The sequence below is a fragment of the Siphonobacter aquaeclarae genome (genome assembly GCF_900103285.1).
Lineage (GTDB): Bacteria > Bacteroidota > Bacteroidia > Cytophagales > Spirosomataceae > Siphonobacter > Siphonobacter aquaeclarae.
Genome location: NZ_FNGS01000001.1, coordinates 777,872 through 969,157 on the forward strand (window position 1 = coordinate 777,872; position 191,286 = coordinate 969,157).

General features: G+C 54.2%; 119 protein-coding genes and 1 pseudogene (1 of these 120 running past the window's edge). 75 read left to right on the forward strand and 45 right to left on the reverse strand.

The window, feature by feature from the left end:
- The 8 genes from BLR09_RS02915 to BLR09_RS02950 all read left to right on the forward strand — a co-directional run.
- On the forward strand, positions 1 to 2,772 hold the 3' portion of the coding sequence (locus tag BLR09_RS02915) for a SusC/RagA family TonB-linked outer membrane protein (protein ID WP_093197460.1). The gene continues 306 nt to the left of window position 1, outside the view; the window shows 2,772 of its 3,078 coding nt (coding positions 307–3,078); the start codon falls outside the window, past its left edge; the stop codon is at positions 2,770 to 2,772.
- A 7-nt stretch (positions 2,773 to 2,779) separates the two neighbouring features.
- Complete coding sequence (locus BLR09_RS02920; protein WP_093197463.1) at positions 2,780 to 4,330, forward strand: RagB/SusD family nutrient uptake outer membrane protein; 1,551 nt, start codon at positions 2,780 to 2,782, stop codon at positions 4,328 to 4,330.
- A gap of 20 nt (positions 4,331 to 4,350) precedes the next feature.
- A complete protein-coding gene (locus BLR09_RS02925; RefSeq protein WP_093197465.1) occupies positions 4,351 to 5,163 on the forward strand; it encodes a phytanoyl-CoA dioxygenase family protein in 813 nt (270 codons plus the stop codon).
- Positions 5,160 to 5,984 carry a sugar phosphate isomerase/epimerase family protein gene (locus tag BLR09_RS02930; protein WP_093197468.1) on the forward strand — a complete coding sequence of 275 codons (825 nt, stop codon included), beginning with the start codon at positions 5,160 to 5,162 and terminating at the stop codon, positions 5,982 to 5,984. The genes BLR09_RS02925 and BLR09_RS02930 overlap by 4 nt, the downstream gene beginning before the upstream one ends.
- Positions 5,985 to 5,994: 10 nt before the next feature.
- Positions 5,995 to 8,823 carry a glycosyl hydrolase gene (locus tag BLR09_RS02935; protein ID WP_093197470.1) on the forward strand — a complete coding sequence of 943 codons (2,829 nt, stop codon included), beginning with the start codon at positions 5,995 to 5,997 and terminating at the stop codon, positions 8,821 to 8,823.
- Positions 8,824 to 8,841: 18 nt separating this feature from the next.
- A complete protein-coding gene (locus BLR09_RS02940; protein ID WP_093197472.1) occupies positions 8,842 to 10,296 on the forward strand; it encodes a glycoside hydrolase family 28 protein in 1,455 nt (484 codons plus the stop codon).
- Positions 10,297 to 10,303: 7 nt separating this feature from the next.
- Positions 10,304 to 13,237, forward strand: a complete 2,934-nt coding sequence (locus tag BLR09_RS02945; RefSeq protein WP_093197475.1) for a glycosyl hydrolase — start codon at positions 10,304 to 10,306, stop codon at positions 13,235 to 13,237.
- A gap of 111 nt (positions 13,238 to 13,348) precedes the next feature.
- Entirely contained in the window at positions 13,349 to 14,362 is a 1,014-nt protein-coding gene (locus BLR09_RS02950; protein ID WP_143011005.1) for a saccharopine dehydrogenase family protein, read from the forward strand.
- 93 nt (positions 14,363 to 14,455) lie between these two features.
- Here the strand turns inward: BLR09_RS02950 and BLR09_RS02955 are convergent, their stop codons facing one another.
- Positions 14,456 to 15,142 carry a hypothetical protein gene (locus BLR09_RS02955; RefSeq protein WP_093197480.1) on the reverse strand — a complete coding sequence of 229 codons (687 nt, stop codon included), beginning with the start codon at positions 15,140 to 15,142 and terminating at the stop codon, positions 14,456 to 14,458.
- A 165-nt stretch (positions 15,143 to 15,307) separates the two neighbouring features.
- Here BLR09_RS02955 and BLR09_RS02960 point away from each other — a divergent pair, with 165 nt between their 5' ends.
- The 8 genes from BLR09_RS02960 to BLR09_RS02995 all read left to right on the forward strand — a co-directional run bounded on the left by BLR09_RS02960 (position 15,308) and on the right by BLR09_RS02995 (position 27,784).
- Positions 15,308 to 16,582, forward strand: a complete 1,275-nt coding sequence (locus BLR09_RS02960; RefSeq protein WP_176785428.1) for a S41 family peptidase — start codon at positions 15,308 to 15,310, stop codon at positions 16,580 to 16,582.
- 121 nt (positions 16,583 to 16,703) lie between these two features.
- Entirely contained in the window at positions 16,704 to 18,479 is a 1,776-nt protein-coding gene (locus BLR09_RS02965) for a M61 family metallopeptidase (RefSeq protein ID WP_093197486.1), read from the forward strand.
- A 144-nt stretch (positions 18,480 to 18,623) separates the two neighbouring features.
- Positions 18,624 to 21,038, forward strand: coding sequence for an ABC transporter permease (locus tag BLR09_RS02970; RefSeq protein ID WP_093197489.1), 2,415 nt, complete (start codon positions 18,624 to 18,626; stop codon positions 21,036 to 21,038).
- Positions 21,039 to 21,348: 310 nt separating this feature from the next.
- Complete coding sequence (locus BLR09_RS02975) at positions 21,349 to 24,561, forward strand: SusC/RagA family TonB-linked outer membrane protein (protein ID WP_093197491.1); 3,213 nt, start codon at positions 21,349 to 21,351, stop codon at positions 24,559 to 24,561.
- A gap of 32 nt (positions 24,562 to 24,593) precedes the next feature.
- Positions 24,594 to 26,057, forward strand: coding sequence for a SusD/RagB family nutrient-binding outer membrane lipoprotein (locus BLR09_RS02980; RefSeq protein WP_093197495.1), 1,464 nt, complete (start codon positions 24,594 to 24,596; stop codon positions 26,055 to 26,057).
- Between the two features lie 276 nt (positions 26,058 to 26,333).
- Positions 26,334 to 26,921 (forward strand): hypothetical protein, encoded by a 588-nt coding sequence (locus BLR09_RS02985; RefSeq protein ID WP_093197858.1) that lies wholly within the window; start codon positions 26,334 to 26,336, stop codon positions 26,919 to 26,921.
- 3 nt (positions 26,922 to 26,924) lie between these two features.
- On the forward strand, positions 26,925 to 27,155 hold the full coding sequence (locus BLR09_RS02990) for a hypothetical protein (protein WP_093197498.1): 231 nt from the start codon (positions 26,925 to 26,927) through the stop codon (positions 27,153 to 27,155).
- Between the two features lie 203 nt (positions 27,156 to 27,358).
- The gene (locus tag BLR09_RS02995; protein ID WP_093197501.1) at positions 27,359 to 27,784 is read left to right on the forward strand and encodes a hypothetical protein; all 426 of its coding nucleotides are present in this window, start codon (positions 27,359 to 27,361) and stop codon (positions 27,782 to 27,784) included.
- On the opposite strand, the gene BLR09_RS03000 is transcribed toward BLR09_RS02995, so the two are convergent.
- From BLR09_RS03000 to BLR09_RS03035, 9 genes are read right to left on the reverse strand one after another with little or no spacing between them, the layout of a single operon-like run.
- A complete protein-coding gene (locus BLR09_RS03000; RefSeq protein WP_093197503.1) occupies positions 27,762 to 28,280 on the reverse strand; it encodes a hypothetical protein in 519 nt (172 codons plus the stop codon). The two genes, BLR09_RS02995 and BLR09_RS03000, sit on opposite strands and share 23 nt — an antisense overlap.
- A complete protein-coding gene (locus BLR09_RS03005; RefSeq protein WP_093197506.1) occupies positions 28,273 to 29,523 on the reverse strand; it encodes a phthiocerol/phthiodiolone dimycocerosyl transferase family protein in 1,251 nt (416 codons plus the stop codon). Before BLR09_RS03005 ends, BLR09_RS03000 begins: the two co-directional genes overlap by 8 nt.
- Complete coding sequence (locus tag BLR09_RS03010) at positions 29,520 to 30,797, reverse strand: condensation domain-containing protein (RefSeq protein WP_093197508.1); 1,278 nt, start codon at positions 30,795 to 30,797, stop codon at positions 29,520 to 29,522. Before BLR09_RS03010 ends, BLR09_RS03005 begins: the two co-directional genes overlap by 4 nt.
- Positions 30,797 to 31,987, reverse strand: coding sequence for a glycosyltransferase (locus BLR09_RS25650; protein WP_218126581.1), 1,191 nt, complete (start codon positions 31,985 to 31,987; stop codon positions 30,797 to 30,799). The genes BLR09_RS03010 and BLR09_RS25650 overlap by 1 nt, the downstream gene beginning before the upstream one ends.
- Positions 31,988 to 31,990: 3 nt before the next feature.
- Positions 31,991 to 33,178, reverse strand: a complete 1,188-nt coding sequence (locus tag BLR09_RS25655) for a glycosyltransferase (RefSeq protein ID WP_218126583.1) — start codon at positions 33,176 to 33,178, stop codon at positions 31,991 to 31,993.
- A gap of 2 nt (positions 33,179 to 33,180) precedes the next feature.
- Positions 33,181 to 33,942: an alpha/beta fold hydrolase gene (locus BLR09_RS03020; protein ID WP_093197511.1), complete on the reverse strand. Its 762-nt coding sequence runs from the start codon at positions 33,940 to 33,942 to the stop codon at positions 33,181 to 33,183.
- Complete coding sequence (locus tag BLR09_RS03025; RefSeq protein ID WP_093197514.1) at positions 33,930 to 34,226, reverse strand: acyl carrier protein; 297 nt, start codon at positions 34,224 to 34,226, stop codon at positions 33,930 to 33,932. Before BLR09_RS03025 ends, BLR09_RS03020 begins: the two co-directional genes overlap by 13 nt.
- Positions 34,211 to 38,422 (reverse strand): type I polyketide synthase, encoded by a 4,212-nt coding sequence (locus tag BLR09_RS03030; protein ID WP_093197517.1) that lies wholly within the window; start codon positions 38,420 to 38,422, stop codon positions 34,211 to 34,213. The genes BLR09_RS03025 and BLR09_RS03030 overlap by 16 nt, the downstream gene beginning before the upstream one ends.
- 6 nt (positions 38,423 to 38,428) lie before the next feature.
- Positions 38,429 to 45,376: a type I polyketide synthase gene (locus BLR09_RS03035; RefSeq protein ID WP_093197520.1), complete on the reverse strand. Its 6,948-nt coding sequence runs from the start codon at positions 45,374 to 45,376 to the stop codon at positions 38,429 to 38,431.
- A gap of 1,144 nt (positions 45,377 to 46,520) precedes the next feature.
- Here BLR09_RS03035 and BLR09_RS03040 point away from each other — a divergent pair.
- Positions 46,521 to 47,951 carry an arabinose isomerase gene (locus tag BLR09_RS03040; RefSeq protein WP_093197523.1) on the forward strand — a complete coding sequence of 477 codons (1,431 nt, stop codon included), beginning with the start codon at positions 46,521 to 46,523 and terminating at the stop codon, positions 47,949 to 47,951.
- Positions 47,952 to 47,979: 28 nt separating this feature from the next.
- Here the strand turns inward: BLR09_RS03040 and BLR09_RS03045 are convergent, their stop codons facing one another.
- The 6 genes from BLR09_RS03045 to BLR09_RS03075 form a co-directional block, all read right to left on the reverse strand.
- Positions 47,980 to 48,399: a hypothetical protein gene (locus tag BLR09_RS03045; RefSeq protein WP_093197525.1), complete on the reverse strand. Its 420-nt coding sequence runs from the start codon at positions 48,397 to 48,399 to the stop codon at positions 47,980 to 47,982.
- A 1,289-nt stretch (positions 48,400 to 49,688) separates the two neighbouring features.
- The gene (locus tag BLR09_RS03055) at positions 49,689 to 50,141 is read right to left on the reverse strand and encodes a GNAT family N-acetyltransferase (protein WP_093197529.1); all 453 of its coding nucleotides are present in this window, start codon (positions 50,139 to 50,141) and stop codon (positions 49,689 to 49,691) included.
- A 266-nt stretch (positions 50,142 to 50,407) separates the two neighbouring features.
- Positions 50,408 to 54,466: a hybrid sensor histidine kinase/response regulator transcription factor gene (locus BLR09_RS03060; protein ID WP_093197532.1), complete on the reverse strand. Its 4,059-nt coding sequence runs from the start codon at positions 54,464 to 54,466 to the stop codon at positions 50,408 to 50,410.
- A 156-nt stretch (positions 54,467 to 54,622) separates the two neighbouring features.
- Positions 54,623 to 56,968, reverse strand: coding sequence for a glycoside hydrolase family 31 protein (locus BLR09_RS03065; protein ID WP_218126584.1), 2,346 nt, complete (start codon positions 56,966 to 56,968; stop codon positions 54,623 to 54,625).
- A 93-nt stretch (positions 56,969 to 57,061) separates the two neighbouring features.
- The gene (locus BLR09_RS03070) at positions 57,062 to 58,528 is read right to left on the reverse strand and encodes a RagB/SusD family nutrient uptake outer membrane protein (protein ID WP_093197538.1); all 1,467 of its coding nucleotides are present in this window, start codon (positions 58,526 to 58,528) and stop codon (positions 57,062 to 57,064) included.
- Positions 58,529 to 58,555: 27 nt separating this feature from the next.
- Complete coding sequence (locus BLR09_RS03075) at positions 58,556 to 61,765, reverse strand: SusC/RagA family TonB-linked outer membrane protein (RefSeq protein WP_093197541.1); 3,210 nt, start codon at positions 61,763 to 61,765, stop codon at positions 58,556 to 58,558.
- 817 nt (positions 61,766 to 62,582) lie between these two features.
- Here BLR09_RS03075 and BLR09_RS03080 point away from each other — a divergent pair.
- The 5 genes from BLR09_RS03080 (at position 62,583) to BLR09_RS03100 (ending at position 68,669) form a co-directional block, all read left to right on the forward strand.
- A complete protein-coding gene (locus tag BLR09_RS03080; protein ID WP_093197860.1) occupies positions 62,583 to 64,448 on the forward strand; it encodes a cytochrome c oxidase subunit I in 1,866 nt (621 codons plus the stop codon).
- A gap of 121 nt (positions 64,449 to 64,569) precedes the next feature.
- Positions 64,570 to 65,241 (forward strand): beta/alpha barrel domain-containing protein, encoded by a 672-nt coding sequence (locus tag BLR09_RS03085; protein WP_093197543.1) that lies wholly within the window; start codon positions 64,570 to 64,572, stop codon positions 65,239 to 65,241.
- Positions 65,190 to 66,086 carry a helix-turn-helix domain-containing protein gene (locus BLR09_RS03090; protein WP_245689860.1) on the forward strand — a complete coding sequence of 299 codons (897 nt, stop codon included), beginning with the start codon at positions 65,190 to 65,192 and terminating at the stop codon, positions 66,084 to 66,086. Before BLR09_RS03085 ends, BLR09_RS03090 begins: the two co-directional genes overlap by 52 nt.
- 1 nt (position 66,087) lies before the next feature.
- The gene (locus BLR09_RS03095) at positions 66,088 to 66,486 is read left to right on the forward strand and encodes a DUF983 domain-containing protein (protein WP_245689861.1); all 399 of its coding nucleotides are present in this window, start codon (positions 66,088 to 66,090) and stop codon (positions 66,484 to 66,486) included.
- 77 nt (positions 66,487 to 66,563) lie between these two features.
- Positions 66,564 to 68,669, forward strand: coding sequence for a nitrite/sulfite reductase (locus BLR09_RS03100; RefSeq protein ID WP_093197551.1), 2,106 nt, complete (start codon positions 66,564 to 66,566; stop codon positions 68,667 to 68,669).
- 267 nt (positions 68,670 to 68,936) lie between these two features.
- Here the strand turns inward: BLR09_RS03100 and BLR09_RS03105 are convergent, their stop codons facing one another.
- Positions 68,937 to 69,773, reverse strand: a complete 837-nt coding sequence (locus tag BLR09_RS03105) for a sugar phosphate isomerase/epimerase family protein (protein WP_093197554.1) — start codon at positions 69,771 to 69,773, stop codon at positions 68,937 to 68,939.
- A 36-nt stretch (positions 69,774 to 69,809) separates the two neighbouring features.
- On the reverse strand, positions 69,810 to 71,999 hold the full coding sequence (locus BLR09_RS03110) for an outer membrane protein assembly factor BamB family protein (RefSeq protein WP_218126585.1): 2,190 nt from the start codon (positions 71,997 to 71,999) through the stop codon (positions 69,810 to 69,812).
- Between the two features lie 552 nt (positions 72,000 to 72,551).
- On the opposite strand from BLR09_RS03110, the gene BLR09_RS03115 reads away from it, so the two are divergent.
- Complete coding sequence (locus BLR09_RS03115; protein ID WP_176785430.1) at positions 72,552 to 73,442, forward strand: AraC family transcriptional regulator; 891 nt, start codon at positions 72,552 to 72,554, stop codon at positions 73,440 to 73,442.
- Between the two features lie 687 nt (positions 73,443 to 74,129).
- On the opposite strand, the gene BLR09_RS03120 is transcribed toward BLR09_RS03115, so the two are convergent.
- On the reverse strand, positions 74,130 to 74,717 hold the full coding sequence (locus BLR09_RS03120) for a Crp/Fnr family transcriptional regulator (protein ID WP_093197863.1): 588 nt from the start codon (positions 74,715 to 74,717) through the stop codon (positions 74,130 to 74,132).
- Positions 74,718 to 75,078: 361 nt separating this feature from the next.
- On the opposite strand from BLR09_RS03120, the gene BLR09_RS03125 reads away from it, so the two are divergent.
- The gene (locus BLR09_RS03125; RefSeq protein ID WP_218126586.1) at positions 75,079 to 75,837 is read left to right on the forward strand and encodes an SDR family oxidoreductase; all 759 of its coding nucleotides are present in this window, start codon (positions 75,079 to 75,081) and stop codon (positions 75,835 to 75,837) included.
- 261 nt (positions 75,838 to 76,098) lie between these two features.
- Here the strand turns inward: BLR09_RS03125 and BLR09_RS03130 are convergent, their stop codons facing one another.
- The 4 genes from BLR09_RS03130 to BLR09_RS03150 all read right to left on the reverse strand — a co-directional run bounded on the left by BLR09_RS03130 (position 76,099) and on the right by BLR09_RS03150 (position 79,056).
- On the reverse strand, positions 76,099 to 76,455 hold the full coding sequence (locus BLR09_RS03130; protein WP_093197561.1) for a glyoxalase: 357 nt from the start codon (positions 76,453 to 76,455) through the stop codon (positions 76,099 to 76,101).
- Positions 76,456 to 77,065: 610 nt separating this feature from the next.
- Entirely contained in the window at positions 77,066 to 77,557 is a 492-nt protein-coding gene (locus tag BLR09_RS03140) for an SRPBCC family protein (RefSeq protein WP_093197566.1), read from the reverse strand.
- The gene (locus BLR09_RS03145) at positions 77,554 to 77,874 is read right to left on the reverse strand and encodes an ArsR/SmtB family transcription factor (protein WP_093197568.1); all 321 of its coding nucleotides are present in this window, start codon (positions 77,872 to 77,874) and stop codon (positions 77,554 to 77,556) included. Before BLR09_RS03145 ends, BLR09_RS03140 begins: the two co-directional genes overlap by 4 nt.
- Before the next feature lie 72 nt (positions 77,875 to 77,946).
- On the reverse strand, positions 77,947 to 79,056 hold the full coding sequence (locus BLR09_RS03150) for an esterase (protein ID WP_093197571.1): 1,110 nt from the start codon (positions 79,054 to 79,056) through the stop codon (positions 77,947 to 77,949).
- 171 nt (positions 79,057 to 79,227) lie between these two features.
- Between BLR09_RS03150 and BLR09_RS03155 the strand changes: the two genes are divergently transcribed.
- The 3 genes from BLR09_RS03155 (at position 79,228) to BLR09_RS03165 (ending at position 85,037) form a co-directional block, all read left to right on the forward strand.
- A complete protein-coding gene (locus BLR09_RS03155) occupies positions 79,228 to 80,100 on the forward strand; it encodes a ThuA domain-containing protein (RefSeq protein WP_093197573.1) in 873 nt (290 codons plus the stop codon).
- 3 nt (positions 80,101 to 80,103) lie between these two features.
- The gene (locus BLR09_RS03160) at positions 80,104 to 83,940 is read left to right on the forward strand and encodes a PVC-type heme-binding CxxCH protein (protein ID WP_093197576.1); all 3,837 of its coding nucleotides are present in this window, start codon (positions 80,104 to 80,106) and stop codon (positions 83,938 to 83,940) included.
- 146 nt (positions 83,941 to 84,086) lie between these two features.
- The gene (locus BLR09_RS03165; protein ID WP_093197868.1) at positions 84,087 to 85,037 is read left to right on the forward strand and encodes a 3-keto-disaccharide hydrolase; all 951 of its coding nucleotides are present in this window, start codon (positions 84,087 to 84,089) and stop codon (positions 85,035 to 85,037) included.
- 195 nt (positions 85,038 to 85,232) lie between these two features.
- Here the strand turns inward: BLR09_RS03165 and BLR09_RS03170 are convergent, their stop codons facing one another.
- The 5 genes from BLR09_RS03170 to BLR09_RS03190 form a co-directional block, all read right to left on the reverse strand.
- Complete coding sequence (locus BLR09_RS03170) at positions 85,233 to 86,945, reverse strand: RagB/SusD family nutrient uptake outer membrane protein (protein WP_093197578.1); 1,713 nt, start codon at positions 86,943 to 86,945, stop codon at positions 85,233 to 85,235.
- A 4-nt stretch (positions 86,946 to 86,949) separates the two neighbouring features.
- Positions 86,950 to 90,360 (reverse strand): SusC/RagA family TonB-linked outer membrane protein, encoded by a 3,411-nt coding sequence (locus BLR09_RS03175; RefSeq protein WP_245689862.1) that lies wholly within the window; start codon positions 90,358 to 90,360, stop codon positions 86,950 to 86,952.
- Positions 90,361 to 90,438: 78 nt separating this feature from the next.
- Positions 90,439 to 91,419 (reverse strand): FecR family protein, encoded by a 981-nt coding sequence (locus tag BLR09_RS03180; RefSeq protein ID WP_093197581.1) that lies wholly within the window; start codon positions 91,417 to 91,419, stop codon positions 90,439 to 90,441.
- Positions 91,420 to 91,537: 118 nt separating this feature from the next.
- Positions 91,538 to 92,134, reverse strand: a complete 597-nt coding sequence (locus BLR09_RS03185) for an RNA polymerase sigma factor (RefSeq protein WP_093197583.1) — start codon at positions 92,132 to 92,134, stop codon at positions 91,538 to 91,540.
- 272 nt (positions 92,135 to 92,406) lie between these two features.
- Entirely contained in the window at positions 92,407 to 93,075 is a 669-nt protein-coding gene (locus BLR09_RS03190; RefSeq protein WP_093197586.1) for a hypothetical protein, read from the reverse strand.
- Between the two features lie 685 nt (positions 93,076 to 93,760).
- On the opposite strand from BLR09_RS03190, the gene BLR09_RS03195 reads away from it, so the two are divergent.
- Positions 93,761 to 96,874: a T9SS type A sorting domain-containing protein gene (locus tag BLR09_RS03195; protein WP_218126587.1), complete on the forward strand. Its 3,114-nt coding sequence runs from the start codon at positions 93,761 to 93,763 to the stop codon at positions 96,872 to 96,874.
- Between the two features lie 66 nt (positions 96,875 to 96,940).
- Here BLR09_RS03195 and BLR09_RS03200 read toward each other — a convergent pair whose 3' ends face one another.
- Positions 96,941 to 97,582 carry a hypothetical protein gene (locus tag BLR09_RS03200; RefSeq protein ID WP_093197591.1) on the reverse strand — a complete coding sequence of 214 codons (642 nt, stop codon included), beginning with the start codon at positions 97,580 to 97,582 and terminating at the stop codon, positions 96,941 to 96,943.
- A 113-nt stretch (positions 97,583 to 97,695) separates the two neighbouring features.
- On the opposite strand from BLR09_RS03200, the gene BLR09_RS03205 reads away from it, so the two are divergent.
- Positions 97,696 to 98,958: a hypothetical protein gene (locus tag BLR09_RS03205; protein ID WP_093197594.1), complete on the forward strand. Its 1,263-nt coding sequence runs from the start codon at positions 97,696 to 97,698 to the stop codon at positions 98,956 to 98,958.
- Here the strand turns inward: BLR09_RS03205 and BLR09_RS03210 are convergent.
- Positions 98,936 to 99,274 carry an ArsR/SmtB family transcription factor gene (locus BLR09_RS03210; protein ID WP_093197596.1) on the reverse strand — a complete coding sequence of 113 codons (339 nt, stop codon included), beginning with the start codon at positions 99,272 to 99,274 and terminating at the stop codon, positions 98,936 to 98,938. The genes BLR09_RS03205 and BLR09_RS03210 overlap by 23 nt on opposite strands.
- Positions 99,275 to 99,463: 189 nt before the next feature.
- On the opposite strand from BLR09_RS03210, the gene BLR09_RS03215 reads away from it, so the two are divergent.
- From BLR09_RS03215 to BLR09_RS03225, 3 genes are read left to right on the forward strand one after another with little or no spacing between them, the layout of a single operon-like run.
- Positions 99,464 to 100,570, forward strand: coding sequence for an efflux RND transporter periplasmic adaptor subunit (locus BLR09_RS03215; RefSeq protein WP_093197599.1), 1,107 nt, complete (start codon positions 99,464 to 99,466; stop codon positions 100,568 to 100,570).
- A 15-nt stretch (positions 100,571 to 100,585) separates the two neighbouring features.
- Positions 100,586 to 103,660 carry an efflux RND transporter permease subunit gene (locus tag BLR09_RS03220; RefSeq protein ID WP_093197601.1) on the forward strand — a complete coding sequence of 1,025 codons (3,075 nt, stop codon included), beginning with the start codon at positions 100,586 to 100,588 and terminating at the stop codon, positions 103,658 to 103,660.
- Positions 103,657 to 104,970, forward strand: a complete 1,314-nt coding sequence (locus tag BLR09_RS03225; RefSeq protein ID WP_093197604.1) for a TolC family protein — start codon at positions 103,657 to 103,659, stop codon at positions 104,968 to 104,970. Before BLR09_RS03220 ends, BLR09_RS03225 begins: the two co-directional genes overlap by 4 nt.
- A 147-nt stretch (positions 104,971 to 105,117) precedes the next feature.
- Here BLR09_RS03225 and BLR09_RS03230 read toward each other — a convergent pair whose 3' ends face one another.
- Positions 105,118 to 106,590, reverse strand: a complete 1,473-nt coding sequence (locus BLR09_RS03230) for an alpha-L-fucosidase (RefSeq protein WP_093197606.1) — start codon at positions 106,588 to 106,590, stop codon at positions 105,118 to 105,120.
- A 237-nt stretch (positions 106,591 to 106,827) separates the two neighbouring features.
- On the opposite strand from BLR09_RS03230, the gene BLR09_RS03235 reads away from it, so the two are divergent.
- Together BLR09_RS03235 and BLR09_RS25840 are read left to right on the forward strand one after the other, a co-directional pair.
- The gene (locus BLR09_RS03235) at positions 106,828 to 107,949 is read left to right on the forward strand and encodes a collagen-like protein (RefSeq protein WP_093197609.1); all 1,122 of its coding nucleotides are present in this window, start codon (positions 106,828 to 106,830) and stop codon (positions 107,947 to 107,949) included.
- Positions 107,950 to 108,140: 191 nt separating this feature from the next.
- Positions 108,141 to 109,253 carry a collagen-like protein gene (locus tag BLR09_RS25840; RefSeq protein WP_093197611.1) on the forward strand — a complete coding sequence of 371 codons (1,113 nt, stop codon included), beginning with the start codon at positions 108,141 to 108,143 and terminating at the stop codon, positions 109,251 to 109,253.
- 67 nt (positions 109,254 to 109,320) lie between these two features.
- Here BLR09_RS25840 and BLR09_RS03245 read toward each other — a convergent pair whose 3' ends face one another.
- Both BLR09_RS03245 and BLR09_RS03250 read right to left on the reverse strand, forming a co-directional pair.
- Positions 109,321 to 112,692 (reverse strand): DUF1080 domain-containing protein, encoded by a 3,372-nt coding sequence (locus BLR09_RS03245; protein WP_093197614.1) that lies wholly within the window; start codon positions 112,690 to 112,692, stop codon positions 109,321 to 109,323.
- A 38-nt stretch (positions 112,693 to 112,730) separates the two neighbouring features.
- Positions 112,731 to 114,002, reverse strand: a complete 1,272-nt coding sequence (locus tag BLR09_RS03250; RefSeq protein WP_093197616.1) for a Gfo/Idh/MocA family oxidoreductase — start codon at positions 114,000 to 114,002, stop codon at positions 112,731 to 112,733.
- A gap of 706 nt (positions 114,003 to 114,708) precedes the next feature.
- Here BLR09_RS03250 and BLR09_RS25845 point away from each other — a divergent pair.
- Positions 114,709 to 115,329: a LacI family DNA-binding transcriptional regulator gene (locus tag BLR09_RS25845; RefSeq protein ID WP_262507467.1), complete on the forward strand. Its 621-nt coding sequence runs from the start codon at positions 114,709 to 114,711 to the stop codon at positions 115,327 to 115,329.
- Positions 115,271 to 115,765 (forward strand): substrate-binding domain-containing protein, encoded by a 495-nt coding sequence (locus BLR09_RS25850; protein ID WP_262507468.1) that lies wholly within the window; start codon positions 115,271 to 115,273, stop codon positions 115,763 to 115,765. The genes BLR09_RS25845 and BLR09_RS25850 overlap by 59 nt, the downstream gene beginning before the upstream one ends.
- Here BLR09_RS25850 and BLR09_RS03265 read toward each other — a convergent pair.
- Together BLR09_RS03265 and BLR09_RS03270 are read right to left on the reverse strand one after the other, a co-directional pair.
- Entirely contained in the window at positions 115,762 to 116,487 is a 726-nt protein-coding gene (locus BLR09_RS03265) for an MBL fold metallo-hydrolase (RefSeq protein ID WP_093197621.1), read from the reverse strand. The genes BLR09_RS25850 and BLR09_RS03265 overlap by 4 nt on opposite strands.
- Positions 116,484 to 117,668 carry an MFS transporter gene (locus BLR09_RS03270; protein ID WP_093197873.1) on the reverse strand — a complete coding sequence of 395 codons (1,185 nt, stop codon included), beginning with the start codon at positions 117,666 to 117,668 and terminating at the stop codon, positions 116,484 to 116,486. The genes BLR09_RS03265 and BLR09_RS03270 overlap by 4 nt, the downstream gene beginning before the upstream one ends.
- A gap of 98 nt (positions 117,669 to 117,766) precedes the next feature.
- Between BLR09_RS03270 and BLR09_RS03275 the strand changes: the two genes are divergently transcribed.
- The 9 genes from BLR09_RS03275 (at position 117,767) to BLR09_RS03320 (ending at position 133,625) form a co-directional block, all read left to right on the forward strand.
- Positions 117,767 to 118,645 carry a LysR substrate-binding domain-containing protein gene (locus tag BLR09_RS03275; protein WP_093197624.1) on the forward strand — a complete coding sequence of 293 codons (879 nt, stop codon included), beginning with the start codon at positions 117,767 to 117,769 and terminating at the stop codon, positions 118,643 to 118,645.
- Between the two features lie 181 nt (positions 118,646 to 118,826).
- Positions 118,827 to 119,792: a Gfo/Idh/MocA family protein gene (locus BLR09_RS03280; protein ID WP_093197626.1), complete on the forward strand. Its 966-nt coding sequence runs from the start codon at positions 118,827 to 118,829 to the stop codon at positions 119,790 to 119,792.
- A 216-nt stretch (positions 119,793 to 120,008) separates the two neighbouring features.
- Positions 120,009 to 121,355: a Gfo/Idh/MocA family protein gene (locus BLR09_RS03285; protein WP_093197876.1), complete on the forward strand. Its 1,347-nt coding sequence runs from the start codon at positions 120,009 to 120,011 to the stop codon at positions 121,353 to 121,355.
- Between the two features lie 184 nt (positions 121,356 to 121,539).
- On the forward strand, positions 121,540 to 122,847 hold the full coding sequence (locus BLR09_RS03290) for a sugar MFS transporter (RefSeq protein ID WP_093197628.1): 1,308 nt from the start codon (positions 121,540 to 121,542) through the stop codon (positions 122,845 to 122,847).
- A gap of 6 nt (positions 122,848 to 122,853) precedes the next feature.
- Positions 122,854 to 124,047, forward strand: a complete 1,194-nt coding sequence (gene nagA, locus BLR09_RS03295; protein ID WP_093197632.1) for an N-acetylglucosamine-6-phosphate deacetylase — start codon at positions 122,854 to 122,856, stop codon at positions 124,045 to 124,047.
- A 10-nt stretch (positions 124,048 to 124,057) separates the two neighbouring features.
- Entirely contained in the window at positions 124,058 to 124,855 is a 798-nt protein-coding gene (locus BLR09_RS03300; protein WP_176785431.1) for a glucosamine-6-phosphate deaminase, read from the forward strand.
- Between the two features lie 86 nt (positions 124,856 to 124,941).
- The gene (locus tag BLR09_RS03305) at positions 124,942 to 126,315 is read left to right on the forward strand and encodes a putative oxidoreductase C-terminal domain-containing protein (RefSeq protein WP_093197634.1); all 1,374 of its coding nucleotides are present in this window, start codon (positions 124,942 to 124,944) and stop codon (positions 126,313 to 126,315) included.
- Between the two features lie 395 nt (positions 126,316 to 126,710).
- Positions 126,711 to 127,019, forward strand: coding sequence for a helix-turn-helix domain-containing protein (locus BLR09_RS03315; protein ID WP_093197640.1), 309 nt, complete (start codon positions 126,711 to 126,713; stop codon positions 127,017 to 127,019).
- Positions 127,020 to 128,501: 1,482 nt separating this feature from the next.
- Positions 128,502 to 133,625 (forward strand): hypothetical protein, encoded by a 5,124-nt coding sequence (locus BLR09_RS03320; RefSeq protein ID WP_093197642.1) that lies wholly within the window; start codon positions 128,502 to 128,504, stop codon positions 133,623 to 133,625.
- Between the two features lie 176 nt (positions 133,626 to 133,801).
- Here the strand turns inward: BLR09_RS03320 and BLR09_RS03325 are convergent, their stop codons facing one another.
- Both BLR09_RS03325 and BLR09_RS03330 read right to left on the reverse strand, forming a co-directional pair.
- Positions 133,802 to 134,557, reverse strand: coding sequence for an ABC transporter permease (locus BLR09_RS03325; protein WP_093197645.1), 756 nt, complete (start codon positions 134,555 to 134,557; stop codon positions 133,802 to 133,804).
- 5 nt (positions 134,558 to 134,562) lie between these two features.
- A complete protein-coding gene (locus BLR09_RS03330; protein ID WP_093197647.1) occupies positions 134,563 to 135,483 on the reverse strand; it encodes an ABC transporter ATP-binding protein in 921 nt (306 codons plus the stop codon).
- A 196-nt stretch (positions 135,484 to 135,679) separates the two neighbouring features.
- Between BLR09_RS03330 and BLR09_RS03335 the strand changes: the two genes are divergently transcribed.
- Together BLR09_RS03335 and BLR09_RS03340 are read left to right on the forward strand one after the other, a co-directional pair.
- Positions 135,680 to 136,699: a sensor histidine kinase gene (locus BLR09_RS03335; RefSeq protein ID WP_176785432.1), complete on the forward strand. Its 1,020-nt coding sequence runs from the start codon at positions 135,680 to 135,682 to the stop codon at positions 136,697 to 136,699.
- 34 nt (positions 136,700 to 136,733) lie between these two features.
- Positions 136,734 to 137,441, forward strand: a complete 708-nt coding sequence (locus BLR09_RS03340; RefSeq protein WP_093197652.1) for a LytR/AlgR family response regulator transcription factor — start codon at positions 136,734 to 136,736, stop codon at positions 137,439 to 137,441.
- A 146-nt stretch (positions 137,442 to 137,587) separates the two neighbouring features.
- On the opposite strand, the gene BLR09_RS03345 is transcribed toward BLR09_RS03340, so the two are convergent.
- Positions 137,588 to 138,229, reverse strand: coding sequence for a response regulator (locus tag BLR09_RS03345; RefSeq protein WP_093197655.1), 642 nt, complete (start codon positions 138,227 to 138,229; stop codon positions 137,588 to 137,590).
- Positions 138,230 to 138,272: 43 nt separating this feature from the next.
- Entirely contained in the window at positions 138,273 to 141,287 is a 3,015-nt protein-coding gene (locus BLR09_RS03350) for a ligand-binding sensor domain-containing protein (protein ID WP_176785433.1), read from the reverse strand.
- Between the two features lie 351 nt (positions 141,288 to 141,638).
- Between BLR09_RS03350 and BLR09_RS03355 the strand changes: the two genes are divergently transcribed.
- The 6 genes from BLR09_RS03355 to BLR09_RS03380 all read left to right on the forward strand — a co-directional run bounded on the left by BLR09_RS03355 (position 141,639) and on the right by BLR09_RS03380 (position 146,140).
- Positions 141,639 to 142,427 (forward strand): hypothetical protein, encoded by a 789-nt coding sequence (locus tag BLR09_RS03355; RefSeq protein WP_143011006.1) that lies wholly within the window; start codon positions 141,639 to 141,641, stop codon positions 142,425 to 142,427.
- Positions 142,428 to 142,432: 5 nt separating this feature from the next.
- On the forward strand, positions 142,433 to 142,711 hold the full coding sequence (locus BLR09_RS03360) for a hypothetical protein (protein ID WP_093197663.1): 279 nt from the start codon (positions 142,433 to 142,435) through the stop codon (positions 142,709 to 142,711).
- A 39-nt stretch (positions 142,712 to 142,750) separates the two neighbouring features.
- Positions 142,751 to 143,506 carry a hypothetical protein gene (locus tag BLR09_RS03365; protein WP_093197665.1) on the forward strand — a complete coding sequence of 252 codons (756 nt, stop codon included), beginning with the start codon at positions 142,751 to 142,753 and terminating at the stop codon, positions 143,504 to 143,506.
- 169 nt (positions 143,507 to 143,675) lie between these two features.
- The gene (locus BLR09_RS25435; RefSeq protein WP_093197668.1) at positions 143,676 to 144,152 is read left to right on the forward strand and encodes a hypothetical protein; all 477 of its coding nucleotides are present in this window, start codon (positions 143,676 to 143,678) and stop codon (positions 144,150 to 144,152) included.
- A gap of 46 nt (positions 144,153 to 144,198) precedes the next feature.
- On the forward strand, positions 144,199 to 145,467 hold the full coding sequence (locus tag BLR09_RS03375; RefSeq protein WP_093197670.1) for a hypothetical protein: 1,269 nt from the start codon (positions 144,199 to 144,201) through the stop codon (positions 145,465 to 145,467).
- Positions 145,468 to 145,693: 226 nt separating this feature from the next.
- Positions 145,694 to 146,140 (forward strand): DUF1440 domain-containing protein, encoded by a 447-nt coding sequence (locus BLR09_RS03380; RefSeq protein ID WP_143011007.1) that lies wholly within the window; start codon positions 145,694 to 145,696, stop codon positions 146,138 to 146,140.
- Between the two features lie 24 nt (positions 146,141 to 146,164).
- Here BLR09_RS03380 and BLR09_RS03385 read toward each other — a convergent pair whose 3' ends face one another.
- Both BLR09_RS03385 and BLR09_RS03390 read right to left on the reverse strand, forming a co-directional pair.
- On the reverse strand, positions 146,165 to 146,758 hold the full coding sequence (locus BLR09_RS03385; protein WP_093197675.1) for a thioredoxin family protein: 594 nt from the start codon (positions 146,756 to 146,758) through the stop codon (positions 146,165 to 146,167).
- Between the two features lie 13 nt (positions 146,759 to 146,771).
- Positions 146,772 to 147,251: a TlpA family protein disulfide reductase gene (locus BLR09_RS03390; RefSeq protein WP_093197678.1), complete on the reverse strand. Its 480-nt coding sequence runs from the start codon at positions 147,249 to 147,251 to the stop codon at positions 146,772 to 146,774.
- Positions 147,252 to 147,629: 378 nt separating this feature from the next.
- Here BLR09_RS03390 and BLR09_RS03400 point away from each other — a divergent pair, with 378 nt between their 5' ends.
- The 19 genes from BLR09_RS03400 (at position 147,630) to BLR09_RS03490 (ending at position 177,481) form a co-directional block, all read left to right on the forward strand.
- Entirely contained in the window at positions 147,630 to 148,574 is a 945-nt protein-coding gene (locus BLR09_RS03400; protein WP_093197881.1) for a ParA family protein, read from the forward strand.
- Position 148,575: 1 nt separating this feature from the next.
- Complete coding sequence (locus tag BLR09_RS03405) at positions 148,576 to 149,436, forward strand: ParB N-terminal domain-containing protein (RefSeq protein ID WP_093197683.1); 861 nt, start codon at positions 148,576 to 148,578, stop codon at positions 149,434 to 149,436.
- A gap of 3,281 nt (positions 149,437 to 152,717) precedes the next feature.
- Positions 152,718 to 154,172: a replication initiation protein gene (locus BLR09_RS03410; RefSeq protein WP_176785434.1), complete on the forward strand. Its 1,455-nt coding sequence runs from the start codon at positions 152,718 to 152,720 to the stop codon at positions 154,170 to 154,172.
- Positions 154,173 to 154,421: 249 nt separating this feature from the next.
- Positions 154,422 to 155,159 carry a replication initiation protein gene (locus tag BLR09_RS03415; protein WP_093197687.1) on the forward strand — a complete coding sequence of 246 codons (738 nt, stop codon included), beginning with the start codon at positions 154,422 to 154,424 and terminating at the stop codon, positions 155,157 to 155,159.
- A gap of 57 nt (positions 155,160 to 155,216) precedes the next feature.
- Positions 155,217 to 156,503, forward strand: coding sequence for a Gfo/Idh/MocA family protein (locus BLR09_RS03420; RefSeq protein ID WP_093197689.1), 1,287 nt, complete (start codon positions 155,217 to 155,219; stop codon positions 156,501 to 156,503).
- A gap of 234 nt (positions 156,504 to 156,737) precedes the next feature.
- The gene (locus BLR09_RS03425; protein ID WP_093197692.1) at positions 156,738 to 158,372 is read left to right on the forward strand and encodes a pectate lyase family protein; all 1,635 of its coding nucleotides are present in this window, start codon (positions 156,738 to 156,740) and stop codon (positions 158,370 to 158,372) included.
- Between the two features lie 4 nt (positions 158,373 to 158,376).
- Positions 158,377 to 161,430 carry a DUF6298 domain-containing protein gene (locus tag BLR09_RS03430; protein WP_143011008.1) on the forward strand — a complete coding sequence of 1,018 codons (3,054 nt, stop codon included), beginning with the start codon at positions 158,377 to 158,379 and terminating at the stop codon, positions 161,428 to 161,430.
- Between the two features lie 4 nt (positions 161,431 to 161,434).
- On the forward strand, positions 161,435 to 162,805 hold the full coding sequence (locus tag BLR09_RS03435) for a glycoside hydrolase family 140 protein (RefSeq protein WP_093197697.1): 1,371 nt from the start codon (positions 161,435 to 161,437) through the stop codon (positions 162,803 to 162,805).
- Positions 162,802 to 163,701, forward strand: a complete 900-nt coding sequence (locus BLR09_RS03440; protein ID WP_093197699.1) for a glycoside hydrolase family 43 protein — start codon at positions 162,802 to 162,804, stop codon at positions 163,699 to 163,701. The genes BLR09_RS03435 and BLR09_RS03440 overlap by 4 nt, the downstream gene beginning before the upstream one ends.
- Complete coding sequence (locus BLR09_RS03445; RefSeq protein WP_093197701.1) at positions 163,685 to 165,523, forward strand: exo-alpha-sialidase; 1,839 nt, start codon at positions 163,685 to 163,687, stop codon at positions 165,521 to 165,523. The genes BLR09_RS03440 and BLR09_RS03445 overlap by 17 nt, the downstream gene beginning before the upstream one ends.
- A 1-nt stretch (position 165,524) precedes the next feature.
- The gene (locus BLR09_RS03450; protein WP_176785435.1) at positions 165,525 to 166,964 is read left to right on the forward strand and encodes a sialate O-acetylesterase; all 1,440 of its coding nucleotides are present in this window, start codon (positions 165,525 to 165,527) and stop codon (positions 166,962 to 166,964) included.
- 8 nt (positions 166,965 to 166,972) lie between these two features.
- Positions 166,973 to 168,085 carry a sialidase family protein gene (locus BLR09_RS03455; RefSeq protein WP_093197706.1) on the forward strand — a complete coding sequence of 371 codons (1,113 nt, stop codon included), beginning with the start codon at positions 166,973 to 166,975 and terminating at the stop codon, positions 168,083 to 168,085.
- A 3-nt stretch (positions 168,086 to 168,088) separates the two neighbouring features.
- Entirely contained in the window at positions 168,089 to 169,228 is a 1,140-nt protein-coding gene (locus tag BLR09_RS03460; protein ID WP_093197709.1) for an iron-containing alcohol dehydrogenase, read from the forward strand.
- 3 nt (positions 169,229 to 169,231) lie between these two features.
- The gene (locus tag BLR09_RS03465) at positions 169,232 to 170,149 is read left to right on the forward strand and encodes a dihydrodipicolinate synthase family protein (RefSeq protein ID WP_093197711.1); all 918 of its coding nucleotides are present in this window, start codon (positions 169,232 to 169,234) and stop codon (positions 170,147 to 170,149) included.
- A complete protein-coding gene (gene pdxA / locus BLR09_RS03470) occupies positions 170,146 to 171,177 on the forward strand; it encodes a 4-hydroxythreonine-4-phosphate dehydrogenase PdxA (RefSeq protein ID WP_093197714.1) in 1,032 nt (343 codons plus the stop codon). Before BLR09_RS03465 ends, pdxA begins: the two co-directional genes overlap by 4 nt.
- Complete coding sequence (locus tag BLR09_RS03475) at positions 171,174 to 172,244, forward strand: four-carbon acid sugar kinase family protein (protein WP_093197716.1); 1,071 nt, start codon at positions 171,174 to 171,176, stop codon at positions 172,242 to 172,244. Before pdxA ends, BLR09_RS03475 begins: the two co-directional genes overlap by 4 nt.
- Before the next feature lie 6 nt (positions 172,245 to 172,250).
- Positions 172,251 to 173,798 carry a sodium:solute symporter family protein gene (locus tag BLR09_RS03480; RefSeq protein WP_093197719.1) on the forward strand — a complete coding sequence of 516 codons (1,548 nt, stop codon included), beginning with the start codon at positions 172,251 to 172,253 and terminating at the stop codon, positions 173,796 to 173,798.
- Positions 173,799 to 173,804: 6 nt separating this feature from the next.
- Positions 173,805 to 174,686, forward strand: a complete 882-nt coding sequence (locus BLR09_RS03485; protein ID WP_093197721.1) for a sugar phosphate isomerase/epimerase family protein — start codon at positions 173,805 to 173,807, stop codon at positions 174,684 to 174,686.
- 59 nt (positions 174,687 to 174,745) lie between these two features.
- Entirely contained in the window at positions 174,746 to 177,481 is a 2,736-nt protein-coding gene (locus tag BLR09_RS03490) for a family 78 glycoside hydrolase catalytic domain (RefSeq protein ID WP_093197724.1), read from the forward strand.
- A gap of 508 nt (positions 177,482 to 177,989) precedes the next feature.
- On the opposite strand, the gene BLR09_RS03495 is transcribed toward BLR09_RS03490, so the two are convergent.
- Together BLR09_RS03495 and BLR09_RS03500 are read right to left on the reverse strand one after the other, a co-directional pair.
- Positions 177,990 to 178,859, reverse strand: a complete 870-nt coding sequence (locus BLR09_RS03495; RefSeq protein ID WP_093197727.1) for an alpha/beta hydrolase — start codon at positions 178,857 to 178,859, stop codon at positions 177,990 to 177,992.
- A gap of 77 nt (positions 178,860 to 178,936) precedes the next feature.
- Positions 178,937 to 179,935, reverse strand: coding sequence for an alpha/beta hydrolase family protein (locus BLR09_RS03500; protein ID WP_093197729.1), 999 nt, complete (start codon positions 179,933 to 179,935; stop codon positions 178,937 to 178,939).
- Between the two features lie 1,033 nt (positions 179,936 to 180,968).
- On the opposite strand from BLR09_RS03500, the gene BLR09_RS03505 reads away from it, so the two are divergent.
- From BLR09_RS03505 to BLR09_RS03515, 3 genes are all read left to right on the forward strand, one after another.
- Positions 180,969 to 182,942 carry a T9SS type A sorting domain-containing protein gene (locus tag BLR09_RS03505; RefSeq protein WP_093197732.1) on the forward strand — a complete coding sequence of 658 codons (1,974 nt, stop codon included), beginning with the start codon at positions 180,969 to 180,971 and terminating at the stop codon, positions 182,940 to 182,942.
- Positions 182,943 to 183,528: 586 nt separating this feature from the next.
- Complete coding sequence (locus BLR09_RS03510; RefSeq protein WP_093197734.1) at positions 183,529 to 185,922, forward strand: ABC transporter permease; 2,394 nt, start codon at positions 183,529 to 183,531, stop codon at positions 185,920 to 185,922.
- A gap of 666 nt (positions 185,923 to 186,588) precedes the next feature.
- Positions 186,589 to 188,535: a GEVED domain-containing protein gene (locus BLR09_RS03515; RefSeq protein ID WP_093197737.1), complete on the forward strand. Its 1,947-nt coding sequence runs from the start codon at positions 186,589 to 186,591 to the stop codon at positions 188,533 to 188,535.
- A 145-nt stretch (positions 188,536 to 188,680) separates the two neighbouring features.
- Here the strand turns inward: BLR09_RS03515 and BLR09_RS03520 are convergent, their stop codons facing one another.
- Both BLR09_RS03520 and BLR09_RS25440 read right to left on the reverse strand, forming a co-directional pair.
- A complete protein-coding gene (locus BLR09_RS03520) occupies positions 188,681 to 190,138 on the reverse strand; it encodes a glycosyl hydrolase family 28-related protein (RefSeq protein ID WP_176785437.1) in 1,458 nt (485 codons plus the stop codon).
- 248 nt (positions 190,139 to 190,386) lie between these two features.
- Positions 190,387 to 191,286, reverse strand: a pseudogene (locus BLR09_RS25440) (hypothetical protein); the annotation flags it as partial.

Below are 191,286 nucleotides of genomic sequence, written 5' to 3' on the forward strand. Positions count from 1 at the left end.
GTCCTGCAGGAATCCCAGGTAAACCTCGACCAGGTGGTCGTCGTCAGCTACGGGATGCAGCGCCAGCGCGACATCACCGGGTCTGTTCAGCGCATCAGCGCGTCGGAGCTGCAGGACGTTCCGGCGGCCGAATTCGGCCAGAAACTGCAGGGCCGCGTTGCCGGCGTGCAGATCGGCCAGGTAACCGGTCGCCCCGGCCAGGGAATGACCTTCCGCATCCGGGGTGCCGCCTCCCTCGGGTCCGGTAACCAGCCGCTGGTCGTGGTAGACGGGCAACCCATCATGGGCGATTTTAACCTCCTTAACCCTGACGATATCGAGAGTTTTTCCGTACTTAAAGATGCCTCTGCCACAGCACTTTACGGCTCGCGCGCAGCCAACGGCGTCATCATCATTACCACCAAGCAGGCCAAAGCCGGCAAAACGAACATCACCTTTAATGCCTATTACGGCACGCAGTCGGTTCCGCAGCGGGGCCGCCCCGACCTGATGAATGCCCGGGAGTTTGCCGAGTTCATGAACGGCTTTTACCAGGACAAAATACAGTACGAGAAATGGGTGAATCCGGCTACCGGTCTGGCAGAAATTCCGGACGATTATAAGAATCCGTCTCAATACGGAAAGGGTACCGACTGGTACAACGCCCTGCTTCGCAACGCACCGATTCAGAATTACTCGCTCAATGTGTCGACGGGTACCGACAAGGTATCTTCCAGCACGAGCGTCACCTACTTCAACCAGCAGGGGGTGTTGCTGAACAACGGCATGCAGCGTTTCTCCCTCCGGAGCAACAACGAATACCGGCCCAACGACAAGCTCAAGCTCGGTTTCAGTTTCTCACCGACGTACCAGGTCGACAACAATACCCGCGGCTCGCTCGACGGCAACCGTCAGGTGCTCGTCGGTGCGGAAATCAGCTCTCCACTTATCTCGCCGGTCAATCCCGACGGTACTTACCCCCTGAAAGCCAGCTCTTACGGCATGTATGCGCTGCCGAACTTCTACCAGCAGCTGAAGACGATGAACGTCAAGCAGAACACGCTCCGCCTGCTGTCGAACGCGTACCTCGATCTGGAACTGGTGAAGAACCTGCATTTCAAGTCGACCATCAACGTAGACCTCGGTACCGCCGACTACAACGCCTACTACCCGACTACCTACGGGGTATTCGGTGCGCCGCCGCCATCGGTTCCTTCGGCCGCGCATAGCTCGTACAACTATACCTCCTGGCTAAGCGAGAATATGTTGATGTACAACTTCAAGAAGGGCGAGCATTCCTTTGACCTGCTGGCAGGGTACTCAGCACAGAAGTATAACCGTAACTACCGGTCGATCAATGGCTCCAACTTCCCGAACGACGCAGTACCCTGGATTTCGGGAGCAGCTACTACTTCCGGTTCGACGAACAACAACGCCTGGGATATCGCTTCCTGGTACGGTCGTCTGAACTATGATTTCGCCGGTAAGTACTTCCTGTCGGCGACGATCCGCCGGGATGGCTCCTCCCGCTTCGGAAGTAACAAGCGTTGGGGGTATTTCCCGTCGGTATCAGCGGGTTGGGTAGTGAGCGATGAAACCTTTTTCCCGAAATCCAACGCCTTCTCCTTCCTCAAACTGCGGGGCAGCTACGGGTTGACGGGGAACAACAACATCGGGGATTACACGCAGGTATCACTCGTCGGGGCGACAAACTACTTCTTCGACGGCAACCTCGCCCAGGGGCTTTCGATTACTTCACTCGGAAACCCGAACCTGACCTGGGAAACGTCCAAGCAGGTTGACTTCGGAGTAGAGACCTCGTTTGCCAACAACCGCATCACCTTCAGTTACGACTACTACCGGAAGAATACCGAGAACATGCTCTACCGGATCAACATTCCGTACGCGTCGGGCTACTCATCGATCGCCTACAACGTCGGTACCTTCCGGATGTGGGGGCATGAGTTTCAGATCGGTACGAAAAACCTGACCGGCGCGCTGACGTGGAATACAAACTTCAACGTCGCCCTGAACGACAACAAAGTCGTCCGGCTCCAGGACAATACCCCGATCGGCGGAACAGGCAAGTACAACGATTACAACCGCACGACGGTCGGTCGCCGCATCGGCGAGCTCTGGGGGTATGTCTTCGACGGCATCTACATGACCCAGGCCGAGTACAACAGCCAGCCGAAGGAAGCGACCTCGGCGGTCGGCTCGGCCCGCATGAAGGACATCAACGGCGACGGCGTCATCAATGCCAACGACAAGACGTACCTCGGCAACCCGAATCCCCGTGTGATTTTCGGGATGACAAACGACTTCAAGTACAAGAAGTTCGACCTGAGCGTCGTCATGGCCGGACAGGCTGGTAACAAGATCATGAACATCAACAACCAGAACCTCCAGAACCTCGACGGGATTTTCAACATGACACGGGACATGGCCGGTCGCTGGCGCTCCGAGCAAAACCCCGGAAACGGCAAGGTACCCCGGACGCTCGCCAATACGACGGAGCTGTACCGCCTGGCGAATTCGAACTGGATTTTCTCGGGAGACTACCTCACGGTGAAGAACATCACCGTCGGGTATACCCTGGATCTGAGCCGGTTGAAGTATGCCAAGTCGGCCCGGATTTACGCCAGTGTACAACAGGCATTCGTGTTTACCCGGTACCCGGGCCAGAACCCGGAAGTCAACGATACCCGCGACAGCCAGACAACGGCCGGGCTTGACAACGGCTCCTACCCCGTTCCGCGCACATTCCTCATCGGTACCAACATCAATTTCTAGTCGAGCTATGAAAACGTATTCCTTTCTATACCTCGTGGCCGGGTGCCTGCTGTTCCTGACTTCCTGCAAGGAGAATTTCCTCGAACTGTACCCCGAAGGCCAGATCAACGAGCAGAACTTTTACAAGACTACGCTGGACTTCCAGCAGGCCGTCAACGGTGCGTATGTGCCCCTCCGTGACATCGCAAACATTGCGTTTTACATGGACGAAATGCGTTCCGACAACACGCATTATGAATACAACGCCAAAGACCGCGGCGGGCTCGGCTACGAGCAGCTCGCCGACTTCCTCGACGACGCCCAGAACGGCGTCATCGCGACCCGGTACCAGGCCGCGTACAACGGGATTTCCCGGACGAATGTCATCCTGGACCGCCTCGCCGGTATCACATTTGTCATGGCGGACGCCGACAAGAAGCAGATTTCGGGAGAAGCAAAGGCCCTGCGGGCGCACTATTACTTCGACCTCGTCCGTCACTATGGCGCGGTACCTCTTCATCTTCATGAGGTGAAAGACAGCCGGAATGCGTACCTGGCCCGTTCGGGTGTCGACAGCGTGTATACCCAGATCATTCAGGACTTTACGGATGCGTTGGCACTGCTTTCCGCTCCGGCAAAATTTCCGGCTTCGGGCCGCGTAACAAAAGGGATGGTCGCCACCGAACTGGCGCTGGTGTACATCACCCGGAAGGATTATGCGAAAGCCATTCCGCTGCTTCAGAGTGTGACGACGATGGGGTATACCCTGCTCGACAACTACAGGGACGTCTTCGATCCGACGAAGAAAAACAACGCCGAATCCATCTTCGAAGTGCAGTACCGGACCGGCGCGAATGACGGGCAGTCCAGCGCCTTTATCTACCGCTTTCTGCCGGTATCGCCGTCGTCCCAGAACATGCTCGGCGTCAATTACAACAACTCCATCGGCGGCTGGAATATCCCGACCGACGACCTGCTGAGCCAGTATGAACCCGGAGACAAGCGCCTGGAACCCAGTATCGGCGTGGTGGCGGGGCATTATAACTCCAACACCGACTTCCTGCCCGACAGCATCGTGAGTATCAACGCCAAGCTCCCGGCCAGCGTGATCGCCCGCCGCTTCATCCGGAAGTACTACCACCCGCCGTATACCCTCCCGACGCGGACGGAGTACAATGCCCCGGAAAACTGGCCGGTATTCCGCTACCCGCACGCCCTGCTCCTGCTGGCGGAAGCCCTGAATGAGACCGGCGCGTCTGCCCAGGCTTTGCCCTACCTCAACCAGGTCCGGAAGCGGGCAGGTCTGAAAGACGTCACCGTTACGGCACAGGCCGACGTCCGGGCGGCGATCGACAAAGAACGCCGCGTTGAGCTGGCCTTTGAAAACTACCGCTGGCTGGACCTCGTCCGCCAGGACAAGGCCATCGCCGTCATGACCGCCTTCGGGAAAGTTCAGAAAGAAAAGTACGGCTACCTGTTGCCGACTTCCTATACCGTCACTAACAACCGCCTGGTCTATGCCATTCCGTTCCGGGAAATGCAGCTGAATACCAAGTTAGTACAGAATACAGGGTATTAACCAACCATAATTTTTTCGCAATGAACTATCAATTGACAGAGGAACAGATTCGTTCGTACCGCACAAACGGGTTTATCGTGATCGAGGATTTTCTCTCGCCGGAAGAACTGGAACACTGGCGGAAGGTCGTGATGGAAGCTGTCCGGGAACGTGCCGGACAGAAGATGCCCGGCAGCATGGTCAAAGTGGGTGACGACGACGGTATTAACGAAGATGCCGAGTATTTCGGGAAGGTATTCGACCAATTGCTCAACCTCTGGCAGACCCACGACGGGGTCCGGGAACTGATGCTCGACCGGCGCATCGGCGAGATGGCTGCCAGACTCGCCGGCGTGGAAGGCATCCGGATCTGGCACGATCAGGCGCTGTTCAAGCGCCCCTGGGCCAACCCGACCGCCTGGCACCTGGATACGCCTTTCTGGTCGTTTTACGACCGGAATGCCCTGTCGATCTGGGTGGCGCTCGACGACGCGACGCTCGAAAACGGGTGCCTGTATTTCATTCCGGGATCGTTTCAGGAAACCACGTTTGAAAACAGCGGCATAGGCAAAAACATGGATGGTATTTTCACGATCTATCCCCAGTTTATGACCGTAAACTCTGTTTCCGTTCCGATGAAGGCCGGCAGTTGCTCGTTCCACAACGGACTTACCATACACGGCGCCGGCGCCAACATGACCAGCGGGTACCGTCGGGCCATGACCTGCGCCTACATGCCCGACGGAAATACGTTCAACGGGCAGAAGAACATCTTGCCGGATGACTATGTGCGTACCCTCCGGATTGGAGACGCCCTCGCCAACGACGAACAGAACCCGCTGATTTATCCATGATTATCCGTTTTTTCTGCCCCCGCTGGGGATTCGAGCACGTTCCCTGGGATACCTTTCTGAAAGGTGTCAAAGACGAAGGATTCTCGGGAATCGAGTGGTATCCCTTCAGCGAGGCAGGAGATACCGGGGATGTTGTCCGCCTGCTTGCCCGATACGGTCTTGACCTCAGTATTGTCATGACCGTACGGGATGCCCCGGGCGACTTCCCCGGCTATCTTCAGGCCCTGGAGCGGCAGCTATTGACCCACGCCCGGACCGGGCAGCCGCTGTTTATCAGCGCGCAGACCGGCCGGGAATACTACACCCGCCCGCAGATCGACGGGATACTGGAAGTCTGCGGGCGGGTATCCGAAACTACCGGCGTACCTGTCTACCAGGAAACTCACCGGAACAAATGGTCGTACGCCGCGCATGTCGTCGGACCCGTGCTGGAAGCCCACCCGCAGCTGCCCCTGACGCTGGATATTTCGCACTGGTTCTGCGTCTCGGAGAGTTTTCTGGAAGATCAGCAGGAAACAGTCCGGCGGGCGATTCGCCACACCCGCCATATTCATACCCGGGTCGGACACACCCAGGGACCCCAGGTCTGGGACCCCGCTCTGGATGAATACGCCGATGCCCTCCGTGCCCACCTGGACGTCTGGGACGCCTGCGTGCGGCACCGGAGGAGCCTCGGCGATGAGGTGATGACGATGACGCCCGAATTCGGTCCTCCGCCGTATCTCGTAAAGGGAAAACGTTCCCTGCCCGATGATCAGGAGCAGTTCCGCCTGAACCTCTGGATGAAAAGGGTACTCGAAAAACGGTACGCCTCCTTTTAACCCCTTTTACATGAAACGAAGAACTTTCCTGCGAAACGGATCACTGCTTTCGGGTGGCCTGTGGCTGGCAAACTCCCCGCTGGTCGCGGCTTTTCCCCCGAAAAAAGAAGACCTCTATACACTCTTTCAGAACCCGCCGGCGATTTACCGCCCGTTTGTCCGCTGGTGGTGGAATGGCGACAAAGTCAACCGGGATGAACTCATCCGCGAACTCCGCCTGATGAAGGAAGCGGGTATCGGCGGGGTGGAAATCAACCCGGTGAAGTTTCCGACCCGGACGGACGACATGGGTACGCCGTCGGTCCGCTGGCTGAGCAACGAATGGATCGACCTGCTGAAAGCGACGTTCGACGAAGCCGAAAAACTCGGCCTCACCTGCGACCTCATTGTCGGCTCCGGCTGGCCCTTCGGCGCGGAATACCTGCAGGGCGAAGAGCGTTCACAGATTCTGACGATTACGACCCGCAAACTGGAAGGTCCGCTCGAATACGAAGCCTCCCTGTTTGACCTTTGCAAGGAAGGCGATCCGGCTATTACGTCGCCGTATACCGGCCGGCAGCCCGAAGTGATGCAGCTCAAGCTCGTGCCAAACCCGCTCAGCAGCGTGGATCAGATTCAGGATTTGTCGTCGCAGATCAAATCCGGAAAAGTCGTCGTCAATATTCCCAAAGGCAAACACGTGCTCTATGCCCTCGTGAAAACGCACGGGTTTATGGAGGTTATTAACGGCGCGCCGGGCGCCGACGGCCCCGTGCTGAACCACTACGACGCGGCAGCGGTCAAAAAGTACCTCAACCGCATGACCGACGCCATCGAAGGCCGGCTCGGTCCGCTCAAAAAACACGTCCGCGCGCTGTTTACCGACAGCATGGAGCTGGAAGGCGCGAACTGGTCGGCCGACCTCATGGCTGAATTCCGGAAACGCCGCGGCTATGACCTCGTCCCGTACCTTCCCTTTCTCCTTTTCAAAATAGGAGCAATGGGAAATATCTGGGATTTCAATTACACCGCCGAAATGACCGGCGAGTTCAAAGACATGATCGAGCGCATGCGCTACGATTTTGCCCTCACCCAGACGGAATTGCTGGAGGAACGCTTCGTCAGCTACTTCACCCAATGGTGCCGGGAGCATGGCCTGCAATCGCGGATTCAGGCGTATGGCCGCGGATATGACCCGTTGGAAGGTAGTTTCAAGGTGGATCTGCCGGAATGTGAAACCTGGATCAAATACGGCCTGGGCAAGGAGATGAGCGGGGAAGACTACCGCATCGGCCGCGCCTATACAATGGCGAATAAGTACCTGTCGTCGGCAGCGCATTTGAAGGGCAAAAAGTATGTCAGCGCTGAAGAACTGACGAATACGGACATGGTATTTAACGATACCCTGGAAATCCTGAAAATCGGCGGCGACCAAAGTACCATTTCCGGCGTGACGCACCCGATCTTCCACGGCTTCAACTATTCGCCGCCGGATGCACCCTTTCCGGGCTGGGTCCGCTACGGGACGTATTTCAACGAAAAGAATACCTGGTGGCCGTATTTCCGGCATTTTACGGACTATAAGGCCCGTATCTCCGCCGTATTGCAGCAGGCAACGATGTTTGCCGACATCGCCGTACTGCCGCCGGTACCGGATACCTGGAGCCTGTACGGCAATCAGAATGAGCCGTTCCCGGGCCTGATTCACCCGAATTACCAGTCGCTCGTTTGGGAATCCATCCACCAGAACGGTAATGCCTGCGACTATGTCTCAGAAGGCGTCATCCGGGATTCTGTCGTAAAAAACGGACAACTCACGTACGGCCCCCGCGCCTACCACACCCTCGTCCTGATCAACATCGAACGAACAGAACCGGACACGCTGAAGAAGATACACGCGTTCGTCCAGGCAGGCGGCCGGGTATTCTGCGTCGAAACAATCCCCACCAAATCCCTGGGCTGGCATAACCGGCAGCAGCGGGACGCCGAGGTGGCGGCGTGGGTATCGAAACTGCAGGCCTTCCCCGACCGCTTCATCCGGGTCCCGAAACCGGAAAAAGCCTTTACGCCCTGGTTTACAGGCATTCAGAAGCAGTATGGTATTCAGCCTTACCTGAAGCTGAGCCAGCCCGACCCATTTGTGACGCAGATCCGGTACCAGACCGCCGACGCCGACCTGATCCTGCTGATCAATTCGAATATGGACAAACCTGTCTCACTTGACCTCTCTTTTTCCGATTCGATTACTGCGAAGAAAACAGGCTGGATCTGGGACGCCGTCACCGGTGAGCGCTTCCGCCTGCCGGCGCAAAAAACACTATCGCTCGACCTCGGGCCGGCTGATTGCCGATTGTTTGTCTTCGATAAAACCAGCAAGGGTACCGACTGGAAACCCCTTCCCCTGACCGGATCGGGCGAGCTGCGGCCCGGCCGCTGGGAACTCGAATTCCGGCATATCGACGGTTCCGTGAAAAAAGGCGCGCTCGATTCGCTCGTCGACCTGAAAGACCGTCCCGACTGGGTTTCGTTTGCCGGGAGCGTCCTCTACCGGACAGAAGTAGACGTAACCGACCCGGCAAAACCGCTTTTCCTCAATCTCGGGAAAGTCTATGGGGTCAGCGAGCTGGCGGTCAACGGCCAGCCGGCAGGTGTGCAATGGTACGGCCGGCGGGTATTCCCGCTCGCCGGAAAACTCAAAGCCGGTCGCAATACCCTGGAAATCAAGGTAGCGACGAGCATGGGCAATTACATGAAAACGCTGACGGACAATGCCGTCGCGCAGTACTGGACCAATACCGGCCGGAAAAACCAGCCCATTCAGTCGATGGGTATTCTCGGACCTGTCACCCTTTATTCCTGATTCCAAAACCCCGATCGCATGAAGTACCTGCTCTCTTTTTGTTTGTTTCTGGGAAGTCTGAGTCTTCAGGCAAAAGACTACCCTGCGTCCCTCTTTGGCATTTATTCGGACGGGGTGACGCTCAATACCCGGTCGATCCAGTATGCCATCGACCACATTCACCAGAACGGCGGCGGTCGCCTGGTTTTTTACGTCGGGCGGTACCTCACGGGTTCTATTCACCTGAAATCGAATGTTACGATCCACCTCGAAGAAGGCGCCGTGTTGCTCGGCTCCCTCAACCCGTTCGACTACGACCGGAAAGTGTGGACCGCCCTGGTATTCGCTCATAATCAGGAAAATATCAGCATTACCGGCAAAGGCGTGATCGACGGGCAGGGCCGGTACCTCGCCCGGAATGTCGTCACCATGATCCAGAAAGGCCTGATCAAGGATTTGTTCCGGTATGACCGCCCCGAGGCAGAAGCCCGCGCCGTGCTGATCTATTTCCGGGAAAACAAAAACGTCAACCTGACCGATGTTACCCTGAAGAACTCCGCCAGTTGGGTTCAGATTTACGACCAGTGTAAGAATGTCAAGTTGAACCGTATTGCTGTCGACAGCAAAGCGTACTGGAATAACGACGGTATAGATGTCGTTGACTGCGATGGTGTCGAAATCACCGATTCGTTTATTGACGCATCTGATGACGGAATCTGTCTGAAATCGCACGACGCGTCGAAAGTATGTCAGAACGTACTGGTGCGTAACTGTACCGTTCGTTCCAGCGCGAACGGGGTCAAGTTTGGCACGGCGACGTACGGCGGCTTCCGGCATATCCAGATTTACAACGTAAAAGTGTACGATACCTATCGTTCGGCGGTGACGCTGGCGGCGGTTGACGGGGGCTTCGTCGAAGACGTCGAAGTCGACAGCCTGAAGGCCTACAACACAGGCAACGCCATTTTTCTGCGGATCGGCGAACGGGTAAAAGGCAAAAAGGGCCGTATGGAGAATATCCGGATTTCCAACGTATATGCCGAAATCCCGGCCACCAAACCCGATGCAGGATATGAATACGAGGGGCCGGTCGAAGACATGCCCCGGAACGTTTCTCCTTCGGGTATCACCGGCCTGCCGGATGCGTTGATTTCCAACGTAACGCTGAAAAATGTGGAGCTGGTTTTCCCCGGCGGCGGCACGCCGCATTTTGCCCAGGTATTGCTGACAGAACTGGATAAAGTGCCGGAAAAGGCGACCTCCTATCCGGAATTTTCCATGTTCGGCGAGCTGCCTGCATGGGGTTTCTACATTCGTCATGCGAAAAACGTGACGATGACCAACGTCACCTTAACTTGTCAGAAGAAGGATTACCGGACGGCAGTTGTACTCGACGACGTACATCAATCCAATTTCACCGGCCTGAAAGTCAGCGAACCGGGCAAGAAAAAGCCGGTATACGTTTACAAATCGTCTGACGTGAAGGTCCCCTGACACCCATATGATCCGTTTCCTTTTCCCCGGGCTTCTGCTCCTGTTGGCTGCTTCCTTTCAGATTTCCCCGCGATCGGGCACCCGGCGTATCGGTTCGCTGGAACAATTACGCGCGGGATTTCTGAACCCACCCGACTCCGCCAGACCCGGCGTCTACTGGTACTTCATGGACGGCAATCTATCAAAAGAGGCCATGACTGCCGACCTCGAAGCCATGAAAGCCGCCGGTATCGGCAATCTGGTTTTTCTGGAAGTAAACGTGGGAGTTCCCCGGGGAAAAGTGAATTTTCTGAGTGAAGAGTGGAAATCTGACTTTGCCCACGCCGTTCGGGAAGCCGAGCGGCTGGGCATTGACATGACCCTTGGGGTAGGTCCGGGGTGGACGGGCAGCGGCGGTCCCTGGGTCCGGCCGGAGCAATCGATGCAGCACCTGGTTTCCACTGCGACGGAGGTCCGCGGCCCCGGTCCCGCCCGCCTGACACTTCCCGTACCCGCCCCGAAGAAGCCCTTTTTCGGAGCGGGAGGTTTTCCGCCGGACATGCGTAAAAACTGGGAAAACTGGTACAGCGATGTGGCGGTACTCGCCTTCCCTACTCCCTCCGGAATACCTAAAATCGAGGCAATTGACGAAAAAGCCCTGTATTACCGGGCACCGTATACGTCTCAGGCCAACGTCCGCCCGTATTTTCCGGATGCCGTTCCGGCTGGTATCTCCGGCATTTCACCCGACAAAATCATCGACCTGACGGATCGCCTGAAGCCGGATGGTACGCTGGAATGGACTGTGCCGGACGGTTCATGGACGATCCTGCGGTTTGCCGCGCGTAACAACGGCGCCGTCACCCGACCCGCTCCCCTTCCGGGCGTCGGTTTCGAAGCCGACAAGTTTGATACTGTCGCACTGGAGGCTCACCTGCATAGCTACCTCTATCCGCTGCTGCCGAAAAAACGGAGCTCGTCTGGCGGTCTTCGCCGCCTGCACATGGATAGCTGGGAGATGGGCGCGCAAAACTGGTCCGGGCGCTTCCGGGAAGAATTCCGGAGGAGGCGAGGCTACGACCCCTTGCCTTATTATCCTGTCTACGCCGGTTGGATTGTCGGGTCAGACGAGCGCAGCGAGCGTTTTTTATGGGATTTGCGGACCACAGCCCAGGAACTCGTCCTGGAAAATCATGCCGGGCAGCTCAAGCGCATCAGTCACCGGCTTGGTTTGAAGTTATCCATCGAGCCTTATGACATGAATCCAACGGCCGATCTCGCTCTCGGAGCCGTCGCAGATATCCCCATGTGTGAGTTCTGGAGCGAAGGGTACGGGTTTGAGGCGGCGTTCAGTTGCCTGGAGGCGACGTCCATCGCGCACGTCAATGGCAACGCGCTGGTACCTGCCGAGGCCTTTACCGCCGACCACCGCGAAGCCTGGAAACAACATCCCGGATCGATGAAAAACCAGGGGGACTGGGCCTTCGCCACGGGCATCAACCGGCTCGTATACCATACCTTTCAACATAAATACCCGGATAACGGCCTGCGGCCCGGCATGACGATGGGGCCTTATGGCGTGCACTGGGACCGCGGGCAAACCTGGTGGCCAATGGTTCCGGCGTATCACCGGTATGTGTCGCGCTGTCAGTTTCTGTTGCAGCAGGGAAGGACTGTCGCCGACATCCTGTATCTCACCCCGGAAAGTGCTCCGCACGTGTTTTTACCACCCAAATCGGCCCTGAGCGGCAGTGATTTCCTACCCGACCGCCGGGGTTACAACTTCGACGGATGCGACCCCGGCCAATTGATGGATGCTTCTGTGAAAGACGGTCGCGTTACCTTCCCTTCCGGCGCGTCGTACCGGATGCTGGTACTGCCGGCCTACCGGACGATGACACCCCGGCTGCTCGAAAAAATCGGGTCCCTCGCCCGGGCCGGCGCTACCATCGTCGGAAACCCGCCCGTAGCGGCGCCGGGTCTGACCGACTACCCCGCCTGCGATACCCGCGTGCGGGGACTGGCGCAGCGGATTTGGGCCGACGGGAAAATCCGCCGCATGGAACCGGAAGCTGGCAGCCTGTATCCGTCGTATGCATTGACAGCGTCTCTTCTTGAAAATCAGGGCATTCCGGAGGATTTCGAGACTACGGCCCCGATCCGGTATACGCACCGGACGCATTCCGATTGGGACCTTTATTTTGTCTCCAATCGGAGTGATTCCGCGCAAACGGCGGGTTTGTCGTTTCGGGCGACGGGCCAACCTCAATGCTGGAATCCCGTCACCGGTGAAATCCGTGCATTGCCGGAACATACCTTCCGCAACGGCGTGACTTCCCTCCCGCTGCGTTTTGCTCCGCATGAGAGCTTTTTCATTGTCTTTTCCGGCGAAAAAGCGAATGGCAATTCCCGAAAAAACATACTGAACATCAAAGAGGTACAGAAACTGAATGGCCCCTGGGAAGTACGGTTTGACCCGAAGTGGGGCGGGCCGGAAAAAGTAACCTTCACCCGGCTGGAAGACTGGACTACCCGGCCGGAAAACGGCATCCGGTATTACTCCGGCATTGCCACGTATCGCAAGACGTTCGACGCGCCGCGCGGGCGCCGGCTGGTACTTGACCTGGGCACGGTGAAAGACATGGCGCGTGTCCGCCTGAACGGCCGTGAACTGGGCGTGGTATGGACGTCACCGTGGCAAATCGCCCTGCCAGCCGGGTTGAAACCCTCCGGAAACCTCCTTGAAATCGACGTTGCCAACCGCTGGCCCAACCGCCTGATCGGCGACGAGTTTTTACCGGACGACGGCATCAAAGACGGCAAATGGCCCGACTGGTTACTCCACAATACCCCGCGCACCAGCGGCCGGTATACGTTTGCACCGCACCGGTTTTATACGAAAGAGTCTCCGTTGCTTCCGTCGGGGTTGTTGGGGCCGGTCGTGATTGGGGTGGTGGAGTGAGAGGCTGGATGCTTCTTTGGGATTAGCTTTTGCCTATCCCGACATTTCTCCCTCACTTACTTTCTCTTTCCCCTTCCCTCATGCTAATTGCCGCTGCAAACCCTCGCTCTGATGAAAATCCTGGTCCTCGGCGGATATGGCTATTTCGGAAGTAATCTGCTGGCAGTCCTGCGGCATAACCCTGCCCATGATCTCTACATCGGCGCCCGGCGCCAGAGGGATGACAGAACCGTGGTGGTCGACTGGCAATCGCCTGAAGAAACCCTGACCAGGCTGCTCGCTTATGACGTCGTTGTAAACGCCGCTCCCTGGCCATCGGATGAGCACCTGTTTCAATGTCTTTCCCTTTTTATGGAGCGGGGACGGACCTGGATTGAAACCACCGCCGACCCGCTGCAGACGGCAAAGTTGCTGGACTGGAAGTCGTCCGTTTCTCCCGGACCGGGCGCTGTGATGATCGGGGTTGGCGTATTTCCGGGACTGACGAATGTGCTGGTGAACTCCTTTTCATCGACGACCGGCACTTTGAATCTGGCTATCCGCTACCGGCTGTTCAGCGGTGCAGGACCGGGCATGTGCCTCCTCATGGCCGAAACGCTGACACGGCCTTCGATCCGCCTGGAAAATGGCGCGCGGAAAGAAGGCCCCCCGGTTGCTCCGTCGGCTATATTCCCATGGTCTGACGGTAAGCACACCGCCATGCAAGTCTACCTGGCCGATGCCGAGTATCTCTTCCGTTCAACAGGTATTCAACAGGCCGCGACCTATCTCTCGGTCCGGCCGGACGCCATTAACTGGCTGGGTTTTACCGCCAATCTGCTGCCTGCATCGAACCTCGTACGGCGTTTGCTGGCAGCGTATTTCCGGTTTTTACGGGGCGTTGTCTTCGGAAAAAAGCGAACGCCTATCGAATTCTGCGTTTCGGATGGGGAGACGAATCAGGCATTCGTGGCATCGGATGCCTTTTACGCAGGCAGTCTCCTGTTGGAAGTATGCCTGGAGAAGGTGAAGAACGGACTTACACCGGGTTTCCGGGCCGTTGACGAAGTAGTGACGCTGGAGGAAGTACTGGAAGCAGGCGGGCGGTATGGTATAGCGTTTCAGGTAAAAACATATCCTCGCTAATTTTTTGCAATCAGACCCTTTTCTGCTCATACTCAAAAAAAAACAGGTCCCGGAATGATTCCGGGACCTGTTTTCCTTAACGCAATCGCTTGATTACCTCTCAAACCGATTCACGATTACATAATCCACTTTCTTATCTCTGATGTGAATCTGAACATTTTCATATCGGTTAGCAGCGTCCTTGTAAACAACGTTCCAGGGCATAGCCGCCTTGACGGGATCGTAAATGGCATAGGTCTGGCGGGTTAGCAGTACCATCTTTTCAAACTTGGGAGCATAGTCACGTTGCTTGCTGAGGGCAACCAGCTTTTCATAAAGCGGGTCGCCGCTATCCCCTGGCCTAATAGCATCCCGGGTATCGGCTGCCTCGGGCCATTGTGTCAGCTGCCTGCGGTTATTGAGGGCGATACTTTTTACTTTTCCCGCTTCCAGTTGTACCTGCACACCCGAATCGGTATCATATTGTTCGTCCAACACCAACTCGGAAAAGCGTGGAATTCGCGTTTTTAAGTCGGTTACATCCGAAAAATAGTTATTCACCGCACTGATATACTGCACCGCATCCCGCTGCCGGTATTGCTCTAGTACCACAAATGCATCCTCTGTAGAACCTTTGATTTGAATACCCCGGTAATCGCCGGCAGAAATACTGTCGCGACCCAGGAATTTGACAACGGGAACAGGCTCAGGGCCCGTGATCTGAGGACCGGGCGTTTCGCTGCTGCATCCGGCAAGGGCAAGCAGCCCGCAAACGGACAGTCCGGTAACGATGTATTTCATGCAGATTTAGATTTGATACCTGTGGCTCAGACCCTTTACTAGCCGGTTTGGTTGCAACGATTTTTTTTTCTTTTTACAGGGAGGATGCATTACCGCGGCTTCCCTTTTCAAACTGGCATTATTACCGGCGAACAGCTAGTTTTGGGCTTTCCAACCCCCTTGTCCATGCGTATCCTGACGTTTTGCCTCTGCGTGCTGACTCTTTCCGCGACTGCCCAAACGGGGCGGCTGTTTCAGCGTGATATCGACAGTCTTTCCCTGATTCTTCAGTCTACGCCCTCTTTCCAGGAGCAGATCACCGGTGAAAAACGGCAGGAATTTGACCGGCTGGTACAGTGGATGCGCCGGGATACGGCCAATGTAAAAACGCCGGCCGACGCCTTCATGCGCATGATCTACCTCTTTTCTCCGCTCCGCGATAATCACCTCGGATTCTACCAGGTCCCGGAAACGGTGCTGAACCGGGCCTCGTGGTCGGATACGGCGGCCGTCCGCCGATACCAAGCCACGGCCGCATTCCGTCAGTACCTGCGCGTTCGTGTCAACCTCGATTCCCTGGAAACTGCCCTGCGACAGGCCCCGGATGATTCCCTCGAAGGTATTTACCATTACGGCGGGCACCTGACCATTGGCCTGTATCAGGTCCATCCCAAAATGGCTGCCTGGCACGGTGTTGTGCTGCATTCATCCCTGCCGGTCTGGGCGCCGGGGCAAATCGCGGTATACCTGCTGGGGAGGAGCAACCAACGGTACCTCGCCGTATACGGACACCCGGTTTACAAAAACCTGATGCTGTACCCGAACGAAGCCCTTGTCAACCGGTCGCTGGCCGGGTCGTTTTTTTATGGATCGGTTTCGGACGACATCTACCGAAAACATCCTGAAAAACAGGACTTTGTACGTATCTCCCGAAAAGAAGCGCCTTTTCAGTTCCGGCGACTTTCTCCTGAAATGGCCTATGTCCGGCTGGGCCATTTTTCCGCCGTACCCGCCGACCAAAAGGCAGCGGAAGCGTTTCTGAAATCCATCGCGGACTCACTTACTGCCCCCAAACTCCTCCTGGATCTGCGTGACAACCAGGGCGGAGCAGATAAGGTTGCCCGGCCCTTCCTCCGGATAGTGCGGGAATACGCTGCCAAACATCCGGTGGCGGTTCTCCTCAACTACGGTACGATGAGTCAGGGCGAGATCTTTGCGCTCCGGCTCAAAGATATTCCCAATGTAACCCTGCTCGGGCAACCCACGCAGGGCACGCTGACCTATGGCTCGAACTATGGTCGAACCGTACCGCTTCCAGGCAAAACCGCGCGGGTCTATGTGACGGATATGAAGAGTAGCTACCTGCCTTTCGAAGGCGTCGGCGTGCAGCCCGGCGTTATTCTGCGCAGCGATCGGGACTGGATCGCTCAGGGGATGGAGTACCTCGTTTCCCGCCCATGAGCCTGAACGCATACTATTTTGTCCTTTTCACAAAAAACCTTATATATATTTCTTTTTCTTTCCATTCACCTGTTTTTCGTTTCGGATATTTGGGAAATACCACCTGCTTCCCGACAAACCGATGTCCCTTTTCCGAAACATTCTCTGGCTGAATTTGCTGAGTATACCGGCGGTTGCACAACAGCTGACGTATACGGTCACTACTCCCGATCCGGCTTCTCACCTTGTGCACGTCGAGCTACAGGTAGACGGCAGTACCAATGCCGCGCCGGTCTTCAAAATGCCTGTCTGGACGCCCGGTTATTACCAGTTGATGAACTACGCCGGCAATGTCAGCGGATTTACGGCAACCGATGCACAGGGAAAAACCCTGACCTGGAGCAAACCGACCCCGTCGTCCTGGAAAATAGACGCCGGGAAGAACACCTCCCTCCGGATCCGGTATGACGTGCTGGCTACCCGTTCCTTTGTCGCGGCCAGCTACCTCAACCACGACCGTGCCTACCTCTCTCCGGCGGGGGTATTCCTGCACCTGAAAGACCGCATCACGCTGCCGGTAACGGTGACGCTTAAACCCCTGCCCGACTGGAGTCCCCGGATTGCCACAGGGCTAGAGCCCGTTGCCGGACAATCCTATACGTTCGCCGCTTCCGATTTCGATGTATTGTACGACAGCCCGATCCTGATGGGCAAACTGGAGGAATTACCGGCGTTTTCCGTTAAAGGCATACCTCATTACTTTGTCGGGTACCAGCTTGGCCAGTTCGATAAGCCGGGATTTATGGCCGATCTGTCGAAGATCGTCACAGTAGCATCTGAACTGATCGGTGATATTCCGTACAAACACTACACGTTTATCGCCATCGGGCGGGGAGGGGGCGGTATCGAACACCTGAATTCTACTTCGGTGGCGTTCGACGGCAACCAGCTCAATACCCGTGGCGGCCGGCTCAAACTCTACAACTTTCTCGCACATGAGTACTTCCATCACTACAATGTAAAGCGTATTCGTCCGGTAGAGCTCGGGCCGTTTAACTACGATGCCGAAAACAAAACCCGTATGCTTTGGGTATCCGAGGGGTTCACGGTGTACTATGAATACCTGGTTGTCCGCCGGGCCGGCCTCATGTCCGATGAAGAACTGTTTTCTTCCTTCGAAAAAAATCTACGCAATTACGAAAACAAGCCCGGTCGCCTGTATCAGTCTGCTACACAGGCCAGTTACGAAACCTGGTCGGACGGCCCCTTCGGCCGGACCGGCGACGAAGTGAATAAAACGATATCCTATTACGACAAAGGTCCTGTACTCGGGCTGCTGCTGGATTTTCGCATTCGTTACGTTACCGGAAACAAAAAGTCCCTTGACGATGTAATGCGCGCCCTCTATCAAACTTATTACAAAGAGAAAAAGCGGGGATTTACAGAGGATGAGTTCCGGAAAACCTGCGAATCCATCGCCGGAAAGCAGCTGAATGAGGTATTCGACTATGCTTCCACCACCCGACCGGTAGATTACCCGAAGTACTTCGCTTATGCCGGCCTGAACATCGACACCACGCAGCATGTAGTACCCGGTGGCTGGACAGGGCTGACCGCGACTACCCGTAACGACTCCCTCACAATCCGGAACGTCGAGTACGAATCCCCCGCCTGGCAGGCCGGTCTCCGATCCGGCATGATCGTCCTGAGTAAAAACGGCGCCACGCCGCGGGTACTCATGCCTGTCGAAGCTTCCCTCCAGCCGGGAGTGGACGTCGTCCTTTTCATCGCCGATAAAAAGGGCCCCAGGACCGTTCATTTTCCGGCTGGGCAAAAGCGGGAAAAACCGTTTACGATTTCACGCATGCCCCAACCCAATACACTTCAGAAAGCGATACTGGAAAGCTGGTTGCACTGATTGCTTGTCCGTTTCCGTACGAGGACATGTACGGAAACGGACAACCTGATTCCGAAAAAAGGCTCATTTCCAGCGGTTTGCTTTTCCAGCAGCGTTTCTGGCATGAAATTGAAGGAATAAGGTTGGACTTAGCTTTATTCTCCCATGTTCCGGAATTACCTGCTCATCGCCTGGCGCAACCTGCTCCGCTACCGCACCTTTACCGCGATCAATATCTCGGGGCTGGCCATTGGCCTGGCAACGTTCCTCGCTATTTTGTTGTATGTGACGGACGAGCTGAGCTATGACCGGTTTCACGAAAAGTCCGACCGGATTGTGCGCGTTGTTTTTGAAGGTACCACGGACGGCGGGACCATCAACGATGCACACGTGATGCCGCCGGTCGCCCCGACGCTGAAGGCCACCTTCCCGGAGGTACAGGAAGCCACCCGCTTCCGGCCAGGCGGGAATATCCGCCTCGTCAGAGACGGGCAAACACTTCAGGATCAGTCTCTTGCCTATGTAGATTCGAATTTCTTCCGGGTATTTACGCTTCCGTTTGTTTCCGGCGATCCGGCTACAGCGCTCCTCCGGCCGCATTCGATTGTGCTGTCGCAGAAAGTGGCGAAAGACTGGTTCGGCGCGACCGATCCGGTTGGTAAAACGGTGCTTTTCAAGGGATGGGACACGCCGATGCAGGTGACGGGCGTCCTGAAAGATATCCCGGAACATTCTCATTTTCAGTCAGATGTACTCGGATCAATGGCCGACATCGCCGATGCTCGCTCCGGGTCGTGGATGACGTCGGAATACTTCACCTACCTCGTTCTTCCCGAAGGATATAACTACAAAAAACTGGAGGCAAAACTCCCTCAGGTTGTTGCAAAACACCTCGGTCCGCAGCTGGAGCAGGCATTTCATATGTCGTATGCCGAGTTTCAGAAAAAGGGAAACCGGCTGGGGCTGTACCTTCAGCCGTTGACCGATATTCACCTGCATTCGCACTACGGGTATGACCTGAGCCCGGCCGGCGATATCCGGTATGTGTACATCTTCAGCGCCATTGCGGTATTCATGCTGCTGATTGCGTGTATCAATTTCATGAATCTGTCGACTGCCAGCGCCGCGCGCCGGGCCCGCGAAGTGGGTATCCGCAAGGTACTCGGCTCCGACCGCAAAGAGCTGATCCGTCAGTTTCTGTTTGAATCGTTGCTGTTGACAGGTATTGCCCTGGTGCTGGCAGCCCTGCTGGTAGACCTGGGGCTTCCGCTTTTCCGCGAGCTATCGGGGAAAAACCTGAAATTTCCGCTCTTCACCTCACCCGGCTCGCTCGCGTGGCTGCTTGGAGCGGGACTTCTGGCCGGTTTGCTGGCCGGCGGTTACCCTGCACTGTATTTGTCTTCTTTTCAGCCGGTTACGGTGCTGAAGGGGCGATTTTCGGGCAAACGCGGCGGGCTTCGCTCCGGGCTGGTCGTCTTCCAGTTTTTTATCTCCGGAACGCTGATGATCTGTACCCTTGTGGTATACCGCCAACTGACGTTTATTCAGGACAAAAAGCTCGGGTACGACCGCGAGCAGGTGGTTGTGCTGCCGGATACCTGGGCGCTGGGTAACAAGGAAAACAGCTACCTGAATGCGTTGCGGCAGGATTCGCGGATTGTATCGGTGAGTCGGTCGGGCTTCCTGCCAGCGGGGCCGTCTGGAAATAATAACTTCTTTTTGTCGCCGGACCAGAATCCGTCACAACTGGTTAAAACCCTCCGCTACGAAGTGGACCCGGCCTATATCCCGACGCTGGGTTTGCAACTGGCTGCCGGGCGGAACTTCTCGGACGCGTACCGAACCGATTCATCAGCGGTAATCGTCAATGAAACGGCGGCGAGGACGTTCGGTTGGAAGGGCTCCGCGCTCGGCCATACTGTCACCAATTACCCGAATAACGGCGAACGGATTACCCTGCGGGTGGTGGGTGTCGTCAGGGATTTCCACTTCCGCTCCCTGCATGAAGCCATTTCGCCGCTGGTGATGGTTTTGTCGCGAAACAGCGGACCTTTTATCCTGAAACTGCGGGCCGGCGACCCGACGGGCGTCATCGAACGGGCGCGCGCCGAGTGGAAGGCTCTCGGCGTTGATCAGCCTTTTACCTACTCTTTTTTGAATGACCGGTTTACGGCGACCTACCATGCGGAGCAGCAAACCGGGCTGATTCTGGCCATTTTTGCGGGAATGACCATTTTCGTCGCCAGTCTCGGCCTCTTCGGTCTCGCCGCCTTCACGGCGCAGCAGCGAACCAAGGAAATCGGTGTCCGGAAGGTATTGGGGGCGTCTGTCACCGGTATCGTCGGACTGCTTTCACGGGATTTTCTGCGGTTGGTAGGCATCGGGTTTCTGGTGGCGGTTCCGCTTGCCTGGTATGTCATGAGCCGCTGGCTGGAAGGCTTCGCTTACCGGACGCAGGTAGATGTTTGGGTGGTTGCGTCGGCGGGGGTTCTTTCACTGGTGATTGCCCTGGCGACGGTCGGCTACGAGAGCGTCCGGGCGGCCCTTGCGAACCCGGCCAAAAGTCTGAAATCGGAGTAAAATCAGGCATCCTTTTCCGGCGCTGAAAAGCAGGCATTGGTCGCCCCGCGGGGCACATTCCATACCTCCAAACCCGGCATTTTTCTATTTTAATCTCAATTTAAGGATTCAGGGAAACGATAGATTCGGCGTTCGCCGTTTGCGGCGACGGCCACCATTATTGAAAGTTTTTCAATAATGGTGGCCTTTTTTTGTCATTATGTCAGCACACCATCGACTATTGATGTAGTAGTAAATTGACATCCGGCCAACGATTCATTAAGTTTGACTTAGAGTTTCCAAAGATTCTCTAACTCCTTAACCAAAACAAATGAGAAATATTCTACTCGCAGCCTTCGCGTTGCTGAGCGTGCTGTGCATTCCAGTCAGCGCGCAAAACCGGGTCGTATCCGGTCGGGTGACCTCCGCCGATGATGGCGCTCCGATCCCCGGTGTCAACGTAACTGTCAAGGGAACTACCCGCGGCATCTCCACCAATTCCAACGGCGAATACCAGCTCAGCGTCGCAGACGGCGCTACGCTTGCGTTTTCAGCGATTGGCTTCGTCCGGCAGGAAGTAGTAGTCGGCAATCAGGCCAAAATCGACGTAGTCCTGGCCGTCTCCGGCAGTGAACTGACCGAAGTCGTCATCACCGCGCTCAACATCAGCCGGGATAAAAAGGCCATCAACTCGGCTATTCAGACGGTTTCTTCGGAAAAACTGCAAATCGCACGGAACAACAACGTCGCCGACGCCCTTGCCGGGAAAGTCGCCGGCGTGCAGGTATTCAGCCAGTCGGGCGCGAAGTTCGGCACGCCCAACATCCGTATCCGCGGCGTCAACTCCCTGACGGGCGGCGATCCGCTGTACGTGGTGGACGGTACGATTACCGACATCAACTATGTCAACATGGACGACGTTGAGTCCCTCAACGTACTGAAAGGCCCTGCGGCTTCCGCACTCTACGGAAACCGGGCTTCAGCGGGTGTTGTCGTCATCACCACCAAGAAAGGCAAGCGCCAGGAAGGGTTGGGCATCGATGTGAACCACAGTACTACTTTCGACCGGGTCAGTCTTCTTCCTACTTACCAGAACGAATACGGCGGCGGCTATACGCAGGCGTTTGATCAGTTCCATTACAACCCGGCCGTTCACCCGGAATCGTGGAAGGCTTTTGAAGGACAAAACATCATCGATTATTCGGCAGATGAAAGCTGGGGACCGAAAATGGACGGCACGCCGTACCGCCCCTGGTACTCCTGGATTCCGTCAGATCCGGAATTCGGCAAAACGGTACCTTTCTCTCCGCATCCGAATGCCATCCGTGACTTCTTCAATACGGGTACGACGGTCAACACCAACGTCGCATTCAGCAAGGGTGGCGACAATTACAACGCACGGGTATCGTATACCAACTACAACGTGAAAGGGGTTATTCCGAACACGACGCAGAAACGCGACTACCTGTCTGCGAAACTCGGCCTGAATCTCACGCCGAAACTGACCGTGACTACCAACATCAACTATTCCACGGAAAATACGACCAACCGCCCCGCAGACGGCTACGGCGGTCAGAACCAGACAATTGGCTCGTTCAATCAGTGGTGGCAGCGTCAGAACGACATGGATCACCTCCGTGTCTACAAAAACCCGGATGGCAGCTACCGTTCCTGGAACATCACAGGGCCGGAAAACACCACGCCGCTGTACTGGGATAACCCGTATACCCAGGTATATGAAAACACCAACAAGGAAAAGAATGACCGTCTCTTCGGCGATTTCGGCGTGAACTACAAGTTTACCGACTACCTCTCGGCGTCGGTGACGGCCCGTCGCGACATGTACACCAGCCAGTACGAACGCCGCGTGGCCTCGTTTACGAAGGGTACCCCTTATTTCGGCGCACGGACTGATGTACGCCGGGAAGATAACTACGAAGGCTTGCTGACATTCTTCAAGAAATTCAACAAGATTACGGTCAGCGCCAACGCCGGGGGTAACATCCGGAAAAACTACCGTACCTATCTTAACGAAGAAACCAGCGGCGGTCTGGCGATTCCGAACTTCTACAACATTTCGAACTCTGTCAACGCGATGACGGTATCAAACTTAAAGTCGCAGCGGGAAGTACGAAGCGTTTACGGATACGTGAGCCTGGACTACGGCGATTTCCTCTTCCTGGAAGCGACGGCGCGCAACGACTGGTCTTCTACCCTGCCGAAGGGTAATAACTCCTACTTCTACCCGTCGGTTACGGGCGGTTTCATCTTCTCTGAATTCATTCACGAAAAGCGTATTCTGTCGTTCGGAAAGATCCGGGCATCGTATGCTGAAGTAGGTTCTGACATCGACCCGTATCAAATCCTGACGACGTACAACGTCGGCTCGAAATACGGTTCCAACACTACCGAAACACTCCCGACGCAGTTGCCGAACGCCGCTCTGAAACCGGGGCTTTCCAAAGGCAAGGAAATCGGGGTTGACCTGAAGTTTCTCAACAATCGCCTCAGCCTGGAATTCACGGCCTATCGTCAGGACAATACCAATCAGATCCTGCCCCTGGCTGTTCCGGGATCGAGCGGGTACAGCTCCGCGCTGATCAACGCCGGTAACATCCGCTCGGAAGGTATTGAATTGCACATTGGAGCGACGCCCATCAAAACCGCGGATTTCACCTGGGATCTCGACCTGAACGTCGACCGCAGCCGCTCGAAAGTCATCCAGCTTGCTGCCGGTCTGAAGACTTATGATCTTCTCCAAAGCTACCTCGGCAGCACGAGTATTTTCTCCGGCGTACCCCGTTTCGGCGGTACGACGCTCGGCTTCATTGCCCGGGAAGGTTCCGACTGGGGAACGATTGTCGGGAAGGCTTTCCAGCGCTTCCAGGCGGTAGACGGAAACGGCAAGCCCGTTGCCAACCCGGCAAACGGTAAGATCCTGGTTGACGCCGACGGCCACCCGCTCACCAAACCGAATCAGGACCTGGCCACGGTACTTCCGAAGGCAAAAGGCGGTTTCCTGAGCTCGTTTACGTACAAGGGCGTGACACTGCGCTTCAACATCGACTGGCTCATCGGCGGGAAGTTCTACTCAACTACCCGGATGTTCAATGCCGGTTCAGGTCTGAGCGCTGAAACCGCGGGCCTCAACGACAAAGGCAAGCCCAAGCGTGACTCCCCCGACAACGGCGGCGGTGTCATGATCAAGGACGCTGTCTTTGCCGATGGTACGCCGAATACCAAGTACGTCGATACCCAGACCCTGTATGAGTCTGATTTCTTCGACCTCAACGAGCGTTGGATTTTTGACAAAACCTATGTAAAGCTTCGTGAAGTAAACCTGGGCTACACCCTGCCGAAGACGTTCCTGAAGCGCACCCCGTTCCGCAATGCGTACGTAGCGCTGATGGTCCGCAACCCCTTCCTGATCTACAGCAAGGTCGGCGGTGGTGTAGACCCGTCTGAAACCCAGACGTACTGGGGCGAAGGCGGTCAGCAGATTCCGGTCCGCCAGATGGGCTTCAACGTTAAATTCAGTCTCTAACGGAAGTTTTTTTTCCTGAAAAATACATCGGTATGCACAAGATTCCATCTCCCATCCGAAAGGCTGCCCTGTTACTCATGGCCGGGCTGGTCAGCTCCTGCAGCGATTTCGGAGACATGAACACCGACCCGAACCGGGCGTCTTCGGCCAATACAGCGTTTCTGCTGACGGCTGCTATTACCGGCGCTACTTCCGGAAACAGCGGCGTACCGGGCTCGGTGACCAATACCATCGCCCAGCCCAACCTGTATGCGCAGCACTGGTCGGAAATTACGTACACGACAAACTCCCGCTACGGTGCGTCGACGTTTGACTACAACGGTTTCTACGCCGGACCGCTCATCAGCCTCGCGACGATCATGCAGCTCAATACCGACCCGGCTACGAAGGCGTCGGTTACCGCCAACGGTTCCAATGCCAATCAGCTCGCCATCGCCCGTATTCTGAGAGCCTATCAGTTTTCGGTACTGACGGATCGTTTCGGGGATATTCCCTATTCGGATGCGTTGAAAGGACAAACGTCCCTTCGCCCGAAATTCGATGCGCAGAAGGATATCTACACAGACCTTTTCAAGGAGCTGAAGGATGCAGTAACCCAGTTCGACGGCGGAACGAACGTCAAAGGCGACGTTCTTCTTGGCGGCAGCCCCGCTAAATGGAAGAAATTCGCCAATACCCTGCGGATGGCCCTGGCGCTGCGTCTCTCGAAAATTGATCCGGCAACGGGCAAGACAGAGTTTGCAGCTGCCTATACGGCGGGCGGACTGTCGGCAACGTCCGACAACGTACTCTACAACCACGACGCCTTGTACCCGAACCCGTGGTTTGCCAGCTTTGTAACCTCCGGTCGTCTGGATTTTGCGGTAAGCACGACGCTTGTCGACTACATGAAGCCCCTCTCCGACCCGCGCCTGCCGGCCTATGCCGACAAATCCACCAACAAGCAGGATTATGTCGGAATGCCTTATGGTCTGACGAACCCGGGAGCAAAACCGGCGGACGTATCCCTCCCGGCAGCAGCGCTGCGGACGGTCGTAACCGCTCCGGCCTACGTCATGACCTATGCACAGACCTTGTTTATGCAGGCAGAAGCAGCGAAACTCGGCTGGATTTCCGGAGATCCGAAAGCGCTGTACGAAGCGGCGATCAAGTCCTCGTTCGAGCAGTGGGGTGTCTACAAGGAAGATACCTACAAGGCATTCATCGCGCAGACGGGCGTTGCCTACTCCGATGCCCAGGCCCTCGAGCTCATCGGCACACAGAAGTGGGTAGCCCTCTACATGCAAGGTTACGAAGCCTGGACCGAGTGGAGACGTTCAGGCTATCCGAACTTCCTGAAGCCGGCGCCGGGCGCGCTGAATCCGTCGAAGCAGATTCCGCGGCGCCAGCAGTACCCGACCACCGAAGCACAGCTCAACACGGATAATTACAACGCAGCCAATGCACGCCAGGGCGCCGATCTCGATGATACGCGCATCTGGTGGGACAAAAAGTAGTTTTTTGCTTTGGTTATGTTCCAGCGTCCCACCCGCCTCAGGGACGCCAGTATGGGAAACCTTTCGAACAGCACGCGCCTTCTGGGTGCGTGCTGTTTTTTGACGATACAGACCGTTCACGAACTATCCGACCCGAAAAGGTCGGTTTTTCCGGTTTCAGGGGAAAATCCACCCCGTACCGCGCGGCGGCCCCGGTAGTTTTCACTAGCTTTGACGTATACGCATGTCCGGACCTATGTGTATGAACCAACCAACCGTCAAAAATCCGCTATCGTGATGAAAACTACCCTTCTCAAGTCCGTCCTCCTTGTTTTTCTAGCCGCCGTCAGCTGGTCCTGTTCCGACAAAGACAAGGTAGATCCCGCGCCACCTTCGCTCGCTAATTCCTGGAAATCAGGCTGGGATTCACAAAAAGTACTGGCGCTCGCCAAGGGTAGCCGCCCGCTGCCCGAGGTGTATCTCGAAGCCAACTACGTTACCTACCAACTCTCCCTCTTCGAAAAAGGCGCTACTTACCTCGTCCCGAAAAGTACGCTCGACAACTACGGCCGCGATACCCTGGGCTATCCCGACAATACCCAGTTTGTCATGGCCGCCGGTGAGATGGACGCTATGCTGGTTAAAACCGGAAAAGACATTTCCAAGATTGAAACCGAGCTGGGTATTCCGGCCGGTAGCTGGAAAGACAAGCCTATGGTGCGGATCAGCATAGCCAATCCGAAGGAGCTGAACCTGCGCCTGCCTTCCGGGAATGAGATGGGCGCCAATGCACTTTGGCTTCCGGGTGGTAAATTGCCGACGGGTTACTCCGAGGCAGTCGTCAACCGGATCCCGAAGAGTAAATACACCGAGACACCCTTATAGCGTATGAAAGAACTGGAAAAAGAAGGATGGAACTACACGCTGTTTCTTTCGGAAGATAAACAACTGATTTTCAGTGTCGTATGTGGTTCTGTCGGTTTGTATGACTTTGTCGTTGCCCTCAACCGGGAGGAGCAGGCCGCGTATGGGTCACGGGGGAAAGCCTTTCTCGGCGAGCTCGCCCGGACTATTCGTGAGAACGAGTCATCGTATTTGACCAGACGTATTTCAATCTGAACAGGGAGGCGCGCTTCGCGCGCCTCTCACCATTAGAGATTTTAAAACCCCGCCTCATTACGTGAAATACCTCGTTTTGTTTCTTTTCCTTTTTTTGCTCCAGCCTCGCACATACCCAACCAACACAACTTTCCGACCGCGTCCGCAAGAACGATACGATCAGGCGGGGTCTCGGCATCATTTACGGCAATTTCATCCAGCGCGTGGGTTCTCTGCTAAAACAGTCTGTTCTGCCGCAATATATCCTGCTGAAGGACCTCGAAACCGATGAACTACTCGCGTGCGAAGTGATCCAAAAGTATGACGGCCGGCGGGAGAATATATTTTGCCTGCATGTGCCACCAGGCACGTACGCCATGGTACGGTACTTTTACGCGAAGAACGGATTGATATCCAACGCTGTCTTTTGGGAACCGGTGATACGCCCGGCGGATGACGGGGCCGAAGAGGGGACTGTGCCGGCGTTTACATTCACGGTCCGCCCGGAGACGCTTCACTATGTCGGAACGTGGCATTTCGAAACGTCGCAGGTCCGGTTTACAGACAACAAGTTTACCTTCGACGAATCCATCCGCAAAAAATACCCCAAACTCGATCTGGAAGCGGCTATTCGCGCCATTCCCCGATAGCTACGACGCGTGTCGCGTCGCGTTTCCATTTCCGCAGCGGTATCAGCGTGAAGCAAACCGAATAGATACCGGCCAGTCCGCCGACCACGACCGACAACACCAGGGGATTCAGCGCATAGTCGGGAGGAAGAATCAGGTAAAGGATCAGCAAGCCAAGCGCCGGGGGTATTCCGGCAAGCAGGCCGTTGATACCTGCCAGTTTGAACAGCGTGGCTTTCTTTAGATACTTGTCTGCCGGAACCCACGCAATACCTCCTTTTTCGGCTAACTCTGTGGTTTTCCGAAGGATATCGAACGTAATAATAAACGGCAGCATGATCGCCATCGGCATCAGAAACCGGGCGAAATTCTGCTCTCCCCGAAACAGGTAAACCGCCGGCGCGTGGATAAAACACGCATAGGGTATCAGCGTGTTGAAGACCAGATTCGGCAACAGGTAGGTGAGCAGGTTTTTACGGATGAATCGCCTCATCCGGTCGTCGGTCGGTTCAGGCATGAGTCAGAGCGGGTAGGAACTGAAGCGCACGGTCGCGGATTCTTTCTGCTTCTTCGATCGGAAGAAAGGTATCCCGGGAAAGAAACACGAAATCCATCTTCCCTTTGTAGGAGCTGACGACCAGCGTATTCGGATTCATCCAGGGAAAAGCGACCGTCGGGGTAAAGAGGCGTTCGACCTCAAAAGAGCTGAATACCTCCGGAATCGCGACCTTCCCCATATTGCTGAACGTCACGTCGTGCGTGCCGGGTGTCGCCCGTAAAAACGACACCATTTTGCGAACAGAGCCGTGGAAAAATTCGCTCGACCACAGCAATCCGGCGGCATCCAGTCCGGCAAGCTTTTCTGCCAGTTGCTTCTTCAGCGAGACTGCTGCTTCCTGAAATTCTCCTTCTTCCGGCAACTTCAGCTCGACGATCGGCGCGAAGGCGAACATGGTATCGTCGGTAATCGCGGGTAAATACCGGCGGATGTCGGCCGGGCAAATGGCCTTTCCATGTGCCTCCGCGCCCCTGACGTTCTGAAACGCTTTCAAAATCGCCGCGCATATAGCGACGTGCACCGAAACGCCTGTCTCCTTCGCATACCGAAGCAGGGCGGTCGTTTCCGGTTCGTCGAGCGACCACCGAAGCGCATAAGCCCTGCCCGCCGGCGTGTGTTCAGCGCCGGGTTTCAGCAGGAAAAATCCTTTGGCGAGTAACCCGAAAAACCGCGTTTTCAGCGTCTTTCCGAAGGACGCCCGGAAACCCGTCGGCAGCAGGTCGCTGACGGAGTCAAATCCTTTTGAAAAACCGATATCAGCCGTTGGATTGTCCAGCAACGTCAGTAACTCCCGCATCAGTGCCACGAATGTTGTCCCGTCGCACACGCAATGCGGAAGGACAAGCAACAGCTCCGATCGTCCCGCCGATCGCACCCATACCAGCCGGGCGAGTGGTAATCCCGGATTGTCGAACAGGGTAACCCATTCGCGTTCTGACTCGGCCTGCCAATCATAGTCAGTTTGCCGGTCGACGATCCGTACCGGAATTTCTCCGATTTCCGGATCGCTGACAAACCGGGGTACGCGGCCATTTTCTATCCTGGCACGTAACAGCGGGTGTTTTCGCTGAATACCGGCAAGCGCGTGCCGGATACCGTCCGCATCCGGCGCGCCTTGGATACGGGCGACGAAAACGCAGTTGAGCGGTGTCGCGGCGTCGACATACATGATCCGTTCGCCGGTAATCATGGTACGGTTCATGCGGGAACAGGTTCGGTTTGCAGCAGTTCTTCGGTGAGCAAACGGGTGAGCGTTTCCCGTATAGCGACAGCGTCCCGTTTCGGTAAGTATCCTTCGCTTCCGATAAAAGAAAAATCCATCTGCCCGCCATAGGTCGATGTTACCATCGTGGTGGTATTCCCCAGCGGACCGATCACCGAAGGGCTGAAAATCGTCTCCAGCACAAACGAACCATATTCGCTCCGGATCGGAATGCGGCCGAGGTTGGAGAACATACAGTCGTTACTGGATTTGCCATAGCGCAGCAGGTCCGTAAAATCGGCCATGGCGGCATGCGCCTCTTCCATCGCCATCACCGTTGCATACGGATTCAGTTTCAATGACTTACGGTCGACGTCCGCCTGAATCGCACGGGCGTTTTCAATAAACGAGCGGTTTTTCCCTGCCGAAACCACAAACATCATCCCGAACGCAAAAATGTGATCAGGGCGGATCTCCGGCGCCAGCCTGCGGATATCGACCGGGCAGGATACCTTGTTGAACGCCTTTTCTCCGCGTACTTCACGGAAAGCCAGCAGCAAGGCAGTGCACAGGGCGGTATTGACAGTCACCCCTGCCTCTTTGCAGGCCTGTATCAGCGCGCTGCTGCAGGCCCGCTCCCATTTCCAGTGAAGGAGGTAGTCCTCGCCGCGGTCAAACGGCCGTTTCTTCACCGGGATGACCCGAAGCGCCGTCCGGATAAGGCCCCCGGTCAGCTTTGCTTTGATTTTTTTTGCGGGATGATTCAATACCGCCGCCGGGACGATGTCCGCAATTCCTTTTACCGGGTCTTCCAAACCGATTTCGGCTGCGGGATTTTCCAGCAACGTCAGAAATTCAGCCAGAATCGTCATCGCCGACCCACCGTCGCACAGACAGTGATGAATCGTCAGAATCATATCGGAAAACTGTTCGTCCCGAATCCAGGAAAGCCGCAGCAACGGCCCGTTTGCCGTGTCGAAAGGTACCGTCCATTGCCGGCGGGATTCGGTCAGCCAGTCGTCCTCCGACCTCCGCGGCAGTATTTCCACCGGAATAGGGCGGGGAGTACCATCTACCAAAAACCAGGGGCAATCGCGCTCGTCGATCCCGACGCGGGCTTTGAGCCAGGGGTGTTTTTTCTGAACACCGGCGAGGGCGTTATGAACAGCCGATTCGGTGAAATTTCCCCGGAGACGAAACGGTATAATGGCGTTGAACGGCGTGTTTCCATCACCGTGCAGCATCCGTTCTCCAAAAAGTAATTTTCGTTCCATTACGATGCGTATTCAGGTTCCCGGGCGAATGTTTCGAGCAGCTCCACGGCGCGGTCGTTGCCTCCGGCTTCCCGGAAGGTCGTCTGGATACGAACGGCCGCCTCCCGGTAGACCGGGTTTTCAAGCAGTTCATATACCGCACTTCTCAACTCATTGATTCTTAACCGCTTATAGCGAATACTGATACCGCAACCCGCCCGTTCGATGAGTTTGGCGGTATGAAAGTGGTCGTACGCAATGGGCGTAATGAGCATCGGCAGGCCATTGACGAAGGTATCGTTGACCGTATTGAACCCGCCGTGGCAGATTACCAGGTCCATATGCGGCATGAGCGCCGCCTGAGGTACAAATCCCTGAACGATGAAATTTTCCGGCCAGCTTTCGAGCGCTGCCGGGTCGGTAGCAGCGATAATCGTCAGCGGTTCATCGGCAAACGCTTCGACGAGTTTCGAAAAGAAGGCCTTGCGGATGTCGACAAGTAATGTACCCAGCGATACAAAGATTTTGGGTCCTTTCGCCTGACGCAGGCGCTCCCAGTCGAACAGCACTTCGTTGGGTCTTCCCCGGACCGGCCCGACAAATTCCATGTGCGGCGGCGCCGGGTCCAGTCCCGCAAAGGTCCGGGAGGTAAACACCATGTTCAGCCGGTGGGAATGGATATGGAGGCTTTCTTCCTGTATTCCGAATTCTTCCTGCAAACCCCGGATCAGGTTCTGCTGCCATTCCGCGATTTTCGGAGCGGTTTCTTCTGCATTTCCCATCACGTCGGGTGGTACGGGCGTCGTCGTGACGCAGGGAATACCTTTCAGCCGCGCGCACAACGCGCCGGCAAAAGTGATGCAATCGTTGACAACAACATCCGGTTGCCAGGCATCCAGAAAATCCAGCAGCCCTTTCCGCATAAACCGGGCAATGGGCAGATAGGTCTCTTCCAGCGCCAGTTTGAGTACTTCCGGGCCGGAAACAGACGGTCCGTCATCCTGCCGGCGGAGCATCAGGGCAATGTCCTCTCCATATTCCGTCAGATCCGGAACATGGTAGCTGCCGCCAGCCGGAATATGCTCCGGCTTGAGGGGAGTAATACCGAACCAGGCTACTTCGTGGCCTCGTGCCAGCAGTGTAGCCCCCACGCTCAGGGTCGGACTGACGTGCCCGAAAAAAGGAGGTATGACAAATAAATAACGTGACATAGGCTAACAGATGGGTTGGCCGACTTGCTCCAGCAGATCAGCGGCGGTCGAAACGCCTCCCGCTTCCCGGAAGGACTCCTGCATGAATTGGGCGGCGAGACGATAAGCCGGGTTTCCGAGTACTTCGTCAATCGCTTCCCGTAAGTGTTTGGCTTTGAACCGGTTGTAGTTCAGACGAACGCCGGCGCCTACGCGCACGACCCGGCCCGCGACGTGGCTTTGATCATAGGCGATGGGAATGACGACGAGCGGCAGGCCGTTCGTCAGCGTCTCCGAAACGGTATTGTGTCCGCCGTGCGAGACGACCATACTCAGGTATGGCAGCAGTTCCAGCTGCGGTACCTGGCGCCGGACCAGGAAGTTATCCGGCCAGGATTCCAGTAACTCCGGATCGGATACGACGACAACACCGAGGTCGGCATCAGCCAGGGCCTCCGCTACTTTCGTGAAAAAGGCCTTTTTGTAGGCGTGGTCGAACGTAGTACCGATACTGACGAGTACCTTCCGGCGGGTATCTGCGTGAAATCCGTCCCAGTCGAACGACGGCGTATTCTCCCGCCGGTGCAGTACCGGACCGACGAAGCGGTAGTATTCCGGCAGTTCCATTTCCCCGAAAAAAGCCCTTGAAGTCAGTACCATCGTCAGTAGCGGCGAGCAGGCTACAGACGCTTCCCCGGTCAACCCCAGCTCCTGCTGGAGAGCGATGACCTGTTTTTCTTCCCACTCGTGTACCTTCGGCAGTTCCTCCATGACCTTGATGGCCGCGGGTGCGGTGACCGTCGTCACATACGGAATACCTTCCTGAATCGCCGCAACCGCGCCGGTAAACAGCTGATGATCCACAATCGCCAGCTCCGGTTGAAATACCTGCAGCCACTGCCGGATGCCTTCGTAGCAATGCCGGTTGAGTGGAATCAGTACTTCTTCGTACAAAAACCGCACGCTGTCGATGCCATAGACGTTTTTCCGGGAGATGATATCCAGGTACTCCGCGTTTTGCTGCTTCTTTTCGTCGTTTTCTTCGTACGAGATCAGGAGTAATTGCCCGCCGGCAGGTAGCCGTTCGCCGAGCGACGCGTCGAGGGATATCCACCCTACTTCATGCCCCCGGGAGAGCAGTACCGCACCCAGGCTCAGCGTCGGATTGACGTGGCCGGTCAACGGCGGAACGATGAATGCAAAACGAGCCATAGTCAGGTAGTCAGAAAGGTCAGCAGCCGGTCGGCGAGGAGCTCGGGCTCCTGTACCGGCAGGTTATGATCGCCGGAGAGGGTCGCGAGCTCCGAACCCGGTATGCAGGCATGGAGGTAGCGGCCCGAATCGAGGCAGTTGGAGGTATCCCCATACACGAGCAGCGTCTTCCGGTCCAGCGCCCGGAGTTCGGGACGGATAAAAAAGTCGTTTTCCCGCTGCATATCCCGGCGGATACTCGTCTGGTAAAACAGGTACTCATACATCCGGTGGTTCCGCTCCAGCTGCCGTTTGCCCATCCGGACGTGCGTCGTATCGGTATAATTTTTGACGTAGTTTTCGAGAAATTCCCGACTGTACTCGTCGATGATCCCGCGTGCTTTTTCGTCGGCGGGATCAGGCGCTTCGATGACAACCAGCTTCCGGATTCGGGCCTCCAGGCGGAGCGCGGTATTCAGGGCGATGAGCCCGCCGAAACTATACCCGGCCAGGTGAAACGTATCGAGTCCGAGTACGTCGACGAGGCCCTCGAGGTCTTCACTCATGCTGTTGAGATCATACCCTTCGGCGACGCGACCGCTCAGGCCGTGGCTTTTGAGGTCGTACATCACCACCCGGAACGTCGTCGCCAATACCGGCGCGATGTGGAAATAATAGACCGACAGGTTGCTGAACATACCGTGGACGAGCACCAGCGTTTCCTTTCCCTCCGGGTTCAGCTCCTGGACGTGCACTTCCCGCCCGTTGACATTCAGGATTGGCATTCTTCGATGTATCGGATGATCTGATCGAGGTTCAGGTTGATTAGCTGGTCGAGGTCCATACCCGACAGCCATCCGGTGAAATCGATTTCTTTTCCGAAATGGGCTTTGATTTTTTCGGAGAAGGAGACGATTTCGATGCTGTCCATTTCGAGGTCTTTTGTGAACGAGCTTTGCGGCTCGATGTCCATTTCTTCGACAAACTCTTCGCCGATCACGTCGGTAATGAATTGTTTCAGGAGATCGAAAATTTCCTGATAGGTCAGGCGTGTTACGGCTGCGTCCATCCGATGATAAAGTTTTGAAAGTGTATCGTTTGAATAAGTATGTTCTTGATTTTCAGGACATCGCCCTGTATTTCGGCGATTTCAAGCGCTTTGGGATCGCCTTTCAGGCCGGTGCCGAGGTACTTTCCACAGGCCTCTTTGGCAACCCAGAAGCGGGTAGGCCACTCGGCCGTATCACGACCGCGAAGCAGTTCCTTCTCGCCTTCGGTAAAGGCGACCGAGGCGAAACTATCCCCCCGCTCCTCGATGCGCTCGATGTCGATCCCGACCGGCCCCTGCGACCGCGCAATCCCCACGGCATCTGTTCCCTTGTGGGCCAGGGACACGTAGATACCGGCGGCGTTTCCGCCCGTCGTATACGGCTGTCCGGAAGGCTCCGAGCCAATGGCAAACGAGATCGGGTAGCAGGGGGTATTGCGTTCTTTCAGGAGGACGTCGCGGACAGCGTCCTTCACCGCTACCCGGCTGATCATCCACGCTTTCCGGCGGTTGGGCGTCAGGCTGAGGTAATGCGCTTTTTCTTCCTGATTGAAGTACCGTTTGAGGACGAAGTCCCAGGAAACGACCCGGCTATAGGCCTGATGGAAGAAGAAGACACCCGGGGCGATCTCTTCCGACAGCCGGTTTACCATCGGCGCCATGGATACCCGCCAAAGGGCTTCGTCGATTTCGAGGCGGCGGTTTTGCCAGCCGCTGAGGCGGGCCCAGAGCTGCCCGTTCCGGCGAAGTTCGAAGTTGCCGGTGGCGAAGTCGTCGTTGAGTTCCGTCAGCACGCAGGTACATTCGAAGTGTCCGGACTGGTCTTCGCGGTCTCCGAAAAATTCGATTTCCTGGATTTTCGCGGGAAAGGCAATCCGGTCTTTGGTCAGCGTCAGTTGCAGCCACAGGCCGAAAAGCTGGCCGGCGTTGTCGAGCAGGGAGCCTTTGCCGCCGCTGCTTTCGATGATACCGGTGATGCCTTTTGTCCCGACATAGCTTACTTCCCGAATACCCTGGTAGCGCGGGCCGTGGAACATATGCTCCTCATAGATTTGTTCGGGCGTCCGGGTGATGGGAAGGCGCTCGCCACGGTCCAATACCCAGGCTTCGGGTGGCGTCTCCCCTCCTCCAGCCGCAGGCCATAGCTCTACTTCGGCGTTGGCATACCGGTCGAGGTCGAGGAATACCCGGTCCGGTGCTTTCCAGGTACCGGTCACGGTACCCCGTAACGGCTCCACCACGTTCATCCACTGAAATACTTTCACCTGATGAATCTTCCGGACTACTTCGCCGGGTGCGTGTATGGCCGCGATATCTCCGAAGAGTTCAAAAATCATTGTCATCGGTACCACCGGGTCCATATCGGCTACGTGCGGCCAGTTTTTCGGCTGGCGGAGCAGGGCGTGGTCGATGAGGTACGGACTGTTTTGAAGGCTGATATCGAGCGGATACTCGAAGGCAGTCCGGGCGTTACTCACCACCGGAGCAGCTACCGCAGCCGGCCGGTGCTCCTGAAACCGGCGGAGGAGATCGCCCTGGATATCCATCCACTCGTCCACGTTTCGCTGAAACGCCTGAAACAAGGGGCCCGCCGCCGGTTCGGCTGCTTTTTGGGGTGCGACTGACAACGCCCTCACCGCCGGCAAGTCTTTCAGAATCGGCAGGCCGAGTTCGAGTTTCATACCTGTCCGGGCGCTGTTTGCGGCCGGTGGTATTCGCTGTTCAAAAGCGGGTATCTCGCGCCCCTCTGCAAAGAGTGCGGCTTTCACACGCTGTAGCTGTGCCAGACCGCCGCGGATCGGGACGTTTGATGCGACTGTGCTAAACTCCCGACCCTTCAGTGTATCCTCGATAAACCCGTTCAGTCCACCGGAACCTACCTGAATAAAAACCCGGACGCCTTCTTCATACAGTCGTTCGGTCAGCTCCCGGAACCGGACCGGCCGGATCAGGTGCTCGACGGACAGCTGCCGGATGGCTTCCAGGCCTTCCGGATACGGCTCGAGCGTCGTAGCCGACCACAGAGGTGTTTCTGTTTTCCGGAATTGCATGCGTTCCATCCCCGCCAGCAATACATCAATTTTCGAGGCGACGAAAGGCGAGTGAAAACCGGATTGAAACGGCAGTATCTGATGGAAAATCTGTTGTTCTTTCAGCAACGGTACCAGCTGGTCCAGCGCCGCGTGCGTCCCGCAGAGGATTACCTGCTGCGGGCAGTTATCATTGGACAGATAGACATCCGGAATACCGGCCAGCAGCGGCTCCAGTTGGGCGATGCCGCAGCCTACGGCAATGAACGCGGAGTCTTTCAGTTCAAATGTCTCGGGATTAAGGGTTTGAAGCAGTTCGGAAACGGAGCTTTCTTCAGCTAACCCGGATGACCGGGCAGCGAGCCACTCGCCGAGGCTATGCCCGGCGTTCAGGTCGGAGCGGACGCCCATCTGCTTCAGTGCGCGGTCAAGTACCGACGTCCGGTGCAGGATCGTCAGCGCCTCGCGGAGCAAGCCTTCCGGCCCGTCTTCCACCGGCTGATCAATCCCGAAGAAACGACTGACGCTGTCTACCTCCCCCCCTGCAAGGCCATCCAGTCCCGGGAAAACGAAAGCAAGCTTTCCGCCCGACGACAACAGCGGTGAAGAGGTATACCACATATCCTGACGACCCCGCCAGGGCATATTACGGGCCACCACTTTCGCCGCCCGCTTCAGGCGTTCCGGCGTAGGTTCAAACAACGCGAGGCGGTATGGTCCCGAGCCGATCCGGAAATCGCCCGAGTCGAGTGCTTCCAGAAGTTCCTCCCGGCTTTCCCGCGCCAGCAGCAGCAACGGATCGTGGACGACGGTATCGGTTCCCTCCAGCACCGCATGGGCATTGATTCCGCCGAAACCAAACGCATTGACACCGGCTATCCGGGGCAGCCCGGACGCCGACCATCTTACAGGCTCCTGCTGCGGCTGAAAGCGCGTCTGCTCCAGCTGCGGCAGCGGACGCCCGCAATGCAGGGTTGGTGGCAATGTATCGTGGTAAAGGGCCAGACAAGTCTTGATAAAGCCGGCGATACCGGCGGCGGGCATAGCATGCCCGATGTTGGCCTTAACCGTACCCAGCCCCGCCTTTGCTCCTTCTTCCCCGAAAAACTGACGCAGGGTTTCCACTTCCGTTTTGTCACCAAGTGGCGTACCGGTACCGTGCGCTTCGATGTACCCAATTTGAGACACCGGCGTTCCGGCATCGGCCCAGGCCTCCTGCATGGCGCGCAACTGGCCGCTGACAGACGGGCTCATGACGCTTGCCCCGCTCCCGTCGCTGCTTACGCCGGTTCCCTTGAGAATGGCATAGATGCGGTCGTTGTCGCGGCGGGCGTCTTCCAGCCGCTTGAGGACCACAAACCCGCAGCCCTCCCCGATCAGCAGGCCGTCGGCCTCCTCGCTGAACGGCTGAATCTGCCCGCGGCGGGACAGCGCTCCGAGCTGCGTGAAAATACTCCAGAAGGCGGCGTTCTGCGCCACGTGAACACCTCCGGCAATCATCAGATCCGCGCGACCGTCGATCAACTCGCGGCGGGCCTGATCGATCGCAATGAGGGAACTGGCACAGGCGGCGTCGACCGTCAACGCCGTACCCCCGAAATTAAACCGGTTGGCGACCAGCGAAGCGACCAGGTTGGGAATCAGCCCCATAGCCGTATCCGGACCGAAACGCCCCTTGCGGTCCCGGTACTCCTGCGTGACGCGGGCAATATCTTTCTCCGGTAAATCCGGCAGCAATTCGCGCAGCAGCGAAGCGATCTGCTCCCCTGTTCTGACGATTTCAATAGCCCGGGTAGCGCCCGGTCCGGCGTAATTGCCCTTTCCGATAATGATTCCGGTTTTGCCGAAACCTGCCTCCCGGCCCAACATGCCGGCGTCTTCGAGGGCGCGGTGTACGAGGTCGAGTGTGAGGAGGTGATCCGGCTCCGTTCCTTCCACCGCAACCGGCAGAATGCCAAATCGCCGGGGGTCGAAACGGTAATCCGGCACAAACCCTCCTCGGGAGCAATAAAACGGCCCGCCCGAAGATTCAAAGTGTACCGGGTCAAGGCGGTCGGCAGGCACCGCGCCTGTCGAATCCACCTTATTCACAATATTCTGCCAGAAAGCCTCCGGGCCGTCGGCCCCCGGAAAGAGGCAGGACATGCCGATGACGGCAATGTCATTGGTCGGTTTGGATCTATGCATGAGCGGCTACCAGTTATCGCCGGCCATGATGAGCACCTGGCTTTCGTTTCCGTATTTCATTTCGTTGAGGAAGGTCTCCTTGCCGTCCTGAAGCGGGATGAGGGCAATACCCCGGCGTTCGTATTCTTTTTCGAGGGATGGAGACACCATGCCGGCGCCTTTCCACGGCCCCCAGTTAATCGCGGTGACTTTCCCGTTGATTTTCCGGCGAAGCGCCCGGGCATACAGATCCATGACGCTGTTGGCCGCAGCATAGTCCGTCTGCCCGCGGTTTCCATACACCGAAGCGATGCTGGAGAACAGGACGACAAACCGGGTATCCGGCCGCAACTGCTCGGCGAGAATACGCAGCGGGTTCACTTTCGTGTCAAAAACCCGCTTGAAAGACTCCGTTGTTTTACTTTGGAATAGCTTGTCTTCCAGGAGTCCGGCGCCGTGGACCACGCCGTCGATCCGGCCATACTGTTCATAAATGCCCGCAATCAGCCGGCCCAGTGCCGCCTCGTCCCGCAGGTCGAGGGATTCGTACACGACCTTTGAACCTGTTGCCTCCAGGGCATGCAGCGTCTGGAGTATCTGGTTGGCTTTGTGGATGCGGGATGTTTCCTGCTCGATAGCCGCCGGCGTCCGCAGGTCGCCACGTTTGACGAGGTACTGGCGGATTTCCTCCTTTGTTTTGAGCAGCGAAGCGCCGTTGGTACCTCCGGCCGGGTTTTCGGAGCGGCCGACGAGGATATAGGTGCACGGGTACTCGCGGGCGAAGTGAATCATCAGCTCGGCTGTGATTCCCTGCGCGCCGCCGAGTACGAGTACCACGCTGTCCTTCTCCAGTTCAATGGAGGTACGCCCGGCTGCCAGCCGCGACGGTACCGGTATGTTGATGAAGCGTTCGTTTCCTTCGTAAATAATCTCGGACGGCTCGTCACGCTGCCGCAGCTCCTGAACGGCGATACCCGCCACGCTTTCGGGCGTGCGGCCCGCGTCGACACTGACAATCCGGAACTTGGTCTGCTCGTATTCTTTGTCGAGACTTTTGAAGAAGCCGGAGTAGCCCTGGTAGTGCCGAAGATCGAGCGGATCGGTGTATTCCTGCAAATGACTCGTGGTATCCGAGAACAGGTATACCCATCGTACCGCATTGAAATCCAGTCGTTTGATCAGCGAGAAATAGTCGATGATCGCTGCTTTCTTACCCGCCGCAAACAGGTTGAGCAGGATAAGGCCCTGGTACTCCTGCAAATTCGCCTCTTCCGTCAGAATATCCGCGGAGGCTCCTTGTTGCTCCAGGCTTTGCCGGATGGCCTCGGCATATCCGGCGTTATCGGCAGTAATGGCGAAACGCTGTCCGGCCAGGGAGCCCCCCGGTACTCCCGCAGCGGGGCGTCGTTCGAAACGATGCCGGGAAAGGGCTTCCGGCACGGCCGTTTCGGGCATCGCGGCAGGGATAGCTACTGAGTCGGTTCCGGTAGCATCTGATTCCAGAAGCCAGTCGACCAAACCCTGAAGCGTTTTCAGCGCCGCCAGTTTTTCCATGTGGTCATCGCCCTGTGTTCCGTTCAGCCCCAGCTGGCCTTTCAGTGCGCCGAGTACTTCCATGCGTTTGATGGAATCGATGCTTAAGTCTGCCTCGAGGTCCAGGTCCATCCCCAGCATTTCCTCCGGATAGCCGGTTTTTTCACTCACGACGCCGCGGATGAGGCGTTGCAGTTCGGCGGCTGTCCGCTTTTGGGAAGAAGCCGGTGTTTCCGAAACAACTGTTGCGACGGGATCCGGCGCTGTCGCCGCGGCGTTTTCTTCCAGCCAGCGCACCAGCCCGTTCAGGGTTTTGATGCGGGAAAGCTGCTCCATCGCCGCGTCTTCGTCTCCCCGGCTGAGGCCGCCCAATTCCGTGCGCAGGGTACCGATGATTTCGATCCGCTTGATGGAATCGATGCTCAGATCGGCTTCGAGATCCATGTCCATGCCGAGCATTTCGGCCGGGTATCCGGTCTTGTCGCTGACGATACTCAACAATAGGGCGCGCAGATCCTTCTCTTTCGGTCGCTCCGGCGTTGCCGCAGCGGCAGTAGTTTGTACCCGAGCTGTTTTAGCCGGGGCCTGGGACGCAGGAACAACGGTCGTTCCGGTGACCGGCATTACCACCGGAGCCATTCCCTGAAACTGGCCGAGGAACGTCATCATCACATCCCGCTGCGCCTGTACCAGCTGATTCATGCTTTCCAGGTACTGGTACATCAGCTGCTCCGCGCCTCCGGCGGGCACCGGCGCAACGGCCGGCGCGACCGCCTTCGGCAACGCAATAGGTTGGATAATGGGCAAGGCGCCGTTGGCGGGGAGATTACCCGTTGCCGGCCGGGCGTAATGCCCGTTTACGTACCAGGTCGCCGGACTTTTCCGGTAAGTTGAAGGTTGATCGATAAAAAGTTGACGGGCCTGCCGGCCTTCGAATAGTTTGCTCAGGTGGAGGGAACGGCCAGTAGCCAGGTACGCGGCCAGCGTTTGCAGCAGGTGTACCAGTTGACCGGACTCTTCGGTATGCAGGAGTGTTTCGTCTTTTCCCAGGGTGGCTTTTGCCAGACCGCTGAGTACCTTGCCGGGACCTACTTCCACGAAAATCCGGGCGCCGCCTGCATACATTTCTTCCAGCTCGCGGGTGAAGTACACAGGTTCGACGAGGTGGTCGGCCAGGCGCTGACGGACTCCATCAGCGTCGGAGGGATAAGGCGCAGCCGTGGTATTCGACCATACCGGTACCTGCGTTTCCCGGAAAGAAATTTCGCTGAGTACTTCCAGGAAAATCTCCCGCGACCGCCCTACTACCGGGCTGTGGAAGGCACAGGCTACTTCCAGCCGACGGAAGGATATTTTCGCTTCCCGCAGGATCTCCGAAGCACGTTCAATGGCCGGCGTTGTTCCGGCTACCACACATTGCTGCGGGCTGTTGAAGTTCACCGGATACACGTCTCCGGCCTCCGCCAGCGCTTTTTTGAGTTCCTCTACCGGTGCGTTGACGGCAATCATCGCGCCGGTATCGCCCGAGCCTTCGACCGACCGGAGGATACTCTCCGCCCGCCGCGCGCTCAGCGACACCAGATCCGCATCGTCAAAAGCACCTGCGAATGCAAGCGCCGGAAGTTCGCCATAGCTATGCCCCGCCACCATATCCGGCTCAATACCAAGGCTTTGCAGGAAACGGGCAATGGCCAGGTCAACGATACCCAGCAGCGGCTGCGCCATGCGGGTATCGCGGATGGCCTCTTTCTGCGCTCTGGCTGCGGCTTCGTCAAACACCGCGTCCGGGAAAAGGATCGGAAGGTATTCCGGATGCTTATTCAGCAATTCCCGCATTTCCGGGAAAAGCACAAACAACTGACGGGCCATATTGACCCGCTGGCTGCCCTGACCGGGGAAGAGGAAGGCTACTTTTCCTTCTTTCGGCGACGTACGGTACAGGCCTTTGCCCGAACCCCCTGCGAGAAAAAGGTCTATTTTTTCTTTCAGGTCTTCGGTTGAAGTCGCAACAATACTGGTGCGAACCGGCGCGGTACTTTCCTGCGCGAGGCTATAGGCAATGTCCCGCAACGGCAGCGAGTCGTTGGTATCGAGCAGCTCACGGACCTGACGGGCGCGGACCACAGCCTGCTCCTCCGTATCTCCGCGCAGAACGATCAATTCCGCAGGCCAGGCGTTGACGGCCGGTTGGCCGGCAGCCGGTCTGCTTCCGCTTTCGATGACGGCGTGGAAATTTGTTCCCCCGAAACCAAAGGCACTGATACCGGCAAAACGCCGTTCTTCCGGCCAGATACCGGCTTCGGCCTGGAAGGCAAAAGGACTTTGTCCGGGACGGTAGTAGGCGTTTGGCTGCCGCAAATGCAGCGTCGCCGGTTTGATACCGTGGTATACGGAAAGCGATGCTTTGATAAGTCCCGCCAGACCGGCCGCGCATTTCGTATGCCCGATCTGCGTCTTGACGGAGCCGAGGTGCGTCTGCCCGGCTACTGCGCCTGAGCGGGTCAGGAGATCGGTGAGAGCGCTGAGTTCGGTACGGTCGCCAACGACCGTCCCCGTTCCATGAGCCTCTACCAGACCCAGCTGAGCCGGGCTGATACCTGCCTGCGTATACGCACGTTCGAGCGCGCTGACCTGCCCGTTTTTGCGCGGAGCAGTCAGGCCGAGGCTTTTTCCGTCGCTCGACCCGCCTACGCCACGAATGACGGAGTAGATCCGGTCGCCGTCGCGTTCGGCGTCTTCTTTTCGTTTGAGAACGAGCATGGCGATGCCTTCGCCGAGGGCAATACCATCGGCCTCGGAGTCGAACGTCGCACACCGGCCCTTTCGGGACAGCGCATGCGTACTCGAAAACATCAGGTAGTCGTTGATACCGTTATGAAGATCAGCGCCGCCGGCCAGTACCATGTCTGATTTTCCGAGGAATAGCTCCTGGCAGGCCAGGTCAACGGCGGCCAGCGAGGAAGCGCAGGCGGCGTCGACGGTATAGTTCCGCCCGCCCAGGTTGAGGCGGTTGGTAATCCGGCCCGCGATGACGTTGGCGAGGATACCGGGGAACGAATCTTCGGTAGTATCGGGCAGCGCGGCGTCGAGTTCGGCCGGCAGCCCGCCATGTACCTGTTTGTAGTAGCCGCGGAAACTGTAGCTGTTGGCGAGGTCGTTTCCGCCCTCTGCACCGATGATTACGGAGACGGCTTCGGTGTCGAAGCCTTTGTCGGTGTACCCGGCGTCTTCCATCGCACGCTTCGCCACGAGCAGGCTTAGCAACTGCGTCGGTTCAATGGCCGCCAGAGACTGTGGGGGAATACCGAATTCCAGCGGATCAAAGTCAATACGGGGAATGAATCCGCCCCATTTCGAATGCGACAGGTCGCTGCCTTCGCGGTCGGGCTGGTAGTAGAGGTCCTTGTTCCAACGCTCGTCGGGTACTTCCGTAACGGCGTCCTTTCCGAGGAGGATATTCTGCCAGTATTCGTCCAGGTTTCGGGCGCCGGGAAATATACAGGCCATCCCGATGATCGCGACATCGAGCGAGCGGTCCTTCTCCTCAGGGGCTTGCGGGACACTGGCCTGACGGATAAGGGGATAGTTTCCTTCGGATACTTCCCGGTGCAGGTCTTCCATGGATACTACGCTGCTGCGCAGCGCCGCTACCTGACCGATCATGTACATACCGCGTTGCTGCTGGTCGCTTTCGCCGATCGACAGCAGACTATCACCCTGACGCTCAATACCTTTCGCTGCGATACGCAGACGGCCTACGTTCAAGCTTTCCAGTTTTTCCCAGATTTCCTTCCGGTCGAGGCCTTCGCGGAGCATCCGGTTTTTCTCTTCGTTGAAGAACGAAGCGAACGGTGAATCGAGGCAGCGCGTTTCGTGGCCGGGCGCGGTTTCGAGGAGGACGGTATCGGCTGCTGCCATCGCCTTCTCCTGAAAACCGGGTAAAATCGCACCCGTTTCGACCGCCTCTTTCGTATACAAATAGGCGGTACCCATTAATACGCCCACCTTCACGCCGCGGGCGGCGAGGGGCGCGGCCATGACAGCCACCAGCGCCGCGGACACCGAATCGTGAATACCTCCCGCAAAAAATACGCTGATATCGCCCGGCTGATCTTCTTCCAGCAGGCGTTCAATCTGTTTTTCCCACAGCACAAAGCTCGACAGCGGACCTACGTGCCCGCCGCATTCCCGTCCTTCAAAAACAAACCGCCGGGCGCCTTCCTTCAGAAAAAGATCGAGCAGGGCTGCCGACGGCACATGCAAAAACGTTTTGATACCTGCTTTTTCGAGCGGTTTTGCCTGGGAAGGGCGACCACCCGCGATGAGTACCACCGGCGGCTTCGCCTCCAATACGTAGTCGAGCTGTTCGGCGCGAAGTTCGGGCGGCGCAAAGCCGAGAATACCCACGCCCCAGGTCCTGGCGCCGGCCTGGCGGCCCGTTTCGAGCACCAGTTCACGGGCTTTCTCTCCTTTCAAAAGCGACAGGGCAACGAACGGCAGCGCGCCGGCTTCGGCAACGGCCGCCGCAAATGCGGGGACGTCGCTGACGCGCGTCATGGGTCCCTGCGCGATGGGATAGGTAATGCCCAACTCCTCGGCCAGGGGATTTCCGGGGCGCACCACATCAAGGTGCTGCGCCTGCCGGATATGGCCGGTCATGGCTTCGCGGAGCGCGAACGCAAACCGGCCGAGTTTTTTATACCGGGTGACATAATCCGCCGCCAGCGCAATATCCTGGCCCAGCGGCAGCAGGTGCTGTGCGGGATCGATACCGGCGAGGACAGCATCCAGAGTATCAGGCGTTTGCGGCCATTCCGGCGAGTTTGGACGTACCAATACCCGGAAACTGTCAAACACACGGGTTTCGGTGCCGCTAAGCTTAGAGAGTACTTCTTTCAGTTCGCGGGGAGCACTACATTCGGGAAAGAGAGCGAGCTGGTTGTCGAGTACCACGCCTGCCCCGCCGAGGGCCATGACAGCCGGCGCGGTATGGAGGCCGACGCCGCCCATGACCCATACCGGGATGTCGCGTACTTCGCGTATGACCCGCTGAAAAAGAATAAAGGAAGATTCGCTTCCGATGGCGCCGCCGGCTTCATTGCCTTTGATAATGAGGCCATCGGCTCCCTCGTCACGGGCGCGGAGCGCGGAGGCGAGGTCGGTGACGATGCTGATCCAGCGTCGTCCCGAATAGGCGAACGGAATACCATAAGGAAGGAGCACGGTGCCCGCCGCGTCCGGCAGCACCATGCCCCGAAGACGGTCCGAGGTGATGTGTACACCAAACGAAGCCGTCTGCTGCGCGGCCCGAAGGAGGGCTTCTTCGGCATCCGCGCGGTTTCGTCCTGTACTCAGGACGGGAAAAATACCGGATTGTGAAAGGGCTTGTAAAAGTGCTACATCTGGTTGTTCAAAGGGAGTTACACCTATAATTTCTTTCATGTTGGGCTTCAAGTAGGTTTCGCTCAGGACGTGGATCCTGGACGCGTTTGATAGGAGGGCACTGTCACGCATCGTAATCACAATCCCTGGGATGGACAACCCGAATTCCGGGGTAACGGAATTCCGGTTCCGCGGGCGGTATCAGCTTTATGCTACCCTGGTTAAGGGGTTTTCACGGACCGTTGCATGGCACTCCTGACCTATTTATTCACAGGTGCTGAAAAGGATGACCGAGCCCGGCCTCGACGGAAACGCTCCCGCTATACGCAGGAATCAACACAGTATTCCGCGGCTTCCGGTCAACCGGAATTTCTCCCGGAGACAGAACCCTTTTCATGCCAGATTCAGAGGAATTGGCTCCGGCGATACGGGCCGGAGTATGCAAAAAGTCAGGAGGTCATTACGCAGGGATACTGCGTCACCGTCGACGGGAGGTTATTTCACAGCATATCCATATGCATTTTCCGGCGACAGAAAATAGCTGGCAATCAGGAAATAACCGAAACTTCAGGGGCAGGAACATGTCTCTCCCGGCGGCGCGTCAGGCACTCACCACAGGCTTTCGGCGCTTTTCCGGTAACGTCAGAATATTTCTCCGGGGATCACAGGTCACCACACCTGCGTCGATCCGAAAGACAGATTCGTTCGTCGAGAAACACGTGGTCCTGTCAACTCCATCCGGAGCGATCACCGAAGCTTCCCGGCTGGGGTTCGATTAAGAGAACAGGTACAGTTGGCGGATCTCCGGCATATGCGGAGACTGTTGGGGAGTAAAGGATGGTGACCATTCCAACAACGCCGGCGGACGCGGTAGGTTTCGTAGTCATTATGGGGTTAGTGTAACAATACAAAAGCAATTAATGAAAATCAAGATTGGTATCAAAGGACGACGGGGGATTTTTTTGCCGTCCGACGCCGGTATCTTCCCTGAACGGTGCTGTTTCCATCAACAACTGCCTGAGTGAGAAGCGCATCCGTGCGGCAGCCGGGCAGTTAACTTCCTGAGTCTGTGGAAAAAAATCCCCGGACACCAACTTCCGGTTCCATCAAAAAAGCGATACAGCCTGCCAAAAAACACATGGCGCCGGTGTATCCACGCTCCTATTTTTGTCCGAAGGCAGGAACGCCGATTTTCTCTGAACCTATGACTGCTTTTCCGCTTCGCATCGGGCTTTTCGGCATTGGGCTGGAAGCTTACTGGCCGCAGTTCGACGGCCTTCGGGAACGACTGGAGTCCTATCTCGGTCAATTATCCCGGCGCATGGAGCGTCCGGGCGTGACGCTGGTTTCCCTCGGATTGATTGATTCTCCGGAAAAAGCGCTCGCTGCCGGCCATGAATTCAGGCGGCAGGACGTCGACCTGATCTTCCTTTATGTGACGACTTACGCCCTTTCGTCGACCGTTTTGCCGGTCGTGCGCCGTGCGGGCGTGCCGGTGGTCGTCCTTAACCTGGCGCCTGACGCCGCCATCCCGTATGAATGGTTCAACCAATTGGGCGACCGCACCCGGATGACCGGCGAATGGCTGGCCTGGTGCTCAGCCTGCCCGGTACCGGAGATTGCCAGTGTTTTTCACCGGTCCGGTATTCCTTTTCATCAGGTAACGGGTATGCTCGAAAACGACCCCATCGCCTGGAAAGAGATTGACGACTGGATCGAAGCCGCCCGCGCAGCCCACGGCATGGCCCACAACCGGCTCGGCCTGATGGGCAATTACTACAGCGGCATGCTCGATATCTACTCGAACCTGACGCTGCACAGCGCCGTCTTCGGAACACACATGGAAATGGTGGAGGTAGATCGGCTGTCGGCGCTACGCCGGGAGGTAACCGCCGCTCAGATCCGCGACCGGGTAGCGCTCTTTTCGGAATCGTTTGCGATTCAGGACGATTGTCTGCCGGTGGAAGTAGAGCGGGCAGCGAAAACATCTGTAGCGCTCGATCGCCTCGTGGCGGAGTTGAACCTCGGATCCCTCGCCTACTACTACAAAGGAACCGGCAGTATTGAAAACGGGGACGCGATGAGTTCGGTGATTCTCGGCAACTCGTTACTCACGGCGAGGGGTATCCCTGTCGCCGGAGAATACGAAGTGAAAAATGTTCAGGCCATGAAAATCCTCGACCTGCTCGGCGCAGGCGGCTCTTTTACAGAGTATTACGCAATGGATTTCCGGGACGATGTGGTACTGATGGGCCACGACGGGCCCGGCCATATTGCCATTGCGGAAGGGAAAACCAAAGTCCGTCCGTTGTATGTGTACCACGGCAAGGTGGGTAACGGGCTATCCGTCGAGATGTCGGTCAAACACGGGCCGGTGACGTTGCTTTCTGTTGTGGAAACGGTAGACGGGAAAATCGTCCTGCTCGCAGCCGAGGGTGAATCCGTTCCCGGACCTGTTCTCGAAATCGGCAATACCAACAGCCGGTACCGCTTTCCGATCGGCGCGCGGCGTTTTGTGGAAGAATGGAACCGGCACGGACCGGCGCATCACTGTGCGGTGGGTATCGGACATCGGGTGGCGACGCTGGAAAAACTCGCGCATCTTCTTCGCATGACACTTATCCGCGTATGCTGATAAAAAAGGCCGGTCTCATACGACCGGCCTAGTAGTTGGTTTCTTTTCGGAAGCGCTCTTCGACAACGCCTTCGTAACCGAATATGCCCCAGGTGAGGTAACCCCCATCCTCAAACTTGTAATCCAGTTTATAAGAAGGATAGTCGGGATTCGCCGGTACCTTCTGGGTAATTTCCAGCGTGCTGTCGGACAGCACCCGGTAAGTACCTTTCAGTTCGGGTACGGAACCGTCGGTCGGGCTGCGGTAATACTCACCATTGGCCTTGAACTCGATTTCAATGGATGCGGTCGGCTTTTTCCAGTGCAGCGGGCCGCCCCAGTATTCGTTGCCGTAAATATCGGAGAGTTTCCATTTGCCGACCAGGCTAGTCGGTTTGGGTATGATTTCCTTGTTCTTCGAACAGGCGAAGCCAATGGCAATCAGGCAGAGGAGGTACCACTTTTTCATAGGTAGAGAGCGAATTCAACTGCTTGACACATAGACTGTCTGAAAGGTTGGAAGGTGGTATTTTTCGGCGGGGTGGTCGCGCAGCAAAATGGTACCAGATGAATACGGAAGGTCCTTTTTTGCCGGGGAAGCGTTGCGAATACCAATTCCCCTTCCCGAAGTTACCAGGTTGATAAAGAAAAACCAACTCAATGATCGGGCCTTCGTTCAGCTGGCCTTTAGCAAACGATGCGCCTGCATGAAACTGTCACCCAGGCTCTTTCCCGGGTTCTTTTCAACGAAGAATAGCCAGGTCGCCAGCTACGGCTGTTCCTGAAAAAGGAACGAACCAAACAAAGGGGGTTGAATCTGGCAAGGCGGGTTTGACCGCTTTTGTGTTCCCCGATGCCCCTTCTTGCCTCTTCACGATTCGCCGGGACCCAAAACAGTCTTGCCGGCCGACCGGTGTAAGCACTTAGGCCTTTGTTCCTTTATGTTGAAAGGCGACCCGCTCTTTCCTGTCTGCTGCATCCAGGCGCCTCTTCCGGTTTGAACAGAATTCTTCCGCGCCGGTGACGCACGTGTATGCGCTGGTGTCGCATCTCTTCCTGCCTCCGGTTATTTCAAATTTCTTCCAGATTCATTTTCACTTTTGCTCACCGGCTGACTGGAAGTACTGCCGGCACAAAAATACCCTCAGCATAACCGACGGTCCCCACTGTTGTATGGACAAATAATTAAATCGGGTTGAAGCTATGCTGTTACGGGTCATTCTTCTGTTTCTCAGTACAATCGTCGCTTTTAGGGCCAGCGCGGGGTGTTATTTGCCGTACAAAATACTCATTGCAGCAGCAGGCCTGGGCGTGGTTGGAAAAGGACCCAATCAGCTCAACTCATTGGTCGTACTGCATTTATGTCAGAAAAAACACTGTTGCTCATCTTTACGCGTAAATGATACACTAATGATCTTAACGAACGAAAAAAGGTGCCTGATGACACCTTTTTTCGTTCGTGGGAGGCTAACAAAATTAGATTAATTGCCTCAATCTAAGTATCAAAGAGCTTTTATATATCTCAAGTTCCCGGGGTATGTTAAAGGTAATAACGGCCCTGGCCTTCCGGGGATGCCTTCCTCGCCCGTGTCGCTGAAAACCCTGCTCCGGCAACCGGGCAGCGAATACAGCGTTGAAACCAGTCTGGGCCGACTGGCCTTTTGGTCGAGATCCTTGCTATTCTTTGCTACTAGCACAGTTCCGATACTCCGGCCGCGAAAAATGAAGACTTTTCTAATGACGTTATTTTCGCTTTTTCTATTCGACCTCAGCTCTTCTCTTCTGCCAATCATCGAAGCTCATTTCAAATTTTATCTCCCCTGCGCCATGCCGGCCAATTTCTCTCCATCCAGCCCTTCTATAGAACTCCTCGGCCCGAGTATGCGGAGCCGTTCCTAGCCAAACGGGTGTCGACGTCAGTTCAAAATACCAGTCCAGCATTACATCATGCAGCCTCCTGCCGATTCCACGCCTCTCATAATCGGGATGGACAAACAAAGCCCAAATATTGTGCCCCTTTACATCAACGATGCAAAATCCAACGATCCGGGGGCCTGTTTCACATACCCAACCTCTCCCCCTCTCCGTTAAATACTCCCCGCAATCCGCGTCCGTAACAAGTCCGGGATCGGACAACCTATTTTCTTGTACAGCATTACGCACGACCTGAATCTGAGCAATGTCTTCAACTATACTTTCGCGAATGACCATAGAGATTGTATTCAATAACGCTTTTGACCAATACTTAATAGCGAATGTATTAAACGCCGATGGCTATTTTTTTATGTTCGCGTTAACCCCAAAGACTCTCTCTGAGCCATCCGCCAAGCAGGTTTGATATCTTCCCTGCTGCATATTTTCAACCTACAGCTGCTTCAGGAATAAAGACAAATAGAGAAATCTCGAAAAATCCTACTCAAAAGTCTTGCAAGAATTGGATTTCACTCCGAAAAACGGGGTGGTATTTCTATAAATTTTCACATATTATTTTTTTGCTCCCGTCTCGGCCGATTAGCGGCAGCATAATCCGATGGATTTATGTGAAAGAATTTTTTAAATTCTTTACTGAAGTACTTATTATCATTGAATCCTACTTCATAAGCGATTTCGGAAATTGTTTTTCCGGAAATTTTCAACAGTGATTCAGCCTTTTTCAACCGCGCTATTTTAACAAGATCCAGGATCGAAGAATCCGTTAATGCAGCCACCTTCCTGTAAAGTACCGTGCGCGACATCAGCATTTCCCTAGCAATCATATCGACGTTAATAGCCGGATTACCGATGTTCGCTTCAATGAAATCAATCAGTTTCTTCAAGAAAACACTGTCAGCAGATGGAGCCGGATCCCTATCGCCTGAAGGACTCAAAATGTCTGCAAAGTTTTTTTTCCGAATAAGGTCCCTGGAAGCGAGTATGTTTCGGACCTGCAGCAAGAGCAGGTCAGGTGTAAATGGTTTGGTTATATAAGCATCGGCGCCATTCTCAAAACCGTGAAGTTGGTGAGAGTAAATCGTGCTGGCAGTCAATAAAAGGAAAGGAATATGGTTAGTCCGGGTATCCCGCTTGATCCGGCGACAAAACTCTAATCCGTTTTCACCTGGCATAATCAAATCACTAATGATCAGGTCCGGAATTTCTCTGGTGGCATAATCGAAACCTGACGTGCCATCCATTGCACCGGAAACAATATACTCCTGGCTAAATGTCTCCAGCAAATATTCCCTGAGTTCCTGATGATCCTCTACAACCAGAATGCGATATTTCCCCTTTCCGAGACCTGCCTTGTTCTCCGTAGAATGCTTTGTTCTGAAAAGCTCGCCTGGCAACACTGCTGTCTTCCCAGGGGGCGCCACTTCTCCGGACAATCCGAGAGCAGCATCCGAAACCGGAATAGACACCTGAAAAGAGGTATATCCCTCGCTTTCCAGGTTTTTTTGCCGGCTGCTGACGGAAATGGAACCGCCATGCAAAAGGACGATAGAACGGGTATAGCTTAGGCCAATGCCCGTTCCCTGGCCGGTTTCTGCGACAATGTCGGTTTGAAAGAAATTATGGAACACGCGTCGAAGATTATTTTCAGAGACGCCTTCACCGGTATTACCGACTTCGATATTGACAGCAAATCTTCCGTCGGATATCTTTTCCCTGTTGACTGCGAGTGTAATTTCCCCTCCCCTTGGCGTAAACTTAATCGCGTTTGACAACAGATTAAAGAATACCTTTTCCATTTTCTGTCGGTCAAAATCGCAGCATACAGCTGCATCTTGATGAAGAAAATGATACCGGATGTCTTTTTCAACGGCAAGGTGTTCAAAGGAAACAAACACTTCTTCAGCGAGCGCAATAATATCCGATACGGAAAGGTATAACTTCATTTTTCCCTCCTCCATTTTTCGGAAGTCCAGCAATTCGTTGATCAGCCGGAGCAGGCGATTCGTGTTTTCCCGAACCAGAAGCAGGTTGCGGGTAACTGTTCCTTGTCCGGTTGTTGCCGAAAGCGCATTGTCCAGGGGCCCGACCATAAGCGACAACGGCGTGCGGATTTCGTGCGATATGTTTGTAAAAAAATCCACTTTTGACTGGTAAGCCCGCTGCTGCTGTACGAGACTGGCTCTTGTGGTAAAATAGCGAACAATCAGAAAAACCAGCAGCCCTGTCAACAAAACATAGAGCCCATAGGCCCAGCCGGTTTTCCAAAACGGCGGGGTAATACGTATAATCAGTTTCCGGATTTGATCCGACCGCTTTCCATTTGGCGTTACCGTCGTTACTTCGAATAGATACTCGCCAGGCTGCAATCCATGAAATGTTACAGCATTTGCAGTTGTTGGAATCCATTCTTCATATCCACCGTTTCCGATCAATCGGTAGCAATAACGCGTTCCCGAAATATCCCGGTAAGTAAGAGAAGAGAACCTGATGGATACGTGAGATTGCTGATACGAGAGACGGATTCTGTCAATTTCTCCAGATAGGTTCTCCTCCCCCTGAACCGGCTGATTATTGGCGAGAATCGCCGTCAGCACCACCCTGCGGGCTTGTCTATCGGGTTGTAGCGTTGCCGGATTAAAGACCAAAATCCCGTTCATTCCCCCGAAAAGCAGACGGCCTTTCCGGTCGCGCAGCCCGGAATTGGATAAGAACTGGTTACTCGCCAAGCCATCTCTAATGCTATAATGCCGAACTTCTCGGTCTTCCGGGGCAAACGGCGGCAAAAACCGTCGAAACCGAAGATTAAAAATTCCGTCATCAGTACTGACCCAGTAGCCATTGAGGCTTTCCTCCAGAACGGTATGAATCACCTTGTCCGAAATAGCGTCCTGCAATCCAAAACAGTTACCGCTCAGCGTATCGTAATAAAAAAGACCGTCTCTTTCTGTTCCGATCCAAATACGTCGCCGGGAGTCTCGGTAGAGGGTCGAAATCCATGCATCTGTCAGATCAGTCGTCCCTTTTATGGGTATTTTCCTGATAATTCTGTTCTCCGCTTTATCATAGTGAAAGAGTCCCTCTGTTGTACCTACGAGCAGGCCATTTGCCCCGGCTTCAAGTAACGACGTGATGTTACTGGTCACGGCCGTCCGTCGCTCAGCAAAATCATTTTTATTTCGCGTCCCATTCGTTTGAAGAAAAATCAATCCGAGATTGCTCGTTCCAACCCAAATTCCCCGATCCTCTACAAGAAGAATATTAATCAGACCCGCCCCTCCGGATTCCTTTCCTAATTCCAGCAAACGGGCGCCAAAAGGCCTTCGGGTTTTATCGAGAGCAATCAAACCGTTGGTCGTTCCCGCCCAGATTGACTGATCTGGGCCCATAACGATAGTTTTTACTTCATTCGAGAAGGTATTCGCGCCTTTTTTTAAATCATAATCATCGATTTTGCTGAAAGTTGAATCGATAAAGTTCAGCCCTCCGCCAAACGTTCCCGCCCAATATCCCTTCCGGTCTTCAAGCAGCGCATGAACAATTGGATATCGAAGTCCCGGACCGTTCCCGACACGGGCTTGGAGGTTGAGAAACCTTGCGTTAACCGGATGAAAGAGATTCAAACCTCTACTGAAAGTACCTACCCATATCCCCGAATCCCGGTCTTGAAAAAGGGACCAGACCTTATTGTCCGACAGGGAGGTCGGATCCTCACTATGATGGACATAATTGGTAAATGACCCGTCCGTAACATGTACAACGCTCAGCCCATCTCGGGTACCAATCCATACGTGATCCCCTTCTGTTAATATCCGTCTGATCCAGTTAGAGGGTAGCGGACTGTTCGTTACCTGATAGCGGATAACTTTCCCGGATGTTGCATCCCACTTCAGGACGCCTTTTTTTTCGGAACCCAACCACAAGTTTCCGCGGCTATCTTTACCGATAGCGGTTATTTTTTCCTCCAGAGTGCCTGCTTTTACTACAAGTGGCCAGAAACGGCTACTCGAGGACTCAAAACACCAGACACCCTTGTTTGTGCCCAGCCAGACACGGCCAGAGACATCCTGAAGGGCGCAGTTGATCCGGGGAAGTCCGATGCCTGCTTTCACAGGTATGGTCCGATGGTGGAAAAAACCGTCAATCCGGTACAGCACCACCGGGGTTACCAAAAACACGTAACCGTTACGATCTTCAAAAACCGAGGTGATCAAAAGCCGGTCTTTCCCTTTTAAAAGGACACGTCGTATCTGATTAACCAATGGATCGTATAGATACAAATCCTGATAAGTGGCAATCCATACCCGGTTTTTGCTGTCTACAGTTAAGTGGGTAATATGATCATCCGGTCTTTTCGATCCCCGGGCGTATGGAAGCGCCATCTCTTTGAATTCATATCCGTCGTAAAGAAGGAGGCCTTTCCAAGTGCCGATCCACATAAACCCTTGTTTGTCCTGGGCAATGGCAGATATGGCCGTCTGTTTAAGTCCATCGGTCAATCCTATACGTCTGAAAGAAATCCTTCCGTAACCCAAGGCAAAACCATAGCCTGTCAGCTCCAACCAAGCCACCGACACGAGGACGAGCAGAATCTTTCTCCAATTCATAACCGGGCACCCCTAGTACCTTCATGCGAAACTGCCCGTAGCCAATGTCCGAATCAGTTTCCTTTTTAAGCGAAAAAACCGGATTGACATATCCGCCAACCCGGCTTGAGTAGATATAGAAATATCGCCTCTATATAGCTATTTTCAGGCAAAAATTTACTTAAAAGCAACAACCTGAGCTGTTCCGTTATACCGGATTGTCTTGGAAGGAAGATTTGTTCCTTTGATTGAGATCTTAAATTGCCTTTCGGGCACCATGCTGTTAAAATCCCCGGTCCGGTCACCGATAAGCAATTCCTTCCGTGCCTCGTTCCAGGTAAAGCGGATAAGCGAATATCCACCTTTGAGGTAGTCGAAGCCGTCGCCCTCGTCTTCGTACAAAACATAAGACGTATTCCGACCAGGGTAAACCCGGATTTCCATCGATTGAAAATGCTTTATAGACGCATAGGGTGCTTCTTCTGCAAACGGGACAATAGAACCCGCCTTCACAAATACCGGTATCTCGTCCAGGCTAACGTGCCTGATAATCTTTTTCCCACCGGTTAATCGTCTGTTTGTCCAGAAATCAATCCACTCTCCATGAGGCAGGTAGACTTCTTTCGGAAGGGTTCTTTTTAAATCCAAAGCCGTCGCTCCGCGAGCAAACAAAGAGTCTGTTACAGGGGCAACGAGCAGCGAAGGCCCGAAAAGATATTCCGTTCCCAGCTCCCATCCGTTCCGGTCTTCAGGATACGCCATCACCAGCGGTCGCATCAAAGACAATGCTTGTGAGCTCACCGACCAGGCTGAAGAATAGATGTAGGGAAGCAGCCTGTAACGAAGACCGATGTATTTGCGAAGGATGTCGAAGACAAGGTCGCCCGGCTGGCCAAATTGGTAGATTTCCCTCGGCGTATTTGTGCCATGAGACCGCATCATACCCGTAAATACCGCAAACTGGAGCCAACGGATATACAACTCTGCATACGTGGGGTCCCTTATGCCTTCCGGATAATTCTTTGATGTAAAGAACCCTCCAATATCGGAATTCCAGTAGGGCATGCCCGTAAGCGAAAGATTCAACCCCAGGGGAACCTGTTTTTTCAGCGTTAGCCAGCTTGCCTGAATATCTCCGGACCAGAGTACACTGCCGGTCCGTTGCTGGCCGGCAAACGCAGATCTGGTCAGGATCAGCGGGCGCTTGGATACACCGGAACTACCCCTTTGCCCCTCATACACGCCTTCAACTGTCATCAGGGGAAAGGCATTGCCCATCCGCCGGAAGCTTCCCAGGTAGGTGGAGATGCCTGCCGGGCTGTCTATCCTGTCTTTGTAGGCCAGCTCCGGTCCGTTTTGGACAGCCGTACTGACTTCCTTCTGAACAGGTTCAGTCGCGTCAAGCCACCAGCCATCTATACCTGCCGAAAACAGGTTGTCGTTCAGGTATTTCCAATAGATTTTCCGGGCTTCCGGATGAAAGGCATCATACACTTTCACTTGCGGAGAAACCGGATAGGTCAGGAAAGGATACAGCATCTTTCCTTTTTCAAGCTCGCGGTAGATCGATGTATGACTGCCGAACGAAGGCCATACGGAGATCAGCAGGCGCGCATGCTGTTTGTGCACACGGTCAATCATCTTTTTCGGCTCAGGAAACCTGGGGTGATTAAATGCAGCTCCATTCCAGTCAAGCTTATCTTCTCCCCAGTACTGCCAGTCCTGTATGATGCCATCCAGCGGGACACCAAGCTGGCGGTACCGGCCGACTACCGCTATCAATTCTTCCTGGCTTCTGTAGCGCTCCCTGCTCTGGAGGTAGCCAAAACTCCAAAGTGGCAGCATTGGTACGTGCCCTGTCAGCTCCCGATACCTTCGGACAACGTCATCCGGCTTATTTCCTGCCAGAAAGTAATAGTCGATGTTATCCCCTATTTCGGACGTGAAAGCAGCTCTGCCCAGACTATCCTGAAAAACAGTGCCTGAATAATTATCCCAGTAAAGACCATATCCTTTAGTAGATTGAAAAAAAGGAATGGCTATTTCCATGTTCTTTTGCTTCAGCAGGAGTCGCTGATGGCGCTGGTTCATCTTTCCATTCTGATGCTGACCCAGACCATATATGGCTTCATCCGGCGCCAGCAAATAGGACTGAGAAATGCGGTAGCTGGTACGCCCATCGTCGTCGGTGGGTATGAATGGATCTTTATCGGCTATTTCCGCCAGCAGTAGTTTCCCCTGTCCGTCAAAAAACCGAAGTTGTCCGTTTGCTTTGTTCAGCTTCACTTTAAGGGTAGGTGAAAACGCCAGGAGGTAATCGCGCGTTTCCTGTAAACGGATTTTCAACGCAGCTTTCTCTGCTAAGCGTACGACCAGGCTCTTTTCCGTTGAAAGGGGCGCTGCCCCTGGATATCGACGCACGCGGGCAATATGGTCCGTCAGAAAATGAACTTCGGTGCTGACAGCGCCGATCTGTATCCGAAATCCATCGTCCCGCCGTTCAATCGGGACGGTTTTCGCCAAAAGAGACTGATGCAAAAAAACGAGCGGGAGCACATAGAAAATTTTCATAAAAACATCCTTCACAGCGCGCAAAACGGGTTTGCTTTCTGTAGATCAATATCCGTCGTTATTGGGTAAAAGTTTCGGGTTAACCTGCGTTTCGGTCAGCGGGATAGGAAACAGCTCCCGGAAAGCTTCCAGCGGTTTTCCGTTCGGACGTATCTTGTATTTGGACAGGTAGGCACCGACAACCGGCAGAAGACGATCTGTTCGTTTCAGGTCAAACCACCTATGCCCCTCCATGTTCAGTTCCAGGCGTCTTTCTTTCTCGAGCAGCAGGCGCATGTCCGACTGAGAGGACACCGCTACTTCGTTCAAACCGGCTCTTTTACGAACTCTGTTTACAATTCTACCGGCATCTGCAGTTTGCCCTGCTTCGTTGAGCGCCTCGGCGTACTGAAGCAGTACGTCCGCGTAACGACTTACGATCCAGTCGTTGTTTCCGTCAAAGACCACCATCGCGCCAGAATTAATAAACTTCTTCGTATATAACTGGGTTCTTCCGGCGCCGAAGAACGAGCCGACGGAAGCATCTTTGCGCAGATCCCCCTGCTCGAAGGCATCACTAAGATCGGAGTGAACCAGATTGTAGTAATAGCCGGCGCCGGCCGAAGTCAGGACATTGTCGCTCGCCTGCGGCATGAACCAGTTATTAAATGGACTTCCTTCAGTTGCACCGTTTGAATTGATGCCCTGCTTATAGCGGATAGCGAAAATAATTTCCCTGTTCATCTTGTTCGACGTAGAGAAAATGGAGGCATAGTCGGTGAGCAACGCCACCCCGAAATCTGATTCGTTTTCGACAAGCTCTTTCAGTTTGATACGCGCCTGCTCATGGTTTTTCTGCGTCAGCAGCACCTCGCCCCACAGTGCAAGTACAGCCGCCCTGGTGGCTCTTCCCAATCCGGCCGAATTCGCTGCATAGTAATTGGGAAGAACGCCATTGGCGTCGGTCAGATCTGCATTGATCTGGCTGTAAACGTCCTCTACGGCATTTCGCCCGTCTACATAAGCGTCGGAAGGATCCTGAAAGTCTTTGACGACCAGTGGTACCTTACCCCAAATCCTAACCAGATTGAAATTACAGAGTGCCCGGATAAATTTCACTTCGCCGAGATACCGCTTTTTTGCAGCTTCTCCCATTGGAATTTTCCCGGCATTCCCAATAACATTATTGCAGCGCTGGATGCAACGATAATGGGCGATCCACAACGCCGAGATATTCGTGTTGGTAGCATCGATAACGAGTGGCTCGACTCCGTCAACAGCAGTCGCGTCTGACCAGCCGTTGTCGGCAGCCAGGTCCCCGATGAGATACATACCCGCGGAGCCGGAGGAACCGTAAATTCTCTGCAGTGCCGCGTATGCCCCTGTTACCGCATTGGCAAGGCTTGCCGAATCGGAATAATAGGTGGCTGTCGGCGTCTGGCTTGGATTATCAATATCCAGGAAAGAATCCTTGCAGGAGGCAAGGCCTATCGAGCAGGCAACAAGAATGGTTAGTTTATGTTTGAACGTCATGTCGTTACTAGTTGGAAACAGAAACAATCAGAAACCGAGGTTAAGCCCTATTACAAAGGTTCTGGCAAGCGGATAGGCGCCCTGATCTACGCCAAGTCGCGGCTGATCAAGACTTCCCCACATGTTGACATCTGGGTTGTAGCCAGGATACTTGCTGAATGTGAACAGGTTCTGGGCTGTAGCATAGACCCTTGCGCTTTGCTGGGTGGGCTTCCGGAAAATCAGCGACGTCAGGTTGTAACCCAGTGTTACGGTCCGCACGCGCAGATAGGAACCATCAAACAGGTTTCGGGTGGAAAACTGAGACAACGATGACGGACTTGCATTGCCGGGGTTGTTAGCCCTGGGGGTCCAGCCGTTGCCGGGTTGCTCGGGTGAACGCCACCGGTTCAGGGCGTCTGTCGTTACGTTCGTGCCTCCGACAAACGTATTGGAATACCGGTCAGTAGCATTGGCAATGTCGTTGCCATACGTCCCCTGGACAGTAACGGCAAGGTCCAGCTTCCCATAGGTAAACGAATTCTGCCAGCCATAGGTAAACTTAGGTAAGGCAGTACCGATCTTGACGATGTCTTTGGAATTAATGATCTTATCGTTATTCTCATCGCTGTATTTGATGTCCCCTGGAACCGATCCGCCAGCTTCCCAAACCGGGCCTGCTGCCACTTCGGCGGCATTCCGGTAAACCCCCGTCTGCTTGTATCCCCAGAAGTCGCCGATCGATCCGCCCACAACGGCCCGGATTGAATTCTGGTACCCAGGCGAACTGACAACGTCATACATGATCGGCGAGCCATCAACCAGCGATAGAATTTTGTTTCGGTTGAAGGAGATATTGAACGAGGAATTCCATTTCACTTTTCCCAGCGAATTCCGCGTGCTGACAGCCAGTTCGATCCCCCTGTTCCGGATTTCGCCGACATTGGTGAGCACCGAGTTCGTAAATCCGATCAACGCCGGGACGTTCTTGCTGAGCAGGAGATTCTTAGTTGTCCGGTCGTACCATTCAAACGTAAAGGCCAGCTTGTTGCGGAACAATCCCAGGTCCAGGCCGAAATTTTTCTGAATGTTGGTTTCCCATGTAAGGTTGTTGAGCAAAAAGTTTCCTTGTGCGTATCCAACCGCCAGGTTACCCGTCCCGGGGCCCAGGATTGCATTATCAACTACCTGGTATCCCTGCCAGCTAAAATCCCCAATGTTGTTGTTTCCGGTTTTTCCCCAACTGGCCCGGATTTTGAATTCATCGACCCGGTCGGCAGAGATGAGATTCCGGAAGAAAGGCTCTTCCTGTATCGCCCATGCTGCCGAAATGGAGGGAAATGTCGCAAACCGCTGGGCCCGTCCAAACCGGGAGGAACCGTCCCGGCGAACGGCAGCCGACAGGATATACCGGTACTTGTAATTGTATTGGAGCCGCCCGAAAACAGACACGAGGCTGCTGGCCGAATACGACGGCGTTCCGTCGATTCCCGTCGAGTTGGTGGGGTACTCTACCAGCAGGCTTGTGGCCGTGCCGGCACGTGAGGAAATACTGATCAACTCGCTCGTCATCTTTTGGGCGGAATACCCGGCAATTACGTCGAGGTTGTGCCCTTCCCCGAGCGTCCTCCGGTAGTTGGCTGTATTTTCCCAAGTCCAGCTATAGGTATTCCCCTTAGCCATTGTACTACGTATATTACTTAAAACGGGGTTGGATAAATTGGCAAGAGGATTAGCGTCATTCATCAACGTACTGGGAATAAACCATTTTCGTTCGTTGAAGAGAAACTCCACGCCCAGGCTGGACCGAAATGTCAGTCCGGCAATAGGTTCGATTTCCAAGTAGGTTGACGAAACGGTGCGAAGTGATTTCAGTTTATCCTTATACAGGTCCAGGACCGCCAGCGGACTATAGGTTTGCCCGTTAAACAACTGCGCGTTAGCTGGATCAGTATACGGCCCGAAGTTGTAAATGCTGGTATAATCACCATTGGGCTGGTAGGCTGGGAAAATCGGCGGCAGCAGCCTGGCCAAGGTTATTGGTGCCCCCAGCCCTGGATTGGGGCCAAAGCTGGTGTTCATAGCACCACTGTTAACGGTTCCGGCGGCCGGGCGGATATCTGTGGTGGAAAACGAAGGGGAAAGATTAATACCAAATCGCATCCAGGGATTCAATTTGACGTTCAGGTTCGACCGCACACCGTAGCGTTCATATCCCGTATTTCGCAGAATACCGCCTTGATTCATATAGTAGCCAGACACATAATAATCCATATTCTCATTAGCTCCGGAAACAGAAAGCTGATAATTCGACATGGGTGCTGTTTTGAAAATCAAATCCTGCCAATCGGTATCCGCCAATTTTTCCGGCGAATTGAACATTGGCGGAACAGGTTTTCCTCCGTTGACAAAGGCGTCTTTTACGTAATCGATGTATTGATCTCTATTGAGCACATCAATTTTTTTCGACACTTGCTGGATACCGGTATAGGCATCGAATGAATACCTGACTTTTCCTGGTTTCCCACGCTTTGTCGTTACCAGTACGACACCGTTTCCTCCCCTGGAGCCGTACATGGCCGCCGCCGCCGCGTCTTTCAGCACATCTATGCTTTCAATGTCGGCGGGATTTAATTGGCTGAAATTATCTGCGTTGACCATAGGTACGCCGTCGATGACATACAACGGCGAGTTGCCTGCACGCAACGAACCCATCCCCCGGATCTTAATCTGCGGTGGCGTTCCTGGTTCGCCAGTTCCCTGCTGCACATTCACGCCGGGCAAGGCGCCAACAAGCGCTTCGGCTGCAGTAGCGATTGGCTTACCTGCAATTTCCTTTGCACCGATTCCGGCAACGGCATTCGAAACTGCCTTTCGGGAGGTTATCCCATAAGCAATGACAACAACATCTTTTAACTCATTGGCAGTAGGCTGGAGGGTAATGGTGAAAACGGTTCGGTCTCCCACCGGTTCTTCCTTTGCCAGATACCCCAATGATGTAAACAGGAGAACCGCGCTCCTGTCTGGAACAGCTAATTTGAATTTTCCATTATTATCAGATACAGTACCCAGGCTACCCCCCTTCACCCGTATTGAAACGCCGGGCATCGGTTCTCCTTTTTCGTCAGCCACGGAACCTGTTACCTGTATCGTCGCGCCTGCCTGGATATGCTGCCCTGACGCCTCGACATTCAATAGCCAGCATACACATAGCAAGAGGAAAGATGGAAATACTCTACACGTAGTTTTAGCGCTCATAGAAAACTTTCAGTTAGCAGGATTCGGGATTGAGAGCAACGAATGCGTTTTGCTCCGGAAGGCTTTTCTGCAGACTTTCCCAGAAAAGGATAAAATAAAATTTGATTCCTTCCATTCCTTCGCAAAGGAAGAAGCCGAGAGGCTCCGGCCGGTGGAAAATCATCCCAAACTGGTGGACAATCGTCCCAACGCTGTAAAATAGGTCGAACGACCCAACCTTTGGGGGCAAGCAAGCCTTCGCCCGGCCTGTATCATCAACAGCAGGAACAGCCCCAACGAATATGTTTGGGGACGCTTACAACTTACATCAGGCCACGAAGCGTCTTGGGATATTACATACTCTGATACCCCGCCTGCGCCAATTGCCTCCTTTCAATTGCTCCCACCTTTACCTAATCGCTTAACGAATTGAAAAAAGACAATGGAGCATCGCTATATTCTCTTCGCATTCGCCTCTGCTCTCGTTGATGAGCAACAGGCGTGTGAGAATCATCCTTCCTTCCGACGGTAGGCACCTTAATTCGTTGTCTTGCCGCATGTGCCCCCCGGAACATCCTTGGAAACGACCAAAAATCTTTTCACAGACATAACAAATGATCCGCCAAGCCCCCGCATGAAGGACCAATGCCACAGTCTCCGGAACTGCTTCGATAGAACCTTCAATGCCTCCTTGAGCAAATACGAGTCTGGCCACTCTCGCTACCACTGCTTCCCCGAAAACTACCACTCCATTTCCGGCCCGGGTCAGAACTTTGTGTCGTAAACCTGCCTGGGCAACATGCTCCTGCAGATCCGTACATTCTTACCCGTAATCCGTATGGAATCGCTTACCGACGAGGTGCCTCATCCTCACCGCCTGAATTTCCTGACAACCTATGTGTTCTCACAGGACCACAAGATGATTGCCAAGCAGTATCTGATTACCGGAATTGTCTGGGCGTTTATCGGAGGGCTGTTATCTATTCTTTTTCGTTTGCAACTCGGATTTCCCGATCTGAACCTGGAGGGATTACGCTGGCTGCTGGGGAAATGGATCACTCCGGAAGGTAAACTTGAACCGGAATTTTACCTGGGAATGGTCACGCTTCACGGCACCATCATGGTTTTCTTCGTACTGACGGCAGGGCTGAGCGGCACCTTTTCCAACTTGTTGATCCCCCTGCAGATCGGCGCCAGGGACATGGCGTCAGGCTTCCTCAACATGCTCTCGTACTGGTTTTTTCTGACGGCGAGCGTGATCATGCTGAGTTCCCTTTTTATTTCGACCGGACCCGCTTCCGGAGGCTGGGTGATCTATCCGCCTCTTTCGGCCCTCCCAACAGCGTCGGGAGGTTCAGGTCTGGGCATGACGCTGTGGCTCTTTTCCATCGCGTTGTTCATCGTGTCTCAACTGATGGGGAGTCTGAATTACATCACGACAGTCATCAATCTTCGTACGCGGGGACTGTCCTTTACCCGCATGCCGCTGACGATCTGGTCCTTTTTCCTCACCGCCGTATTGGGAACCCTGTCGTTTCCCGTTCTCTTTTCTGCGGTGCTGCTGCTGATTTTCGACCGAAGCTTCGGTACCAGTTTCTACATCTCAGAGATATACATTGGCGGGGAGGCTTTGCCCAACCAGGGCGGATCCGCCATCTTGTTTCAGCACCTGTTCTGGTTTCTGGGGCACCCGGAGGTGTACATCGTGGTCATGCCGGCGCTGGGGATCACGTCGGATGTAATTTCGACAAATGCCCGCAAGCCTATCTTCGGCTACCGGGCGATGATCGGCTCGCTCCTCGGCATCACGCTGCTTGCCTTTATCGTCTGGGCGCACCACATGTTCGTATCCGGAATGAATCCCTTTCTGGGCTCGATCTTCATGTTTCTGACACTGATCATCGCGGTTCCCTCGGCGGTGAAGGGTTTCAACTATATCACCACGCTCTGGCGCGGAAACATCGTGTTCACACCGGCGATGCTCTGCGCCATCGGGATGGTCTCGCTCTTTGTGGCAGGAGGCATTACCGGCATTATCCTGGGTAATTCGGCCCTTGACATCCAGCTCCACGATACCTATTTCGTGGTGGCGCATTTCCACCTGGTCATGGGCTCCGCCTCTTTCATGGGTTTGCTGGCGGGGGTATATCATTGGTTTCCTAAATTATATGGTCGGCTGATGAACAGGACGCTCGGCTATGTTCACTTCTGGATTACCTTCATTGGGCTCTATTGCGTATTTCTGCCGATGCACTACCTCGGAATAGCAGGCTTTCCGCGTCGCTATTATTCCTTTTCGTCTTATGATCTTAACGGTTCTTTTGCCGATCTGAATCAGTTTATCAGCATAGCCGCCATCGCTACTTTCTCGGCACAACTCCTTTTTATCTATAACTTTTTCCATTCCATTTTCCGTGGAAAAAGGGCGCCTCAGAATCCCTGGCGGTCAAATACCCTTGAGTGGACAACGCCTGTGAATGTCGGACACGGGAACTGGGAAGGACCCGTACCGGCCGTTTACCGCTGGCCTTATGACTATTCCAAACCCGGGGCTTCGGAAGACTTTATTCCGCAGACGGTTCCCTTCTCCCAAACGCCGGAATCGAACCTGCCGGAAGAGCAGGAACTTCTTGCGCAAGAGGCCATCATCCATTCCCTCCGGCAGAATCAGGAGGAGATTTCGGCGAAGTCCGGCGGACATTAGTACATCTGTTATTTGTACCATAACTCCCCTGAATCCTCTCCTGCCTGCCCGCAACTGTCCGGGTACCTTTGACAGGAATTTTAACGCTTCTCATTCGTCAGAATGGCAATCTGTACTGATTATGGCTGCTCATCTTTCTTCCCATACCGTCAACGCACTGCTTTCTACCCGACTGATCCCGGTGTTTTACCATCCGGAGCTTCTTGCCTGCATAGAAGCCGTGCAGGCGGCCTATCAGGCAGGTGTACGTGTTTTCGAATTTGTTAACCGGGGCGAAAAAGCGTATGAGGTATTTGTCGGATTGAAGATGTATGTCCAAAAACACCTGCCCGATCTGGCATTGGGTGTCGGCACCGTGTTCGATTCTGCCACGGCTAACAAATTCATCTGGGCCGGTGCCGACTTTCTGGTTTCGCCTATCGTCCATCCTCCCTTGGGGGAGTTGTGCCGACAAGCGCGTATCCCGTGGATTCCCGGTGTTTTTTCCCCGACCGAATGCTACCTGGCCGTGCAGGAGGGAGCCGATTTCGTCAAACTGTTCCCGGCAGATGCGCTCGGGCCTGAATTCCTCAAGACGCTGAAGGGGCCAATGCCGGAGCTGAAAGCCATTGTCTCAGGGGGAATCCAACCGACGGAAAAAGGCATCCGCCAATGGATGGGTGCCGGCGCTGTCGCCGTTAGCATGGGAACGGCGCTTTTTGCCGGGACGGATCCGCAACAACTCATGACGACGTGTTTGTCATGGCTGCAAAACAGTACAATCTCTTCCGGTATTTCATCTCCCGTCGCATGAAAAACAATGCCATTCCGATGGTGGATATCTGCTCGGTAACCGGCCTGGGGTCTTCTGAAATCATGGTCCGGCGGTTTAGTGAGTATCTCGGGGAGCATACCAACCTGTGCCATCTTCACCGCCATACGTTTTATCACCTTCTCTTTTTTACCAGAGGAGCAGGAACGCATACGATTGATTTCGAGCATTTTCCCGTCCACCGAAACCAGATATATTTCATGGTACCCGGACAGGTACATGTCTGGCAGTTTGACGATGCACCGGAAGGCTTCATCGTTAATTTTTCTCCGTCTTTTTTTGAGTCCTTTCTGCTGCGACCCGACTACCTGGAAACCTTTCCCTTTTTTGACGGCGTAGCCAGGATCATTGATCTGCCGCCGTCTGCCGGTGTGGAAGGACAACTGGAGGAGCTCCTCAACCATTCGCCAGGCCGGCCAGACGTGCTGCGGGTACTCTTGCTCCGCTTGTTTCAGACAGTCGAAACCTACGTTAAACCGGTTCCCAGGCTGCCCGTCGGGCATTATAATTACCTCATTCTGAAAAACCTGCGGAAACTGATCGATCAGCATTTCCTGACCCTGCACCGTCCTTCGGAATACGCCCGGATGCTTTACATCACCCCAAATCACCTGAATGCGCTTTGCAAGGAGCATCTCGGTCTTCAGGCCGGCGAGCTGATCCGTAGCCGCATTGCCCTCGAAGCAAAACGGTTGCTGATCAATTTCGGTATGAGTATTTCCGAAATCGCCTACGCCCTTCACTTTAACGATAACTCCTATTTCACCAAGTTCTTCAAGAAGCAGACCGGTCTGACGCCGGAGGAATTCCGGAAACAACATCAGTGATATGAAAAGAAGTCAATTATCTGCCATGACGGGGGCAAAGTGCCCGCATTGCCGGCAAGGCGACCTGTTCCGATATCCGTACTACCGGCTACGGCACTTTTCGGATATGTACACATTTTGCCCGCATTGCGGTCAGCGATACGAAAATGAACCGGGCTTCTTCATGGGAGCTGCGTACGTGAGTTATGCTCTTTCTACCGGAATCGTGCTTGTAACGGCGATTGTCCTCTTCCAGTTTTTCGGAGACCCTTCTCCATTTGTGTACATCGGTATGTCGGTCGGCCTGATACTGCTATTGGCACCTTTCAATTTCCGGATCGCCCGGGTGCTGTATATCTATCTCTTTTCCGGCATCAGGTATGAGGAGAATCCGCGCATCATTCCGCGGGAAAAGAGCTGATCTGCGGCAGCAACCTAATAAGATAAAAGAGCTTTGCATTCTTCCGGCCACCCTGTTGTGGCCGTCCTTACTCTTCTATGGAACTTCAATTATCGGACCGTGTCGACCCTGCCGCCCGACACGACATCCTTGAACTCAGGCAGGTTATTTCCGCCTACCGGAAAGGCGATCTCGACAACGAGCGGTTCCGCGCGTTCCGGCTGACCCGCGGCATTTACGGGCAGCGTCAGGACGGTGTCCACATGATCCGTGTCAAACTCCCGTTCGGCAGGCTGACGCCGGAACAACTCATCCGGATCGCCGATTGTGCCGACGCCTACGGACATGGGAACCTGCACCTCACCACCCGGCAGGATATCCAGTTGCACTATGTAAAACTGGAAGATACGCCCCAGCTGTGGGCCGATCTGGAAGACGCAGGCATCACACTGCGGGAAGCCTGCGGGAATACGATTCGCAATATGACAGGCTCGGCTATCGCCGGCATAGACCCCGATGAGCCGTTCGACGTTTCGCCGTACGTGCACGCCATGTTTTCCTACTTTCTCCGGAATCCCATCTGCCAGGACCTGGGAAGGAAATTCAAAATTGCGTTTTCTTCTTCCGAAAAAGATACAGCCTTCACCTTCATCCATGACCTGGGGTTTATCCCGAAAATCAGGACCGGTACGAATGGCTCTCAGCTGGGCTTCCGGGTTTTGCTGGGCGGTGGCCTCGGTGCACAGCCGTTCGCGGCCACTCCCGTACTCGACTTTCTCGAAGAAGATCAGGTGATTCCGTTTACCGAAGCCTGCATCCGGATTTTTGACCGCTACGGCGAACGGACACGGCGGCACAAGGCGCGTCTCAAATACCTGATCCAGGAACTAGGTATCGACAGTTTTTTGGCTCTGGTGGAAAGCGAGCGCCTCGCCCTGGGAAGGTCATCTTTTCCGGTGAATAGGCCGGAGGCAGAGCCTGTCGTACCACCGGAAGTGGACGCGTATACAGGTATGGATGTTCCTGCCGGATCGCTGTTTGAAGTCTGGCGGTCAACGAACGTCTTCGCTCAGAAACAAGCCGGCTATTTTGCCGTACAACTCCGGATTTCCAACGGTGACCTGCCGGCTGCCACGGCGCGCCACCTGGCGCAGGTCATCCGAACGTTTGCAGCAGACGATGTACGGGTGACTGTCAACCAGGGATTGCTGCTCAAATTCGTGCCGGCCCACGCGTTGTTTCCGCTGTTCCGGGCGTTGGAGGACCTGGCCCTGGCCCGGCCCGGGTTCGATACCCTCCATGATGTGACCGCCTGTCCCGGTACCGATACCTGTAACCTGGGTATTGCCAGTTCTATGGGTCTTGCGCGGGAACTTGAGCGGATGCTCACCGAAGAATATCCGCAGATGATCACCGAAAAGCAGTTGAAAATCAAGATTTCAGGCTGTATGAACGCCTGCGGACACCATACAATTGCTGACATCGGATTTCACGGGATGTCCATCAGGCAGGGAAAGCTCGTACTGCCCGGGATGCAGGTGCTGCTGGGTGGTGCAATTCTGGGAAACGGCGACGGAATCCTCGCTGAAAAGGTCATCAAACTGCCTTCCAAACGTACTCCGCAGGCATTGAGAGTGCTTCTGGATGACTTTCGTACTCATTCCCAAAACCAGGAACCGTTTCATGCGTACTTTGCCCGACAAGGCAAAGCGTATTTTTACACACTGTTGAAACCGCTTGCCGAGTTGGAGGTCCTTTCTCAGGATTTTCTCCTCGACTGGGGAGAAGATACGCAGTATGCAACCCTTGTGGGTGTCGGGGAGTGCGCGGGAGCGCTGGTGGATCAGGTGGCCATCGTTCTCGACGAAACTCGTGTGAAACTCGAAAAAGCACGAGAGGCGTTCGACCGGCAGGATTGGGTCAATGCGATTTACTATGGCTACAGCGGAATGATTCACGCAGCGAAGGCCCACCTGCTCACGCGAGATCTTCCGGCCAATACCCATCACCTGATTATCCTGCACTTTGACAGACTTGTTTTCCCGGAGCAACCCGAACTTGGTGACTTCCGAAACCGGATCATGCAGATCAATCAGCATGCTCCTTCAGAAACTTTTGCCGCAAGATACCTCGCAGAAGCAGAGGCCTTTTTTGAGCGGATTGCTGCTTTGAGGGACAGTGAGTTGGCGGATACTGCATACTAACCCAACTGCAGCAATGTATGGATAGTTACGGCAGTATGACACGAGAAAGTTCGCGCGTATACTTGATACGTTACCCATACATCCTGCTCAGATGCATTCCTGAAATGAATTGCTAAGCATCTCTGTATAGCGGGCTATTTTCAAATTTATATTTGATTTATCTGGCTTCGGGATGTCCTGCGGAACATCCCGAAGAGCGAGTTTGAAAGATGTCGCTTATCCGATAAAATAGGTTAAAACCGACTGACTATCATCCGATTTCGGCAATCAATGTTTCCCGATCATTTTCCGGTAATATTTAAATGCCGATTTCACCTCCTTTAAGTTGTCTGTCATGTTGTGCTCGCACTCAATTTGCGCGTATCCAGCGAATTTCTGGTGTTTCAGCTCGCGGAAAAGTGGCTCGAACGCGATAGCACCTGTACCGGGATCCACGTCTTCCTTTGCCTGGTTTATGTCTTTCATATGAAGGCCGATAATATGGCCGGAAAGGGATTTAATACAGGCCACCGGATCAAGGCCGCTGCGTACCCAATGCCCGATATCCCCGCAAGCTCCGATGTGACGGTGCCCTTTTATTGCAGCCAGAACGGAATCAGGATGCCAGTAGGCGCTTTCTCCTTTGGCATGCTGATGAATGGCGATCCGGATTCCGTAAATACCAGCAAGACTGTCGATGCTGTCGAGGTGTTTCGTTTCCGGCTCGCACACAAAATACGTCACGCCGAATTTCTTTCCCTGGTCAAAAATGCGCTTCCAGTCACGAGCATCCTTTCCGTTGGCTACATACATTGAAACCATCTTTACTCCATTCTGTTTCAGCAGTTTCCGGACCATTGCTATTTCTCCGTCCGTCGCATCAATCATCTGTTTGTTTCCAAAACCCGGCCCCATATTGCTGAAGGAGAACCCTTCCACGTATTGAACGCCCGTTTCTCCGGCCTGTTTAATGGCCTGTTCAAAGGGCTGTTTATGGAACGAATAGAGGGCAACACCCAACCTGACGTTACCAACAGTCGGGTGTTCAAGTGACTGAGAGAAAGAAGTCCGGGAGGTAAAAAATACTATACATAACAGGCTCGTCATCAGGTAAGTCCGTTTCATTTTCTTGGCTTTATCTTTATAGCATTACTTGATTTTTTAATCCAAAGCAAACGCGACATAGGCATCGCTCTTCTTCTTTTCCCATTTCGATCCACCGGCTGAGATCACGACGTATTGCCTGCCATCAATTGCATACACAGCAGGCGTAGCGACTCCGGGAGCAGGCAGGTCATATTCCCATAAAATCTTCCCTGTCCGCTTATTGATCGCTCTGAATTTTCCATCTGCCGAAGCGCCGATGAAGAGCAATCCTCCTGCGGTTACTACCGGTCCTCCGTAGTTCTCCCGGCCCGTTGCCGGGATTCCTTTTTTCTTTAATTCTTCGAATTCTCCAAACGGAATTTTCCATTTGTATTGTCCGGTATTCAGGTCAATGGCGCTGATTGTGCCCCAGGGCGGCGAGATGGCCGGATACCCTTCCTTCGTCAGGAATTTATGATAACCGGTACTGTGGTAATCAGGCCCGGCCGGTTGGCGATCGGTTAGAGAAGGCCCTTTGTATGGCTTGTCCTGCTCTTCGGTCAATTCAAGAATCAGCGAAGCAATCGCCTTCTTCTCCTCTGCCGAGAGATAGCCGAAACCAGGCATCCGCCCCTTTCCTGAAGAAATAAATTCTACAAACTGAGTGGTCGTGTACTTTTTATTCAGCCCGATCAGAGAAGGGATTCCTCCTTCTCCTCCGCCCTTTCTTTCCGGGCCATGGCAAGCAATACAGGTCCGTGAATAGAGCGTTTGGCCCGCTTCCCTGTTAGTGAGGTTATTTGTTTTTTCCGATTGCTTTGCCTTTACGAGTTGAAGCACCCAGGTCATTTCGTTTGCATTGACGTAGAGTATATTAGTCCTGGGGTCAACGGCAGGTCCGCCCCATTCACCGCCACCATCATAACCCGGCAAAATGACCGTTCCCCGTTCGGATGGCGGCGTGTAAATACCCTCCGACCGGTATGAATGGAATCTGCGTTTAATATCCTGATAGGAAGAATCGGGCACGAGCCTGTTCAGGTCTTTTTCAGTGAGCACCTGCCGGACAAAGGGTTTCGGAAACCGGGGAAAAGGTTGCGTCGGGCTGAGAATTTCTCCGGCAACAGCTCCATTCGTTTTAACCGGCTTTTCATCAATCGGAAATACCGGCTTTCCTGTCAACCGGTCGAGAACAAACAGGAAACCCATTTTGGTAGACTGCACAATAGCGTCTACTTTTTTTCCACCCCGGTTGAGTGTTACCAAGACGGGAGGACTGGAAATATCCATGTCCCAAACATCGTGGTGAACCGTCTGAAAATGCCAGATTAATTTGCCGGTATTTGCGTCAATAGCCAGAATACAGTTTCCGAAGAGTCCGTTACCCAGCCGGCCCCCTCCGTAAAAATCGTTCGTGGGATTCCCCGTTCCGGTAAATACAATTCCCCGTTTTTCGTCCAGACTGAAACCGCTCCAGGGATTTGTCGAGCCCTTCGTTTTATACGCCTCCGGGTCTTTCCAGGTATGAAATCCTTTTTCTCCCGGATAGGGAATAGTATGAAAAATCCACTTTTGTGTCCCCGTTACTACGTCAAAACCCCGGATATGACCCGGCGTATCGTCACCGCCCTGCCCACAGCCGGTGATGATCGTGTTTTTGTAAATTTTGACCGGGGAAGTTAACGCGACGGACATTTTTCCCGGATCTCTGTCGAGACCGGTCCGCAGGTCTACGCCGCCGTCTGTTCCGAATGTAGAAATCAGCTTTCCTGTCAGGGCATTTACGGCAAAAAGAAACGGACCTGCCGTGTAAATAATCCGATGATCGTTGGCGCCATCTGTCCAGTATGAAACACCCCGGCACATATGGTTCGCGCGTACCGGCCAGGTTTTATTCTGAAGAGGGTCGGATGGGTCAAATTTCCACTTTTCCCTGCCGGTAGCGGCATCTACTGCACATAGCTTCAGAGTCGGGGAGGCTACGTAAAGAACGCCATTGATCACAATCGGGTTGCTTTCCATGGCCGAACCGAATTTCGTCGAATCCCTGTTTTCAGAATGATAAATCCACGCCACTTTCAGCCGGTGGACATTGGAGGTATCTATCTGTGCCAGTGAGGAGTATTTGATGTTTTCATGCGTGCCTCCATACTCCGTCCAGTTAGCGTATCGATCTGTTTGAGGCGATTGGACAGCGGCCATCCAGGAAAAGCCTGCAACCGCTGCCAGGCAGGCGCCCAGGCCGCTCCGCGTAATCCTTTTCATTAATTTGTTTTCCATAGCCGGTTCCGGCGATTTTGTCAAGTAATCGGCATCAAGTCTGCCCCCGATTATCCCCATTCTTATTTTCCGATGTAGCATAGGGTAACAAGGCGCGCGTCTCCTGACAGATGTCCGGCTGCGACGCAGCGTCTCCGAATACCACCCGCCAGGAATAAACAACAAACAAATGTAGAAAAAGTACAAGCCGGCCTAAAGTACAGAATTTGCCAATGCTTGCACACTATTTACGCAGCAGATGGCAGAATGCCAACAAGGCCGTCTATTCGGTTCTGCCGGTCGCCGGCTGATTTCCCGGAGACCGACGCCTGCGAAGCAACTCTTCTTCCGGGATACCGATAACTAACGTTTCATCACATACGCAGAGCGGAATATTGTCACCTACCCGGGCAAGCGCCGGTGTTCCTCTTGTCGATGCTTAGGTGACGAGGTACAGATCAAAAGTCCGGAAAGAAGAAGCGCTGATTGGTTACTTCCTGCACTTAATTTACCTTATTTATGATACGAACAGGTTCGTCATATACATATTTGTATCACATGAAGACCATTTTCCGCGACATACAGCCTGTCGCAAACGCGAGTTTCACCATTCATCAGGAGCGTGCGACGCAGTTTGCTGCCCCCTTTCACTTCCACAAGGGATATGAGCTGTTGTTCATCATCAAAGGCCAGGGAAAGTTCTACGGCGGTAATCAGGTAATGAATTTCAATTCGGGAGATGTCTACCTGTTTGGGCCGGACTTTCCGCATTACTTTGTCAATGACCGGGCTTTCCTGGAATCAGGTCAGACCGGACATTCCATCATCATTCAATTTCGGGACGGATCGCTCGAAAAAGTATTCGCCCTGCTGCCGGAACTTCGGGTTGTAAGCGGGCTTCTGAAGCAAGCCGAAGCCGGCATTAAGTTCAGTCAAGTCGGCGGGGAAATTCTTTCCCTTCCGTTTGAAATGCTGAAATCGAAGAATGCAGGCTTGCAGAACCTGCTTTTCTTTATGAATACGCTGCATCAGCTTGCCAGCAGCAAGCGCCTGCTGATGACGATCATCGATCCCGTTTTGAAGGTTTCCCAGAAAAAGCAACATGCTGATTCCAGGCTCGATGCCGTCTATCAATATGTATTAAGTCACTTCAGCGAAGAGCTGACCACCCAGCAGGCCGCTTCATTGTCGTGCATGCAGGACGCAGCTTTTTGCCGGTATTTTAAGCGGAGAACGCAAAAGACTTTTTCCCAGTTTGTGAACACCGTCCGCATCACCCATGCCACGCATTTACTTAGCAAAACAGACCGGAATATATCCGACATCTGCTTCTCCTGTGGGTTCAACAGTGTTTCCTATTTCAACAGGCAGTTTAAGGGTATCGTTGGTCTGACTCCGGCCGATTATCGGAAAACAACGACGCAGGAAGAGACCGATCAGCAGGAATAATCCGGGCCGACTCCGGCCAAAACCGCGCAGGTCAATGCCCGGGGTTTTGCTTTCTTGCGATAGTCAAAAGCCTTCTTTTGAGGATTTCTATCCTTTTTACTTGCGAATTTTGTCTTGTTTTTCAACCTTGCCTGATCTGGATTTTTCGGCAAAAAAACTGCAGCTTATGATTAGCAATACTGCACTGATCGCCGGGACGATCCATCCGTTATATATCGTTGGATTCTATACACTACCATTGTTAAAAAGGAGACGTAGGGTGACACCCATTCCAGGCCAGCGGATAACGTTACAATCGGAAGAAAGGGTGATTACAGGTAAATTCAAAGCGCTTTTAAACTCTCGGCCCCAATGAAAGAATCCGGGACTGCTGGTGTTTGCGGTATCAAAGGTCTTTGCTAACTCGCTACTAGATTGGCCTACCGGTAGACGTTCGCCCGTCCAATTCCCCGTGTCTTGGCAATTTCGTCAACTGTCTTATTCTTCCGGCTATAAAACGCCGGCGTCGGCCCTACTTTCTGCTTCTTTCGAAAGACCTGGCTTTCGTACGCTCCCGGGTGATGATCCGCTCAAACCCCGTCAACGTACGGAAGAAAGAATATATAAGCCGCCTATGGGCCAATGTGGTATCGATGGGATCATGCTCTTGCTTCAACAGATTCAGGTAGGTGATATAAGCCAATCTCTTCACCCTCTGACAGACTTATTACGAATACGACTAAGGGTTTCTTTGGTAATTCCCAAATAGGAGGCAATGATGTGTTGCGGGAACCTTTGAACAAATTCGGGATATTTTCGCGTCAATTCTTTGTATCTATATTCTGCGGTATGGTTGATCGAGATATGCAGCCTGCTTTGCATGGCCATGTGATGGGCATCGTCAAGTTTCTTCCGCAATTCACAAAACGCCGGAATAGCATTTACTTTGTCATACCAGCCGTCTGCTTTGGGCAACATTAAGACTTCGGTTTCCTCCCAGGCATCAATATTATAGATCGACGGCGTTTCCTTGTGGTAGCTCTCGCGATCTGACGTCCACCAATTTTCGATGGCTAAATTAAGGACGTGCTCGTTTCCTTTGTCATCTACTGTATATTGGCGGACGGCTCCTCTAACAATAAAAGAAATAAATTTACATACTTCACCTTCTTGCAGCAGAAACTGCCGTTTCTTGAATTTCTTCGGTACAAACGCCTTTTGGATCAACTGTACATCCTGTTCAGAGAGCGGAACAGTCGTTTGCCGTGCAAAGTAATCAAAGAGTGAAGTAAACATTGTCCAAAAGTAAATAGCACCTTTTTTGATAGTCATTACAGCTCCGCAATAGCGCCCGATGTTGAGGTATATCAATCTCTTTGATTAACATTCCTCACCACACTACGGCCAATATACTATTTAGATTGTAACAAACCAATTGGAGTCATGAATGCCAGCCATAGCGTTGCCGGTGCTTATGACACCACAGCGCCGCAAGTAAAGGATGCAACATTTTCATTGCTCAGATGCGAAAAACATTAATAGCCCTGGTTATATGAAATGCATATATCCAGAGTATTGTTGATGTACATTAACATTATTTTTTATCATATCGCATCGTAACCTAAATGAGCACGCTATAGTTTCGCTCATCATAAAAATGGAAATCAAAATTGCTCACTTGCAAAATAATAAGCTGCGCATAATGGAGAAAATAAATGGCAAGAAGGTAATGGTTGTTGGAGGAAGCTCGGGTATTGGACTTGCTACAGCAAAACAGGCAAAAGCAGAAGGGGCCATTGTTACCATCTTGGGGTACAATCCCGATCAAACCAAACTCATAGCCGAAGAAAACGAATTTAATTGGAGAGTTGCTGATGTAACAAAACAAGAAACTATCTACGAAACACTTTCTGATGTTCAGCAGGTCGATCATCTGGTCCTGCTCGCCGGGACATTTGTTGCCGGGCCAATTCTAAATGCCGATATAACTTACCTGCATAAAGCGTTTGATGAACGCATTTGGGGCTCACTGCATATCATTCGTGCGTTAGGTACTAGGCTTTCGAGTAATGCATCCATTACTTTTACTTCAGGTGTGCTGGCAGACCGACCGGTACCGGGAATGGCAATATTAGCGGCTGCATCGTCCGCCGTAGAAGCTTTGGTTCGAGGCCTTTGTCTTGAGCTCGCCCCTCGGAGGGTGAATGCTGTTTCTCCGGGCACCACAGATTCACCGTTATTGGCTAAATCCTTAGGTGCTGACAGAGAAATATTTATAAATTCAGTAAAAGATAAATTACCGCTTAAACGTATAGCGACCCCTGATCAAGTTGCTTCAGCCATTTTATTCCTCATGACAAATGAAATAATGACGGGAGAAACTATCCACGTCGATGGAGGGCAAAGGCTTGTTTAATATTTCAATCAGCGCAATTAGATTACTCCAATCATTCAAATTTACACGCATCAAAGATAAGTTTTCGCTTTTTAGAATTACTATAAATCAAATTCATACCAGTAATAGATGTAAGTGAGTCGGCTCTTTCTGGTAGATCGCATACTTGAAAACTTATAAATTACTCTAAGAATAATTACCTATCGATACTAAATCGAAAGAAGTTACCCATGACGATGAGATAACTTCTTTCTAATACGCTGCACGCTGATTTTTGTCGATTTAATTGGCAGGTTCGATAAATGCATATAAATGCTTCACTTTGTTATCCTCGACTAAAAAGAAGTCCATGCTGTTTAACAGACCTCCTCCCGTTTGAATGTGTCCGAAAAGTCTTGCGCCATTTTGAAGTGATTCAATGGGCCTAGCTGCAGAAAAGTTAAACAAATGGTCTTCGGAAATAAGCTTACCTATAAAATCAGAAACTGCCCGTAATCCGTCAAATGTAAACTCCTTATCGTACATCTTAATATCCTCAGAATAGATCTTTTTAAGTATTTCGTCGCGCGTTGTCACATCCTTTTCATTCCAGGCAGCAACGTGTAGTTCTTGCAGTTGGCTAAATATTTCGTTTTTCATTGCAGTTTGCTTTTTTTGTCTTGAAATGCCAGTACGTGCGTAACTAATTCTGTTAATATCTCGCGGCAAATTTAATCGTCAAACGAACAACGAAAGTTGATGTACATCAACAAACTGCAAATCTTTCATCCGGTTAAAACTGAGAGAGAAATTAAATATGTACATCCTGATATTCAATATATTACAGAAATGTACTACGTTAACAATGCACAATGAGAGAGCTAATTTTGCCGCATGCGTCTGAACGGGATGTAAGAGTTTGGTAGCGGACTCGGTCACGACGCGAATTCAGGCCTTACAGGAGACAATGGCCCCAACTGAGCATATCGTTTCCAATCAAAATATATTCTTGTAAGGCTATTTCTGAAAGCAAATCAGCCAGCCAATACAGAATCAAACCTCGCCGCTATTATTTGAGTCTGACGAAGATCAAAATCACCGGCGAACACTCCCCGGTAAGTTTCTGAGTCCGAACCAGAAAGCTGATCCGGGCAGAATCGCCGGTGCCAACGCTCGGCCAGAGCGTATTGTCCCCCAGCTCAACGGTGCGACCGATCAGTATGTCATCTGCATGAACAGCCTGCGCTACCTGCCCCAAGAAAAACCCCTCTCATAACTCACTGTTTTCCAAATAACTAACAAGCTTATCAAAAGTCCCGCCGAAGCCTTCTTGCATACTATCGTGGATGGACCGGAACGACTCCTCCTGCTCCGGCGTCGCGTTAACAGGCCGGCCGGTCAGCGATACGACGGTTTTCCCTTTTTCCTCCGTGAACGTGATCCGATAGTGAATTTCTTCGGGAAAAGGCATCGGGAAAGGCGCCGGAACGACGTTTCCGTCCTCATCCGCAAAGGCATTGGTAAACTCCAGCAGCTCATTTGGTTCGATGCGGAGGTAGTGAAACCTTCCGTAACTGACCGTTCCACCGGCAACCATTTTGAAATGGAACGTACCGCCGGGGCGAAAATCAAGGCGGACAACGCTGTTTTCCGTTTCCGCCGGCCCCCACCAGGCATTCAGGGCTTCGGCAGTGGAAAAGGCCCGGAAAACCGCTTCTTTCGGGGCATCGAATGTCTGGACAAAGAAAAAGGCTTCTTTCATGGCTGCTGGTTGGTTTTGAGGTATTCATCGAGGGAAAGGAACTGTTGCGACCAGAACTGCCGGCAGTGCCCGATCCAGTTGGTGACGGGTTCCAGCTTCTCCAGCCGGGCTTCGCAGTAACGCTCGCGCCCGCGGCGGTGCACGACAATCAGCCCGCACTCCTCCAGTATCTTTACGTGGAGAGATACTGCTTGCCGACTCACGTCAAAATGTTCCGACAACTCATTCACATTCAGGCTTTTGCCGGATAGTAATTCAATGATCTGCCGCCGGGTCGGGTCGGCTATGGCCTGAAAGACATCCCGTCGTGCTTCCATATTATGCAAGTATTTGCTTGCAAATATAAAGCGCAAGCTTTCACTTGCGCAATACTTCTTCCCAAAAAATGATCAGCGGAACAGCATCGGCGTAAACTCGTTGAGGTACTGCCGCCAATTGATCCAGGTATGCCCGCCCTCGGTTTCCTTGTATTGATACCGGATCTGGTGCTTGTCGAGCAGGGCGAGGGTTTTCCGGTTGGCTTCCATCACGAAATCGTCTTTGCCGATACCGATCCAGAAGAGTTTCTTTTTACTGTTGAAGTCTTTGTCATTCAGGGACTTGCTGTACTTCGTTTCGGCTTCGTCGATGGAAGGTCCGAAAAATCCCGAACTGAAAACGCCGGCATAGGTAAACAGCTCCGGCCGGGATAATACGACATCGAGCGTCTGAAAACCGCCCATCGACAGCCCGGCGATGGCCCGGTCGGCCGGACTCGTTTTCACCCGGTAGCCTGCTTCCACCCGCGGCAGAATATCCTTCAGTAATTCAGATGAAAACAGATCCCGCATCCGGCTCATATTCAGGGGAGTACCTGGCTCCGTCGGCATGCTGCCATTGGGCATCACGACGACCATCGGCTTGATCTTCCCCGCCGCAATGAGGTTGTCGAAAATAAAACCGGCCCGACCGATGGTACTCCAGCCGGAATCGTCGTCGCCCGCCCCGTGCAACAGGTAAAAAACCGGGTAACTATCCCTGCCTTTTTCGTATCCGGGCGGGGTATAAACGTGCATGCGACGCATGCGGCCGAGCGTCGACGACGAATACCATACCTGCCGCAGCTCGCCGTGAGGTACGTTCTGTACGTCTTCAAAAGCCGTCTCGCTTCCGGGAATGAGTACTACGTTTTCGACCGACGCTATTCCCTGCTTGATGGAGGCGTTTTTTGGATCGAGTGTCCGGACACCGTCGACGATCAACGTATAGGTATAGTAGTCCGGCCGCAGCGGGCCGATTTCCGTTTTCCAGATACCCTGCCCGTCGGACGTCAGGGCTATCGGCGTGCGGGTAAAGTCGCCGACGAGCTTGACTTCGCTCGCTTTCGGTGCATACAGGCGGATAAGCGCCTTGCCAGGGCCGGAGGAAAGAGGCGATCGGAGCGTGTCGCCGGGAGTACGGTTCTGGGCCGTGGCGGTATACCCCGCGGCAAGACAGGTAATGAGAAGTAATGATTTCATAGCAGAAGTAAGGTTTCCATCAAAAGAAAAGAAGATTTCCGGTATTTTTCAGGACTTTATCCGGAATAGCGACGAGTGCCTTTTTTCCTGCGAAACAAGTATATAGCCGACCGGATTCTCTTTAGATGACAAATGCCCAACCAGCGTTGCTATTGCTCTAAACCTCACGGAATGAAAAGAAGAAACTTCCTGCAGCAGGCGGCCCTCGGTCTGACCACCCTGACCGGGCTGACTGCCCATCGCCCCTCCGCTCCATCTGCTGCACCTTTGATCGTATTCGTTACCGGCGATCATGAGTACAGCAGCGAGCTGACCCTGCCGCTGATTGCGCAGGAGCTGGAAACGAAGTACGGTTTCCGCACCAAAGTCCTGACAGCATCCCCGGACTACCTGTCGGAAACGGATATTCCCGGCCTCGAAATCCTTGAAAAAGCAGATCTGGCTGTGTTTTACCTGCGCTGGCGGCGCCTGCCCAAAGAACAGCTGGCGTATATCGACGCCTACGTCAAATCAGGCAAACCGGTCATGGGGTTCCGGACGACGACGCACGCTTTCAATTTCCCGGAGGGCGATGACCGCCGGTCCTGGAATGCCTTCGCCGAAACAACCTTCGGCGCGCCTCCGGGCTGGGGAGGAAAAGCAAAGCATACACACTACGGGCATAAAAGCACGACGGATGTGTCCATTATCCCGGAAGCGGCCTCCAATCCTATTCTGACCGGCGTAACGCCTTTTCATGCCGCCTCCTGGCTGTACCACGTACTGCCCGACTACCCGGCGAAGGGCTCGGTGTGGCTGTTATCCGGCAAGGCCGTCAATCCCGACAAACCGGCGATCGAAAATCCCGTTGCCTGGACGTGGAAAACACCCGCTGGTGGTCGCTCGTTTATGACGACCCTCGGGCACCCGGAAGACTTCCGGGAAGAGTCCTTTCAACGGCTGATAATCAATGCCGTGTATTGGTCGCTCGGCAAGTCCGTTCCCAAAAAATGGAAAGGCAAAATCGCCATTGACGTCCCCTACGGTCATCCGAAAAAACCCTGACCCATGCGTAAACTACTGACGATCAGCCTGCTGTTACTCTCTCTCGCAGCGGGCGCTCAGTCTTTCCAACCCGCGAAAGGCGCTCATATTGTTTTTGTCGGGAATACATTTGCCGACCGGATGCTTTACTTCCCGGAGTTTGAACTGCTCCTGCACCAGACCTTCCCCGACCGCCAGCTGGTGGTCCGGAACCTCGGCTGGAGCGCCGACGAGCCGGCATTGCAACCCCGGCCGCTGAGTTTCGGAGACGTTCACACGCACCTTACCCAGCAGAAAGCGGATATTGTTTTTGTGTGTTTCGGGATGAACGAAGCATTCAAGGGCACGGCAGGGCTACCGGGTTTTGAAAAGGATCTGAATACCTTTCTGGCCGACCTGAGCAGCCATCAGTACAACGGAAAATCCGCTCCGCAGCTCGTACTCGTTTCGCCGGTTGCCCACGAAAAACTCGGCGGGTACTGGCCAGACCCGGCCGCGCATAACGCCTCCCTGTCGATCTATGCCGAGGCAATGAAGCGCATCGCCGCCGAACGGAAGCTCCGGTACCTGGATTTGTATACGCCGACGCTCAACGCAAAGGAAGCGCCGCTGACTGCCAATGGCATTCACCTGACGGAAAAGGGTTACCGCGTCGTTAGCCAGTGGATGGGCAAACAATTAGGTTTTCCCGCGAAGAAAGCAGCGTATACCGCCGCCGAAACCAACCGCCTCCGCGACATCATCCGGATGAAAAATCAGGAGTTTCTGTACCGCTGGCGGGCGGTCAACGGCGAGTATATCTATGGCCGGCGCAAGGCGCCGTTCGGCATCCGCTCGTTTCCCGCAGAAATGCAGAAACTGGACCAGATGGTGGCCGGACTCGACAAAGCGGTATGGCAGATGAGCGCCAATCCGAAGTCGAACGCCTATGCGAAAGCCAAAGCGATTGTCGACGACAAAACCGGTGCGCCTCAAACGCCGCCCCGTTCCGAACATGCCCACCATGGCTCGTCCGGAGAAGGACATTACCCGGCGTCTACCAGCCAGTTTACACTTCCGAAGGGCTTTGAAATCAACCTCTTTGCTTCCGAGCAGGACTTTCCGCTGGAGAAACCCGTCAACATGACGTTCGACGCCAAAGGTCGGCTGTGGGTAGCGCTTATTCCCAGCTATCCGCATTACCTGCCGGGTTCGCCTCCAAACGACCGCATCGTTATTCTCGAAGATACAGATGGCGACGGGCGCGCCGACAAGCATACGGTCTTCGCCGACAAGCTGTACCTCCCGCTCGGTTTCGAATTCTGGAAAGACGGCATCCTGGTTTCTGCCGAACCCGATTTCATCTACCTCCGGGATATCAACGGCGACGACAAAGCCGATACCCGGGAAGTGATCCTTCATGGTTTCGGTACAGAAGACAGCCACCACGCGCTTCATGCCTTTACCTACGGGCAGGATGGCGGCCTCTACTGGCACGAAGGCACCTTCCTGCATACCCAGGTCGAGACGCCGTACGGGCCCGTCCGCGGCAGTTATGGAGCTACTTACCGGTACGAACCGCGTACGGGCAAGCTCATCAACCTCGTCGCCTACCACTACAACAACCCCTGGGGGAACGTATTTGACCGTTGGGGAACGCAGCTGATCGGCGATGCGTCGGACGGGATGAACTACTATGCGCCGCCGATGACGGGGAAAGTGGAATATCCCAACCCGCATCCGCGCACCAAAATGTTTACGGCGTCACGCGTGCGGCCCACGGCAGGGATTGAGCTGATATCCAGCCGGCATTTCCCGGATAGCATGCAGGGGGATTTTCTGGTCAATAACACCATTGGTTTTCAAGGGATTAAACGCCATAAGGTAAAAGTTGCCGGCTCCGGAATCGAAGGTTCGGACGCCGAGCCCATGCTGCAATCGAGCGATCCGAATTTCCGGCCGGTTGATCTGAAATTCGGGCCCGACGGCGCGTTGTATGTTGTCGACTGGTTCAACCCGCTCATCGGCCACATGCAGCACTCGATCCGCGATCCCCGGCGTGACCACGCGCACGGGCGCATCTGGCGCATTACGTACAAAGACCGGCCGCTTATCCCGCGGACGGACCTGACGAAGCAATCCCTCCCGGCCTTATTCGATAACCTGAAAGTATACGAGGACCGCTTCCGCTACCGTACCCGCGGCCTGATCCGCGCACAGGAGCCGACAGCCGTACTTCCGGCACTGGCTACCTGGGTAGCAGGCCTGTCTCCGTCTGATGCGGACTATGAACACCACCTGCTCGAAGCGCTGTGGTTGTACCAGGATTTTGACGAAGTCAACGAGCCGCTGCTCCGGAAACTACTGGCTGCGAAAGAATACCGCGCCCGCGCTGCCGCCCTCCGGGTACTGCGTTTCTGGAAAGACCGCGTACCGGGGTCGCTGGATGTTTTCCGTACAGCGATCAATGATCCCTCGCCCCGCGTCCGGCTGGAGGCCGTCGTCGCGCTGAGCTATTATGAAAGCCCCGAAGCCGTCGCAGCAAGCCTGAACCTGACGGATTACCAGCAGGATTACTACCTCGATTATGCCCGCTCCGAAACCATCAAGGCGCTGAAGCCGGTCTGGATCGCGCGGTTCCGGGAAGATGCCAACTACCTCAATGATCAGCCGGAGCGCGCCGATCAGCTGCTTTTCTATGCGTCTCAGGAAGACCTGGCGGGGCTGCCGGCTTCGGAAGCGGTACTTCGCGCCCGGATCTCGAATCCGGAAACGAAGGAGGCTGATCGACGGGAAGCCCTCCAGGCGCTGGCCCAAAAACACGGCAGGGGTGAAATTCCCGAGCTGATTTTCCTCCTCCGGAAAGCGGCGCCAAAGGCTGTCGGCACACTGGGTACGCAACTGATTGCCAGCTCGGCTGACCGCCTCGGGAGCCACCGGGACGAGCTGAAAAGCCTGACGGCCGTCAACCAGTCGGCTCCGCTGCGGGAAACCGGCTATGCCGCGCTCGTTGTTGCCGATGGCTCGTTGGAACCCGTTCTGGAACAGGCAGATGCAGGCGACAAAGAAGTAGTGCTGCGCAGCCTCCGCCTGCTCGGTAATCCGGATATCCATCGGGTTGTATTTCCTTCGGTACGCAAGCTGTTCGACCGGCAGGATATCCCTGAACCGGCGCGGCGGGAAGCGGTCCGTTCGCTCGGTGCGCTGACTGCCAGCGGCCGCGTGGACCTCCTCCTGGCTGAACTTCGCCCGGGCGGACCCTTTGTTCCGGAAGCTGTCGAGGCGCTGTCCAAAGTACCTGACACGGAACTTGCGCCCGTTGCAAGTCCGCTGACCAGGGCGATCGTTTCCATAGCCCGGGCAACGCCGGAAAAGGACCGTCAGGTACCCTGGTTTGATCAGTTGGTAGCATTGGGGAAGAAAACCGCGGCCAGGCTGCCGAAGGAAGAAGCCGACAAGGCCACGTTCATCCTCGAAAGTACCGGCACGTTCCAAGTGAAGATCACGACGCTGCCGTCAAAAATGCTGTTCGACAAGGAATCGATCACGGTACCGGCAGGCCGTCCGGTGTCCATCCGTTTCGAGAATCCGGACGAAATGCCGCATAACCTGGTCATTATCAAGGGCGGGTCGCTGGAGAAAGTCGGCAAGGCCGCCGATGCAATGGCAGCGCAGAAGGACGGTTTCGAGAAGAACTTCGTCCCGGCCATTCCGGAAGTACTCTACGCTACGCCTCTGCTCAATCCGGGCGAAAGCCGCGAGCTTCGGTTCCGCGCGCCGGAGGAGCCGGGCGAGTATATCTTCGTCTGCACCTTCCCGGGGCACTGGGGTATGATGAAAGGAACACTGAAAATTGTGAAACCGGAAACGTTGCTGAAATAGCGGCGATCAGGAACTATCGTAAAAAGACTGCCGTGTGCCGGCAGTCTTTTTTTGCTGCCTCCGGTTTCCCTGTTCCTTCGCCGGAAAACAAAAGCTGCAATCACTTTTCTTGTACCTTTACGCTCCTCAAAATTCCTTTACGCTCTATGCATCACAAATCTGAACCTCTATCTCGTCGTTTCGGCCGGGTTTTCTCGGTACTGGCCCTCACGCTCCTCTCTTTTTCCGGCATGGCCGCCCCCTCTCCTCTCGAAGGCCGCTGGGATATCACCATTGACGTAGACGGCAAACCCGCGCCGGGCTGGCTCGAAGTCCGCCATTCCGGGCACCATACGCTCATCGGGCAGTTTGTCTGTGTCGTTGGCAGCGCCCGTCCCATTTCTGTTGTGCACACAAAAGACAATACCTTCCAGTTCGCGATTCCCCCGCAGTGGGAAAACGGTACCGCCGATCTGAAAGTAGAAGGCGCTATCAACGGGGAAAAACTCTCCGGCAAGCTCACTACCCCGGAAGGCAAGACGCACAACTGGACAGGCGTACGTGCGCCTGTTCTCCGCCGTACTGCCCAGCCGGTATGGGGTAAGCCCGTCAAACTGACCGACGGAAACCAGATGACTGCCTGGCATGCCGAAGGTACCAACCAGTGGATCGCGGAAAATGGTATCCTCCGCAGCCCGAAGTCAGGCGCTAACCTCGTGACGCACGAGAAATTCAACGATTTCAAACTGCACGTGGAATTCCGTATCCCGAAAGGCTCCAACAGCGGCGTATACCTCCGCGGCCGGTATGAAGTACAGGTGACCGACAGCAAAGGCATGGAACCCGCCCTCGACCAGATGGGCGCGATTTATGGTTTCCTGATGCCGAATGAAATGGCTGCTAAGGATGCCGGCGAGTGGAACTCCTACGATATCACGCTGATCGGACGGACGGTAACCATCGTCGCCAACGGCAAAACCGTTATCTGCAACCAGGAAATCCCCGGTATCACCGGTGGCGCAATCGACGCCCACGAAGGCGAACCCGGACCGCTTCTGATTCAGGGCGACCACGGCCCGGTCGAATACCGGAACATCGTCATCACCCCGGCGAAGTAAGACCCGCCGCGGTAGAAAAAAAGCCCCTGCCGGTGATGGCAGGGGCTTTTTTTTGTGGGTTGGATAGAAGGGTTCGGTTTAGAGTTTAGAGTTTAGAGTTTAGAGTTTAGAGTTTAGAGTTTAGAGTTTAGAGTTTAGAGTTGGACTGCCGTGTTGGGTGCGTTACCCCTAACTCTAAACCCTAAACTCCCAAACTCAATTATACCCCGGATTCTGCTCCAGTTTCGCAGAGACGTTCCGGTTGATTTCACTAAAAGGTATAGGCCAGAGGTTATGGTAGGATTCGATGGAGAGGCCGGATTTTTCGTTGTACTTCTTCACCCGGTCGTACAGTTTGCCCATCCGTGTGAGCGTCACCATGCGGAATTCTTCGCCGTAGAGTTCACGCATGCGCTCGTCGAGCAGGAAATCAATGCTGACGTCCCCTGCCGTGACAGGGAATGTTTTGGCCCGGGCCCGGACAACGTTGAGGTCGGCGGCGGCACTGGCATTATCGCCTTTCAGGATCGCCGCCTCCGCCCGGAGAAAATAGGTCTCCGGCAGGCGGATCAGGTAACCGTCCCGGAAAAGATCGGAGGCATTGATCAGCAGGCGACCGCCCAGCGGCGACGTAAGGACATTCCCCGAAGCATCTTTTTGAAAATAGGCATCCGGGAAATCTCCGGCAGAAATCGTATTCTTCTTCAGGATCGGAAACCAGTTCCGGATGGTATCGGCGAAGTTGGTGACTTTGGCCTGGTACCCGTCTTTCACAAACCATTTTCCGAAATCCGGCGAGGTGGACGCTACCCCATCGATCTGAAAATCCCGCAGAATATTGTATGGAGAGTTCCGGATATCGTTTTTGCCGCCCTGCCACATGGTGTATAGGACGAAGGTCGTCGGCCGCATCCAGCCTACGCCGCGGCCCGACCATTTTTCGTTCGGCCCTTTGATGGCGCTGACGCTTTTGCCGTCTACCGCCGACTTGATCGTCAGGCTCTGCATCGACGGCATAATGGCCCACTGCATGGCATCGCGCTGGGTAGACGCGAGGTTAAGATAATCGCTCTGAATGACATACAGCCCTTCCCGGTTACCACTCGTCCGGTTCTGATTCCCGAGCTCAAAGAGATCGCGGTATACGTCTCCCGGCTGATCCTTGTGCGTACCGAAGCGCTCGGTCATCAGCCCCACCCCGGGGTAGCTGATTACCTGCGTTGCGGCGGCAATGGCCTCGTCATAGGCTTTCAGGGAGATCAGTACTTCGGCCAGAATATGCTGCGCGGCCTGTTTGTTGACGGCCCCGTCTTTTGCCTTGTCAATATCCGGAAGCACGGCAATGGCCTCGATCAGATCGGCTTTGCACTGCGCGTATACGGCGTCGCGGGCAGCGCGGACAAAATCGCGGCGCGGCGTCGTGATCTCGTCCGTAATCAGCGGCACGCCGCCGTACAGATTCGCCAGCATGTTGTAACCCCAGGCGCGGAAAAACTGGGCCTGCGCGCGGAAGAGCTTCTTATCTGCATCGGTCAGTTTCGTCGATTTTGGTGCCCGGGCGATGACAACATTGGCGTTGCTGATGATCTGATAGACGTTTTGCCAGATGACAAGCGGCACGTTGAACGTCGGCACCATCGTGTTTTTGTAGTCGTTGAGCTTCACCGCGGGCTGATAGTCCGTCGCATTGACGGCAAAATCCGTGGCATACCGCAGCGCAAAAAACGAGTCCAGGTCAATACCGCCGTACACAATGTTCCGGAGCCGATTGTGCAGAAAGTTGATCGCCGCCTGAAATTGCGCATTGGTTTCCAGCGAGTTATCCGGCGTATAGAAATCGAGGGGCTTTTCTTCAAGGAAGGTCTTCTCGTTGCAGGAGAAAGCCGTTCCGAGCAGGGCCACGAGGAGGAATCGCGTGATTTTTTTCATGGACTTAGAATTCGATGTTCAGACCAACCGTGTAGTTACGCAGGAGAGGATAGGCGGCGCGGTCAAGACCGGTTCCGGTTTCGGGATCCCAGCCGTCCCAGTCGGTCAGGGTAAGCAGGTTTTTACCATTGAGGAATACCTTCGCCCGGTTAAACCGGATCTTCTGGAGCAGCTGCTTCGGCAGCGAGTACGCCAGCGTGACATTTTGCAGGCGAATGAAGCTCCGCTGCACGTAGGGAGAAAACGTCTCTCCCAGCGCAACGGTGTAGTAGCCGATTTGCCGGTAGCGGGCGTCCGGGTTTTCCGGCGTCCAATAGTCAAATTTGAAGATATTCCCGTTGCTGATATTGTCGGGATTGGGCAAGGTACTTCCGGGTTGACCATAGTACCATTTCTTCCCTCCCTGAATCGAATTGACAAAGAAACTCAGCTCCCAGGATTTGTACCGGAAGGTATTCATGATGCTGAAGCGGTAGGAAGGGTCGTTGTAGCCCAGGATTTTGCGGTCAGCCGCAGCGGTATAGGCTCCGTCCTTGTTGATGTCTTCCACCTTGTAGGTTCCGTAGGTAAAGCCGGCGGGGATGGTCTTCGCCTCGTAATCAGCTACCTGCCACATCCCGGTAATATTGAAATCATACGCAACGCCGTAGGGATGGCCGATGAAGATCTTGGAAGAAACCAGGTCATCCTCTTTGCCGTTCTTATCCGCGTCAATACCGAGAATACTGATGACTTTGTTGCGGTTCCGGGAGAAGTTCAGCGTCACGTCCCAGCTGAACGCACCCCGTTGTATCGGACGACCGGTCAGGTTCAGCTCCTGCCCGTTGTTGCGAAGCTTGCCGATGTTGGCGGGACTGCTGCCAAAACCGTTGAGTACCGGCAGGTCTACGTTAAACAACAGGTTATACGTATTGGAGACGTAGGTGTTGAAACTACCCGACAGCCGGTTCCGGAAGAGGACAAAGTCTACCCCGAAGTTGAGCGACCGCGTCGATTCCCATTTCAGGTTGCTGTTTGCCAGCGCGCTCATGTATTGCCCCTGCTGGGCAGCAGCGCCGTCGCCATAGAGGTAGCCGTTGCCTACGGATGCCGCAATTTTCGCCAGGGTCTGGTAGCGGCCGACGGTCCGGTTGCCGTTCACACCATACGACGCCCGGATCTTCAGGTCATCCAGAAACGGGACCTTATCCTTCAGGAACTTCTCTTCGCTGAGCCACCACGCCGCGGCGATGGACGGAAACACGCCGAATTTATTGGAGGTACTAAACCCGGAGAACCCATCCCGGCGCACCGTTCCGGTCAGAATATACTTGTCGCGGAAGGAATAAATCACGCGGGCCATGGAGTACAGACTGGCTTCTTTCCAGGCAGACGACGTCGTGGTTTGCTGCCCGGCCTGCCCGGCGTCGAGCTTGTCGTACCCCAGGATGTCGTTCGCGAAGAAGGTCGCTTTGGCTGTGGTATTTTCATAGCTCCGTTTTTCGGCGCCGTACAGCAGCGTGGCGTTGACGGAGTGATCGCCGAAGGTCTTCTGGTAGCTCAGGATGTTGTCAAGCGTGAGCAGGTACTGCGAGCCGTTGAGCTTCGAGGCTTCTCCGTTGAAGTTCTGCGCATAAGGACTGAAGTTGTAGTTCCGGTCGGTGATGGAATTCTGAGAAAAGTTGAGCCGGTAGTTCAGTCCTTTCACAAACGGTACCTGGATATCGGCATACACGAGGCCGAACAGGTTGTTGCGCTTTTCGAGGTTGCTCCGGGTGATCTGCAAGAGGGGGTTGACGCGGGAGTTGTCCGGCATCCGGATCAGGTTGCCGTTCGCATCCTGGTACCCGAGCTGGGGAATCATGAACTGTACGTCGTCCAGACTGGGCGCGGCGCCGGAGTAATCGCTCACGCCGAGAAACGACTGTACGCCGAGCTTCATCCACGGAAGTACCTGCGTATCCAGGTTGATCCGCGCATTATACCGCTTGTAGGTATCATTTTTGACGACGTTCTGCTGATTCGTATACCCGAGGGAAACAAAGTACGAGCTGAGTTCGCTCCGCCCGCTGATGCTCAGATCGTGGTTCTGAATAGCCGGCGCGGAGTTGGTCAGCAACTTCCACCAGTCGGTATTGGTCCCTTTCTGCATGCCTGCGAGTACTTCGGCGCTGACGTACTTGGTCACGTCGAAATCCGGGTTGGGCTGTAGCAATCCCGGGCCGGTACGGCTGAGGGCGAGGTAGCGGTCGGCTTTCTTTTTGAGAAAACCGGCGGCATCGTCGGGCAGCATCGACCGGTTGGTAATTTCCTGAACCGAGTACGATGTGCTGTATTCGATTGTCGGTTTTTTGAGGGCTTTTCCGGTTTTTGTCGTAATGATGATAACGCCGTTCGAAGCCTGCGAACCGTATACAGCGGCCGCGCTGGCGTCTTTCAGTACGTCGATGGAGGCGACATCATTCGGGTTGATATCCACCAGGCTTCCCCGGTAAATAATGCCGTCGAGTACGATGAGCGGGGCCGTACTGCCGTTGACCGACGTCCGGCCGCGAATCGAAATATCCGGGTCCTGCCCCGCCTGGGATACCGCGCCCACATTCAGGCCCGGTACCGAACCCTGCAGCGATTGCAGGATACTCACATTCGGCGATTCTTTGAAGGCATTGATATCCGCCCTCGAAACCGCCCCGGTGATATCCCGCTTGCGGGCAGTACCGTAGCCTACAACCACCACTTCCTCGAGTGCTTTGACATCCGGCTTCAGGGCGAAGTCGATGCGGGTACGGCTGCCTACCTCCGTTTCCTGGGTAATGTATCCGACCGAAGAAACCACGATTACCGTCGTTTCACCGGGTACGGAAAGCGCATAGTCGCCGGTCGCGCCGGTCACGGTACCGGTAGTAGTTCCTTTCACGACGACGCTGGCGCCGGGCAGCCCCTCCCCTTTTTCGTTGGAGACTTTCCCGGTCAGGCGTATTTCCGCCGGCGTCTTCGGAGGCTCTTCGTCAGCCGCCGCCGGGCGGGCCGGTTTCACCAGAAAAATCAGCACAGTCCGCGCATTGACCTGCCGGTAGGACAAACGGGTATTCCGGAGCACCAGGTCAAGAGTTTCCTTGACGCTCCGCCGCTCGGTTTCGAGGGTTACGTTCGGGTATGCCTCGACCTCATCCACCGGAATCACAAACGAAAAGGAGGATTTTTCTTCGATCTTCTTGAGGACCGTTTTCAGGCTTTCGTTCCGGAAGCCGATACGGATCATCTGATCGGATAATTCCTGGGAAATACCCGGATTGGCCAGCAGCAACTGCGCACTGGCGAAGGCCGCGAAGAAGTACAGCAGCCCCGCACGAAGAAAAAGACGCTTTCGGGAACGCTTCGGCCGGGCAATAGGCAGCCCTCCGGAACCCGTCGGTTCGGTAGAAAAGTGAAGCATAAACGGATAAGTTAGCGAGTGAGAGATGGTGTGTCCGGAATGATCCGGAATGAAGCAGGTAGCATATGTATCAGGTTGTTACCGGCAGGAAATACCGCCACGGATCAGGACATTGTCCCGTTCGGTGGTATACGTCGACTGCCGCATTTCGCAAAGGGTACTCAGAATATCATCAAGCGATTCGTCGTGGTCAAAGCGCGCCGAGATGCGGCAGCGGCCCATCTGGGGATTTTCAAGGAAAATCTCGCGGTTAAATTTCTTCCCGATCCGGTTGAACGCCTCGGCGAGTGTTTCCTCTTCAAATACCAGCGGATCGGGCTCCATTGCGCGGCCGGACAGTTCCGGCGATACCGATATGTTGAATTCCCTGGCAGATACCACCCGGATTTGCTCTTTCGGATGCAGGCGGCCGAGTACTTTGCCGTCGTCGCGGACTTCAACCAGGCCGCGGGTGACGGCCACGTCGACTTTGCCGTCCACCGTCCGTATCTGGAAGGCCGTACCCAGTACCTCTGTCCGGACAGTACCTGTATGCACGACAAACCGCCGCCCGGCACGGTGCGCAATGTCGAAAAAGGCCTCGCCTTTCAGCATAACTTCCCGGGTAAACTGCCCGTTCCGGCTAATGACGGTCAGCGCGCTGTTATTCCGGAGCAGTACCGTACTGCCGTCCGGCAGGCGGATCAGGTTTTTATTCCGGTATGTCAGCTGCGTTTCCGGGCGGTACGGCGCCCGGCCCGCCTGCTGTTTCGGAAAAAAGATCCAGATCAACCCGATGATCACCAGCACCGCTGCTGCCCGGCTGCTGATACGCAGCAGCCGGCGGACGGTTGTCTCCTTTCGGATACCATGCTGCGCCAGCAGGCCGGCGTACAGGGTTTGGCCGAGTTCGTCGTCCGCTTCTTCTGCCGACGACCGGTTCAGCTCGCGGGTAATTTCCGCCCGGATCCAGGCGCGATTCTCCTCCCGGCCGGCCAGGCGGAGAAATTCGTCGGTTTCGGCCTGCGTCAGTTCACCGCGAAGGTGTCGGGGAAGCAGGTAGCGGAGGCGATCTTCCATATCGGCGAAAAACAGACCTGTTTCAGGAAAAAATTGAACTTTTTCAGGTCCTTATTGTCTAGACGCCAAAACCTCAGGGGAGGGACAGTGGAAAATGAAATTTTTTTTCGGGGGAAAACTAAGGCAGGAAAACGCCCAGCAATGTATGCAGGTGCGGCGCCATTTGCTGGCGGATCGACTGAAGAGCACGCACCATGTGGTTTTTGACGGTACCTGCTGAAACATTGAGCCGCTCGGCTATTTTTTCGTGCGAGAGACCCTCCTGCCGGGCGAGCAGAAAAACCTCCCGCTGTCTTGGCGGCAGCAATTCCAGTACCTCGGCGAGGCGCTGCTCGTTTTCGTCTTCAAGCAGGGCAAAGTCACCGTTGGCGACAGACACTTCGCTGCCGCCCAGATAGGCTTCCTGGTTTTTCCGCTCGCGAGACCACTTTCTCAGCTCGGAGTAGATTTTGTTTTTGGCGACGGTTTTGAGGTAGGCTTCGAGATTGCCTATGGCCGCCGCTTCGGTCCGGTGTACCCAGATCGTCGAAAAAACCTCCTGCACGACGTCCTGGGCCAGTATATCCGACGCCAGAAATCGTTCCGCAGTCCGGTAAACCATCTTCCAGTACCGGTCATATACCTGCCGGAAGGCGGGCTCATGGCCGGCCGCCAGCCGCAGCAGCAGCGCCTGATCTCCGGCCTGGATTCCGTCGGGTTCGTTGCCTTCCTTCATCGTCGCATCAAACGGGTTTCTCCTGTCATAATCGGCGAAAGAGGGATAGATACTCGGTTGTCTCCTTCGCCGGCTTGCCGGGCTATGCTTTTGCGATAAGACGGGAGGTTGGCGGCGTTTCCCTCAACGGGGAAGGATTCCGGGATTCCGGCGTTTCTTCCGGGAAGGGGTATTTTCCCCGAAAATTGTGACACGTATGCCGGTATGTTACCCGGCAGGTATAAAACAGTCGGCGCAGGTCTCCCCGCGCCGGCTGTCTGGTTCCTCATTGCTTACGGCCGCATAAACAATGTATCCTGTACGTCCGGATTTAGTTTGACAACGTGTACCGTTGCCTTTCCTTTCGGTTTTTCATTTTCCGTTTCGAAGGCAAAAGGAATACCTTCTATCTGGCGGTAATCCGAGAGTTCGGATTCGATGTAATCGTTTTTGATGGCTTTGATGAGATAGGTGCCGGCGTCGACAAATACGTCGGTCGCTTCGTTATCCTTGTCTGTTACTTTCAGGTGAAATACGTCGGTTTTATCCAGCGTTTCTTTCCCGATTAACTCCACTTTTTCTCCCTGCAAACGGGCGCCGTATAACGGCCCGAACGGATTCAGACCAGCCACCAACTGCTTGTGTTCTTTTTCCTTTACTTTCTTCGGCGGATTGGAACCGATTACCTCCCAGGATTCTTCGGGGGTTACGGTAATGGTTGTCTTTATACCCAAAAGACTGAATTCGGTAAAAGAAGCTTTTCCTACCCGGACGGTTACCGAAGCAGGAATTTTCAGCAGTTTGACTTTCGCTGTCCGTTCGAAATAAACGGTTTTAACAGCAGCCAGTTTTCCGGCGCCGCCGAGGGCAGCGATATGCTTGTCGAGAATCTCGTCGGCCGTCTGTGAAAAGGCCGGAGCAGCCAGCAACAGCAGGAAAAAGGTGGCGGGTTTGAGACGCATGGCGGGTTATTTTGTTGACTGAGGTGAACGTCAAAGCTATACGTTAATCCGTCTTCTTCCAACCGAAAACCGACTGATTTTCAGAAAATCAGCCTTACTTTTCTACCTCTTTCCGGCTGAAAAATTATCGTTCTATTCTTCGTTTTGAATCGCCCGGACAAACGTAATACTACTCATTCAGGCAACAACTGATGCCATCCATGTTAAGTAAAATACAGAATATACTTATTCGGGTTTTTCTGAAATAATTAAATAGATTATCGTAATAACTCCGAATGTATTTGGTTATTTCAATACATAAATCCGATCAATTCACCTGGTTGATACTCCTTTCTTCTGTATTATTATCAAATAACAGTATTAGATTTTTTATCTATTTTATCTCCTGTCTTTATTTTACAAAGTCATAAAAATACTACATTTGCAATACTCTTTATGAAGGAGTGTTTTTGACTCTTTCCGCCTGTCTGTATCGCTTTTCACCGGTTCGCCTCCGGTACGTTTCCCGCCTGATTTATCACCGCCCTTCCGCCAGGAACATGCTGATCCGGACATTGTCCGGACCGGTCTTATATGCTTTTCCGCCTTTTCAACTGTATCCATTTTAATAGCACTATGCATGAACAACCCGTGTACCTTTCGACAAAAACTCTGCCTGCTCTTTTTCTTCGCTTCTCTGTTTCCTGTGTTTCAGAGTCATGCGCAATGCCCTGCTCCGCAGTACGCCGGTAACGTTACCGTTACACAGGTCACCTGCCCGGGGAACGGCAAGATTGAGGTGAGCCTCGTCAGCCCGGCTGTAACCGCGCCGGACGTCTACCAATTTGCCCTGTTTACAGCCGATGGCCAGGAAGTTAAATCCTGGCAAAGCGATAGCACCCTGCGTAACCTGGATCCGGGCTCCTATTATGTGTATGTCCGTCGGGTATGCGCCTCGGGAGTCAGCGATACGCTTCGGCTCTATGCTTCCCTGGTATCCCTGTACCGGCCGGTCCAGTTGTATGGCGTCTATCCCAGCAACGCGATCAATTGCTGCAACGGGAACATTTACGTCGACGCGTTCGAACTGTCGGCCATTTCCCTGGTCAACAGCCTGAATGCGCCGGATATTCCGGCCAACTATGTCCGGCCGAAGCAAACGAATGATCCGCAGTTCCTCAATCTCTGCGCCGGAACGTACTATGTGCGGATTTACGATGCCTGCGACAACTACATCACCCGATCTGTTGATATCGGCCTGGAGACCCGGACGTATACGGCCTCCGATATTTCCCGGCGACGTATTTCCTGCGATACGCTGCAGTTTGATTACCAGATCAGCAATACTGCTTTCCCCGGAACCACCTGGATCGAGTGGCCCGACGGTACCGCCGATACCTCCCGGGCCATCTACAACAGCACGCAATACGGGCAGGTCAGCGCCCACCTCAGCAAACTGAGTACGGCATACAATCCGGCGCTTCCGTTTCCGTCGTCAGTACCGGCCTGGCCCGTTTCGGTCAAAATCGGCTTCCGGGACGATTGCGGTACTGTTACCCGATACGACCGCCAGATCGCTGAACCCGGTGTTCTTCAGGCACGTATCGAACAGTACGACGGAACCCGCTGCGACAGCGTCACGTACATGGTTTACCTGTCAAACGGCCCGTGGGGGCAGTTTACGTCCTGGGCCTATACCGGCAAAAACGTTACCTATTCCGTTGACGGAGGCGCCACCTGGGCTCCGCTTGAAAACGCCGCCGGCACCAATCGCTTTACGGTACAGCGCGGACAGACATACAACGTCCTTTTTGCTTTCTGCGGCGATACCCTGTCGCAGACGCTCACCGTTCCCGACGCACCGCCGTTCCTCGTCTCAGCGGCTCAACTCCGCGGAACAGGCTGTGAAGCAGACATTTATGCCGGAGCGGCCAATCCGACAGGAACCCTGAAAGTCGAGATGATCCAGGCGCCTGCCGGGGTCAGCCCGTTCCCGACCGGTACGCCGACAACGCCCGGCAGCAGTACCTACGTCTTCAAAAACCTGCCGTTTGGCACCTATACTTTCCGGATTACCGACAGCAGCGCCAATTGTTTCCGCAGCGAAGAAGTCAGCGCAACCCTGCAGCAGGTTCCCCTCGGAATCAAGCTCCGGGCAGAAAACGTGCTGGCCTGCAAGGACCGCGCCCGCATCGGCTTTTATCCTACCGGAAACGGCGGTAATACGATTTCGGACGACCGGCCGATGATCGTCAAAGTACTGCAGCAACCGGCAGGCGCAGGCATTCCGGCAACGTTTACCGTTACCGACTGGCATGAAGGCGTCTATTTCCCCGGGCAGCTTCAGAATATCATTCCCGGCGATTATGCCTTTGAATTTCTGGATACAACCGGCGCCTGCCCCCGCACTACTTCGGCTTCTATCACCATTCCTCCGGATCTGATGCTGAACACTGATTTTTCGGTTACCTATACCTGTGACGGCAAGGCCCGGGTTACGACGGCTTCCGGTTACCAGTACCTCTCCGAGTTCGGTCAGCGGTATGTACAACCTTTTCAGGGTTATCCGACGATCTCATTCGTGACGCCTTCCGGTACGGTATTGACGCCCATGCGGACCGGTATGAGTTACAATTTTCCGACTGGACAGACGACTTACGAGTTTTCAGGACTCACAGCACAAACCTATACCATACGCCTGCAACTGCCCGAGTCGGATACCCTCCAGCCGGGATGCTCGGCGACGGAAAAAGTCGTTACCCTTGGCGTGTCTCCCCTGACGCTCAACGGCGCCCGCTTCCTCGCCGGATGTGCCGGTTCTGCGCAGTCTGCCACGCTGACGGCCCCGGCTCAGGGCGGTTCCGGTGCCTATACCTACTCGCTCTACCAGGGCAGCGTCGCGGCGGGTAATCTCGTCGCCGGACCGCAGGCTTCCTCCATCTTCAACAACCTGAATGCCAATACAGTATATGTGGTGGAAGTAACGGATGAATGCGGATCGGCAACGCGCCTGACGACGTCAACCGCCGAAGCCGGTATTCCGGTATTTGCCTCGTCCAGTCAGGTATGCCCGGGGGAAAACGTTACGCTTTCCGTAGATGCCATCCCCGGCGCTACTTATCAGTGGACGAAAAACGGTACAGTACTCGCCGGCCAGAATGCGAATCAGCTTTCACTGCCGGCAGTTCAGTATCCTGCGGACACCGGCAGCTACCAGGTGACGATTACCTTCGGCAGCTGTGTTCTGCTCAGCAATACCTCCCGCCTGACGATCAATTGTACCCCGACGCCCGTCGTTCTGATCGGTTTCACGGCGGTAAACGACGGAAATCAGGCCCGGCTCGACTGGAGTACATCCTCCGAAACCAAAAACCTCGGCTTTGATATTCAGCGGAGTATCGATGGAAAGATCTGGGAGCGGCTCGGCTTCGTTGCCAGTCAGGCTACCGGCGGGAGTACCAACCGGCCCCTTAAGTACACCTACCGCGACGCGCAGGTAGTCGCACCAACCCAGTACTACCGGCTCAAGCAAATTGACCTGGACGGGAAGACGGAATTTTCTGCAGCGAGAAGCGTTGCCTTCAGCAGTCTGGCGTGGCAGGTGTATCCCAACCCGGCATCCCGCGTGATTGTGCTGCATCGTGTATCGGCGGGTGCGCGGGTAACCGTGACCGACGTCAACGGCCGGGAATTCCATTCAGGCGAGCAGGCTGCGGAAGGTACCTACCGGATCGAACGGGTACCGGTTGGTCTGTACCTGCTCACGGTGCGGGAAGTCACCGGCGGCAGCCGCTCTGAAAAAGTCTTCGTCACCCACTGATACGGTCTGTGCCGGAAGCAAAACGTCCCCGGAATGTATGTTCCGGGGACGTTTCTTTTATGAAGTCTATTTTTTCCGCTCGATCGTCAGATTCGCGAATTTCCCACCCGATTGATTTCCGACCCAGAGGCCGATACCTCCCGATTTTTCGTGCAATAACCGCGGAACAGTCAGGCTCGGACTCGTTGCACGGTCGACAAAAACACGTACCTCCTTCTCCCCTACTTCGATCCGGGCATGAAACCAGGCGTTCGGGTCAGGCGCGGGATTCGCTGCTTTTTCAAATTCTCCGGGACGATTCGTCCGCAGCACATCCCAATCATACTGTGGCAGGGCAATGTATTGTACCGCATGGATTTTCCGGACAGGGTCGGTCGCCCGGAAATTAAACGGCCGGAAATAGATCGCTTCGTAATGTGTCGAATCCTGTACATGAAATGCCACACCGACGAAGCTCCGTTGCAGACGGTCGTTTCCCTGAATATCCAGCTCGATCGTACCTTCGCCAAAGGTTTCGCCGGATAGCCAGATCGCTCCGGCGTTGGGTTGTTCGTTGAGTTGAAGACCCGTCCGGTCGTTTTCGGTGAATACGGCGGCCGTGCGGTTATACGCCTGGGTCGCTCCTTTTCGTTGAAGATCGGCCAGGGAATACGATTGCTGAGCAAGTACGGGTGTCGAAAACAGAAGCAGGAACAGCAGGTTTCGCATGGTAGTTTCTTTGTTTTACTTTTACGTGGGACGAATATCGCCGACTATTCCGCATACCGTGCATACAAGGCTGTTCAAGTTCGTTCATAAATCTATTTACCTGACTATCAATCATGTCTACGCCTCCAACCGACAAAGATCTGCTGCAAAAATGCCGGCTCGAAATCGAGGCGAAACTTGGCTGGGGTGATCCGCAGGCCTGGACAAGTCAGGACTTTGAACTGCTCAGCGAACGTATTTTAACCGATACCCGCATCCGGATCAGCGTCAGCACGCTCAAACGTATCTGGGGCCGCGCCAGCTATACCAGCGAACCCAATACCGCCACGCTGAATGCCCTTGCCGGTTTTCTTTCCTACGACAGCTGGCGAGCCTACCGGCAGGCGGCGGCGGGAGTTGTTTCACCTTCGCCGGAAGAACCGAAACCGGCGGTACGTTCCGCCCGTTTTCCTTTCTATGGCCTCGGACTGGCAGGCTTGCTGCTGGGTGTTTTCTATTTTGTCCGCCCGGCAGAAGCACCCGATCCGGATCAGTTTTCGTTTGACAGCCGGCCCGTTGTCAAAGGCATACCCAATTCCGTCATCTTCCGGTATGATGCTTCGAAATCCGACGCCGATTCGGTCTTTATTCAGCAGTCGTGGGACGACCGCCGGCGCGCCCGCGTCTCCAAAAACCAGCACGAACATACTTCCATCTACTATTCGCCGGGGTATTTCCGGGCGAAGCTCATCGTCGGAAACCGCGTCGTGAAAGAGCATGATCTTCTCGTTCCGACAGACGGCTGGCTGCCACTCGTCATACAGGAACCTGTACCGGTGTATTTCCGGTCGGAGGAGGCCGTCAGCGATTCAGTCATGCGGCTGCCCGCTTCACTTATTGAGAAAAAGGGAATTCCTCTTCAGCCGCAGACACCGTGGACGAGCTACTATTATGTGAAAGATTTTCAGGGAGTTAAATCGGATGCGTTCCGGTTTGAGACCGAACTGCGGCACGAGTTCGGGGAAGGTTCGGCTGCCTGCCGGAAGATGCAGGTGCTGTTGCTGACGACCGACGGCGTTTACCTTGTGCCGCTGTCAGCGCCGGGCTGCATCGCCGATTTGTCGGTGATGCTCCGGAACGAATTGGTATCGGGAAGAGATACGGACCTGTCTGCGTTCGGAATTGATTCAGCCGGATGGACGCGGCTGGTATTGGAGGGCAAAAACGGGCAGCTGCGCATCCTGGTCAACGGGCGTGAGGCCCTGCGCCGGCCCGCGGCGAAAGACCCGGCGCGGATCGTCGGGATGGTCTACCAGTTTCAGGGAACCGGCGCCATCCGGAATGTGGCACTCTACGCGGGCGATACGCCTGTTTTTACTTCTCTGAAAGGGCAATAATCGCCTCGTCTTCCTTCGCCGCTTCGAGTACCGCTGCGAGCAGACCCGGAAACTTCGCCTCGATTTCATCCTTGCGGAGCGAGGTCAGGCTCTGCGTGCCTTCTGTACGCACGCGGATCAATCCCGACTCCCGCAAAACACGGATGTGGTGAGACATGGTCGACTTGGCGACGGGCGTCGGAATCGCGCCGCAACGCTGCTCACACAACTGTTCGGCCAGACAACGGACAAAATTCAGACGGACCGGATCACTCAACGCATGCAGGACGCACGTCAGGTTAATCTGATCCGCTGTCGGATGCGGATACTGTTTCATACGCTACTCACGCTCATTTTCAAGCGCTTACCTTCTGTATACAATCGGACTGACGAAGAATAACGTCCGGCCCTTCAAAAAAAATTCATCACAGGAGAAACCATTTGCAAATCGATATAGTTCGATAGTCATAGAACATTCGAATATTGTCATTTCCTCAACGTTCTATTTTTCTAAAACAATAATACTATGAATTCTTTTTCCGCACGAACGGTTTTGGCCGGGACCGGTATTTTACTGGCCGGGAGCCTCTTGTTCGCTCCCAAATTGTTCTCCTCAGGGCCGGAAAAGAAAACTCCGGGAGACGCACCGGGTGCCGGCGCACCGCGTGCCGCCGCACCGGGTGCCGCCGATAACCGCGTTGCCTCCGATCTGTATGTGATCCGGGCGACCATCATCGACGACGCCCTGCAAACCACCGGTACGCTTAACGCCAGCCAGGAAGTCGACCTGGTCAGCGAAGTACCCCGCAAACTGACCGGTATTCTCGTCCGCGAAGGCAGTACCGTCCGCCAGGGAGCGCTGCTTTTCAAACTTGACGACGCCGATCTGCTCGCCCGCAAGAAAAAACTCCAGCTTCAGGAAAAACTGGCGGTGCTGGATGAAAAGCGCTTCCGGGAACTGCTCGCCACCGAGTCGGTCAACCAGCAGGAATACGACCAGGTACTGACTCATTTACAGGTACTTCAGGCTGAAATCGAAGCCGTAAACGTAGACCTCGCGAAGACCGAAATCCGCGCGCCGTTTTCCGGCAAAGTAGGGTTGAAGAAGGTGGACATCGGCGCCTATGTGACGCCCAGTACGGTTCTGACCACGCTTCACGACGTCAGTCGCCTCGAAATCCGATTCACCGTACCCGAGCGGTATGCGTCGATCGTACAGGTCGGCCAGCCAATCCGGTTCCAGACCGAAACCAGTAACCTGCCTTTTGAAGCCCGCGTCACGGCCGTTGAGCCCAAAACCGATCTTCATACCCGCAGTCTTCTCGTCAAAGCCATGACATCGGGCGTATCCGGTAAACTCGTTGCCGGTACCTCCGCTAAAATCGAAGTACCCGTTCACCGCACCGGCGACGGCATTCTGATCCCGACCCAGGCCCTCGTTCCGACGCCTCAGGGCTATGCGGTGATCGTTCTCAAACAAGGCCTCGCGGCACAACGGGACGTCAAAACCGGAAACCGGACCAAGCGTCTGGTGCAAATTCTCGACGGTTTGTCCATCGGCGATACCGTCGTCACTACCAATCTCCTCCGGATTGCTCCCGGCGTGCCTGTTAAAGCCGCCACCATCGAATAACAGACGTATATCCACATGAGTTTATCTGGTCTGAGTATCCAGCGGCCTGTTCTGGCCGGTGTACTCTCTGTATTGATTGTACTTTTCGGGATGGTCGGACTGACGTACCTCGGGATCCGGGAATACCCGGTTACCGATTCGCCTATCGTCACCGTTACCACCTCCTACCCCGGCGCAAGCCCCGACGTCATCGCCTATCAGATTACCAAGCCGCTGGAAGAAGCCATCGGCGAAGCGAATGGTATCCGGACGATTTCGTCAGTATCCCGGGAGGCCGCCAGCGTGATTACCGTTGAGTTCAACCTCGACGCCGACCTGGAAGCCGCCGCCAATGACGTACGCGACAAGGTCACGAAGGCCCGGCGGTTGCTTCCCGCCGACGTCGACCCGCCTATCGTCGAAAAAGCCAATAGCGGTGACATTGTCATTTTCATGGCAGTAGAAAGCAAAACCCGCTCGATTCTGGAAGTCAGTAACCTGGCGTCGACCGTCATCAAGGAGCGCATGCAGACCATTCCCGGCGTGAAGCGCGTGGGTATCGCCGGCGAAAAGAAATACGCCATGCGCCTGCGGATCGACCCCGCGAAGCTGGCCGCCTACCAACTCACGCCTGCCGATATCGAGCAGGCATTGCGCCGGGAAAACGTCGATCTGCCCTCCGGGCGCGTCGAAGGCGACCGGAACGAGCTGACCGTTCGTACCCTGGGGCGCCTGACGAAGGAGGACGACTTCAATAACATGATTATCAAGCAGGAAGGAGAAAGCATCATCCGGTTCCGTGACCTGGGCTATGCCGAACTTGGCGCTGAAAACGAGCGTACTGCAATCCTCAATAGTTTGAAAGGAAACTCTGCTACCATCGGTGTCTTTGTGGAGCCACAACGCGGCGCGAATGCCGTGGCCATAGCCGATGAATTCTACAAACGCCTGCAGGAACTCCGGAAGGAAATACCGAAAGAATATGAACTGACTATTGGAAAAGACTTTACAGAACCAATCCGGGCATCTATTTCAGAAGTGGAAGAAACGCTGTTCATCGCGTTTGGCCTCGTGATCCTGATCCTGTTTATCTTTTTGCGGGACTGGCGGTCCACCATTATCCCCGTCGTCGCTATCCCCGTTTCGATTATCTCGGCGTTTTTCATCATGTATTTCGCGGGGTACTCGATCAACATCCTCACCCTGCTGGCGTTGGTACTGGCGATCGGGCTGGTCGTTGACGACGCCATCGTCGTCCTCGAAAACATCTACGCCAAAGTAGAAGAAGGAATGAGCCCGCTCGAAGCCGCCTTCAAAGGTTCTTCTGAAATTTATTTCGCGGTTATCTCGACGACGATTACCCTGGCGGCTGTATTCCTCCCGATTCTGTTTCTGCCGGGTATTACAGGGAAACTGTTCCAGGAATTCGCGGTGGTCGTCGCCGGATCGGTACTCGTCTCTGCTTTTGTGGCCCTCACGCTGTCGCCGATGATGAGCGCCTATCTCCTCAAACACCAGGATCAGCCAAACTGGCTGTACCGGAAAACGGAGCCTTTCTTCGTTCGCCTGAACAAGGGATATGAGCGGTCCCTGGCGTGGTTCCTGCGCTACCGGTGGCTGGCGTTTCCGGCACTGGCGGTCAACATCGGACTGATCTACGTGATTGGCAAACAGTTACCCTCGGAACTCGCGCCGCTGGAAGACCGCTCCCAGATTTCTCTGGCGGTACTCGCGCCGGAAGGTTCTTCGTACGAGTACACCGAAAAGTACATGAACGAGATCGCGAAGTTTACCGTCGATTCGACGCCGGGTCTCTTCCAGTCGTATTCCATCCTGGCGCTGACATTCGGCCCGCCGGCCCCTGTCAACCTGGCTATTCAGAACGTCTTTCTGACCAAACCCGGTGAGCGGAAAACCACCCAGGCAGATGTCTTCAATATCTATTCCCGCAATACCCAGCAATTCCGGGGTGTGCTGGCATTTCCGGTTCAGCCGCCGACGATCGGTAGCCGGTTCGGGCAGGCGCAGCCGGTTCAGTTCGTCCTCCAGGCTACACAATTGGCGGAACTGACGAAGGTTCTCCCGAAATTCATCGAAGAAGCCCGGAAAAGCGAGGTACTCCGTTTCGTGGACTCTGACCTGAAAGTCAACAAGCCCGAGCTGGTACTTCAGATCAACCGGGATAAGGCGGCGGAATTGGGTATTTCCACCGCGGAAATCGCGCGAAGCCTGCAACTCGCCCTCAGTGGGCAGCGGTACGGGTATTTCATTTACAACGACCGGCAGTATGAAGTCATCGGACAGTTGCAGCGGGACGACCGCAGTACCCCGTATGACCTCAAGTCCATGTTTGTCCGTACCCGGACGGGCGAGATGGTATCGATTGATAACCTGGTTTCGTTCCGGGAAAGCATCAGTCCGGCGGCGATTTACCGGTATGATCAGGCGATTTCGGCAACCGTATCCGGTGGTCTTGCGCCCGGTAAAACCATTGGCGACGGCATCGCAGAGATGCAGCGGATAGCGGCGAAGGTCCTTCCTCCGGCCATCAAAACATCACTGGCGGGCGAGTCCCGGGATTTTGCTGAAAGTTCTTCGAGCCTCCTCTTCGCGTTTGTTTTCGCCCTGGTATTGATCTACCTGGTTCTGGCGGCGCAGTTTGAGAGCCTCATCGATCCACTCATCATCCTCCTGACGGTTCCGATGGCCATGACGGGGGCGTTGCTCAGCCTCTGGTTGTTCGGCCAGACACTTAATATCTTCAGTCAGATCGGGATCATCACCCTGATCGGGCTTATCACCAAAAACGGGATTCTGATCGTCGAATTTGCCAACCAGAGCAAGGAAGAAGGCCTGAAACCGCTGGAAGCAGCGCGCGTCGCGGCGGCCTCCCGGTTCCGCCCCATTCTCATGACGAGTCTTGCGATGATCTTCGGCGCGATACCTATCGCCCTGACGGTCAACAGCCGGAGCTCCCTCGGTACGGTCATCGTAGGCGGTCTGACGTTCGCCGGCTTGCTTACCCTGTACGTCATCCCGGCGATCTACTCGTATTTCTCCCGCACTTCTTCCCATAAGAAAAAGCCGGAGCCAGAACTTGCAACTGTATGAAAACCATCCTTTCCCTTTTAATCCTTTTCGTGGCTTTTTCCGAGGCTGGCGCCCAGCGCCGCCTCGCGCTGAGCGACGCGGAATCCCTGGCGATAGACAAAAACCGGGATCTGCAGGTTGCCCGCCTGGAAGCAGCCAAAACCGATCAGCAGGTTCGGGAAGCCAAAGGCTATGCGCTCCCGCTCATCGCCGGATCGGCACAGTATCAGTATTATCCGTTACGACAGGTGTCTTTTCTTCCCGGAAGTTTTGTAGGACTTGGCGATGATCAGCTGGCAACGTTCCGCGTGGGCGGTTCCAGCGCCTTTCTGGGCGGTGTCACCATCAGCCAGCCGCTGCTCCAGCCCGGTATCAAAGCAGGGATACGTGCGGCCGGTCTGGCGCGGGATATCAGCGATCAGGCCATTTCCGAAACCCGCGCCCGGGTCGTAACCGACGTGCGCAAAGCCTACCTGCTTGTATTGATCACGCAGGAACAGCTTCGCCTGCAACAGCAGAGTATCCAGCGGAACGAACAGGCGCTGAAAGACGCCCGCGCGCTTCTGGCGCAGGGCCGCGCCTCCCGCGTGGATACCCTGCGGGCGTATGTGACGATTGAAAATCTCCGGCCGGCGGTCATCCGGCTGACCAATGAGGTGGATATCGCCGGAACGGTTCTGAAGCGCGTAATCGGTCTGGACGACAGCGATGTACTCGATCTGACCGACTCCCTGCGTTATGAGGAAAATCCGATCGAGGAAGCCGATTTTTACAGCCAGGCTATCCAGTCCCGACCGGAAATTCACAGGCTGGAACTAACCGAAAAGCTCAATCAGGCGCAGGTAAGTATCCGGGAGGCCGACCGGCGGCCCAAGCTCTCTGCCGTCGGACTGGTGCAGTCACAGGCACAAACCAACCGGTTTCAGTGGAATAGCTGGCCGGTGAGTTCCTTCGTCGGACTGCAACTGAATGTGCCTATTTTCTCTGGATTCCAACAGTTGGCGCGGATATCACAAGCGGAAATTACCCGTCAGCAGACCGCTACCCAACTCGCCAACCTGAAGGAAATTGTCCGGGCGGAAGTGAAGATTGCCCGGTCGAAAGCCGAAGAAGCACGCCTCCGCATCCGGACTCAGGCGCAGACCGTATCGGTGGCAGAGCTGGGCTACCGCATCACACGGGACCGGTTCCGGCAGGGTATTGCCTCCCGGCTGGACGTCACCGACGCTGAACTTTCCCTGACACAGGCCCGGGCCAACTACCTCCAGGCTGTGCATGATTTTCTGAACGCAACCTACGAACTGGACCGGGCAACCGGTCGGGTGAAGTAGCAGGGGGCATGGGGCAGAGGGCATGGGGTGGCGGAAGCGTCCTACTGTGCCCTCTGTCTATTCCGCATATGTATCAGCCACATAGGCAGTAACCTCGCAGAGAGTACGGGTGGCGAAAGCGCCGCCCCATGCCCTCTGCCCCATGCCCTATTTCCCCTGCCCGAACACCCCTACCCCCGCCAGCGTCGGCTGGAGGCGGGATGAAAGAATCCGAAGCCGGATTTTGCGCGCCGTAACGGCCGGGAAACGGAGCAGGCGCTTGTACCCTACTGTTGTGCCTTTCGTTACTTCTTTCCACTCCGTCCCTTCCTGAACTTCCAGGACAAACTCCTCTATGCGCTGACCGACCCGGATATTCTCCTGAAGCGACAGTACATCAAACGTTTGCGGGGATTTCAGGTCAAATTCCAGGGTTGCAGTAGTATCACTGCCCATCCAGTAGGTATCGTATTTACCGTCCGTGAGTCTGGGGTAGGCGGATGCTTTTTTCAGGATATTGTCCTTGAAAATACCGTCGCGCATGGTTTTCCACCCCTGCAAACTGCGGACGTCTGCGTCGGCCAGCAGGCCCCGGCGATCCGGCGGGATATTCAGCAACAGCACGCCGTTTTTACCGACGGAGTGAAAGTAGATATCCGTCAGTTTTTCAGGCGTTTTGACTTTGTCGTCTTCCGTTGCGTGGTAAAACCACCCGGGACGGATGGAAACGTCCGTTTCGGCGGGATACCAGGCCAGGCCTCTGGCTTTCGCGATAGCTGCCCGGCCGCCGAGGTCGCCCTTGTTGACATACCCGGCAGGTTTGACGAGCAGGTCTTTCTGGGAATTGGCGGCGACGGCATCCTGATCGAGATTATTGGCCGGAACAACACTCCATTCCGTTTCCCGGCCATACCCTGTTTCCGTACCCACCCAGCGTACATCGGGACCCATGATGGCGATCACCGCTTCCGGCTGGAGTTTCCGGATGAGTTTATACCAGCGGGGAAAATCATATACCTGTTTTTTTCCGTTGGGACCTTCGCCGTTGGCTCCGTCAAACCAGACTTCATCTACTTTGCCGTAATGCGTCAATAATTCGGTTAACTGATTGACGAAGAGATCGTTATACGCATCGGTACCATAAACCGGTGCATTGCGGTCCCACGGAGAAAGGTATACGCCGAAGCCGATGCCGTATTCGCGGCAGGCGTCAGCGACCTCTTTCACCACATCTCCCTTTCCGGCTTTCCAGGGACTGTTTTTGACCGAGTGACCGGTCGTGGCCGTTGGCCAGAGGCAAAAGCCGTCGTGGTGCTTCGCCGTGAGGATGACCTGGCGGATACCTGCCTCCTTGCAGGTGCGCACCCATTGGCGGGCGTCGAGTGCAGTCGGGTTGAAAATGGACGGACTTTCTGTACCGTCGCCCCACTCCCGATCGGTGAAGGTATTGACGCCGAAGTGAAAGAATGCCGTCAGTTCGAGCTGCTGCCAGCGGAACTGCCGGGGAGTCGGGGTAACCGTCGCTGCTTTGCGGATCAGGTCGGGGTCGTTGGGCAGCAGCGAGACAAAATGGTGTTGCGCTGCTATGGGAAGCAGACCACTTGCACAGAGAAGGGCTCCGGTCAGGAAGCGTCGATTCATGCCGTTTCTTTTTCTTCAGAATCGGAGAAAGGCAGGATCATACCCGTTCTTTGGTTGATTCCGCAGAAGAAAATACCGGTGAGCCGAAAGATGGCCACGTATATACAGATCGTTAGAAAACAAACGAGATCCGTGAAACGACGCAAAAACATATTTATTTTATCACTTATCAGGGAATTTACTGTAAATCAATACATTTAAGCTTTCAATGATATTACCTCACATCAAAAGTTTACTATGAAATACCGCCTTACTTACCTTATGGTGTCGCTACTGGGCACCACAACGGCTTTTGCCCAACAAAATGTTGGTATAAACACCACTACTCCCGATGCATCCGCCGCGCTCGACGTCACCAGCACCAACAAAGGAGTACTCGTTCCCCGGATGAATCAGTCGCAACGAACCGGAATTTCCAACCCGGCCACGGGCCTGCTGATCTGGCAGACAGATGGAACGTCCGGCTTTTATTATAATGCCGGAACGCCGGCTTCGCCAAGCTGGATTCAATTGGGCGCAACGGGACCCGTCGGGCCTGCGGGGCCGGTCGGACCGGTCGGACCCGTAGGTCCGACGGGCGCTACCGGACCACAGGGGGCTACCGGGCCGACCGGCGCAACAGGTCCGCAAGGCGCCACCGGACCAGCAGGCGCCGGCTTCGCCAATGGTACGACCGGCGGGCAGGTGTACCTGACGGGCTCCGTTGCTCCCTATGCGCCGCAAGTCCCTCAGACGGTCACGGGCGACGTAACGCTCACCAGTTCAGCCGTGACGACCATCGCCACCAATGCAGTCACCACCGGTAAAATCGCCAATAATGCGGTGACGGTTGGAAAAATCTCGGCGACCGGAACAGCCGACGGCTCCTCTTTTCTCCGCGGTGACGGTGTCTGGGCTTCAGCGGGCGGCGGATCATCCCTTTTTGCGAACCGGACGTCGGACGCGACCGTCTCCGTTTCCTCACCCACCTATGTGGATGTTGTCAGTATTTCGCTCGAAGCCAATAAGAAATACCTGATCCGCGGAAAGACGATTGCCGCCAAAACCGGTGCGACCAATGCCAACGTCACCTTCCGGCTGACCTACACCGGCAGCGCGACATCGCTAACGGGCGGGGTTTTCTATTCAAGCAGCCTCCTTCCGGGCTCGGCGTTCAGCAGTTCCTCGTTTGACACGGAAACTGCCGGTTTCGGACTGACGGCTACGCTGACACCCGGGCCGAAGTATGAAATTGAAGCGGTCATATCCACTACTTCTGCCGGAACCCTGACGGTCCAGACGGCACGTGCAACGACCAATACCACTAACGACTTTTCTATCAAATCAGGAAGTTATCTCGTCGCAAGCCCGATTCAGTAGCCGGTCGATCGTGACTATCCTTCAAAGCCTCTTCAAGCGCATGCCTGAAGAGGCTTTTTGTTTTGCGCGGTTGCGCCAAATGGTTAGTAACGTGTTTTATAAAACATAATAAATTTTATCATTTTACAATAATTTATTAGATAAATTATAATTTCGCCAACCAACAGCTTAACTCACATCAATAACATCGTATGAAGAAGCGTTTACCCTACCTGCTGGCTGCCCTGTTGGGTGCCACTACTGCCTTTGCCCAACAAAACGTTGGCATCAATACCACTACCCCGGACGCCTCGGCCGCGCTCGATGTAACCAGTACCAACAAGGGGGTACTGGTTCCGCGCATGAATCAGTCGCAACGGGCCGGTATCTCCAATCCTGCAACCGGCCTGCTGATCTGGCAAACAGACGGAACCTCAGGGTTTTACTACAACGCAGGCACACCGGCCTCTCCCAGCTGGATTCAGCTGGGCGCCCAGGGCCCGCAAGGGATTCAGGGTATTCAGGGGATAACCGGCGTCACCGGAGCCACCGGCCCGCAGGGACAAACCGGGCCAGCCGGTGCAACAGGTCCGGCAGGTCCGGGCTTTGCCAATGGTACGGCAGGCGGGCAGGTTTACCTTACATCTTCGACTTCTCCTTTTGCTCCGCAGGCTCCGCAGTCGGTCTCGGGTGATATTTCCATTACAAGTGCAGGCGTCGTCACTGTTGGCAGCAACGCGATTACCAGCGGGAAGATCGCCAACAACGCCGTATTACTCGGAAAAATCAACGCAACAGGTACGCCGGGCGCTTCGAACTTTCTGCGGGGAGACGGTACCTGGTCGGCAGTTACGGCCAGCTCCGGAACGACGAAGTACGTCACCCGGACAACAGACACAGACGTTACCATTCAGGCGCCGACCTATGTCGACGCCCTCGGTGTTTCGCTCGAGGCAAACAAGAGGTATCTTATTCGTGGTAAAATACTGACTACCAAAATCGGAACAGCATCGGGCTCTACCGGAGCGACCTATCGGCTCACCTATTCGGGTGCGGCAACTACGCCGGTCGGAGGTATTATCGTCAACGGCAGCTACATCCCGGGAAGTGCCTTCAACAGTACCGGAACGCACGATACGGAATCGGCAGGCTTCGGGATCAGCAATACAACTTCCATTTCTCCGCGCTATGACGTTGAAATGCTTGTCGTAACAACATCCGCAGGTACCCTCATGATCCAAACCGGCCGGCAGACGACCAACAATGTCAACAACTATACCCTGAAAACGGGTAGTTACCTTGTTGCCACCGAAATACAGCAGTAGGTCGGCATGAAATGCAAAAGGGGTCGCTCCGTTATGGAGCGACCCCTTTTCTTTTACTACCTGCTTCTTACAACCGCTTCACCCGGATGTTCCGGAATTTTACCACCGAGCCGTGGCCGAGGAAGGCCAGGTGACCCGTTTTGTTTTTCACGCCGGGGTGGCTTTTGTGATCGGCCGGGCCGTTTTTGGTCGCTTCCTCGAGGTCGCCATCCACAATGGTGGTACCGTTCAGAATGACTTTTACTTTCGAGCCTTTGACGATTACTTCTTCGTAGTTCCATTCGCCCAGAGGCTTCAGGTACCCGCGTTTCGCCGGAATAATCCCGTAAACGGAACCGTGGTACTGGTACGGCTGGAGGTTTTTGTAAATCTCCGCGTCGTTGTCCAGGATCTGGAGCTCCATTCCTACATAAGCGGCGTCACCTTCGAGCGGGGTGCGGATACCAAGGCCGTTGTTGGCGCCGGGCGTCAGCTGGAACTCAAACCGGTAGTGGAAATCCGGGAATTCCTCCTTCGTGTAGAGGTTACCGTGACCGTGGTCGGTCGGGTAAATGACGAGGTTACCGTCTTCCACCACATAATCCTTCAGGTTACCGGTCCATTTGTCGAGGTTGGTTCCATCGAAAAGTACCTCAAAACCTTCCTTCTTTTCGTCAGCAGAAAGTTCAAACGCCTTCGGCTTCGGCAGTTCCTTGATAAAGATATCGCGGTATGCTACCGGCGATCCGTGTGCCTGAAGCTCAATTTGTTCTTCGGTGAAGAGCGGTAGCTTCCGGTCCCAGTAGTTTTCGAGCGGTACGTTGTTGACAACCAGCTCGCCGTTGAGGTATACCGTTACCCGGTCCCCGCGCATCACGATCCGGAAGTTGTTCCATTCGCCGAGCGGGTTATCTGCTACTTTAGAGGGCTTGCTTTCGTTCTTCTGGTTGTTGTACAGCCCACCGGAGCCAACCTGCGCGCCTACGTCGCGGCGGGACGTGTCCCACATCTGAACCTGGGGAGTCCCGCGGAGGTAGATACCGGCGTCGCCGTTTTTCTTGCCGTCGTTGAAGATTTTCCAGTCGACGTACATTTCAAAATCGCCGTACTTCTTCTCGGTACAGATATTGTCACCGTGTGCCGTGAAGAGGAGAACTCCGTTTTCCACTTTCCAGCCGGTACGCATGATATCGTCCGCTTTCTTCTGCTCCGCCGCCAGTGTGGTAGCATCCATCTGCGCCCGTTTGATCGGGTTGGCGACGAGGCCTTTCCAGCCGGTCAGGTCTTTTCCGTTAAACAAAGACACGTATCCGGCGCCCTGCGGCAGTTCGGCAATATGCTTGCGCACCGCAGTTTTCAGGTATTCGCTGTCCGTACCGCTGATGCTGCCGAGGCTCTTGGTCAGAAGGGCTTTTACTTCTTCACCGTTCCATTCCTTGTTCGACATCGCAATGCTGGTGACGGCGTTGGCTGCATAAGGAGCAACAGCCGCGTCGTCCAGGAATTTCCCGGCAAACATCAGGGAAGGAAGCGTACGGGTACGCGATACTTCGTTCAGAATCAGTCGCTTCTGCTCGGTAGTCGCGGCCAGTTCCATGCCATTTTTCAGGAGGACAAGCTTCTGGGCGTCCGGATAGTTCGATTTGGCGACGAGGCGTACGAAGCCTTTCAGCGCCGGATCGAGCAATTCCGTACCTGCAACCGACTGGCCGATGCGGAAGAGTTCGGGAGCCGCTGATGCGTCGCTCCACTGGCTCAGCGCTTCGATAACCGCTGCTTTGTTGTTCTGGAATTCACCGACAACGGTCTTCAGGGCTTCCTTGCCGCCGATTTGTGCAAGGATACCGTAAAACAGAGGCTTCTTCTCCGCAGGTGCCGAAGACAACTGACCCAGGATCAGGGAAATACGTTGCGACGGATTTTCGGCAGAAGCCTGTACAATCGCCGACTGTACCGCCTTGATGTCTTCCTGACCGGAAACCGACTTCAGGAGCGAAAACAGCGCCGGTAACTGAGCAGCGGTAGCTACACCCGAAAGGTTACGGATGGCGGCCGACTTCACCGCAGCATCGCTGCTGCCCGTCAGCGCGAGGACATTCGTCGCGTGGGCAGATGCCTTGCGCGCGCCGAGAATATCCAGGAGCGCAACCTGTGCACCGGACGAGGCCCCGCTCAGAGCAGAAGCTACCGGAGCGGATACGTCAGTACCTTTGAGAGACAGCAGCGCGGTTTTGGCAGCGGCGATCGTCTCTGCATCACCCGACGTCAGGGATGACAGCAGCGGGGTCAAGGACGATCCCTGGCCGATTTTGCCGAGCGCTTCGATAGCGGCAAGGCGAACACCGGCATTGCTGTTCTTCACCTCCGAAGTCAGCGCGGAAAGTACCGACGCGTCCCGCTGGTTACCCAGCATCCGGATGATATCCGCCTGCGCCGCCGGAGCTGCAGTTTTAAGGGCCGCAACCCATGTTGCTCCCTTGCCTTTGAAAGACTGAGCGTTTTTGAGGGCTGCACCGCGGTATTGCCCGTTGGCGTCGCCGGCAGCGGCGACGAGCAGCGGCAGGCTCTTGTCTCCTTCAATCGAAGCGATCAGGCTGAGTGCGCCACTACGGGTATGCAGCTGGGTCGGCTTGGTTGCCGCTGCGAGAAGGGCCTTGGCTGCCTTGGAAGCAACAGCGGCCTGTCCGTTTTCAGCGGCACGCTTGATCCAGTAGAGGTAGGACGACGACGCGTTGGCTTCGTCGAACGTATAGCCGGCTTTGGCTGCCTGCGCCTGAATTACCGGGCCCGACGCCGCGTTACCGATATGCGCCAGGGCATACAGGGCTACCTTCCGCACTTTCACATCGCTGTTTGAAGCAAAAGGCGTGATCGCCGCCACCGCCGAAGCCGCACGGGTATCACCCAGGGCCTCGATGAGGGAAAGCTGACGGTTGCCGGTAGCGCCTTTCAACGCCGACAACAGTGCCTGCTGCGCAGCCGGTGTATTGATTTTGACGAGTGCACGGGCGGCGGGATCAGCGAGGCGATCGTCGGTAAGGAACTTCGCCAGCGTTGCCACTGCTTCATTTTTACCCACCATCTGCAACTGTGCGATGAGGAATGCCTTTGCGTCGGGGTCGCTGATTTTGGTCAGCGCTTTTTGATAGGCTTTGGACGCCAGGAGCCGGTCAGACTCCCGGTTTCCCTGTGCCGCGTAGTATGAAAACCCGCTGAGGGCGTATTGGATCTGGGTGTTATCGCCTTTTCCCTGGGGCGTCATCATCGACGCCAGCTCGGTCAGGCCGGCTTCGCCAAGGGTGGCAACTTCGGCCATGAGGCTGGTGAGCTGGACGCTGTTGCTGGCGGGAGCTTTCATCAGCAGGTCGGCGATGCGCGTCTGCTGCGTCCGGTTATCCTGAGCCCATCCGGCCTGCGCGAGCAGGGCTGCGAGGAGGATGGAGTAAACTACTTTTTTCATATGTACGGGATGGTAACCCTTGTTGTGTAGAGGTGTGATTAAATAGTCCAGGGAGCGCGCATCGGCTGATCGATCAGGCGGTTAGCCGCCTCGTCATCCACAAAAAGCTGCTTCACCGGATCGAACTTGAGGGAACGGCCGAGCTTGAGCGCCGCCAGCCCCATGTTGACGATGGTACAGGAGCGGAATCCGTTTTCTTCGTTCAAAGCAAACTGCTTGCGGTCTTTGCAGGCTTCTACGAAATCCGTTACCTGCGGAACAGGATCCGGGAATGCCGCGAGCTTTTTCGCGAGGTCCGGAATATCCGAACGGAAGTTGGGATACAGCTTGCCTTTCGGTCCTTCGATGTACGGAGCGTCGACATCGCGGCCTTCTCCATCGAGGATGATTTTGCAACCGTCGGCATAGGTATATTCAATGCGCCGCCAGGTACCAACCGCTTCCGGGTGCTGTTCCGGCGCGTCGATTTCTACTGAAACAGGGCTGGTATCGTCTTTTCCGAGGAAGTACTGGATCGGGTCGAGGTAGTGCTGACCCATGTCGCCGAGACCGCCGCCATCGTAATCCCAGTAGCCGCGGAACGTTCCGTGCGAGCGGTGGGCGTTATACGGTTTATAAGGAGCGGGGCCGAGCCACATGTCGTAGTCGAGTTCGGCCGGGACCGGCTGAGGTTCGAGGTTGGTCTTCCCTACCCAGTAGAATTTCCAGTCGAAACCGGTATGCTTGCTCACCGTTACTTTGAGCGGCCAGCCGAGCAGACCGCTGTCGACGAGCTTTTTAATCGGCTCGACGGTGGTATTCATTCCGTAAAAATTATCCTTGAAGCGGAACCAAGTATTGAGGCGGAAAATCCGTCCGTGCTGTTTCACGGCTTCCTTTACCCGTTTTCCTTCGCCGATCGTCCGGGTCATAGGCTTCTCGCACCAGATGTCCTTGCCGGCGCGGGCAGCGTCTGCCGCCATGATACCGTGCCAGTGGGGCGGCGTCGCGATGTGCACGATGTCCACTTCGGGCAGCTGGATCAGCTCGCGGTAGTCCCCGAACGTCTTGATGCCATTGCCACCGGCGAGTTCGACGGCCTGCTTGAGGTGATTGCGGTCGACGTCACACATAGCGACGACCCGGGTACCGGCGTACGGAATGTGGCCGCGGCCCATGGAGCCGACCCCGATGATGCCTTTGGTCAGCTGATCGCTGGGCGCCAGGTAACCTTTCCCGAGCACGTGGCGGGGAACGATGCTAAACGCGGCGAGGGCGGCCGCAGACGACTTCAGGAATTTCCGTCTAGACGAAGATGATTCGTTGGTCATGGGTAAAGAGGAGGATGCTAAACAGTATGTTCGTGATGTTAATAAGGAGTATACCCCGGTCAAACGAAGACAGACTACATTGCAAATATATCAAAGGGATGTTCCCCGCCATGGGCTGGAAGGCCGGCCGGATGCGTTGCGGGCTGTTTTTCCAGCGTCTCGGGAGGGTAGCCCGCTATTGCTCCGACTTTCCTTTCGCAAGATTAATACTCTGTTAATCAATAAATTACAATATATTAATTGCTGACAAAAGACCGTCGGACCAGAAATCGGGTACGCACCCGTAATTAATAAAATTTTTTATATTTGTGCCGGATATACACATTTCCGAACGCCGCCGCGCAGCCCCGAAAGGCCTCCTTCCCCGATCCTCAGACCCTGCTTTTCCTTTTTTGCAAATGAGGCTTTCCTTCAAAATCGATCGGGTTTTGAGGGAACAATAGCAAAATTATCTTCTTTGTTGAACCAGGAAAGTAAGTAGTTTGTATGGTTTTTCGCGGCAAAATCAATAATGTTTACAAATACTAAACTTTTTTAGCGGCATTCCGGGATGAAATTGGACAGATGGCGCCGCATATCCGGTATTTCCGGAGTCCGGACTGTCTGTATATTGTCTCCGGAAAAGGTCGGTTTTTCCCAAAAAATTGCCATCTTTTCACACCCCAAAACTGAATTTCCGCCGTAACCTCCTTTAACTCAGTAGCGAATGAAATCATCTCCCAAGGAATACAGCGGAGTGAAAGAAATTGCCAGACGTGCCAACGTTTCGATCGCGACCGTCGACCGCGTCATCCACAACCGCACGGGCGTCTCCGCCAAAACGCGTGACAAAATCAACAAAATAATCGCTGAGCTGGCGTATCAGCCCAATTTGCTGGCCAGTCGGCTGGCTTCCCGCAAAATCCTCAACCTGGCGGTTCTGATACCGGATGTTTCGGAAGAAACCGACTTCTGGGAAGCGCCGCTGCGTGGAATTCAGCGCGCAGAAGCCGAAATCCGGCAGTATGGCGTTCAGGTCAATATCCACCTGTTTGACCTGAACGATACGGCCTCCTTTGCCGCGCAGGCAAAGAAAATCCTGGCGTCCGGGCCGGATGCCATACTGTTGTCTCCCTCGTTTGTCGAAGAGTCCCGCCAGTTTGCCCGGGATTGCGAACAGAAAGAAATACCTTTTATCCTCATCGATTCGAACCTGCCGGAGGCAGCAAGCCTGAGCTACATTGGCCCCCCCCCTGGCTCAGTCGGGTACGGTTGCTGCGAAGCTGCTCATGTACCGGCAGAAAAAGGAAGGTACGATACTGGTTGTCAACCTTTCGCGGGAGGTTGATCCTTACAATTACCTGCAAATCGAGGAAGGTTTCCGGAGCTATTTTCGGGAAGAAGGCCTCTCCCACTCCATCATTCGCCTGGATATCCGGGATACGTCGTACCTGTCGGTCGCCAAAAGCCTGAAAAAGGTAGTGCACTCCCGGGAGGCAGTGGACGGTATCTTTGTGACCAATTCCCGTGTGTTTTCAGTAGCCCGCTTTCTGGAAGAAAACGATCTGGCCGGCATTCCACTGATCGGGTATGATTTTCTGAAGCAAAACATCGACCACCTGAAAAACGGAACGATCGACTTTCTCATCTGCCACAAACCGGAGGAGCAGGGCTACCGGAGCGTGATGGCGCTGTACCAGTCGCTGGTACTGGGTACGGCCGTCGGCAAGGTACATTTCATGCCGATTGACATTGTCACGAAAGAAAACTGCGACTACTATTAAGGAAGGGTTTTGAGCGGAAGGCGGCGGTCGTGGTAAAACAGGAACGTCCAGCCTTCCGCCTGTTCTTTCCATTCCCGGCGGTTATCGCGGGCTTTCTTTCCGTCGAAATCATTGCGGTATGCGGAGTGCTGGTCGAGGTATACGGCCATCGGAATTTCATCGGCTCCGTAAAAAATCACTTCTCCGTCTTCCTCCAGCCGGATGGTCTGGTGAAACGGCGTGTGCCCGCCGCTGACGGCATAGGTGATTCCATCGGCGATTTCGCCTGTGTCGTCGTCCAGCCATACCCGGTTTGGCAGCGACGCGAGCGCCAGCAATGTCGGTTCGTGGTAGGAAGGATTTCCGGTCTGCGCCTGCGCGTAAAGCCACTCCCGACGCTGGAGGTAGTGTTTGGCGCGGGGAAAGAGCGGGTGGAAGTGGCCGTCGTCCCACATGCCGAGGCCGCCGGTATGGTCCTTGTGCAGGTGTGAAAGAATAACCCGGGTCACATCTTCCGGACGGATACCCGCTTCTTCAAGCAGGCCGAGAATAGCCGGCATGCCGTTGGATGCGGTTCCCAGTCCTGTATCCAGCAATACACAATCATTGCGCATCCGGATCAGAAACGGACGTATGGCGAGCAGGGTAGTTCCCGGTATCCTCGGCATCCCGGAGATAAACGGTACAAAACGTTTGACAGAATCGACAACAAAAAGGCCCTCGGTTAGGGGAAGAATAGTCATATAGCTGCGACCGGTTCGGGGTGCCGCATGCGCAGGCGAACACCGATAGTAGTTCCAATGTTGAGCAGCGCGAGGGCCGTCAGGGTACCCAACAGGCCGGTGGCCCCAAAATGTTCCATCAGGTATCCTCCGGCAAGCGGCGTTGCCGCCTGCGCGATGAGCGCCGGCCGGGCCAACCGGCCTAATACCATCGGATAGTTCTCAGGACCAAACAGTTCGAGCGGCAGCGTTCCTTTCAGCACGGACCGCATGCCGTTTCCGAGGGCGTATAAAATAACGGCGAGGGAGGCTACAGATGGCCCCATTTCCAGTAAAAGCAGTCCCAGAAAAGTGAGGATAACCGAGACGAAGGTTGTCCAGATCGGGTGTTTTTTCGGTGCGAGGACATCGAGAAACCGCACGCCTACCTGACACGGACCGATCAGCGCGCCGATGCCGATGGCGGTATGCAGCGACATGCCTTTTGATTGCAGGATTTGCAGGAGCTGCACGGTCACTGCCGTCAGAATAATAGCCGCAAGGGTAAAATTGACGGCGAGCAGGTTCAGAAGCGAGTCGCTTATCGGAAGTGATGAAGCGGCAGAACGCATTGTGGCTGCCGGTACAGGCGTCTCTTCCTCCGGCAAACCGAAGCGATACAGTAGCCAGATACTTGTAAAGAGAATCACGGCATATCCCAGGCAGGCCCCGCGCCAGCCCCAGGCGGTAAGCATAGCGCCGAGAAGGGGCCATACAATCGTCGTACAAAATCCGGAAATCAGGGTGACCGTCGTGATCGATTTGCGGGCCTGCGCTCCCTGAAATTTACCCAATACGGCAAACAGGGCATCATACAACCCCATTGCCATACCCACGCCGATGACGCACCAGCCGAACAGGAAAACGGGCAGCGAGGGAGAGATCGCCAGGATCACAAGCCCTGCGCCGAGTACAAAACCGGCATACAGAAGCGGCTTCCGGGCGTCGTGCCCGCCGATGTACCGGCCTACTGCCGGAGCGAGGCAACCCGAGATCAGCAATCCGGGAGACAGCGCGCCGAGTACCCATTGCCTCGGCCAGCCGGTATCCTGCACAATGGGATCGGCGAGGACTGCCAGCAGGAAGAAAGAACCGCCCCAGCTCAGTAGTTGTGCCAGGCCCAAAAAGCTGCTGATTCGCAGGGAAGAAAGCATTTTCGTCATCATTGCAAACTTTTCCGCTTTGCCGATGCAAAAGTAGAGTGGCCTTCTAAATTTGTAAAAAGGTATTTTTCTATCAGAATGATCGATATTACCGATTAATGGAACTCCGACAACTTCGCTATTTTCTGAAAGCGGGTGAACTGCTGCACTTCACCCGGGCAGCGGAAGCCGTCAATATCAGCCAGAGTACCCTCTCGCAGCAGATCCGGCAACTGGAAGACGAGCTGGGGACTCCTCTCTTCGACCGAATTGGCAAACGCGTATTGCTGACGGAAGCAGGAACGCGGTTTCTGGTATATGCCCGGCAGACCGTCGCCAGCGCCGACAGTGGCCTGGAGATTCTCCGGGATCTCGCCGGTCTGGAGACGGGCGATCTCCGCATCGGCGTTACGTATACCCTGCGCACGCTGCTGACGCCGGCGCTGGTCGCCTTCTCGACTGCCTTTCCCGGTGTGTATATCCATATCTTGTTTGCGACGTCGGAGGAGCTGGCGGAAAAACTGCTGGCGGCGGAGATCGACCTGGCACTGAGTTTCCGGGAAGGAGGCATCCGGGACGACTCGTTCGACAGCGAGCCGCTTTTCGAGTCCCGCATGGCGCTGATCGCCGCCGAAAGTACGGAGTGGACCGACCGGCAGCAGGTAACGCTGCCAGAGATCGGCCGACTGCCGCTGGTACTGCCCGTTCGCGGCTACAGTACCCGGCAGTTTCTGGACCAGGCATTTGCCGAAGCGGACGTTCGCCCGAATATCCGGATGGAACTGAATGATATTCCCACTTTGCTCGACCTTGTCCGGACGGGGCACTGGCATACCATTCTGTCGATGGCGACGGTCACCGGGCAGTCAGGATTAACCGCTATTCCGATTGAAGGAGCAGGTATGAACCGGCAGGCGTCGCTGGTGTGGCTCCGTTCGGCCTACCGGAAAAAAGCGGCGCTGCGGTTGTCTGAACTACTGACCGGGCCGCATGTCTGAAAGAGATATATTCTTGTTCTGCCACAAAAGCTCTCCACCTCTCTCCCATCCCGTAAAATTTTCCTTAAATAGGGTAAATAAAATTGCGAATATAAAATTGGCGCTATATTTACGGGTACGTACCCGGTGATCGTAATACCATGACAATCAAAGCCGGAGCTAACCTGCCTCTTTACCAAAAATGAACCTTTCCAGCGACCGCCGCTCCTTCCTCAAAAAAGCCACGATGGGTGGCCTTGCCCTGACGTTCTTCCCGGCCTTCGAAGGCAAGCGGGTAGGCATCATCGGGCTGGATACCTCTCACAGCCTGGCCTTTACCAAGGTACTCAACGCGCCGGATGCCCCGGCCGTCTATGCAGGGTATAAGGTTACTGCGGCCTATCCGTATGGAAGCCGGGACATCGAAAGCAGTGCGAAGCGCATTCCCGGATACACGGAAGACGTGAAAAAGCTGGGTGTTGAAATCGTCGATTCGATTGCGGACCTGCTCCGGAAGGTAGATGTTGTATTGCTGGAAACGAACGACGGCCGCCTGCACCTGGAGCAGGCCCTTCAGGTACTGAAAGCCGGTAAGCGGGTGTTTATCGACAAGCCGGTTGCGGCTTCGCTGAAAGACGCCATCGCTATCTACCAGGCTTCGGAAAAGTACCGTATTCCGGTGTTCTCGGCGTCGTCGCTCCGGTACATCAAAGGCATCGAAAATATCGACAAAGCCAGTGTCACGGGAGCGGATACCTTCAGTCCGGCTGTCTATGAAAAAACACACCCGGATCTGTTCTGGTATGGCGTTCATGGAGTTGAAACGCTGTTTGCGGTGATGGGAACCGGTTGCCGGGAAGTCGTACGCGTGCATACGGAAACGACGGACATCGTCATCGGTACCTGGGAAGACGGCCGCATCGGTACGTTTCGCGGTACGCGCACCGGCCTACACGACTACGGCGGTACGGTGTATATGAAGCAAAAAAACCAGGTTCTCGGCCCCTATGCCGGCTACGAACCGCTTCTGAAAGATATCATCCGGTACTTCGAAACCGGCGAGGTGCCGGTAACCCCGAAGGAAACACTCGAAATTTTCGCCTTTATGGAAGCCGCCGACGAAAGCAAACGGCAGGGCGGTAAGGCGGTAGCTTTGAAAAAGCTATAGGCTGTAGGCTTTATGCTGTAGGCTGTTACCTTGCCAGTTTGTCGTAAGCTATTTTGGATACATGTCGCCAAAGCATATTATAATGCCTTAAGCTATAGGCTTTATGCTGTAGGCTACTGGTGTTAACCTTGTAACATGTCATAAACAATATACGGATACCTCTCGCCAGAGCTTATTGCTTAAAGCTTGCCGCCTGAGCTCAAATCCCCTCCCCTCATGAACCCAAACACCCGCAGAGATTTTCTCCGCAAAACCCTGACAGGCGCGACTGCGTTGTCGGTCGGCGGGATCCTTCCCGGATTTTCCCCGAAAAGCTATGCCCGCATTTCGGGCGCAAATGAACGGATCGCCGTGGGCGTGATGGGCGTCAACAGCCGCGGACTGGCCCTGGCGTCGAACTTTGCCCTGCAGCCCAACTGCGAGGTACGGGCGATCTCCGACGTGGATTCCCGGTCGCAGGAAAAATGCATAGCCGCCGTCGAAAAAATACAGAACCGGAAACCAGCCGGTCAGCCGGATTTCCGGAAAGTACTGGAAGACAAGGACATCGACGCGATGGTAATCGCCACGCCCGACCACTGGCATGCCCCGGCGGCTATTCTTGCCTCCAAAGCCGGCAAACACGTCTACCTGGAAAAACCCTGCAGCCATAATCCGCATGAAGGCGAATTGCTGGTGGCCATCCAGAGGAAGTACAAAAACGTGATTCAGATGGGCAATCAGCGGCGCTCCTGGCCGAACGTTGCCGCCGGGATCAAAGAACTGAAAGACGGGATCATCGGCCGGGCCTATTTCGCCAAAGGCTGGTATACGAATAACCGGGAATCAATTGGAAAAGGAAAAGTCATTTCCGTCCCTTCCTGGCTCGACTATGAACTCTGGCAGGGACCGGCGCCGCGGCGGCCCCTCAAGGATAACCTCATCCACTACAACTGGCACTGGTTCTGGCACTGGGGCACAGGCGAAGCGCTCAACAACGGCACCCATATGCTGGATCTCATGCGCTGGGGACTGGGCGTGGACTATCCGACACGCGTCACTTCCACCGGTGGGCGCTACCGCTATCAGGACGACTGGGAAACGCCTGATACCCAGGTAATATCCCTTGAATTTGCCAACAATACCGGCATGACCTGGGAAGGCCGCAGCTGCAACGGCCGGACCGTTGAGGGGTCGAGCGTAGGAGTGATTTTCTATGGAGAAAACGGCTCCCTCCTGCTCGACGGCGGCAACTCCTACAAGGTTTTCGACCTCAATAACAAAGTCGTCAAAGACGTCAAAAATGACCTCGTCATCGACCCCCGGAACAAAATGAACCCGTCGCAAGCCCTGGATGCCATACACATCCAAAACCTTTTCGACGGGATCAAAAAGGGTACAACTCTGAGTTCCGATATCCTCAGCGGGCACCAGAGTACGCTGCTTTGCCAGTTGGGCAACATTGCCCTGCGCTCCGGTGGCGTCCTCGACATCGACCCCAAAAACGGCCACATCAAAAACAACCCCCAGGCTCAGAAACTGTGGAAACGGGAGTATGAGAGGGGGTGGGAGCCGACGATCTAGTCCGCCCATCTGTCGGCTGTTTTCAGTTTTCAGTTTTTGGTTTTCAGTTTGATGGTAAGCGTATTTGGCGATGACAAGGCACGTTCGAAGTCACGCTCCGGTGCATCGGATATCGCCCGGTTGTCAAACTGAAAACCAAAAACTGTAAACCGAAAACTGTAAACCACCACAACCATCCCCTCCCATGCCCATCCACGCCCACCTCCTCACCAAACGTGAAACCAACCTGTCGGTGTTCCTGATCGGAGTGATGTTCTTTCTGTTCGGGTTTGTGTCGTGGGTGAACGCGATACTGATTCCGTATTTCAAGATCGCCTGCGAGCTGACGTCGTTTCAGTCGTACCTCGTGGCGTTCGCTTTTTACATTGCCTATTTTGTGATGTCGGTGCCGGCTTCCTACCTGCTCAAAACGGTCGGGTTCAAGAAGGGCATGATGTTCGGTTTCTGGGCGATGGCCACAGGCGCTTTTATTTTCATCCCTGCGGCCCTCACCCGAACGTACGCGATTTTCCTGATCGGGTTATTTACCATCGGCGCAGGCCTGGCTATTCTGCAAACGGCTGCCAATCCCTACATTACTATTCTCGGCGAAAAAGAACGGGCTGCGCAGCGCATCAGCCTCATGGGGATCTGCAACAAGGGCGCCGGTATTCTCGCTCCGATTCTGTTTGCGGCGGTGATTCTTCGCCCAACGGACACCGACCTCTTCAAACAACTCGCACACATGACGGATGCGGAGCGTGCCGGAGCCCTCGACGAGCTCATCCGCCGGGTAATCAGGCCGTATGCAGCGCTCGGAACATTTCTGTTTGCCCTCGGTATTCTGGTATACCGCTCGCCGCTTCCGGAAATCGATACCGAGCACGAAACCGATCAGGTAGCCGCCGCCAATGCGGATAAAACGAGCATCTTCGACTTTCCCTACCTGATTCTCGGGGCGCTGGCCATTTTTCTGCACGTAGGAACCCAGGTCATCGCCATTGACACGGTGATCGGGTATGCGGGGTCGATGGGTATCAGTTTGCTGGAAGCCAAGACGTTCCCTTCCTATACCCTGTTTTGCACCATATGCGGATACCTCACAGGCATTGTGCTGATACCCAGGTACATTAGTCAGCTGAACGCCCTGCGGTTCTGTACCCTGCTGGGCGGTGTGCTGACGCTGCTCATTGTCTTTGCGGGAGGTACTGTTCATTTTCTGGGCCATACTGCCGACCTATCCATCTGGTTTGTGGTATTGCTCGGCCTGGCAAATTCCCTCGTCTGGGCGGGTATCTGGCCGCTGGCGCTCGACGGGCTCGGGCGGTTTACCAAACTCGGCGCTTCCCTCCTTATCATGGGCCTTTGCGGCAATGCGCTGCTACCGCTGGTATACGGATACCTGGCCGACCGCTGGTCGCTGCGGGAAGCCTACTGGGTACTGTTGCCCTGCTATTTCTACCTGATATTTTACGCGTTCCGGGGTTACCGTGTCAAACGCTGGAAGCCCTGATCCACCATGTTGTTCAAGATCACAAACGGAACGATAATACTGCCAACGCGGTGCCTGGCGAACGGGACGGTCCTCGTGCGCGACGGCCGGATAGCCGGTGTCTTCGACAGCCGCGAAGAAGTACCCGACTGCCCTTCTTATGACGCCGGCAGCAGGTATATATCGCCGGGCTTCATTGACCTGCACGTACACGGTGGCGGTGGCGCCGATTTTATGGATGCGACGGAAGAAGCTTTCGTCACCGCAGCTGAACTCCATGCCCGCTATGGCACAACCGCCCTGGTACCCACTACGCTGACCGCCGAAAAAGAGGACCTTCTCCGGACACTGGACGCCTTCGAAGCAGCCAGACGACGCAATACCCGGGGGAGTCAGTTGCTGGGTATGCACCTCGAAGGACCCTATTTCGCAGTCAGTCAGCGCGGCGCGCAGGACCCCAAGTACATCCGCAATCCCGATCCGGCCGAATACGAAGAAATTCTGGCCTATTCTTCTTCCATTTTGCGGTGGAGCGCCGCACCGGAACTACCGGGAGCGCTGGCTTTCGGCAGACGGTTACGGGAGAAAAATATCCTCGCAGCCATTGCCCATACCGACGCGATTTACGAGGAAGTCGAAAAAGCATACGAGGCCGGTTATTCGCTGGCGACGCACCTCTACTCGGCCATGTCGGGCGTGACGCGCCGCAATGCTTTCCGCTATGCCGGCGTGATCGAAAGCGCCTACCTGCTGGATATGGATGTGGAAATCATCGCCGACGGCGTTCACCTCCCTCATCCCCTGCTGCAACTTGTTTACAAAATCAAGGGTGCCGACCGTACTGCCCTCATCACCGACGCCATGCGTGCCGCCGGCCTGCCGGAAGGCGACAGTATCCTTGGGTCCCTCAAAAACGGCTTACCCGTACTCGTGGAAGACGGCGTGGCGAAACTGCCCGACCGAACGGCTTTTGCCGGAAGCGTAGCCACCTTCAACCGCCTGATCCGGACAATGGTGCAAGTCGGCATACCGCTGCCCGAAGTCATCCGGATGGCCAGCCTCACGCCGGCGCGCATACTGGGTCTGGACCGGAGCAAAGGTTCCCTCGCTATAGGTAAAGACGCTGATATCGTGGTGTTTGACCGGCAGTTCGACGTACACGCTACGTTCATCTCCGGCCGCGCCGTTTATTCCTCCCTGTCTGAAATACATACTTCATAACCCCGTTTGCATGAATCTCAGCGATCCCCGTCCGGAACAGTTGCAGGTAGACGCCCTGGCAATCCGGCTTTTTGACGACCGCCGGCAACTTGGCCGGGAAGCCGCCGCCGCCGTTGCCGCACACATACGCGACCTTCAGACCCGCAAAGAAGAAATCAACATCATTTTCGCTTCCGCGCCCTCGCAAAATGAACTGCTGGTAGCGTTGAGTGGCGATCCGGGAATCCAATGGTCGCGTATCAATGCTTTTCACATGGACGAATACGTGGGTCTTCCGGCGGACGCACCGCAGAATTTCGGCTATTTTCTGAAGACCCGGCTGTTTGACATAGCGAAACCCAAAGCGGTCTTTTACCTCGACGGCAACGCAACGGATCCCGAAGAGGAGTGCACGCGCTATGCCGCGCTGCTCCGGAAATACCCGGCAGACCTGGTCTGCATGGGCATCGGGGAGAACTGCCATATTGCTTTCAACGATCCGTACAAAGCTGATTTTGAAGATGCAGCACTGGTCCGCCGCGTGGAGCTCGATCTGGAAAGCCGGGAGCAGCAGGTGAATGACGGCTGCTTCACGCAACTGGCCGAGGTGCCGGTCTATGCGCTCACGCTGACGGTACCGGCGCTGCTGGCGGCGCCGGCGTTATTCGTCGTCGTCCCCGGAAAAACCAAAGCGACAGCCATCCGGCAAACATTGCTGGAACCAATATCAAATGCGCATCCGTCGACCATCCTCCGGCGCCATCCGGAGGCCACGCTGTTTATTGACCGCGACAGCGCTGCCGGCTTTCTGGAAAAAACTGCGGAGTAAAAAATGAGTGGACGGCCGCCGGGAAATCGTCTTATGGAAAACAGGCACCCTTTTCACCCGTCCGTTCGCGGACTAACCTCTATCACATGCGTAAAAAAGCACTGACTGTGGCTGCATTTCTGGCGTTGGGAGCAATGATCACTTCGTGTCATCAACCCGAAACGACCACAGGAAAATCGCTCCGTCTGATTGTACTGGAACCGGGGCACTTCCACGCCGCCCTCGTTCAGAAATTCCGGCACGATGAGCTCGATTCCGTCGTCCACGTCTATGCGACGGAAGGCCCTGAAGTCAAGGATTACCTGGCGAAAATCGAGAAATTCAATGCCCGCGCTGAGAATCCGACCCACTGGGAGGAAAAGGTCTATACCGGCCCCGACTTCCTCGAAAAGATGCTGAGCGAGAAGCAGGGAAACGTGGTCGTCCTCGCCGGAAACAACCAGAAAAAGACAGATTTCATCAAAAAATCGGTAGATGCGGGCCTGAACGTCCTGTCTGACAAGCCGATGGCGATCGATGAGGCAGGTTTCGGCGTGCTGCAATCTGCTTTTGAGTCAGCCGAAAAAAACAGGGTACTGCTGTATGACATCATGACGGAGCGGTATGAAATCACCAATACGCTCCAGCGTGAACTCGCCCTGTTGCCCGAGCTGTTCGGCACACTGCAGAAAGGCACGCCGGAAGATCCCGCGGTGATGAAAGAAAGTGTGCACCACTTCTTCAAGTATGTAGCCGGCGAGCCGCTGATCCGGCCGGCCTGGTTTTTTGACACCCGCCAGCAGGGCGAAGGTATTGTGGATGTCACCACGCACCTGGTTGACCTGATCCAGTGGAGTTGTTTCCCCGATCAGGTTCTTGACTATAAGAAGGATATTCAGATTACGAAAGCGGCTCACTCCGCGACACAGATCCGTCCGTCTCAGTTCAAACTCGTGACGAAGAAGGATTCCTATCCTGATTTCCTGCATAAAGATGTGAAAGACAGCGTGTTGTCGGTCTACGCCAACGGTACCATCGACTATGCGCTGAAGGGCGTCCATGCCCGGGTGTCGGTTATCTGGAACTTCCAGGCGCCGGAAGGAACCGGCGACACGCATTACTCTGTCATGAAGGGGACAAAAGCGCGCCTTGTCATCCGTCAGGGCAAGGAGCAAAAGTTCAAGCCGGTGCTGTACATCGAGGCGGTCGAAAAATCGCCGGCGTACGGTCAGGCCGTGGCCGAAGCATTCAAAAAGGTACAGGCCCGCTATCCGGGTATCGACCTGAAAGCGGACGCGAACGGCTGGCAGGTGGTCATCGATCCAAAGTACGACACCGGTCATGAATCGCACTTCTCGCAGGTGGCCGACAAGTACATGGGCTTCCTCAAGGAAGGCAAACTACCCGCCTGGGAAGTACCGAACATGATCGCGAAGTACTATACGACAACGCAGGCGCTGAAGCTGGCGCGGAAAGAATAGTCGTTCAAAAAAGCCGGAGGAGCGAATCTTCCGGCTTTTTTCTTACAATCCGGTATTTCGGTTTACGGTTACCAATGAAACCGGGGTATTTCCCGCGGGCCTTCGCTTCCCCTTCCCGCTGATGGCCCGCATGCTGTGGGTTATGTATCTTTCCGCCTGCGGTTCCGCTTCTGTTTTAGGCAAAACACCTCAGCGTTCGGGCTCATTCTCCCGGCCTCCCCGTACTCTTTTCCTGATCCTGCGGCAGAAAGCGCCTGCTTTTGCTGTCATTTGCAAGATTCTATACCGTTCGCTCAGTTTTTGATCTGTTTTTTGCGTGAAAACACGAATCAAAGCGGCTGGACTACCAACATCCGTATATTTACTTACTTGTTAGACGTAATCCTATCCACCCCATGAATACCTTGTCTGAAAAGCTACGGGCCATCCGCACTGCCAAAGGCTACTCCCAACAATACATGGCCGAACAACTGGCCGTCAGCCGGTCGACGTACATCAGGCTCGAAACAAAACCCGAACTACTGAATATCAGCCAATTACTTCATCTTTCTCAGGTATTTGGTATTTCGCCCTCCTACCTGCTCCCGGATGCCGACGCCGGCGAGGCCCTGTACGCCCGCATGATACGCCTCGAATCGAAACTGGAGGAAATGATGCTGAAGATGGTGCTCGTTCAGGCAGAAAACCATCCGAGGTACTCCTGAAACTGCGTGTCGCTCCCCTGCCGGGGGTGCTGCGTAGTGTCTTGATCGTTATTTCTTTGTTCCGGCCGTAAACGCTCCGTTGCGGCCTTTATACGTTTGCGCGCGCTGCCGACGACCCATCTTTCGCTTGCTTTCCTTCCATTGCCGCGTCTGACACCGACAGCCGGTAGTTTCGGTCACACGGCGAAAAGAGCATTTCCTTCCGCTCAAAATCCATTTCTGGCATACCTGCGGCAAACGGGCAGCAGGTATGCTGCGTCCCGTAATACTTATCCTTCTATATCCTCAAAACAATTCGTTTATCTCTATTTTAATTTGAAAAAAAGGTAAAATAAAATCAAATAACGGCGATTTATCTGGCAATTTTTTTGTGAATTTTTCGGAATATTTATTAGCCAATTATTTCATACATATTTTTCAAATTAGTATCAGTTATTATCCATTAATATAAGATATTTAGTCAAAATTTTGATCTTTATTTTTTCAGTACTAGAACTATTTATTCGATTAATAGTAAATCTACTAGTATGTTTTTATTGTTAATCTATCTATAGCTAATTCAATTTTTTATTCTGATGACAAATGTGTTAAAAGAAGGCAGCGAGTAGTCTCTATTTTCGGCGGAGGTATTCCATCTTTTTGGTGTTTTTCTCCCCTTCTGCTGTTTTTTTTGCTTTTTAAAGCCATTCTGCTTGGATCAGGTTTCTTCTGTTTTGTCAGATTTATTTGGAAATCTGTTCGTCGTAATACGAAGCAACGTCACACAAAATAAGGATAAACACGCCCTTAAATACCCGATAAATAATACGATTTCAATAAAAGTATTTCACTGAATTGCTTTTTTGCTGTCTATACATAGATACGTTTGCTTATTTCAACACGACGTACTAATTTTGTCACGAATTAAGGCTATCGTTATGTCGATTATCATATAAAACTGACTATCTGTTGTTTGAAGGAACGTTTGGTGTAGTACAAAGCAGTTTTTCTCCCTTTGATTGACTACCGAAGGCCGCTGCCTTCCATTTAATATAGAAAAACAGGACCTGTTGCTCCGGGCAGACGATGCAGATTCGTCCGTCTGAAAGGAGGCTTTGTCCTGTCGGCGAACGAAGGGCAAAACAGTTCCGTCAACCTGGTTGGCATCGGAACGGCCTCGTTCTCCCTTTGTATCCGAATCAGCCGGGCGTGCCCGGACCCCGCACCCCGAGGGATGGATTCCATCCGCCGCTACGAAAGAGTTCGCCCAGGCTATATCCGCCAGCGTGATTTATTCTCATTTCAATTTCATGCATTATGGAAAGAATACACCCAACTCCTTTAACGAGGGAACGTACAGGCTCTTTTTCCACTCGAAAGAGGAAGCACTTCCTTCTGTCACAACTACGTATATTTTTATACGTAATCCTGCTCCTGTCGTCGGGAGCGCTGTCAGCCCAGCAAATACAATCGGGCAGCGGCGCTCCTGCAGCCAATTTCGAGGTGGCAAACGGCCCCCAGACATTTACGGTAACGGTGCTCGGCGGCCCTGCATCGTCCGGAGCACTGACGGTAACGCTGCCCACCGGCTATGTGTTTGATTCGGGCTCGGCGATCGGTTCCGGCGGCCTGACCGTCAGCCAGACCAGCGCTTCGGGAAATACTGCGTCCCTGAATCTGTCCGGCATTCCGGGTACAGGCAGCTCGGCCAGCTTTACGTTTACGGCCCGTGCTACGTGCGCGGCGATCGGGGTTTCGGGCAATCAGGCCTCGTATGTTTTCACGCCGGCCGGCGGGTCTGCGCAGCCCGAAAAGCTCAGCAATGCGTTCAACCTGGTCAATGCCAAAATCAACATCACCCAATTGGCCAATGCACCGGCTACAGCGGGGGTTGTGGGCGATTCCTACGTCCGGACGTACCGGATCAACAACAACGGGTTCGGGAGCATCGATACCCTATATGTCACCGACATCAGCGGAACCGGTGTAGAACATGTCAGTCATTCTGTATCTGCGACGAACAACGGCGCGACTGTTACCGTTGACCTGCTTTCCACGACTACATCCGGAACCAATACTACCTACCTGTACCGCTTTATTGTCAGCAACACCGCTCAGGACAACCACCTTGGGCAAAATGAGTATTTCACGTTCACCCAAAACCTGAAAATTGCCAGTTGTAACAACCTGAATACCAGCCTCAACGCCTGGTATGGAAGCAGCCCCAACCCGACGCCCTGCGTGCCTCAGAACGACACGCAGACGACAGCGCTTGCCATCAACAATGCGAAACAACCGAATGTGCAGATTTCCGCAGTTCTCTCTGCACCGGCGACCTGCCGCGGAGTGCCGGTAACACAAACGATCAAAGTTGTCAATAACGGCACCGCGACGGCCACCGACGTTCTCGTCCGGCTTTATCACACCACAGACAGCCCGGCGACGGATGCCCGTTCCCAGATCGGGTATGTTCCCGGGTCGTTCCAGTACAAGATCGGGGCATCGGGTACGTATGCGGCTGTTCCGAGCGGAGCGGCGTCCGGCGTTACCCTGACCAATCCGGTCAACTACCTTACGCCCAGCTGCCTGGGTTCTGCGGCGCCCAACGGCCTGGACGTCGTCATCCCCGCGCTTGCCCCCGGTCAGGAAATCTATTTCCAATACGATGAGCTCAACTGCTGCTACACGGAATGCGCAGGATCCACGATTACCGGTAGTTTTGCAAAGCTGAAGTATTCCAATCCCTGCGGTACCGAGGTCGTCAATAATATAAGCTCCGGCGGTTTCGTCGCGCTGAGAAACTCGGTATTCGTTTCTGCTACGCTGGCAACGGATTTCCCGACGGACATGATCCAGGGAACATCCTATACCCTGAAATGGCAAACAGTCGGCGCTGATTATCCTACATCGGTATATACAAACGGAAGTACAGTCCGGTATGAAATCACGCTGGCGCCGGGCATGGTGTACAACGGCGGAGCCATCACCATGCTGGCCAGAGACGGCAGCACCGCAACCCCTGCGTCTGTCACGCAGACCGGTAATACCCTGTCTATTTCGTTTGTAACGGGTACGGGCGGTTTCACAACGACGAACGCACACCTGAAAGCGGTTCTGAGCATTCCCGGCATCACGCTGGACTGTTCACTACGGACTGCCGGAGCCGGTAACAACGTGACCACCAAGCTGTTTTACAAAGGCGTTTCCTGTAGCTGCGAGGAGCAGGTTGCCTGTCTGGATCAGCCGATTGCCCTGCATTGTCCGTCGCCCTGTGACGCCGGAATGGTCAATGACAATTTCACCGTTGTCCGGCGAAACTACGGCGCTCCCGACAACGCCAACAACGGGACTGCAAACGGCGCCAGCCTGAGCACAAATGTGCACAGAAACTGGGTTTCGCGCGGCGATACGCTTGATTTCACCTTCTACGGAACGGTGGCCGACGCCGGATCAGCCGTCCACCATTTCAAATACGGCTATGCAAAATTCACCATTCCGAATAGTACCGCTACCCAATTTACCGCGCTTTCGGCAACGGTGAAGATCACCGACGCGACAGGTACCGTCACCAAAGTCAACCTAACCAACTTCCCGGTCTCCTATACCAGCTCGGGCAGCAGCGGCACCGCGGTGGTGGATTACAGCATCGACAAGCTCATCACCGCCGGTGTAAGCGGTTACACGGAGTTTGTGAATACCGACAAAGTGACCATTACGCTTTCGCTGAAGGTGAGCAACGGCATCGGCGCCCAGCTGACGAGCACCGTTGTCAGCACGGACTTTTACCTGAGCGATGCCGCCAACCCTACCGGAAGTGTTACAGCGGATAAATGGGCCTGTGACAATTTCTCAGGTGTCTACACCCTGGTGGGTTTGACGACGTACTACAGCTCGCGGTTATTCACCGGAAATGAATGCAATACTGTCACAGCGACCGGGCGCGCGGGCTCCATTGTAGGAGATAATGTCAACACCGGAGGTCCCGGAGGGGATTTCTATACCGATGAATACCGTCAGCTGGGTGTTCCGGGAAATTACAACATCACCGTCCCGGCCGGATACACGCTGGAGTCAATCACGTTTACTTACTACCGAGGAACGACCAACTACGGCCAGACCTCTGCCTTTATCACGAACCCGTCTCCGGATGCCGTCTCCGGTCAAACCTACACCTACAACATGCGTAAGCAGTTCGTAGATCAGGGAGGACCGTGGGCGTTGCCGGACGAAGGATTCTATGTGGATTTTTCAGCTGTGCTGCGACCCAGCTGTGAATCGGTCAACAATGCGCCCGTCACCTTCACTATGCAGATCTTGCCGGGTACAGCGCTGAACGAAACGCTGCCAGCGGCGAATTTTACGCCGACTTCTACCAGCAATTTTATCTCACTGACGAAATCCAACCTGGTTGTTAACGCCAATTCACCCATTCAGACGGTTAACGGGAATACGGTTACCTGGGAAATTCAGGTAGCCAATACCCAACCAGGTACCTCTCCGAAGGTATGGATGGCAGAAAACAGCGGCAGCACCAATGGGGTTACGATCCAGTCGATCGAACCGATCAACGCTTTTGGCGGGACGGTCTCGGGCGCGGCGCTTTCTGCGGTCGGCGGTATCTATCAGCTGGGTACGTACGGGCAGGAAAGCCGGTATTACCGGGTAACAGCGACGTTCACCAACTGCGGTCAGGATGTTCTGCCGCTGGCGGTTGGTTATGTCTGCGGTAATTATCCGGCTTCGATAGATGCGGCGGCGTGCAGAAATGTCACCAACCTGACCGTGATTCCGACCGACGCGAACCTGCAGGTAAGTCTGATCGGGCAGCCGGTTCCCACCTATCCGGACGGAACGAACGATCTCTGCGGCGAGCTGGAATACACGGCTGAGGTGAAAAACCCCGCACAAGGAACTGCCTACGATCTGACTTTTACCGTGAAAAAGCCGGCCGGCGTAGCGTATATCGCCAACAGCTACCAGCTTTCTCCGACGATTCAGCCGGCTACGGCGACGTTTACCGCTGTCGGAAATGATGCGACCTATGTTTCGGAAACGGCAACGGATCTTACGTTTACCATTCCGGCGTCCGTTGTGGCAAATCTGCCCTACAACGCGGGATACACCATTCGTTACCGCGTCCGGACGGTTGCCTGTGATTTCATCAGCGGCACCAAGATGACGTTGCAGGCGCTGGGTGAAAACGGTTGCGGTTCTGCCATTAACGGAACGGCTCAGCAAACCCAGACGATCCGCATCAAGGGAGAAAACCCCAATCCGAACGTTTATACGATTACGTCGTCGGTGTCGGGTCCGGTAACCTGCTCGTCTTCTCCGGTAACTTATACCTTCTCGGCGAAAAACGAAGGTCCGGTCGCTACCTATGCCGGAGAGACGGTCCGTGTCACCCTCGAGAAACCCTTTACACTCGGGGCGGTTACGGGTATTTCCAACTTCACTTCGGGAGCTGCGCCGACGGTTACTTCTGACGCGACCTCGACGACATACGTCTGGACGCTTCCGTCAGGTGTCGCCGCAGGCGAAATCATTTCGTTCTCCGCGCCGCTGACCACTGCCGGTACTCCCGCCTGCGGACAGTTCCCCGTGAAAGAGCTGATCGCTTACACGTTTACCAGTACCTGCGCGCCGTCGGGCCCGACCTGTACCGGATCGCTTCAGGCCGAAGGGGAAAACGAGGCGACGGTCATCGACGTCACGAAGCCGGCATATGCCATCAGTGCCTTTACCGGCGCGGCGAGCGCAACGGGCAGCAACGTGGTCGGAACGCTCACGCTGACGCACACGAATACCGCGTATGTCTCGCAGAATGCGGTTGTTTCGCTCTTCAAGGATGCTGACGGTAACGGGCAGTACTCTTCCGGAGACGTGCTGCTGGGTTCTCAGACGTTTGCCGTCGCCAATACGGCCAGTCAGACGTTCAACTATGACATTGCTTCGTCATACAAAGGCAATGTCTGCCCGATCGTGGCAGTAGTGGATCTCACCTGCGCCTGTGCTGACTCGCTTCAGTATGCGTATGCCTGTAACATTCCGCTGCCGGTTTCCCTGGCCTCCTTCACGGCTGCGGCGGAAGGCCGCTCGTCTGCCCGCCTGAACTGGGTAACGGCCTCCGAACTGAACAATGCCTTCTTTGAAATCCAGCATTCGCTGAATGCCCGGGATTTTGAAACGGTGGGTCAGGTGGCAGGCCACGGTACGACGCAGCAAAAGCAGTCATATACCTTCCTCAATGAAGGTTTGGATGCCTCGCACATTCATTACTACCGCCTGAAGCAGGTAGATGCCGACGGGAAGTTCCAGTATACCAAAACCGTGTCGGTTGTACTACCCGGCTACGGCGGGTTGAGCCTCCGGGTGACCCCCAACCCGGCGACGGGCCATACCATCCGCGCGTTGGTCGGTTACGACGACGATCAGCTGGCTACGGCAGCTGAACTGGAGTTATTCACCGTCAGCGGGCGCTCACTCCTTGTCCGCCGGCTTAACCTGACACCGGGCGGGAACGAAGTGCTTTTGCCAGCCGATTCGTATCCGGCAGGCACATACCTGATATCGCTGCGGCACGAGTCGCTGAGTCAGCCGATTACGGTACGTGTTGTGATACGGTAAGCTAGTTTTTGGTTGAAAGGTCGATTACAGTAAACGTGGAGGCATGATGCCTCCACGTTTCTTTTTTGGGTACCCGCTCCTCTTTTTTTCAAAACTGGTGACCTTTATTCCCGGTCCTGCTAAAGTCGGCAGGTTAAGTCAGGTCATATACAACAGAATAGCGAAATACCTTCGACTTAAATGCGGTCGGGAGCGCTATACTTTCCTGCCAAACCGACCAGGCAATACGTTACTATCCCAAGAAGGATGAAAATATACTGCCAGTTATGAACGTCAATTGAACTATTGAAAAACGAAACCGCCCATAGATAGGGCGACGCCTGACTGACCGGCCAGGACCGGGAAATCGCTCCTGTCATGGTAATAAGCAAGCCCATACCAGCCGGAATGAGAAAGGAACTATACCGAAAGCCGAGGAAAAACTGAATAGCGACAACGCCAAGTCCGGCCAGAAAACATCCGGAGCAACCTTCGAGTAACACGCGGTGAAGAGAGTAGAACTGAAAATCCAGAGACGGGCGTGCGATCCCAAGTAACCAGCCGCCGCTTTCCGCCATTCCCCACAACAGTATATGGCTGAAAAAAACAATCGCGGTGAAAAGGAGAAACTTGACGAAATAAACTACTGCACGGGGTATCGGAAGACTATATACCATCTTCCACATATCCGCGCGGTGTTCGATGGAATGAAACAATGCCGAGAGCAGGCTGACGTAAATCGGGAAGACGAATAATGTCCAACCGATGAGTACATGACCGGTGAAGTCAATCCAGGGATTTACACCCCTGACGTACATACGGTCGCCGTTGAGAAACGCCGCCAGCCAGGCCGTGATCACAACGAAAAACGGAGCAATGGCAGCCAGCCAAATCACACGGGTACCTTTCAGTTTTCGTATTTCCGCCGTGAAATGAGTAAGAAAGGAAACCATCGTTTTTAAAGATTGATACGTGAGGGATCTGCTGTCATTGAAAAAAAAACCTCTTCCAGGGTTCTTTGCTTTCTGTTTAGTTCGTAGACGCAAAGACCTTCCTCCAGGAGCAGGCGATTGATACGATCAATCTGATGTTTTTCAGCGACTGCGACGAAAAGCCGATCCTGGGTAATTTCCGGGATTCTGAAATTCGCGTTTCGGAGTATTTCGGCGGCATGCAGGTTGTTGTCTGTTTCGATCGCCAGCTGCAAGGGTTGCTGTTCGTGCAGTTGGGCAAGCGAACCCTGAAAAAGCAGACGACCATCGTGAAGAATTGCCAGGTGAGAGACCGTTTTTTCTATTTCATCCAGCAAATGACTGGATACAAAAACCGTCTTGCCATGATGTTGGCAAAGTGCCAGGAGCAGCTCCCGGATTTGTCGTATTCCGGCCGGATCCAGCCCATTGGTCGGTTCATCCAGAATTAACAGCTCCGGATTACCGATCATGGCCATGGCAATACCAAGCCGCTGCCGCATTCCCAGCGAATATTCTCCTGTTTTTTGACGGGCCTGTCCCGATAATCCAACAATCTCCAGTACTTCTGCCAGTTGCCGTTTGTCCGATTGGCGGGCTGATCGGATAATTTCCAGGTTATCATGCGCCGAGAGATGCAGGTACAATGCCGGTGATTCGATCAGCGCTCCGGTTCGGCGCAGAATGGATTCGCGACAGGAGCGTATGTCCTGTCCAAATATTCGAATAGCGTTGTTTTGACTTTTCAGCAGTCCGAGGAGCAGCCGGATAGTTGTCGTTTTACCGGAGCCATTAGGTCCCAGAAAGCCAAAGAGCGATCCGGAGGGAATTTCAAGTGACAGGTCGTGCAATACCTGCTGTTTCCCGAAACAATGGCTGAGCTGACTAATTTGAATGATCGGAGTCATGTGAATGGTTTTCCGAAACAAGCGGGAAGTAAACCCGCAGAAGACAAAAAATAGACCGGAGTCTGCTGATCCGATGTGGAAGAGCCGGGCGGGCGGACGACGGCTTTCGTCGGTAACAATGGGCTATTCAAGGCGCGTCAGGAGCGTTCTACCCTATTTCGGACAAAAGTGTACCCGTCATTTGTACCTTACTGCGATGAAGGCTCTTCGGGAACTGATCAGGCCGGCAAACCGCCTTGTCCTCTGTCTGCATTTTGCCGGGTGGACGCTGTACGGGATCGTGATTTTTTACATGGCTGCCTACCATGGCATACCGGTATTGCTGGCACACCCGGGCGTGCACCTTCTGGGGCAGGTCGCGATTTTTTACGCCAACTATAGCTATTTTATTCCGAGGTTGCTCGGTCGCGCGCAGACAGGCCGTTTTCTTTGGACAAACCTGGGTTGTGTGCTGCTTCTTGAAAGCCTTACCATCGAAGGATACCATGTAATCAGCAGATTATACCCATCCGAACTCCGGCCTGAACGGACGTTGCCCTACCACGAGCAATTTGTCCTACGTTTTTTTGAGCTGGTATTCTTCGTTATACTGGCAGCTATTGTCCGATTTACGAAAGATTGGTTTGTTCATCAGCAGGAAGCGCGGGAATCGGAGAACAACCGGCTTCGGTCAGAACTCGCCATGCTGAAAGCACAGATACAGCCGCATTTTCTATTCAATAGCCTGAATTCACTCTATGCGCTGTCGCTCCGCCAGGCACCGGAAACACCTCAGTCTATTCTGCATCTCGCCGGATTAATGCGCTATATGCTGTACGAATCTGCCGACGGTCAAATCTCCCTGGAAAAGGAAATAGAAGTCATCGGCAGGTACCTCGACCTGCAAAAGCTAAGGCTTCCGCCCGGATATGAAATGCAATTCTATGTGGAAGGAGATCCATCTTCGGTTCGATTGGAGCCTTTGCTTTTGCTGCCTGTCATCGAGAATATATTCAAACATGGAGAGAATCCGATATCGATCGGGCTCCGGGTATCCGAAAGACAGCTCTCCCTGCATACGTGCAACCGTATCAACGGACGAAAAACAGACCTGCCGGGAGGAATCGGGCTTGCCAATCTCCTGAAACGCCTGAACTACCTGTATCCGGACCGGCATAAATTGCTGCTGAAAGAGCAGGATGGCCGTTTCCTTGTTACTTTGATTATCGATCTGTAAGAAGCTTTGCTCTCAAACGTTACACATCTATCAAATGATCCGATGTCTCGCTGTAGACGATGAACCACTGGCACTGGAAGTTATTGAAGCATATTGTGCAAAAGTTCCCAATATCCGGTTAATAGACCTGTGTCGCGGACCTATGCAGGCGCTTCAGGTACTGGCACACACGCAGGTGGATCTGTTGCTGCTGGATATAGAAATGCCCGATCTTTCGGGGCTGCAGTTGCTTCGTATGCTGAAAAACCCGCCGTTGGTAATCCTGACAACGGCTTATCAGGAGTTTGCGCTGGAAAGCTATGAAGTCAACGCGCTGGATTACCTGTTGAAGCCTGTTCTCTTCGAGCGATTTGTCCAGGCCATTCACAAGGCACAGGAGAGGTTGGCTCCTGTGGCCGGGGCGGAATCTCCCGTACTTCCCACAGTGTTTCCGGCTAAAAGCCTGTTTATCAAGAGTGAAGGCAGGACTATCCGCCTTGATATTTCGGACATCCTGTATGTTGAAGGCCGAAAAGACTATGTGATGATTTACACGTCAGAGAAGAAGTGGATCACGCAACTTACCCTGGCCTGGATTGAAGAGCGGTTGATTTTGGAGGGTTTTGTCCGCGTCCATCGCTCTTATATTGTCGCTATTCACAAGATAGATCTGCTCGACCGGAACAGTATTCAAATCAATGGGAAACTCATTCCAATCGGCGATTTTTACAGGGAGAACTTGTGGAAGCTGATTCGCGGGTAACTTACCAGTACTTCCGGGTTAGCTGGATGAAAGAGACGTGAATAACTTCCTCATCGCAGATCCTTTCCTCCTCCGAAAACACAGGCCAATTCAGACGGAGAAAACCGTCCAAATCCATCTATTTTCGTTAGAAACGCACTTTTTCGTTAAATCAACCGCTCCTTCATCGCCTTCAACACCGCTTCAGTTTTCGAATTAACCTGTAGCTTATCGTATATATGGCGGATGTGCGAACGGACGGTATCGATGCTGATGAAGAGTTCGTCGGCAATGAGTTTGTAGCTATACCCGGCAACCAGGCCTTTGAGTATATCCTGCTCGCGCGCGGAGAGGTTGTATACATCGGCGCGACTGACGCGCTGCTGCTGAAAATACTGCAGTACTTTCCGGGCGATGTTGGCGGTCATTGGCGATCCGCCCTGGTGAATATCGAAGATCGCGGCGATGATTTCAGAAGGCGGCGTATGCTTGAGCAGGTATCCGCTCGCGCCGTTCCGCAAGGCTTCAAAGATCTTTTCTTCATCGTCAAAGACGGTTAGCATCAACACCTGAGCATCTGGTTTCCAGGATTTTACCTGCAAAACTGCTTCGATACCGCTGATTCCCGGCAGGTCAATGTCCATCAGGACGACGTCCGGCTTTAGCGTCCGGATTTCTTCCTCCAGGTTGAGGCAGTCGGCAAACGCTCCCAACAGCTCCAGCCCGGACGTTGCCTGCAGCAAAAAGGAAATACCCTCCCGCAGGTTCCGGTTATCTTCGTAGTAAATGACGCCGACTGATGTTTCCATGCGACAAAGGTAAAAGGCTTGCCTTCAGAAATAAATAGCATAATCATGTGAACGGCATGCGGAGCTCAATGCGGGTGCCTTCGCCCGGCGCAGAAGTAACCGTCAGCGTACCTTTGATCTCCTTTGCCCGCTTTTCCAGGTTCGGCAGACCGTTGCCTGTCCGGATCGTTGACCGGTCGAAGCCCTTTCCGTCGTCGCGGATCGTCAGCGCCAGCCGGCGGTACGATGCCGAAAGACTGACTGTCACCTCCTTACACTCCGAGTATTTGACGGCATTATTCAGGGATTCCTTGAAAATCAGGTAGATATTTCGTCGCTGTTCGACGTTCAAGCGGGTTTCGCTGAATTTCTCCGAAACGTCCATCCGGAACGCGATACCACGTGCTTCGGTCATCCGCAACCCGAACTCACGCATACGCGTCACGACGTCCTCCAGGCTGTTGTGGCGTGTCTGAATGGTCCAGATAATATCCTGCATGGATTCCGACAGAGCCGTCGCGCTGTGACTGATCCGTTGCAGCAGCGGCAAGGCTTCGGGTACTTTCCCGTTGATCTGCGCCTGGGCAACGTCGGAGAAAATCCGGATACTGCTGAGGGTGGAGCCCATGTCATCATGCAGGTCGGTCGCGATCCGTTCACGCACGGCTTCCAGCCGCCTGCGTTGTCCTTCCCGGTAACGATATACCCCATACGCGAGGCCGGCAAGCAACAGGATACCCAGGGTACGGAACCACGTCGTTTTGTAATACGGGGGAATGATCCGGATTTCAAGCTGTGCCATCTGGTCGTTCCAGCGTCCGTCGTTATTGGCTGTACGCAGGCGGAAGGTATAAGTCCCGGGTTCGAGATTGGTATAAGTCGCCGTCCGGGCAGACGTCGTCGTCCAGTCCGTGTCGAAGCCGTCGAGGCGGTAGGCGTATGTGTTTTTTTCGGGTTGACTGTAGTTCAGTCCGACGAAAGACAGGGTAAAGGCGTTTTCCTCGGGCCGGATCGTTACCGCCTCGCCGGCTACAATATCCTGATGACGGTTGCCGATGCGGACGTCCGTCACCACCGGTACCGGCGCTACGGGATTCGGCCGCACCTGCTCCGGCAGGAAGTAGTTGATGGCTTCCGTAAACCCGACAAAAAGCTCGCCGGTCGACGCCCGCGTGATCACATTACTCGACGCATTACCGAATAATCCGTTGTCTTTCCGGAAATAGCGGAACGTCTGCGTCGCCGGATCCAGGCGATGGAGGAAGTTGTCGGTCGTCATCCACAACCGTCCTTCCCTGTCTTCTTCGATACCGTGGACATAGTCAGACTGAAGACCTTCCTTGGCCGTATACACCCGTGTCACCCGGCCGTCCAGATCTGCCCGAAGTACCCGGCCGGCATCGCTTACCCAGAGATTCTCCTCCGAATCGATCTTGAGGGCTGTCTGCATGAGATCCGACGGCATAAATGCCTCTGAGATCCCCGTCAGACGTATTTCGCGGGAATAGGTACGGGCGGCATCGAGGCGAAAAAGCCCGCCCGACGTCAATACCCAGAGCCGCCGGTAGCGGTCTTCCGTCATCCGGTATACCTGAAACCGCTTGCCGATGCCATACGCCTGGCCCGGAAAAGTCCAGGCCCGGATACTGCCTGTTTTCGGATCGAGAACAAACAGGCCATCGTAGGAGGAGCCGAGCCAGATCATGCCGGCTTCATCCTCCAGAATCGCAACAATCCGGTGCTGAATACCGGGGGTATGGTAAAAATCCTTCCAATGCCGCCAGTGTTGCGATGCCGGATCCCACTCGTCCAACGCGCCCTTGGCGGCTACATACAGCTGCCCGCTGCGGCTTTGCAGCACGTCAATGATTTCATTGTCCGAAAGACCTTCGTTGAACCAGGAAAAAGACTGCTTCGCCCGGTTCCAGATCAGCAATCCCTTTCCCCATAAACCGATAAAAAACCGGGCAGGGTCGGTGCGATCCTGCCGGATGGCGGTTACGATACTGAACTGGCCGTAGAACGACAGGGAAGCTTCCTCCTTTTTCGGAGGGATCAGAATACGTTTGAAGAAGATCGTCATCGGATCGACCTTTTCGATACCCTGCTCGGTTCCAACCCAGATCATGCCTGTCTGCCGGTCGGCATAGAGGCAAGTTACCTGGCTGTTATTATGGCTGAAATCATCGCGGGAACGCTGGACAAACTGCTCGGTACGCCCGCTCCCCGGCAGGTAGAGAAAGAGTCCGTTGGTACCGCCGCCGCCAAGCAGGAGCCTGTCGCCACCGGGCGCTTCATATTCCAGCACGCAACTGGCAAACGGAAAGGTACCGGGTACAGGCTCAAAATGATCCTTTTCGAAGGTCAGCAGACCCGCTTCCCAGGTAGACAGCCAGAGCTTCCCCTTGCGGTCTTCGTACAGGGATTGAGCCAGTACATTTGTCTGAAGATGGGTAATATCGCGACCAAGGTGGTAGGTGTATGTTCCCGTCGCGGGATCGAGGCGGTAGAGGGCGCCGTACTGCATAGCCCAGATACGTCCGGCCCGGTCGGGAAAGATCCGCTGTACTTCGTGGCGGGAAACGGGGTCACCCAGACAGGGAAAAAGCCGAACGCGGAGTGTCGGCAGGTGAATCCGGTATACATGCTCCAGCGTTGAAAACCAGGCATATTCCCTCCCTTGAAGCATGAGCTGGGAAACGACCGGCGCGTGGTTTTTATCCGGTAGCGCAACGGACTGAAAGCGCTCGGAACCGGGGTGAAAGCGGCAGAGACCACTTTGAGTCGACACCCATATCCATCCATCCGCATCCTCCGTGAGTCCGAGAATCTTGTTTCCGGCGAGGCCGTTGCGACCGTCTTTTTTGAACACCTTGCACGAAATACCGTCGAACCGGTTGAGCCCGCTCGCGGTACCGAACCACATGAACCCGCGCCGGTCTTTCAGCATGCAGGTGATGTGATCGTTTGACAGTCCGTTTTCGGATGTCAGGTGTTGAAAGGAGAAGTCGGATGCCTGCTGCGCATAGCCCGCAAGGGCGGTGATCAGCCAGAGTCCGAGGACAGATAAAAGGCGCATCCCGGGGTTCAGATTCTGCATATAAAGGTACAGCGGAAGGTTATTTTGTCGAAATCCCGGTTGCAACCACTTCCTAAATTCACATAAACATGCGATGAAAAACGCATAAAAAAGCATTCGGAGGCTTCCAACCTTACCGCTTATCCGGTGTCTGCGCCGGTCATTGAGGTACTTGGCGGGCACATTACCGTTCGCTCAATGCGCTTTCCGATGACAGGATTCACACGCTTATGCGATTGAACGGTAGGCCTTTCCCACCCCAATTTTGCAACGTCAACCGGCAAACGAAATCAGGTCGCCACCCGCTTTCACTCCGGATTACGGTCGCCCCCCGGCCATTACACACACGCCATGAAACACGTATTTATTTGCCTCATTGCCCTGGTTATGGGCGCCTGCCATTCCGACCCGGTTCGTCCGCAGGAACCCGAAGAACCTCAGAAACCGGCGAAACCCCTTAAGCAGCTTCGCCTGGATTATGCCGACACAGACTTCCAGGAAGTGGAGTATGACACCGCCGGCCTGCCGCAGCATTACGTTTCCCAGTACCTGTATATTCAGGGAACGGGCGAAGTAAAACGACTGGAATTTACCTTTAAATACGGACCGGACAAACGATTGTATCGCCTCAACGGCAGCGACGGCAGCTATACGCAATACATGTATGAAGGAGGGCTCGTCGCCCATGCCGAACGCTACGACCAGGCCGGTAAGCCCCGCTCTCTTGTGACGCTCCGGTACAACACAGCCAATCAGCTGACAGAAATGGAAGAGGCTTTTTATGCCGACCACCGCAACGTCAGAAGCGAGTACCAGTATGATGCCAACGGCAACCTCTCTCAACTCAAACTAACTGAACGAACGGGAGAAACCGCACCCTGGCAACCGACGTTCACCTTCTTCTATTCCGGGTACGACGACAAGAAAAACCCCGAAAACCTCTGGGCCTGTGATCCGCTGATTCCCCAGATAAAGCTGCGGCAGAATAATCCGGGACTGGAAGTAGTACACGACCGGGTCGGTGAGACTTCCCGCAAGCAGCATACCTATACCTATTCAGCGGAAGGCTATCCCTTAACCCGGACGACTACTGCTCCCGGCGGTACGTTGACCACCCGATACAACTACGTGAAGCACTGACCGATATGAAAGGCATCCTCCTACCCTTCCTGCTTCTGTCCGGCGTAGCGTCGGCTCATACCTGCCAGCCGGTGTACTGGGTTGTGGAATCGGTCAGGCAACCGGATCCCGTTTCCATCGTCCGGTTCTATTCCGCCTCAGATCGGGTTATTTACGAAGAAATCATTCCCGGAACCCTGCTCGACGTCTCCTCTCCCCGGGTACAACGTCACCTTTCCCGGACAGCCAAACGACTGTCACGCTACCCGCAGGGAACGGGCAACTTACTGGCGTGCCTTCGCTGACAAGCTCTCAACTTTCAACGTATAATATTATCCGTAATCATGAAAAACCGCCTGTTTAGCCGCCTGGTACTTGCCGTCACAGCCTGCGCTGTGGCGGGAGCCGCGGTGCTTACCATGAGTTTCCGGCCGGCCGGATTGATTGAAGATCTGGGAATTAGCGAATCTCAGGCCCGCAGTCAAATCTGGGACAATTTCAACCGGCAGTCCTTTTATGTTACCGCTTTCCGGTCGCTGAAAGGTATTGCCGGAGGCAGCCGGGCGTCAGTCGCCAAAGCCTACTGCGCGTACATCCGGACCTATGTAGAATCCGATGACTTCCGGCAGCGATATGAAAAATACCGGCTCAGCATGCGTCCTACCGGTACACCTCAAACCATGCCGGAAGAAACAAAAAAAGAGCTGCGCAAAATCTATACCGAGACCATTCAGCAGTACAGGGAATCATTGAAAACCGCCCCGGCAAACCTGAAAGGAGTATACCAGAAGGGACTGTCCGATACGCAGAAGCTTCTCACCGAACTCGATGATCCCAACCCCGATCTGACGCGCTGGAAGAAGGAATATCCCGAGTCAGCGAATGCGCCACTGAAAGCCTATCTTGAGAAATTCCTCTCCGAAACAAAAGACATAGACTTCAAGGCAGCGCTCAAATCCGCACCGGGGGGAAAAATGAAGTTCGTCAACCCGACCTATGAAACGCGGCCTTCTTACTGGAAAATGTGTTTTCGCGCCGGCCCGGAGGCTACTGCTGCGGTCCGCCAGTATGTAACGGAATGGCACGCCACGCTTCGATGAGCCTTCAACCTAATAAATAGTGAGTACCGTTTCACCCTTCGGGGCGGGACGAAAACGGTCCGGGTCGGCGGCAACGCCGCGCTGCGGTTCATGGCAGAAACCGGCTTTCACCGGTGGATACGTTCAACCTTCCTTTTATCTGTTTCATTTTTTTACCCTTCAAACACGTATGAAAACCCGATTCCTTATCCTCGGCCTTCTGATCGCCCTCGTCGCCTCCTGCAAAAAGGATTCTGAAAACTCTCCCTCGGGAGGCGGCCCTGCCTTCGTCGGAAAACGCCTGCAACTGACCTCGCTCGTGATGGATCCTCCTATTGACATCAACGGCGACGGAAAACCTGATCCGGAAATGATCAGCCTGCTCGATGATTGCGTAAGAGACAATGTCCTGATTTTCAAATCAGGAGGCACTTTTTCCGGTGAAGAAGGCCCGAAAGCCTGCTCCGGAACCGAAGATCCCGTCGTCGAAGAAGGCGCAACCTGGAGCTATGACGATGCGACGAAGACCATCCGTCTGACCAACCCGGACAAAACCTACGAAGACTGGAAAGTCGTTGAGTCGAACAACCAGCGTCTCAAAATCCAGTACAAAGAAGTGGACAACGGCCAAACTACGACGTTGACCATGACCTGGACCGTTCTTTGATTCCGAATTGCCGGAGGCGTTTGCCTCCGGCCCTTTTCCTACTGCCATGCTGAAAAAAACCGGACTTCCGGCTCTTCTTATCTGCTGCCTGATCACCTGTTTTTCCTGCAAAAAAGGAGATCCGGAAAGCCTCGAAAATCCCCCCGCCGAAACAGGACTGGTATGTGAAACAGGCGTCACCAGCGGAACTCTCACGACTCAATCCATCGGTCCGGCCGGCGGAACCGTCAAATCCGATGACAACCGCCTTCAGCTTACCATACCTGCGGGCGCTTTCGCTTCCGAGCAATCCATTCAGATTCAACCCATTACGAATACCAATCCGGGCGGCGTCGGCGAGGCCTATCGCATCCTGCCGCACGGCGTAACCTTTTCCAAACCCGTTACGCTAACCTTTCAGTACAAAAACGAAGAGCTCGCCGGCAGTTCTTACCGTGCACTATGTATCGCCACCCAGAATGAAAAGGGAATTTGGGTGGCGCCGGCCGGAGCGCAGACCGACACCAGCGCACATACGGTGAGTATTCAGACGACGCATTTCAGCGACTGGAGTTTCATGGAGTCGTTCCGCCTGGTTCCTGAGCTTGCTATTGTCGAGCCGGGCGCTTCCCAGGACCTTGAAGTTCAGCAGTTTTTTGCCGAAGATCTGCTGGCGCCGCTGACAAAAGACGCTGAAGTCATCGCCCCGAAAAGTGCCGGAAATTACCTCAAAAAGTGGAACCTGGGCGGAGAAGGCGATCTGCTGCCGCTCGGTAATAAAGCGTCCTACAAAGCGCCTGCCGCCATCCCGGCACGAAATCCGGTGGCCGTAAGTGTCAACATGGAATACCAGGGAAAGGCCTTTCTGCTCGTTTCGAATATCTATATCGGCCGGGATGGGGTCAACATCCGGATCAATAATGGCGCCTGGCTATGGGGGCCGGCAGAAATGGGCGTCATGAAAGGCCCTGAATTTTTCCTCGTGCAGGGGACCATCTTCACCAACGGAACGAATTTCTACGGCCTCGCGACCATCCAGTGGCCATTGTCCAGCTACTCAGGGGCGTCATACGGCTGGAACTATAAAACGCCGGGATTTCTTTTCTCAACTCCCACTGCATCAGAGCAGTATAATCATTTCCACGTCGTTCCTCCTGGTGTGCAACAGCTCAGTCCGGGAGAAATCCGCATCCTCAAATTCGGTAAAATCGGTGAGCCGGTCATCGGTATTTTCCACATGAGCCGGGCCGGAAAAGTACTGCCGAATAACGGTGGAAATCCATACGTCGGCGTCGTGCCGATCGAAGGTTTTTTCAAAGTCAGACGATCCAGCTAGCGAGGGGTTCGGCCCCTCCCCTACTCCCTTCCGTCAGGCACGCGACGGAATGGATAAGTGAAAGTTCGTGTTTTACTTGGGAAAAGGCCGCCGGTTATCTGGCGGCTTTTTTTATATTATTCAACTAAAAATATAGTTTGATCTATGCCAGTACTATTAGATGATTTTTTTATCTATTTTGTAGAAAATCTGATGTTCTATGGAACCCATCTCCTGGCCGAACGCATTGAAATCCATCCTGCTGGCCACGCTTATCGCGGGTACGCTTGATGCCGTCGCAGCGGTTGCCATACTCGGCAAATTCAACTACATCCGGGTTTTTCAGTTCATTGCGAGCGGAGCATTCGGACCGGCGGCATTTACAGGAGGTTCTGAAATGGTGTGGGCCGGGGTTGGCTTTCACTATTTTATAACAGCCTGTTTTTCAGGTTTTTATATCTTACTATATCAGTCCTTTCCGGTCCTGCGGCGTCTTCACCTGGCGGGCGGCGCACTTTATGGCGTATTTGTCTGGCTGATTATGAATTTACTATTGCTTCCCCGCACGCATGTGGCGCAGGCGCCCGTAACAGCAAAAAGCGCATTTCTCAACATAGGTATCCTGATATTGATGATCGGAGTGCCGATTGCTTACATTACCCATCTTTTCTTTTCTACGGAGGAAAATGAATAAGGGAAGGTCGCCCTTCCCTTATTACTACATGCTTTTCCATTTTATGCCACATCCGACAGCCCTTGCGCTGGGTGTTGTCACCGGTTTGCCATCGAGCAGTTCGGAAACGGCGTCGTCGACGTAGTGTTTCGTTACAGCGCCCGGATCTTTGGCGTTATCTATCGCGCCGATATAGGCAACCTGCAGGTCCTCCCCTACCCTTTTCAGCACAAATAAGTGTGGCGTATTCGTTGCTCCGAAGGTCTTGGCTATGGCCTGGGACTCGTCATACAAATACGGAAACGGATAGTTTTTTTCCTTTGCGCGGGCCTTCATCTGGTCAAATGAATCGCCCGGCGACAAACTTGCGTCGTTCGACTGAATCGCGACGACCGGATACCCCTTTGCAGCAAACGACTGGTGCAGCCCGATCAACCGCTCTTCGTATGCCTTGGCCACCGGGCAGGTATTACAGGTGAATGCCACGATTACGCCCTTTGTTGTCTTGTTCCCGTTGAGGGAAACGGTCGAGCCGTCCACGTTCTTCAGCGAAAAATCCCGGACCGTATCTCCAATCTGATACCCACCCTGAGCAAAGCCCATGAGGGAGAACACCGCAATCCAGAGGTACTTTTTCATACGCGCGTTTCGTTTAGAATTGTTGTACAAGTGTTTGCAGCTCAGCTTCTTCGACGGCCTTGATGAGTACTTTCCGTTTGGCTCCCCGAAGAAGAATGGTCATCGGCAAAGCGCCGGACCATTCCGGTGCCAGACGATCCACCCATTTTTCCAGATCAGGCTCGTCCAGCAGATACACACGTGATTTCAATTTTCTCTTTCGGACGAACGGCTCGACTTTGGTCGCGAGGTCCGTCCTTTCATCCATACTGACCAATACCACCTGTAGCTTCTGTTTCTCAAATGCAATCCGAAGCCGCTCAAAATAAGGAAGCTCCCGGATACAGGGAGCACACCAGGTGGCCCAGAAGTTCACGACATACAGAGTATCGGATTGTCGGTTCAGTAATTTTTCTAATGCGTCGTACTTCACAACACGGACTTCCTGCGCGCGTACGGGCAACCGCAGGGATACGAGCAGGCAGATTCCCACCAGGCAGACGATTCTATTCATAGACAGCGATGTTCGGAATCCTGTTCACCAAAAAAGTCATACCCGGCTGCTTTTCAACGTGCTGAGATTTGGACAAACCGGTCTACTGTACGAACTGCTTGCATTCACACGATTCTCGCGCGGTTGGAATTGGCAAAGAAGCAAAACCAGTCAATTGACGTTCAATGAGTTAAAGGTAAAAAAAGCGGATTTAAAAAACACTCGCCTGAAACGAACAAAAATGGCCGTCGGGCAGCAATTGGCTCTTTTTTTCACTTTTCCCTCCCATTTTCCCCGTATTTTCCACTGAAACACACGCATTTTTCTCTCTTCTTTTCCTTGGGATAAAATTAGTTCTTTATACATTTGTTAAAAGATAAAAATTTATCCTCGATCCTCATGATCTCGCCTGAGAACGTCATTCGGTTCCTTCGCTCCAAACCGGCTTTGAACCTCTCACAAATTGAAAAAGAAGCCGGGATTCCTTCTAAGACTCTGCACAAGGCTTTTTCCGAACAAAAAGATATCCCGGCCAAACATCTCCCGGCGCTCGACGAAGCGCTCCGGAGATATGGGTATACCGATGGTTTGTTCGATAAAGCGCAGATTATCTCCATTGTCAACCACAAAGGAGGCGTCGGAAAAACAACCACAGTCATCAATCTCGGGAAAGCACTCAGTTTACTTGGGAACCGGGTATTGCTGATTGACATGGATTCTCAGGGAAATTTATCCCAGTGTTTCGGGGTACACGACCCCCAGGAGCAGGTCATTGATTCGCTTCTGGATAATTCCCCGCTCCCTCTCATCGAGATCACCGAAAACCTGTACCTCACTCCCTCCGACATCCGGATGGCGTATCGGGAATCGGAGCTTGCCAATTCCATCGGCGCTGATCGTCGCCTTACCCTGAAGCTGGAAGAGGTACGGGATAAATTCGATTTCATTCTGATTGACTGTCCTCCCAGCCTCGGCATCTGCACGACCTGTTCACTGGTTGCATCCAACTATTGCGTTGTACCGATTCAGCCGGAAGCAAGCGCTTACCATGGAGTGGAAAGCCTTTTTAACCGTATCGCTGAAATCCGGACCTATATCAATCCGCTGTTGGTTGTGAAAGGCATTGTCTTTACGATGGTTCACAAAAACCAGAGCGTACATAAGAGCATGATGGCTCACATCCGGGAGAACTACCGCAATTTTCACTTATATGAGACGATCATCGAGGTATCAACGGTGATCAAGCAGTCCCAGGTCGCGAAAGAGGACCTGTTTACCTATGCGCCCAAGTCCATCTCCTGGCAACAATACTATCATCTCGCTCACGAAATAATCGCGTTGTAGCATGGCAAAAAAGGATTTCATGAACCTGATGAAGGAGAAGACCACTGATCTGAAGCCTTCCCTTCTCTCTTCCGAAGAAAACATCAAAAGCCAGATTCGTATTCTGGAGCCCCTCCGTGACTTGATTCCTCCCCTGATCAGCGAGGAATTATATCAACTCGAGCAGAACATTCTCAAACACGGAGTAAAAGACCCGCTGACTGTTTGGGAAACAACTTCGACGGTCGCGGGGATCGACGACACCAACACGCCGGTTTGCATTCTGATCGACGGACACAACCGGTTTGCAATTTGCCAGAAATACAAGCTGGACTACCGCATCAATATCGTTCGTTTTTCTTCGATGGAAGAAACGAAGGACTATATGATCGACTTCCAGCTGGGTCGGCGAAATCTCAGTCCGGAGCAATCTTCCTACTTCCGGGGCCTGCGGTACATCCGTCAGCGATCGCTCCGTGGCGGCAATCGGTACGGCGACTCCGAGCAAATCGATGTCTCAATGGCCCTTGCCAAAGAGTATGGAGTAAGCAGCAGGACGATCAAGCGGGATGGAGATTTTGCATCCGGATTGGAGAAACTGACCCCGGATTTCAAGAAGGAAATTCTTACCGGTAAACTGAAATTACCGAAGGCTTCGATCAACACACTGTCCAAACTGGAGACCGAAACCCTCCTTTCCAGCATGCAGGAAGTGCTCGCTTTGATCGCCAGTCCGACTGTTAAATCAGAGGAATCTGAGGACGAAGAGACTCAATTGGCAGGGGAAATCCGGTCCATATCCCGGGGCTCTCTAACGAAAGAATCCTGTACACGACTAATAGCACTGCTGCAACAATACATGCAGTCGCTGGACGCAAAGTGACACGTTGTCACTTTGGCACGTCGATAACGTCCTGATAACCAATATCCGAAATCTCCGAACATCTTCTTATAACGTATCGAGGGCAAAGTGACACGGTGTCACTTTGCCCTCGATACGTTATAACGCTGTCACATTGATACTTGTGCTACATAGTCAATATCAGTGATTCTAATGGCCCGTTCGAATAATTTGCCACCTCGGCAATCAGGCAAAAATTCCAAAATCAGACGTCTCTTAAGCCAGCAACAATTGGCGTATTACATAGCCAAATCACCTATACTAACCTCCTGCCGACCAATCGAACAACGCTCTCTCTCTGCCACGAACGATACTGCTGAACCACGTCACCATACCAACGGCTCCGGAACACGACCCCGCTTTAACGCAAAAATATCCCCGCATAGGTCTTCCATAATTAAACGTTAAGCCACATCTGTTGCCCATGAAAATACTGCACAGCACATACATAAAATCCACATGTAAGCAAGGGCTGCGAAACAATGATAGAAAAACTCACCAGCACCCAATACCCCGCTTTCTCTTTATTTCCCTGCGCTTACCTTGCTCCGACGCATACGCGGAACCAGTAACCGCAAGACCAAAGCCAAGTCCGATTCCCAGGAAATTCGGGTATACCGCTTAAGGTTCAACCATGCGAATCAAACAAGCTTTCTCATAAACATCAGTCACCATAAATTGAATACAGGAAAGTATAAACGGAGAAAGGCAGCAATCGGCCAAAACCGAGCCGACCCACCATTTGATTTGCTAATTCTACTGTACTAAGATCGCTTGCTTGCAAAGAAGACTACCAATCCGAATGCATCCGCTGCCTGCTACCTGGCTCTCTGGCATCGTGGAAGACCGAAGCAAACAACTATCCACTTTGACTGGCTTAAAATAATTCCCGAAGAAAAAACCTTCATTCTTAAACCAAGGTAACTAACCGGTAATTCCTGGTCTCGGGAACTCTATCTATTTGAGCTGCATGCTCACCAACCAAACTCGGATCTCGGCGACGTGTGCAGGATATGATTTCTACCGCAGTTTCTATGGGCTAGCCTTATAATAAAGCAGTTCCAGTGATGAGACCCGTAAAGCAGACCTGCATTCGTTTACACGCCAGCAGCGGCCTGGCAACTCCGGCTTAAAGAAACTTGTTTGGCAAGTCCTGTTTGGAATTTGCAATGGAATGATTGCTCCTCATCCTTTCCGGCTATCATTTCCTCATGTCATTGCCAATTCCATTACGTTTCCAATGGCTGGTTCTGCTGCTATTCCTAATAGAACGCGGTTAGACCAGCCAACCAATACTGGAAAGTTCTCGCTGATTCCGTGGCGTATGAAAATCGGTTCTAGTATTATCCTTCCTTTTCGATGAGTCCGGGCAACCTGATTTTAAAGAGCAGCAATAAGATTCTTCGAATTATCACTAAACCTTGTCTCAGAATTCCCATAACCCAGGCAGAACGTGAACATGTCTGATGTCCGTACAAAAACGCGGAGAGCGAACGAATAGGAGAGGGGAGGAGCCTGTTATTACATTATTTCTCGAAGCGAAGTACCAAAACGTACCTTTCTCTTTTCAGAAAGTACGTTTTGTTCCCTGAGGTGCCGGTACGATGCTCAAACATGAACGCAGAAGGGATTTTATCACCCGAAAATGTACTCTGTTTCTCAAAGTGACAAAATGGAACACAACTATCACATTTTTCACGCGTCCGAAAATGGTGCCGATTTTTCCAAACCCTTCATTGTCAGCAGAGGAGGGGAGGAGCCCACTCAACTATCACAAATATCCCGTAACTGTCATGACCGAAATGACTCCCCCGAAGGAAAATCGGGATACCCTGTATGAGAATTGAACGAGACGGGTCGCACTCCAGGAAAACCGCTCTGCACGATTCTCAGAGGCACTTTGTATTACGGGAGGTACCCGTCATTTTCCCGAAGAATAGCTATATATTCAAATCTATCACAGATTGCACGCGTCGAATTCCTCTCAAATATCACAGATTGTACGCAGGGCATGCCACAACCCTTTAAACAACTATCACAAATTGCACGCGCTGATTCCTCTGATAATCAAGCTGTTACTATTCCTTAGCCGGCCCAATATTTAACGACCTCCACATTTATCAATCCGATGAACCTGTAAATCAGCTCATTATGAATTTACGTGAATACAACCGCCGGAACCACGCTTGAACAGTTTAACAACAGGCCCCTGAAGCTTATCTCCACAACTACTTCATAATCAAGTCATTATAAAAACATGCTGTGATAGTATGCTCTTTTTAAAGAAACCCGGTGCAGATATAAAATAGCTGAACCTTATACTGTTGATTATCAATGTGTTATAAAAACAATTTGTGATAGTTGCATTCTGGTCGCTTCTATCTCTGCATGGCGCAGCTTCAAGCATTGCATTAGCCGAAAGACCGTGTGTCTGATTATCAGTTCATTAAGAAAACAAATTGTGATAGTTGTGAAGAAACCTCCCCATTATCAAAGCCAAAGCTCGTTTCATACTCTGATATCCAATATAACTATCTGATATTCAATACATTGAAGAAACAACCTGTGATACTTCGCTGGAAACACCGGTGCCGCATACCGAAAGAATTGCGTCGACCAGAATCTATCGAAACCCATAACATTCTATAAATCAATACATTACAAAAACAATCTGTGATAGTTGAAACGCCTCTATTTTATATGATTAAGTGGAAAGACGGAACGCAGATATTACAGCACCCGGAAAAAGGTAAAAAGAAGTACTGATTTACAGGCTTTTACCCATCTCTTATGCTAAACTATCACAAAATGCACGCACCCGAATCCTTTATTTTCACGCTCCAATCCCTTCACCTTCAGAAAATTAAACAGATACCTCTCCAAACTACTTGAGAATGAAAGGCCTGGCCAGGGGGATGGGCACCGGATGCGCGCGCACCCCTCAGCTTTTTATGACTAAAAACACCACTAAATCAACAGCAAAACTTTTTTTGATGTTTTTTTACTTTTATTTATATGTATTTCGGCGCAAAAAATGCCTTCTAATGTATTGATATACAGGTATTTACTGGTCGATTATTTAGGTTTCCATCACAGATTTCACGCAATTCTATCACATAAATCACTCTGAAGCATCACAAAATCCACACTTATGTATCACAAGATTCACGTAAGTTTTGTACCTTGCCCCACGTGAATTATGTGATAGTTGAAGAAAGAGGCGGGTAGACTTTCTGTACCATCTGTATAAAAGGGAAAAATTAGTGGAGAATAAGGCAGCCGTTCGCACCAACGTCCGTAAAAAACGGAAGAACAACACGCTTGTTCTGATTCGCAAGTCCAACGCGCTTGTGGAAGCCCACTATAAGTTCACCATTTGGGAAACCCGCGTTTTCGCCAAAATGGTGTCCATGATTGACTGGGAAGATCGCGACTTTAAGGAGTACAAGATCTATTTCCGCGATATTATCCGCGACTTCGGCCTTCGCCGGGACGGACGAACCTACGAAGATCTGAAGGAAGGAGCAAGGGGATTGATGAGTAAGATCATCAAGCTGAAAGTGAAAACCGACGGCATCTACGAAACCCTGGAAACACCGATCATCGGCGGGATCAAGACTCCGGATGATGTACACCGCAAAATTGTACAGTCCAAGCGCCTCGACGACGATCGTGTATACCTCAAAGTATCCTTTCACCCGGATCTTAAGCCTTTTCTGATCGAGCTCAAGGAGCGGTATCTGGTCTATGAAATGGCCAATATCCTCGATTTGTCCAGCCCGTATACCGTCCGGATTTATGAATTGCTCAAGCAATACGAGAAACTGGGCGAGCGGATGATCGAACTGCAGGAACTCAAGGCGATGCTCGGGATGGAGGAGGAGTACAAGTTGTATGGCCACTTCCGCGACCGCGTCCTGGAAAAAGCGAAGGAAGATTTGCAGAAATACACCGATATCCGCTTTGAATATGAGGGCGTTCAGGCTAAAAACTACCCGTATGAGCTGCCGGTAAAGCTGAAATCGAATGCAGTAGTAGCGATTCGGTTTTACAATATCACTAAAAATGACGCCAGCCGTACGGTGAAGCAGCCGATGCTGAAGCTGAAAGCGCCCGCTGCTATTCCTGCGGAGCCGGCAGAAGTTGTTCACCCGTTCTTTGACGAAATCTACAGCCAGGTGAAAGACTTCGTGACCGAGCAAACCGTTGCGCAATGGCTTGAAAAAGCGCCGATTGACCATATTCGCGCTTCCATTCAGGCGACGGTGAAGCAGTTGAAGAAGAAAAATTCGGCCATTCAGAACGTGGGCGGGTACTTGAATACCCTGATTCTTTCGCCGCCGCTGTTTGTGAATCCGGAAGCGACGAAAGGCCACCAGCTGAAACAGGAGCGGATCGACAAAGAACAAATCCGGAAAAAGAATCAGGAGATTGTCGATCAGTGGAAGAACAAATGGTACGAAAAGCAGTATGAAGTTATTCAGGCTTTTCTGTCGATCCGGCATAGCCTGCGGGTGGAGCTGATACAGCAGGCGAAGAAGACCGTGCCGTTTGCTTTTGATCCAAAGTTGAGCGACGAGCAGAATTACAAAGACAAAATGCTGTTTGCAACCGCGGTATGGGAGCTGGGCCGCCAATACTGCGAAGACGAGCTGAAGGTGGTGGAAAGCCAGTATTTGCCCCGTCTGCGGGAACTGGAACGGGAGTTGCTCCGATAAGTTTTACTGATGATCGATACGAAAGGGAAGGAGAGATGAGAAAGCCCCGCATGCGCAGGAAAACCTGAGTCAAAAACGTGGACAGTCCGGGAAAGGCACGATTCAAAAACGAAAACGAATTTTCGTTCTCTTTTCAAAAGTTGAATCCGATAATAGTCTGACAATGAGGTAACAGCACCCGCTTGCTAAGCTTATTAGTATTTGGAAGTCCGGCGGAAAAACGAGAGATTTGGTAAAAATCAATCGTGTATGAGTGGACGTCAGCAGGAATTATTTTCGCCGTCTATACCGGCGGAGGCCGTTATCCCGGCCGAGAGTATCGAGCAGCTTCACGACCTGATCATGGCGCAGTATGCCATGAATCAATACGAGCGGCGGATTTTTCTGAAAGTGATAGAGGCCTTGCCGGAGGCGCTGGAAGAAATCGATGGAACGGCGGTTTTTCCGGCGCTGGAGATAGATGCGAAAGATATCATCGTCGGGAGTGAACTGAAAGGTAATTCAGCCTATCAGGAGCTACAAAAGGCGACGCTGAGTCTGATCCGCCACGTTTGCCGCATCGCTGAGGCGGATGGATTGCTGCAGGTAGGTTTGCTGAGCAGCGCCAGGTATGTAAAAGGGAAGGGGATTATTCAGGTGCGATTTGATCCGCTACTGTATCCGTATCTACAGCATTTGCGCCGCGAGTTTCTGCTTTTCCGTCTTGAGAAACTGGTTAGCTTTAAAAGTTACTATTCTCAATGTTTGTACGAGTTGTTCAAGAAAGTCAGTAAGCCGATGGGACTGTACTCGATCACACTTGAACAATTGCGTACGGTACTTCGGCTGGAACCGACCGAATACGAGCGGTACTTCGATTTCAAACGGTTTGTTCTTCAGCAGGCGCAGAAAGAGCTTGCGCCGCATGATGTTTCGTTTTTCTTCCGGGAAATAAAGGAGCGGCAAAGGGTAGTAGGGCTCGTCTTTCAATTTCCGAAACTGGCGTAGCGAATACAGCGTCCCGTTATGTTGCGTATATTGAGGCGCCTCTAAACTCCTTCATGTATGCGCACAAACAGACGCACCTTTCTGGGGAAAGCCGCCTCGCTTTCCGCATTTTTTATTGTTCCCCGCCATGTACTCGGCGGTCCGGGCTACTTGGCGCCGAGTGACCGCATTACCCTTGGTTTCATCGGTACCGGCAAGCAAAGCCGCAGTTTGCTTCGTTCTTTCCTGGATACGGACGAAGTGAATATCCTGGCGGCCGCAGAAGTATACAAAGCCAAGCGTCAGCTCTTCCTCGATACAGCTAAGAAGTATTTCGAGGGTAAAACAGACCGGAAGTATTCCGAAATTCAGCCGTATGACGACTTCCGCGAAATACTTTCCCGCAAGGACATCGATGCCGTCGTTATTTCCACGCCGGATCACTGGCATGCCGTTCATGCCGTTATGGCTGCCGAAGCAGGCAAGGATATCTATTGTGAAAAGCCCCTTTCCCTGACGATCAAGGAAGGACGTGCCATGGTCAACGCTACCCGAAAAAACAAGCGGGTATTCCAGACGGGAAGTATGCAGCGTTCCTGGCCGGAGTTTCGCCAAACGGCCGAGTTAATCCGGAACGGATACCTCGGCGAATTGAAAAGCGTAAAAGTATCCGTAGGTGGGCCGCCGGAGCCGTACCGCCTGACAGCCGAACCTATTCCCGATGGGCTGTTGTGGGAAAGCTGGCTGGGGCCTAATCAACCGTTAGCGTTTAACCATGAGTTAGCCCCGCCATTGTCAGAAGATGTATTTCCCCGGTGGCGTTATTACAAGGAGTTCGGAGGAGGTGGAATGACCGATTGGGGTGCGCATATGTTTGACATTGTGCAATGGGCATTGGACAAGGATGACAGCGGTCCTGTTCGCATTATCCCGCCGGATGGAAAGGAACATACACACCTGACGTATGTTTATGACGACAAACTCAAAGTGACACACGAGCACTTTGGTATTAATAACGCCATCCGCTTTATCGGGAGTGAAGGTCAGCTGGATGTGCAGCGCCGGAAACTGGAAACGACGCCGACGTCCCTGAAAGACAAAGTAATCGGCCCTTCCGAAAAACATGTGTATAAAAGCGAGAATCACTACAAGGATTTTCTTGCCGCGATTCGTAACCGGACAAAGCCGATTTGCGATGTGGAAGTAGGGCATCGTACCGCGTCTGTCTGCACGCTGGGTAATATTGCTTACGAACTGAAGCGCCCGCTCGACTGGGATCCTAAAAAGGAGAAATTCAAAAATGACGCGGAAGCGACGGCCATGCTGGGCCGGGAGCTGCGTCCGGAGTGGAAGATTAAGCTTTGATCAGGCAGAGCCGGTTTCCGGCTCTGTTTTTTGTAGCATGCTTTCCCGGTTTTTCCTGGAATGTCTGTCTTCTATGGAAAGATGGTACAGAGTATCGAAAACATGATATACTTATAGGGCTTTTTTTTTGCCTTATTTTGAGATCAGGAAACCTCTCGTCCGGTAAAGAAAAATGTCAACAGGTTGTTTATCAGCCTACTGTGCCGGGAATGTCGTCCATACGCTGATCTCTACATGAAAAAACGCCTTATTGCTGCCGCTTCGGCGCTTGCATTCCTTGCTTTTCAGAGCCGCGCTCAGTATCCGACGATACCGCCGAACATTCAGAAACAAAGCGACGAATTGTTGAACGACGCCCGCAAACGGTCTGACGAAGCCTGGCAAAAAGCCTATCCCATTATTCAGAAGGAAATAAAGGAAGGAAAGCCGTATGTTCCCTGGGCAGCGCGGCCGACCGACCTGCCGCAGGCGGCCATACCGGCATTTCCCGGCGCGGAAGGGGGAGGAGCGTATTCATTCGGCGGTCGCGGTGGAAAGGTTTATGTCGTCACCAGCCTGGAAGACAGCGGTCCGGGTACGCTCCGGGACGCGTGTGAGCAGGGAGGTGCCCGGACGATCGTCTTCAACGTCGCCGGCATTATCCGCCTGAAAAGCCCCTTGATCATCCGGGCGCCATATATAACGATTGCCGGGCAGACCGCTCCGGGCGACGGCGTTTGCGTAGCCGGAGAATCCGTCTGGATCAATACCCACGATGTCGTGATCCGCTTCATGCGTTTTCGCCGGGGTGAGACCAACGTAGGGCGCCGCGACGATTCCATCGGCGGCAATCCGATCGGGAATATCCTCATCGACCACGTGTCTGCCAGCTGGGGGCTTGACGAAAACATGTCGATGTACCGGCATATGTACAACGACAGCACCGGCAAGCCCGTGGAAGAAAAGCTTCCAACCGTCAACATTACCATTCAGAACTCCATTTTCTCCGAAGCCCTCGATACCTGGAACCACGCTTTCGGCAGTACGCTGGGCGGTGAAAACTGTACCTTCATGCGGAACCTGTGGGCGGATAACGCCGGACGAAACCCTTCTATCGGCTGGAACGGCATCTTCAACTTCGCCAATAACGTCATTTTCAACTGGGTACACCGCTCAATGGACGGAGGCGACTATACCGCTCTCTACAACATCATCAACAATTACTACAAACCCGGGCCGATGACGCCAAAGGACTCTCCCCTGAGCCACCGGATTCTGAAACCCGAGTCCGGAAGGAGCAAACTCGGGTACCTCGTTTTCGGCCGAGCGTATGTCAGCGGAAATATCGTGGAGGGAAACGACCGCGTTACCAAAGATAACTGGGACGGAGGGGTTCAGGTAGAAGACCGTGCCGACGCCGGCAAGTATACCGCAGCCATGAAATGGAACGAGCCGTTGCCGATGCCGAAACTGACAATCCTCCCCACGCAAAAGGCATACGATTACGTGCTTGCCAATGCCGGAGCGACCCTTCCGAAACGGGACGCCGTCGATACACGCGTCGTCGAGCAGGTTCGGACCGGTAAAATCACCTACCGGGAGGATGTGAAACTACCGGAGACCCAGTTCAAACACCGCCGTCTGCCGATCGACTCCTACAAAAAAGGAATCATCACCGACATCGTACAGGTAGGAGGGTATCCCGAATACAAAGGCAAGCCCTATACCGATACCGACAGCGACGGTATGCCCGACGCCTGGGAAACCAAACACGGACTGAATCCGAAAGACGCCTCCGACGCCGCGAAAGACCGGGATAAGGACGGTTATACCAATATTGAAGAATACCTCAACAGCGTCGTTTCGGTCGACCAGGTAAAACCCCGCTAGTTCCGTGCGTTGTTTCCTTTTCTTCTTGCTGCTGTTTCCCGCCGGCCTGTACGCCCAGGAAAAGAAGCCCCTCTCGGCAGACGCCGGGGGCAGGCTGACCTATGTGCCGGACGAACGGGGAAACCGCATACCCGATTTTTCCTATGCCGGTTTTGCCGCCGGAACAGAGTCGATACCTATTGCCGGCGTTCAGGTAACCGTACCGGCATGCGCAGGCGATGCTACCCGCCGGATTCAGGCCGCGCTGGATTATGTTGCCGCATTACCAGCCGGAAAGGATGGTATCCGTGGAGCAGTATTGCTGGGAAAAGGCGTTTTTGAAGTAGCTGGAAGCTTGAAAATCAAGGCCTCCGGCGTCGTACTGCGTGGAAGCGGAATAGAAGCAACAACGCTTCGCGGAACAGGCTACAGCCGGGAAGACCTGATTATACTGTCGGGTGAAACTGTTCGGAGACTGCTGTCTCCCGAGACTCCGGTTGCAGATCCCTATGTTCCCGTAAATGCCCTGAAAATAACCGTACAAGATCCAGGTGACTGGAAAGCGGGGGACAGGGTAGTCATCCGGCGACCCTCTACTGCCGAGTGGATTCGTACCCTCGGAGCCGATCATTTCGGGGGAGGGGTGACGGCGCTTGGCTGGAAAGCCGGGCAACGCGACCTGTTCTGGGATCGGGAGATAATAGCCGTGGAAGGAAATACGCTCCTCCTGGACGCTCCGCTGACCACCGCGCTCGATGTGTCCTTTGGCGGCGGCACCGCAGCCCGCCAGGATATGTCCCGGCGAATTACCCGCTCCGGTGTCGAAAACCTACGGCTGGAGTCGACGTATGATCTATCCAACCCGAAAGACGAAGACCACCGGTGGACCGCCATCTCCATTGCCGGCGCCGAGGACGCCTGGGTCCGGCAAGTGGTTTTCGCACATTTCGCAGGATCGGCCGTACGCGTTCAGGAATCGGCGCGGCGGGTGACGGTGGAGGATTGTCTCGCCCTCGAACCTGTTTCCGAAATCGGAGCCGAACGACGGAATACCTTTTACACCAATGGCCAGCAGACGCTTTTCCAGCGCCTGTACTCCGAAAACGGATACCATGATTTTGCCGTCGGTTTTTGTGCGACGGGGCCGAATGCCTTTGTCCAGTGTGAAGCGCATTTGCCACTGAGTTTCAGCGGTGCAATAGACAGCTGGGCGTCCGGCATTTTGTTCGATATCGTTAACAGCGACGGAAATGCCCTGCGTTTTGCGAACCTGGGCCAGGACGCCGGCGGGGCCGGATGGGCTGCGGCGAACAGCGTTTTCTGGCAATGCTCCGCGGCCCGCGTGGCATGCGACCGGCCGCCTACCGCGCAGAACTGGGCCTTTGGTACCTGGGCGCAGTTTCAGGGAGACGGATACTGGGATCAGTCCAACGAGCATATTCAGCCGCGCAGCCTGTATTATGCGCAATTGAGAGAGCGGATCGGGGACAAAGTACAGGGAATACTGCTTCCGGTAACGTCGGAAGCCTCCAGTAGTCCCCGTGTAGAAGTAGCGGCTGAATTGACGCGTGAAGCCGTGCATCCGGCGCTGACGCTGGCGGTATTTATCCGCGACGCAGCCAAACGCCTGCCTCTGCCGGTAACAGAATCCGGAAAATCAATCGATCAGCTCGCCCTGCCTTCCCCCGAAAAGAAGAAAAGCGCGGACGCGATGACGGTACGCGACGGACGCCTCGTCCGCGGAAAAACGCTTGTCAATGGAGAACGCCGGGAAGTACCCTGGTGGAACGGCAGCGCCCGTCCTTACGGACTGAAAAATCCCCGGCCGCATATTACGCGGTTTGTACCGGGCAGGAGCGGACCGGGACTGACGGACGATCTGTCGTCAATGACCGATTCGCTGCAGAAACAACACATCGTCGCGATCGATCACAATTACGGACTGTGGTACGACCGGCGGCGGGATGACCACGAGCGCATCCGGCGCATGGACGGAGAGGTAGTGCCTCCCTTTTACGAACTCCCCTTTGCCCGCAGCGGAAAAGGTACTGCATGGGACGGCCTCAGCCAATATGACTTAACAAAATACAACCGCTGGTACTGGGGCAGGTTACAGGAATTTGCCGATCTGGCAGATGAAAAAGGCTTGTTACTGCTTCATCAGAATTATTTCCAGCACAATATCCTGGAAGCGGGCGCGCACTATGCAGACTTCCCGTGGCGAACGGCCAATAATATCAACCAGACCGGATTCCCGGAGCCGGCGCCGTATGCCGGCGACAAACGGATTTTCATGGCAGAGCAATTTTACGACGTGTCGAATCCGGCACGACGGGCGTTGCACCGGGCCTATATCCGGCAGTGTCTCAGTAACTTCTCCGGTAATACGGGGGTGATCCAGCTTACCGGCGCGGAATTTACCGGTCCGGCCGCCTTTGTGCGGTTTTGGTTGTCGGTCATCGGAGAGTGGGAAAAAGAAACCAATAAGCCGGTACTGGCCGCGCTCAGCACGACAAAAGATGTGCAGGATTCGCTCCTGGCGGATCCGGAAACCGCCCGCCTTGTCGACCTCATCGATATCCGGTACTGGCATTACCAGGCAGACGGAACCACCTATGCACCCGCTGGCGGCCGAAATCTTGCACCGCGGCAGCATGCCCGTCTGCTCAAACCGAAGAAGACCTCTTTTGAACAGGTATACCGGGCCGTTCGCGAATACCGGGAAAAGTATCCGGACAAAGCAGTGATGTATTCGGGAGATCAGTACGACAGCATGGGCTGGGCCGTATTGCTGGCCGGAGGCTCGCTACCTGTAATACCTGAAGTGACCGATAGTCGGTTTGCAGCGGATATCGCTGCGATGGGGCCTCTTTCCGGCCTGCAGGGGCTGGGAAATCCGTCGGTTGGCTATGTACTGGCGGGAGAGGGGCAACTGACCCCCGCGACCGGTACCTGGGAATGGAAGATAATTGACCGGAAAACGGGCCGGGTGAGTACTACCGTCCGGAAAGTAAAAGGCGGATTACCGCTGACTTTCAAGGCGCTGGAATCCGAAGTAATCTGGTTGAAACGAAAGTAATACGATGAAGAAACTACTACTGTCTGTGCTTTTTTTCGGGACAGCGCTGACAGGCACTGCCCAGGTACGTCCGCTGAAGGTATCGGGCCGTTTTCTGGCGACAGACGACAACAAACCGTTTTTCTGGCTGGGAGATACGGCCTGGTTGCTTTTTGGGAAGCTGAACCGGGAAGAAGCGGAGCGATACCTCGAAGACCGCCGGCAGAAAGGCTTCAACGTGATTCAGATTATGGTGCTGCATACCCTGGGTGCGAAAAATGCCTACGGCGATTCGGCGCTGGTGAATAAAAATGTGGCGACACCTCTCGTGACCGGCGGCGCCGATCCGGGTAACGCCGCGGCATATGATTACTGGGATCACGTAGACTACGTCGCCGACCGGGCCGCCGCGAAAGGATTGTACCTCGCACTGGTACCTGTCTGGGGTTCGAATGTGAAAGCAGGGCACGTTTCTCCGGCCCGGGCCGAAGTGTATACCCGGTTTCTGACGGAGCGCTATGGAAAACGGCCGAATATCATCTGGCTCAATGGCGGGGATATCAAGGGGAGTGATTCCCTGGCCGTCTGGCAAACAATCGGTCGGACGTTAAGGCAAACCGACCCGCATCACCTGATTACGTTTCATCCCCGCGGCCGGACGACGTCGTCGGAGTGGTTTCACACCGAAAACTGGCTGGATTTCAATATGTTCCAGTCGGGTCACCGGACGTATGAGCAGGATACGACAGCTTCGGAGCGCTGGCACTTCGGCGAAGACAACTGGAAATTTGCCGAACACGATTACAGCCTGAAACCGGCAAAACCGACGATCGACGGCGAGCCCTCGTACGAGCAGATTCCCCACGGCCTCCACGATCCGAAACAGCCCCGCTGGCAGGCCGCCGACGTTCGCCGCTATGGCTACTGGTCGGTTTTCGCCGGCGCTTTTGGCTATACCTATGGACATAATTCGATTATGCAGATGCACCGGCAGACGGCCCGCCAGTCGTCCTATGGCGCACTGGATTCCTGGCAACAGGCGCTGAATGCCGAAGGCGCCCGGCAGATGGTCTACCTCAAAAAACTGCTGGAGTCCCGTTCGTTCTTTGACCGGGTGCCGGATCAGTCGCTCGTCGCCAATTCCGGCACCCGGTATGCCTACCTGCCCGCGTGCCGGGGTGCAGCATACGCGCTGGTTTATACGTATACCGGACGAACGATTGAATTCAATGCCCGAAAAACTGGCTGGAAGAAGCTGAAAGCCTACTGGTACTCTCCAAAAAACGGAAAACAAACGACTATCGGGACGTTCGACGCCAAACCGGTACTCTCCTTTGACCCTCCGGGAACCCCCGCGCCGGGTAATGACTGGGTGCTGATCGTGGAAAAAGGATGAGAAAGTATGCGTGGATACTAAGTCTGACGCTGGCCGCCTGCAATCCGAAGGCCTGGGTATTTACCTCCTTCCGGGAGCCGGCCAATGGCGGCCTGCGGCTGCTGACCAGCCGGGATGCCCGGCACTGGACGGATAGCCAGCGAATCGTACTTGTCCCGGAGAAAGGAAAAGTACTCCGCGATCCGTCCATCGCGCAGGGAAAAGACGGCATGTTTCACGTCGTCTGGACGAGCGCCTGGAAAGGTGAACGGCAGTTTGGCTACGCCCGATCAGCAGACCTGATTCACTGGTCCGAGCCGACCTATATACCCGTGATGGAGCAGGAGCCGTCTACCGTTAATGTATGGGCGCCGGAGCTGTTTTACGACGAAGACAATAACCGGTTTTTGATTATTTGGGCCTCAACGGTTCCGCACCGGTTTGAAAAAGGGGTAGAGGCAGAAGATAATAATCATCGCCTGTATTACATGGAAACGACTGATTTCCAGACGTTTTCTCCGACGGGATTATTCCTTGATCCCGGGTTCAGCGCGATTGACGCCGTTATCGTCCGCCGGAAAAAAGACGACTATGTCCTGGTATTCAAAGACAATACCCGACCGGAGCGGAACCTCCGGGTAGCGTTTTCGGGGCAGGCGGCGGGACCGTATACCCGCGTTTCGGCGCCGTTTACCGGAAAGCTGACCGAAGGGCCGACAGTAGTCCGGACCGGAAAAGAATACCTGATCTACTTTGATGACTACGGGAATAAGCGGTTTGGATGCATGAAAACGCTTGATTTTCAAACGTTTGTTGATATTTCCGGGGAAGTATCTCTCCCTGAAGGACATAAACACGGCACTATTCTCCGCCTTCCGGAGAAAGTGCGGAAAAAAGGATATGAAGCGAATCAGTAAACTGTTATTGCTCACGAGCCTGGCCGTTCGGACGGTCTGCGCACAGGATACGGTCCGGTATACAGGCGGTACCCTGTCGAACGTGGACTACCACCATGGGCAGCTTCCGGTGGCCGTCGGCGTACACAATACCCAGGTACTGCGTGCCAATCGCGAGCATCCCGAACGCGCAGGCGGATTCGACTGGACCTACAACCACGCGCCCATGCTCGCTTACTGGAATGGTACCTTTTACCTCCAGTACCTGAGCAATCCGGTAGGGGAGCACGTCGGTCCTGGCCGAACATTACTTCTCACATCAAAAGATGGCTACAATTGGTCAAAACCCGGGGTGATTTTCCCCGTCATAAAAGTACCCGACGGATGGAAAAAAGAGGGACGGCCCGAAATAGCCAAAGACCTTCCGGCAGTCATGCACCAGCGCATGGGGTTCTATGTATCCAAGAAAAAGCGCCTCCTGACGCTGGCGTATTACGGCATCGTCATGGGTCCGAAAGATGATCCGAACGATGGGCGGGGTATCGGGCGGGTGGTCCGTGAAATCCGCGCAGACGGGTCATACGGGCCGATTTACTTCATTCGTCCCAACAAAACCTTTGACGTCAGAAAGACGGATTTACCGCTGTATTCGGCGTCGTCTGACAAAGGATTCGTCGAAGCCTGTCAGGAATTAATGGCCAACCCGCTGATGATGCAGCAATGGGTGGAAGAGGCCGACCGGGATGACCCGCTCATCCCCCTGAAGAAAGAACTGAAAGCCTTCAGTTTTTACCATCTGGCGGACAGACGCGTGGTTGGTCTCTGGAAAAATGCCCTGACGTCCGTCAGCACCGACGAAGGAAAAACCTGGCAGTACAGCCCGTTACGTGCTCCGGGATTTGTAAACAGCAATGCAAAGATCTGGGGGCAGCGGACGTCTGACGGCCGGTATGCTACCGTCTACAATCCCTCTGAATTCCGCTGGCCGCTGGCTATTTCAACGAGCGATAACGGTCTGAATTACAATGATTTACTGCTGGTCAACGGAGAAATTACCACGATGCGCTATGGTGGCGCCTACAAATCCTATGGCCCGCAGTATGTGCGGGGTATTCAGGAGGGAGACGGTACGCCTCCGGGAAGTAACCTGTGGGTAGCATACAGCGTGAACAAGGAGGATATCTGGGTAGCCGAAATTCCGGTACCGGTGACGGAGACAGTCACTTCTCATCCCGACGAAACGTTTGACCGCCTCCCGGACGGGAAAGAACTGACCTACTGGAACCTGTACAGCCCGCTGGAGGCAACCGCCCGTATCGAAAAGAAGAATATTAAGTCGCTGGTATTGAGAGACAAAGACCCATTTGATTACGCAAAAGCGGAACGTGTCGTACCGGAATCCCGGCGGCTGGCGGTGGAGTTTGCCGTTATGGCAGAACACTACAACGGAAGGCTGCAGATCGAAGCGCTGGACGCGAAAGGAACGGCTGCCGTGCGGCTTACGCTGGGCCCGGACAGTGTGCTTTCAGCCAAAACCGGATACCGGGAATCCCGTATTGCCGGATACAAAGCCGGTGAGGAGCATGTCATTCGCCTGGAATTGGACGCCGGTAAGCGCATGTGCCGCGTCCGGGTAGACGGCAGAGACGCGGGTCTCAAAATCTTTTTCGCACCGGTAGCGTCTTTTCGCCGGATCAGCTTCCGGACCGGACCGGTACGCCGCTTTCCGGACGCGGACACGCCAACCGATCAGTCATTCGACTTGCCGGATGCAGGGCGAAGCGATGCGGAGGCGGTTTTCCGGATTTCGCGATTCAAAACGGAACCGATCAACGGATTATAGGATGGTACGCTGGATGCTGCTTTTTTGTCTGGTTTCGGCCGTTGTGCGGGCTGAGGTCGTGTTGCCCCGGGTTTTCGGGCATCACATGGTCCTTCAGCGCGGCAAGCCGCTGACGGTGTGGGGCAACGCTGCGGCGGAGGAGGGGGTAACCGTGCGGTTTTCGGAACGGTCGGCCAGGACGTATGCCGGGACGGATGGTCGCTGGCAGGTGGTATTACCTGCTTTTCCGGCGTCGGCTGTCCCGGCGGATCTGGTGATTCAGGGGACGAATACGATTGTGTTACAGGACATTCTGGTAGGGGAGGTATGGCTGTGTTCGGGGCAGTCGAACATGGAATATACCCTTCGGAAAAACAGCAAAGTAAGCCCGGAACTGGGGGAGAAATACCGGATAGACGGGCGCAGCCCCGTTGAAGTACTCGACGCACCGCGACCTGCCGCGATCCGTTGGTTTCTCGTCAACCGGAAGACCCTGCCGCAACCGGACTCCGCACATGCGGGCTGGCTTCCGGCGACGGACCCGTCGGTCCGTACCTTTTCCGCGCCGGCGTACTTCTTTGCCGAAGAACTGCAGCGTAAGCTTGGCGTACCGGTGGGCGTGATCGCCTCAGCGGTACCGGGCAGCCGGATTGAGCCGTGGATAGATCCGACCGTTTACCGCGAAACGTTTTCTGTGGAAGAAGGGGACCCCGGCAAGTTTTTCACGCCGATGATCCGGCCGCTTGCGCCTTTGTCTCTCGCCGGTATACTCTGGTACCAGGGCGAATCGAACTGCTTTTTGGGAGAAACGGACCGCTACACCCGGAAACTGAAGACGCTCGTCCGCAACTGGCGGACGGCATGGAACGACCAGCAGCTACCCTTTTATTTCGTCCAACTGGCGCCGTACCGGTATTCGGCGGCGTCCGGAAAGGTACACCTGACGCGGGAATCTCTGCCCGCCTTCTGGGAAGCGCAGGAAGCAGTACTGACCGAGCCGTATACAGGAATGGTTACGATAACGGACCTGATCGTCGACCCGGGCGACCTGCACCCGCCTTTCAAGTGGGAGATCGGGCGGCGCCTGGCGCGCCTGGCACTTTCCGATACGTATCAGCGAAAGGATGAAACAGACTCCGGCCCGGTCCTGCGTCAGGCAGAAACCTGTGGGCAAAATCTGGTTCTTTCTTTCGGGAAGACAGGTGCAGGCCTCGCCAGTCGTGACGGCAAATACCTCACCGGATTTGAGCTCGCCGGAAATGACGGGGTTTTCGTTCCCGCAGAAGCCGATATCATCAGCGAGACAGAAATCAGGGTACATGCGAAAACGGTGAAACACCCGGTCTCCGTCCGTTTCGGATGGGACGAGGTCGGACAGGCGAATCTTGTCAACCGGGAGGGCTGGCCTGCGCGACCGTTCCGTAAGCAGCTAACGGAGCCGTCGGCTCGCCGGAAAAAATAAAAACCGATATGAAAAAATGGTACGCCTTGCTGGGTATCTGGATGGCCGGAAATGCGGCCTTCGCCCAGGTGGAAAAATGGCAGAGCGGAGTGCTGAAGCAGGAATTTCTGTTTGAGCAGGCATCGTTTCCCGAAAGCCATGCGGCGACGATCGCAGAAACGCCTGCCGGCCTCGTAACGGCCTGGTTTGGCGGGACGAAGGAACGGAATCCGGACGTCTGCATCTGGGTAAGCCGTCTGGAAAAAGAACGCTGGACGGCGCCGGCCCGCGTCGCCGACGGCATCGTCAACGACACCCTCCGCTACGCCTGCTGGAACCCGGTCCTTTACCAGATTCCCGGCGGCGAACTGATGCTTTTTTATAAAACAGGCCCGAGCCCGTCGACCTGGAAAGGATGGCTTAAAACGTCTGCTGACGGTGGGAAAACCTGGTCTGCGGCGCGCGCGCTGCCGGAAGGGTATATCGGCCCCGTAAAAAATAAGCCGGTGCTACTCGCCAACGGCAACCTCGTATGCCCGACCAGCACCGAAGGCAAGGGCTGGAAGCTCTTTCTGGAAATCACGCCGGATTTCGGAAAAACCTGGCGAAAAGTAGCCATTCCCGATGGCGGCCTGAATGCCATCCAGCCCAGCGTGCTTTTTCACGGCAGGCGCCGGCTGCAGCTGCTTGCACGTAGCAAGGACCGGGCGCTGGTGGAATCCTGGTCGGACGACGACGGCGAAACCTGGACGCCGCTCACCAAAAGTACCCTTCCCAACAACAACTCCGGAACAGATGCGGTGACGCTCCGGGACGGCCGGCAGCTGCTGGTTTACAACCACGTACTGCCTCCCGGTACCCTTGCCAAAGGTCCCCGGACGCCGCTCCACGTGTCGGTTTCGAAGGATGGAAAACAGTGGGAGGCAGCGGCTATTCTGGAAGACTCTCCGGTCAGTCAGTATTCCTATCCCTCTGTGATTCAGACGAAAGACGGGCTCGTTCACGTCGTCTATACCTGGCGGAGGCAGAAAATCCGGCATGCTGTCATCGATCCGAAAGCACTGAAACCCCAAACGATCCGCGACGGACAGTGGCCGGCCCTGCCGGGCTACCAGCCGCCTGTCGCCGGAACAACCAACTGATACATGCAACCGATCTACTTTCCCGGTAAGCTCGTGGTAGGGCCGGGTACGCTGGCACAACTGGCAGACGACGTACGGAGCCTTGCGCCGTCGAAGGTCTTCTTGCTGACAATTCCGCCTTTGTTGGAGGCCATAACTCCGCTGATACAGGCGCTGGAAGATGCCGGGCGCAAAGTCCGCGTCGATACGGGCATTGCGCAGGAGCCGTCCTTCGGAGATTTTCACCGCCTCCTGGCAGAGGCAGAGTCCTTCGGGCCCGATGCGGTGCTGGGTATCGGCGGCGGGAGCGTGCTGGATGTCGCCAAACTGGTCGCCGCGATGTGTGGCAACGAGCAGCGCCTGGAAGAGGTTGTGGGTAACGGACTACTCCGGCGACGGACGACCCGCCTGATCTGTGTGCCGGCGACGTCCGGTACCGGCAGCGAGGTATCGCCCAATGCCATCCTCATCGACGACGCGGATCACCAGAAAAAAGGCATTATCAGCCCGTTTCTCGTGCCCGATGTCGTGTATGTAGATCCGCTGCTGACGGTAAGTGTACCGGCGGCAATCACTGCCGCGACGGGTCTTGACGCGCTCACGCATTGCCTGGAAGCCTATACAAACCGGTTTGCCCAGCCGCTGGTCGATGGCTATGCGCTGGACGGCATCCGGAGAATAGCCGCGCACCTGGTACAGGCCGTTCGCGACGGCTCAGACATCCAGGCCCGGAGTGAAGTAGCCCTCGGAAGCCTGTTGGGAGGCTTTTGCCTCGGGCCCGTGAATACCGCCGCCGTGCATGCGCTGGCCTATCCGCTGGGAACGAGCTATCGGTTGCCGCACGGACTGTCAAACGCCCTTTTACTTCCCTACGTCATGGCCTATAATGTTCCGGCGGCAGAAAGCCGGTATGCCGACGTGGCGCGGGCGCTGGGCTGCCCCGAAGGCCTGACGATCCGGGAAACGGCCGAAGCCGGTATCGACCGGGTTCGGGATCTGGTAGCTGCCTGCGGTATTCCGGCTCGTCTGCGGGACGCCGGAGTACTGGAAGAAGACCTGCCGGCTCTGGCCGGAGATGCCCTGAAAATCCAGCGATTACTGAAAAACAACCCAAGAGAAATCACGCTCGCCGACGCGGTTTCGATCTACCAGGCCGCTTTTTGACCGATGAAAGAGCCAAAACCTTACCGGGGCATTGTGGTGCCGCTGGTGACTCCTCTGACAAAAACGTACCACCTCGATATGCCGGCGGTGGTTCGCATGCACACTCACCTGCAGGCCAGTGAGGCGATGCCTTTTATCCTCGGAACAACCGGCGAAGCGGCCTCCCTGCCGGTCACAGTAAAGCAGGCGTATGTGCGGGAGGCTGTGCGACTGAAACCGCGTATGCTCTATGCCGGGATTTCCGGAAACTGCCTGGAAGAGTCGGTCGATTTTGCCCGCTTTTGCTTTGACGAAGGAGTCGACGCGGTAGCTGCGACCCTTCCGACGTATTACTACCTTTCTGAAGATCAGATGCTCCGGTACTTTGAGCAGCTTGCCGAGCGTATTCCCGGACCGCTGATTATCTACAACATTCCGTCTACGACGCATATGTCTATTCCGCTCGGCGTGATCGACCGGCTGAGCTACCACGACCGGATCGTCGGAACGAAGGATTCGGAACGAAGCGAGCAACGACTGAATGAGTCCCTGAGCCTGTGGGCGCACCGGCCGGACTTCAGTCATTTGCTGGGTTGGGCGGCCAAGTCGGCGTATGCCCTGCTGCATGGGAGCGACGGGCTTATACCGAGTACCGGAAATGTCCTTCCGTCGGTCTACCGCAGTATGCTGCGTGCGGTGGAAGAGGGAGATGCCGAACGGGCGTATCTCTTCCAAAAGCAATCGGACCTGATCGGCGGGTTGTACCAGTCCGGAAAAACGCTTGGAGAGTCTCTCTGGGCATTGAAAGTGCTGATGGAGGAATATGAGCTCTGCGGCCCGACGGTCATGCCTCCGCTTCAGGCGCTGTCTGACCGCGAAGCCGATCGCCTGCGACGCGCCTTAGCCGAACTCCTTGAAAAAGAAGAACTTCTCGAAAAATGACACATACAAAGCCCATCGTCGGCATTACCATGGGAGACCCGGCGAGTATCGGTCCTGAAATCGCCCTGAAAGCTATTCCGCAGGTGCGGGACACGTGCCGGCCGTTGCTGGTGGGCGACGCAGGCGTTTTCGCCGATATCGCCCGACGGCTTCAGATCGATATCGCCATTCACCCGGTCGGCCGGGTGGAAGACGCCCGTTTTGAGGAGGGAACGGTCGACGTCTATGACCTTCAGAACGTAGACCTTGATCAACTGCGTTTCGGGGAAATTTCGGCGATGGCCGGAGAAGCCTCCTTTGCGGCGGTGAAGACGGTGATTGAATTAGCACTGGCCGGAGATATCGAGGCGACTGTCACCGGCCCGATTCACAAAAAAGCAGTCAACGAAGCCGGGCATCTTTTCGCCGGACACACCGAAATCTATGCCCATTTCACGAATACAAAGAAATACGGGATGTTGCTGGTGGAAGATAACCTCAAGGTCATCCATGTCTCTACCCACGTATCGCTCCGGCAGGCATGTGACCTGGTGCGGAAGGACCGGATCGTCGAAGTCGTCGAGCTATTGAACCAGGGCCTTATTTCCCTGGGGGAAGCCAACCGGAAAATCGGCGTAGCCGGATTAAATCCGCACGCGGGTGATTCGGGGTTGTTCGGCACGGAAGACGACCAGGAAATCGCCCCGGCCGTAGAAGAAGCCCGCCGGCGCGGGTTCGACGTGGACGGGCCGGTACCCGCCGATACCCTTTTTTCCAAAGCGGCAACGGGATACTACGGAGGCGTAGTGGCGATGTACCACGATCAGGGTCATATTCCTTTCAAACTCAATGGATTCCGGTGGAACGCCGAAAAACAGCAGATGGATAGCGTAAAGGGGGTAAATATTACGATGGGGCTGCCGATTATCCGGACATCGGTCGACCACGGTACCGCTTTTGAAATTGCAGGGAAAGGCGTTGCCAGCCCTGATGCGATGATCCTGGCTATTGGCTCGGCCGTCCGGTTGGCCGAAAACCGACGGTCGTGATAGCGGTACTGGCAGACGACCTCACCGGCGCCGCGGAAATCGCCGGTATCGGCAGGCGGTACGGCTTGCGGACGGAGCTGGCGCTGGATATCATTCCGGATACACAGCCCGATTTGCTCGTCGTCACGGCCGATACCCGGTCGCTCAGCGAAGAAGAAGCGATCCATCGTACCGGCGAACTATGCCGTAAGTTGCTGACCCTGAATCCCGAATGGGTCTACAAAAAGATTGATTCGGTACTGCGTGGACACGTACGGGCGGAGCTGGAGGTACAGCGTGCGGTTTTCGGTCAACAAAAAGTATGGATCGTTCCCGCGCATCCGTTAATGGAACGGGGTGTCAAAAACGGACTTTATGTTAGCGGGGGACGGTTGATTTCGGAAACGGCCTTTGCCCATGACCCGGAATTTCCGGTAAAAGATGCGCGGGTAACGCGTCTGCTCAATCTGCCTGAAGCTGTGTCAGTCCGTGTTGGCGAACCGCTTCCCGCCTTCGCCGGCTGGTTCATAGGGGAGGCGACTTCTCCGGAAGAAATAGCAGGATGGGCGATGCGCTGCGAAGGCCTGCTGGCCGGCGCCGCGCCTTTTTTCGAAGCCTGTCTGAGGCAGCGGGCAGGTGCGCCGGTGATGCCGGAATGTCCGGTTCCCGGAAAGCGCCGCCTGTATATCTGCGGCAGTACCTTTCGTTCTGAAAAGACACGCCGCGCGGCGCAAACGGATGGAAATGTGGTAGTTATCCCCCGTGAAAACGATCAGAAGGCGGTATTGCCGGAACGGGATACCCTGATACTGGCTGCACCGACGGAACGGGAAGCAGATCCGAACGCCGTGAAATACCGCATGGCGACGTATGCTGCGGAGCTATATACCGATTTTGTTCCGGAAGAATTGCTGATTGAAGGTGGTGCGACTGCGGCGGCGGTACTGCGGCAGTTGAATTTCCGCCACCTGACCGATGTAAACGAACTGGCGCCGGGAGTAGTCCGGTGCCGCCTGCCGGACAACCGGCATGTGATCCTCAAACCTGGCAGTTATCCCTGGGCCCCCGGCCTGTGGGTGGCCGACTGAAAAAACATGAATACTTCGGCACTGGGCATACTGGATTATGTCCTTATCGTCGGGGTACTGGCGATTAACCTCTATTTCGGGTTGCGCTATGCCCGCCAACAGCAAACGACACAGGCGTATTTCGCAGCGAAAGGACGGGTACCTTCCTGGGCGCTGGGGCTGTCGCTGCTCGCGACCCTGATCAGCAGTGTGACGTTTCTGGGCTATCCCGCCGAAGGATACGCCTCCAACTGGCTGCTGCTGGTACAGGGATTGATGGTACCCCTCGTCCTGCTCGGAGCGATCTGGTTTATCGTGCCGCTTTACCGCCGGGTAATCGGCCTGAGTACCTATGAATATTTCGAGAAACGATTCGGGCTGCTGGCGAGGTACTATGCTTCCGTGGCCTTTGTATTGCGGCAGTTTTCGGGTATGGGGACGGTGTTTTTCCTGCTTTCTGTCGCACTGACGCGGATTACGGGAGGCGAAACGTGGTACCTGATTCTGGTAGTAGGCCTGATCATTATCGCCGTAAACCTGCTCGGCGGCATCGAAGCGGTGATCTGGCTGGATGTGTTTCAGGGGTTTATGCTTTTCGCCAGCGGGATACTTTGCCTGGTCGTCATATTGTTTTCGGTGAACGGAGGGCTGCCGGAAGTATGGCGTGTTGCTTCTGAAAACGGCCGGACCGGATTCGGTCCGTACGACGCGGACCTGACACGTATGACGTTCTGGGTAATGGCGATCAACGGTGCGTTTTATGCCATTCAGAAATACGGAACGGACCAGACGGTTGTCCAGCGCTACCTCACCGCCAAAACGGACCGTTCCGCGATCCGGGCGTCGCTGCTCGGTATTTCCCTGACGGTTCCGGTGTGGTCGCTCTTCATGTTTATCGGAACGGCGTTGTTTGTGTATTATCGTCAGAACCCATTGCCTGAGGGCACCCGGCCGGATGGGGTTTTTCCCTATTTTATTATGACGCATTTTCCGCCGGGCGTTGTCGGATTTATTCTTGCCGCGATGATTTCGGCAGCGATTTGCAGCCTCAGCGCCGACCTCAACTCCCTGGCGGCGGTAGGCCTGGAAGATTTCTATAAAAAAGCCCGTCCCGGTCGCGCGGACGACGAATACCTCCGGGCCAGTAAGGTGATGGTGGTCTTTTCAGGAATACTGGCCATGGCGATCGGGTTTATCTACCTGCGTGCCGGAGGAGAGGGCGTTCTGGGTGTGGTGTTTACGCTGTATGCAATTTTCTCGGGAGGAATTGTCGGTATTTTTCTGCTGGGGGTTTTCAGTTCACGGGCCAACCGGCAGGGGGTGAATATCGCGATTGTCGTGTGTGTGTTGTTTACAGCTTATGCGTTTCTGACGTCTACTCCGGTGGGTTCGGGACTGCTGCTGGATCTGGGACCTTATAATTTCCCTCACCACAAACTGATGCTCGGCGTTTACAGCCACCTCGTCGTCATCGGGGTGGGGTATGTGGCGAGTCTGTTTTTTCCGGCGCCTGACTGCCCGGACAACCTGCTGTACCGGCGCCGGCGGAAGGAAGTGCCGATACCCTCTCACTGACCTGCTATGAACCGTCGTGATTTTCTTGTCCGCAGTACGGCTACCGTAGTGGCAGGCTGCCTGTCCGCGCCTCTGGCGGAAGCAAAATCCCTGCCCCGGCGTATCGCCGTGGTAGACCTGATGATCCTCAAACGCCAAAAACTGAGCGCGTTTGATCTCACGCATGAAATAGGCGCAGACGGCCTCGAACTGGACATGGGGGGCCTTGGCAACCGGGAGACGTTTGACAACAAACTGGCTGATCCGGCTATCCGTCAGCTGTTTGCCGAAAAAGCACGGGAGCTGAATATCAGCATTTGTTCGCTGGCAATGACGGGATTCTATGCGCAGTCGTTCGCGACCCGCCCCACCTGGAAGCGCATGATTCAGGATTGCCTGGATACCGCCAAAGCCCTGAATGTCAAGGTAGTATTTCTGCCGCTGGGGGTACAGGGAGATCTGCTTCAACATCCGGAGCTACGCCCGGCCATTGTCGGACGTCTGCGGGAGGCGGGTAAGATGGCGAAGCAGGCAGGCGTTGTGATTGGGATCGAAACGGCGCTCGACGCGCGCGGAGAAGTAGCCCTGTTACAGGAAATCGGCTCGAAACACGTACAGATCTATTTCAATTTCTCGAACCCCCTGAAAGCCGGAAGAGACCTCCATGCCGAGTTACGCATACTGGGCCGGAAGCGCATTTGCCAGATTCATTGTACCGACGAAGACGGGGTTTTACTCGAAAACAATACCCGCCTTGACATGCGGAAAGTCCGCGATACGCTCGACGACCTCGGCTGGCAGGGCTGGCTGGTCATCGAACGCTCGCGCGATGCGAACGACCCGCGCAACGTCAAAAAGAACTTTGGCGCGAATACACGCTTTCTCAAATCGGTTTTTCAGCCGGCGTAACGGAACAGGATGGCGCGGACATCTCTTTTCACGTACTTGCTGTACTGACCTCATTATGTATGCGTTACCTTTTCCTCCTGCTGCTCTCGGGCCGGTTGCTGGCCCAGGCTCCTGCGAACCTGCGTTGCGATTACCGCGTGGATCCGCTCGGCGTGTCATCCGCACAACCCATGCTGAGCTGGGAGCTGACGAACGACCGCCGCGATGTCCTGCAAAAAGCCTATCGGATTAGGGTGGCCGAGTCGCCGGAAGACCTGAAACGCGGCCGAAACCTGGTCTGGGACTCCGGAAAGGTACGTTCCGACGCGTCCATTCAGGTTGCCTATGCCGGAAAACCGCTGGAAGCTACCCGGAAGTACTACTGGAAAGTCTGCGTGTGGGATAACCGGAAAGGCCGGCCCGACTGGAGCCGTACCGCCAGCTGGCAGACAGGACTCCTGCAGCGGGCAGACTGGAAAGGCGCTTCCTGGATTGCGTATGAAAAGCTCGCGGATTCGCTTGTGGCGGCGCTTCCTCCCGAAGGAAAAAAAGACAAGGTGCAGGGCGGGAATATCCTGCCCCTGATCCGGAAGGAGTTTTCGGTGAAGAAGCCCGTCCGGTCTGCCACGCTGTTCATCGCAGGACCGGGGCATTTTGACGCCAGCCTCGACGGACAACGGATCGGGGATCACTTTCTTGACGCCGGATGGACGAAATACGACAAGGAGGCTCAGTATGTCACGTTCGATCTCACTGATCGCCTAAAAGAGGGCAATCATGCCCTCGGCGTGATGCTGGGGAATGGATTTTACTACGTTCCGCCCGTCAAAAACCGGTATCGCAAGCTGAAAAGCATGTTTGGTTACCCAAAGCTGATCGCGCGGCTGCAGGTACGGTACGCAGACGGAACCTCGGAAGATATGGTCACCGACGCCTCCTGGCAGACGGCGCCGGGACCGGTTACCTTTTCCAGCATTTACGGAGGCGAAGACTACGACGCGCGCCTGGAGCAACCGGGCTGGGATCAGGCCGGCTTCCGGGGTCAGGGCTGGAAGCCGGCGCTGGTTGTCGACGGTCCACCCTCCCTTATTCCTCAAACCCAGGAGCCACTGAAGGTTTTCGAAACCTTTTCCCCGAAGAAAAAACAACAGCACGCGAATGGAGACTGGGTCTATGATTTCGGGCAGAATGCCTCGGCGATTATCCGGCTGCGTGTACGGGGAAAGGCCGGAGATACCCTGCGTTTGTACCCGGGCGAACTGTTGAAAGAAGACGGTACGGCAGATCAGCAGGCATCAGGCGGACCTTCGTATTTTCAGTATATCCTGCGCGGCGACGGCGAAGAGACCTGGCAGCCGCAGTTTACGTACTATGGTTTCCGCTATGTCCAGGTGAAGGGCGGTATTCCGGCCGGAGAAGCAAACCCGGCTCACCGCCCGGAAATCCTGGAGCTGACGAGCCTGCACGTGCGGAACGCCGCGCCTGCGATCGGTGATTTTACTTGTTCAAACGACCTGTTCAACCGGACGCATACGCTCATCGACTGGGCCATCCGAAGCAACATGGCGAGTGTTTTCACCGATTGTCCCCACCGCGAAAAACTCGGCTGGCTGGAAGAACTGCACCTCATGGGGGGCTCGGTGCGGTATCGGTACGACATCGCAACCCTGCTCCGGAAGGCCGTCCGGGATATGCAGCAGTCACAGTTACCCAACGGGCTGGTGCCGGAAATATCTCCTGAATACGTTCAGTTTGACTGGGGCGGCGGTATTTTCCGTGACTCGCCGGAGTGGGGAAGTAGCGCTATCATCGTGCCGTGGTACCTGTATCAGTGGTTTGGCGACGGCGACGTACTCCGCGAAAGTTACCCCATGATGCAGCGGTACATTGCCTACCTTGGTACCAAAGCCGACGGTCATATTCTCCGGCAGGGACTGGGCGACTGGTATGATCTCGGGCCCAAAGCGCCGGGAGTATCTCAGCTGACGCCGATGGGTGTTACCGGAACCGCCATTTATTATTACGACCTGAATATCCTGGAAAAGGTAGCTGCCTTCCTCGGAAAAGATGCCGATGCCGAACAGTATCGTAACCTGGCAGCCTCCGTGAAAAAAGCATTCAACACTACTTTCTTTCACGCGGATACCAAACAGTACGCCACCAATAGTCAGACCGCCAACGCCATGGCGCTCTTTATGAAACTGGCTGATCCTCAGGATGAGAAAGCAATAGTTGACCACATTGTACAGGACATACGTTCCCGCAATAACAGCCTGACCGCCGGGGATATCGGGTATCGTTACCTGCTTCGGGCGTTGGAAGATGCCGGTCGCTCTGACGTGATTTACGACATGAACAGCCGCTCCGACGTTCCCGGCTACGGCTATCAGCTGGCGCAGGGAGCTACGGCGCTCACCGAGTCGTGGCAGGCGCTCGCAGCTTCGTCCAATAATCACTTTATGCTTGGCCATTTGATGGAATGGCTGTATGCAGGGTTGGTCGGGATCAAGCAGACGGAAGCGTCTGTTGCCTTCCGGAATACGGTTATTTACCCGCAGCCGGTGGGAGACGTGACCTTCGCCGGGGCTTCCTATGGCTCGCCCTATGGCCACATCCGCTGCGAATGGCGGCGGGAGGGAAGTGCGTTCTCCCTGCAGGTACGTATTCCGCCGAATACCCGCGCAATGGTATACCTGCCCATGAAACCAGGCCGGCATATTACCGAGAGTGGACGGGCGGTACAGCCGGAGGCGGTGGAAAATGACCGGGCGCGTATAGTTGTCGGCTCGGGAGAGTACCATTTTCGTGTGGAATAGGAAGGATGGCTGTTTGAAATTGATTTGATACAGGCCGTTGACATCCGCATTACACTTTGTAGTAGTATACGCAGCTGATACCGCACCCGTATCTCAAACCCGCGCGGAGGCAAGCAGATCAGATGTCGACATCCTGTTAGCTCTGCGGAACAATCGCGCTGACAGCAGCTAATGATCGCGGGACCATAATTTTGAAAAAAAGCGTCCTGATAGGAGCTTCTCCCAATTGATTGGAGGTGGTCATGGCGGGACGTCTTTGGAAATGCGGACCCAGAGGGTAGTGTACCGTGCCCCCATACGATGAAGATTCGGGTATATCGGTAAAAGTATGTAGGTCAGAATACTGATATACGTATCGGAAATAATAGCGGATATCTCATATATGTTTGATCCTATTTATCATAATCTAAGTTATATAACAATACACGAATACTATCAGCGGTGCGGACGATGACCCGCAAACTTCGTTGTAATGGAGCGAGCGTTCGAAGACTTTTACTACGATTGATTATTCTTCTTTTAGCGTCCATTGCAACCCCTTTATAAATGTTGGTAACTGCGTATCCATATGATCGAGGTTGGAGAAAATCTCGCTTTTATATATCAGTCCTGATTCTTTTGCTCCAAGTCTTGATAGCAGGCGTTGAGACACGACGCGCTGGCTCAACAGAGAGGAGTCGATTTGACTTTCGTTATCTTCCAACCCGCCGAAGGTAAAATACACGCGAGCAGGAATAGATCTCTCAACCCCAACATTTTCAAATTGATCCAATAAATAGTACTTGTTATAATGAAAAGATGGACTTGCAGCAATGTATCCATAGAATGCGCTATGAGCGCCGGACATTTGTTGCAATAGAGCAAATGCAGTAAAGTATCCTGCCAGTGAATGACCTGCCAGGATTTGTCGGGATGGCAAGGTTCGGTATTTACTGTTAATGTATGGAATTACCTCCTTGGTTAGTGCAGATAAAAATCTTAATCCACCTCCACTGGTAGACATTTCATATTCCGGAATGGCAACTGGATAGGTATAATCCCTAGTGCGTAGGGAATCCATGGCGGCAAAATCCTTATAGCCAACGCCGACAAGGATTACTTCCGGACCCAGGCCAACAGCTGAATATTTTTTGACAATGCTAGCCATGATATCGAAATACAAATTTGCATCCAGCAGAAAGACCACCGGATAATGGGCCTCTGGTTGCTTTGCGTAATTTTCGGGTAAATGAACAGAAATCGAAAGGGTATCAGATAAACTTCTAAAGAAAACTCTCGATTCAAAACTCGTCGACGGTTGCGAAGTATTGGTTTTTTTAGCCACATCGCAGGCAACTAACAGAAAGGGTAGGAAAACAATTGACACAAGCTTAGTCATAGCTTTGAGATCTGTGATTAAAGCTTAAAAGTCTTAATCAGTTTCTTTCTTTTTGTGCGACAGGTATTGCTTCCAGCCTACAACTGCTTCAAGAATGCGGTGACCCTCTCTTCCAGCACCGGATTGCTTCTGGCTATGTCTTCGTGGGTTCGATCATATGTGTAAAACTGAAAATCGTCCGAATGTCCCGTCATTTTTTCTTGAAGCGCGCTTCCCTGCGCGACAGGTACCTGCCAATCCCTCAGGCCCATGTGGAGCTGTGTAGCCGGAAGATGGTCGGCAAAGTAAAGCGGGGAACTGGCGATAAGCAGTGTCCGCGTTTGCGCCGCCGAAAGCTGGCCGCTTTTAAAGCCGCTCAGAAACTGACAACGGTAGGTTGGGTCATCAGAATTTCGGGAAGTGAGTTCGAGCATATTCGTCGGACCGGCAACGGCAACGACGCGTTTCACCCTGGTGTCGCGGATGCCCGCCAGTAAGGCAACGGTTCCGCCCCGACTACCCCCGCGGACAGCCGTCCGGTCAACATCTGCTTTGGATTCCGTCGCCGCGATGACGTTCAGGAAAGCCAACACATCATCCGTCGCACCATCAAATGCATCACAATGGTTCCCATCCGACAAGGGAGAGGTATAGGTAGTTCCGTTAAGTCCCAACTGAAGTGACTGACCCCGCAGCGCCGGAATAGCCAGGATATGTGAAGATGCCCCTGCGGTGCTGTCGGACATCAGGTTAAAGGCGTTGGTTGTTACATCCAGTCCAAATCCGCCGATGAGCATCCGGACAGGTACTTTCTGTGCCGCTTTCGGAATGAGCAACGCACCATACTCTTTTATCCCGTTAAGCCGGAAGGATACCATTTTGAAAGTGAAGTTTCCGGAGAGCAAAATCGCTTCCTGTTCGACCTTATAATCGGTCGGAACGAGATTCCGTGCCTTCCAGTCCTGCCATACTCGCCTGATTTCCATAGCCGAAGGTTCAGCGAAAAGGATCGTTTTATCTTCTCCCGAAAGGAAGGATTCCTTGCTGCATGAGGCGAAAATCAACGAAAACAGCAACAGGCGTTTTGATAAAAGCATGGTATTTGGGCGATACAGGAAAAGACCCTGATGTCTTTCCTACATCAGAATGCAAGAAGCCAGGCAATGGTTGCCTGGCCCAATTTGTATCGCCGACTTACTCACTTTCAATCCCTTGGCCTACGAAATATCAGTCCCGATGGACAAAAATCAATGGATTATTTTCAGGCCAATAATCCATCCTCGTTAACAAGTAATCGGACATATTTATTTAACATAAACAAATTATGAAACGAGAAATATTTATAGTTATAAGAAAACAACCCTTCCATTTCACTATCTATTTGAGAATTCATCTCACAAATATTGATCAATAACGACTGCCTGGCGCTTTGCTGTTGAGGAAGCACCAATGTATAATTAGTCGCTAATTCAGATTTTACGAGAAGTGCACCGGCGGTCTCCTGAATATACGCGGGCCGGTCGGGACGCGGTCGGCAGCTATACGCAGAAGATAAGCGCAAGCGTCTCCTCGGTAAATACCCGCCGCTTGTGAGACAGGTGAATAAATCAAACAGAAATACCGGTTGAGAAGATAATCTACCCTTTTTGGAAAAATTATCTACCCTCTCTTCTGAACCGAATGATCATCTTTGTCCGGGAGATAGTACCCGGCCGTCGGAAATTGATTCCGGATGTCAATCACCTGCCGCTTTTATGAACGACTCCGCCATTTAACCGGAATACGTTGCCACTGTCTGTACAGACATTCAGAAAAAGCGGATCAGAAACAAACGCACAGCAAACGCAGATGAATCAGTTATCGCCAAAGACCGGGAGGGCCTTTGGCTGGGAATGTATTGCTTCTACCGGTATTCTAGAAGAAAATAATTATCGACAGATTAAAAGCCTGATATGAGACGGCCAGCCGTCTCCACCTGCCCCGGTCCGGGGCGTTACAGACACTTCACACAGCAGATTTCCAACGAAGAATCTTCCGGTAAATACGCAGGGAGAGAATGTTCACTTTACGGGTGAATTTCTGCTCCGGATAACCATTCCTGCATCTGTCCATTCAACCATTCAATTTTCTATGAAGAACAATTACTCATTTCACGCATGGCAAGCTATCAGGGTCGTTCTCGTGACACTCCTGTTCGTGGCCAATTGGTCTTTTGTCTTTGCACAGGCCTGTGGTGACCCGGGAGGAGGTTCCCGGACTATTACCATGACGGCTCCCGGCGCCAGAGATTACTATCCGGGTGCTCTTCCTGCCGGAAAGACAGGGCAGGATCGGACGACGGTAGCCCGTTTCAGGAGCAGCGCCACGATGAATGCAGTGTATCCCAAGACGATCACCACCCTGCATCCGGAGTTGCCGGGCGGAGCGACAGGGTACGTAACCTTGAAATTCGAGGCACTGGTGATGGCTGCTCCGAACGTCCTGATCAAAATTTACGAGGGAACAGACGAGACAGGCACTTTGGTCAAAACCATCGATTCCACCAATGCGGCGTCGTTTATACTGACCTCGGAATCGCATGTCGGCCCGGTTACAATTACCTTTGAAAGCTCCACGCCAACCAGCGGCAATTTCAATATCAGCATCCTGGCTATGACGGGAAATCAGTTGATCCCGTCTACTTGTCAGGGCCACAAGGCGGCTCTATGGACCGAATTTCAAACGCCTGATTCCTATACGCTTATCGACGGTCACAGGGATTACGCGCACTCCTCTTTTACTCCCAGCTGCGTCGCCTACATTGATGCCAACCGGCAGTTTGTTTCGTCGGAGATGGTGTATTGTCTTGACCATAGCAGAAACGCGGTGGGCTTCGGCAGCGGCAGGTATCCGGGTCAGACCATTTATACCAAAGAGATCATCACCGATATAGACCGGTCCGGAACGTTTGACGATACCGATCGCCTGATCATGGCGCGTCTTGTCTATATGATGGCTCATGCGACAACCGGCGTGACAGTGTCGGATATGGAAGTTATGGAAGGCCAGGTCTGGGTCACCGTGATCTACCCTGGCGCCAATTACGGGGGAGTCAATGGCGATGCCGTGACGACGATTCCGAGCATACCAAATCCCGCGGAGCCCACCTTTTCACTGACGGGTCCGGTGGCGCCGGTGGCGCCGAATAACCCGGCCGTGTTTACCCTTCAGTTCGACTTGCCGGCCGGTTACAATCCGAGTCTCTTTACCGATCCCCAGCAAGTGAAGCTGGTGGTGCCGGCCGGTGTGACGATCTCGAATGTATCCGGCGATGCCACCTACGCCGGAGGGGTATTGACGTTCACGTCACTCCCGGCAACGGTCCTCGTTTCAGCAGTAAGCGCTACGCAGCAGAAAGCGACCCTGAAAGTGGTGTACGAAAAGCCCGGTCTCTGGAACGTCTATAATTTCAAGGCATACCGGCCCTGCACGACCGACGCTACGCTTTTGCAGGACTTCGTCGGGCGCAGCCAGGGAGACATTACTTACCCGAACCGTGAAGCGGAGGGAATCTGGGAAAGTTCACTCCCCGTCAGACTTGTCAACTTCAAGGCATCGGCAGAGGGGCGCGTTGCTTACCTGAATTGGACGACCGCCTCGGAGGAAGGCAGCAAAGGTTTTGAAATCCAGCGGTCGGCTGATACCAGGACCTGGCAAACCCTCGATTTTGTCAACTCCAAATCTGCCAATGGAAACAGTTCGGTCGAACTGAATTATCAATATAACGATCTCTCGCTGTTGACGGGGACAAGCTACTACCGGTTGCGGATGGTCGACCTGGACGGCGCTTTTGCGTATAGCCAGACGCGGTCGCTGCAGGCGGAGACGGTGCGCGGCATGCTGGTTTATCCCAATCCCGTCGTAAACGGGAAGCTGTCGGTGGTGGTATCGGGTATGGAGCCGGAGGCAGCGGAAATATACGATGCCGCCGGCGTCCGGAAAATAAGCCAGAAACTGGAAAACGGACGAGACCTGAATCTGAAGGGACTTGCTCCCGGCGCGTACATCCTGCGCGTCGTTTCTGCCGGAAAGGACTCGCAGTCAACTACGTTCCTGGTCAAATAGAATCGTACCTCCGGCCGGATAGCCGGAATCTCAAAAGCGTCCGAACCTGGAAAATCCATATTTTCAGGTTCGGACGCTTTTGTTTTGGCCTGAGGGCCAACGGACGTTCAACTTGCGGGGGTCGAGAAAGGACCAACGACCGGTCAGATTTATCCGTTTTCCTCCGGACATCGCCGGGCAATTTTCCATGCACTTTGCGGAAAACCCGCAGCTGAAGTATTGGGGTCGTCGAAACCAACCAGCATGGCTATGTCACCGACCTGAGAAGTGTTACCTCCGGCCGTTTGACCACGGTAAACCGTCCCGCTGTCCGTATCAAAACAGGGAGTGGGTAATGATGAGACATTAAAAACAACCGGGGTCCGGCTTTTTTGCTTGCTGGTCGAAATCGAACACACGCTGTTCATTTCCGAACGTTACCAACCCGCAGAAAATCCCTGAATGCAGCATTGAGGCAGACGGCGTTACTTTGGCACGGCTTTCCTACCAGATCGAAAAGGAGAAATGGCACACCGCCACCTGCAAGCTGGTCGGGTGGTTTTCCCGGACAGGTCAAAAGACGTTCCAATCCTAATTTTTTCTTTTCATGCTTCGGAATCACCTCAAAATAGCCCTTCGGGCGCTGATGAAAAGCAGGGTGTACTCGTTCATCAACATTGTCGGACTGGCACTCGGCATGGCCATAGCCATTCTGGTCGGGTTGTGGATTTACGACGAGTTGTCGTACGACCGCTACCACGAAAGCTATGACCGGGTAGCGCGGGTGATGCAGCACCAGACCGCCAACGGCGAAACGGGATCTCAGGTTTCGATTCCTTTTCCGCTTGGAAAAGAACTGCAGACGACCTACGGTACGTCGTTCAAGTATGTCGCGATGTCGTCCTGGATGGGCGGGCATATCCTGAGCACCGGCGATCAGAAGCTATCCAAGACGGGGGTATACATGGACGTCGACGCCCCGCATATTTTCACCCTGAAAATGAAATACGGCACGCGGAACGGCCTCCGGGACCCGCACTCGATTCTCCTTTCCGAGTCTGCCGCAAAGGCCTTTTTCGGCGACGCCAATCCCCTGGAAAAGCGCCTGAAAATTGATAACAAACTGGATGTCAAGGTAACGGGGGTATTCGAAGACCTTCCGCATAATACCGATTTCCGGGAGCTGGAATTCATCGCACCGTGGCTGCTCTATGTTGAGTCGGAAGACTGGATAAAAAATGCCCGCGACCGCAGCCAGTGGAGCAATAATTCTTTTCAGCTGTATGTCCAGATTGCCGACAATACAGACTTTGCTACGGTCAGCAAACGCATCGGTCCGGTAAAGTATAACCACGTCGCTCCGGAAGATCGAAAGTACAAGTCACAGCTGTTTCTGCATCCGATGTCGCAGTGGCACCTGCATTCGCATTGGGACAGGAATGGAAATCAAACCGGCGGACAAATCGAGTACGTGTGGCTCTTTGGTATGATCGGAATTTTCGTTCTGGTACTGGCCTGCATTAACTTCATGAATCTGAGCACGGCACGTTCTGAAAAACGGGCCCGGGAGGTGGGGATACGGAAGACCATTGGTTCCCTGCGTATTCAGCTGATCGGGCAGTTCTTCAGCGAAGCGATTCTGGTATCGATGATTTCGCTTGCGTTGGCCATTTTGTTAGTCGAATTGAGTCTGCCGTGGTTCAATGAAATAGCCGGAAAAAAAATGTCTGTCTTCTGGGCAAATCCGGCCTTTTGGGCAGCCGCCCTGTTATTTGCCGTATCAACGGGCTTGCTCGCCGGCAGTTATCCGGCTTTGTATCTTTCCTCTTTTCAGCCCATCAGCGTGCTGAAGGGAACTTTCCGGGCAGGCCGCTACGCATCCGTTCCCCGGAAAGTACTCGTCACGTTGCAATTTACCGTGTCAGTCACGCTTATCATCGGAACGCTCATTGTCTACCGTCAGATTCAGTATACCAAAAACCGGCCGGTTGGCTACAGCAAGGAAAATCTCGTCATGCTGCAGATGAAATCGCCGGATTTTTTTGAAAAATTCAATGTCCTTCGGAATGAATTGAAAAACACCGGAGCGGTTGTTGACATCGCGCAATCTTCCAGCCCGCTGACTGGCATCTGGTCAAGCAGCAAGGGATTTGAATGGCAGGGCAAAGATCCCAATCTCGATGCCAGATTTTCAACCGTTTGGGTCACACCGGAATTTGGCAGGCTGATAGGTTGGCAAATATTGAAAGGCCGGGATTTTTCCCGTCACCTGGCAACGGACTCTCTTTCTGTTATTATCAACGAAGCAGGCGTGCGGTTTGCCGGTTTGAAAGATCCTGTCGGTACTGTTCTGACATGGGACAACAAGAAATTCGTCATTGCCGGAGTAGTGAAGGACCTGATCCAGGAGTCTCCCTACAATCCGGTGAATCCGGGATTATACCTCCTTGATTCCAATAATGCCGAGTGGATTATACTAAAACTGAATCCTTCGCAAAGTATATCCGCTTCGCTGGCGAAAGTTGAAACCGTTTTCAAACGACTCATTCCTTCTGCGCCTTTTGACTATCAATTTGTCGATCAGGCTTTCGGGGAAAAATTCGCCAATGAAGAACGTATTGGCACGTTGGCCGCTTTCTTCACCAGTCTGGCTATTTTCATCTCCTGTCTCGGACTGTTTGGTCTGGCTTCCTTCCTGGCAGAACAGCGGACCAAGGAGATCGGTGTCAGAAAGGTCCTGGGCGCATCCGTATTTAACCTCTGGAAACTATTGTCGAAAGACTTCGTTGGGCTTGTTTTACTCTCATGTGCCATTGCAGGTCCGTTGGCAGGATATTGTATGACAAACTGGCTCAGCAAATACGAGTACCGGACAGACATATCCGGGTGGATATTCGTCGCGGCCGGCCTGGGCGCAATCGGCATAACGCTGATAACGGTCAGTTACCAGGCGCTTCGCGCGGCGATGGTCGATCCGGTGAAAAGTCTGAAATCGGACTAGAGGGCATTGATATCGTATTTGAAAAAGAGTTGGCACGCTATTCGGTATGCCAACTCTTTTTTGCTGTAGTGCGATGACAGAATCTTTTCAATACCTGTGCTAAAACCGGCGTGTGCATTCACTCGCAAAGCGGCCAAACCAGCACAATTATACAAAATCACCCCTCTGCGATCAGGGCGTGGACTGAGCAAGCGGGGAAGAAAGCGGGACCGCCCGGAAGCCAAAGGGAAAAATCGATGCCTGTTCGACCGACTCCCCACCCGGCTGCAAAAAGCCCGAAATCTATTCGCTTTCCCGATGGGCTCTCAACCTGTCGTATTTACCTGCGGCCCCGGGTTTTCGGAAGCAAATGTGGCGGTATGAAAATCCACATAAACGGTTAGATAAAATTAAGTACTAGTATATAGATATGATTTTTGCATATACTACCAGTTCAAGCCAGAAAATCTACTTAATCGTGTAGTATTTTTGCAATACATCGAAAAATCCTCCATGCTGTTCAGGCAGCTTTCAAATTTGCCGTCGCAAATAGGTCCGCATTGAATCAGGATTGATAGAATAAAGCCAGCCGGTGCTAGTCACAGCTATTTCAAGTTATCCCGCCAGACGATCCATTCCGCCCCCCCGCCTGTATAGGAATTTATCAAAATAATTCGAGCAATTGATATGAAACCTTTCGACAGATCTGCGGAAACACGTCTATCTACCTTCTTTAATTCCAGGCTTTTCGTCTTATCCCTTGTTGTCGGGCTGCTGGCTTCGACCGACTCAAGCGCGCAATATCCCAACGCATATGCCTCGGATATTGACTGGTACTACTACAACGCGCAAACGGTGTACGCAACCTATCCGGGCTATACGCTGGGAACGCCGTATGGAGCCACGATCAACGGGGATCTGGGTGGAAATCCCTTTACGGTAAATTTTACTAACCTGGCTAATTTGGGCAACGGCGGATATGGGGGGACGGCGGCCAGAGCCACCGGTCAGGGGGTAACAATAGCCCCGCCCAATTGGGGACCGTACCTCAATCGCACTAATTCAAATCTGATCAACCCGTCACAAGGAAATTACATCGATCTGACCTGGCGGGGAAGCGGTACCAGCGGCGCCGCCACGGCCATACCGGCGGGAAGTATGGGTACAGCCACATTTGCCAGTAACCTGAGTGTACTGGACCAACTCATTGTCGGCGACCTCGGCGATGGGGGCGAAACGGCAGTCTTTGAATTTCTGGATGCCGGCGGCAATCCCATCAATGTTCAGGGTAATGTGCGGATTATCCACCTGACCAATGACGCTGCCGGTCAGAGTGCGCCGTTGGCATACCCCAGCGCAACTTCTGTTTCCATCGATGCCGGTGCTCCCGTCACCAATGTAGTCAATGAAGGATGGGCGTTTGTGATGCTTACCAATACTGTAAAAAGCGTCCGGTTTACGCAAACCGGCAATATTTCGTTTTCAGCAAGCAATTCCTGGTCATTCACCTTCGCCAAAGGGGCTACTGACAGCGGCGACGCACCGGCAAGTTACGGCGGTCCCAACCTGTTTCCTTTAGGAGGCCTGTTGCGCCTGGGAGCTCATGGTGGTGACACGGAATACAGTACGCTGTCGAGCGCAAATGCCAACGGTGACAACACTACCAACAGCAACGACGAAGACGGCGTCGCGGCCGTCAACAGCATGCCTAATAACGGCACCTCCAATCAGGTTATTCCATCCTACACCGTCAATGCGACGGCTTCCAACACCAGCGGTACCGCGGCAAATGCCATTGCCTGGATTGACTGGAATGGAAACGGGACTTTTGACGCCGGCGAAGCTTCTGCTCCGGTTGCAGTGGCCACCGGTAGCAGCAATTTGCCGATTTCCTTCACCTGGAATAACATGCCGCTTACAGGCGCCGCCGGATTGTCCGGTACTTTTTTGAGAATCATCCTGACCAACAGTCCCCTAAGTGCTTCCGACGCGGCAACCTCGTTTGCTCCGTCGTCCGGCATCGGTGAGGTCGAAGACTACTTCGTCCCCTTTGACGCGCCGCTGCCCGTTTCACTGGCCACTTTCACGGCAAGAGCAGACGGCAGTAATGCAAAACTGGAATGGACAACAGCCTCGGAACGTAACAACGCCTTTTTCGAAGTACAACACGCGCTTAATGCCCGCGTCTTCGAAACCATTGGCATCGTGAAAGGAAGCGGAACGACGCAAATCAGGCAGGCGTATTCATTTACGGACGCCAACCTCTCCCCGGAGTCCATTCATTATTACCGACTGAAGCAGGTGGATACCGATGGTAAATTCAGCTACAGTCAAACCCGGTCGGTTCAATTGGAAGGATACAAAGGCATTCTGCTTCAGGTAACGCCCAACCCGGCAACCGACCGCGTCGTAAAAGTGACTGTCGACTTCGGAGACGACGCACTTCCTACGGATGCGCAGCTAAGCGTTACGGATATAAATGGACGGCCTATCGAGCAACAATCTGCTAATCTGAAAAAAGGCTTAAACTCATTCAGCTTTCAACTCGGCTCGCGCCCATCCGGCATTTACCTGGTAACACTCCGGAATGCCGGACTGAAGAAGCCGCTCGTTCGGAAGGTGGCGATCCAATAGCTTCCATTCAGGGAGACAGACAAAATGCCTTCCCTCGGACGTCAAATGAAAACCCCGGTACACAACGTGTGCCGGGGTTTTCATTTTCCTTTGATTAGACAAGCCGGATGAGCTAATATCCGGCATAAAGAAGCTACTTTGACGATCAGTTTCCATAGAAAACAACGACAAACGGGGCGTCGACGTTGGTACCTGCCGAGTTCCTGAGAATAAGGGTAGAATAGTTGTCGTTTTCGTTGGAAATAAGCCCGACAACGCCTGTTGTAAGGCCGGTAATGGACGGATAGACGAATCCATTCGTCGGTCGTTTGAAATTGATTTGATACACACCGGTCGACATCCGCGTTACACTGGCGATGTTATAGGCGGCAGATACTACACCCGTATCTGAAATCCGTGCTGTGGCGAACAGTTTCGTTTTTTGATTGTCGATATAGTCGCGATCGTAGTTATACTTCGGCGCTTCAACAGCAGTCTGGTACACGTTCGAATCCTCGACATAATACGAGCTGTTGCCTGTGACGTTTAAGACGATAAAGGGGCGGGTGGCATCCGGTACATATCCGTTGGCGTAAAAAGTGCCATTCCCGCTCATCAGCAGGCGAAACTGCTTTCCGGAATTGTTCACGCATTTGATGTGATTCGTCGCGAATCGCGTGGCGTTAACTTTGTTAAATGTACAACCGCGGATCGTCGCTACCCCTGCCCAATCACTCAGGTATGGATCAGCCTGAATGTAAATATCGGTACCATAATTCCCTTCAAAATAACTGTCACTTATTGTAACGGGAACGGCTCCGTTGGCAGGGCTATGGACGATCTCGATGGCATTAGATGTACTGGGCGATGTTCCTGCACCGGGCGATCCGTTGTTGGTAAAATCGCAGCTTGAGAAGGTATTGGTTACACCTGTATAAATTCCGGCTGCCAAAACAGAATTGGAATTGAATGTACAGCTTTGGAAACGCAGCAGGTTAGGCAGTGAAAAGGATGCACCATCGCTTCGGGCGTCGAGGCCCTTCTGATTCCAGGAGAGAGAAATAAAGTCGAAAAGACCGGAATTAACACCACGGATCTTGAATCCCGTCTGAAACCCCATGATCTGAATGTTCGAAATTTGCACCTGGCTCATCTTATTCAGACGGAGACCGGTTGCCCGGTCGCTGCCTGCAACGCGCCGGATCTGCAGGTTTTTCAAGGTAAAAAGATCATTTCCGCGTCCCGTGATTTCCAAAACCGTAGTGTCAGCGGCGGCGTTGTAAAGCAGAATGGTATTGGAGACATTATCGCCTTCAATTGAAAGCTTTCGCGAGGTACCGGGACTATCGGTGGTATCCTTCAGTTGAACTGAGATGCTGCTTGTTATTTTATATGTTCCGGCCGGAATAAATAGTGTTTTGGCCGATTCATTGGCGACTTTGAGCGCCTTTTGAATAGCCTGTGAATCGTCCGTTGCTCCGTCACCTTTGGCGCCGAACCAGTCTGCTTTGATCGGTCCTGAAAAGATTCGCTCATAGTAAATACCTGACGCAGAAAAGAAGATGGTACCTCCGTTGGAAGTCCTCGGCCCGGACTTTCTCACCCAGGAATATCCTTTGTACATGACCGTTTGATAACTGGAGCTTAATCCGGAAAATGCAGATGAATCGAGTATTTCATAGACAGGAGATATTGTTTGAGATGAAGCAGAAAAAGCAAAGCACAAATGGAGGCAAAGAAGAATAAGAAGAGGTCTCATTTTGTCGCTGGGATTAGATTGGGTTGAGAATAGAAGTCAATGTGGTTATCGGTATATAAGGACAGCAGAAGCGTTTCTCACCATTGGCTTTACCCAATAGGTTTGATAAACCGTTAGATTTTAACAATTTTATAAGAGACTCCCGCTACCTGAACCAGGTAAGTTTGGCCCGACGGCCAGGATGCAGTATTCAGTACAATCCGGTCCGGCAGCAGCTTGATGTCACCCGTCCGGATATCTTTTCCCTGCAGGTCCGTAACCCTCACGGCCTCAGCCGTGGCTGCTTTCCGGAAGATGGTCAGCGTTCCGCCCGAAACCGGGTTGGGATAGGCCAGTGTCTTCTCTCCGGAAGAAATACCTGTTTTTTCGGTATTGAACACCGACTGCATGAAGTTGGGCAAGCCAAACACCGGCGCCCGGTTTCTGCCCGGAAGCGTCAGCCAGGCAGGCGAGGGCTCCGGACGATCCGGCGTTTCAAGAACGGCTAGTTTATACGTTCCGTCCACCTGAGCCCGGCCGAAGGAGGTATACAGCCGTCCGTCGATACCCAGTTGCAGGGCGCCGGCAATCCGGAGTTGCTGTTTGCCGGAACGGCTTTCTTCCCCGATCGCCAGCGGCTTTTTCGTGCCGGCCCTCAGGTCAAATACATAGGCATCCTGATGCGCATACAAACCCGTCAGGTACAGCCGGGTATTGTCGGGCGAAAACGAGACGCCGTATTGTCCCGTAAAATTTCCCAGGCTGCGCGCGTTGGTGATTTCTCCTTTGCCGGCATCGAAATCAAATACCTCAAAAGGACGATCTGTTCCGTAAACAGCGGCCGCCAGCATTTTTCCGTTCGGGGAGGCTTTGAGATAGCCCATCGACTCAGCATCGCTGACTTTTCCTTTCGCATGAAAACTGCCCACCGCCATCCGTTTGCTTTCGGTGATGCCTTCCGACGTCAGCAGATAGACCAGAAAAGCGTCACTGTTCCAGGCATGGGCAAGAATCCAGTAGTCGTGCCCGTTGGC

Coding starts and splice junctions, on each gene's coding strand:
- BLR09_RS02920 (WP_093197463.1), top strand. CDS start 2,780: ATGAAAACGTATTCCTTTCTATACCTCGTGGCCGGGTGCCTGCTGTTC.
- BLR09_RS02925 (WP_093197465.1), top strand. CDS start 4,351: ATGAACTATCAATTGACAGAGGAACAGATTCGTTCGTACCGCACAAAC.
- BLR09_RS02930 (WP_093197468.1), top strand. CDS start 5,160: ATGATTATCCGTTTTTTCTGCCCCCGCTGGGGATTCGAGCACGTTCCC.
- BLR09_RS02935 (WP_093197470.1), top strand. CDS start 5,995: ATGAAACGAAGAACTTTCCTGCGAAACGGATCACTGCTTTCGGGTGGC.
- BLR09_RS02940 (WP_093197472.1), top strand. CDS start 8,842: ATGAAGTACCTGCTCTCTTTTTGTTTGTTTCTGGGAAGTCTGAGTCTT.
- BLR09_RS02945 (WP_093197475.1), top strand. CDS start 10,304: ATGATCCGTTTCCTTTTCCCCGGGCTTCTGCTCCTGTTGGCTGCTTCC.
- BLR09_RS02950 (WP_143011005.1), top strand. CDS start 13,349: ATGAAAATCCTGGTCCTCGGCGGATATGGCTATTTCGGAAGTAATCTG.
- BLR09_RS02955 (WP_093197480.1), bottom strand. CDS start 15,142: ATGAAATACATCGTTACCGGACTGTCCGTTTGCGGGCTGCTTGCCCTT.
- BLR09_RS02960 (WP_176785428.1), top strand. CDS start 15,308: ATGCGTATCCTGACGTTTTGCCTCTGCGTGCTGACTCTTTCCGCGACT.
- BLR09_RS02965 (WP_093197486.1), top strand. CDS start 16,704: ATGTCCCTTTTCCGAAACATTCTCTGGCTGAATTTGCTGAGTATACCG.
- BLR09_RS02970 (WP_093197489.1), top strand. CDS start 18,624: ATGTTCCGGAATTACCTGCTCATCGCCTGGCGCAACCTGCTCCGCTAC.
- BLR09_RS02975 (WP_093197491.1), top strand. CDS start 21,349: ATGAGAAATATTCTACTCGCAGCCTTCGCGTTGCTGAGCGTGCTGTGC.
- BLR09_RS02980 (WP_093197495.1), top strand. CDS start 24,594: ATGCACAAGATTCCATCTCCCATCCGAAAGGCTGCCCTGTTACTCATG.
- BLR09_RS02985 (WP_093197858.1), top strand. CDS start 26,334: ATGAAAACTACCCTTCTCAAGTCCGTCCTCCTTGTTTTTCTAGCCGCC.
- BLR09_RS02990 (WP_093197498.1), top strand. CDS start 26,925: ATGAAAGAACTGGAAAAAGAAGGATGGAACTACACGCTGTTTCTTTCG.
- BLR09_RS03000 (WP_093197503.1), bottom strand. CDS start 28,280: ATGCCTGAACCGACCGACGACCGGATGAGGCGATTCATCCGTAAAAAC.
- BLR09_RS03005 (WP_093197506.1), bottom strand. CDS start 29,523: ATGAACCGTACCATGATTACCGGCGAACGGATCATGTATGTCGACGCC.
- BLR09_RS03010 (WP_093197508.1), bottom strand. CDS start 30,797: ATGGAACGAAAATTACTTTTTGGAGAACGGATGCTGCACGGTGATGGA.
- BLR09_RS25650 (WP_218126581.1), bottom strand. CDS start 31,987: ATGTCACGTTATTTATTTGTCATACCTCCTTTTTTCGGGCACGTCAGT.
- BLR09_RS25655 (WP_218126583.1), bottom strand. CDS start 33,178: ATGGCTCGTTTTGCATTCATCGTTCCGCCGTTGACCGGCCACGTCAAT.
- BLR09_RS03020 (WP_093197511.1), bottom strand. CDS start 33,942: ATGCCAATCCTGAATGTCAACGGGCGGGAAGTGCACGTCCAGGAGCTG.
- BLR09_RS03025 (WP_093197514.1), bottom strand. CDS start 34,226: ATGGACGCAGCCGTAACACGCCTGACCTATCAGGAAATTTTCGATCTC.
- BLR09_RS03030 (WP_093197517.1), bottom strand. CDS start 38,422: ATGCATAGATCCAAACCGACCAATGACATTGCCGTCATCGGCATGTCC.
- BLR09_RS03035 (WP_093197520.1), bottom strand. CDS start 45,376: ATGAAAGAAATTATAGGTGTAACTCCCTTTGAACAACCAGATGTAGCA.
- BLR09_RS03040 (WP_093197523.1), top strand. CDS start 46,521: ATGACTGCTTTTCCGCTTCGCATCGGGCTTTTCGGCATTGGGCTGGAA.
- BLR09_RS03045 (WP_093197525.1), bottom strand. CDS start 48,399: ATGAAAAAGTGGTACCTCCTCTGCCTGATTGCCATTGGCTTCGCCTGT.
- BLR09_RS03055 (WP_093197529.1), bottom strand. CDS start 50,141: ATGGTCATTCGCGAAAGTATAGTTGAAGACATTGCTCAGATTCAGGTC.
- BLR09_RS03060 (WP_093197532.1), bottom strand. CDS start 54,466: ATGAATTGGAGAAAGATTCTGCTCGTCCTCGTGTCGGTGGCTTGGTTG.
- BLR09_RS03070 (WP_093197538.1), bottom strand. CDS start 58,528: ATGACGTTCAAACATAAACTAACCATTCTTGTTGCCTGCTCGATAGGC.
- BLR09_RS03075 (WP_093197541.1), bottom strand. CDS start 61,765: ATGAGCGCTAAAACTACGTGTAGAGTATTTCCATCTTTCCTCTTGCTA.
- BLR09_RS03080 (WP_093197860.1), top strand. CDS start 62,583: ATGGAATCGCTTACCGACGAGGTGCCTCATCCTCACCGCCTGAATTTC.
- BLR09_RS03085 (WP_093197543.1), top strand. CDS start 64,570: ATGGCTGCTCATCTTTCTTCCCATACCGTCAACGCACTGCTTTCTACC.
- BLR09_RS03090 (WP_245689860.1), top strand. CDS start 65,190: ATGGCTGCAAAACAGTACAATCTCTTCCGGTATTTCATCTCCCGTCGC.
- BLR09_RS03095 (WP_245689861.1), top strand. CDS start 66,088: ATGAAAAGAAGTCAATTATCTGCCATGACGGGGGCAAAGTGCCCGCAT.
- BLR09_RS03100 (WP_093197551.1), top strand. CDS start 66,564: ATGGAACTTCAATTATCGGACCGTGTCGACCCTGCCGCCCGACACGAC.
- BLR09_RS03105 (WP_093197554.1), bottom strand. CDS start 69,773: ATGAAACGGACTTACCTGATGACGAGCCTGTTATGTATAGTATTTTTT.
- BLR09_RS03110 (WP_218126585.1), bottom strand. CDS start 71,999: ATGAAAAGGATTACGCGGAGCGGCCTGGGCGCCTGCCTGGCAGCGGTT.
- BLR09_RS03115 (WP_176785430.1), top strand. CDS start 72,552: ATGAAGACCATTTTCCGCGACATACAGCCTGTCGCAAACGCGAGTTTC.
- BLR09_RS03120 (WP_093197863.1), bottom strand. CDS start 74,717: ATGTTTACTTCACTCTTTGATTACTTTGCACGGCAAACGACTGTTCCG.
- BLR09_RS03125 (WP_218126586.1), top strand. CDS start 75,079: ATGGAAATCAAAATTGCTCACTTGCAAAATAATAAGCTGCGCATAATG.
- BLR09_RS03130 (WP_093197561.1), bottom strand. CDS start 76,455: ATGAAAAACGAAATATTTAGCCAACTGCAAGAACTACACGTTGCTGCC.
- BLR09_RS03140 (WP_093197566.1), bottom strand. CDS start 77,557: ATGAAAGAAGCCTTTTTCTTTGTCCAGACATTCGATGCCCCGAAAGAA.
- BLR09_RS03145 (WP_093197568.1), bottom strand. CDS start 77,874: ATGGAAGCACGACGGGATGTCTTTCAGGCCATAGCCGACCCGACCCGG.
- BLR09_RS03150 (WP_093197571.1), bottom strand. CDS start 79,056: ATGAAATCATTACTTCTCATTACCTGTCTTGCCGCGGGGTATACCGCC.
- BLR09_RS03155 (WP_093197573.1), top strand. CDS start 79,228: ATGAAAAGAAGAAACTTCCTGCAGCAGGCGGCCCTCGGTCTGACCACC.
- BLR09_RS03160 (WP_093197576.1), top strand. CDS start 80,104: ATGCGTAAACTACTGACGATCAGCCTGCTGTTACTCTCTCTCGCAGCG.
- BLR09_RS03165 (WP_093197868.1), top strand. CDS start 84,087: ATGCATCACAAATCTGAACCTCTATCTCGTCGTTTCGGCCGGGTTTTC.
- BLR09_RS03170 (WP_093197578.1), bottom strand. CDS start 86,945: ATGAAAAAAATCACGCGATTCCTCCTCGTGGCCCTGCTCGGAACGGCT.
- BLR09_RS03175 (WP_245689862.1), bottom strand. CDS start 90,360: ATGCTTCACTTTTCTACCGAACCGACGGGTTCCGGAGGGCTGCCTATT.
- BLR09_RS03180 (WP_093197581.1), bottom strand. CDS start 91,419: ATGGAAGATCGCCTCCGCTACCTGCTTCCCCGACACCTTCGCGGTGAA.
- BLR09_RS03185 (WP_093197583.1), bottom strand. CDS start 92,134: ATGAAGGAAGGCAACGAACCCGACGGAATCCAGGCCGGAGATCAGGCG.
- BLR09_RS03190 (WP_093197586.1), bottom strand. CDS start 93,075: ATGCGTCTCAAACCCGCCACCTTTTTCCTGCTGTTGCTGGCTGCTCCG.
- BLR09_RS03200 (WP_093197591.1), bottom strand. CDS start 97,582: ATGCGAAACCTGCTGTTCCTGCTTCTGTTTTCGACACCCGTACTTGCT.
- BLR09_RS03205 (WP_093197594.1), top strand. CDS start 97,696: ATGTCTACGCCTCCAACCGACAAAGATCTGCTGCAAAAATGCCGGCTC.
- BLR09_RS03210 (WP_093197596.1), bottom strand. CDS start 99,274: ATGAAACAGTATCCGCATCCGACAGCGGATCAGATTAACCTGACGTGC.
- BLR09_RS03215 (WP_093197599.1), top strand. CDS start 99,464: ATGAATTCTTTTTCCGCACGAACGGTTTTGGCCGGGACCGGTATTTTA.
- BLR09_RS03220 (WP_093197601.1), top strand. CDS start 100,586: ATGAGTTTATCTGGTCTGAGTATCCAGCGGCCTGTTCTGGCCGGTGTA.
- BLR09_RS03225 (WP_093197604.1), top strand. CDS start 103,657: ATGAAAACCATCCTTTCCCTTTTAATCCTTTTCGTGGCTTTTTCCGAG.
- BLR09_RS03230 (WP_093197606.1), bottom strand. CDS start 106,590: ATGAATCGACGCTTCCTGACCGGAGCCCTTCTCTGTGCAAGTGGTCTG.
- BLR09_RS03235 (WP_093197609.1), top strand. CDS start 106,828: ATGAAATACCGCCTTACTTACCTTATGGTGTCGCTACTGGGCACCACA.
- BLR09_RS25840 (WP_093197611.1), top strand. CDS start 108,141: ATGAAGAAGCGTTTACCCTACCTGCTGGCTGCCCTGTTGGGTGCCACT.
- BLR09_RS03245 (WP_093197614.1), bottom strand. CDS start 112,692: ATGAAAAAAGTAGTTTACTCCATCCTCCTCGCAGCCCTGCTCGCGCAG.
- BLR09_RS03250 (WP_093197616.1), bottom strand. CDS start 114,002: ATGACCAACGAATCATCTTCGTCTAGACGGAAATTCCTGAAGTCGTCT.
- BLR09_RS25845 (WP_262507467.1), top strand. CDS start 114,709: ATGAAATCATCTCCCAAGGAATACAGCGGAGTGAAAGAAATTGCCAGA.
- BLR09_RS25850 (WP_262507468.1), top strand. CDS start 115,271: ATGTACCGGCAGAAAAAGGAAGGTACGATACTGGTTGTCAACCTTTCG.
- BLR09_RS03265 (WP_093197621.1), bottom strand. CDS start 116,487: ATGACTATTCTTCCCCTAACCGAGGGCCTTTTTGTTGTCGATTCTGTC.
- BLR09_RS03270 (WP_093197873.1), bottom strand. CDS start 117,668: ATGACGAAAATGCTTTCTTCCCTGCGAATCAGCAGCTTTTTGGGCCTG.
- BLR09_RS03275 (WP_093197624.1), top strand. CDS start 117,767: ATGGAACTCCGACAACTTCGCTATTTTCTGAAAGCGGGTGAACTGCTG.
- BLR09_RS03280 (WP_093197626.1), top strand. CDS start 118,827: ATGAACCTTTCCAGCGACCGCCGCTCCTTCCTCAAAAAAGCCACGATG.
- BLR09_RS03285 (WP_093197876.1), top strand. CDS start 120,009: ATGAACCCAAACACCCGCAGAGATTTTCTCCGCAAAACCCTGACAGGC.
- BLR09_RS03290 (WP_093197628.1), top strand. CDS start 121,540: ATGCCCATCCACGCCCACCTCCTCACCAAACGTGAAACCAACCTGTCG.
- nagA (WP_093197632.1), top strand. CDS start 122,854: ATGTTGTTCAAGATCACAAACGGAACGATAATACTGCCAACGCGGTGC.
- BLR09_RS03300 (WP_176785431.1), top strand. CDS start 124,058: ATGAATCTCAGCGATCCCCGTCCGGAACAGTTGCAGGTAGACGCCCTG.
- BLR09_RS03305 (WP_093197634.1), top strand. CDS start 124,942: ATGCGTAAAAAAGCACTGACTGTGGCTGCATTTCTGGCGTTGGGAGCA.
- BLR09_RS03315 (WP_093197640.1), top strand. CDS start 126,711: ATGAATACCTTGTCTGAAAAGCTACGGGCCATCCGCACTGCCAAAGGC.
- BLR09_RS03325 (WP_093197645.1), bottom strand. CDS start 134,557: ATGGTTTCCTTTCTTACTCATTTCACGGCGGAAATACGAAAACTGAAA.
- BLR09_RS03330 (WP_093197647.1), bottom strand. CDS start 135,483: ATGACTCCGATCATTCAAATTAGTCAGCTCAGCCATTGTTTCGGGAAA.
- BLR09_RS03335 (WP_176785432.1), top strand. CDS start 135,680: ATGAAGGCTCTTCGGGAACTGATCAGGCCGGCAAACCGCCTTGTCCTC.
- BLR09_RS03340 (WP_093197652.1), top strand. CDS start 136,734: ATGATCCGATGTCTCGCTGTAGACGATGAACCACTGGCACTGGAAGTT.
- BLR09_RS03345 (WP_093197655.1), bottom strand. CDS start 138,229: ATGGAAACATCAGTCGGCGTCATTTACTACGAAGATAACCGGAACCTG.
- BLR09_RS03350 (WP_176785433.1), bottom strand. CDS start 141,287: ATGCGCCTTTTATCTGTCCTCGGACTCTGGCTGATCACCGCCCTTGCG.
- BLR09_RS03355 (WP_143011006.1), top strand. CDS start 141,639: ATGAAACACGTATTTATTTGCCTCATTGCCCTGGTTATGGGCGCCTGC.
- BLR09_RS03360 (WP_093197663.1), top strand. CDS start 142,433: ATGAAAGGCATCCTCCTACCCTTCCTGCTTCTGTCCGGCGTAGCGTCG.
- BLR09_RS03365 (WP_093197665.1), top strand. CDS start 142,751: ATGAAAAACCGCCTGTTTAGCCGCCTGGTACTTGCCGTCACAGCCTGC.
- BLR09_RS25435 (WP_093197668.1), top strand. CDS start 143,676: ATGAAAACCCGATTCCTTATCCTCGGCCTTCTGATCGCCCTCGTCGCC.
- BLR09_RS03375 (WP_093197670.1), top strand. CDS start 144,199: ATGCTGAAAAAAACCGGACTTCCGGCTCTTCTTATCTGCTGCCTGATC.
- BLR09_RS03385 (WP_093197675.1), bottom strand. CDS start 146,758: ATGAAAAAGTACCTCTGGATTGCGGTGTTCTCCCTCATGGGCTTTGCT.
- BLR09_RS03390 (WP_093197678.1), bottom strand. CDS start 147,251: ATGAATAGAATCGTCTGCCTGGTGGGAATCTGCCTGCTCGTATCCCTG.
- BLR09_RS03400 (WP_093197881.1), top strand. CDS start 147,630: ATGATCTCGCCTGAGAACGTCATTCGGTTCCTTCGCTCCAAACCGGCT.
- BLR09_RS03405 (WP_093197683.1), top strand. CDS start 148,576: ATGGCAAAAAAGGATTTCATGAACCTGATGAAGGAGAAGACCACTGAT.
- BLR09_RS03415 (WP_093197687.1), top strand. CDS start 154,422: ATGAGTGGACGTCAGCAGGAATTATTTTCGCCGTCTATACCGGCGGAG.
- BLR09_RS03420 (WP_093197689.1), top strand. CDS start 155,217: ATGCGCACAAACAGACGCACCTTTCTGGGGAAAGCCGCCTCGCTTTCC.
- BLR09_RS03425 (WP_093197692.1), top strand. CDS start 156,738: ATGAAAAAACGCCTTATTGCTGCCGCTTCGGCGCTTGCATTCCTTGCT.
- BLR09_RS03435 (WP_093197697.1), top strand. CDS start 161,435: ATGAAGAAACTACTACTGTCTGTGCTTTTTTTCGGGACAGCGCTGACA.
- BLR09_RS03440 (WP_093197699.1), top strand. CDS start 162,802: ATGAGAAAGTATGCGTGGATACTAAGTCTGACGCTGGCCGCCTGCAAT.
- BLR09_RS03445 (WP_093197701.1), top strand. CDS start 163,685: ATGAAGCGAATCAGTAAACTGTTATTGCTCACGAGCCTGGCCGTTCGG.
- BLR09_RS03450 (WP_176785435.1), top strand. CDS start 165,525: ATGGTACGCTGGATGCTGCTTTTTTGTCTGGTTTCGGCCGTTGTGCGG.
- BLR09_RS03455 (WP_093197706.1), top strand. CDS start 166,973: ATGAAAAAATGGTACGCCTTGCTGGGTATCTGGATGGCCGGAAATGCG.
- BLR09_RS03460 (WP_093197709.1), top strand. CDS start 168,089: ATGCAACCGATCTACTTTCCCGGTAAGCTCGTGGTAGGGCCGGGTACG.
- BLR09_RS03465 (WP_093197711.1), top strand. CDS start 169,232: ATGAAAGAGCCAAAACCTTACCGGGGCATTGTGGTGCCGCTGGTGACT.
- pdxA (WP_093197714.1), top strand. CDS start 170,146: ATGACACATACAAAGCCCATCGTCGGCATTACCATGGGAGACCCGGCG.
- BLR09_RS03480 (WP_093197719.1), top strand. CDS start 172,251: ATGAATACTTCGGCACTGGGCATACTGGATTATGTCCTTATCGTCGGG.
- BLR09_RS03485 (WP_093197721.1), top strand. CDS start 173,805: ATGAACCGTCGTGATTTTCTTGTCCGCAGTACGGCTACCGTAGTGGCA.
- BLR09_RS03490 (WP_093197724.1), top strand. CDS start 174,746: ATGCGTTACCTTTTCCTCCTGCTGCTCTCGGGCCGGTTGCTGGCCCAG.
- BLR09_RS03495 (WP_093197727.1), bottom strand. CDS start 178,859: ATGACTAAGCTTGTGTCAATTGTTTTCCTACCCTTTCTGTTAGTTGCC.
- BLR09_RS03500 (WP_093197729.1), bottom strand. CDS start 179,935: ATGCTTTTATCAAAACGCCTGTTGCTGTTTTCGTTGATTTTCGCCTCA.
- BLR09_RS03505 (WP_093197732.1), top strand. CDS start 180,969: ATGAAGAACAATTACTCATTTCACGCATGGCAAGCTATCAGGGTCGTT.
- BLR09_RS03510 (WP_093197734.1), top strand. CDS start 183,529: ATGCTTCGGAATCACCTCAAAATAGCCCTTCGGGCGCTGATGAAAAGC.
- BLR09_RS03515 (WP_093197737.1), top strand. CDS start 186,589: ATGAAACCTTTCGACAGATCTGCGGAAACACGTCTATCTACCTTCTTT.
- BLR09_RS03520 (WP_176785437.1), bottom strand. CDS start 190,138: ATGTACAAAGGATATTCCTGGGTGAGAAAGTCCGGGCCGAGGACTTCC.